Genomic DNA, 230,686 nt, shown 5'->3' on the forward strand with positions numbered 1-230,686 from the left:
GTGGGACAACGCCCGGCGGGCCGCCCTCCTGGCGGCCGGCTTCGGCCTGCCCGGCAGCATCGTCCTCGTCTGGTCGCTGTACGGATCGGAGCGGGTATGGATGCGCCAGAAACAGTACTTCTTCGGCCTTCCGGACATCGTATGGGCCTTCTTCTCCTGGGAGTTGGCGTGGGCGGGCGCGGGCCTGGTGCTGGGGGCGCTCTGGCGGCTGCTCCCCGGCCACCGGGGCCCGGCGCGCGCCCTGGGGCTGGTGATCGCCTACACCCTGCTGGTCGCCCTGGGCAGTCTGGGCAACCTCGTCACCTACCAGGGCATCGGCAACGTGGCCATCGGGGTCTCCCTGATGCTCCTGGTGCTCACGCTCACCGGCATCGCCATGGACCTGGAGACCTTCCGCTCCGAGCGGCGCCTGTGGCCCAGCCGCGTCCAACTCCTCCTGTCGATCTACCAGATGCGGAGCTTCTCCGCACAGATCGCCTATCTGCTGGTGCAGGTGGTCGCGTTGCTGACCGTCCTGCGCTTCTTCATCAGCCCCGAGGGCCGGATGCTCAAGTGAACCGGGCATGATTCCCTCCATGACCCACCCGCACCTGCCGACCACCGAGGCCGCCGTCGCCGCCGTCCGCGCGATCGCGGACGCGCACGGTGTGCACATGTCCGTCACGGACGACATCGGCGCGGACGCGACCTCGCGGCGTTCGTCGGCGGCCCTGTTCACCGTCCTCGACCCGGACGGCTCGCTGCCGCACGAGGCGTTCGTCGAGCTGGCGGGGTCGCCGTCGGTGAGCGTCCGGATCTTCCCGGAGGACGACGCGAGGATCACCGTCGACGGGGTGGAGTTCCACGACATCCCCCGCGACGCCGTCCCGGCCTTCCTCCGGGCCGTCTACGGCGGTCTCGCGTTCGTCAAGGGCCGGTTCTTCCCGCCGGGCCGGTGGCTGGTCGTCCCGCTGCCCGGCGACGAGACGTACAAGGAGCCGATCACGCACTCGACGCTCACGCCCTGGCTCGGCCGCAGCGTCCGCGGGTAGCGGGCTCTCCTACTGCTCCGTGTGGTCCCGGTGCCCGTGATGGCGCAGCCGCATCCAGACGTCCCGGGCCCGGCGTCCGGCCTCGACCCGGCTGCGGGCGACGAGTTCCCGGGCCTCCTCCTCGCTCTCCACCATCGGCCCGGAGCCGCGCAGCGGGCGGCCGGCGGTCTCGTACAGGTAGAAGGCGGAGACGAAGCCGATGGCGCCGGCGGCCATCAGGTAGTAGGCCGGGACCATCTGGTTGTGGGTGTTCTCGATCAGGGCGGAGACCACCAGCGGGGTGGTGCCGCCGAAGAGCGAGACGGAGATGTTGTACGAGACGGAGAGCGCTCCGTAGCGCAGCCGGGTGGGGAACAGCGCGGGGAGGGTGGACGCGGCGGTGCCCGCGAAGCAGACCAGCAGCAGGCCCAGGATCAGACACCCGACGGCCTGCAGCGCGACCGCCTGGGCGCGGATGAGCAGCAGGGCGGGTATGGCCAGGGCCACCAGGGCGGCGCTGCCCGCCATGAACATCGGCCGGCGTCCCCAGATGTCGGAGTAGCGGCCCACCGTGGTGATGGTGAGCGCGACGACGATCATGGTGCACAGGATCAGCAGTTGCGAGGTGGTGGAGTCCCGGCCGAGCGTCTCGGTCATATAGGTCGGCAGGTAGGAGGTGACCAGATAACTGGTCACGTTGTAGACCACCACCAGGCCCATGCAGATCAGCACCGCCTGCCAGTGCCGGGTGAAGGTCTCCTTCAGCCGTCCGTGCCCGGACTGCCGGCCCTCCTCGGCGTGCTGCGCCAGGGCGTCGGGCGAGCGGTCGGGGTCCTTGGCCATGCCGGCCGTGCCGGCCGAGGCGGCGGCCCGGAAGGCGGGCGTCTCCTCCAGCCGCATCCGCATGTAGAGCCCGATCAGGCCGAGCGGACCGGACAGCAGGAAGGGCAGCCGCCAGCCCCAGTCGACCATGGTGCCTTCGCCCAGGGTCGCGGTGAGCACGGTCACCAGCGCGGATCCCAGTGCGTATCCCACGAAGGTGCCGAAGTCCAGCCAGCTGCCGAGGAAGCCCCGGCGCTCGTCCGGGGAGTACTCGGCGATGTAGGTGGTGGCTCCCGCGTACTCGCCGCCGGTGGAGAAGCCCTGCACCAGGCGGCACACCAGCAGCAGGACGGGCGCCAGCAGGCCCACCGTTCCATAGCCGGGCAGCAGGCCCACGGCGAAGGTGCTCACCGCCATCATGATCATGGTGGCGGCCAGCACCCGCTGCCGCCCGATACGGTCGCCCAGCGGCCCGAAGGCCAGCCCGCCCAGCGGACGCACCAGGAAGGCCACGGCGAAGGTGGCGAAGGACGCGATCACCTGGATGCCGGGGGAACTGCCGGGGAAGAACACCTTGCCGAGCACGGCCGCCAGATAGGCGTACACCCCGAAGTCGAACCACTCCATCATGTTGCCGAGCGCCGCCGCCGAGACGGCCCTGCGCACCTCGGGCCGGTCGGTGACCATGATCTCTTCGCGGCTCAGCGGACTCTTGCGGCGGCGGAGCACGATGCGCACCAGCCGGTCGGTCGCGGGAGTGCCCTCCCGCGGCGGCCCTGGCCGGCCGGACCTCGGGGGCTTCCTGCGGTCGGAACCCATAGGACTATTCAACCCTCATGTTCGATGTGGCGCTTTCTGTGGCCGAGCGGAGTGGGCCGGGCACGCGCGTACCCGGACGGGTCGGCCGCAATCACTTCCGGAACACGGGATTCCTGCAGCACCACGCCGAGGACGCGGGCCGCGGCGCAGGACGGCCGCCGGGGCCGGGCGATGTCCGACCCCCTTGGCACACTGACGGAAAGATCCACCGCACTGCGTCGAGAGGTCCCATGCTCACCACCCTCGCCGTCGAGAACTACCGTTCTCTGCGCCGTCTGATCGTCCCGCTGGGCCGGCTCAATGTCGTCACCGGCGCCAACGGCACCGGCAAGTCCAGCCTCTACCGGGCGCTGCGGCTGCTCGCCGAGTCGGCCCGGGGCGGCGCGGTCGCGGCGCTGGCCCGGGAGGGCGGGCTGCCCTCCGTCCTATGGGCCGGCGAGCGGCGGGGCGAGGGCCGGGCGGCGCCGGCCGGCCTCCGCCTCGGCTTCGCCGGGGACGAGTTCGGCTACGCCGTCGACTTCGGGCACCCGATCCCGACCGCGGGCGGCACGGGCGCACCGTCCATGTTCAACCTGGACCCCGAGATCAAGCGGGAGTGCACCTGGGCCGGTCCGGTGCTGCGCCCGGCCGCCCTGCTCTCGGACCGCTCCGGCCCCGCCGTGCGCACCCGCACCGCGGACGGCACCTGGCACAGCACGGTGAACGGCATCCGCCCGTACGACAGCATGCTCGGCGAGCTCGCCGATCCGCAGCTCGCCCCCGACCTGCTGCGCCTGCGCGAGCACCTGCGGTCCTGGCGGTTCTACGACCATGTGCGCACCGACGCGCAGGCCCCCGCCCGCAGCGCGCGGATCGGCACCCGTACCCCCGTGCTCGGTCACGACGGCGCGGATCTCGCGGCGGCGCTCCAGACGATCCGCGAGACCGGCGACCACGACGGCCTGGACGCGGCGGTGGACGCCGCGTTCCCGGGCAGCAGGGTGGAGATCGACGGCGGGAGCGGCCGGTTCGAGCTGCGGCTGCGCCAGCCCGGTCTGCTGCGCCCGCTCGGCGCGGCGGAGCTCTCCGACGGCACCCTGCGCTATCTGCTGTGGACGGCGGCGCTGCTCACCCCCCGCCCGCCCGCGCTGCTCGTCCTCAACGAGCCGGAGTCCAGCCTCCATCCGGAGCTGCTGCGTCCGCTGGCCGAGCTGATCCTCACCGCGACCCGGGACACCCAGATCGTCGTGGTCACCCACGCACCGGAGCTGGCCGGCGCCCTCGCCGAGGGGGCCCGCGGCCACCGGCTGGACGTCACCTCCCTCACCCTGGTCAAGGACGCCCTCGGCCGGACGGAGGTCGCGGGCCGGGAGAGCATGCTGGACGAGCCGCTGTGGCACTGGCCCAAGCGCTGACGGGCCCTGCGCCGCGGCGCGTTCCGCACGGACCGGTTCGCGCCGGATCACCGGCTTCCGCCTCCGCGGCGCGCCGCACGGTGGTGGGATGTGAGGCGGACCGGCGAGGGGAAGGGGCGTCATGCCGGACGAGGAGCTGATCTTCAGGACGGCACGCGAGCTCGTGCTGCTGATGGTGACCCGCCAGGTCTCCGCGCGGGAGGTCCTGGAAGCCCATCTCGACCGGATCGGGCGGGTGAACCCGGCGGTCAACGCCGTGGTGACCCTCGTACCGGACCTCGCGCGGAAGAGGGCGGCGCAGGCGGACGCGTCGATCGCCCGCGGCGTGCGGCTGGGACCCCTGCACGGTCTGCCGGTGCTGCACAAGGACCTCGCCGCGACCCGGGGCATCCGCACCACACGGGGTTCGGTGGTCTTCGAGGACGATGTGCCCGGCTCCAGCACCCTGGTTGTCCGACGCCTGGCCGACGCGGGGGCGGTGACCCTGGGCAAGACCAACGTCCCCGAGTTCGGCACGGGTTCGCAGACCTACAACCGGGTGTTCGGCGTCACCAGGAACCCGTACGACACCGGTGTGACGTGCGGTGGTTCCAGCGGTGGTGCGGCCGTGGCGCTGGCTTGCGGCATGGCCCCGATCGCCGACGGCTCCGACATGGCCGGCTCGCTGCGCAACCCGGCCTCGTTCTGCAACGTCGTCGGGCTCCGGCCGTCCGTGGGGCGGGTGCCGGTGTGGCCGTCGCCCCAGCCGTACTTCACGCTCGCCACGTACGGCGCGATGGCCCGGACGGTCGGCGACGTCGCCCTGCAGATGCAGGTCATCGCCCGCCCGGACTTCCGCGCCGCGCTCAACGCGCCCGTCGCCGACTTCGACCGGCCGTTGGAGGGCGGCGTGGCGGGGACCCGGGTCGCCTGGTCCACCACGCTCGGCGGGCTGCCCGTCGACCCGCGGATCACGAGGACGCTCGCACCGGCCGTGCGGGTCCTGGAGGAGCTGGGCTGCCATGTCGAGGAACGCGAGCCGGACTTCAGCGGTGCCGACGAGTCCTTCTCGATCCTGCGTGCCGCCTACTACCGGCAGACGTTCGGACAGTTGCATAAGGAACGGCCCGGGGATCTCGGCGACGAGACGACCTGGGAGATCGAGCGCGGACTCGCGCTCACGGTCGACGACCTGGGGCACGCGGAAGTGCTGCGCTCGCAGGTGTACGACCGGATGTACGCGTTCCTGACCGAGTACCGCTTCCTGATCGCCCCGGTCACCCAAGTGCCGCCGTTCGACGTGGACGAGCACTGGCCGCGATGGGTGGCCGGGGTGGAACAGACCTCCTACCGGGAGTGGATGCGCATCTGCTCGCGCGTCACGCTCGCCGGACTCCCGGCGATTTCCGTGCCCTTCGGCTTCACGGAGGAGGGGCATCCCACCGGGCTGCAGATCATCGGCCGCCAGGGCGACGATCCGGGGGTGCTGCGGATGGCGGCCGCGCTGGAGGCCGCGACGGGGACGTGGCGGCGGCATCCGCGGATCGCGCGCTGAATTCGCGGCCATTCCGCTTATCCCGCAAGCGCTGTTTGCCCGTGCCATCTATCAGTCGATCCGGGCGATTACGGGAGCAGGATCACATTCGAGCGATCAACCATTGACAGCCGCAATCGGGTGATCAATCATCGCCGTACAGCTCGGACTCCGACATACGGCGACCGTCGTCCTGCGTTTGTCACGGCCCATGGCGACCGGTTCGGCCCGGAGTTTGTCCTGCCCTGACGACGCCTACCGGAGCCCGACGCAAGAACCACCCTCCCCCGAGGAGAAGAAACAGCCTTGCCCGCGCAGCAGACTCCCAGCGCCCCCCGATCCGAACCGCCCCCCGTGGCGCGGGACCGCGTTCCGGCGTCGTTCGCCCAGCGGCGGCTGTGGTTCCTGGCCCAACTGCCGGGGGCGAGCGAGGCGTACCACGTGCCGCTCGCCTTCGAGGTGCGCGGCCCCCTCGACCGCGTCGCCCTGGCCCGTGCGCTGGACGCGTTGACCGCCCGGCACGAGGCGCTGCGCACCCGGCTGTCGGCCGTGGACGGCGAGGTGTTCCAGCATGTGGACCCGGTGGACACCGGGTTCGCGCTGTCCGTGGACGACCTCTCGGGGACCGCCGGCACCGACCTGGAGCGGCTGCGGCGGGAGGAGGCCGCCGCCCCCTTCGACCTGGCCCGCGGTCCGCTGGCGCGCGGCCGGCTGGTCGTCCTGGGCGCGGAGCGGCACCATCTGCTGCTGACGTTCCATCACATCGTGTACGACGGCTGGACGGAAGTCCTGCTGATGCGGGAACTCGGTTCCCTCTATGCGGCGTTCCGGCGGGGCGAACCCGATCCCCTGCCGCCGCTCCTCTCGGGATACACGGATTACGCCGTGCGGCAGAAGCGCGAGTGGGAGGACGGAACGTTCGCGGAACAGGCCGCGTATTGGACGGAATCCCTGGCGGATGCGCCGCCGTTGCTGGAACTTCCCACGGACCGGCCGCGCCCGGCGGAACAGGATTACCGCGGCGGCGAAGTGCACTTCGCTTTCGACGCGGAACTGACGACGGCGGTGAAGTCGCTCGGCGAGCAGCACGGCGCGAGCGTGTTCATGACCGTGCTCACCGGCTGGTCCCTGCTGCTCTCGCGGATGTCGGGGCAACGGGATCTCGTGGTCGGCATTCCGGTCGCGAACCGCCGGCGGGGCGACGTCGAGGACGTCGCGGGCTTCTTCGTCAACACCCTGGCGCTGCGGATCGGCCTGTCGGGGGAGCCGACGGTGGCCGAGGCGCTCGACCGGGTGCGTACGGTGGCGCGGTCGGGGCTGCGCCGTCAGGACCTGCCGTTCGAGCACGTGGTGGAACTGGTGAAGCCGGTGCGCAGCCCGGCGCACACCCCGCTGTTCCAGAACATGCTCGCGTGGCAGTACACGGACGGCGGTGCGCTGGAGCTGGCGGACGCGGAGGTGTCGCCGCTGCAACTCCCGGCGCCCGGCGCCACGTTCGACCTGACGCTGATGGTGGCGGAGAAGGACGGCCGGCTGACCGGCAGCCTGCGCTACGCCGAGGCGCTGTTCGACGAGGTGACGGCCGAGCGCTATGTCGGCCGGCTGCGGCGGGTGCTGGAGTGGATGGCGCGCCACCCGGACCGTCCGGTGGCGGACCTGTCGCTGCTCGACGGGCAGGAGCGCCACCGGGTGCTGGAGGAGTGGAACGACACCGTTCTGCAGGGCAGTTCGGCGGGTCTGGTGGAGCGCTTCGAGGCGCAGGCGCGTACGCGTCCGGACGCCCCGGCCGTCGTGGACGGTGAGGTGCGGCTCGGTTACGCGGAACTGGACCGGCGCGCCAACCGGCTGGCCCGGGCCCTGATCGCCCGGGGGGTGCGGCGCGGCCAGGTGGTGGGCCTGCATCTGCGGCGTTCGGCGGAGCTGGCGGTGGGCGCCCTGGGCGTCCTCAAGGCCGGTGCCGCCTGTCTGCCGCTGGACCCGGACCTGCCCGGGGAGCGACTGGCCGGGATGGTGGAGGACGCCGCTCCGGCCGTGGTGCTGACCGGTGAACCGGCGCCGCCCGAGGAGTGGTTGCCGCTCGCCGCGGTCGAGGCGGAGGCGGAGCGCGAGGACGCGCCCGGCGTCCCGGCGTCCCCCGACGACCTGGCGTATGTGATCTACACGTCCGGTTCGACCGGCCGCCCCAAGGGCGTGGCCGTGCCGCACCGCGCCGTCCTCAACCTGCTGGACCACTGGCTGGCACGGTTCGGCGCGCTGCCCGGCGAGCCCGCGGCCCAGTGGGCGAGCACCGGATTCGACGTCGCCCAGCAGGAGTTGCTGCTGCCGCTGACCACCGGGGGCGTGCTGTACCCGGTGCCGGACGAGGTGCGCCTGGACCCGGCGGCGCTGCTGGACTGGATGCGGGAGCACCGGGTGGCGCAGGCGTTCCTGCCGCCGGCCTTCGTCCGGTGGATCGACGAGGCGCCCGGGGAGCGGCTGAAGGGCCTGGAACTGCGCCAGTTGCTGACGGGCGTGGAGTCGCTGCCCGAGGGGGCGCTGCACCGCTTCGCCGAGGCGGTGCCGGGCCTGCGGATCCTGTACGGCTACGGGCCGACGGAGACGACGGTGTACAGCACCGCGTACTTCACGCCCCGGCCGCTGGAGCGGCAGAGCCCGATCGGCCGGCCGATCGCCAACACCCGTGTCCATGTGCTGGACGAGCGGCTGCGGCCGGTGCCGCCGGGTGTGCCGGGCGAGGTGTATGTGGCCGGGGCGGGCCTGGCCCTCGGCTATCTGGGCCGCCCGGGGCTGACGGCCGGGCGGTTCCTGGCCGACCCGTTCGTGCCGGGCGGGCGGATGTACCGCACCGGCGACCTGGCCCGGTGGCTGTCGGACGGCGCCCTGGAGTACGTGGGGCGCCGGGACGACCAGGTGAAGCTGCGCGGGTTCCGGATCGAGCCGGGCGAGGTGGAGGCCGCGCTGCTGGCCGAGCCCGGCGTCGGCGAGGCGGCGGTGCTGGTGGACCGTGCCGCGCGGGGCGGTCCCGTGCTGGTGGCGGCCGTGGGACGGGACGCCGTGGAGCCCCGTCCGGCGACGGAGTGGCGGGCGGCGCTGGCCCGGCGGCTGCCGGACTATATGGTCCCGCAGGTCTTCGTGGAGTTCGCGCGCCTGCCGCTGACGGCCAACGGCAAGCTCGACCGTGCGGCGGTGCTGGAGCGCGCCGCGGCCCGCGGGCCCGCCGCCGTCAACCAGGCTAGCCCGCGCGACGACATAGAGCTGACGCTGTATCAGATATGGCAGGGGTTGCTGCTGCACCCGGACATCGGGATACGGGACGACTTCTTCGCCCTCGGCGGCACGTCGATCTCCGCCATCAAGCTGGCCCACGCCGTCCGCGAGGCGTTCGGCGTGCCCCTGCAGGTGCGGGATGTCCTGCTGCACCCGACGATCGAGGCGCTGGGCGGTCTGGTCCGCGAGGGCGCCGCGGAGCGCCGTCCCGGGAGCCTCGTCGAGTTCCGTCCCGGCGACGGGAGTTCGCGGGTCCTCTGCGTCCATCCGGCCGGCGGCACCGCCTTCTGCTATCTGCCGCTCGCCGGGCTGCTGCCCGGCGAGGTCGGGGTGACCGGCATCCAGGCGCCGGGCCTCAACGAAGGCGAATCGTTCCTCCCGTCCATCGGGGAGATGGCCGAGGAGTATCTGCGACTCGTCGGGCCGCTGCCCGAGGGGCCGCTGGTGCTCACCGGGCTGTCGTACGGCGGCCTGATCGCCCACGAGATGGGCCGCAGGCTGGCGGCGGCCGGCCGCACCGGCGTGAGCGTGGTGCTGCTGGACACCCACGGCACCGACGACCCGGCCGAACGGGCCCTGATCGAGCCGGTGGAGCTGGCCGAGTTCCGCGACAAGCTCGTCCGCTTCAACGGGATGTACCCGGGCATCGACGACGAGCAGATCGAACGCTACTTCCACGTCTACAACCACAGCAGGCTGACGACGCGGGACCACGAGGTGCAGCCGACGACGGCCCGCACGGTGCTGGTACAGGCCGAAGGCGCGGACGACGACCGCGTGGACCCCGGACACCTGCGTCGCCAGCGGGAGTTCTGGGCCCGGCGGACCGGAAACGGCCTGACCGTCGAGCCGCTGGCCTGCGGCCACTGGGACGTGCTGGAGGGCGAGGGGGTCGGCCGGGTGGCCGCGGTGATCGAGGCCGAGCTGTCCCGCCCGCCGGCGCCCCCGTCCACCGAACCGACGGCTGCTGACGCGGGCGAACCGACGAACCGATGAACCGAGGCCGAGAGCACCATCCCATGAATCCCTACCAGTCACTCCCGCCCCGCTCCTTCTGGCGGACGGCGGTCGCCGAGCCCGCCCGGTCGGACATCGACGGCCTGTGGACCCCGAAGTTCCCCATCGGCCAGGACGACGTCCTCCTCACGGCCGGGTCCTGCTTCGCCCGCCACATCGGCCGCGCCCTGCGCGACCGGGGCATGAACTGGCGCGACACGGAGCTCGCTCCCCCGGGCCTGACCCCGGAGCAGCGCCGCGACCGCCACTTCGGCGTCTCCTCCTTCCGCACCGGCAACATCTACACCGCCGCCGTCCTGCGGCAGTGGTTCGCCTGGGCGCTGGGCGCGGAGGAGCCGCCCCGGGAGGTCTGGCAGGAGGACGGCCGGTACCACGACCCCTGCCGCCCCTCGGTCGAACCGGCCGGACACGCCTCGGCCGAGGAGCTGTTCGCCGCCCGTGCCACCACGCTCGCCGCGATCCGCGAGGGTCTCGCCGAGGCGGACTGCCTGATCTTCACGCTGGGGCTGACCGAGGCGTGGCGCGACCGCGCCGACGGCACGGTGCACCCGGTCTGCCCGGGCACCGTGCGCGGCGCCTTCGACCCCGGGCGGCACGTCTTCCACAACTTCACCTTCGACGAGGTGCGCCGGGACCTGACCGCCGCCCTCGACCTGGCCCGGTCCGTCAACCCCGGGCTGCGGGTGCTGCTCACCGTCTCGCCGGTGCCGCTCACGGCGACCGCCACCGGCGGCCACGTGCTGACCGCCACCACCCACTCGAAGTCGGTCCTGCGGGCCGTCGCCGGCCAACTGGCCACCGAGCACGACCACATCGACTACTTCCCGTCGTACGAGATCGTGACGGGCGTCCCGTTCCGGGGCGCGTTCTTCGAGCCGAACCTGCGCACGGTGACACCGGAGGGCGTCGCCTTCGTCATGAACCGCTTCTTCGGCGCGATCGCTCCGCAGCAGGACCCCGCCCCGGCTCCCGCCGCCGCACCCGCTCCCGCCGCGACCGCCCCCGACCACCACGACCGGCCCGCCGCCGGAGAGGACTTCTGGTGTGACGACGCCGTACTCGACTACTACAGCCCCCGCTAGGTTCCTTCTGCTGGGCGACTCCCACGCCGGTCCCGTGGGCCGGGCGGCGCAGGCCGCCCGCGTGCCCTTCGCGGGCGGCCCGGTCGGCGCGGGACGGGAGTTCACCGCCGGGTTCTACGACCCGCGCGGCGACGACGTCGTCTTCCGCGGCGAGGAGGCGGAGTCCCGGTACCGCTCGTTCCTCGACGAGCTGGGCGTCCCGGGCCTGGACCGGGTGACCGTGCCGCTGGTGTGCACGTTCGGCTTCAGCGCCCACTTCGTCGCGACGACGGAGAACTGGCGGATCTACCGCACGCGCGACGGCGGCTTCCCGCCGGGCTTCCTCGGCGGTCCCCTCTTCGACGCGCTCGTCCGGGCCGCCGTCCGCGACGCGCTGGCCTTCTACGCCCACGCCCGCCGCCTGGGACTGCGGGTGCTGGCGGTGATGCCGCCGCAGCGGGTGCCCGGCATGTCGGACCGCGAGGTGTTCATGGCGGCGCAGGAGAGCGTCCGCCGGGCCGTCGCCGAACTGGGCGTGGAGATCGTGGACCTGCGCGCCCGCACCACCGACGCGTCGGGGCTCCAACGGCCCGAGCTGTGCGAGACCGACGACATCATCCACGGCAACCTCGCCTTCGGCCGCATCATCCTCGCCGAGCTGCTCGACCGCGGGCTGTGAAGGCCACTCCCCCAGGAAAGGTCATGGAAGACTACGCACTCGACGCCGTGAAGGCGCTCACCACCCGCCCGAAGCCCGCCTACGGGACGATCGCCCTGGACCCGCTGACCCCGGTCCTCGGTGCCGAGGTCTCCGGCGTCGACCTGTCGCAGGAAGTGACGGAACGTCAACTCGCCGAGATCAAGGACGCGTTCCTCGCCCACCACGTGCTGGTCTTCCGCGACCAGGACATCACCGCCGAGGACCACAAGCGGTTCGCGGCGCACTTCGGCCCGCTGCACCCGGTGGCGCTGGCCGCGCCCGACAGCGACCCGTACGTGCTGGAGATCAGCGCCTCGGCCGAGTCGAAGAACGTGGCGGGCAACGGGTGGCACGCCGACGGCACCGCCGACGCCGAGCCCTCGCTCGGCTCGATGCTCCACATCACCCGCATCCCGGAGGGCGGCAGCGGCGGCGACACCATGTTCGCCAACATGCACCTCGCCTACGAGCTGCTCTCGCCCACCATGAAGACGTTCCTCGACGGCCTCACCGCGATCCACGACGGTGCCCAGCCGTGGGGCGAGCAGGGCCCGCCGGCCGACTACGAGGTGCCGGTGAACGAGCACCCGCTCGTCGTCCGCCACCCGGACACCGGCCGCAAGCTCCTCTTCGTCAACCGCCCCTACACCAAGCGCATCCCCCAGCTCTCGGCCACCGAGAGCAAGGCCCTGCTGGAGATGCTGTACCAGCACATCGCCGGTACGCCGCTGCTCGTCGCCCGGGTGCGCTGGCAGCCGAACACCCTGGTGTTCTGGGACAACCGCTGCCTCCAGCACCACGCGATCTGGGACTACTACCCGCACAGCCGCTACGGGCGGCGGGTCGCCATCGACGGGACCCGGCCGCACGCCTGATCTCCCGTACGGGCCGCCCGCCCCCTCCCCCGCGGGGACGGGCGGCCCGTCATCGGCCGGTGCCCCGGTCAGGGCCCGGTGTCCCCCGGGTGGGAGCAGAGCCCGCCCTGGTAGGTGCTGTCGTACCAGGCGCCCGTGGCGTCGAAGTCCAGGTTGGTGCGGCCGGGTCCGACGCAGCGGTGGTAGTCGCCCCGGGGCCACCGCTTGACCTGGATCCACACGTTGGTGTTGGTGGCGCAGTGCTCGTAGTAGGCCCGTTCTCCGCCCCTGCTCTCGTTCCAGCCGCAGCCCTGGATCCGCTCGGGGGCGGCTGTCGCCGGGGCGACCGTCCCGCAGGCGAGGGCACCGGCCAGGGCGGCGGCCGCGAGGCCGAGCCGGACCGCGGTGGCGGTGAGTGATCCACGGATTTTCATGCGTCGTCTCCTTCGCCGGAGGATGGTGCCGGGACCGTCCCCGCACCGCTTCCGACGACGCCAGAGTGGCCTGGCGGGAGCCGAGTCACCAGGGGTTTCGACGGTGGTCGAAGGGGGTGGAACGGCGTTGCCGGGATCGAACTCCCGTCCTTTTCCCGGCCCTTCCGCCGGCATCACCTTCCGGCGGCCCGCTCCAGGCTGTCGGCCAGGCCGTCCCCGAGCCGCCCGCAGGCCGCCCCGAACCGCTCCTCCCCGCCGTCCGGCACGTCCTGCCCGGCGAGCGCGAGGGCGTAGGCGTTCGCCGTCGCGAACGGGTAGCAGGCCGCGTAGGCGGCGGCGTCCCCCGTGGCGAAGGCCGACGCCAACGCCCGTGCGTGGACAAGGGCGTTGGCGTCGGCGTAGGACGTCACATTGGCCCCGGTGTTCAGCCGGGCGTAACCGTCCGCGAACTCCTCGGCCTCGGCCTCGCCGTAGTCGTTCGTCCTCGCCCAGGCACGGGCGTTGGCCGCGGCCGTGGCGAAGGCGTCGGCGTACGGGTAGGCACGTCGGTGGACGTCCCGCAACGCCGGTTCCAGGGCGGCGGCCCAGGCGTCCGCCGTGACCTGCTCGCCCTCCGACGCCCGGAGGTGCAGCGCCCGTACGCCCTCCTGCCCCTCCCCCAGCAGCGGCGCGACGGTGCGGGCGTGCCAGTCGTGGACGACGGCGAAGGGCACCCGCCCGTCGAGACGCGCACAGGCGTCGTACGTCCGCCGGGCCCACTCCCCCGCCGCGTCCGGGTCCTGGCCGCCCCACAGCGCGCCGGCCAGCTGGACGAGCCACTCCGGCAGGTCCGGTCCCTGCGCGGGCCGCTCCTCCCAGCGGCCGGCCGCGGCGGCGTCGAGCCGGGCGAGGAAACGCGGGAGGGCCTCGGCGGAGGGCGCGGGACGGCTCACGGTTCTTTCTCCTGTTCCGCTGTACTGCTGCGTGGTACGGACCGGTTGCGCTCCGGCCCGTCACGCCATCCTGACGTGCCGGGGCGCCCGGCGCGATGTCGCGATGATCACGTTCCGGGAGGGCGGCGGGGGCGTCAGCCGCCGATCACGTCCGCGGCCGGGCGGGGGTGCTCCTCGGCTGCGGCCGCCTCCGCGTCCAGCATGTGCAGGATCGGGCCGGCCACCGCGGCACCGACCACGCAGGCGAAGGAGATCGCGCTGACCAGCAGGACGGTGGAGAGCCACACCATCGTCTCCACGGGCAGGACATAGGCCAGGACGACGCGGGCCACGCACTCCGCGATCAGGGACAGGGCCCACACCAGGGTGGTCCGCCGCTCGACCTGCCGGAAGCGGGGACGGACCGCTATCCGGTCCCAGGCGGCCAGCCGCACGGCGTCGCCACGGGTGAAGAAGGGGCGCAGCCCCTGCGTCATCATCGGCTTGGTGGTGAAGACCGACCACAGGACGGACAGGCCGACGATGCCGCTGCCGAACGAATCCTTGGCGATCATGAAGCGTTCGCTGCCGCTGACCACGGACAGCCCCATGCCCGCGAGGCTGCTGACCGTCACCACCACCGGCAGCGTCTCCAGCCGCCGGTTGACGAGCAGTTCGTAGAGGCCGTGCACCGCGCTCACCCCGCCGCCCGCGGCCAGCGACCAGAACGAGGAGACGCCGAAGCCGAGGTGCAGGGTGTAGTAGAGGCTGAGGGGCAGGACGACGTCGATGAGGATCGGCAGCAACGTCCTCAGCAGGGAACCCTGTGTCCCGCCGTCGTTCGCGCGCGTGCTTGCGGTGGCCATTCCACACCTCGTTCTTCTTCGTTCGGTACGACACCAGCCTGGTGGACCGGGCCCCGGACCACCTCGGCGATTCCTCACGACCGGCCCATGACATCTGTCATGGGCCGGACCCGGGCCCGGCCTCCCCGCGCAGCAGGAACCCGCCCTCCGGCAGCCGCCGGGCGGTCAGCGTCCCGCCGGCCGCGTGCAGCCGGCCGGACAGCCCGGACAGCCCGTGCCCCCCGCCGGACGGGGCGAAGGCCGGGGACCCGGTGCCGTCGTCGCGGACCTCGACCCAGGACGCGCCGAGCCGCACCGTGCAACGACGGGCCCCGCTGTGCTTGATGACGTTGGTGATGCCCTCCCGCACCACATACGCGAAGGCCTCCCGGAGCCCGGCCGGGACCTCGTCCACGGCCTGCGGGAGATCGGCGGCGATCCCGGCGGCCGCCAGGGCGCGGCGCGCCCCGGCCAGTTCCCCGGCCAGCGTCACCTGCCGGCAGTCGGAGACGGTCGCCCGCACCTCGGTCAGGGCCTGGCGCGAGAGTTCCTCGATGTCGAGCACCTCGGCCCGCACCCGCTCCTCGTCGGCGCCGCTCTCCAGCAGCCGGCGCAGCAGCCCGCTCTTGACGGCGATGACGGTGAGGCTGTGCCCCAGGACGTCGTGCAGGTCCTGGCCCAGCCGGGACCGTTCCTGTGCCATGGCCAGCTCGGCGATCCGGGCACCGGCCTCCTTGAGCTGGACGAGCGCGTCGATCAGCAGGAAGGTCGAGGTGACCGACAGGGCCGCGAGCAGCAGCAGCCCCGAGCCCAGCCACTGCGGGCCGCTCGCGGTGGACGCGGACAGGGCCAGCCCCGCGGCCGCGGTGCCCGCCCCCAGCGTCGGGCCGGCCCAGGGCGGCAGCAGCAGCATCGCCCCCACCAGCGCGTACCCCAGGAAGAACAGGGCGTTGAACGCCCCGGTGACCGCCACGATCCCCGACCCCAGCAGCACCAGCCAGCCCACCATCGCCACCCGGCAGGCGCGCCGGGCGCGTGAGCCGAACCAGAACACCAGCAGGAAGCTCAGCCCGTAGAGGAGGACGCAGATGAGCAGCAGCGCCGACCGGCCGGGCCCGTACCTGCCGTCGAGGGCGGCGACCGCCGGCAGGGCGAGGAAGCCCAGGAAGCTCACGGACAGCGCGCCGCCGCCCAGGCGCGCGGCGGGGGTCAGCCGCCGCTCCCGGCCGCGCCGTGCCGGCCAGCCGGTGAGGTCGAACCGATAACCGTGGTGGCGTGAGAGATCGTCCATGCACTGCGGGGGTACGGAGCGCCCGGCCCCCGTCTCCTTCCGTTCGGCACCGCCGGGGATGCCGGCCCCGGGCCGGCGTACGCGCGCACGCCGGAGGCCGGCTCCCGGAATTCTCGCACCGGCCGGTGCGGCGGGCCGCCGCGCCGGCCGGTGCCCGGCCGCTACAGGTCGAGGTCGCCCTCCAGCATGGTGTCGAGCATGCCGAAGACCTCGTCGGCGGTCGCGGCGCTCAGGTCCTGCTCCTCCTCGGCCTCCGGCGCGGCGGCCCGGGTCCACCGGTTCAGCAGGGCCCTCAGCCGGCCCTCGACGGCCGTGTGCTCGGGGTCCCCGGCGCGCGTGGTCCCGAGGGCGCCGTCCAGGGCGGCCTCCAGCCGGGCCAGCCCGGCCGCGAATCCCTGCTCCTCGGGGGCCGGTTCCTCGATCAGTTCGGATCCCAGGTACTTGGCGAGGACCTCGGGGTTCGGATAGTCGAAGATCAGCGTGGCGGGCAGCCGGAGTCCGGTGGCCGTCGCGAGCCGGTTGCGCAGCTCGACCGAGGCGAGCGAGTCGAAGCCCAGCTCGGTGAAGCCCCGCGAGGGCTGCACGTCCTCCGCCGCCGCGTGCCCCAGCACGGCCGCCACATGCGTACGGACCAGGTCGAGCAGCGCCCGGTCCTGTTCCGCGGCGCCGAGCCGGGCCAGGCGCCCGGCGAGCGTCGTCTGCTCCTCCTCCGCCGCCCGCTCCCGGACGGCGGCCCGCCGGACGGGGGTGCGCACCAGGCCGCGCAGCAGCGCCGGGACGCCGTCGGCGCGGTCCCGCAGCGCGGCCCGGTCCACCCGCATCGGGAACAGCACGGGCGAGGTGCCGCTGATTGCCGCGTCGAAGAGGGCGAGCGCCTCCGGCGTGGCGAGGGCCGGGAGGCCGGAGCGGGCGATCCGCCGGAGGTCGGCGCCGGACAGCCCGGCGGCCATGCCGCCGCTCTCCGCCCACAGCCCCCAGCCGAGGGACACGGCCGGCAGCCCGAGAGAGCGCCGGCGGTGGGCCAGGGCGTCCAGGAAGGCGTTGGCGGCCGCGTAGTTGCCCTGCCCCGCGCCGTGCAGCGTGCCGGCGACCGAGGAGAACAGCACGAAGGCCGACAGCCCGAGGTCGCGGGTGAGCTCGTGCAGGTGGAGGGCCGCGTCGGCCTTGGGCCGCAGCACGGTGTCCACGCGCCCGGCGTCGAGGGACGTCACCAGCCCGTCGTCGAGGACGCCGGCGCAGTGCACCACTCCGGTCAGCGGACGGTCCGGCGGGACGTCCGCGAGCACCGCGGCCAGCGCCTCCCGGTCGGCGGCGTCGCAGGCGACGGCCGTCACCCGGGCGCCCAACGCCTCCAGTTCCGCGCACAGTTCGGCGGCGCCCGGTGCCTCAGGTCCGCGCCTGCTGGTGAGCAGCAGGCTCCGCACCCCGTGTTCCGTCACCAGGTGACGGGCCATGACACGGCCGAGCCCGCCCGTGCCGCCGGTGACGAGCACCGTGCCCTGCGGGCCGAAGGCGGCCCCCGCCCCGCCGGCCGTCGCAGGTGCCAGCCTGGGCACCCTCAATCGACCGTCGCGCAGGGCGAGTTGCGGTTCGCCGGAGGCGAGGGCCGCGGCGATCGCACGGTCGTCCTCGGAGCCGTCCGCGTCCAGGAGGACGAGGCGGTCCGGGTTCTCCTCCTGCGCCGCCCGCACCAGTCCCCACACGGCCGCGTGCGCCGGGTCGGCCACGTCCTCCCCCTCGGCCGCCGGGACGGCGTTGCGGGTCAGGAGCAGCAGCCGGGAGGCCGCGTACCGTTCGTCCGCGAGCCACGCGCCGACCACGGCCAGGGCCCGCCCGACGGCCTCACGCACTGCCTGTGCGGACAGCTCGCCCGAGGCGTCGTGGCAGCGCACCACGACGGCCTCCGGCGCGGTGTCGCCGGGATCCGGCAGCCTGCCGCCCGGCGCGCACTCGGTCCACCGCACGGCGGCGCCGGTGGCCCCGTCCGCGGCGAACTCCGGCCACTGCAGCCGGAACAGCGACTCGTGGGCACCGCCACGGGCGGCGGCGATCCGCTCGTCCGACACCGGTCGCAGCACCAGCGACCCGACCGACGCCACCGGGGCGCCGGTGGCGTCGGCGAGGGCGAGGGTCACCCCGCTGTTCCCGGCGGGCGCGACGCGCACGCGCAGCGCCGACGCGCCGGCGGCGTGCAGGGTCACCCCGCTCCAGGCGAAGGGCAGTTCGGCCCGGCCGTCCCCGGCCGCGGTGCCGACGCCGATGGCGTGCAGCGCGGCGTCCAGCAGCGCGGGGTGCAGTCCGTACGTCTCGGGGGCGTTGCCCTCCGGCAGCACGACCTCGGCGTACACCTCCTCGCCCCGGCGCCAGGCCTTTCGCAGGCCCTGGAACACCGGGCCGTAGGCCAGGCCGGTGGCGAGGAGGTCCCCGTAGAGGCCGTCGGTGTCCACCGGTTCCGCTCCGGCGGGCGGCCACGCGGACAGGTCGAAGGTCGGTTCCCCGGCCTCCGGGGCCAGTCGGCCGACGGCGTTGCGGGTCCACGGCGCACCGGCTCCCGCGTCCTGGGCCCGCGAGTGCACGCTCAGCGGGCGCCGCCCGTCGGACTCGGCCTCGCCCACCAGCAGTTGGAGCTGGACTCCCCCGGCGGGGGGCAGCACCAGCGGTGCTTCCAGGGTGAGTTCGTCCAGCGTGCCGCAGCCCACGCCGTCACCGGCCCGGACGGCCAGTTCGACGAGCGCGGCGCCGGGCACGAGCACCGTTCCGGACACCGCGTGGTCGGCGAGCCAGGGGTGCGTGTCCAGCGACAGCCGCCCGGTGAGGAGCAGCCGGTCGCTGTCGGCCGGGGCGACGGCGGCCATGAGCAGCGGATGTTCGGCCGGGTCCTGTCCCAGGCCGGTGGCGTCACCGCCGGGCGGCGGGGCGATCAGCCAGTACGGACGGTGCTGGAAGGCGTAGGTGGGCAGGTCGACGCGGCGGGCGCCGTGCGGCGCGAAGAACGCCCGCCAGTCGACCGTCGCACCACGGGTGTGGAGCCGGCCGAGCGCGTCGACGAGAGTGCGCTCCTCGTCGCGGTCCTTGCGGAGGGCGGGTACGAACGCGGCGCCGGCGGTCGCCGACTCCTGACCCATCGCGGACAGGACGGCGTCCGGGCCGAGTTCGAGGAACGTACGGACGCCCTCGCCCTCCAGGGTGCGGACGGCGTCGGCGAAGCGGACGGTGTCGCGGACGTGGGACACCCAGTAGTCGGGGGACGTCACATCACCGGTGGTGACCACGGGGATCGCGGGAGACGCGTACGACAGGCCCTCCGCCACCCGGCGGAAGTCCTCCAGCATCGGCTCCATCAGCGGGGAGTGGAAGGCGTGGGACACGCGCAGGCGCTTGGTCTTCACACCGTCGGCGGCCAGGACGTCGGCGATGTCGAGGACGGCGGTCTCGGCACCGGAAATCACCACGGACAGCGGGCCGTTGACGGCCGCGATGCCCACCTCGTCCTCGCGACCGGCCAGCAGCGGCAGGACCGTCTCCTCCGACGCCTGGACGGAGACCATTGCGCCACCGGCCGGCAACGCCTGCATCAGACGCCCGCGAGCCACCACCAGACGAGCAGCGTCCGCGAGGGAGAACACCCCGGCGACGTGCGCGGCAGCGACCTCACCGACCGAGTGCCCGGCCAGGAAGTCAGGACGAACACCCCACGACTCGACCAGACGGTAGAGCGCGACCTCGACCGCGAACAGCGCGGCCTGCGTGTACTCGGTGCGGCCCAGCGCCTCCTCGTCCCCGTCGATCACCTCGACAAGCGACCGCTCCAAGTCCAACTCGGCACAGACCGCATTGAAGGCATCCGCGAACACCGGGAACGCGGCACGCAGTTCACGCCCCATCCCGACCCGCTGCGCACCCTGCCCCGTGAACAGCACCGCCAGCTTCCCCTTGACGGCAGCATCCCCGGCAACCGCCCCCAGCGCCTCCAGCAACTCCTCACGGCCCGCACCCGACACCACCGCACGGTGCTCCAGCACCGCACGCGACGTCGCCAGCGACAACCCCACGTCGGCCGGGGACAGTCCGGGACGCCCGTCCACGAACTCCCGCAGCCGCTCCGCCTGTTCCTTCAGCGCCGCCGCAGACTTCGCCGACAGCACCCACGGCACCACACCCCCGTCACCGGGGACGTCGCGCACCGGATCATCGGCGACCGGCGCCTGCTCCAGGATCACATGGGCGTTCGTCCCGCTGATGCCGAACGACGACACGCCCGCGCGCCGCGGCCCGTCCGTCTCCGGCCAGTCCATCGCCTCGGCGAGGAGCTCGACCGCGCCCTCGGACCAGTCGACGTGCGGGGTCGGCGCGTCGACGTGGAGCGTCCGCGGGAGGACGCCCTCGCGCATCGCCATGACCATCTTGATGATGCCCGCGACACCGGCGGCGGCCTGCGTGTGGCCGAGGTTGGACTTGATCGAGCCGAGCCGCAGCGGCCGGTCCTCCGGCCGGTCCTGGCCGTAGGTGGCCAGCAGGGCCTGTGCCTCGATCGGGTCGCCCAGGGTCGTGCCCGTGCCGTGGGCCTCGACCACGTCCACGGAGGCCGCGGGGACACCGGCGTTGGCGAGGGCCTGGCGGATGACGCGTTGCTGGGAGGGGCCGTTGGGGGCGGTCAGGCCGTTGCTCGCACCGTCCTGGTTGACAGCGCTGCCGCGGACGACGGCCAGCACGGGGTGTCCGTTGCGCCGCGCGTCCGAGAGCCGTTCGACGAGGAGCATGCCGACGCCCTCCGACCAGCCGGTGCCGTCGGCCGCGGCCGCGAACGGCTTGCAGCGGCCGTCGCGGGCGAGGCCGCGCTGGCGGCTGAAGTCGATGAAGGTGTCGGGGGTGGCCATCACGGTGACGCCGCCGACCAGGGCCAGGGTGCACTCGCCGCTGCGCAGGGCCTGCGCGGCCAGGTGCAGGGCGACCAGGGACGAGGAGCACGCCGTGTCCACGGTGACCGCCGGGCCCTCCAGCCCGAAGGTGTAGGAGACGCGGCCGGAGACGACGCTGCCGAGGCTGCCGTTGCCGAGGTAGCCCTCCATGCCCTCGGGCACCTGTCCGCCGAGGCGAGCGGCGTAGTCGTGGTACATGACGCCGGCGAAGACACCGGTGCGGCTGCCGCGCAGGGACGTGGGGTCGAGACCGGCCCGTTCGAGGACCTCCCAGGTGGTCTCCAGCAGCAGGCGCTGCTGGGGGTCGGTGGCGGTGGCCTCGCGGGGGCCGATGCCGAAGAAGTCGGCGTCGAAGGCGGCGGCGTCGTGCAGGAAGCCGCCCTCGCGGGCGTAGGTGGTGCCGGGGGTGTCCGGGTCGGGGTCGTAGAGCCCGGCCAGGTCCCAGCCGCGGTCGGCGGGGAAGCCGGTGATGCCGTCGCCGCCGGTGGCGACCAGGTGCCACAGGTCCTCGGGCGAGGTGATGCCGCCGGGGTAGCGGCAGCTCATGGCGACGACGGCCAGGGGCTCGTCGTCGGCGGCCGCGCGGACGGGGGCGGTGTCGGCGGCGCGTTCGGCGGTGCCGGTCAGGCCGCGGGCGACGAACTCGGCGAGCGCCTGCGGGTTGGGGTAGTCGAAGATCAGCGTGGCGGGCAGGCGCAGGCCGGTGGCGGTGTTGAGCCGGTTGCGGAGTTCGACGGCGGTCAGCGAGTCGAAGCCGATGGCCTGGAAGGCGCTCTCGGGGTCGATGGCGGCGGAGTCGACGTGGCCGAGGACGGTGGCGACCTGGCTGCGGACCAACTCCAGGACGGTTTCGGTGCGTTCGGCCTCGGGGAGGCCGGAGAGGCGGTCGCCGAGCGGGGTGGCCGGGCCGGGGGCGGGGGTGCCGGGGCCCAGGGCGCGGCGGGTGGGAGCGGCGGCGCGGACGAGGCCGCGCAGGACGGCGGGGACGCCGTCGTCGGCGGCGCGGCGGCGTACGGCGGCGAGGTCGAGGCGCATCGGCAGCAGGACGGGGGCGTCCATGGCCAGGGCGGCGTCGAGGAGTTCGAGTCCGTCGGCGGTGGGCAGGGCGCCCTGGCCGGAGCGGGCCATGCGCCGCAGGTCGGCGTCGGAGAGGCCGTCGGTCATGCCGGTGCGCTCGGCCCACAGGCCCCAGCCGAGGGCGGTGGCGGGCAGACCCCGGTCGTGGCGGTGCCGGGCGAGGGCCTCCAGGAAGGCGTTGGCGGCCGCGTAGTTGCCCTGTCCGGCGCTGTCGAGGGTGGCGGCGGCCGAGGAGAACAGGACGAAGGCATCGAGGTCGAGGCCGCGGGTGAGCTCGTGCAGGTGCCAGGCGGCGTCGGCCTTCGGGCGCAGGACGGTGTCGAGGCGCCCGGGGGTGAGCGAGGCCACCAGGCCGTCGTCGATGACTCCGGCGGTGTGCACGACGGCGGTCACCGGGTGTTCTTCCGGAACCGTGGCGAGGAGGGCGGCCAGTGCGTCACGGTCGGCGGCGTCGCAGGCGGCGATGGTGACCTCGGCGCCCGACTCGGTGAGTTCCGCGTGGAGTTCGGCGGCGCCCGGCGCCTCGGGCCCGCGCCGTCCGGTGAGCAGCAGGCGGCGGACGCCGTGCCGGGTGACGAGGTGGCGGGCCACGACGCGGCCCAGGCCGCCGGTGCCGCCGGTGATCAGGACGGTGCCGTCGGTGCGCAGCGCCGGTCCGTCGGCGGGGGTGACGTCGGCGGGGGTGACGTCGGCGCGGACGAGGCGGGGGGCGTGCCAGGTGCCGTCGGCGTGGACGAGTTCGGGTTCGCCGGTGGCGAGGGCCGCGGCGAGATCGTCCGGGACGGCTGCCTCCTCGGTGGTGAGGAGGGCGAGGCGGCCGGGGTTCTCCAGCTGGGCCGAGCGGATCAGGCTGCGGACGGGGGCCCACGCCAGGTCGGCGTGGTCGTCGATGCCGCCGGTGCCGTCGGCGCCGGGCAGGACGAGGGCCAGCCGGGAGGCGGTGAACCGGTCGTCGGCGAGCCAGGTGTGGACGGCGGTGAGGGTCCGGGCGAGGGCGGCACGTGCCTGGTCAGGCGGGGTGGCGCCGCCCTGTGCCGGGAGCGGGCCGCACAGGAGGGCGACGGTGGCGGGGGCGTCGGCGGCGAGGGCCGCGAGGCCGGGGTGGACGTCGTCGGCGTCCCCGAGGCCCCAGGCCGCCGGGTCGCCGGTGACGAGGACCGGGGCGGGGGCGTCCCCGGCGGGGAGGGCGACCGGGGCCGGGGCGAGGGTGAACAGGGAGTCGCGGACGGCGGTGGCCTGTTGCGGGGCCAGGGGCCGCAGGACGAGGCCGTCGACGGTGGCGACGGGGGTGCCTGCGGGGTCGGTGGCGGTGAGGGAGACGGCGTCGCCGTCGGCGGGGGCGATGCGGACGCGCAGGTGCGCGGCGCCGCTCGCGTGGAGGGTCACCCCCGTCCAGGCGAAGGGGAGTTCGAGGCCGCGGTCCTCGTCGAGACCGATGGCGTGCAGGGCGGCGTCGAGCAGGGCCGGGTGCAGGCCGAACGCCTGCGCCCCGGCGTCCTCGGGGAGGGCCACCTCGGCGTAGGTCTCGGGGCCGCGCCGCCAGGCGGCGCGCAGGCCCTGGAACAGCGGCCCGTAGCCGTATCCCTGGCCCCGGAGGCGCTCGTAGAGGCCGTCCAGTTCCAGGGGTTCGGCGCCGGCGGGCGGCCAGGTGCCGTCGGCGTCCGGGGCGGGGGCGGCGTCGGGGAGGAGGTAGCCGGCGGCGTGTGCGGTCCACGGCTCGTCGTCGGGGGCGTCGGCGGGCCGCGAGTGGACGGCGAGGGGGCGGCGGCCGGTGTCGTCGGGTTCGCCGGCCCAGACCTGGATCCGGACGGCGCCCCGCTCGGGGAGGACCAGGGGGGCCTGGAGGGTGAGTTCCTCGACGCGGGAGCAGCCGGTCAGGTCACCGGCGTGCGCGGCCAGTTCGACGAAGGCGGTGCCGGGCAGCAGGACGTCGCCGGAGACGGCGTGGTCGGCGAGCCAGGGGTGGGACCGGAGGGAGAGCCGGCCGGTGAGCAGGAGTCCGCCGCCGGCCGGGGTGACCGCGGCGGCGAGCAGCGGGTGGGCGGTGGTGCCCAGGCCGAGCGCGTCGGCGTCGGTTCGGGCGGGGGCCGTCAGCCAGTAGTGGCTGCGCTGGAAGGCGTAGGTGGGCAGGTCGACGGTGCGGGGGGTGTGCCGGGCGAGCAGGGCCGCCCAGTCGGGGCGCACGCCGTGGGTGTGCAGCCGGGCCACGGCGGTGAGCAGGGTGGCCGGTTCGGGCCGTCCGGCGCGCAGGGCGGGGACGAGGACGGAGCGTTCGGCGTGCCGGGGGGTCAGGCAGTCCTGGGCCATGGCGGTGAGGACGCCGTCGGGGCCGAGTTCGAGGAAGGCGCGGACGCCGTGGCGTTCCAGGGTGCGCACGCCGTCGGCGAAGCGGACGGCGTCGCGGACGTGCCGCACCCAGTAGTCGGGGGAGCACAGTTCGGCCTCGGTGGCCAGGGCGCCGGTGACGTTGGAGACGACCGGGATTGCAGGCGGCGCGTAGTCGAGGGCCTGGGCGATCTGCCGGAACTCGGTGAGCATGGCGTCCATGCGCGGCGAGTGGAAGGCGTGCGAGACGCGCAGCCGCTTGGTCTTGCGCCCGAGTGCGGCGAGTTCGCCGGCGACGGCGGTGACGGCGTCCTCGTCGCCGGACAGGACCAGTGCGTCGGGGCCGTTGACGGCGGCGACGGTCAACTCGCCCTCGCGGCCGGCGAGCAGGGGGGCCACGTCGTCCTCGGCCGCCTGCACGGCGATCATGGCGCCGCCGGGCGGGAGTTCCTGCATGAGGACGCCGCGGGCGGCGACGAGCAGGCAGGCGTCCTGGAGGGAGAGGACGCCTGCGGCGTGGGCGGCGGCGAGTTCGCCGACGGAGTGCCCGGCGAGGAAGCCGGGGCGCACGCCCCAGGACTCCAGGAGGCGGAACAGGGCGGTCTCGACGGCGAAGAGGGCGGGCTGGGCGTAGCCGGTGCGGTCGAGGAGGGCGGCGAGCGGGCTGCCCTCGTCGGCGAACACCACGTCGCGCAGCGGGTGTTCGAGCTGGAGGTCGAGGTGTCCGCAGGCGGCGTCGAAGGCGCGGGCGAAGACGGGCTCGGCGGCGTACAGTTCGCGCCCCATGTTCAGCCGCTGGGCGCCCTGGCCGGTGAAGAGGAAGGCGAGTTCGGCCTCGGCGGGGGCGGTTCCGGTGACGAGCGCGGGCGATGGGCCGCCGGTGGCGAGGGCGTCCAGGCCGGCGAGGAGTGCGCCGGTGTCCGTGCCGAGGACGACGGCCCGGTGGGCGAGGGCGGCGCGGCCGGTGCCCAGGGAGTGGGCGACGTCGGCGGGGCGGAGCCCGGGGGTGCGGTCGAGGTGGGCGCGCAGGCGCTCGGCCTGGGCACGCAGGGCGGACTCGCTGTGGGCGGACAGCGGCCAGGGGACGAGGGCGCCGGAGTCGTCGGCGGGCTCCTCGGCGGGGTCCTCGGCCGGTGCCTCCTCCAGGATGGCGTGGGCGTTGGTGCCGCTGATGCCGAAGGAGGAGACGGCCGCGCGGCGGGGCTCGTCGGCGCGTGGCCAGGCGACGGGCCCGTCGAGGAGGGCGACGGCGCCGGAGTCCCAGGCGACGTGCGGGGTGGGGTCGGTGAGATGCAGGGTGCGGGGCAGCAGTTCGTGCCGCAGGGCGAGGACCATCTTGATGACACCGGCGGCGCCCGCGGCGGCCTGGGCGTGGCCGATGTTGGACTTGATGGAGCCGAGGCGGACGGGGCGGTCGCCGGGGCGGTCCTGGCCGTAGGTGGCGATCAGGGCCTGGGCCTCGATGGGGTCGCCGAGCCGGGTGCCGGTGCCGTGCGCCTCGACGGCGTCGACCTGCCCGGGGGTCAGTCCGGCGTCGGCGAGCGCGGCGCGGATGACGCGCTGCTGGGCGAGGCCGTTGGGGGCGGTCAGTCCGTTGCTCGCGCCGTCCTGGTTGACGGCCGAGCCGCGGAGGACAGCCAGGACGCGGTGGCCGTTCCTGCGGGCGTCGGAGAGCCGCTCCAGCAGGAGCATGCCGGCGCCCTCGGCCCATCCGGTGCCGTCGGCGTCGGCGGAGAACGCCTTGCAGCGGCCGTCGGGAGCCAGGCCCCGCTGCCGGCTGAAGGCGACGAAGGTGCCGGGGGTGGACATGACGGAGACGCCTCCGGCGAGGGCCATCGCGCACTCGCCGCGGCGCAGCGCGGCGGCGGCCAGGTGCAGCGCGACCAGGGAGCCGGAGCAGGCGGTGTCGACGGTGAGTGCGGGGCCCTCCAGGCCGAGGGCGTAGGCGACGCGGCCGGAGACGACGCTGGTGGCGTTGCCGGTCAGGAGGTAGCCCTCGTAGCCCTCGGGCGCCTCGTGCAGCCGGGGCCCGTACTCCTGCGGTTCGGCGCCGACGTACACGCCGACCCGGGTGCCGCGCACGGCGGCCGGGTCGATGCCGGCGCGTTCGAAGGCCTCCCAGGCGGTCTCCAGGGCGAGCCGCTGCTGCGGGTCCATGGACAGGGCCTCGCGGGGGGAGATCCCGAAGAAGGCCGCGTCGAACTGTCCGGCGTCGTGCAGGAATCCGCCCTCGCGGACGTACGCGGTACCGGGCCGGTCCGGGTCCTCGTCGAAGAGCCCGTCGAGGTCCCAGCCGCGGTCGGTGGGGAAGCCGGAGACGGCGTCGCGGCCCTCGTCGACGACCTGCCACAGCTCCTCGGGGCTGGTGACGCCGCCGGGGTAGCGGCAGCTCATGGCGATGACGGCGACGGGGTCGTCCTCGTCGGCCGGCCGGGGCGCGGGCGCGGGCGCGGCGGCCGGCACCGGGACAGTGCCGGTGCCGGTGCCGGTGCCGGTGAGCACGCTCCTCAGGTGGGCGGCGAGGGCGCGGGGGGTGGGGTGGTCGAAGACCACGGTGACGGGCAGGGCGGCGCCGGTGGCCGCGGTGAGCCGGCCGTGCAGGGCGACGGAGGCCAGGGAGTCGAACCCGAGGTCCTTGAAGGACCGTTCGGGCCGTTCGGCCACCTCGTCCGCGCCGGGGGTCTCCCCCGCCCCGCGCCCGGCCTCCCGCGCGAGGCCCGCGAGGACCCCGGCGGTCTCGGCGGCGACCAGGACGGACAGGATCCGTTCCTGCTCGACCGCCGGCAGTCCGGCCAGCCGCGCCGCGCCGGCGGGCGGTTCGCCCGCCCCGCCCCGCGTGCCGGCCGTGGTCTCGACGACGCCCTGGGACCCGCTCATCCGCACTCACCGCTCCTGCTGCGACAGTTCATGGTTCTCGGCCCCGGGGCGCGCCGCCCCGGGGCGTGTTCAGTTGCCGGGGCCGACCGGCGTGCGCCGGGCCACCAGCCGTGTGACGGAGACGGTCTCCGTGCCGCGGACGACCGCCTCGACGGGTGCCGGGCGGCTGAGGAACAGCAACAGGCTCGCGGTGGCCCCGTAGGCGCCCACGTTGGGCACGGTGACCAGGTCGCCCGGTGCCGGGTCGGGCAGTTCGACGTCCCGGCCGAGGATGTCGCCGGGCGTGCACAGCGGGCCCGTCAGGCTGGCGGTGCGCGTCCCGCGGCCCTGCTCCTCGCCCTGCTCCTCGTCGAGCCGTACGGCCAGCGGCAGCAGCCGGCCGAGGCCGGCCATGCCGCCGAGGGTGTTCACCCCGCCGTCGGCGACGGCGAAGGTCCTCCCCCGGCTCTCCTTGACGTTGGTGACCGAGAGCACCAACTCGCCGCAGTCGCCGACCAGATAGCGGCCGGACTCGCAGGCGAGGTGGATCTCCCCGGTCCGCCACTGGGGCAGATGGGTGTCGAGGGCCTCCTCCAGCGCCGCCCGCAGCCTGCCGTAGACGGGCCGTTCGCCGGGGACGGCGTAGGGGGCGGCGAAGCCGCCGCCCAGGTCCAGGGCGCGCAGCGGCAGCCCGAGTTCGGCGTGCAGAGCGGCGGCCGTGGCGATGCTCTGCCGGAACTCCCCGATGAGACCGTCCTCGTCGCGGGCGTTGCTCAGCGGGTAGAAGTGCAGGCCGACCAGGCGGGTGCCGGGGACGGCGGCGAGCTCGGCGTACTCGTCGGCGAGGGTCTCGCGGTCGATGCCGAACTGCGAGGGCGCGCCGGTCATGCGGAGGCTGGTGGCGCCCGCGGAGGAGGTGTCGTTGACGCGCAGCAGGCAGTCGGCGGTCACGCCGTGGCCGCGGGCGATCGTGCCGACGCGGCGCAGGTCGCCCGGGGACTCCACGGAGAAGGTGCGCACGCCCGCGGCGACGGCGCGGGTGATCTCGCCGTCCGTCTTGCCGGGTCCGCCGTAGAGGATCTCGGCGGCGGGGAAGCCGGCGGCGAGGGCGGAGTCGAGTTCGCCCTCGGAGCACACCTCGGCGCGGCACGGCCCGTCGGGTATCTCGCGCAGGGCGCGGGCCAGTTCGGGGTGCGGGTTGGCCTTGAAGGAGTAGTAGACGGTGAAGCCGTCCGGCAGCGAGCTCCGCAGGTCCCGCTGGGCGGCGACGACGCGGTCCAGGTCGTAGACGTACAGCGGGGTGCCGTAGCGCCGGGCGAGCCCGGCGGCGGTGGCGGTCATCGGGCCTCCTCCTCGACGAGGGCGGCCAGCCGGTCCTTGGCGGTCTTACCGTTGGGGGTGAGCGGGAAGGCGTCGAGGACGCGGCAGACGGAGGGCACCTTGGCGGCCTCCAGGCGCTTGGCCAGTTCGCGCAGGACGACGCCCGGGGCCAGGTCGGAGACGACGCACAGCACCAGATCGCGGTCCTCGGTGGGCTGGAGCGCGGCGGCGTTGCGCACCCCGGGGATGTCGGTGGCCGCGGCCTCGATCTCGATGGTGCTCATCCGGATGCCCTTGCGCTTGAACATGTCGTCGCGCCGGCCGTCGAAGTAGAGGTAGCCGTCCTCGTCGAGGTGCCCGAAGTCACGGGTGTGCAGCCGCACTTCGCCGGTGTCGGGGTCGGGCCGGAAGGTGCGGGCGGTCAGCTCGGGGGCGCGCCAGTAGCCTGCCATGACGTGCGGGCCGACGGGCACGATCTCGCCGGTGCGGCCGGGCGGCAGCGGGGTGCCGTTCTCGTCGAGGATCAGCACCCGGGTGCCGGACAGCGGCAGTCCGACCGAGCCGGGGCGCTCCCGGTCCCGGTCCGGGGGCATGATGCTGACGCGCTTGCACTCGGTGATGCCGTACATGCGGGCCACCTTGGCGCCGGGGAAGACCTCGCGGAGCGCGTCGATGGTGGCCTGGGGCAGGGCCGCGCCGGTGTTGGTGATGAGCCGCACCGCGCTGGGGCCCGGGTCGCGCCGGCCGAGGACGACCAGGAGCGAGGCGAGGGCGGGCACCACGGGCAGGACGGTGGTGCCGCTCTCGCGGATCCGGTCCAGGAGCGTGAACTCGGGCTCGGAGCCGGACAGCACCAGCTCGGCGCGGGCCTCGGCGCTCAGCAGCAGCTGGAAGAGGCCGTAGTCGAACGGGAGCGGCAGCCGGACGTAGAAGACGTCGTCGGCGGTGTGGCCGAGCATCCCGCCGATGCCGCGCACGGCGAAGGAGATCTGCGCGTGCGGGCAGGCGACGGCCTTGGGCGCGGCGGTGGAGCCGGAGGTGTAGATGAGGACGGCCAGGTCCCCGGGGCCGACGGCGGTCGCGTCGCGCGGCGGCTCGGGCAGGCGGGCCCCGACCTTCGCCCACACCTCGTCCGCCCCGTGCACGGGGGCGTCGGTGAGCTTCGCCATCGCGGCGGTCTGCCGGTCGTCGACGATCACCACGGAGGGTGCGCTGTCGGCCAGGACGGGGCCCAGGTGGTAGTCCTTCATGCCCGGGTTGATGGGCACGAAGACGGCGCCGCGCCGCGACGTGCCGTACAGCATGGCCGCCATCTCGCGCCGGTTCGGCAGCCGCACCAGGACCCGGTCGCCCGGGCCGACGCCCTGCTCGGCGAGCCAGCCCTCGAAGGCGCGGCTGAGCTCCGCGAGTTCGGCGTAGGTCCAGGCGCCCTGCGCGTCGCGGACCGCCCGGGAGCCGGGTGCCGCCGCGGCGGCCTCGTCCAGGAAGCCGTGCACCGGCTTTTCCAACGTCACTGTCCTGTCTCCGATCGTTGCCCGGGACCGGGTGGGTGCCGGTGCCCGTCCCCGCGGCGGGCGCTGCCCGTGCGGGAGTTCAGCGTGCGGCCGGCCGGCGCCCCACCAGGGCCTCGGCGCGGGTGGTGAGACCGGTCCGGTCGGTCTTGCGGTTGGCGTTGAGGGGGAGCGCCGGCAGGTGCTCGTAGTGCCTGGGCAGGGTGCCCGGCGGGAGCACCTGCCGCAGTTGCCGGGCGAACTGGGCGGGCGGCCGGGCCTCGCCCGTGTAGAAGACGACCAGTTCGAGGGCGTCCCCGTCGCGGGTGGCGACGGTGACCGCGTCCTCGACGCCGGCGCAGCCGCGCACGGCGTGGTCGATCTCGGCCAGTTCGACGCGGATGCCCTGCACCTGGACCTGGTGGTCGATGCGTCCCAGGTAGGTGAGTTGGCCGTCGGGGGCGCGGCGCACCCAGTCCCCGGTGCGGTACCAGATGCGGCCCGCGTGCCGGGGGAAGCGGTCGGCGTCGTCGGCCCGGTGGAGGTAGCCCCGGGTCAACTGGGGTCCGCTGACCCACAGTTCGCCTTCGACCGCGTCCGGGTCCCCCGGTGCGCCGTCTTCGTCGGCGAGCAGCCAGTCGTGTCCCTCGTGCACCCGGCCGATGGGCACCGCGCCATGCACACAGGCGTCGGGCGAGGTCGCCGGGTCCCAGCGGTGGGCGGTGATGGTGATGGTCAGCTCGGTGGGGCCGTAGAGGTTCTCCACGGTGGCGGCCGGGGCCGCCCGCTGCCAGTCCGCGACGTCCTCGGCCTTGAGGGCCTCCCCGGCGAACAGGCTCCAGCGCAGCGCCGGCAGGGAGCCCGGGGCCAGTCCGCCGGTGCGGCGGACCAGCCGGATCGCGCTGGGGGTGGAGAACCAGACGGTCACCCGCTGTGCGGCGAGGAAGTCCGGCAGCGCGAAGAGCGCACCGGGCTCCACGGCGACCAGGGTCCCCCCGGAGCCCCACGCGGTGAACAGGTCGAACATCGCGCAGTCGAAGGTGAGGTCGAAGGTCTGGGAGAAGACGTCCTGCGGCGTGAAGTCGTAGCGCTCCTCGACCTGTCGGAAGTAGAAGGCGCAGGAGCCGTGGCTGATCGGCACGCCCTTGGGGCGGCCGGTGGAGCCGGAGGTGAACAGGATGTACGCGGTGTCCCCGGGTTCGACGGTCCGGGGCGCGTCCAGGGCCTGTCCCGGCCGCAGTTCGACGGTGCCCGCGCCGGGGACCTCCGGCACCAGCACCGGCAGGGAGCTGTCCGGGCCGAGCAGCCCGGGCAGCAGCGGGGCCGCGTCGGCGGCGGCCACCAGGGCCGTCACCCCGGCGGCCCGCAGCGTCCGCCGGGTGCGGGCCTCGGGGAAGCCGGGGTGCAGGGGCACCACGGCGGAGCCGGTGTAGAGCGCGGCGAGCGTCGCGGTGTAGGCGTCCACCGTCTTGTTGCCGAGGACGCCGATGACGCCGGGGCGCCCGCCGGTGGCCTCCAGCAGCGCACCGGCCCAGGCGAGCGCGGTGCGGTGCAGCTCCCGGTAGCCGACACTGCGGCCGTCGGCGCGCAGCGCCTCGCCGTCACCACCGGCCCGCGCGAGGCCGCGCAGAAATCGTCCGTGCAGCCCGTACGCCGCGCCGTCGGTCATCTCGTCCCTCGTTCCGCCCGTGCGTCCCGTCCGTCCCGTCCGTGTCGGCCGGTCAGCCGCGGGCGCCGTCGGCCAGGCCGGACAGGGTCTTCCACAGGATTCCGGCCGTCTCGAAGTTCGAGACGGTCAGCGCCCCGTCGCGGAAGCTCACCTCGTACGCGTCCTCCAGGGCGCCCACCAGCTCGACGATGCCCAGGGAGTCCAGGCCGTGGTCGCGCAGGTTCAGGTCGGCGGCGAGCTCCTCGCCGGGCGTCAGGAACGGCAGGCGGCCGCGGAGGATCTCCTCGAATCGCTGGTCCCACATGGTGTCCACAACCCCTCTTGTCGTGTCGGTGTCTTCAGGTGCTGCCGGGCCGCCGCGTCGGGGCGGCCGGAAGGCGGGGGACGGCGCCGGCGCGGTCAGGCCGGCAGCGGCGCGGGGGTCCTGGGCCGCAGCGCGGCGCGCGGGTCCGCGGCCAGGACGTCGAAGGTGTTCACGGTGCAGCCGACCCGGCCGAAGAGACCGTCGGGCCCGGCGACGCAGACCCGGCCCACGCCGAGGCCGCGCAGCGTCCGCACCACGTCGGGCCAGCGCACCGGCCGGACGATGCCGTCGAGGAGCAGGGTGCGCATGCCCTCGGCCGTGTCGACGACGGTGCCGTCCTGGTCGGCGACGACCGGCAGCCGGGGGTCGGCGAACCGGTACCGCGGCAGGACCTCCTCCTCGACGGTGCGCCGCAGCGCTCCGAAGGCGGCGGAGTGCATGGGCGGCCGCATGGTGTACAGGGGAAGTCCGCCGAGGGACCTCAAGCGCCGCTGGAAGGCGTCGAGTTCGCCCTCGCGCAGCGACACCATGAAGAAGTCGTGGTCCAGGTGGCAGGAGATGTCGTACCACGCGCCCCGGTCGTCCATCTCGGCCAGGACGGGCGCCAGTTCGTCCTCGGGCACGCGGACGAACGACAGGGTCACCACGTCCCGGTGCTCGCGGGCGAAGTAGTCGGCCTCGCAGCGGGCCAGCCGCGCGGTCAGGTCGACGACCTCCGGGAAGGGCAGGGCGCCGCTGAAGGCCGTCACGGCTTTCTGCCCGAAACTCGGTCCGGCGCAGGCGACGGGTTCCACCCCGTGTCTTTCCCTTGCCCATTCGGCGAGGGCCAGACAGTTCACCAGGAAGACCACCTGGGCGACTTCCGCGTAATCCTCCTCGGATTCCCGGTACCGGTCGGCGAGGGAATATCCGAGCACCTCTTCCGCGGCCTTCCGCAGCCGCCGGGCGTGCGGACTGGTCAGCAGGAAACGGCTGACGTCGGCGTATTTCACCGGCCCCATTCCGGGAAAGACCATGGCCGTTCCCGTGCGCCGCTCCTCGGGGGCGTCCTCTGCCGCCGGGGGCGGGGCGGCCGTTCCGGGTGCCATGTCAGCTGATCACGTCGTAGTGCCAGCAGTCCTCGGCCACGGGCACCGGCTTCTCGAAGGTCTCCAGCGGGCGGCGCGGGTCGAAGGCGCCGCGGTGCCGGTGGGCGAGCAGGGTGCCGTCGTGGCGCAGGGTCAGCAGGTCGGGGCGGCCGTCGAGGTCGATGTCGGTGCTGACGATCAGGCGGTACTCGTTCCAGCCCCGGGCCACGGTGTACCAGGTGCCCTCGCCCGCGCCCTGCGCGGTGGCGAAGTCGTGGTCGTCGGCGAACACGAAGACGTCCAGGTCGCCGTTGCTGCGCAGCACCACCAGGTCGAGCCTGCCGTTGCCGGAGACGTCCACCATGGCGACGGGGAAGTCGTCCACGTCGACGGTGGTCAGCCGGCGGGGGGTCTTGTCCCAGGTGTCGTGGGGCAGGACCTGTCCGACGTGGCGGAACCAGTCGACGTGTCCGGCGTCCTTCTCCCGGCTGACGGTGTCGTCGCAGCCGGTGCCGCTGACGTCGGCGGCGGCGAGGGTCTCCCACTCCTTGTCGTCCCGCTTGCCGGAGATCCGCAGCGGTTCGCCCAGGGTCTGAAGGCCGTTGAGGCCGTTGTTGCGGAGCAGGTAGAGGCCGTGCTCGTGGTGCTCGCCCTCGCCCGGGTTGATCTCGGCGATGCTGAACGCCAGGAGGTCGGCGCGGCCGTTGCCGCTGTCCAGCGGGCGCAGGAAGAAGAACCGGGGCCAGCCGAGGTTCTCGGCGATCTTCACCGGGGGCAGGAAGGTGTCCAGTCCGTCGAAGGCACCGCTGTGCTGCCGTACGAACACGTCACCGGACTCCTGGTCCCGCAGGAGCAGATCGGGCCTTCCGTTTCCGGTCCAGGAACGGCAATTGCCGTTCGCCATGTTTGCCGCCATTTCCTCCACGCTCCCCAATGTGCGCGCGGCGTCCTCGCCGCACCGTCGTGCTCCGGATTCCCGGCCGGCCGCGGCAGCGTCCACCACGGCGCTGCCGGTCACCCGGGAATCCATCGCCAAGTGTTGTGCCGGTGAGGGCACGAACAAACCCCTAAGGGCCCCCTATTCGGGGTCCGGGGATTCCCCGGCCGCCCTTCGGGGTGCCAGTTCCCCGAGCCTGCGGGCGAACGCCGCGGGCTGCGGGTTGTCGAACAGATCGGTCAGCTTCAGCTTGACGCCGAAGGCGGCCTCCAGCTTCATGACCAGGGTGGCCCCGAGCAGCGAATGGCCGCCCGCGGCGAAGAAGTTGGTGTCCCCGTTCACGTCCTCGCGTTGCAGGGTCTCGCGCCACAGGCCGGTCAGCCGGGCCACCACCGGGTCGCCGGGGTCGGCGCCGGCGGGACCGGTGTCCGCGGCCGCGGCGCGGCGCCGCGCCACCTCCCGGGTCAGGGCCGGGTAGTCCACCTTGTCGTTGCCCGTCATCGGGAAGGCGTCCACGACGGCGTACTCCTGCGGCACCGCGGACAGCGGCAGGGCGCCGCGGGCGTGCGCCCACAGCTCGTCCGCCGCCTCCGGCCGGTCCGGTCCCACCACGAACGCGGCCAGTACCGGCTCCCCGGCCGCGTCCTCGGCGACGACCACGGCCGCCGCCCGGACGTCGGGGTGCTCCAGCAGCACGGCCTCGACCTCGCCGAGCTCGATGCGGTTGCCGCGCAGCTTGATCTGCCGGTCGAGGCGGCCGAGGATCTCCAGGGTTCCCTCCGGGAGCCAGCGGGCCAGATCGCCCGTGCGGTAGTGGCGCCCGTGCACCGGGTGGACGCCGAAGCGCTCCGCGGTCAGCCCGGGCCGGTCGTGGTAGCCGGCCGCCACACCGGTGCCGGCGATGCACAGCTCGCCGCGGACGCCGGGCGGCAGCTCGCGCCCGTCCGGACCGGCCACGAAGACGCGGGTGTTGGCGATCGGGGTGCCGACCCCGACCCGTCCGGTGCCGCCCGGGCGGACCCGTCCGGCGGTGGACCAGACGGTGGTCTCGGTCGGCCCGTACACATTGCGCAACTCGCAGCCGATGGCGGCCAGTTGTGCCGCGAGCGCGCCCGGCAGGGGTTCCCCTCCGCTGAGCACGCGCAGCCCGGCCAGCCGGCCGGCGGCCTCCGGCAGCACCAGCCGCCAGGTCGTGGGCGTGGCCTGGACGACGGTAACGCGGTGCCGCTCCAGCAGCTCCCGCAGCACCGCCCCATCGGTGCGCGCCTCGTCCGGGGCGACGGCCAGCCTGCCCCCGGTGACCAGCGGCAGGTACAGCTCCAGGGCGGAGATGTCGAAGCTGAACGTCGTCAGCCACAGCGTGGTGTCGTCCGGCCCCGCCGCCAGCTCCGCCGCGAAGTGCGCGACGAGGTTGGCGAGCGCCCCGTGGCCGACGAGGGTGCCCTTGGGGCGGCCGGTGGAACCGGAGGTGTAGATCAGGTAGGCGAGGTCGCCGGAGCCGGCCAGGGCGGCGACGGCCGCCGGGTCGGGCAGCGCCCCCACGCCCTCCGGTATCCCGGGCACCGGCAGCACCTTGCGCCCCTCGCCGGGCACGGTGACGCCGGGTCCGGCGAGCACCACCTTGGCGCCGGAGTCGGTCAGTTGGTAGGCGATCCGCTGCTCGGGGTGGTCGGGGTCGACCGGCAGATAGGCGGCGCCCGCCAGCCACACGCCGAGCACCGCGGCCGCGGTCTCCGCCCCGCGCCGGCCCGCCAGGGCGACCACGTCACCGGCACCGACGCCCTCGTCGGCCAGCAGCGCGCGGGTGGCCTCGGCGGCGGCCCACAACTCGCCCCGGGTGACGCGTCGTTCACCGTCCTCGACGGCCACCGCGTCCGGGCCCCCGGCCACGGCACGGGCCACGGCGGCGGCCACGGTGGGCCACGGCACCTCGCGCCCGGTGGTGTTGGCGGCCTCGACGGCCCGCCGGTCCCGCTCGCACCAGACCGGGACGCCGCCCACCGGCCGGTCGGGGTCCTCGCCGAGGGCCAGCAGCAGCTCCTCGTAGCGGCGCACCATCAGCTCCACGTCCGCCCGTTCGAAGACCTCGGTGCAGTAGGCGGCCCGTACGGTCAGCGCGTCCGGGTGGGCGGTGACGAAGAACTCCAGGTCGAACTTGCTGGACCCGTTCTCCACGGTCAGCTGCGTGGCCCGCTGTCCGTCGAGCGCGAAGTCCGCGGGGGCGGCCAGCGGGGCGTAGTTGAACACATGCCGGAACAGCAGGTTGCGCCAGGCGGCGTCCGACCGCCCGACGGTGCTCAGCAGTTCGTCGACGGGATGGGCGGCGTGCGTCATGCCGCCGAGGAACACCTTGCGGGCCCGGGCGACCAGCTCGCGGAAGCTCTCCCCGGCGTCGACGGCCAGCCGCAGCGTCAGCACGTTGATGTGGTAGCCGAGCGCGCCCTGCGCTCCGCGGTCGCGCAGGCTCACCGGCGAGCCGACCGTGAGGTCGGGGCCCGCGCCGTGCGCGGCCAGCAGCAGGTAGTAGGCGGCCAGCAGCACCACGGCCTCGGGCGCCCGCAGCTCCCGCTGCAGGCGGGCCACGACCTCCTTGACGCCGGGCGCCAGCCGGACGGTGACCTCGTCACCGGCCAGGGTGGTGACCGCGCCGCCCTGCCGCTCGTTGGCCAGCCCCAGCCCGTCGGCGCGGAACCCGGCCAGCTGCTCCCGCCAGTAGGCGGCGGCGCCCTCCCCCGCCTCCGGCTCCCGCCAGGCGGGCACCTCGTCCCGCAGCTCCGGCGGTGGCCGGTGGCCGGAGACGAACGCCTCGTAGAGGGCGGTGAATTCACCGAGGAAGAGCTGCGCGGACAGCCCGTCGAAGACGGAGTGGTGCACGGCCACGCACAGCACGTCGCCGTCCGCACGGCCCAGCAGCCGGGCCCGCACCAGGAGCGAGCCGTCCTGGCGGAAGGGCTCCGCGATGAAGGGCCGCAGCTCCTCGGCGACGGGACCGCCGGCGGAAGCCGCCTCCTCCAGCTCGACCCGGGCCCGTCCCGGCTCCAGCGTCCGGGCCCACAGGCCGCCGTCGTCGTCGAAGACGGTGCGCAGCACGGCGTGCCGGGCGAGCAGGTGGTCGAGGGTCTCCCGGACCGCGGCGGGCTCCAGTTCACCGTCCACCTGGAAAACGACCGACAGATTGTTGACCCCGGTCCCGGGGACGAACTTCTCGAGGAGCCACAGGGCCTCCTCCTTGCGGGTGGCGGGGCGCCGCATGGCTCTTCCTTACCTCGTTCCGGTTCTGCAGCGGTTACTTCTGCAGCAGTTCGCGCACGGTCGCGGCGACGGCGTCCGAACGGAGCAGCTGGGCGTGCTCGGTGTCGAAGCGGATCTCCCGGGCGACCAGCGGGGAGTCCCCGCCCTCCGGGGAGCGGTCCGCGTTGAGGCCGCTGCGCGGGCTGGACGAACTGACGGCGGTGGCCCGCAGCCAGGTGTCCCGCACGTCCAGCCGGGCGGCGACGGACAAGTAGGAGATGAACGAGGAGAACAGCCCGATCATCTCCTCGGTGCGCTCCGCGTCGAGGCCGAGCCGTCCGAAGGCGTCCACGGCGACGGAGCGGAAGACCCGGTGGAGACCGGCGGCGTAGCCGCCCACGTCCTCGCCGTGCTCCTGCATCAGGGCGAGCGAGGTGTCGCGGACGCGGGTGATCTCCTCGGCGGACAGCACGGTCGCGAGGTTGCCCAGGAGCTTCTCGAACTGCCAGTACAGGGTGGGGACGGTGGCCTGCTCGGGGTCGAACAGCACCAGGACGGGCGGCCGTTCCTGACGGCGGGCCGCCTCGTCGGCGAGCGCGGCCGCGTAGACGCCGCCGACGCAGAAGCCCAGCACGCCGCGGACGACGAGCCCGCTGTCGGCCAGTTCGGCGCCCCACCGCGCGATGTAGTCGGCGCCGCTGACCGCGTCCTCCGGGGAGACGACGGGCGGCACGGTCTGCCAGAAGGAGCGGGAATCGCCCAACAGCGGTGCCAGGTCGGTGAACTGCGCCTCGGGGCGGCCCGTGGCGGGGAAGTCGGCGGCGATCACCACCTCATTGCTGTCGGCGCTGGTGACGATGTTCCACGAGGTGGGTGTTGCCATGGGGTCGTTTCTCCCGGGAAGGCGCACTGGACGGAATGACCGGCTTGTGGAGGCTAAGGCCGGTGGTGACGGCGGGGAACCCCTAGGGGGCCGCACGGGCCCCCTAGGCCGCCCTTACGCGGCGTCGAGGCCGGCGAGGAAGCCGCGCATGACGGCGTCGAACCGCTCCGGCTCCTCGACGTGCGGCATGTGGCTGGACTCCTCGAAGACCTCCCAGAGCACGTCCGGGATGTGGTCGAAGAACGGCTGCACACAGCGGGCCGTGGCCTCGTCGTGCCGCCCGGAGATCAGCAGGGTGGGCACGTCCACGGCGGGCAGCCGGTCGATCACCGAGTGGTCCTTGAGGGTTCCGGTGACGTGGAACTCGGTGGGCCCGTTCATGGTGTGGTACACGGTCGGGTCGTTGTAGATCTCCATGAACGACGCGGCGACCTCGCGCGGCCATGGGTCCAGACGGCAGACGTGCCGGCCGTAGAACTCCAGCGTGGCCTGCCAGTACTCGGCGCTGCCGGTGGTGCCGGCCGCCTCGTGCCGGCGCAGCGTCTCCTGCACGTCTGCGGGCAGGGCGGCCCTGAGGACCGCCATCTCCTCCAGCCATACGGGGTACGAGGCCGGGGAGTTGGCCAGGACCAGGCCCCGCAGCCCGGCGGGGCGCGCGGCGGCGTGCTCGGCGGCGAGCACGCCGCCCCAGGACTGGCCGAACAGCACATAGTCGTCGGCGATGCCCAGATGGTTCAGCAGGTTGTCCAGCTCGTCGAGGAACAGCCCGAGGGTCCAGAAGTCGGCCCCGCGGTGGGGCAGATGGGTGGATCCGCCGTTGCCCAGCTGGTCGTAGTGGACGACGGGCCGGCCGTCCTCGGCGAGGGCGGCCAGGCGCAGCAGGTAGTCGTGGGTGCTGCCGGGGCCGCCGTGCACGAGGACGAGCGGGGTGCGGCCGGAGGCGAGGTCGCCGGTGACCCGGTACCAGGTCCGGTGGGTGCCGAACGGTGCGTGTCCCTTGGTGGTGGGCGGAATAGACACGGGGTTCAACTTTCGTAGGGAAGTGTGCGGGAGGCGGGAGGCGGGAGGCGGTCAGGCCGCGGCCTGCCGGAGGTGCTCCACGAGGGCCGCCGGGCTCGGGTGTTCGTACATCACATCGGCGGCCAGCGCGGTGCCGAAGACGGCGCCGAGCCGGTTGCCCAGTTCCACGGCGGACAGGGAGGACATCCCCATGTCGAAGAACTGGCTGTCGCCCTCCACCTCCTCGGCGGAGGCGTGCCCGAGGGCGACGGCCGTCTCCGAGCGGACGATCTCCAGGGCGGCAGAGGTCCAGTCGTCACCGGCCAGCCCGGTAAGCCGTCGGCGGGCGGCCTCGATCCGCTCCGTGTCCCCGCTCCCGGCCGCCTCGTCCCCGTCCCCCTCCGGGGACCCGGCGGCGGCCCGCTCCCGGAGCCGCCATGCGGCGAGCAGCGGCAGCACCTCGGCGAGGGAGTCCTGGCCGGACGTGCTGTCCACCTCCAGGGCCTTGGCGAGGGCGGCGAGGTCGCCGGTGTCGACGGCCTCCCAGAAACCCGCCTCGGCGGGCGTACGGCCCGCCGCGCCGGGCACGGCGGCGGGCCGCTCCGGGGCGTCCGGCCAGTAACGGCGGCGCTGGAACGCGTAGGTGGGCAGATCGACGCGACCGGCACCGGCGGGCCCGTGGAACGCGGCCCAGTCGACGCGGACGCCCCGGTTGTGGAGCTGGGCCAGGGCGGTCACCAGGGCGCGCCCCTCGGCCCGGTCCCGGCGCAGGGCGGGTACGAACGCGGCGCCGGCGGTCGCCGACTCCTGTCCCATCGCGGACAGGACGGCGTCCGGGCCGAGTTCGAGGAACGTACGGACACCCTCGCCCTCCAGGGTGCGGACAGCATCGGCGAAGCGGACGGCGTCGCGGACGTGGGACACCCAGTAGTCGGGGGATGTGATGTCGCCGGTGGTGACGACCGGGATGGCGGGAGCGGAGAAGGTGAGGTGGGAGACGACCTGGCGGAAGTCCTCCAGCATCGGCTCCATCAGCGGGGAGTGGAAGGCGTGGGAGACGCGCAGGCGCTTGGTCTTCACACCGTCCGCGGCAAGCGCATCGGCGATCTCCAGGACGGCGGTCTCGGCACCGGAAATCACCACGGACAGCGGGCCGTTGACGGCCGCGATGCCCGCCTCGTCCTCACGACCGGCCAGCAGCGGCAGCACCGTCTCCTCCGACGCCTGCACCGACACCATCGCCCCACCGGCCGGCAACGCCTGCATCAGACGCCCACGAGCCGCCACCAGACGAGCAGCATCAGCGAGGGAGAACACCCCGGCCACATGCGCGGCAGCGATCTCGCCGACCGAGTGCCCGGCCAGGAAGTCAGGACGAACACCCCAGGACTCGACCAGACGGAACAGCGCGACCTCGACGGCGAACAGCGCGGCCTGCGTGTACTCCGTACGATCCAGCGCCTCACCATCCCCGTCGATCACCTCCCGCAACGGCCGCTCCAGATGACGGTCCAGCTCCGCGCATACCGCGTCGAACGCCCCGGCGTAGACGGGGTAGCGACCGTACAGCTCGCCCCCCATGCCGACCCGCTGGGCGCCCTGCCCGGTGAACAGGAACGCGAGCGCGCCCTGCACCACCTCGCCCTGGACGACATGGGCGGTCGGTGCGCCGGAGGCGAGCGCCTCCAGCCCGGCGAGGAGTTCCTCGCGGTCCCGTCCGACGACGGCGACACGGTGCTTGAGCGCGGCGCGGGTGGTCGCCAACGCCCGTCCGACCGCAGCGGGTTCGGCATCGGTCCGCTCGGCGAGGTGGGCGCGCAGCCGCTCGGCCTGGGCCCGCAGACCGCGCCGGCCGCCGGCCGACAGCAGCCACGGCACATCACCCACGGCCCCGGGAGCGACCGTGACCGGCCCGGCGATGTCCGGCGCCTGCTCCAGGATGGTGTGGGCGTTGGTGCCGCTGATGCCGAACGACGACACCGCCGCCCGCCGGGGGCGTCCGGTCTCCGGCCACGCGCGGGCCTCGGTCAGCAGCCGTACGTCGCCCTCGGCCCAATCGACGTGCGGGGTCGGCTCGTCGACGTGCAGGGTCCGCGGGAGGACGCCCTCCCGCATCGCCATGACCATCTTGATGATGCCCGCGACACCGGCCGCGGCCTGCGTGTGACCGATGTTGGACTTCAGGGATCCGAGCCACAACGGCCGGTCCTCCGGCCGGTCCTGACCGTACGTCGCCAGCAGCGCCTGCGCCTCGATCGGGTCGCCCAGCGTCGTACCCGTACCGTGCGCCTCCACCGCGTCCACCTGGTCGGCGGAGAGCCGGGCCCCGGCCAGCGCCTCCCGGATCAGGCGCTGCTGCGCCGGACCGTTGGGCGCCGTCATGCCGTTGCTCGCACCGTCCTGGTTGACGGCGCTGCCGCGGACCAGGGCGAGCACGGGGTGGCCGTGGCGGCGGGCGTCGGACAGCCGCTCGACGAGGAGCACGCCCACGCCCTCCGACCAGCCGGTGCCGTCGGCCGCGGCCGCGAAGGACTTGCAGCGGCCGTCGGGGGCCAGTCCGCTCTGCCGCCCGAAGTCGAGGAACGCGCCGGGCGTGGCCAGCACCGTGACACCGCCGGCGAGGGCCATCGTGCAGTCGCCGTTGCGCAGCGCCTGCACGGCGAGGTGCAGGGCGACCAGGGAGGAGGAACAAGCGGTGTCGACGGTGACGGCGGGGCCTTCGAGGCCGAAGTGGTACGAGACGCGTCCGGAGAGGACGCCGCCGGAGGTGCCGGTGCCGATGAAGCCGCCGACGTCCGCCTGCGCCCCGGTGAGGTGCGAGACGTAGTCGTGGTACATCAGGCCGCCGAACACACCCGTCCGGCTGCCGCGCACCGCGTGCGGGTCGATGCCCGCGCGCTCGAACGCCTCCCAGGCGGCCTCCAGGAAGAGCCGCTGCTGCGGGTCCATGGCCAGTGCCTCGCGCGGCGAGATGCCGAAGTGTCCGGCGTCGAACTGGGCCGCCTCGTAGAGGAATCCGCCCTGCTTGGTGTAGCCGTCGCCCATGGCGTGCAGCTCGGCCAGCGGCCAGTTGCGGTCCTCCGGGAAGCCGGAGACGGCGTCACCGTTCTCGGCGACGAGCCGCCACAGGTCCTCCGGGGAGCTCACACCGCCGGGGAAGCGGCAGGCCATGGCGACGATCGCGATCGGCTCGTCGGCCGCCGCCCCCGCCGTGACGCGCGCGGTCCGCGCGGTGCCCGTACCGGTGAGCCGGCCGTCCAGGTGGGCGGCGACGGCAGTCGGGTTGGGGTGGTCGAAGACCAGGGTGGCGGACAGCCGCAGCCCGGTCGCGGCGGCCAGCCGGTTGCGGAACTCGACGGCCGTCAGCGAGTCGAAGCCGATCTCGCCGAAGGCGCGGTCCGGCTCGACGGCGGCGGGCCCGCTGTGCCCGAGCACCGCGGCGACCTGGGTGCGCACCAGGTCCAGCAGGATCCGGCCGCGCTCCTCCACGGAGGCTCCGGCCAGGCGCTGTTCGAGGAGCGACGCCGAGGCGGCACCGGTCTCGGCCCGGCGGCGGACGGGCGTCCGCACGAGGCCGCGCAGCAGCACCGGCAGCGTTCCGGCGTCGGCCGGGTCCCGGTGACCGGCCAGGTCCAGCTTGGCGGGGACGAGCAGGGCGTCGCCGTCCGCGAGGGCGGCGTCCAGGAGCGCCAGGCCCTCAGCGGATCCCAGACCGCTCAGACCGGACCGGTTCATGCGCTCCACGTCGGCCCCGTCGAGCTGCCCGGTGAGCCCGCTGCGCTCCTCCCACATGCCCCAGGCGAGGGAGACGCCGGGCAGGCCCAGTGCGCGGCGGTGCCGGACGAGGGCGTCCGCGTAGGCGTTGGCGGCCGCGTAGTTGGCCTGACCCGCGGGGCCGAAGACCCCGGCGGCCGAGGAGAACAGCACGAACGCCGTGAGTTCCAGGCCGAGTTCACGGGTGACCTCGTGCAGGACGCGCGCGGCCTCGGCCTTCGGCCGCAGGACGGTGTCGAGCCGCTCGGGGGTGAGGGACTCGATGACGCCGTCGTCGAGGGCACCGGCCGTGTGCACCACACCCGTGACGGGGTGGCGGCGCAGCAGGCCGGTGACCGCCTCCCGGTCGGCGGCGTCGCAGGCGACGACGGTCACCTCGGCACCCAGGGCGGCGAGTTCCTCGCGCAGCCCGTCCGCGCCGGGGGCGTCGGGGCCCCGACGGCTGGCCAGGACCAGGCTGCGGACACCGTGCTCGGTGACCAGGTGCCGGGCGACATGACCGCCGAGCGTGCCGGTGGCTCCGGTGATCAGCACCGGGCCCGGCCCCCAGGGGGCGGCGGCCGGCTCCTCGGACCGGGCCACCCGGTCCAGCCGTGGTACGCGCACCGCGCCGTCGCGCAGCGCCAGTTGGGGCTCCTCGGACGCCAGGGCCGCACCCAGCGCATCGTACGAGGCGGCCGCGGCGTCCAGGTCCAGCAGGACGAACCGGCCGGGGTGCTCCGACTGCGCCGAGCGCACCAGGCCCCACAGAGTGGCCTGGGCCGGGTCGGCCAGCTCGGCGTCCTCGTCCACGGCGACGGCCCCCCGCGTCACGACGACCAGACGGGACGACGCGAACCGCTCGTCGGCGAGCCAGGTCCGCACCTCGTCCAGGCCCCGGTGCGCCGTGTCGCGCAACCCGGCACCGGACGCGGGGAAGACGAGCACGTCCCCGGCGGGCGCGAGGCCGTCGAGGCCGCCGTCCCGGACATCGAGCTGTGCCCGGAGGGCCGCGGGGACGTCACCGACGGCCACGGGGCGGGCAACCTGTCCGGCGGGCAGGGGCGCGACGGGGACGGCGGGCCAGGCGATGCGGAACAGCGCGTCGTGGTGGACCGTACGGGCCGCGGTGAGGGCGTCGGCGGACGTCCGGCGCAGGGTGAGCGCCTCGGCGGACGCGACGACGGTGCCGGTCGGGTCGGCGACGGTCACGGCGACGGCGTCGCTGCCGACGGGGGCGAGGTGCACCCGCAGCGCGGTGGCGCCGGAGGCGCGCAGTGCCACGCCTTCCCAGGCGAACGGCAGCCAGGGCCCGTCGGCGGCGCCCTGCCGGGTACCGGGCAGGACGATGCCGAGGGTGAGCGGGTGGAGGGCGGCGTCCAGCAGCGCCGGATGCAGGCCGAACCCGGCCGCGTCCACGCCGTCGGGCAGGACGACCTCGGCGAACACCTCGTCACCGCGCCGCCATGCCCGGTGCAGGCCCTGGAAGGCGGGACCATAGGTCATCCCGGCGCCGGCGAGCCCTTCGTAGAAGGAGTCCAGGGCAACCGGGTCGGCACCGACCGGCGGCCAAGTACCTTCCTCGAAACCGGCCTTGGGCACGGCGGGCGTCAGGACGCCGGTGGCGTGCCGGATCCATGGCTCGTCGGCGGCGGCGTCATCGGCCCGGGAGTGCACGGTGAACGTGCGGTTCCCGACGGCGTCGGGAGCACCGGTCGCGACCTGGAGGTGGATTCCGCCGCGTTCGGGGAGGACGAGGGGTGCCTCAAGGGTCAGCTCCTCGACGAGCCCGCAGCCCACCTCGTCGCCCGCGCGGACGGCGAGTTCGACGAAGGCAGTGCCCGGGACGAGGACCGCGCCCGCCACCTGGTGATCCACCAGCCAAGAGTGAGTCGCCCGCGAGAGGCGTCCCGTCAGCAACACGCCCTCGCCGTCGGCCAGTACGACGGCCGCACCCAGCAGCGGGTGCCCCGTCGAGCCGAGTCCGGCGGACGTCACGTCGCCGGCCGAGGACATGATCTTCGGCCAGTAGCGCTCACGCTGGAACGCGTAGGTCGGCAGGTCCACGCGCCGGGCGGTGCCGAACACCGCGGTCCAGTCGGGGGCGATGCCGCGGGTGTGGGCTTCGGCCAGGGAGGTCAGGAAGCGCTCCAGACCACCCTCGTCACGACGCAAGGTGCCCAGCACCACCGCGTCCGTACCCTCCAGAGTCTCCTGCACCGGGACGGTCAGAACCGGATGCGCGCTCACCTCGATGAACGCTCCGAAACCCTGGGACGACAATGCAGCTACTGCATCGGCCAGTTCGACGGTCTGGCGCAGGTTTCGGTACCAGTAATCGGCGTCGGTCACGGCGTCCGACAGCCACTCCCCCGTCACCGTCGAGAAGAACGGCACCCCCGGCTTAAGCGGCACAACAGGAGCCAGAACCTCCAAGATCCGCTCCCGGATCTCCTCCACGACGGCGGAGTGCGAGGCGTAGTCCACGGGGATGCGACGGGCACGGATCTCGTGGGTCTCGCAGTGGGCCATCAGCTCGTCCAAGGCCGCCACTTCACCGGAGACCACCACCGAGGTCGGGCCATTCACGGCCGCCACCGACACCCGGCCGTCCCACCGCCCGATCAGTTCACGCACACCATCCACCGGCAGCGGAACCGACACCATCCCACCCCGGCCCGCCAAAGCCTCAATCGCCCGCGAACGCAACGCCACCACACGCGCACCATCTTCGAGCGACAGCGCACCCGACACCACGGCAGCGGCAATTTCACCCTGCGAGTGCCCGACCACCGCCGACGGCCGCACACCATACGAACGCCACACCTCAGCCAGCGACACCATCACCGCCCACAACACCGGCTGCACCACATCCACCCGGTCAAAACCAGGCGCACCCTCCACACCACGAAGAACACCGGTGAGAGACCAGTCCACGCAGGACGCCAACGCCCGCTCACACGCCGCGATCCGCTCCGCAAAAACAGGACTCTCATCCAGCAGACCAACCGCCATCCCCACCCACTGCGACCCCTGCCCCGGGAACACAAAGGCGACCTGGCCCGTGTCACCGGAGGCAGTGCCCTCGACCAGTTGGGGAGCAGGGCGTCCCTCGGCGAGCGCCTTGAAGCCCTCGATGAGCTGCTCGCGGTCGGAACCGATCACGACGGCCCGGTGGTCGAGCGCCCCGCGGGTCGTGGCGAGGGAGAAGCCGGTGTCCGCCAGGTCCAGCGACGAGCGGGCCTCGGCGAACTCCACCAGCCGCGCCGCCTGCGCCCGCAACGCCCGCGCACCACGCGCCGACAACACCCACGGCACCACACCGTCGGCCTTCGACCCCTCGACGGCAGCGGGCTCCTCTGAGGCCGGAGCCTCCTCCACGATGAGGTGGGCGTTGGTCCCGCTGATGCCGAAGGAGGAGATACCGGCCCTGCGCGGCTCGCCGCTCGCCGTCGGCCACGCACGCTCCTCCGTCAGCAGCTCCACGGAACCGGCCGACCAATCCACGTGCGAGGTCGGGGCGTCGACGTGCAGGGTCTGCGGAAGGACGCCGGCGCGCATCGCCATGACCATCTTGATGACCCCGGCGACACCGGCGGCGGCCTGGGCGTGGCCGATGTTGGACTTCAACGAGCCCAGCCACAACGGCCGGTCGGCGGGCCGGTCCTGGCCGTAGGTGGCGATCAGGGCCTGGGCCTCGATCGGGTCGCCGAGCTTGGTGGCGGTGCCGTGCGCCTCGACGGCGTCGACATGTTCGGCGGAAAGCCGGGCGTTGGCGAGGGCCTGGCGGATGACGCGCTGCTGGGACGGACCGTTGGGCGCCGTCAGACCATTGCTCGCACCGTCCTGATTGATCGCCGAACCCCGCACCACCGCCAGCACCCGGTGACCGTTCTTCCGCGCGTCCGACAGCCGCTCCACGAGCAGTACGCCGACGCCCTCGGCGAAGCCGGTGCCGTCGGCCGCCTCGGCGAAGGCCCGGCAACGGCCGTCGGGGGCGAGGCCGCGCAGCTTGCCGAAGTCCATGAACTGGCCGGGGGTGGAGACGACGGTGACGCCGCCGGCGAGGGCCATCGTGCAGTCGCCGTTGCGCAGCGCCTGCACGGCGAGGTGCAGGGCGACCAGGGACGACGAGCATGCCGTGTCGACGGTGACCGCCGGGCCCTCCAGGCCCAGCACGTACGACACCCGGCCCGAGACGACGCTGCCGCCGACGCCCGTCATCAGATAGCCCTTGGCGGCCTCGGGGGCGCGCTGGATGACCGTGACGTAGTCGGAGCTGTTGGCACCCACGAAGACGCCGGTGCGGCTGCCGCGCAGGGTGGCGGGGTCGATGCCGGCGTGTTCCAGGGCGTGCCAGGACGATTCGAGCACCAGGCGCTGCTGCGGGTCCATGGCGAGGGCCTCGCGCGGCGAGATGCCGAAGAACCCGGCGTCGAACTCGGTGGCGTCGTGGACGAATCCGCCGTTGCGGACGTACGCGGCGCCGCCGCCGGAGCCGACGTCGTACATCTTCTCCAGGTCCCAGCCGCGGTCGGCGGGCAGCCCGGATATGCCGTCGGCGCCGGTGGCGACGAGGTCCCACAGCTCCTCGGGGGAGGTGATGCCGCCGGGGTAGCGGCAGGCCATGCCGACGATCGCGATGGGCTCCCGGCCGCGGTCCTCGACCTCGCGCAGCCGCTGCCGGGTCTGGTGCAGATCTCCGGCCACCTTCTTGAGGTAGTCGACCAGTTTCTCTTCGTTGTTGGTGGTCATGTTCCGTCGCCCTCCCTGTGAGCGTGTGGCGGTGGTCAGGAGATGCCGAGCTCGATGTCGATGAAGCTGAGGACTTCGTCGGCGGTGGTCGCCGCCGAGAGCTTGGTGCTCGCGTCCTCGGTACCGGCGGGGGCGTGCCGGTCCTTCCATTCCGACAGCAGGGCTTGCAGGCGCGAGGTGATCTCCGCGTGTGCGGTGGCGTCGTCCGCCGCGCCGGTGGACGACAAGGTGACCGCCAGCCGGTCCAGTTCGCCGAGCACGGCGCCGGACGGGTCGGCCTCCTCCTGCGGCGCCAGCTCCTGCCGCAGGTGTGCGGCGAGGGCGGTGGGCGTCGGGTAGTCGAAGACCAGGGTGGCGGGCAGCCGCAGCCCGGTCGCGGCGTTGAGCCGGTTCCGGAGTTCGACGGCGGTGAGCGAGTCGAAGCCGATCTCGTTGAAGGCGCGCCCGCCCTCGACGGCCTCGGCTCCCGAGTGGCCGAGCACGGCGGCCGCCTGGGTGCGGACGAACGTCAGCAGGACGCGTTCCCGCTCGGCCTCGGGCGTGGCCGCCAGCGTCTGCCGGAAGCCCTCGGCCGCCTGCGCACCGGCCTCCAGCGCCCGGCGGGAGGGGCCGCGGACCAGGCCGCGCAGCAGCGGCGGGACCAGGTCCGCGGACGGCACCCGGCGGAACGCCGCCAGGTCCAGGCGGACCGGTACGAGCAGCGGCTCGTCGAGGCCGGTCGCCAGGTCGTACAGGGCGAGTCCGGTCTCCGAGGCGAGCGGACGGACGCCGGAGCGGCGCATCCGCAGGACGTCCGCCTCGTCCATCCGACCGGTCATGCCGCTGCTCTCGCCCCACAGGCCCCAGGCCAGCGAGGTGGCCGGCAGGCCGAGGGCTCGCCGGTGGTGGGCGAGGGCGTCGAGGAACACGTTGGCCGCCGCGTAGTTGCCCTGGCCGGGGCCGCCGAAGATGCCCGCCGCGCCGGAGAACAGCACGAAGTGGCGGAGGTCCAGGTCGCGGGTGAGCTCGTGCAGGTTCCAGGCCGCGTCGACCTTCGGGCGGAAGACGGTGTCGATCCGCTCGGGGTCGAGGGACTCCAGGACGCCGTCGTCCAGCACGCCCGCGGTGTGGACGACGCCGGTGAGGGGGTGCCCGTCGGGGACGGAGGCGAGCAGCGCGGCCAGCGCGTCACGGTCGGCGGCGTCGCACGCGGCGATGGTCACCTCGGCGCCCAGCGCGGTCAGTTCGGCGTGCAGTCCGGCCGCGCCCGGCGCGTCGGCGCCGCGGCGGCTGGTGAGCAGCAGGTGGCGGACGCCGTGCTCGGCCACCAAGTGCCGGGCGAGCAGCCCGCCGAGGGTGCCGGTGCCGCCGGTGACGAGCACGGTTCCCGACGGTTCGGCGGTACCGGCGGGCATGGTCAGGACGACCTTGCCGACGTGCTGGGCCTGGGCCAGGTGACGGAACGCCTCCGGCGCCCGCCGCACGTCCCAGGTGGTCACCGGGAGCGGGCGCAGCCCGGCGGAGTCCACCAACTCCACGACCTCGGCCAGCACTTGACCGGTGACCTGGGGTCCGGCCTCGCTGAGGTCGAACGTCCAGTACTCGACGCCCGGGTACCAGCCGGCGACGTCGTCGGCGTCACGGACGTCGACCTTGCCCATCTCGACGAACCGGCCGCCGTGGGGCAGCAGGCGCAGCGAGGCGTCGACGAACTCGCCGGTGAGCGAGTCGAGGACGACGTCCATGCCCCGGCCGTCGGTGGCGGCCAGGAACTCCTGCTCGAAGTCCAGGGTACGGGAGTTGGCGATGTGCGCCTCGTCCAGCCCGGCGGCCCGCAGCGCGTCCCACTTGCCCGGGCTCGCCGTGCCGAACACCTCGGCGCCCAGGTGCTGGGCCAGCTGCACGGCCGCCATGCCCACGCCGCCGGCCGCCGCGTGGATGAGGATCCTCTCCCCCGGCTGCAGGTCGGCGAGTTCGACGAGCGCGTGGTACGCGGTGGAGAAGACGATGGACGCGCCGGCGGCCTCCTCGAAGGTCCAGCCCTGGGGTACGGGGGCGAGCATCCGGTGGTCGGCCACGGCGACGGGGCCGAACGCCTTCGGGAAGATGCCCATCACCTTGTCGCCGGGCCGGAACCGGGTGACACCGGGACCGGTCTCCAGAACGGTGCCCGCGCCCTCACCGCCGACCGAGCCGGAGCCCGGGTACATGTCGAGCGCGATCAGCGCGTCGCGGAAGTTCATGCCCGCCGCGCGCACCGCGATCCGCACCTGTCCCTCGGCGAGCGGGGCGACCGCGTCGTCCGCGGGGACGAGCGCCAGATTCTCCAGCGTGCCGCGGGCGGTGAGATCGAGGCGCCAGGCGGGTGCGCCCTCGGGCGGCGTCAGTTCCTGGGCGGCCGCCGGCCGCGCCAGCCGCGGCGCGTAGGCCGCGCCGTCGCGCACGGCGATCTGCGGCTCGTCGACGGCGGCCAGCGCACCGGCCAGAGCGGCGGCCGAACCGTCCGCACCGTCGAGGTCGAGGAGCGCGAACCGGCCCGGATTCTCCGTCTGGGCCGACCGGATCAGACCCCAGACCGGGGCGTGCGTCAGATCGACGGCCCCCTCCCCCGGCAGCACGCCGACGGCGCCCCGGGTGACGACGACCAGCCGCGCGTCGGCGAACCGCTCGTCGGCGAGCCACTCCTGCGCCACGGCGAGCACCCGCGCCACCGCGGCACGCGCCGCCTCGGGCTGGCCGGTCACCGGCTCGTCCAGGGGCGGGCAGCTCAGCAGCACCGCGTCGGGGACCGGGGTTCCGGAGCCCACGAGCTCGCCCAGGGCGGCCAGGCCGTCGTACGTCCCGGCGTGCACGCCCGACGCCTTCAGGGCGGCGCCCAGGCCGAGTTCGTCCGCGCCCAGCAGGGCGTAGCGGGCGGAGGACGCCGTCCGGTCCGCCGTGATGCCGCTCCACAGGAGCCGGAACATGGCGTCCGCACCGGCGGAGCGCGCCGCGTCGAGAGCGGCGGCGGCCAGCGGCCGCAGGTTCAGCGATGCCGCGGAGGCGACGACGGTGCCGGTCGGGTCGGCTACGGTCACGGCGACGGCGCCGGTGCCCGCGGGGGCGAGGTGCACCCGCAGCGCGGTGGCGCCGGACGCGCGGAGCGCCACGCCCTCCCAGGCGAACGGCAGCCACGGCCGGCCGCCGTCCTGCTGCGCCTCGGGCAGCACGACCCCGAGGGTGAGCGGGTGCAGGGCGGCGTCCAGCAGCGCCGGGTGCAGGCCGAACCCGGCCGCGTCCACGCCCTTCGGGAGGGCGACTTCCGCGAAGAGTTCGTCACCGTGCCGCCAGACCGTCCTGACGCCCTGGAAGGCGTGGCCATAGGTCAGGCCGACCCCGGCGAGCCCGTCGTAGAAGGAGTCCAGGTCGATGGGCTCCGCGCCGGCGGGCGGCCAGACACCGGCCGCGGCGAAGGGGGCGACGGCGCCACTGTCCTCGGCGAGGACACCGGTGGCGTGCCGGGTCCACGGCTCGTCCTCGGCGGAGTCCTCGGCGCGGGAGAACACGTCGAGCGCGCGCCGGCCGGTGCCGTCGTCCCCGCCGACCTTCAACTGGATGTGGATTCCGCCTCGTTCGGGAAGGACGAGGGGTGCTTCGAGGGTCAGTTCCTCGACGAGCCCGCAGCCCACCTCGTCGCCCGCACGGACGGCGAGTTCGACGAAGGCAGTGCCCGGGACGAGGACCGCGCCCGCCACCTGGTGATCCACCAGCCAAGAGTGAGTCGCCCGCGAGAGGCGTCCCGTCAGCAACACGCCCTCGCCGTCGGCCAGTACGACGGCCGCACCCAGCAGAGGGTGCCCTGCCGAGCCGAGGCCCGCGGAGGTGACGTCGCCGATGGACGACACGGTCTTCGGCCAGTAGCGCTCGCGCTGGAACGCATAGGTCGGCAGGTCCACGCGCCGGGCGGTGCCGAACACCGCGGTCCAGTCGGGGGCGATGCCGCGGGTGTGGGCTTCGGCCAGGGAGGTCAGGAAGCGCTCCAGGCCACCTTCGTCACGGCGGAGGGTGCCGAGCACCACCGCGTCCGTACCCTCCAGGGTCTCCTGGACGGGGACGGTCAGGACCGGGTGCGCGCTCACCTCGATGAACGCGCCGAAGCCCTGGGACGACAATGCAGCTACTGCATCGGCCAGTTCGACGGTCTGGCGCAGGTTTCGGTACCAGTAATCGGCGTCGGTCACGGCGTCCGACAGCCACTCCCCCGTCACCGTCGAGAAGAACGGCACCCCCGGCTTGAGCGGCACGACAGGAGCCAGGACGTCCAGGATCGTCTCCCGGATCTCCTCCACGACGGCGGAGTGCGAGGCGTAGTCCACGGGGATGCGCCGGGCGCGAATCTCGTGGGTCTCGCAGTGGGCCATCAGCTCGTCCAAGGCCGCCACTTCACCGGAGACCACCACCGAGGTCGGGCCATTCACGGCCGCCACCGACACCCGGCCGTCCCAGCGGGCGATCAGTTCACGCACACCATCCACCGGCAGCGGAACCGACACCATCCCGCCCCGGCCCGCCAGAGCCTCAATCGCCCGCGAACGCAACGCCACCACACGCGCACCGTCCTCAAGAGACAGCGCACCCGACACCACGGCAGCGGCAATTTCACCCTGCGAGTGCCCGACCACCGCCGACGGCCGCACACCATACGAACGCCACACCTCAGCCAGCGACACCATCACCGCCCACAACACCGGCTGCACCACATCCACCCGGTCAAAACCAGGCGCACCCTCCACACCACGAAGAACACCGGTGAGAGACCAGTCCACGCAGGACGCCAACGCCCGCTCACACGCCGCGATCCGCTCCGCAAATACGGGGCTCTCATCCAGCAGACCAACCGCCATCCCCACCCACTGCGACCCCTGCCCCGGGAACACAAAGGCGACCTTGTTCGCCTCGGCGGAAGCGTTGCCCTCAACGAGGTGCGGAGCCGGACGGCCCTCGGCGAGTGCCCGGACGCCGTCGAGGAGCCGGCCGAGGTCCGAACCGACGACCACGGCCCGGTGATCCAGCGCGGCACGCGTCGTAGCCAGGGAGAAGCCGATGTCCGCCAGGCCCTGCGAAGGCCGGGCCTCGGCGAACTCCACCAGCCGCGCCGCCTGCGCCCGCAACGCCCGCGCACCACGCGCCGACAACACCCACGGCACCACACCGTCGGCCTTCGACCCCTCGACGGCAGCGGGCTCCTCGGAAGCCGGAGCCTCCTCCACGATGAGGTGGGCGTTCGTCCCGCTGAAGCCGAAGGACGAGACACCGGCCCTGCGCGGCTCGCCGCTCGCCGTCGGCCACGCACGCTCCTCCGTCAGCAGCTCCACGGAACCGGCCGACCAATCCACGTGCGGCGTCGGCTCGTCGACGTGCAGGGTCCTCGGGAGGTGGTTCTCGCGCAGGGCGAGCACCATCTTCATCACGCCCGCGACACCGGCGGCGGCCTGGGTGTGACCGATGTTGGACTTCACCGAGCCGAGGAGCAGCGGCCGGTCCTCCGGCCGGTCCTGGCCGTAGGTGGCCAGCAGGGCCTGCGCCTCGATCGGGTCGCCCAGGGTGGTGCCCGTACCGTGCGCCTCCACGACGTCGACATCGGCCGTGGTGAGGCGGGCGTTGGCGAGGGCCTGGCGGATGACGCGCTGCTGGGACGGACCGTTGGGCGCCGTCAGACCATTGCTCGCACCGTCCTGGTTGATCGCCGAACCCCGCACCACCGCCAGCACCCGGTGACCGTTCTTCCGCGCGTCCGACAGCCGCTCCACGAGCAGCATGCCCACGCCCTCGCCCCAGTTGGTGCCGTCGGCCGCCCCGGCGAACGCCTTGCAGCGGCCGTCGGCCGCGAGGCCGCGCAGCTTGCCGAACTCCACGAAGGTCCGCGGGGTGGCCATGGCGGTGACACCGCCGGTGAACGCGAGGGAGCACTCGCCCTGGCGCAGGGCCTGCACCGCCTGGTGGAGGGCCACCAGAGAGGAGGAACAGGCGGTGTCGACGCTGACCGCCGGGCCTTCCAGGCCCAGCACGTACGACACCCGGCCCGAGACGACGCTGTACGCGTTGCCGGTGCCGACGAACCCGTCGGAGCCCTCCGCGTCGTCCGTGAAGTAGAAGGTGTAGTCGTTGTTGTTCGTGCCGAGGTAGACGCCGGTGCGGCTGCCGCGCAGGGCCTCGGGGTCGATCCCCGCGTCCTCCAGGGCCTCCCAGGCGGTCTCCAGGACCAGGCGCTGCTGCGGGTCCATGGCGAGGGCCTCGCGCGGCGAGATGCCGAAGAACCCGGCGTCGAAGTCGGCGAGCCTGTCGACGAAGCCGCCTTCCCGGACGTAGCTGGTGCCGGCGTGCTCGGGGTCGGGGTCGTGGAGCCCGTCCAGGTCCCAGCCCCGGTCGTCGGGGAACGGGCCGATGGCGTCGGCGCCGTCGGCCAGGAGCCGCCACAGCGCCTGGGGCGAGTCGACTCCTCCGGGGAAGCGGCAGGCCATGCCGACGATGGCGATGGGCTCGTCGTCCACGGCCGTCACCACCACCGGTGCCGAGCCGTCGGTGCCGGTGCCGCCCAGCAGTTCGTCCCGCAGGTGACCGACGAGCGCGAGCGGGTTCGGGAAGTCGAAGACGAGGGTGGCCGGGAGACGGAGCCCGGTCACGGCACCGAGCCGGTTGCGGAGCTCGACGGCGGAGAGGGAGGAGAAGCCGAGGTCCTTGAAGGCGCGGTTCGCCGGAACCGCGTCCGGGGACGCGTAGGCGAGGACCAGGGCGATCTCCGTCCGCACCAGGTCGAGGAGGATCCGCTCCTGCTCGGGCGCGGCCATGCCGGAGAGGCGGCGGCGCAGCCCGGCCGCCCGGTCGGTGCCGTCGGCCGTGGACGCCTCCTCCAAGAGGCGGCGGACCTCGGGCAGTTCACCGAAGAGGGCGCTGTTCCGGGCGGCGGTGAAGACGGGGTGGTAGCGCTTCCAGTCGATGTCGGCGACGGTGAGCGTCACCTCGTCCTGGGCGAGGGCCCGTTCGAGGTCCTCCAGGGCGGGCGCGGCGTCCATCGGCGGCATGCCGGCCTGACGCAGCCTGACCTCCAGCTCCGCGTCGCCGCCCATGCCGTCACCGGCCCAGGGGCCCCAGGCGACGGCGGTGGCGGGCAGGCCGTCGGCGTGCCGCTGTTCGGCGAGTGCGTCCAAGTAGGCGTTGGCGGCGGCGTAGTTGGCCTGCCCCGCGTTGCCCAGGACACCGGCGGCGGAGGAGAAGAGGACGAATGCCTCCAGGTCCAGGCCGCGGGTGAGCTCGTCGAGGGTGCGGGCCGCGTCGGCCTTCGGGCCGAGGACGGTGGCGAACCGCTCGGGGGTGAGCCCGTCGAGGACGCCGTCGTCCAGCACTCCGGCGGCGTGCACCACACCGGTGACGGGGTGCTCGGCGAGGAGCGCGGCCAGGGCGTCGCGGTCGGCGGCGTCGCAGGCGGCGACGGTCACCTCGGCGCCGAGCGCGGCCAGTTCGGCCTGCAGCTCGGCCGCGCCGGGCGCTTCGAGGCCCCTGCGCGAGGCCAGGACGAGCCCGGACGCGCCACGGCCGATCAGCCAGCGCGCGACCTGGGCGCCGAGCGCGCCGGTGCCGCCGGTGACCAGGTACGTCCCCGTGGCCGTCCAGCCGCCCTCGGGGAGGGCGGACGGGCCCGTCGCGCGGACGAGGCGTCGGGCGTGGACGCCGGACGGGCGCAGCGCGATCTGGTCCTCACCGCCGGAAGCGGCCAGGACGTTGAGCAGACGGGCCGCCGTGCGGTCGTCGGGGGTTTCGGGAAGGTCGACGAGACCGCCCCACGACTGCGGGTACTCCAGCGCGGCGACCCGGCCAAGACCCCACACCTGGGCCTGCATCGTGCTGTTCACCCGCTCCGAGGCGCTCACGGACACGGCACCGCAGGTCGCGGCCCACAGCCGCGCACCCACACCCACCACGCCCAGGGCGTTCACCAGGGCCGACGACAACAGCAGACCCGACGTCTCGTCCAGACCGACGAACGACAGCACCCCGCCGTCCACCGCACCCGGCTCCACACCGGCCCGCAGCAGAGCGGCGTCCAGCCGCTCCGCCAGCACCTCGGACTCCACGCACTCCGCGTCCACCTCGGCGCGCACCACCCGCACACCGGCACCTTCGAGCGCCGCCACGGCGGCACCCGCCCAGGCGTGCTGCGCGGCTTCGGACGACACGACCACGAGCCACGTGCCGTCGGACACGGAACCCACGGGGTCGGCGACGGGCCGCCAGGTGACCCGGTAACGCCGGCCGGCCTCCTCGGCGGGCGCTGCCGTGCCGTAGAGCGCGGCGGTGCTGTCCAGCCAGTAACGCTCGTGCTGGAAGGCGTAGGTGGGCAGGTCGACGCGGCGGGCGCCGCTCGGTGCGAAGAACGCCTGCCAGTCGACCGTCGCTCCACGGGTGTGGAGTCGGCCGAGGGCGTCGACGAGCGTGGGCTGTTCGTCGCGGTCCTTGCGCAGGGCGGGGACGAAGGCAGCGCTCCGGTCGTCGGTGAGGCAGTCCTGGCCCATGGCGGACAGGACGGCGTCCGGGCCGAGTTCGAGGAACGTACGGACGCCGTTGCCCTCCAGGTCGCGGATGGCGTCGGCGAAGCGGACGGCATCGCGGACATGAGCCACCCAGTAGTCGGCGGACGTCACGTCACCGGAGGCCACGACCGGGATCGACGGCTCGGAGAAAGTGAGCTGCGAGACGACCTGACGGAAGTCCTCCAGCATCGGCTCCATCAACGGCGAGTGGAACGCGTGCGAAACCCGCAGACGCTTCGTCTTCACGCCATCGGCCGCCAGGGTCTCGGCTATCTCCAGGACGGCCGACTCGGCGCCCGAAATCACCACCGACAGCGGGCCGTTGACGGCCGCGATACCGACCTCGGCCTCACGACCGGCCAGCAGCGGCAGCACCGTCTCCTCAGCCGCCTGCACCGACACCATCGCGCCACCGGCCGGCAACGCCTGCATCAGACGCCCACGAGCCGACACGAGGCGGGCCGCATCGCCCAGCGACAGAACACCCGCCACATGCGCAGCGGTTATCTCGCCGATGGAGTGTCCAGCGAGGAAGTCAGGGCGAACACCCCAGGACTCCATCAGACGGAACAGCGCAACCTCGACGGCGAACAGCGCGGCCTGCGCGTACTCCGTACGGTCCAGCGCCTCGCCGTCCTCGTCGATCACCTCGACCAGCGACCGCTCCAGATCCAGCTCGGCACAGACGGCAGCGAACGCGTCCGCGAACACCGGGAAAGCGGCACGCAGTTCACGCCCCATCCCGATCCGCTGAGCACCCTGCCCCGTGAACAGCACCGCCAGCTTCCCGCCCACGGCCTCGTCCACGGTCACGCCGGGAGCCGACTCGCCGCATGCGACGGCCCGTACGCCCGCCAGCAGTTCGTCGGTGTCCGTTCCCGTGACGGCGGCCCGGTGTTCCCAGGCCGTGCGCGAGCAGGCCAGCGAGAAGGCCGCGTCCGTCGGGAGGGCGCCGGACGGGGCCGTGCGCACCCACGACAGGAGGCGCTCGGCCTGGGCCTTCAACGCCGCCTCGGTACGCCCGGAGAGGACCCACGGCACCACACCGCCGTCGCCGGGGTTCCGCACCGGTTCGTCGGCGGCCGGCGCCTGCTCCAGGATCACGTGCGCGTTCGTCCCGCTGATGCCGAAGGACGACACGGCGGCACGCCGCGGCCTGTCGGCGGCCGGCCATGCCACGGCCTCGGTCAGCAGCTCGACGGCACCGGCGGACCAGTCCACATGGGTGGACGGCTCGTCCACGTGGAGCGTCCGCGGGAGGACGCCCTCGCGCATCGCCATGACCATCTTGATGATGCCCGCGACGCCTGCTGCGGCCTGCGTGTGACCGATGTTCGACTTGATCGAACCCAGCCACAACGGCCGGTCCTCCGGCCGGTCCTGACCGTACGTCGCCAGCAGCGCCTGCGCCTCGATCGGGTCGCCCAGCGTCGTACCCGTACCGTGCGCCTCGACCGCGTCGATCTGGTCGGCGGCGAGGCCCGCGTCGACGAGGGCCTGGTGGATGACGCGTTGCTGGGACGGGCCGTTGGGGGCGGTCAGACCGTTGCTCGCACCGTCCTGGTTGACGGCGCTGCCGCGGACGACCGCGAGCACCGGGTGGCCGTTGCGCTGCGCGTCCGACAGTCGCTCGACGAGGAGCACGCCCACACCTTCGCCCCAGCCGGTGCCGTCGGCGGCGTCGGCGAAGGACTTGCACCGGCCGTCGGCGGACAACCCCCGCTGGCGGCTGAACTCCACGAACGTGCCGGGCGTGGCCATCACGGTCACGCCGCCGGCGAGGGCGAGCGAGCACTCGCCCTTGCGCAGTGCCTGGATGGCCAGGTGCAGGGAGACCAGGGACGACGAGCACGCCGTGTCGACGGTGACCGCCGGGCCCTCCAGCCCGAAGGTGTAGGCGATGCGGCCGGAGACGAGGCTTCCGGAGCTCTGGTTGCCCGCGTAGTCGTGGTACATGAGGCCGGCGAAGACGCCGGTGCGGCTGCCCTTGAGCGTCGCCGGGTCGATACCGGCCCGCTCGAAGACCTCCCAGGACGTCTCCAGCAGCAGGCGCTGCTGGGCGTCCATGACGGGTGCCTCGCGCGGGCTGATCCCGAAGAACGTCGGGTCGAACTCGGCGGCGTCGTGGAGGAATCCGCCCTGGCGGGTGTAGCTGGTGCCCTCGCGCTCCGTGTCGGGGTCCGGGTCGTAGAGGGTCTCCACGTCCCAGCCGCGGTCGCGGGGGAACTCGGTGATCCCGTCCGTTCCCGAGGCGACGAGCTGCCACAGCTCCTCGGGCGAGGAGACCCCGCCCGGGTAGCGGCAGCCCATCGCGACGACGGCAATCGGCTCGTGCTCCTTCTCCTCGGCCTCCCGCAGTCGCTCACGGGTCTGGTGCAGGTCGGTCGTGACCCGCTTGAGGTAGTCGCGGAGCTTGTCCTCAGTCGCCATGTAAAGCCGTCCTCCTCGGGGCAGCCGCTCGTTTGCGTCAGCCACGTCAAGAAATCCCGAGTTCGTTGTCGATGAACGCGAAGACTTCGTCGTCGGTCGCAGAGTCGATCTTCTCCGCGACCGACACGTCGTCGGCCGCGTCCTGTGTGCCGGTGAGCTTCGTCAGGAACTCCTTCAGACGGGCCGAGACGCGGGTGCGCGCGGCGTCGTCCTCCGTGATCCCGGAGAGCAGCGTCTCCAGCCGGTCCAGCTCGGCGAACGCCGTGAGCACGGTCGTCCCGCCGTCCTCGGAGCCGAGGAGTTCGGCCCCGAGGTGGGTGGCCAGCGCGGTGGCCGTGGGGTGGTCGAAGACCAGGGTGGCGGGCAGCCGCAGGCCGGTGACCGCGTTCAGCCGGTTGCGGAACTCGACGGCGGTCAGTGAGTCGAAGCCGAGTTCACTGAACGCCCGCGCCGCCTCGACCTCTTCGCGGCTGTCGTAGCCGAGGACGGCCGCGACCTGGCCGCGGACGAGGTCGAGGAGCTCCTGCCGCCGCCCGTCCTCGTCGAGCCCCTGCAGGCGCCGTACGAGATCCTGGGCGGCGACGGCGGCGACGGCCGCCGCGCGCCGGGCCGGCACCCGGACCAGGCCGCGGAGCAGCGCCGGCACCGGCCGGTCCTGTTCCCGGGCCGAGGCCGCCAGGGCGGCCGGGTCGAGCTCGACCGGCACGAGCAGCGGCTCGTCGGCGGCCAGCGCCGCGTCGAACAGCTCGCGGCCCCGGTCGGCGGTGAGGCTCCCCATCCCGGAGCGCGAGATCCGCCGGTTCCCCGCGTCGCCGAGCGTGTCGCCCATGCCGCCCGTCTCCGCCCACAGGCCCCAGGCGAGGGATACGGCGGGGAGGCCGGTGGCGCGACGGTGCTGGGCGAGGGCGTCCAGGAAGGCGTTCGCCGCGGCGTAGTTGGCCTGGCCCGCGTTGCCGAAGACACCGGCCGCCGAGGAGAACAGGACGAACGCGGAGAGGTCCAGGTGCCGGGTCAGCTCGTGCAGGTTCCAGGCCGCGTCGGCCTTCGGGCGCAGGACGGCGCTCATCCGCCCGGCGTCGAGCGACTCCACCACGCCGTCGTCGAGGACACCGGCGAGGTGGACGACACCCGTCAGCGGACGCCCGGCCGGCACGGCCGACAGGAGTTCCGCCAGGGCCTTGCGGTCGGCCGTGTCGCAGGCCGCCAGGGTCACCTCGGCGCCCGCCGACGCGAGTTCGGCGCGCAACGCCTCGGCGCCGGGCGCCTCCGCCCCTCGTCGGCTGGCCAGCAGCAGATGGCGGACGCCGTGCTCCGCCACCAAGTGGCGGGCGAAGAGGGCGCCGAGGCTGCCGGTCGCGCCGGTGAGCAGCACGGTCCCCTCGGGGCCGAAGGCTCCGGGGAGGGCCGGGGCGGACTCCCGTGCCGGGACGCGCGCCAGGCGCGCGGCGTGCAGGACGCCTTCCCGCAGGGCGAGTTGCGGCTCGTCCGTGGCGAGGGCCGCGCCGAGCCGCGCGTACGAGGACGGGGCGTCGTCGAGGTCGAGGAGGACGAACCGGCCGGGGTTCTCCGACTGCGCCGAGCGCACCAGGCCCCAGGCCACCGCCTGCGCGGCGTCCACGCCGTCCGGGCCGTCGGGGCCGTCAGGGCCGACGGCGACCGCGCCGCGCGTCACCACGGCCAGCCGCGCGTCGGCGAACCGCTCGTCGGCGAGCCACTCCTGCACCAGGCCGAGCGTCCACGCGGCCACCGCGTGGGCGGCCTCGCCGGTGTCGGCCGTCTCCAGCTCCGCCACGGCCGTGGGGAGGAACACCAGGACAGTGCCGGGGACTTCGTCGATCCCCGCCAGGTCGGCATACGTTCCCGCGGTGCCGCCGAGTCCTCCCGGCAGCGTTCCCACGGCGGCGTAGGGAGCGGGGCTTCCGGTGGCCGACGCCGACAGCTCGGGCCAGTCGACCCGGTAGAGCGCGTCCTCGTACTCCCGCCGCGCGCCCTTCAACTGCTCGGCGGAGACGGGACGTACCGCCAGGGCCTCCACGGACGCGACGGGCGCACCCGTACCGTCCGCGATGCGCAGGGAGACCGCGCCGTCTCCGGCCGCGGCCAGGCGTACGCGCAGTTGCGCGGCGCCGGTCGCGTGCAGGGAGACCCCGCTCCAGGAGAACGGCAGCACCGCTTCCCCGTCGCCCTCCACCAGGCCGCCGAGGCCGATGGTGTGCAGGGCGGCGTCCAGGAGGGCCGGGTGGAGGCCGAACGCCCCGGTCGCGCCCTCGGTGTTCTCCGTGTCGGTCAGGTCGTCCGGGAACGCCACCTCGGCGAACACCTCGCCGTCGCGGCGCCAGGCCGCCCTGAGCCCCTGGAACACCGGGCCGTAGCCGAGACCCGTCCGTGCCAGCTCCGGGTACAGGCCGTCGAGGACGAGCGGCTCGGCACCGGCCGGCGGCCACGCCACCAGGTCGAAACCGGCCGGCCGGTCCTCCGGAGCCAGGACGCCGGTCGCGTGCCGGATCCAGGGCTCGTCGGCCGCCGCGTCCTCGGCACGGGAGTACACCTCCAGCGTCCGGCGGCCGGACTCCCCGGAAGCGCCCACGACGGCCTGGAGCTGCACCGCACCCGACTCCGGCAGCACCAGCGGCGCCTCCGTCGTCAGCTCTTCGAGCAGCGCACAGCCGACCTGGTCGCCGGCCCGCACCGCCAGCTCGACGAACGCCGTCCCCGGCAGCAGGACCACGTCGGAGAACGAGTGCTCCGCGAGCCAGGGATGGGTGCGCAGGGAGAGACGCCCGGTGAGCAGCAGACCGTCCGAACCGGGCAGCGGCACCGCCGCGCCGAGCAGCGGGTGGTCGGCCGCCACGAGCCCCAGCCCCGCGGCGTCCCCGGCGGACGGAGCGGCCTGCGGCCAGTAGTGGCGCTGCTGGAAGGCGTAGGTGGGCAGGTCGACGCGGCGGGCGTGGTGGGGTGCGTAGAACGCCTGCCAGTCGACCGTCACGCCCTGCGTGTGGAGTCGGCCGAGGGCGTCGACGAGCGTGAGTTCCTCGTCGCGGTCCTTGCGGAGGACGGGGACGAAGACGGCGCTCTGCTCGTCGGTCAGGCAGTCCTGGCCCATGGCGGACAGGACTGCGTCGGGGCCGAGTTCGAGGAACGTACGGACGCCGCGGCTCTCCAGGTCACGGATGGCGTCGGCGAAGCGGACGGCGTCGCGGACATGAGCCACCCAGTAGTCGGGAGAGGTCACGTCACCGGAGGCCACGACCGGGATCGACGGGGACGAGAAGGTGAGCCGGGAGACGACCTGACGGAAGTCCTCCAGCATCGGCTCCATCAACGGCGAGTGGAAGGCGTGGGACACGCGCAGACGCTTCGTCTTCACACCGTCGGCCGCCAGGGCATCCGCGATCTCCAGGACGGCGGTCTCGGCGCCCGAAATCACCACGGACTGCGGGCCGTTGACGGCCGCGATGCCGACCTCGGCCTCACGACCGGCCAGCAGCGGCAGCACCATCTCCTCGGCCGCCTGGACGGACACCATCGCACCACCGGCCGGCAACGCCTGCATCAGACGCCCACGAGCCGACACCAGACGGGCCGCATCGGCCAACGACAGAACACCCGCCACATGCGCGGCAGCAATCTCACCCACGGAATGCCCGGCGAGGAAGTCAGGACGAACACCCCACGACTCGACCAGACGGAACAGCGCAACCTCGACCGCGAACAACGCAGCCTGCGTGTACTCGGTGCGGCCCAACGCCTCCTCGTCCCCGTCGATCACCTCGACAAGCGACCGCTCCAGATCCAGCTCGGCGCAGACCGCATTGAAGGCATCGGCGAACACCGGGAACGCGGCACGCAGTTCACACCCCATCCCGATCCGCTGCGCACCCTGCCCCGTGAACAACACCGCCAGGGCTCCGCCTGTCACAGCAGCGCCGTTCATGCCCTCGGCGACGGAGTCGAGACCGCGCAGCAGTCCTTCACGGTCCCGGCCTGCCACCACCGCGCGGTGGCTCAGCGCCGCCCGGGAGGTGGCCAGCGAGAACGCCACGTCCACCGGCGACAGTTCGGGGCGCGCAGTGAGGAACTCCCGGAGCCGCTCCGCCTGCTGCGCCAGTGCGGGTGCCGTACGGCCGGAGAGGACCCACGGCATCGCGCCTGCGTCGCCGGGGTTCCGCACCGGTTCGTCGGCGGCAGGTGCCTGCTCCAGGATCACGTGCGCGTTCGTCCCACTGATGCCGAACGACGACACACCCGCACGGCGCGGTTGACCCGTCTCCGGCCAGGTCTCATTGTCGGCCAGCAGGGACACGGCGCCCGCCTCCCAGTCGACCTGTTGTGACGGCCGACCGGCGTGGAGGGTCTGCGGGAGGACGCCCTCGCGCATCGCCATGACCATCTTGATGATGCCCGCGACACCGGCGGCAGCCTGCGTGTGACCGATGTTCGACTTGATGGAACCCAGCCACAACGGCCGGTCCTCCGGCCGGTCCTGACCGTAGGTGGCCAGCAGGGCCTGCGCCTCGATCGGGTCGCCCAGCGTCGTCCCCGTACCGTGCGCCTCGACTGCGTCCACCTGCGACGGCGACAGACCGGACGCGGCCAGGGCCTGGCGGATGACGCGTTGCTGGGAGGGGCCGTTGGGGGCGGTCAGACCGTTGCTCGCACCGTCTTGGTTGATGGCCGAGCCACGGACGACGGCCAGCACCGGGTGTCCGTTCTTCCGGGCGTCCGACAGTCGCTCGACGAGGAGCATGCCCACGCCCTCGGACCAGCCGGTCCCGTCCGCCGAGTCCGCGAAGGACTTGCAGCGGCCGTCGGGGGCCAGTCCGCGCTGGCGGCTGAAGCCGACGAAGGTGCCCGGGGTGGCCATGACGGTCACGCCGCCGGCCAGCGCCATCTCGCACTCGCCGTTGCGCAGGGCCTGCATCGCCCAGTGCAGTGCGACGAGCGACGAGGAGCAGGCGGTGTCCACGGTGACGGCGGGGCCTTCGAGTCCGAAGGAGTAGGCGACGCGTCCGGAGGCGATGCTCGCCGAGCTTCCCGTGCCCACGAACCCTTCGGCGCTGTCGATGGCCTGACCGACGACCTCGGCGTAGTCGTGGTACATGACGCCGGTGAACACGCCGGTCCGGCTGCCGCGCACGGCGTGCGGGTCGATGCCCGCGCGTTCGAACGTCTCCCAGGTGGTCTGGAGGAGCAGGCGCTGCTGCGGGTCCATCGCGACGGCTTCGCGTGGCGAGATACCGAAGAACGCCGGGTCGAACTCGCCCGCGCCGTGCAGGAATCCGCCCTCACGGGTGTAGGTGGTCCCGTGGTGGTCGGGGTCCGGGTGGTAGAGGCCGTCGAGGTCCCATCCGCGGTTGTCCGGGAAGCGGGTGATGCCGTCGGTCCCGGTGACGACGAGGCGCCACAGGTCCTCGGGCGAGGAGACCCCGCCGGGGTAGCGGCAGGCCATGCCCACGATGGCGATCGGTTCGTCGTCGGCCGCCCTGGACACGGTGGTCGCCACGGGCAGCGTGTCGTCGTCGCCGAGGAGTTCCGCGCCCAGGAACTCGGCCAGGGCGGCCGGGTTGGGGTAGTCGAAGACGAGGGTGGCGGGCAGGCGCAGACCCGTGGCCGCGTTGAGCCGGTTGCGGAGTTCGACGGCCGTGAGCGAGTCGAAACCGGTCTCGCTGAAGGCACGGTCCGGTTCGACGGCCTCCGGGCCGGTGTGCCCGAGCACCGTGGCCACATGGCCGCGGACCAGGTCGAGGAGCGTGCGCTCCCGCTCGGCCGTGCCCAGCCCCGCCAGTCGACGGGTCAGCGCCTCGGCGTCGCCCGAGCCCGAACCGGCAGTGCGCCGGGTCGTCGTGCGGATGAGTCCGCGCAGCAGGGCGGGCACGGTCTCGGCCGTGGGACGCGCGCCGAACCCGGACGCGTCGAAACGCATCGGCACCAGGGCCGCCGAACCGCCGGCCACACCGGCGTCGAGGAGGGCGAGGCCCTCCTCCGCCGTCAGTCCGCTGAGCCCCGAGCGGTTGAGGCGCGTCCTGTCCGCGTCGGCGAGAGAACCGGCCATGCCGTGTGCGTCGGCCCACAGTCCCCAGGCGAGGGAGGTCGCGGGGAGACCGGCGGCGCGGCGGTAGTGGGCGAGGGCGTCCAAGTAGGCGTTTGCGGCGGCGTAGTTGGCCTGGCCCGCGTTGCCGAAGACGCCGGCCGCCGAGGAGAAGAGGACGAAGGCCGTGAGGTCCAGGTCCTTGGTCAGCTCGTGCAGGTTCCGGGCGGCGACGGCCTTCGGGCGAAGGACGGCGTCCAGACGCTCGGGGGTGAGCGATTCCACGACCCCGTCGTCCAGGACACCGGCTGCGTGGACGACCGCCGTCACCAGGTGCTCGGCGAGCAGAGCGGCCAACGCGTCGCGGTCGGCCGCGTCGCAAGCGGTGACGGTCACCTCGGCACCCAACGCGACCAATTCGTCGCGCAGTTCCGCAGCACCCGGAGCCTCCGGGCCACGACGACTCGTCAGCACCAGGCGGCGGACACCGTGCTCCACCACCAGATGACGAGCCACGAGCCCACCCAGGCTGCCCGTCGCACCCGTGATCAGCACCGGGCCCTCGCCCCAGACGGCGGCCGTGTCCCCGGCAGCGGTCGCCCGGGTCAGACGCGGCGCGTGCGCCGCCCCCTCGCGGAGGGCGATCTCCGGCTCGTCCAGGGCGAGGACGGAGGCCAGCGCCTCGTACGAGGCATCAGTGCCGTCGATGTCCACCAGGACGAAACGGCCGGGGTTCTCCGACTGCGCCGAACGCACCAGACCCCATACAGCGGCCAGAGCCGGATCGGCGACCACATCGCCCACACCCACAGCGCCGTGCGTCACCATGACCAGACGCGACTCCGCGAACCGCTCATCCACCAGCCACGACTGCACCAGGGCCAGCGCCTCGTGCGCGGCCTCCCGGACATCGGCCCGAACCGGCAGGAAGGCGAACACCGCATCCGCCGACCCGACGGACGCCACGTCCGCGTGAGCGACAAAGCGGCCCGTCACAGCGGCAGGCACCGCACCCACCGCCGCCGGCGAACCCTCCAGAGCCGCCTCGGCAGCAGGCACCGCCGACCAGGCCACCTGGAACAGCGAGCCGCCCGGGCCACCCCGTACACCGGACAACTGCCCGTCCGCCACGGGGCGGAGCACCAGAGAGCCCACGGAGGCGACCGGGGAGCCCTCGGCGTCGGCGACGGCGAGACGTATGCCTTCGCCGACGGCACGCGAGACCTTGACCCTCAGCGCCGAGGCACCGGCCGCATGGAGGACCACGTCACCGAACGCGAACGGAAGACGCACTTCTTCGGCCCGTTCGAGGAAGCGCCCGAGGCCGATGGCGTGCAGGGCCGAGTCGAGCAGGGCCGGGTGCAGGCCGAACGCACCCGCGCCCGCCGCCTCCGGCAGCACCACCTCGGCGTACACGTCCTCGCCCAGCCGCCAGGCGTTGCGGAGCCCCTGGAAGACCGGCCCGTAGGTCAGCCCGCCGGCAGCAAGGTCGTCGTACAGGTTCTCCGTGCCGACCCGTTCGGCACCGGCCGGCGGCCACACCGCGAGGTCGAAACCGGCGGGCGGGGCGCTCGCGGTCAGCACACCGGTGGCGTGCCGGGCCCACGGCTCGTCCGTCAAGGCGTCCTCGGCGCGCGAGAACACCTCCACCGAACGGCGCCCGTCCTCGGCCGCCTCTCCCAGCGAGACGCGCAGTTGAACGCCGCCGCGCTCGGCGAGGACCAGCGGGACCTCCAGCGTCAGCTCCTCCAGGGCACCGCAGCCGACCTGGTCGCCCGCGCGGATCGCCAGCTCGACGAACGCCGTACCCGGCAGGAGGACCGTTCCGGCAACTGCATGATCCGCCAGCCACGGGTGCGTGCTCAGCGACAACCGGCCGGAGAACAGGAACCCGTCCGAGTCGGGCAGTGCCACCGCGGCGCCCAGCAGCGGGTGATCCGTCACACCCAGACCCGCCGAAGCGACATCCCCGACCGACGACGCCACGTCGTCCAGCCAGTAGCGCTCGCGCTGGAAGGCGTAGGTGGGCAGGTCGACGCGGCGGGCTTGGTGCGGTGCGAAAAATGCCTGCCAGTCGACGGTCACGCCGCGGGTGTGGAGTCGGCCGAGGGTGCCGACGAGCGTGCGCTGTTCGTCGCGGTCCTTGCGGAGGGCCGGGACGAAGGCAGCACTCTGGTCGTCGGCCAGGCAGTCCTGGCCCATCGCCGACAGCACGGCGTCGGGGCCGAGTTCAAGGAACGTACGGACACCGCGGCTCTCCAGATCACGGATCCCGTCCGCGAAACGGACCGCGTCGCGGACGTGAGCCACCCAGTAGTCGGGGGACGTCACGTCGCCTGTGGTGACGACCGGGATGGCGGGGGCGGAGAAGGTGAGGTGGGAGACGACCTGGCGGAAGTCCTCCAGCATCGGCTCCATCAGCGGCGAGTGGAAGGCGTGGGACACGCGCAGACGCTTGGTCTTCACACCGTCCGCGGCAAGCACATCGGCGATCTCCAGGACGGCGGTCTCGGCACCGGAAATCACCACGGACAGCGGGCCGTTGACAGCCGCGATGCCCACCTCGGCCTCACGACCGGCCAGCAGCGGCAGCACCATCTCCTCGGCCGCCTGGACGGACACCATCGCACCACCGGCCGGCAACGCCTGCATCAAACGCCCACGAGCCACCACCAGACGAGCAGCATCAGCGAGGGAGAACACCCCGGCAACGTGCGCCGCAGCGATCTCGCCGACCGAGTGCCCGGCCAGGAAGTCCGGACGAACACCCCACGACTCGACCAGACGGTAGAGCGCAACCTCGACCGCGAACAGCGCGGCCTGCGTGTACTCGGTGCGGCCCAGCGCCTCCTCGTCCTCGTCGATCACCTCGACCAGCGGCCGCTCCAAGTCCAACTCGGCACAGACCGCATTGAAGGCATCCGCGAACACCGGGAACGCGGCACGCAGTTCACGTCCCATCCCGATCCGCTGCGCACCCTGCCCCGTGAACAGCACCGCCAGCTTCCCCTTGACGGCAGCATCCCCGGCAACCGCCCCCAGGGCCCCCAGCAACTCCTCACGGCCCGCACCCGACACCACCGCACGGTGCTCCAGCACCGCACGCGACGTCGCCAACGAGAACGCGACATCCACCGGAGACAGCCCGGACCGGCTCGCGACGAACTCCCGCAGCCGCTCCGCCTGTTCCGTCAGCGCCGCCGCAGACTTCGCCGACAGCACCCACGGCACCACACCGGCGTCGTCACGCACCGGGTCGTCGACGACGTCGACGGGAGCCTGCTCCAGCACCACATGCGCGTTGGTGCCGCTGAAGCCGAAGGACGACACACCCGCACGGCGCGGCTCGCCTTCGGCCCGCTCCGGCCAGGGCATGGTCTCGGCCAGCAGCTCCACCGCGCCCGCCGACCAGTCGACGTGTGGGGTCGGCTCGTCCACGTGCAGCGTCTGCGGCAGGACACCCTCCCGCATCGCCATCACCATCTTGATGACACCACCGACACCCGCCGCCGCCTGCGCGTGGCCGATGTTGGACTTCAGGGATCCGAGCCACAACGGCCGGTCCTCCGGCCGGTCCTGACCGTACGTCGCCAGCAGCGCCTGCGCCTCGATCGGATCGCCCAGCGTCGTACCCGTACCGTGCGCCTCCACCGCGTCCACATCGGCCGTCGTCAGCCCCGCACTCTCCAGCGCGGCCCGGATGACGCGCTGCTGGGACGGACCGTTGGGCGCCGTCAGACCATTGCTCGCACCGTCCTGGTTGATCGCCGAACCCCGCACCACGGCCAGCACCTGGTGGCCGTTGCGCCGCGCGTCCGACAGCCGCTCGACCACGAGCATGCCGACGCCCTCGGACCAGCCCGTCCCGTCCGCCGCACCGGCGAACGCCTTGCAGCGGCCGTCGCGGGCAAGGCCCTGCTGACGGCTGAACTCGACGAAGGTGCCGGGGGTGGCCAGAACGGTGACGCCGCCCGCGAGGGCGAGCGAGCACTCTCCGTTGCGCAGGGCCTGCACTGCCAGGTGCAGGGCGACGAGGGACGACGAACACGCCGTGTCCACCGTCACCGCCGGGCCCTCCAGCCCGAGGGCGTAGGAGATCCGGCCGGAGAGCACGGCCTGGGAGGTGCCGGTGCCGAGGAAGCCCTCGACCTCCTCCGGGACGCCGGTCAGCCGGGAGCCATAGTCGTGGTAGGTGACGCCTGCATAGACGGCGGTGTCGCTGCCGTGCAGGGCGTTGGCGTCGATGCCGGCCCGTTCGACAGCCTCCCAGGTGGTCTCCAGCAGCAGGCGCTGCTGCGGGTCCATGGCGACGGCCTCGCGCGGGGAGATGCCGAAGAATCCGGCGTCGAAGTGGGCCGCATCGTAGAGGAAGCCGCCCTGGCTGGTGTAGGACGTGCCGTGGCGGGTGGCGTCGGGGTCGTAGAGGTGGTCGAGGTCCCAGCCGCGGTCGGTGGGGAACTCCGAGACGGCGTCGCCGCCTTCGGCGACCAGGCGCCAGAGGTCTTCCGGGGAGCCGACGCCGCCGGGGAAGCGGCAGGCCATGCCGACGATCACGATCGGTTCGTCGTCCACCGCGGCTGCTGCCGCGCGGACGGTGCCGCGGGACGCGGCGGGCGCCTCCAGGTCACCGAGGAGTTCCGTGCGCAGATGCTCGGCCAGCGCCTTCGGTGTCGGGTAGTCGAAGACAAGGGTGGCGGGCAGGCGCAGGCCGGTGGCCGCGTTGAGCCGGTTGCGGAGTTCGACGGCCGTGAGCGAGTCGAAGCCCAGCTCCTTGAAGGCACGGCCGCCGTCGAGCAGTTCGGTGGTGGCGTGCCCGAGGACGGTGGCCACGTTGGCACACACCAGGTCCAGCAGGGTCCGTTCGCGCTCCGTGGCGCCGAGGGCGGCGAGGCGGTCGCGGAGGGTGTCGGCCGAGCCTCCGGCCGTGGACTCGACGGCCCGGCGGACGGGGGTACGGACGAGGCCGCGCAGCAGCGGCGGTACGCCGTCGGGGCCGGCGTTGGCGCGGAGCGCCTCCGTGTCCAGGTGCATGGGGACGAGGACCGGGCCGGCGAGGCGGGTGCCCAGGTCGAGGAGGGCCATGCCCTCGTCGGCGGTCAGGGCGTCGCCGCTGCGGGCGATGCGGTCGATGTCGGTCGTGTCGAGGGCGCCGGTCATGCCGCTGGTGTCGGCCCACAGGCCCCAGGCGAGGGACGTGGCGGGCAGGCCCAGGCTGCGACGGTGAACGGCGAGGGCGTCCAAGTAGGCGTTCGCAGCCGCGTAGTTGGCCTGGCCGGGGTTGCCGAAGGTGCCCGCGGCGGACGAGAAGAGGACGAACTCGGTGAGGTCGAGGCCGAGCGTGAGTTCGTGGAGGTTCCAGGCGGCGTCGGCCTTGGGCCGGAGGACCGTGTCGATCCGCTCGGGGGTGAGGGAGGCGACGATGCCGTCGTCCAGGACGCCCGCGATGTGGAAGACACCGGTGAGCTGGCGCTCCGCCGGGACGGCGGCGAGCAGGTCGGCCAGCGCCTCCCGGTCGGCGGCATCGCAGGCCGCGATGGTCACATCGGCGCCCAACGTCTCCAACTCGGCGCGTAGTTCGGCTGCACCGGGCGCGTCCGCGCCGCGGCGGCTGGTGAGCAACAGGTGGCGGACGCCGTGCTCGGCGACCAGGTGCCGGGCGACGAGCGCACCCAACGTCCCGGTGGCACCGGTGACCAGCACCGTCCCCTCGGGGCGGCGGTTCTGCGGGACGGTGAGGACCAGCTTGCCGGTGTGCCGGGCCTGCCCGAGGTAGCGGAAGGCCTCCAGGGCGTCGCGGACGTCCCAGTGGGTCAGGGGCAGGTGCCGGAAGGCGCCGGCCTCGAAGAGGGCGATGATCTCCAGGAGCATGTCCTGGATACGGTCGGGGCCCGCCGCGGTGACGAGGTCGTAGGCGGTGTACGCGACGCCCGGATACGCGGCGGCGACCTCCGCCGCGTCACGGATGTCGGTCTTGCCCATCTCCAGGAAGCGGCCGCCGTGGGGCAGCAGGCGCAGCGACGCGTCGACGAACTCACGGGCGAGCGAGTCGAGGACGACATCCATGCCCCGGCCGTCGGTGGCGGCCAGGAACTCCTGCTCGAAGTCCAGGGTGCGGGAGTTGGCGATGTGGGCGTCGTCCAGGCCCTGGGCGCGCAGCGCGTCCCACTTGCCCGGGCTCGCCGTGCCGTAGACCTCGGCGCCCAGATGCTGCGCCAGCTGCACGGCGGCCATGCCCACGCCACCGGCCGCCGCGTGGATCAGCACCTTCTCGCCGGAGCGGAGGGAGCCCAGGTCCATCAGGCCGTAGTAGGCCGTGAGGTAGACGACGGGGACCGCGGCCGCCTGGGCGTAGGTCCAGGAGCCGGGCATCGGGCCGATCATGCGCTGGTCGGCGACGGCCACCGGGCCGAAGGCGTTGCCGAAGAGACCGAAGACGCGGTCGCCGGTCTTGAATCGCCGTACGCCGGGCCCCGTTTCGAGGACGACGCCGGCGCCTTCCAGGCCGAGGGGGGACTCGCCCGGGTACATGCCGAGGGCGTTGAGGACGTCGCGGAAGTTGAGGCCCGCCGCATGGACAGCGATGCGGACCTGCCCCTCCTCCAGCGGGGCGTCCGCCTCGTCGCCCGGGGCGAAGTAGAGGTTCTCCAGGGTGCCCCGGCCCGAGGTCTCCAGGTGCCAGGCCGCAGCGTCGGCCGGCGGCAGCAGGGCCGGGCGGTTCACCCGGGCGAGCCGGGCGGTGTGCAACGTGCCGGCGCGCAGGGCGATCTGGGGCTCGTCGGTGACGAGGGCGGCGGCCAGTGCCGCGTACGAGGCCGGGTCGTCGTCGAGGTCCACGAGCACGAACCGGTCGGGGTTCTCCGACTGCGCGGAGCGCACCAGGCCCCAGACGGCGGCCTGGGCCGGGTCGGCGGTCTCCTCGGTGCCGACGGCGACCGCACCTCGGGTGATCAGGACGAGGCGGGCCTCGGCGCACCGTTCGTCGGCGAGCCATGCCTGGACGAGGTCCAGGGCCCGGTGGGTTGCGGTGCGTACCGCCTCGGGGTCGGCGGTCCGCCGGGCGTCGCCCGGCGTGGTGCCGGACACGGCAACGAGACCGGCGACCGGGCCGGCGGCGGCGAGGGAGGCCAGGTCGGCGTGGTGGACGGTGGTGAGGCCCGTCCGTCCGGCGAGATCGTCGAGGCCCCAGCCGAGGACGGCCACATCGGTGGCGGGCGCGGGGCCGGAGGGCAGCGGGGGAGCGGGCCAGTCGAGCCGGTAGAGCGATTCCAGGCGGGTGCCGCCGTCGGCGAGTTGCCGAGCCGACACGGGACGCAGGGCGAGCGATTCGACGGACGCCACGGGGGCGCCGGTCGTGTCGGCGACGTCGATCGTCACGGAGTCCGCGCCGGCCTCGGCGATCCGCACCCGGAGGGCACCGGCGCCCGTGGCGTGGAGGGTGACTCCGGCCCAGGAGAAGGGCAGATGGGTGCGGTCGGCCTCGGTGACGAACGCCCCCAGGCCGATGGCGTGCAGGGCGGAGTCGAGCAGCGCGGGGTGGAGACCGAAGCCCTCGGTGTCCGTGCCTTCGGGCAGGGCGACTTCGGCGAGGACCGCACCGTCGTGCCGCCATGCGGCGCGCAGGCCGCGGAAGACCGGACCGTAGTCGAGACCGCCGTCGCCGAGGCGCTCGTAGAGGACGTCGACCGAGTCGACGGGCTCGGCCCCGGCCGGGGGCCAGGCGGACAGGTCGAAGGCGGGGTTCGTGGCACCGGCCGCGAGGGTGCCGGTGGCGTGCCGGACCCACGGTTGGTCATCGGGGGCGGACTCCGGCCGGGAGAAGACGTTCAGCGGCCGGTGCCCGGCCTCGTCCTCGGAGCCGACGGAGATCTGCAGCTGGACGCCGCCGTTCTCGGGCAGGACCAGGGGCGCCGAGAGGGTGAGGTCGGCGACCCGGCCGCAGCCCACCTGGTCGCCCGCACGGACGGCGAGTTCGAGGAAAGCGGTGCCGGGGAGGATGACCGTGCCGGAGACGGTGTGCTCGGCGAGCCAGGGGTGGCTGTCGCGGGACAGGCGCCCGGTGAACAGGAATCCGCCGGACTCGGGCAGCGGCACGGCCGCGCCCAGGAGCGGGTGACCCACGGAACCGAGGCCCGCGGAGGTGACGTCGCCGGTGGCCGTGAGGGGCTTGGGCCAGTAGCGCTCGCGCTGGAACGCATAGGTCGGCAGGTCGACTTGGGGGGCTTGCCGCTCAGGGACGAGCACGGTCCAGTCGAGGGCGATGCCGCGGGTGTGGGCCTCGGCCAGGGAGAGCAGGAAGCGCTCCAGACCACCCTCGTCACGACGCAAGGTGCCCAGCACCACCGCGTCCGTACCCTCCAGAGTCTCCTGGACCGGGACGGTCAGGACCGGATGCGCGCTCACTTCGACGAAGGCGCCGAAGCCCTGCGCCGACAACGCAGCGACAGCATCGGCCAGTTCGACGGTCTGGCGCAGGTTGCGATACCAGTAGTCGGCGTCGGTCACGGCGTCCGACAGCCACTCCCCCGTCACCGTCGAGAAGAACGGCACCTCCGGCTTGAGCGGCACGACAGGAGCCAGAACCTCAAGGATCCGCTCCCGAATCTCCTCCACGACGGCGGAGTGCGAGGCGTAGTCCACGGGGATACGACGGGCGCGGATGGACTCGGCCTCGCAGTGGGCCATCAGCTCGTCCAAGGCCGCCACTTCACCGGAGACGACCACGGAGGTCGGGCCATTCACCGCCGCCACGGATACCCGGCCGTCCCAGCGGGCGATCAGTTCACGCACACCGTCCACCGGCAGCGGAACCGACACCATCCCACCCCGGCCCGCCAAAGCCTCAATCGCCCGCGAACGCAACGCCACCACACGCGCACCGTCCTCAAGAGACAGCGCACCCGACACCACAGCAGCAGCAATCTCACCCTGCGAATGCCCCACCACCGCCGACGGCCGCACACCATACGAACGCCACACCTCGGCCAGCGACACCATCACCGCCCACAACACCGGCTGCACCACATCCACCCGATCCAACCCCGGCGCACCCTCCACACCACGCAACACACCAGTCAACGACCAGTCCACATACGACGCCAACGCCCGCTCACACGCCGCAATCCGCTCCGCAAAAACAGGACTCTCATCCAGCAGACCAACCGCCATCCCCACCCACTGCGACCCCTGCCCCGGGAACACGAACACCGTCTTCTCGACGGGGTTGGCGGTAACTCCCGTGACGAGCCCGGGGGTAGGCCGGCCCTCTGCGAGAGCCGTGAGGAGTTCCTCGGAGCGCGTCCGGTCGGTGGCGAGGAGGACGGCGCGGTGCTCGAAGCGGGCGCGCCCGAGTGCCAGGGAGCGGCCGATCCCGGACGTCGACGCCTCGGGGTGGTGGCTCAGGTGGTCGAGCAACTGCCGCGCCTGGGCGGCCAGTGCGCGTTCGCTGCGGCCGGACAGCACCCATGGCACAGGGTGCCCTGGAGCAGAAGCGTCGGTGGCCGGGGCAGCGGGCTCGGGGGCCTGCTCGACGATGACGTGGGCGTTGGTGCCACTGAAGCCGAAGGAGGAGACGCCGGCGCGGCGCGGCCTGCCGGTCTGCGGCCACTGCTGGGCGGAGCCGAGCAGACGGACGGCACCGGCGGCCCAGTCCACATGCGGGGTCGGCTCGTCGGCGTGCAGAGTCTGCGGGAGGACGCCCTCGCGCATCGCCATGACCATCTTGATGATGCCGCCGACACCGGCGGCGGCCTGGGTGTGACCGATGTTGGACTTGATGGAGCCGAGCCACAACGGCCGGTCCTCCGGCCGGTCCTGGCCGTAGGTGGCCAGCAGGGCCTGGGCCTCGATCGGGTCGCCCAGGCGCGTACCCGTGCCGTGCGCCTCCACCGCGTCCACGTGCTCGGCGGAGAGCCGGGCGCTCGCCAGGGCCTGGCGGATGACGCGTTGCTGGGACGGGCCGTTGGGGGCGGTCAGTCCGTTGCTCGCACCGTCCTGGTTGATGGCCGAGCCGCGCACGACCGCGAGGACGCGGTGGCCGTTCTCCCGGGCGTCGGACAGCCGCTCCAGGAGCAGCATGCCGACGCCCTCGGACCAGCCGGTGCCGTCGGCATTCACCGAGAACGCCTTGCAGCGGCCGTCCTTGGACAGGCCCTGCTGGCGGCTGAACTCGATGAAGGTGCCGGGCGTGGCCATGACGGTGACGCCGCCCGCGAGGGCGAGCGAGCACTCGCGGTTGCGCAGGGCCTGTGCCGCGAGGTGGAGGGCGACCAGGGACGACGAGCAGGCGGTGTCGACGGTCACCGCCGGGCCTTCCAGCCCGAGGGTGTAGGCGACCCGTCCGGAAGCGACGCTTCCGGAGGTGCCGGTGCCGACGAAGCCCTCGTTGTCGGCGTCCTGGCCGACCAGTTCCGCGTAGTCGTGGTACATGACGCCGGCGAAGACGCCGGTCCGGCTCCCGCGCAGGGAGGCCGGGTCGACGCCCGCCCGCTCGAACGCTTCCCAGGAGGCTTCCAGCAACAGGCGCTGCTGCGGGTCCATCGCCACGGCTTCCCGCGGCGAGATCCCGAAGAAGGCGGGGTCGAACTCGGTGGCGGCTTCGTGGAGGAAGCCGCCTTCCCGCGTGTAGGACGTACCGGGAGTCCGCGCCTCGGGGTCGTAGAGGCGCTCGATGTCCCAGCCACGGTCGGACGGGAACTCCGAGACGGCGTCCCGGCCTTCGGCCACCAGCTGCCAGAGGTCCTCCGGAGACCGCACGCCGCCCGGGTAGCGGCACGCCATGCCGACGATCGCGATCGGTTCGCGTGCCGCGGCGGTCAGCGCACGGTTCTGCTCGCGGAGACGTTCCTGCTCCTTGAGCGAAGCACGGAGGGCTTCAAGGACCTTCTCCTGGGAAGCAGCCATCAGAGCCTCAGCCTCATCCTTCTCGCGTCACATCGTCGTCAAAGCCGGCGCCGCCGAGCGCCATCTGGATCAAGCTGTCCGCGTCCATCGCGTCGATCGAGTCCTTCTCCTCGGTCTCGTCCGGCGCGGAGGGTTCGCCACGGAAGTCGGCGAGTTCCAGCAGGGTTTCCATCAGTCCGGCGTCACGCAGCCGCGCCGGCGGGATCGACAGCAGGATCCGCCGGATGCGGTCGCCTTCGGAGTCGCCGTCCGGCTCGTCCGCAGGTGCCAGCTCCGACCGCAGGTGGTCGGCGAGAGCGCGCGAGGTCGGGTAGTCGAACATGAGGGTGGCCGGGAGGCGCAGGCCGGTCGCCGTGTTGAGCCGGTTGCGGAGTTCGACCGCGGTGAGCGAGTCGAATCCGAACTCGGAGAACGCCCGGTCGGGACCGATGGCTTCGGGCCCCGCGTAGGACAGCACGGACGCCGCCTGGGCCCGCACCAGATCCAGCAGGAGGGAGTCCTGCTCGACCCGGGACAGCCCGGACAACCGCTGCTGCAGGGTGGTGGATGGGTCGGCATCCGTCACGACGACCCTTCGGGCCGGCACACGGAACAGACCTCGCAACAGCGCGGGCACCTGTCCGCTTCCGGCTCCGAGTGCCGGGAGGTCCAGATGCATCGGCATCATAACCGCGCGGCCGATGCTCTCCGCCAGGTCGAACAACCCCAGACCTTCCTTCGCGGACAGGGGTGCCACCCCCGACCGGGACATGCGGACCCGGTCGTGGTCGGCCAGCTCACCGGCCATGCCGGCCTCGTCGGCCCACAGGCCCCAGGCGAGGGAGGTCGCAGGGAGACCGGCCGCACGACGGTGCTCGGCGAGGGCGTCCAGGAAGCTGTTCGCGGCGGCGTAGTTGGCCTGGCCCGCGTTGCCGAAGACACCGGCCGCCGAGGAGAAGAGGACGAAGGCCGTGAGGTCCAGGTCCTTGGTCAGCTCGTGCAGGTTCCAGGCAGCGACGGCCTTCGGACGAAGGACGGCGTCCAGACGCTCGGGGGTGAGCGACTCCACGACTCCGTCGTCGAGCACACCCGCCGCATGGACGACCGCCGTCACCGGATGCTCGGCCAGAAGCCCGGCCAACGCCTCCCGGTCCGCCACATCACAAGCGACGACGGCCACCTCGGCACCCAACGCAACCAGCCCGTCGCGCAGTTCCGCAGCACCCGGAGCCTCCGGACCACGACGACTCGTCAACACCAGACGACGCACACCATGCGCTGTCACCAGATGACGAGCCACAAGCCCACCCAGACTGCCCGTCGCACCCGTGATCAGCACCGGGCCCTCGCCCCAGACTGCGGCCGTGTCCCCGGCAGCGGTCGCCCGGGTCAGACGGGGCGCATACGCGACACCCTCACGCAGCGCGAACTCCGGCTCGTCCAGGGCGAGGACGGAGGCCAACGCCTCGTACGAGGCATCAGTACCGTCCACGTCCACCAGGACAAACCGCCCGGGGTTCTCCGACTGCGCCGAACGCACCAGACCGCGCACCGCCGCCAGAGCGGGTTCCGTGACCACGTCGTCGCCGTCCACGGCGACGGACCCGGACACCACGACGACCAGGCGCGACTCCGCGAACCGCTCCTCCGCCAGCCACGACCGCACCAGGCCCAGGGCCCGGTGAGCCGCCTCGCGGACGGCGTCCGCGCCGTGCCCCTCGGCCGCGGGAACGGCGGCGAGGACCGTCGTCGGCACCACACCCGCCGACAGCAGAGCCTCCAGCTCCGTGGCGACGGCAACCTTGGCGCCCGTGCGCTCCAGGGCGGCGTGCAGCACTCCCCCATCGGTGTCGAGAACGGCCCGGGAGCCGTCCTCGACGGACCCGGCATCCGGCGCGACCATGCGCCAGTCGACGACGAACATCGACTCGATGTGCTGCGTCCGTCCCGCCAGGGCCAGTTGCCCGGCCGAGACCGGGCGGACCGCCAGCGATCCGACCGACGCCACCGCGGAACCCGCCGCATCGGCGAGCAACAGCGACACCGCCGTACCGCCCGCAGGCGAGACCTTCACCCGCAGCGTCGAAGCGCCCACCGCGAACAGGGCCACGTCCGACCATGCGAACGGCAGGTGTGGGCTTCCCGTCTCCGCGACGAATCCGCCCAGGCCGATGGTGTGGAGCGCGGCGTCGAGGAGGGCCGGGTGCAGGCCGAACGCCCGGGCCTCGACGTCCTCGGGGAGCGAGACCTCGGCGTAAACCTCCTCGCCGAGCCGCCATGCCTTCCGCAGCCCCTGGAACACCGGGCCGTACTCCAGCCCGCCGACGGCGAGACCCTCGTACAGGCCCTCCGTTTCGAGCGGTTCGGCACCGGTCGGCGGCCAGACCGCGAGGTCGAAACCGGCGGCCGGAGCGTCCCCGGCCAGCAGGCCGGTGGCATGCCGCAGCCACGGGGTGTCGGGGCCCGCGTCCTGCGGACGGGCGTGGACGCTCAGGCTGCGCCGGCCCTCCTCGTCGGGGGCCCCTACGGAGACCTGGAGCTGGACGCCGCCCTGCGGGGACAGGACCAGCGGCGCCTCCAGGGTCAGTTCCTCCAGCAGTCCACAGCCGACCCGGTCGGCGGCCACGGCCGCCAGCTCGACGAACGCCGTTCCCGGAACGAGGACCGTGCCGGAGACCGCGTGATCGACCAGCCAGGGGTGGGTGCCGAGCGAAAGGCGGCCCGTGAAGAGGTAGCCGTCCGAATCGGCCAGCGGGACGGCTGCCCCGAGTAGGGGGTGGTCCGCAGCCCCTAGTCCGGCCGAGACCACATCCCCTATCGCCGGGGCGGCCTCGTCCAGCCAGTAGTGCTGGTGCTGGAAGGCGTAGGTGGGCAGGTCGACGCGGCGGGCGTGGTGCGGCGCGAGGAACGCGTGCCAGTCGACTGTGACGCCATGGGTGTGGAGTCGGCCGAGGGCGTCGACGAGGGTGCGCTGTTCGTCGCGGTCCTTGCGCAGAGCGGGAACGAAGATGGCGCTCCGGTCGTCGGACAGGCAGTCCTGGCCCATCGCCGACAGCACGCCGTCCGGACCGAGCTCCAGGAACGTACGAACGCCCTCGGCCTCCAGGTTACGGATGGCGTCGGCGAAGCGGACGGCGTCGCGGACGTGAGCCACCCAGTAGTCGGGAGACGTCACGTCACCGGAGGCGACGATGGGAATCGACGGCTCGGAGAAGGTGAGCTGCGAGACGACCTGACGGAAGTCCTCCAGCATCGGCTCCATCAACGGCGAGTGGAACGCGTGGGACACGCGCAGACGCTTGGTCTTCACACCGTCGGCCGCCAGGGCATCCGCGATCTCCAGGACGGCACTCTCGGCGCCTGAAATCACCATGGAACGCGGGCCGTTGACGGCCGCGATACCGACCTCGGCCTCACGACCGGCGAGCAGCGGCAGCGCCATCTCCTCGGCCGCCTGGACGGCCACCATCGCACCACCGGCCGGCAACGCCTGCATCAGACGCCCACGAGCCGACACGAGGCGTGCCGCATCCGCCAGCGACAGAACACCCGCCACATGCGCAGCGGCAATCTCACCCACGGAATGTCCGGCCAGGAAGTCGGGACGAATGCCCCACGACTCGACCAGACGGAACAGCGCGACCTCGACCGCGAACAACGCAGCCTGCGTGTACTCCGTCCGATCCAGCGCCTCACCATCCCCATCGATCACCTCGACCAGCGACCGCTCCAAGTCCAACTCGGCACACACAGCCTCGAAGGCATCCGCGAACACCGGGAAAGCGGCACGCAGTTCACGCCCCATCCCGATCCGCTGCGCACCCTGCCCCGTGAACAGCACCGCCAGACGGCCATCGGCCGCCACGGTCCCGTTCTCACCGGCGGCGACAGCCTTGAGGGCCGACAGCAGCTCCTCACGGCTCGTACCCGTCACCACCGCGCGGTGCTCCAGCACCGCACGCGACGTCGCCAACGAGAACGCCACGTCCATCGGCGACAGTTCAGGGCGATCGGTGAGGAACTCCCGGAGCCGCTCCGCCTGCTGTGCCAACGCGGCCTCGGACTTCGCCGACAGCACCCATGGCGCCACGCCGCCGTCCGTGTCCCGCACCGGCTCGTCCTCGGCGGCGACCGGAGCCTGCTCAAGAATCACATGCGCGTTGGTGCCGCTGAAGCCGAACGAGGAGACACCGGCCCGACGCGGTCCCGCGGCCTCCGGCCAGGGCGTGGCCTCGGTCAGCAGTTCCACAGCGCCCGCCGACCAGTCGACGTGCGGCGTCGGCTCGTCCACGTGCAGGGTCCGCGGGAGGACACCCTCCCGCATCGCCATGACCATCTTGATGACGCCACCGACACCGGCGGCGGCCTGGGTGTGGCCGATGTTGGACTTCAGGGATCCCAGCCGCAACGGCCGGTCCTCCGGCCGGTCCTGGCCGTAGGTGGCCAGCAGGGCCTGGGCCTCGATCGGGTCACCCAGGCGCGTACCCGTGCCGTGCGCCTCGACGGCGTCGACGTCGGCCGCGGTCAGGCCGGCACTCTCCAGTGCCGCGCGGATGACGCGCTGCTGGGACGGACCGTTGGGCGCCGTCAGACCGTTGCTCGCACCGTCCTGGTTGACGGCACTGCCACGGACGACCGCCAGCACCTGGTGACCGTTGCGCCGCGCGTCCGACAGCCGCTCGACCACGAGCATGCCGACGCCCTCGGACCAGCCGGTCCCGTCCGCCGCCGCGGCGAACGGCTTGCAGCGACCGTCAGCGGACAGGCCGCGCTGACGGCTGAACTCGACGAACGTACTGGGGGCCGACATGACGGTGACACCGCCGGCCAGTGCCATGTCGCACTCGCCGTTGCGCAACGCCTGCGCCGCCAGGTGGAGAGCGACGAGGGAGGACGAGCACGCCGTGTCCACCGTCACCGTCGGGCCCTCCAGCCCGAACGAATAGGCCAGCCGGCCGGACACGACACTGCCCGCGCTGCCCATCCCGACGTAGCCCTCCAGCTCGTCGGGGACGGCCTTCAGACGGAGCGCGTAGTCGTAGTACATGACTCCGGCGAAGACACCGGTCCGGCTCCCGCGCGCCGAGGCCGGGTCGATGCCCGCCCGCTCGAACGCCTCCCAGGTGGTCTCCAGCAGCAGACGCTGCTGCGGGTCCATGGCGACGGCCTCACGCGGCGACACCCCGAAGAACTCCGGGTCGAAGTCCGCCGCCCGGTGCAGGAAGCCGCCTTCGCGGGTGTAGGAGGTGCCGTGGTGGTCGGGGTCCGGGTGGTAGAGGGCGTCCAGGTCCCAGCCGCGGTCGGTGGGGAACGCGGAGATCGCGTCGCCCTCCCCTGCGACCAGACGCCACAGGTCCTCCGGGGAGGCGATGCCGCCGGGGTAGCGGCAGGCCATGCCCACGATCGCGATCGGCTCGTCGTCCGCCGGGCCGACGACCGGCCGGGCCGGGGTGCTCAACGCGGGCCGTACGCCGGAGAGTTCCTCGCGGAGGAACGCCAGCAGCGCCGCGGGGGTCGGGTAGTCGAAGACCAAGGTGGCGGGCAGGCGTACGCCCGTCTCGCTGCTCAGGCGGTTGCGCAGTTCCAGTGCCGTCAGCGAGTCGAAGCCCAGCTCGCTGAACGCCCTGCCGAGCTCCACCGCGCCCGAGGCGGCGTATCCCAACGCTCCGGCCACCTGCGCCCGTACCAGGTCCACGAGGGCCCGTTCGCGCTCGGCCTCGGCGAGGCCGGTGAAGCGTCCCTTCCAGGAGCCCGCCGCCTCGGTCGCGCCGGTGGCGGCGGTACGGCGCTGCGGGCCTCGCACGAGGCGGCGCAGCAGCGCGGGGACCGGGCCGTCCGAGGCGAACCGCGCGGTGAGGTCGAGGTGTACGGGGACGAACAGCGCCTCGTCGGAGCGGACGGTGGCCGCGTCGAAGAGCCGCAGCCCCTCGTCGGCCGCCAGCCCGCGCGATCCGGCCCGCTCCAGACGGTCCTGTTCCGCCGCGCCCAACTCACCGGCCATACCGGCGCCGTCGGCCCACAGACCCCAGGCGAGGGAGGTCGCGGGAAGACCGGCGGCGCGGCGGTAGTGGGCGAGTGCATCCAAGTAGGCGTTTGCGGCGGCGTAGTTGGCCTGGCCCGCGTTGCCGAAGACACCGGCCGCCGAGGAGAAGAGGACGAAGGCCGTGAGGTCCAGGTCCTTGGTCAGCTCGTGCAGGTTCCAGGCAGCGACGGCCTTCGGACGCAGGACGGCGTCCAGACGCTCGGGGGTGAGCGACTCCACCACACCGTCGTCCAGCACACCCGCCGCATGGACGACCGCCGACACCGGATGCCCGGCCAGAAGCCCGGCCAACGCCTCCCGGTCCGCCACATCACAAGCGACGACGGCCACCTCGGCACCCAACGCAACCAATTCGCCGCGCAGTTCCGCAGCACCCGGAGCCTCCGGACCACGACGACTCGTCAACACCAGACGACGCACACCATGCGCTGTCACCAGATGACGAGCCACAAGCCCACCCAGACTGCCCGTCGCACCCGTGACCAGAACCGGACCCTCACCCCAGACCAGGGCGGTATCCACGGAAGCAGCCGCCCGGGCCAGACGAGGCGCATACGCGACACCCTCACGCAGCGCGAACTCCGGCTCATCCACAGCAAGAGCAGAGGACAGCACCTCGTACGAAGCATCGGCCCCGTCCACATCCACCAGGACAAACCGCCCAGGGTTCTCCGACTGCGCCGAACGCACCAGACCGCGCACCGCGGCCGCGGCAGGCTCCGTGACCGCATCGCCCACACCCACTGCGCCGTGCGTCACCATGACCAGACGCGATTCCGCGAACCGCTCCTCCGCCAGCCACGACTGCACCAGGGCCAGCGCCTCGTGCGCCGCCTCCCGGACATCGGACCCGACCGACAGGAAGGCGAACACCGCATCCGCCGACTCCACGGACGCCACATCGGCGTGGACCACGAAACGATCCGCCGACCCGGCGGGCACCGCACCCACCGCCGCCCACGTACCGTCCACGGCGGAGACGGGCACCACCGGCCAGTCGACGCGGTACAGCGACTCCGTGCCCCTCGAAGCCTCCAACTCGTCGGTGGACACGGGCCGCGATGCCAGCGAGCCCACCGAGGCGACCGGCTCGCCCGCCGCGTCGGCGAAGACCAGGGACGCCGCACCGGACTCCAAGGTCGTCATCCGCACCCGCAGGCCGGACGCGCCCACCGCATGGAGCACGACGTCGTCGAACGCGAACGGAAGCTCGGGGCCGGACTCCGCGGCCTCTCCCCTGCTCAGGCCGATGAGGTGCAGCGCGGCGTCGAACAGCGCCGGGTGCAGGCCGAACTCCTTCGCGTCGGCACCCTCGGGCAGGGCGACCTCGGCGTAGAACTCCCCATCGAGCCGCCAGGCGTTGCGCAGTCCCTGGAAGACCGGTCCGTAGTCCAGTCCACCGGCCGCGAGCCCCTCGTACAGGCCCTCCGTGTCGACCGGCTCGGCACCGGCCGGCGGCCACACCGAGAGGTCGACGGCGGTGTCGGCTCCCCGGCCTGGAGCGAGCAGACCGGAGGCGTGGCGAGTCCACGGTTCGTCGGACGGGGCGTCCTCGGAGCGCGAGAACACATACAGCGCCCGGCGGCCGGACTCGTCGGCCTCTTCCACGGAGACGCGCAGTTGAACGCCACCGCGCTCGGGGAGGACCAGCGGGACCTCCAGCGCCAGCTCCTCCAGGAGGCCGCAGTTCGCCTGGTCACCGGCGCGCATGGCCAGTTCGACGAAGGCCGTGCCCGGCAGGAGCACCATGCCGCCCACGGCGTGGTCCGCCAGCCAGGGGTGCGTGCTCAGCGACAACCGGCCGGTGAACAGGAACCCGTCGGAACCGGGCAGTGCCACCGCAGCGCCCAGCAGCGGGTGATCCGCCGCTCCCAGACCCGCCGAGGCCATGTCCCCGGGACGGGATCCGGTCGGCTGCAGCCAGTAGCGTTCGCGCTGGAAGGCGTAGGTGGGCAGGTCGACGCGGCGGGCGCCGCTCGGTGCGAAGAACGTCTGCCAGTCGACCGTGACACCGCGGGTGTGGAGCCGGCCGAGAGCGTCGACGGCCGAGCGCTCCTCGTCGCGGCCCTTGCGCAGGACCGGGACGAAGACGGCGCTCTGCTCGTCGGCCAGGCAGTCCTGGCCCATCGCCGACAGCACGGCGTCCGGGCCGAGTTCAAGGAACGTACGAACGCCACGACTCTCCAGGTCACGGATCCCGTCCGCGAAACGGACCGCATCGCGGACATGAGACACCCAGTAGTCAGGAGACGTCACGTCACCGGAGGCCACGACCGGGATGGACGGCGCGGAGAAGGTGAGCCGGGAGACGACCTGACGGAAGTCCTCCAGCATCGGCTCCATCAACGGCGAGTGGAACGCGTGCGAAACCCGCAGACGCTTCGTCTTCACACCATCCGCCGCCAGAGCGTCCACGATCTCCAGGACAGTCGACTCGACGCCCGAAATCACCACGGAAAGCGGGCCATTGACGGCAGCGATACCGACCTCATCCTCACGACCGGCCAGCAGCGGCAGCACCGTCCCCTCGTCGGCCTGGACGGACACCATCGCCCCACCGGCCGGCAACGCCTGCATCAGACGCCCACGAGCCAACACGAGGCGTGCCGCATCAGCCAGCGACAGAACACCCGCCACATGCGCAGCGGCAATCTCACCCACGGAGTGCCCGGCCAGGAAGTCCGGACGAACACCCCACGACTCGATCAGACGGAACAGCGCAACCTCGACCGCGAACAACGCAGCCTGCGTGTACTCCGTACGGTCCAGCGCCTCACCATCCCCATCGATCACCTCGACCAGCGACCGCTCCAGATCCAGCTCGGTACACACGGCACCGAACGCCTCCGCGAACACCGGGAACGCAGCACGCAATTCACGCCCCATACCAACCCTCTGCGCACCCTGCCCCGTGAACAGCACCGCCAGCTTCCCGCCCACGGCCTCACCGCTCGCCGGCGTCGCGAGTCCGGCCAGCAGTTCTTCGCGGCCGGTACCGACGACCACCGCGCGGTGTTCCATCGCCACGCGCGATGTCGCCAGCGAGAACGCCACGTCCACCGGCGACAGTTCAGGATGCTCGGCAACGAACTCCCGGAGCCGCTCCGCCTGCTGTTCCAGTGCAGCAGGAGACTTCGCCGACAGCACCCACGGCACCGCGCCGGGAGCATCGTGCACCGCCGCCCCGTCCTCGTCGACGGCAGGCGCCTGCTCCAGGATCACGTGCGCGTTCGTCCCGCTGAAGCCGAACGACGACACCGCGGCGCGCCGCGGCCGGTCCTCGGCCTCCGGCCAGGCCACCGCCTCGGTCAGCAACTCCACAGCGCCCGCCGACCAGTCCACGTGCGGCGTCGGCTCGTCCACGTGCAGCGTCTGCGGCAGGACGCCCTCCCGCATGGCCAGCACCATCTTGATGATGCCCGCGACGCCCGAAGCGGCTTGGGTGTGGCCGATGTTGGACTTGAGGGAGCCCAGCCACAGGGGCCGGTCGTCGGGCCTGTTGCGGCCGTAGGTGGCCAGCAGGGCCTGGGCCTCGATGGGGTCACCGAGGCGCGTGCCCGTGCCGTGCGCCTCGACGGCGTCGACGTCGGCGGTGCCCAGACCGGCGCTCTCCAGCGCCGCGCGGATGACGCGCTGCTGGGACGGACCGTTGGGCGCCGTCAGACCGTTGCTCGCACCGTCCTGGTTGACGGCCGATCCCCGTACCACGGCCAGCACTTGGTGACCGTTGCGCCGCGCGTCCGACAGCCGCTCGACGAGCAGGAGGCTGACGCCCTCGGCCCAGGCGGTGCCGTCCGCCGCGCCGGCGAAGGCCTTGCAGCGGCCGTCGGGGGCCAGGCCGCGCTGGCGCGCGAAGTCGACGAAGGTGTCCGGCTTGGCCATGACGGTCACGCCGCCGGCCAGCGCCATCTCGCACTCGCCGCTGCGCAGCGCCTGGATGGCGAGGTGCAGGGCGACCAGCGACGAGGAGCACGCCGTGTCCACCGTCACCGCCGGGCCCTCCAGCCCGAAGGTGTAGGCGATGCGGCCGGAGGCGATGCTGTTGGAGTTGCCGGTGACGAGGTAGCCCTCGACCTCTCCGGGCAGGGCGGCCGTGTGGGAGCCGTAGTCGTGGTAGCTGACGCCGGCGAACACGCCGGCCTTGCTGCCCTTGAGAGAGGACGGGTCGATGCCGGCGCGTTCGAAGACCTCCCAGGCGGCTTCGAGCAGGAGCCGCTGCTGGGGGTCGGTGGCGAGGGCCTCGCGCGGCGAGATGCCGAAGAAGGCCGGGTCGAAGCCGGCGACGTCGTGGAGGAAGCCGCCTTCCTTCGTGTAGCTGGTGCCCGGGCGGTCCGGGTCGGGGTCGTAGAGCGCGTCCAGGTCCCAGCCGCGGTCCGCGGGGAAGCCGGAGATGGCGTCGCCGCCGTCGGCGAGCAGGCGCCACAGCTCTTCGGGGGAGGCGATGCCGCCGGGGAAGCGGCAGGCCATGCCGACGATGGCGATGGGCTCGTCGGCGGGGGCCGCGGCCCGGGCCGGGCCGTTGATGGCGAACTGTGCCTGTGCGCCGAGGAGTTCGCCGCGCAGGAACTCCACCAGGGCGGTCGGGTTGGGGTAGTCGAAGACGAGGGTCGCGTGGAGCCGCAGGCCGGTGGCGCCGTTGAGGCGGTTGCGGAGTTCGACGGCGGTCAGCGAGTCGAAGCCGAGTTCCTTGAAGGCGCGGTCGCCGTCGACGGAGTCGGCGCCGGTGTGGCCGAGGACGGCCGCGACATGGGTGCGGACCAGGTCGAGCAGGGTCTGCGCCTGTTCTGCGGGGGCGAGGCCGGCGAGGCGCTGGGCGAGGCCCTCGGCGGAGCCGGCGCCCGGCTGGACGACGCGGCGGCCGGGGCTCTGGACGAGGCCGCGCAGGAGGGCGGGCACGCCTTCGGCGTCGGCCCGGAGCCCGGCGATGTCCAGGTGCAGGGAGACGAGTGCGGGCCGGGCGAGGCCGACGGCGGTGTCGAGGAGGCCCAGGCCCTCGGCGGTGGTCATGCCGGTGAGGCCGGAGCGGGTCATGCGCCCGCGGTCGATCTCGGCGAGGGCGCCGGTCATGCCGCTGGCCTCGGCCCACAGGCCCCAGGCCACGGAGGTGGCGGGCAGGCCGGCGCGGCGGCGGTGCTGGGCGAGGGCGTCCAGGTAGGCGTTGGCGGCGGCGTAGTTGGCCTGGCCGGCGGCGCCGAAGACGCCGGCGACGGAGGAGAAGAGGACGAAGGCGGCCAGGTCGAGGCCGCGGGTGAGGTCGTGGAGGTGCCGGGCGGCGTCGACCTTCGGGCGGAGCACGGCGTCGAGGCGGTCGGCGGTGAGGGCGCCGACGACGCCGTCGTCCAGGACGCCGGCGGTGTGCACGACGGCGGTGAGGGGGTGCTCGTCCGGGACGGCGGCCAGCAGTGCGGCCAGGGCTTCGCGATCGGCGGCGTCACAGGCGGCGAGTGTCACCTCGGCGCCCAACGCGGTCAGCTCGTCGCGGAGTTCGGCCGCACCGGGTGCGTCGGGGCCGCGGCGGCTGGTGAGCAGCAGGTGGCGGGCGCCGTGCTCGGTGACGAGGTGGCGGGCGAGGCGGCCGCCGAGGGTGCCGGTGGCGCCGGTGACGAGGACGGTGCCGTCGGGGTCGAGGGCGGTGGGCAGGGTCAGGGCGACCTTGCCGATGTTGCGGCCCTGGCCGAGGTGGCGGAAGGCGTCGGGGGCGCGGTGCACGTCCCAGGCGGTGACGGGCAGCGGTCGCAGGGCGCCCGTCTCGAAGAGGGCGAGGAGTTCGGCGAGGATCTCGCGGATGCGGTCGGGTCCGGCCTCGATGATGTCGAAGTTGCGGTAGTGGACGCCGGGGTGCAGCGCGGCGACCTCGTCGGGGTCGCGGATGTCGGTCTTGCCCATCTCGGCGAAGCGGCCGCCGTGGGGCAGCAGGCGCAGCGAGGCGTCGACGAACTCGCGGGCGAGGGAGTCGAGAACGACGTCCATGCCCTGGCCGTCCGTCGCGGCCAGGAACTCCTGCTCGAAGTCGAGGGTGCGGGAGTTGGCGATGTGGGCGTCGTCGAGTCCGGCGGCGCGGAGGGTGTCCCACTTGGTCTCGCTGGCGGTGCCGAAGGTCTCGGCGCCTATGTGGCGGGCGAGTTGGACGGCCGCGGAGCCGACGCCGCCGGCGGCGGCGTGGACGAGGACGCGTTCCCCGGCGCGGAGCCCGCCGATGTCGAAGAGGCCGTAGTAGGCGGTGAGGAAGGCGATGGGGACGGTGGCGGCCTGGGCGTGGGTCCAGCCCCGCGGCATGGGGACGACGAGGCGCCGGTCGGCGACGGACAGGGGGCTGAAGGCGCCGGAGAGCAGGCCCATGACGTGGTCGCCGACGGCCAGGTCGGTGACGTCGGGGGCGGTCTCGACGACGACGCCGGCGCCTTCGAGGCCCAGGAAGCCGGACTTGCCGGGGTACATGCCGAGGGTGTTGAGGACGTCGCGGAAGTTGAGGCCGGCGGCGCGGACGGCGATGCGCACCTGTCCGGGCTCCAGGGGGGCGGCGGCTTCCGGGTGGGCGGTCAGGTGGAGGTTCTCCAGGGTGCCGCGGTCGACGATCTCCAGGCGCCAGGGGTCGGTGCCGGGCGGCGGGACGAGTCCGCCGTCGGCGGTGACCCGGCCGAGGCGGGGGACGAGGGCGGTGCCGGTGCGCAGGGCGAGTTGGGGTTCGTCCGTGGCGAGGGCCGTGCCGAGGGCGGCGGGCAGGGCGCGGTGGGACGCGTCGTCCCCGTCGAGGTCGAGGAGGAGGAAGCGGCCGGGGTTCTCGGTCTGGGCGGAGCGGACCAGGCCCCAGACGGCGGCGAGGCCGGGGTCGGCGAGGTCCTCGCCGTCGCGGGCGGCGACGGCGCCGTGGGTGACGAGCACGAGCCGGGAGTTCTCGAAGCGCTCGTCGGCCAGCCAGTCCTGGACGGCGGCCAGGACGCGGCGGACCTCGGCGCGCACCTGTTCCGGGGCGGGGCCTTCGGTGGCGCAGGGAAGGAGGACGGCGTCGGGCATCTGTGTGCCGGCGGCGAGCGCGGCGAGGCCGTCGTGAACGGCGGGCCGTGCCGGGCCGTCGCCCAGGACGCGGGCGAGCCGTGGGGCGAGGTCGCCCTGTGCGGCGAGGAGGGCGACGGCGGGGGCGGCCGGGCCGGTGACGGCGGGGGCCGGGATCCAGTCGATCTGGAACAGCGAGTCGAGGTAGGCGCCGGTGCCGGCGGTGGTGAGCTGTTCCGCCGAGACCGGGCGCATCGCCAGGGAGGTCACGGAGGCCACGGAGGCGCCGGTGGCGTCGGCGATCTCCAGGGACATGGCGTCGGCGCCGGCGGGGGTGGCCCTGACGCGCAGGGCCGCGGCGCCGGTGGCGTGGAGGGAGATGCCGTTCCAGACGAACGGCAGCCAGGGCTGTCCGGTGTCCTCGACGAAGCCGCCGAGACCCACCGCGTGCAGGGCCGCGTCAAGCAGGGCCGGGTGGACCCCGTAGCGGGCGGCCTCCTCGGCGGCCTCCTCGGGGAGCGCGACCTCGGCGTACACCTCGTCGCCGCGCCGCCAGGCGGCGCGCAGACCGCGGAAGAGGGGGCCGTAGGTGACGCCGTTGGCGGCGAAGCCGTCGTAGAGGCCGGTGAGATCGACGGGTTCGGCGCCCGCGGGGGGCCAGGCGCGCAGGTCGGTGGAGGCGGCGCGGCCGGTGGTGGTGAGGACGCCGGTGGCGTGGCGGGTCCACGGCTCGTCCTCGGGGGCGTCCTCGGCGCGGGAGTACAGGCCGAGGGTGCGGCGGCCGGAGTCGTCGGGGCCGGTGACGGAGACGCGCAGCTGGACGCCGCCGCCCGGGGGCATGACGAGGGGGGTCTCCAGCGTCAGTTCCTCGACGCCGGCGCAGCCGGCCTCGTCGCCCGCGCGGACGGCGAGTTCGAGCAGGGCGGTGCCGGGGACGACGACGGAGCCGAGCACGACGTGGTCGGCGAGCCAGGGGTGGGTCTGCACGGAGAGGCGGGCCGTGAGGAGGTGCCCCTCGGGCAGGGCCACGACGGCGCCGAGCAGCGGGTGGTGGGCGGGGCCGAGGCCGAGGGCGCCCGCGTCGCCGGCGGAGCCGGTGGCCCGGAGCCAGAAGCTGTCGTGCTGGAAGGCGTAGGTGGGCAGGTCGACATGGCGGGCCGGGCGGCCGGCGAGGACGGCGGCCCAGTCGGGGCCGGTGCCGCGGGTGTGCAGTGCGGCGAGGGCCGCGAGGAGGGCCGGGGCCTCGGGGCGGTCCTTGCGGAGGGCGGGCACCAGGGCGGTGGTGTCGTCGTCGAGGCAGGCCTGTCCCATGGCGGAGAGCGTGCCGTCGGGGCCGAGTTCGAGGCAGGTGCGGACGCCTTCGGCGTGCAGGGTGCGGATGCCGTCGGCGAAGCGGACGGCCTCGCGGACGTGGCGCACCCAGTAGTCGGGGGAGGTCAGTTCGCCGGTGGTGGCGAGGGTGCCGGTGACGTTGGAGACGAGGGAGAGGGCGGGGGCGTGGAAGGAGAGGCCGGAGACGACGGCGCGGAACTCCTCCAGCATCGGTTCCATCAGCGGCGAGTGGAAGGCGTGGGAGACGCGCAGGCGCTTGGTCTTCACGCCCCGGTCGGCGAGGGTTCCGGCGATCTCCAGGACGGCGGTCTCGGTGCCCGAGATCACCACGGCCTCCGGGCCGTTGACGGCGGCGATGCCGGCCTCGTCCTCCCGGCCCGCGAGGAGCGGCAGGACCGTCTCCTCGTCGGCCTGGACGGAGACCATCGCGCCTCCGGCGGGCAGGGCCTGCATCAACCGGCCGCGGGCTGCGACCAGTTGTGCCGCGTCGGCGAGGGAGAGGACTCCGGCGGCGTGGGCGGCCGCGATCTCGCCGACGGAGTGTCCGGCGAGGAAGTCGGGGGTGATGCCCCAGGATTCGACGAGCCGGAAGAGGGCCACCTCGACGGCGAAGAGGGCGGCCTGGGTGTAGGCGGTCTCGTGGACGAGGTCGCTGTCCAGCGCTTCGGCGAGCGGCCGGTCGAGGTGCCGGTCGAGTTCGGCGCAGGCCGCGTCGAAGGCGGCGGCGAAGACCGGGTGGGCCGTGTGGAGTTCGCGTCCCATGCCGGGGCGCTGGGCGCCCTGGCCGGTGAACAGGAAGGCCAGCAGCCCGTCGGAGACCCGGCCGCGTACGGTGCCGGCGGCGGGTTCCCCGGCGGCCACGGCGGCGAGCCCGGCGAGGAGTTGGCCCCGGTCGGTGCCGGTGACGACGGCGCGGTGCTCCAGGGCGGCGCGCGTGGTGGCGAGGGCGTGGGCGATGTCGTGCGCGTCGTGCCCGGGCCGCTCGGCGAGGTGGGCGTGGAGGCGTGCGGCCTGGGCGCGCAGGGCGGGTTCGGTCCGGGCGGAGAGCACCCAGGGCGGAGCGGTGCCGTCGGCCGCCCCGGTGCCGCCCTCGGGGGCGGCGGACTCGGGAGCGGCAGGCTCGGGAGCGGCAGGCTCGGGAGCGGCAGGCTCGGGAGCGGCAGGCTCGGGGGCCTGCTCGATGATGGTGTGGGCGTTGGTGCCGCTGACGCCGAAGGAGGAGACGGCGGCGCGGCGGGGCTCGCCGGTCTCGGGCCAGGGCATGGCCTCGGTCAGCAGCTCCACGGCGCCGGAGGACCAGTCGACGTGCGGGGTCGGCTCGTCGATGTGCAGGGAGCGGGGCAGGACGCCCTCGCGCATCGCCATGACCATCTTGATGACGCCGGCGACACCGGCGGCGGACTGGGCGTGGCCGATGTTGGACTTGATGGAGCCCAGGCGCAGCGGACGGCCGTCGGGGCGGTTTCGGCCGTAGGTGGCGAGGAGGGCCTGGGCCTCGATGGGGTCGCCGAGGGTGGTGCCGGTGCCGTGGGCCTCGACGGCGTCGACCTGTCCGGCGGTGAGGCCGGAGGCGGCGAGGGCTTCGCGGATGACGCGCTGCTGGGCGGGGCCGTTGGGGGCGGTCAGGCCGTTGCTGGCACCGTCCTGGTTGACGGCCGAGCCGCGGACGACGGCGAGGACCTGGTGGCCGTTCTTCCGGGCGTCGGAGAGGCGCTCGACGAGGAGCATGCCGACGCCCTCGGCCCAGCCGGTGCCGTCGGCGGCGGCGGCGAACGGCTTGCAGCGGCCGTCGGCGGACAGGCCGCGCTGCCGGCTGAACTCGACGAAGACCAGCGGTGAGGCCATGACGGAGACGCCGCCGGCGATGGCCATCGAGCACTCGCCGTTGCGCAGGGCCTGCACGGCGAGATGCAGGGCGACGAGGGAGGAGGAGCAGGCGGTGTCGACGGTGACCGCCGGGCCCTCCAGGCCGAGGGTGTAGGCGATGCGGCCGGAGAGGACGGCCCCGGAGCCGCCGGTGAGGAGGAGCCCTTCGAGCTCGTCGGGCGTCTCGACGACGTCGGAGGCGTAGCCGGAGGTGGAGGCGCCGACGAAGACGCCGGCCTTGCTGCCCTTGAGGGAGGACGGGTCGATGCCGGCGCGTTCGAGGAGTTCCCAGGCGGTCTCCAGGAGCAGGCGCTGCTGGGGGTCGGTGGCGAGGGCCTCGCGGGGCGAGATGCCGAAGAAGCCTGCGTCGAAGCGGTCGGCGTCGTGCAGGAAGCCGCCGTGCCGGGTGTAGGCGGTCCCGGCGTGCTCCGGGTCGGGGTCGTACAGGCCCTCCAGGTCCCAGCCGCGCTCGGTGGGGAACCCGGAGACGGCGTCGGTGCCGTCGGCGACGAGCCGCCACAGCTCGTCGGGGGAGGTGACCCCGCCCGGGTAGCGGCAGCTCATCCCGACGATGGCGATCGGCTCCTGGTCCCCCGCCTCCAGTTCGCGAAGGCGCTGCCGGGTCTCGTGCAGGTCCGCCGTTACCCACTTGAGGTAATCCCGGAGCTTGTCTTCATTCATGATGCGAGCCTTGCCTGTGCGAATGGGTTCACGAAGTGTTGTGCCGGGGCCTGGCCCCGGGCCCCGGCCCTCAGTCCCCGGGCGCGCCGAAATGTGCCTGGTCCGGCGGAATTTATGGCCGGACCAGGCGGGAGATCAAGACATTCAGGTCGAATTGAGGGGGGTCGTAGGGGCTCCCCGGACTTCCGGGAGGGACGGCGTTAGGGGAGCCCCCGACACGGTCTAGGAACGCCCCAGTTCCTCGTTGATGAAGGCGAACAGTTCGTCGTCCGAGGCGCTTTCCAGTTGTTCCCGCGGGCTGGTGGCGGCGGTGGTGGCGGTGGCGTCCGGACGGTTGATCCGGGCGAGGATCGTCTGGAGTCGCGAGGAGACCATCGCGAGGGTCCCGTCGTCCGAGGACTGCGAGAGCACCGCGAATTCCAGCGCGTCGATCCGGGCGGACAGCGTGTCCCGTCCGCCGCCGCCCCCGCCGCCTTCGGTGAATTCGCCGTCCAGGAAGGCGGCGAGCTCCTTGGGCGTGGGGTGGTCGAAGACCAGGGTGGCGGGCAGCTGGAGTCCGGTGGCCTCGCCGATGCGGTTGCGCAGGGCGACCGCGGTGAGCGAGTCGAAGCCCAGCTCCTTGAACGCCTGCCCGGCGCCCACCGATTCGGCCCCGGCGTGCCCGAGGACGGCGGCGGTGTGCCCGCGGACCAGGTCCAGCAGGGCCCGGGTGCGCTCGGCACCGGTCATCCCGGCGAGCTTCCCGCCGAGGCCCGGGTCCGCCTCGTCGGCACCGGCGGTCAGCACCACCCGGCCGCCGCCCGGGGCGTCGTCCGCGACCCGCTCGGGCCAGATCCGCTGCCGGCGGAAGGCGTAGGTCGGCAGGTCGACGCGGCGGCGGGCGCAGTCGCCGAGGACGGCGTCCCAGTCCGGGGTCACGCCGCGCACCTGCACCTCGGCGAGGGAGGTCAGGAACTGGCGGAGGCCCCCGAGGTCCCGGCGGAGGGTGCCGGCGACGGCGACCGGCTCGTCGCCCGCCGCCTCGGCCGTCTCCCGCAGCGGGACGGTCAGGACGGGGTGCGGGCTGACCTCGACGAAGCAGCGGAAGCCCTGCTCGGTCAAGGACCGTACGGCGCCCTCCAGTTCGACGGTCCGGCGCAGGTTTCGGTACCAGTAGTCGGCGTCGGTCGCGGCGTCCGTGAGCCACTCCCCCGTCACCGTCGAGAAGAACGGCACCTCCGGCTTGAGCGGCACGACAGGGGCCAGGACGTCCAGGATCGTCTCCCGGATCTCCTCCACGACGGCGGAGTGCGAGGCGTAGTCCACGGGGATGCGACGGGCACGGATGTCCTCGGTCTCGCAGTGGGCCATCAGCTCGTCCAGAGCCGCCACTTCACCGGAGACGACCACCGAGGTCGGGCCGTTCACCGCCGCCACGGATACCCGGCCGTCCCAGCGGGCGATCAGTTCACGCACACCGTCCACCGGCAGCGGAACCGACACCATCCCGCCCCGGCCCGCGATCTCCAACAACGCCCGCGAACGCAACGCCACCACGCGCGCACCGTCTTCGAGCGACAGCGCACCCGACACCACGGCAGCGGCGATCTCACCCTGCGAGTGCCCCACCACCGCCGAGGGCCGCACACCGTACGAACGCCACACCTCGGCCAGTGACACCATCACCGCCCACAACACCGGCTGCACCACATCCACCCGATCCAGCCCCGGCGCACCCTCCGCACCACGGAGAACACCGGTGAGAGACCAGTCGGTGAAGGCGGAGAGGGCCTTCTCGCACTCCGTCATCCGTGCCGCGAACGCCGGTGCCGTGTCGAGGAGTTCCTGTGCCATGCCGGCCCACTGCGACCCCTGTCCGGGAAAGACGAACGCCGTCTTGCCGGGGCCGTGGGCGACGCCTTCGACGACGTTCGCCGCGGGCTCGCCCGCCGCGAGGGCGGCCAACCCCGCCAGCAGTTCGCCACGGTCGCCACCGAGGACGACGGCCCGATGACCGAAGGCGGAACGGGCGGTCACCAGCGAGTGCGCGATGTCCACCGGCGCCACGTCCGGCCGGGCCTCGACGTGAGCCCTGAGGCGGGCGGCCTGCTCCCGCAGGGCGGTGTCGTGCTTCGCCGACAGCGCCCACGGCAGCACGGCGGGCGCCGCGCCGACGCCGGTCGCACCGTTCTCCGGCCCGCCGCCCTCCGGCCCGTCGTCCCCGGGCTCCGGGGCCTGCTCGACGATCACATGGGAGTTGGTGCCGCTGACACCGAAGGAGGAGACGGCGGCCCGCCGGGGCCGTCCGGTCCCCGGCCACTCCCGGCTCTCCGTCAGCAACTCGACGCCGCCGGACGACCAGTCGACGTGCGGCGTCGGCTCGTCGATGTGCAGGGAGCGGGGCAGGACGCCCTCGCGCATCGCCATGACCATCTTGATGACGCCGGCGACACCGGCCGCCGCCTGGGTGTGCCCGATGTTGGACTTGACCGAACCCAGGTACAGCGGCCGTCCGTCGGCACGCTCGCGCCCATAAGTGGCCAGCAGGGCCTGCGCCTCGATCGGGTCGCCCAGCGTCGTGCCCGTACCGTGCGCCTCCACCGCGTCGACCTCGTCGGCCGCGACGCGGGCGTTGGCGAGCGCGGCACGGATGACGCGCTGCTGGGACGGGCCGTTGGGGGCGGTCAGGCCGTTGCTCGCACCGTCCTGGTTGACGGCCGAGCCACGGACGACGGCGAGGACCTGATGGCCGTTCTTCCGGGCGTCCGACAGCCGCTCGACGAGCAGCATGCCCACGCCCTCGCCCCACCCCGTGCCGTCCGCCGCGGCCGCGAACGCCTTGCACCGGCCGTCGGCCGACAGGCCCCGCTGCCGGGCGAAGTCGATGAACGCGTTGGGCGTGGCCATCACGGTCACACCGCCCGCCAGGGCGAGCGAGCACTCACGGCTGCGCAGCGCCTGCACAGCCAGGTGCAGGGCGACCAGGGACGACGAGCACGCCGTGTCCACGGTCACCGCCGGGCCCTCCAGCCCGAAGGTGTAGGACAGCCGGCCGGAGGCGACGCTGGCCGCGCTGCCCGTGCCCAGGTGGCCCTCCAGCTCTTCGGCGCCGGTCAGCAGCAGCGAGCCGTAGTCCTGGCCGTTGGAGCCGACGAACACACCGGCCTGCTCGCCCTTGAGGGAGGCGGGGTCGATGCCCGCCCGCTCGAAGACCTCCCACGAGGTCTCCAGCAGCAGGCGCTGCTGCGGGTCCATCGCCAGCGCCTCGCGCGGCGAGATCCCGAAGAACGCCGGGTCGAACTCCGTTGCGCCGCTCAGGAATCCGCCGTCGCGCGCATAGCTCGTACCGGGCTTGTCGGGGTCCGGGTCGTAGAGCCCCTCCAGGTCCCAGCCCCGGTCGTCGGGGAACGGGCCAATGGCGTCGGCGCCGTCGGCCAGGAGCCGCCACAGGTCCTCCGGGGAGCGGACGCCGCCGGGAAAGCGGCACGCCATTCCCACGACGGCGACGGGCTCCTGCTGCTCCGCCTCGATGTCGCGCAGCCTTCGGTGGGCCTGACGCAGTTCGTTGGTGACCCACTTCAGGTTCTCGAGCAGCTTTTCTTCATTCGCCATGGGAAATCAGCCCTTTGGGACCGTGGGGAACAGTCGTCACATGTGCGGTCGGCAGTTCGGTAAGCAATTCGGTCGGCACTTCGGTCGGCAATTCAGGACTTTCCGAACTCGTTCTGGATGATGTCGAAGATGTCGTCGGCCGAGGCCGCCGCGAGGTCGTCCTCGCCGTCCTCCGCCTTCCGGAGGTCGTTCCAGTGCGCCAGCAGGGACTGGAGGCGAGCGGTGATGCGGTCCGCGTCCGGGTCGCCCGGCCCCATGGTGGTGAACAGCTCCTCCACCCGGTCCAGTTCGGCGAGGAGCGGCGCGCCCTCCGCCCCGTCGGCCCCGTCGGCTGCGGCGCCCTCGACGCCGAGGAGCTCGCGCCGCAGGAAGCCCGCGAGGGCGGCCGGGGTCGGGTAGTCGAAGATCAGCGTCGCCGGCAGCCCGAGGCCCGTGGCGGCGCCCAGCCGGTTGCGGAACTCGACCGCGGACAGCGAACTGAAGCCGAGGTCCTTGAACGCCCGGCCGTCCTCCACCGAGGCCGCGGAGGCGTGACCGAGCACCGCGGCGACCTGCTCGTGCACCAGGCCGAGCAACGCCTGCTCGCGCTCCTCGCCCCGGAGCCCCGCCAGCCGCTCCCGCAGCACCTGCGCCGGGTCGCCCCCGGCCGCGGCCGTGACGGCCACCGCCGCGGCGGCCTGTCCGCGCACCTCGGGGAGGTCGCCCAGCAGCGGGCTGGGACGGCCCGTGGTGAACGGCGGGACGAACCGGTCCCACCGCAGATCGGCGACGGTCAGCCCGCTCTCGTCCGCGGCCAGCACCCGGGCGAGGGCCGACATCGCGTACTCCGCGTCCATCGGCGGCAGACCGCCCTCGCGCAGCCGCTCGGCGAGCCCTTCGCCGTCGCTCATGCCGTCACCCGTCCACGGACCCCAGGCGACGGCCGTCGCGGCCAGGCCCTCGGCCCGGCGCTGCTGCGCCAGGGCGTCCAAGTAGGCGTTGGCTGCGGCGTAGTTGGCCTGCCCGGGGTTGCCGACGGTGCCCGCGATGGACGAGAAGAGGACGAAGAGCGACAGCTCCCGGCCCCGGTCCCGGGTCAGCTCGTGCAGATGCCGCGCGGCCTCCGCCTTCGGGCCCAGGACGGTCGCGTAGCGCTCCGGCGTGAGCGTCTCCAGGATCCCATCGTCCAGCACACCGGCCGCGTGGACCACACCGGTCACCGGGTGGGCGTCGAGGAGCGCCGCGAGGGCGTCCCGGTCGGTCACGTCGCAGGCGGCGACGGTGATGTCCGCTCCCGCGGCGGCGAGTTCGTCCCGCAGCCCGGCCGCGCCCGGCGCGTCGATGCCCCGGCGCGAGACCAGCACCAGACGGCTCGTGCCGCGCTCGACCAGCCAGCGGGCGATCCGCGCGCCGAGCGCGCCGGTGCCGCCGGTGACGAGCACCGTCTCCGGCGCCGACCAGTCCCGCGATGCCCCCGCGCCCTCCGGCGCCCGCACGAGACGGCGGGCGAGAACGCCGGACGGACGGACCGCGATCTGGTCCTCGCCGCCCGCGTCGGCCAGCAGGCCCACCAGGCGCTCCAGCGCACGGTCGTCCAGCGCACCGGCCCCGGGCAGGTCGATCAGACCGCCCCACAGGCGCGGGTACTCCAGGGCCACGACCCGTCCCGCGCCCCAGACCTGGGCCTGGGCCGGGCTGCCGGGCCGCTCGTCGGCGGAGACGGCGACGGCACCCGAGGTGACGGCCCACACCGGCGCCGTCAGGTCCGCGTCGCCCAGCGCCTGGACGAGCGCCGAGGTCAGGAGCGTGCCGTGCTCCTCGTCCAGCGCGAGGAGGGAGACGACCCCGGCCGGCGGGGCGGAGAGCCCCGCCGCGGCCACGGCATCCCTCAGCCGCGCGGCCAGCACCGTACGGCCCCGGCAGTCCGCGTCGGCCGTCACGGGCACCAGCCGGACGCCGGAGGCGGCCAGCGCCTGCCGCACGGACTCGCCCAGGGCCGTACCCGCTGCGGGCGCCGTGACGAACAGCCAGTCCCCGGACGGCAGTCCGGCGGCCGGTTCCGCCACCGGCTGCCAACTGACGCGGTAGCGCCAGCCGTCGACCGTCGCACGCTCCCGGCTGCGCACCCGCCAGGCCGACAGCGTCGGCAGGACCTCGCTCAGGGGGGCGTCGCCGTCGAGCCGGAGCGTCTCCAGCAGATCGGGCAGGTTCTCCTGCTCCACGGCCTCCCAGAACGCGGACTCGGCGGGGTCGGCGGCGGCCGCAGCGGCAACGCCGGCGGCCTCGGGCGAGGCGTCGTCCAGCCAGTAGTGCCCGCGCTGGAACGCGTACGTCGGAAGCTCCACGCGGCGCCCCGCCAACGGGGCCAGGAACGCGGCCCAGTCCGGCGTGACACCCCGGACGTGCAGCTGTGCGAGCGCGGCCACCAGGGCCTCCGCCTCGCCGCGGTCCTTGCGGAGGACGGGGACGAAGGCGGCGCTCCGGTCGTCGGTGAGGCAGTCCTGGCCCATCGCCGACAGGACGGCGTCCGGGCCGAGTTCGAGGAACGTACGAACGCCCCGGCTCTCCAGGGTGTGGATGGCGTCGGCGAAGCGGACGGCGTCGCGGACGTGAGCCACCCAGTAGTCGGGGGACGTGACGTCACCGGAGGTGACGACCGGGATGGCGGGAGGGGAGAAGGTGAGCTGCGAGACGACCTGGCGGAAGTCCTCCAGCATCGGGTCCATGAGCGGCGAGTGGAAGGCGTGCGAGACCCGCAGACGCTTGGTCTTCACACCGTCGCCCGCCAGGGCATCCGCGATGCCGAGGACGGCCGACTCGGCGCCCGAAATCACCACGGACAGCGGGCCGTTGACGGCGGCGATACCGACCTCGGCCTCACGACCGGCGAGCAACGGCAGCACCGTCTCCTCGGCCGCCTGGACGGACACCATCGCACCACCGGCCGGCAACGCCTGCATCAGACGCCCACGAGCCACCACCAGACGAGCAGCGTCGGCCAGCGACAGAACACCCGCCACATGCGCAGCCGCTATCTCGCCGACCGAGTGCCCGGCCAGGAAGTCAGGACGAACACCCCACGACTCGACCAGACGGAACAGCGCAACCTCGACCGCGAACAACGCGGCCTGCGTGTACTCCGTACGATCCAGCACCTCGCCGTCCTCGTCGATCACCTCGACCAGAGAACGCTCCAGATCCAGCTCGGCACAGACGGCAGCGAACGCCTCCGCGAACACCGGGTAAGCGGCGCGCAGTTCACATCCCATCCCGATCCGCTGCGCACCCTGCCCCGTGAACAGCACCGCCAGTGCGCCGTCCTCCACCCGGCCCTCGTGGACTCCGGTGGCGGACCCGCCCGTGGCAAGGGCCGTCAGACCCGCCACGAGCTCGTCACGTCGCGTACCGGTGACGACGGCGCGGACGTCTAGGGCCGAGCGCGAGGTGGCCAGGGAGTGGGCCACGTCGACCGGGGACAGGTCGTCGTGGGCCCGCAGGTGCGTCAACAGGCGCCGCGCCTGCGCCCGGAGGGCGTCGGCCCCCTGGGCGGACACGACCCATGGGAGCGGCGTCCCGTCGGTCTCCGCCGTCACGGTCGGTGCCTGCGAGGGAGCCTCCTCCTCGGGTGCCTGCTCGACGATGACGTGCGCGTTGGTGCCGCTGAAGCCGAAGGACGACACGCCCGCACGCCGCGGCCCGTCCGTCTCCGGCCAGGCCATCGCCTCGGTCAGCAGCTCCACCGCGCCCGCCGACCAGTCGACGTGCGGGGTCGGCTCGTCCACGTGCAGCGTCTGCGGCAGGACGCCCTCGCGCATCGCCATGACCATCTTGATGACGCCACCGACACCGGCGGCAGCCTGCGTGTGGCCGATGTTCGACTTGATGGAACCGAGCCACAACGGCCGTTCCTTCGACCGGTTTTGACCGTACGTCGCCAGCAGCGCCTGCGCCTCGATCGGGTCGCCCAGCGTCGTCCCCGTACCGTGCGCCTCGACCGCGTCCACATCGGCCGTCGTCAGCCCCGCGCTCTCCAGCGCGGCCCGGATGACCCGCTGCTGGGACGGGCCGTTGGGTGCCGTCAGACCATTGCTCGCCCCGTCCTGATTGGTGGCCGAACCGCGCACTACAGCCAGCACCTGATGGCCGTTGCGCCGCGCGTCCGACAGCCGCTCCACGAGCAGCACGCCCGCGCCTTCGCCCCAACCCGTGCCGTCGGCCGCGCCGGCGAACGGCTTGCAGCGGCCGTCGGCGGACAGACCGCGCTGACGGCTGAAGTCGATGAACGTCCCCGGGGTGGCCATGACGGTCACACCACCCGCGAGCGCCATCTCGCACTCACCACTGCGCAGCGCCTGAACCGCCAAATGCAGCGCGACCAGCGACGACGAACACGCCGTGTCCACCGTCACCGCCGGACCCTCCAGCCCGAACGTGTAGGCCACGCGTCCCGAGACCACACTGCTGGAGCTGCCGGTACCGATGTAGCCCTCCAACTCGTCGGGGACGGCGCGCAGCCGGGACCCGTAGTCGTGGTAGGCGACCCCGGCGAAGACGCCGGTCCGGCTCCCCCGCAGCGAGGCGGGGTCGATGCCTGCCCGCTCGAAGACCTCCCACGAGGTCTCCAGCAGCAGGCGCTGCTGCGGGTCCATCGCCAGCGCCTCACGCGGCGAGATCCCGAAGAACGCCGGGTCGAACTCGGCGGCGTCGTGCAGGAATCCGCCCCGGTTGGTGTACGAGGTCGCGGGGTGCTCGGGGTCCGGGTGGTAGACGGCGTCCAGGTCCCAGCCGCGGTCGGTGGGGAACTCGGAGATCGCGTCCGTGCCCGAGACGACGAGCTGCCACAGCTCCTCGGGGGTGCGGGCACCGCCCGGGTAGCGGCAGGCCATGCCGACGATGGCGACGGGATCGTCGTCCACCGGGGCGGCTACGGCCCGCGAGTCGGCCATCCGCTGCTCCGTGCCGAGGAGTTCGGTACGGAGGTGGTCGACCAGAGCGGTGGCGGTCGGCCAGTCGTAGACCAGGGTCGCGGGCAGGCGCAGGCCGGTGGCCGTGCTCAGCCGGTTGCGGAGTTCGACGGCGGTCAGCGAGTCGAAGCCGAGTTCCTTGAACGCGCGGCCCGTCGAGACCGCTTCCGGCCCGGCGTAACCGAGGACGGACGCGATCTGTGTCCGGACGGCATCCAGCAGGATGCGGTTCTGCTCGCCCTCCGGCAGGCCGGCCAGCCGTTCGCGCAAGGCACCCGCGGTGGCGCTCTCCACGGCCGCCGCGAGGTCGCGCGCCTCGGGCAGATCGGCGAAGAGCGCGTGGGGACGCGTCGCCGTGACGGCCGGAAGGAAGGTGTCCCATTGGATCTCGGCAACGGTCAGCACCGGTTCGGCGGTGCCGTTCAGCGCCCGGTCCAGGGCGGAGTCGACCGACTCGGGTGCGAGGGCGGGGATGCCGACGCGCCGGAGCTGCTCGTCAAGGGTGCCGCTACGGTGACCGGCCTCGTCCGGCTCGGACAGCTCGGACAGCTCGGCTGTCGGGGCCCAGGGGCCCCAGGCGACGGCGGTGGCGGCCAGGCCGTCGGCGCGGCGCCGGCGGACCAGCGCCTCCAGGTGCGCCGTGGCCGCGGCGTGGGTGGCCTGTCCGGCGGTGCCGATGGTCCCGGCGAGAGCGGAGAAGACGACGAAGGAACGGAGTTCCAGGCCGAGTTCACGGGAGAGCTCGTCGAGGTGGCGAGCGGCATCGACCGTCCCGGCGAGGACGGCTGCGTAGCGCTGTGGCGTCAGCGACTCGACGATTCCGTCGTCGGGCGCGCAGGCCGCGTGGACCACGTCCGTCACCTGATGCGCCGTCAACAGTGCGGCGAGGGAGTCACGGTCGGAGGTGTCACAGCGGACAAACTCGATCTCGGTACCGAGTCCGGCCAGTTCCTCACGCAGGTCACCCGCGGAGGCGGCATCGCCCGCCATCACGACGTGCCGGGCTCCCCTGGCGGCGAGGCGGCGCGCGGCGCGACCGGCCGGACCGCCGGGCTCGCCGGTGATCAGGACGGTGCCGGACGGGGTCCAGGCGGGGCCGTCGCCGGCCTCGGCGGCGCGGACGAGGCGTCGGGCGTGGACCCCGGACGGGCGCAGTGCGACCTGGTCCTCGCCGCCGGAAGCGGCCAGGACGTTGAGCAGACGGGCCGCCGTGCGGTCGTCGGGGCTTTCCGGAAGGTCAACGAGACCGCCCCACAACTGCGGGTACTCCAGCGCCACGACCCGGCCAAGACCCCACACCTGGGCCTGCACCGTGCTGTTCACCCGCTCCGAGACACCCACGGACACGGCACCGCAGGTAGCAGCCCACAGCCGCGCACCCACACCCACCACACCCAGGGAACTCACCAGAGCCGACGACAACAGCAGACCCGACGTCTCATCCAGACCGACGAACGACAACACCCCGCCGTCCACCGCACCCGGCTCCACACCGGCCTCCAGCAGCGCGGCACTCAGCCGATCCGCCATCGCCTCGGGCTCCACGCACTCCGCACCGGCCTCGGCACGGACCACCCGCGCACCCGCGCCCTCAAGCACCGCCGCAACGGCGGTCACCCAGGCATGCTCCGCAAACCCGGACGGCACCACAACAGCCCACGTCCCACCGGGAACCGCGGTCGATATGCCGGTGAGCGGCTTCCAGATCTCCCGGTAGCTGCTGCCCTCCACCGCGACCGCGGCCCGACGACGGGCGCGCCAGGCGGACAGGGCCGGCAGCACCGCGCTGAGCGGAGCTTCATCATCGAGGCTCAGGGTGTCGGCCAGGGCAGGCAGGTCCTCGCCGTCCACGGCTTCCCAGAACGCGGCCTCGACGGGGTCGAGTTGGGAAGCCCCTCCCGAAACCCGGTCCGTGGAGTCCTCCAGCCAGTAGCGCTGGTGCTGGAAGGCGTAGGTGGGCAGATCGACGCGGCGCGCCCGGTGCGGCGCGAGGAACGCCTGCCAGTCGACGGTTACACCACGGCTGTGGAGTCGGCCGAGCGCATCGACGAGCGTGAGCTCCTCGTCGCGCCCCTTGCGTAGGACCGGGACGAAGACGGCGCTCCGGTCGTCGGCCAGGCAGTCCTGGCCCATCGCCGACAAGACGGCATCGGGGCCGAGTTCAAGGAACGTACGAACGCCACGGCTCTCCAGATCACGGATCCCGTCCGCGAAACGGACCGCGTCGCGGACGTGAGCCACCCAGTAGTCGGGGGACGTCACGTCACCGGAGGCCACGACCGGGATCGACGGGGCCGAGAAGGTGAGCCGGGAGACGACCTGGCGGAAGTCCTCCAGCATCGGCTCCATCAACGGCGAATGGAAGGCATGAGACACGCGCAGACGCTTCGTCTTCACGCCATCCGCCGCCAGGGCATCCGCGATCTCCAGAACGGCGCTCTCGGCGCCCGAAATCACCACGGAACGCGGTCCGTTGACGGCCGCGATACCGACCTCGCCCTCACGACCGGCGAGCAGCGGCAGCACCATCTCCTCGGCCGCCTGCACCGACACCATCGCGCCACCGGCCGGCAACGCCTGCATCAGACGCCCACGAGCCGACACGAGGCGAGCAGCATCTGTAAGGGAGAGAACACCGGCAACATGCGCAGCGGCAATCTCGCCCACGGAGTGCCCGGCCAGGAAGTCCGGACGAACACCCCACGACTCGACCAGACGGAACAGCGCAACCTCGACCGCGAACAACGCGGCCTGCGTGTACTCCGTACGATCCAGCGCCTCACCATCCCCGTCGACCACCTCGACAAGCGACCGCTCCAGATCCAGCTCGGCACACACGGCAGCGAACGCCTCCGCGAACACCGGGAACGCAGCACGCAATTCACGCCCCATCCCAATCCGCTGCGCACCCTGCCCCGTGAACAGCACCGCCAGCTTCCCGCCCACGGCCTCACCGGTCAGCGCACCGCCGTCCGCCAGGGCGGACAGTCCCGCCAGCAGTTCTTCGCGGCCGTTGCCGACGACCACCGCGCGGTGCTCCCATGTCGCCCGGCTCAGCACCAGCGAGGACGCGACATCGACAACCCGCAGTCCGGGCCTGCCGTTCACATGGGCGTGGAGTCGCCGCGCCTGCTCCCGCAGCGCGTCGGCGCTGCGGGCGGACAGGATCCACGGCATGGCGCCGGTGACGGGCCCGGCGTCCGGCGTCTCGGAGGTGTCCGGGGCGCCGGGCGCCTGCTCGATGATCACGTGGGCATTGGTGCCACTGAAGCCGAACGACGACACGCCGGCCCGGCGCGGCCCGTCCGACTGCGGCCATGCCGTCGCCCCGGTCAGCAACTCGACCGCACCGGCGGCCCAGTCGACGTGCGGCGTCGGCTCGTCCACATGCAGGGTCTGCGGGAGGACGCCCTCGCGCATCGCCATCACCATCTTGATGATGCCCGCGACACCGGCGGCAGCCTGCGTGTGACCGATGTTGGACTTCACCGAGCCGAGGAGGAGCGGCCGGTCGGCCGGGCGTTCCTGGCCGTATGTGGCGAGGAGTGCCTGCGCCTCGATCGGGTCGCCCAGCGTCGTCCCCGTACCGTGCGCCTCGACGACGTCCACGGACTCGGCGGGGACCTGGGCGTTGGCCAGTGCCTGCCGGATGACGCGCTGCTGGGCGGGCCCGTTGGGGGCGGTCAGTCCGTTGCTCGCGCCATCCTGGTTGATTGCCGAGCCGCGCACGACCGCCAGGACCTGATGGCCCTTGCGCTGTGCGTCGGAGAGCCGCTCGACGAGCAGCATGCCCACACCCTCGGCCCAGGCCGTGCCGTCGGCCGCCCCGGCGAACGCCTTGCAGCGGCCGTCGGCGGACAGACCGCGCTGACGGCTGAAGTCGATGAACGTCCCCGGGGTGGCCATGACGGTCACACCACCCGCGAGCGCCATCTCGCACTCACCACTGCGCAGCGCCTGCACGGCAAGGTGCAAGGCCACCAGCGACGACGAACACGCCGTGTCCACCGTCACCGCCGGACCCTCCAGCCCGAACGTGTAGGACAGCCGGCCGGAGACGACTCCGCCGGAGGTTCCGGTGCCCAGGTAGCCGTCGACGTCCTCGGGGACGTCCGTGACGCGCAGCCCGTAGTCGTGGTAGATGACGCCCGCGTACACGCCCGTGCGGCTGCCGCGCAGGGACGTCGGGTCGATGCCCGCCCGCTCGAACGCTTCCCAGGAGGCTTCCAGCAGCAGGCGCTGCTGCGGGTCCATCGCCACGGCTTCCCGCGGCGAGATCCCGAAGAACACCGGGTCGAACTCGGCCGCCTCGTGCAGGAATCCGCCCTGCCGGGTGTAGCTGGTGCCGGGACGGCCCGGCTCCGGGTCGTAGAGAGCCTCGACGTCCCAGCCTCGGTCCGTGGGGAACTCGGTGATGGCGTCCCCGCCCGCCGTCAGGAGCTGCCAGAGGTCCTCGGGCGAGGCGACGCCACCCGGGAACCGGCAGGCCATGCTGACGATCGCGATCGGTTCGTCGGCCCCCACGGCGGTGGCGAGGCCCGTGGGCGCGGCGGTGGCCGGTGCCGGCTCGTCGTCGCCGACGAGGTTGGTGCGCAGGTGCTCGGCAAGGGCGACGGGGGTCGGGTAGTCGAAGACGAGGGTGGCGGGCAGGCGCAGGCCGGTGGCCGTGCCGAGCCGGTTGCGGAGTTCGACGGCCGTGAGCGAGTCGAAGCCCAGCTCCTTGAACGACTTGTCGGCGTCCATGGTGTCGGCGTCGGCGTGGCCGAGGACCGCGGCGACGTGCGTACGGACGGCGTCCAGCAGGACGGCGTCTCGCTCGGCCGCGGGCAGGGCGGCGAGGCGCTGCTGGAGCGAGGCGCCCGGGGCCGCGCCCGCGGCCTCGGCGGTGCGCCGGGCCGGGGTGCGGACGAGTCCGCGCAGCAGTGCCGGGACGCCGTCCGCTCCCGCGTCCGCCGCGAGTGCGGCGGGGTCCAAGTGCATGGGCACGTGGAGGGGTTCGGGGTGGCCGAGGGCGGTGTCGAGGAGGGCCAGGCCCTCCGTGGCGGTGAGCGCGGCGGCGCCGGAACGTGCCATGCGCTGCAGGTCGGTCTCATCGAGGGCGCCGGTCATGCCGCTGGCGTCGGCCCACAGGCCCCAGGCGAGGGACGTGGCGGGCAGGCCCAGGGCGTGGCGGTGCCGGGCGAGGGCGTCGAGGAAGCTGTTCGCCGCCGCGTAGTTGGCCTGGCCGGGGTTGCCGAAGGTGCCCGCGGCCGAGGAGAACAGGACGAAGGCGGAGAGGTCCAGGTGCCGGGTGAGTTCGTGGAGGTTCCAGGCGGCGTCGGCCTTGGGCCGGAGGACCGTGTCGATCCGCTCGGGGGTGAGGGAGGCGACGACACCGTCGTCCAGGACACCGGCGACATGGAAGACACCGGTGAGCGGACGCCCGTCCGGAACGGCCGCCAGCACAGCGGCCAACGCCTCACGATCCGCCGCATCACACGCCGCAAACGTCACCTCGGCACCCAACGCCACCAACTCGGCGCGGAGTTCGGATGCACCGGGCGCATCGGCACCACGACGACTGGTCAGCAACAGATGACGCACACCATGCTCGACCACCAAATGCCGGGCCACCAAAGCCCCCAACGTCCCGGTAGCACCGGTGACCAACACCGTCCCCTCGGGGGCGAGCGCGGCGGGTACGGTCAGGACGACCTTGCCGACGTTCTGCGCCTGACCGAGGAAGCGGAACGCCTCGGGGGCGTTGCGGACGTCCCAGGCCGTGACCGGCAGCGGCCGCAGCGCGCCGGACTCGAAGAGGGCGAGGAGTTCGGCGAACATCTCCCGGATGCGCTCCGGACCGGCGTCGACGACGTCGAACGCCCGGTAGGTGACGCCCGGGTATGCGGCGGCGACCTCCGCCGCGTCACGGATGTCGGTCTTGCCCATCTCGACGTAGCGGCCGCCGTGGGGCAGCAGGCGCAGCGAGGCGTCGACGAACTCGCGGGCGAGCGAGTCCAGGACGACATCCATGCCCCGGCCGTCGGTGGCGGCCAGGAACTCCTGCTCGAAGTCCAGGGTACGGGAGTTGGCGATGTGCGCCTCGTCCAGCCCGGCGGCCCGCAGCGCGCCCCACTTGGGGGTGCTCGCCGTGCCGTAGACCTCGGCGCCCAGATGCTGCGCCAGTTGCACGGCCGCCATGCCCACGCCGCCGGCCGCCGCGTGGATGAGGATCCTCTCGCCGGCGCGCAGGCCGGAGAGGTCGGTCAGTGCGTAGTACGCGGTGAGGAAGACGATGGGCGCGGCCGCGGCCTGGGCGAACGTCCAGTCGGAGGGCATCCGGGAGACGAGTCGTTCCTCGGCGACGACGAGCGGGCCGAAGCCGCCCGAGAGCATGCCCATGACGCGGTCGCCCACGGCCAGCCCGGTCACACCGGGACCGGCCTCGACCACGACTCCCGCGCCTTCGAGGCCGAGCAGCCCCGCGTCTCCGGGGTACATGCCGAGCACGTTGAGGACGTCGCGGAAGTTCAGGCCGGTCGCGCGCACGGAGATGCGGACCTGGCCGGGCTCCAACGGTTCCTCGGCCTCGGGGTGGGCGATGAAGTGCAGGTTCTCCAGCGTGCCCTTCTCGGTGAAGTCGAGACGCCAGCTGTCGGTGTCCTCCACGACGGCCAGTTCGCCGCCCGCGACGGAGCGCGCGAGGCGTGGCGTGTGCAACGCCCCGGCCCGTACGGCGAGTTGGGGTTCATCCGTGGCGAGCACGGCGGCGAGGATCTCGTACGAGGACGGGTCGTCGTCCAGGTCGATCAGGACGAACCGGCCGGGGTTCTCGGCCTGCGCGGAACGCACCAGGCCCCAGACGGCGGCCTGCGCCGGGTCGACGGCGCCCTCGCCGCCCTGGACGGCGACGGCGCCGCGCGTGAGCAGGGCGAGGCGGGAGTCGGCGAAGCGTTCGCCGGCCAGCCAGGCCTGGACGAGGTCCAGCGCCCGGTGGACGGCCTGCCGGGCCGCGTCGGCCCGGTCGTCGCCGCACGGGGCGTCCGGCGCGGGGACGAGCGACGCGAGCACCACGGCGGGGATGCCGTCGGCTTCAGCGGTCTCGGTGAGACCGGTGAAGGACGTGACGGGACCGGACCGCTCGTGCAGGGCGGACGGTACGGGTTCCAGGGCGGCGATGCCGTCCGAGAGGGGCTCGGCGGCGGGCACGGCGGGCCACTCGACGTGGAAGAGGGAGTCCACGTGGGCGGGTGCGGCGGCACCCGCCAGGTCCCCGGCCGAGACCGCACGCAGGACGAGCGAACCGACGGTCGCCACGGGCGCGCCGGTGGCGTCGGCCACGGCGAGGGACACCCCGTCGGCGCCGATGGGTGACAGCTTCACCCGCAGCGTCGAGGCACCGACGGCGTGCAGGGCAACGTCGCTCCAGGCGAAGGGGAGTTGGGGACCTTCGGCCGAGCCGTCCTCGGCGTCGAGGGCGACCGCGTGCAGGGCGGCGTCGAGGAGGGCCGGGTGCAGGCCGAACGCCTGCGCCCCGGCGTCCTCGGGGAGAACGACCTCGGCGTAGACGTCGTCGCCCAGCTTCCAGGCGCTGGTGAGCCCCTGGAAGACGGGACCGTACTGCAGCCCGCCCGCGGCCAGCCGCTCGTAGAGGCCGTCCGTCGCGAGCCGCTCGGCACCGGCCGGCGGCCAGGCGGAGAGGTCCAAGCCGACGGCCGGGGCGGCCGGGGCGAGGGTGCCCATGGCGTGGCGGGTCCACGGCTCGTCCGAACCCGCGGACTCCGCCCGCGAGTACACCTCCACCGGGCGGCGGCCCGACTCGTCCGCCGCGCCGACCATGACGCGGAGATGCGTTCCACCGCGCTCGGCCAGGACCAGCGGCGCGGCGAGCGTCAGTTCTTCCAGCGCGCCACAGCCGGCCTCGTCACCGGCGCGCACGGCCAGCTCGACGAACGCCGTGCCGGGCAGCAGCACCACACCGGCGACGGCGTGGTCGGCCAGCCACGGGTGGGTGTCCAGGGACAGACGGGCGGTGAACAGCACGCCGTCCGGCAGCTGCACGGCGGCACCGAGCAGCGGGTGACCGGCGGTCCCCATGCCCAGCTCGGCCGCGTTCGCACCGGCGAGGGCGGCCTTCGGCCAGTAGTGCTGGTGCTGGAAGGCGTAGGTGGGCAGGTCGACGCGGCGGGCGCGGTGCGGCGCGAGGAACGCGTGCCAGTCGACGGTGACACCACGGGTGTGGAGTCGGCCGAGGGCGTCGACGAGCGTGCGCTCCTCGTCGCGCCCCTTGCGCAGGGCGGGGACGAAGGCAGCACTCTGGTCGTCGGTCAGGCAGTCTTGGCCCATCGCCGACAGGACGGCGTCGGGGCCGAGTTCGAGGAACGTACGGACGCCGTTGCCCTCCAGGGTGCGGATGGCGTCGGCGAAGCGGACGGCGTCGCGGACGTGAGCCACCCAGTAGTCGGGGGACGTCACGTCACCGGAGGCGACGATGGGAATCGACGGGGCGGAGAAGGTGAGCTGAGCGACGACCTCGCGGAAGTCCTCCAGCATCGGCTCCATCAACGGCGAGTGGAAGGCGTGGGACACGCGCAGACGCTTCGTCTTCACACCGTCGGCCGCCAGGGCCTCGGCTATCTCCAGGACGGCGGACTCGACGCCCGAAATCACCACCGACAGCGGGCCGTTGACGGCGGCGATGCCGACCTCGGCCTCACGACCGGCCAGCAGCGGCAGCACCGTCTCCTCGGCCGCCTGGACGGACACCATCGCCCCACCGGCCGGCAACGCCTGCATCAGACGCCCACGAGCCACCACCAGACGAGCAGCGTCGGCGAGGGACAGAACACCCGCCACATGCGCGGCAGCGATCTCGCCGACCGAGTGCCCGGCGAGGAAGTCCGGGCGAACACCCCAGGACTCCATCAGACGGTAGAGGGCGACCTCGACGGCGAACAGCGCGGCCTGCGTGTACTCCGTACAATCCAGCGCCTCACCGTCCTCGTCGATCACCTCGACAAGCGACCGCTCCAAGTCCAACTCGGCACACACCGCCTCGAAGGCATCCGCGAACACCGGGAAAGCAGCACGCAGTTCACGCCCCATCCCGACACGCTGCGCACCCTGCCCCGTGAACAACACAGCGATCCGACCGTCGAGAACACGGTCCTGCGCGGTACCGCGCACGGGCTCGCCCTGGGCCAGTCCGGCGAGTGCCGTGAGCAGTTCCTCGCGTCCGGCGCCGAGGACAACGGCGCGGTGGGGCATGGCCGACCTGGATGCGGCGAGCGAGAACGCCACGTCGGGGACGGCAAGTTCAGCGCGTTCCTCGACGTAGGCGTGCAGCCGCTCGGCCTGGTTCCGGAGGGCTTCCGCGGACTTCGCGGACAGCACCCACGGGACCGCGCCGCCGCCATGGACAGCGTCCCGCTCCGGCTCATCCTCAACGGGCGCCTGCTCGATGATCACGTGCGCATTGGTCCCGCTGATACCGAACGACGACACGCCCGCGCGACGCGGCCTGTCCGTCTCCGGCCAGGCCATCGCCTCGGTCAGCAACTCCACAGCACCGGCCGACCAGTCCACGTGCGGCGTCGGCTCGTCGACGTGCAGGGTCTGCGGGAGGACACCCTCGCGCATCGCCATCACCATCTTGATGATGCCCGCGACGCCTGCCGCGGCCTGCGTGTGACCGATGTTCGACTTGATCGAACCGAGCCGCAGGGGACGGCCCTCGGGACGGTCCTGGCCGTAAGTCGCCAGCAGGGCCTGGGCCTCGATCGGGTCGCCAAGGCGCGTACCCGTGCCATGTGCCTCGACGGCGTCCACACCGGCCGCAGTCAGGCCCGCGCTCTCCAGTGCCGCGCGGATGACGCGCTGTTGGGACGGGCCGTTGGGGGCAGTCAGCCCGTTGCTGGCGCCGTCCTGGTTGATGGCCGAACCCCGCACCACGGCCAGCACCCGGTGCCCGTTCTTCCGGGCATCGGAGAGGCGCTCGACGAGGAGCATGCCGACGCCCTCGGACCAACCGGTCCCGTCCGCCGCCGCGGCGAACGGCTTGCAACGGCCGTCGGCCGACAGGCCACGCTGACGGCTGAAGTCGATGAACGTCCCCGGCGTTGCCATCACCGTCACACCGCCGGCGAGCGCCATCTCGCACTCACCGCTGCGCAGCGCCTGAGCCGCCATGTGCAGAGCCACGAGGGACGAGGAGCATGCCGTGTCCACGGTCACCGCCGGGCCTTCGAGCCCGAAGGTATAGGCCACGCGCCCGGACGCGATGCTTCCGCCGGTGCCCATGAAACCCTCGACCGGATCGGCGGCCCGGCCCACGACCTCCGCGTAATCGTGGTACATCACACCCGCGAAAACACCGGTCCGACTTCCCCGCACAGCGTCCGGATCGATACCGGCCCGCTCGAAGACCTCCCACGACGTCTCCAGCAGCAACCGGTGCTGCGGATCCATCGCCACCGCCTCACGCGGCGAAATCCCGAAGAATCCAGGATCGAACTCACCAGCGTTCCCCAGGAAACCGCCACCGCGTGCGTAGAAGGTTCCCGCACGGTCCGGATCCGGATCGTACAGACCCTCCACATCCCAGCCACGATCCGCAGGGAACGCCGACACGCCGTCCCCGGCACCCGCCACCAGACGCCACAGATCCTCCGGCGAAGAGACACCACCGGGGTAACGGCAGGCCATCCCCACGATCGCGATCGGCTCATCATCCACCACCGCAACCACACCGACACCGGACGACGACTCCAAAACGACATCGCCCAGCAACTCACCCCGCAGGAAAGCCGCAAGAGCCACAGGAGACGGATAGTCGAAAATCAACGTCGCAGGCAGACGAAGCCCCGAAACCCCACCCAACCGATTCCGCAACTCCAACGCCGTCAACGAATCGAAGCCCAGCTCCGAAAACGCACGGCCGCCTTCGATGCCGTCGACCGACCCATGACCCAACACGTCGGCGACGTGCGACCGGACGAGGTGAAGAAGTGCGGCGTCCTGCTCCTCGGCAGTCAGCCCGATCAGGCGCTGCCGCAGGGTTTCGGCGGCCTTCCCGGCACCGGAATCAGCGGTACGCCGGGCCACCGGGGTACGGACAAGACCGCGCAGTAGGGCGGGCACGTCCTCGGAACGGAGGCCGGCAGCATCCAGGTGGATGGGTACGAGCAGTGCCTGCCCGTCCGAACCGGCGGCAGCGTCCAGGGCCTTGTCGAAGAGGGCGAGTCCTTCGGCGGCGTTCAGGCCGCGCGTACCCGAGCGGGACATACGGGCCCGGTCGTGGTCGGCCAGCTCACCGGCCATGCCCTCCTCGTCGGCCCACAGGCCCCAGGCCAGGGAAGCTGCGGGAAGACCGGCGGCGCGGCGGTGCTCGGCGAGGGCGTCGAGGTAGCTATTGGCCGCAGCGTAGTTGGCCTGGCCCGCGTTGCCGAAGACGCCGGCGGCGGAGGAGAAGAGGACGAACGCGGAGAGATCGAGGCCCTCCGTCAGCTCATGCAGATTCCGGGCCGCGTCGACCTTCGCACGGAAGACACCGTCGATCCGCTCCGGAGTCAACGACTCCACCACACCGTCGTCCAACACACCCGCCGCATGAACGACCGCCGACACCGGATACTCGGCCAGAAGCCCGGCCAACGCGTCGCGGTCGGCCACATCACAAGCGACGACGGCCACCTCGGCACCCAACACGACCAATTCGTCGCGCAGTTCCGCCGCACCCGGAGCCTCCGGACCACGACGGCTCGTCAGCACCAGACGACGCACCCCGTGCTCCACCACCAGATGACGCGCGACCAGCCCACCCAGACTGCCCGTCGCACCCGTGACCAGAACCGGACCCTCACCCCACACAGCCGCAGGGCCACCGGAAACGGTCGCCCGGGTCAGGCGTGGCGCATGCGCCACGCCCTCACGGAGCGCGAACTCCGGCTCGTCCGCGGCGAGGGCGGAGGCCAGCACCTCGTACGAAGCATCGGTCCCGTCGACGTCCACCAGGACGAAACGGCCGGGGTTCTCCGACTGCGCCGAACGCACCAGACCCCATACAGCGGCCAGAGCCGGATCGGCGACCACATCGCCCACACCCACGGCACCACGCGTCACCACCACCAACCGCGACGAAGCAAACCGCTCCCCCGCCAACCACGACTGCACCAGAGCCAACGCCCCAAGCGCCGCCTCCCGAGCACCGGACTGAGCAGGCAGGAAGGCAAACACCATATCCGCCGGCTCCACGACGGATTCGAGATCGGCGGCTACCGCAAAGCGGTTGTCCAGGCGGGCAGGCACCGCGCCCACGGCGACCCGCGTACCGTCCACGGCGGAAACGGGCACCACGGGCCACTCGACGCGGTACAGCGACTCCACAGAGGACGAAGCCGCCAGCTCACCCGCCGACACCGCCCGCAGCACCAGCGAACCCACCGACGCCACCGGCACACCAGCAGCATCGGCAACCGCCAGAGACACACCACCAGCAGCCACCGGAGACACCCGCACCCGGAGCTTGGACGCACCCACGGCGAACAGCGCGATGTCACCGAAGGCGAACGGCAGCTCGGGGCCGGACTCAGCGGTGCCGTCCAAACGGAGAGCAATCGCGTGCAGAGCCGCGTCGAGCAGGGCCGGGTGCAGGGCGAAGGCCTCCGCGTCGACCTCCTCGGAGAGCGAGACCTCCGCGTACACGTCGTTGCCCAGACGCCAGGCCCGGTCCAGTCCCTGGAACACCGGACCGTACTCGAGCCCGTCCTCGGCCAGAGCCTGGTACAGGCCCTCCGTCGCCACGGGCTCGGCTCCGGACGGCGGCCAAACGGAGAGGTCGAAGTCGGGGACCGCAGTGTCGGCGGTCAGCACACCGGAGGAGTGCTGGACCCAAGGGACGTCGTCAGAAGCGTTCTCGGGACGCGAGAACACCTTGACGGAGCGCTCCCCGTTCCCCTCCGGACCACCGATCCACACCTGGACCTGCACACCGCCGTGCTCCGGCAGCACCAGAGGTACGGCCAGCGTCAGATCCTTCAGCAGGCCACAGCCGACCTGGTCACCGGCGCGCACGGCCAGCTCGACGAACGCCGTGCCGGGCAGCAGCACCGTACCGGCAACCGCATGGTCGGCCAGCCAGGCGTGCGTCTCCAGGGAGAGACGGCCGGTGAAGAGGAAGCCGTCGGATTCCGGCAGGGGTACCGCGGCGCCGAGCAGCGGGTGCTCGGTCATCGACAGACCCGCGGCCGCGACATCGGCAACAGCCGGTGCGGGCTTCGGCCAGTAGTGCTGGTGCTGGAAGGCGTAGGTGGGCAGGTCGACGCGGCGGGTCCGGCGCGGTGCGAAGAAAGTCTGCCAGTCGACCGTGACACCACGGGTGTGGAGCCGGCCGAGTGCGTCGCCGAGCGTGAGTTCCTCGTCGCGGTCCTTGCGGAGGACGGGGACGAAGACGGCGCTCTGCTCGTCGGCCAGGCAGTCCTGGCCCATGGCGGACAGGACGGCGTCGGGGCCGAGTTCGAGGAACGTACGGACGCCGCGGCTCTCCAAGTCACGGATCCCGTCAGCGAAGCGGACGGCGTCGCGGACGTGAGCCACCCAGTAGTCGGGGGACGTCACGTCACCGGAGGCGACGACCGGGATGGACGGCGCGGAGAAGGTGAGCTGCGAGACGACCTGACGGAAGTCCTCCAGCATCGGCTCCATCAACGGCGAGTGGAAGGCATGAGACACGCGCAGACGCTTCGTCTTGACGCCATCGGCCGCCAGGGCATCCGCGATGCCGAGGACGGCCGACTCGGCGCCTGAAATCACCACGGAACGCGGGCCGTTGACGGCCGCGATACTGACCTCGCCCTCACGACCGACGAGCAGCGGCAGCACCGTCTCCTCGTCGGCCTGGACGGACACCATCGCGCCACCGGCCGGCAACGCCTGCATCAGACGCCCACGAGCCGACACGAGGCGTGCCGCATCGGCCAGCGACAGAACACCCGCCACATGCGCGGCAGCGATCTCGCCGACCGAGTGCCCGGCGAGGAAGTCGGGACGGATGCCCCACGACTCAACCAGACGGAACAGCGCGACCTCGACCGCGAACAACGCAGCCTGCGTGTACTCCGTACGATCCAGCGCCTCACCATCCCCGTCGATCACCTCGACCAGCGACCGCTCCAAGTCCAACTCGGCACACACAGCCTCGAAGGCATCCGCGAACACCGGGAAAGCGGCACGCAGTTCACGCCCCATCCCGATCCTCTGCGCACCCTGCCCCGTGAACAACACAGCGATCCGGCCGTCGAGAACACGGTCTATCGCGGTGTCCCGGGAGGACTGCCCCTGTGCCAGTCGATCGAGCCCTGTCAGCAGTTCGTCGCGCCCGACGCCGAGGACAACGGCACGGTGGGGCATGGCCGACCTCGTTGCAGCGAGCGAGAACGCCACGTCGGAGAGTGGGAGTTCCTCATGCTCCTGTACGAAGGCGTGCAGCCTCTCGGCCTGCCCCTGGAGTGCCTCCTCGGTCTGTGCCGAGAGCATCCATGGCACCACGCCACTGTCGTCGGCGTCCCGCACCGACTCGGCCTCGGCTGCAACGGGCGCCTGCTCGATGATCACGTGCGCATTGGTCCCGCTGATACCGAAGGACGAGACGCCGGCGCGACGGGGCCGGCCGGTCTCCGGCCAGGAGACGGACCCGGTCAACAGCTCGACGGCGCCGGCCGACCAGTCCACGTGCGGCGTCGGCTCGTCGACGTGCAGGGTCTGCGGGAGGACGCCCTCCCGCATCGCCATCACCATCTTGATGATGCCCGCGACACCGGCGGCAGCCTGCGTATGACCGATGTTCGACTTGATCGAACCCAGCCACAACGGCCGGTCCTCCGGCCGGTCCTGACCGTACGTCGCCAGCAGGGCCTGGGCCTCGATCGGATCACCCAGTCGCGTACCCGTACCGTGCGCCTCGACCACGTCGACGGAGTCGGCCGACAACCGGGCGTTGGAGAGGGCCTGGCGGATGACGCGCTGCTGGGACGGGCCGTTGGGCGCCGTCAGACCGTTGCTCGCACCGTCCTGATTGATCGCCGAACCCCGCACCACCGCCAGGACCTGATGCCCGTTGCGCTGCGCGTCCGACAGCCGCTCCACCAGGAGCATGCCGACGCCCTCGGACCAACCGGTCCCGTCCGCCGCCGCGGCAAACGGCTTGCAACGGCCATCGGCCGACAGACCACGCTGACGGCTGAAGTCGATAAACGTCCCCGGCGTCGCCATCACCGTCACACCACCGGCAAGCGCCATCTCGCACTCACCACTGCGCAGCGCCTGAACCGCCATATGCAGGGCCACCAGCGACGACGAACACGCCGTGTCCACCGTCACCGCCGGACCTTCCAGCCCGAACGTGTACGCCACACGGCCCGACGCGATGCTTCCGCCGGTGCCCATGAAACCCTCGACCGGATCGGCGGCCCGGCCCACGACCTCCGCGTAATCGTGGTACATCACACCCGCGAAAACACCGGTCCGACTTCCCCGCACAGCGTCCGGATCGATACCGGCCCGCTCGAAGACCTCCCACGACGTCTCCAGCAGCAACCGGTGCTGCGGATCCATCGCCACCGCCTCACGCGGCGAAATCCCGAAGAACGCCGGGTCGAACTCACCAGCGTCCCGCAGAAAACCGCCCCCGCGAGCGTAGAAAGTCCCCACGCGATCCGGATCCGGATCGAACAACCCCTCAACGTCCCAACCGCGATCCGTCGGGAACGCCGACACGCCGTCCCCGGCGCCCGCCACCAGACGCCACAGATCCTCCGGCGAGGAGACACCTCCGGGGTAGCGGCAGGCCATCCCCACGATCGCGATCGGCTCATCATCCACCACCGCAACCACACCAGCACCGGACGACGACCCCGAAACAGCCTCCTCACCCAGCAACTCACCCCGCAGGAAAGCCGCAAGAGCCACAGGAGACGGATAGTCAAAGATCAACGTCGCAGGCAGACGAAGCCCCGAAACCCCACCCAACCGATTCCGCAACTCCAACGCCGTCAACGAATCGAAGCCCAGCTCCGAAAACGCACGGCCTCCCTCAACACCGTCGACCGACCCATGACCCAACACCCCGGCCACATGCAACCGCACGAGATCGACCAGGAAGGCATCACGTTCGTCGGCGGGAAGGGAACGCAGCCGTGCCTCCAGAGAGCCTTCGGCAGCGACGGGGGAAGCCGATGAGACAGCACGCCGGGAGGGCGTACGCACGAGACCGCGCAGCAGGGCGGGCGCGTTGTCGCCGGAGAAGGCCCGTACGTTCAGCCCGATCGGCACAAGGGCGGCTTGACCGGAGCCACAGGCCGCGTCGAACAGGGCGAGCCCCTCGGCGACCGTCAGCGGCAGGTAGCCCTCCCGCTCCATACGGCGGAGGTCGGCAGCCCCGAGGGATCCGGCCATGCCGGCCTCGTCGGCCCACAAACCCCAGGCGAGGGAGGTCGCGGGAAGACCGGCGGCGCGGCGGGACTGGGCGAGAGCGTCCAAGTAGGCGTTGGCAGCCGCATAGTTAGCTTGTCCGGCGCTGGCAAAGACGCCGGCGGCGGAGGAGAAGAGGACGAACGCGGAGAGGTCGAGGCCCTCCGTCAGCTCATGCAGATTCCGGGCCGCGTCGACCTTCGCACGGAAGGCACCGTCGATCCGCTCCGGAGTCAACGACTCCACCACACCGTCGTCCAACACACCCGCCGCATGGACGACCGCCGACACCGGATACCCGGCCAGAAGCCCGGCCAACGCCTCCCGGTCCGCCACATCACAAGCGACGACGGCCACCTCGGCACCCAACGCGACCAATTCGCCGCGCAGTTCCGCCGCACCCGGAGCATCCGGGCCACGACGACTCGTCAACACCAGACGACGCACACCATGCGCTGTCACCAGATGACGCGCGACCAGCCCACCCAGGCTGCCCGTCGCACCCGTCACCAACACCGCACCCTCACCCCACACGACGGCAGCGTCGGCAGCTACGGCCGCCTTGGCCAGGCGCGGGGTGTGCACCACGCCGTTGCGCAGGGCGAACTCCGGCTCGTCCAGGATCAGAACGGAAAGCAGCGCCTCGTACGAAGCGTCGCTGCCGTCGACATCGGCGAGGACGAAACGGCCGGGGTTCTCGGCCTGCGCCGAACGCACCAGGCCCCACACCGCCGCAGCAGCAGGCTCCGTGATCGCATCACCCTCGTCCACACCCACGGCACCGCGCGTCACCACCACCAACCGCGACGAAGCAAACCGCTCCCCCGCCAACCACGACTGCACCAGAGCCAACGCCCCAAGCGCCGCCTCCCGAGCACAGGACTGAGCAGGCAGGAAGGCAAACACCACATCCGCCGACTCCACGGACGCCACGTCCGCGTGGACCCCCAGACGTTCGGCCAGCGCGGCGGGCACCATGCCCACCGCCACCGACGATCCGTCCGTCGGCGCACCGGCGGCAACAGAGACCACCGGCCACTCGACCCGGTACAGCGACTCCACAGGGGACGAAGCCGCCAGCTCACCGGCCGACACCGCCCGCAGCACCAGCGAACCCACCGACGCCACCGGCACACCAGCAGCATCGGCAACCGCCAGAGACACACCACCAGCAGCCACCGGAGACACCCGCACCCGGAGGGCCGAAGCGGCGCTCGCGTGAACCACCACGTCGCTCCAGGCGAACGGCAGTTCCGCTCCGGCCGCGGGAACGCCGATGCCGATGGCGTGCAACGACGCGTCGAGCAGCGCCGGATGCAGGATGAACCCGTCGGCGTCCACGCCTTCGGGCAGGGTGACCTCGGCATACACCTCGTCGCCCAGGCGCCAGGCACTGCGGAGACCGCGGAAGACCGGGCCGTACTCCAAGTCACCGGCGGCGAGGGTCTCGTACAGACCCTCCGTCTCCACCGGCTCGGCGCCCGCCGGCGGCCATGCCGTGAAGTCGAAGTCGGCGGCCGGTGTGTTCCCGGCCAGGGTGCCCATGGCGTGGCGGGTCCACGGCTCGTCCGAGCCCACGGACTCCGCCCGCGAGTACACCTCCACCGGGCGACGGCCGGACTCGTCCGCCTCGCCCACCATGACGCGCAGCTGAACGCCATCGCGCCCGGGGAGGATCAGCGGGGCAGCGAGCGTCAACTCCTCCAGCGTCCCGCAGCCCGCCTCGTCCCCCGCGCGCACCGCCAGTTCCACGAAGGCGGTGCCCGGCAGGAGCACTACGCCGCCCACGGCGTGGTCCGCCAGCCAGGGGTGCGTGCTCAGCGACAACCGGCCGGTGAACAGGAACCCGTCCGAGCCAGGCAGTGCCACCGCAGCGCCCAGCAGCGGGTGATCCGCCGCTCCCAGACCCGCCGAGGCGACATCTCCGACCAACGTCAGTTCGTCGTCCAGCCAGTAGCGCTGGTGCTGGAAGGCGTAGGTCGGCAGGTCGACGCGGCGGGCGCCGCTCGGTGCGAAGAACGCCTGCCAGTCGACAGTGACACCGCGGGTGTGGAGCCGGCCGAGCGCGTCTACGGCCGAGTGCTCCTCGTCGCGGCCCTTGCGCAGGACCGGGACGAAGACGGTGTTCTGTTCGTCGGTCAGGCAGTCCTGGCCCATCGCCGACAGCACGGCGTCGGGGCCGAGTTCGAGGAACGTACGGACCCCACGGCTTTCCAGATCACGGATCCCGTCCGCGAAACGGACCGCGTCGCGGACGTGAGCCACCCAGTAGTCAGGAGACGTCACGTCACCAGTGGCAACGACCGGGATGGACGGCGCGGAGAAGGTGAGCCGGGAGACGACCTGACGGAAGTCCTCCAGCATCGGCTCCATCAACGGCGAGTGGAACGCGTGCGAAACCCGCAGACGCTTCGTCTTCACACCATCCGCAGCCAGGGCATCCGCGATCTCCAGAACGGCGCTCTCGACGCCGGAAATCACCACGGACAGCGGGCCGTTGACAGCCGCGATACCCACCTCGGCCTCACGACCGGCGAGCAATGGCAGCACCATCTCCTCAGCCGCCTGCACCGACACCATCGCCCCACCGGCCGGCAACGCCTGCATCAGACGCCCACGAGCCGACACGAGGCGTGCCGCATCGGCCAGCGACAGAACACCCGCCACATGCGCAGCGGCAATCTCACCCACGGAATGTCCGGCCAGGAAGTCGGGACGGATGCCCCACGACTCGACCAGACGGAACAGCGCGACCTCGACCGCGAACAACGCAGCCTGCGTGTACTCCGTCCGATCCAGCGCCTCACCATCCCCGTCGATCACCTCGACCAGCGACCGCTCCAGATCCAGCTCAGCACACACAGCCTCGAAGGCATCCGCGAACACCGGGAAAGCAGCACGCAGTTCACGCCCCATACCAACCCGCTGCGCACCCTGCCCCGTGAACAGCACCGCCAAGCGTCCCTCGACCGCCGCCGCCCCGTTCTCACCGGCGGCGACAGCCTCAAGCCCCGACAGCAGCTCCTCACGGCTCGCACCCGTCACCACCGCACGGTGCTCCAGCACCGAGCGCGACGTCGCCAGCGAGAACGCCACATCCATGGGAAGCAGTTCCGGGCGTCCGGCCGCGAACTCCCGCAGCCGCTCCGCCTGCTGCTCCAGCCCAGCCGCTGTACGACCGGACAGCACCCACGGCACCACACCGCTGCCGCCGTCGGCAGATCGCACCGGCTCGTCCTCGGTGGCGACGGGCGCCTGCTCGATGATCACGTGGGCGTTGGTGCCGCTGATGCCGAACGACGACACGGCGGCGCGCCGCGGCCGGTCCTCGGCCTGCGGCCAGGTCACCGCCTCGGCCAGCAGCTCCACCGCGCCCGCCGACCAGTCCACATGCGGCGTCGGCTCGTCCACGTGCAGGGTCCGCGGGAGGACGCCCTCCCGCATCGCCATGACCATCTTGATGATGCCCGCGACACCAGCCGCGGCCTGCGTGTGACCGATGTTCGACTTGATCGAACCCAGCCACAACGGCCGGTCCTCCGGCCGGTCCTGGCCATAGGCGGCAATCAGCGCCTGGGCCTCGATCGGGTCGCCGAGGCGCGTGCCCGTGCCGTGGGCCTCGACGATGTCGACGGAGTCGGCGGTGATCTGCGCGTTGGCGAGGGCGGCGCGGATGACGCGCTGTTGCGAGGGGCCGTTGGGGGCGGTGAGGCCGCTGCTCGCACCGTCCTGATTGATCGCCGAGCCCCGCACCACCGCCAGGACCTGGTGACCGTTGCGCTGCGCGTCCGACAGCCGCTCCACCAGGAGCATGCCGACGCCCTCGGACCAGCCGGTTCCGTCCGCCGCCGCCGCGAACGGCTTGCAGCGACCGTCGGCCGACAGACCGCGCTGACGGCTGAACTCGATGAAGGTGTCCGGGGAGGACATGACGGTGACGCCGCCCGCGAGCGCCATCTCGCACTCGCCGTTGCGCAGCGCCTGGATGGCCATGTGGAGGGCGACGAGGGACGACGAGCAGGCCGTGTCGACGGTGACGGCCGGCCCTTCCAGTCCGAAGGTGTAGGCCACGCGCCCGGAGGCGATGCTGCCGGAACTGCCGTTGCCCAGGTAGCCGTCGAGGCCGTCGGGCATGATGTGCAGGCGCGAGGCGTAGTCGTGGTACATGACGCCGGCGAAGACGCCGGTGCGGCTGCCGCGTGCCGAGGCCGGGTCGATGCCCGCGCGCTCGAACGCCTCCCAGGTGGCCTCCAGCAGCAGGCGCTGCTGCGGGTCCATGGCCAGGGCCTCGCGCGGGGAGATGCCGAAGAAGGCGGGGTCGAAGTCGGCGGCGTCGTGGAGGAATCCGCCGTCGCGGGTGTAGCTCTTGCCCGGCCGGTCGGGGTCGGGGTCGTAGAGGTTCTCGATGTCCCAGCCGCGGTCCGTGGGGAAGCCGGAGACGGCGTCGCCGCCTTCGGCTATCAGGCGCCAGAGGTCCTCGGGGGAACGGACGCCGCCGGGGTAGCGGCAGGCCATGCCCACGATGGCGACCGGCTCCGCCTGCCCGGCCTCGATCTCCCTCAAGCGCCGGCGGGCGTCCCGCAGATCCGCAGTCGCACGCTTGAGGTAGTCGAGAAGCTTGGCTTCGTTCCCGTCCCCCACAATGTCACCTCATTTGAACCGGTCTGGGGCATGATTCGGGCCGGGGAATTCCGGGAGCGGTGTGGAGACCGTCGAAATTCGGGCCGACTGGCGGCCGGCCGCCTTTCGTCCACCGGGCGACGGCACTTGTGTGCGCATGCGTCCGGGAATTACCGAGTCGGCTGGTCGCCGTCAGGTTATGGAGGCGGCTTCGGGGCGAACACCCCTAACCGGCCCCTATCAGTGATCATCCGGCAGGTGCGGGGTCGGCCGGACCCCCGGGAGAGGATCCCGCCGCACCGTACGGGTGGGGTGGTGGCCGGGGGTCGGGTACGGTCGGGGCGGAGCCCGGCCGACAGGAAAGACATGATCAAGGTATTGCTCGCCGACGACCAGCGGCTCGTCCGCGGGGCGCTGTCGGCCATGCTCGGCCTGGAGAGCGACATCACGGTGGTCGCCGAGGTGGGTTCGGGCGACGAGGTGGTGGAGGCGGCGCTGCGGACCCGGCCCGACGTGGCGTTGCTGGATGTGCAGATGCCGGGCAAGGACGGGCTGGAGGCGGCGGCGGAGCTGCGGTCGGCGGTGCCGTCCTGCCGAGTGGTGATCTGCACGACGTTCGGGCGGCCCGGGTATCTGGCGCGGGCGCTGGCCGCGGGGGCGGCCGGTTTCATCGTCAAGGACGCGCCGCCGGAGCATCTGGTGGACGCGGTGCGCCGGGTCCACGCGGGGCTGCGGGTGGTCGATCCGGAGCTGGCGGCGGAGTCGCTGGCGAGCGGCGCGAGTCCGCTGACGGACCGGGAGCGCGATGTCCTGCGCGCGGCGAGCGACGGGCGGACGGTGGCGGAAGTGGCGCGCGGACTGCGGCTGTCCGAGGGGACGGTCCGCAATCATCTCTCCGCGGCGATGCGCAAGACCGGGGCGGGCACCCGGGCCGAGGCCGTGCTGCTGGCGGAGAACCAGGGCTGGCTCTGAGGTGCGGGAGGCCTGCCCTCGGGGTGGCGGCCCCGGTAGGGGGAGTTCCCCACTTCGTCCGTGGTGCGGCCCCTAATCGGGCCGACGGGCGGGAGCGGGCGGCCGGAGCGTGGTTAGGGTGTCCGGGTCCGGCCTCGTTGCCGTGCCGTTTCCTTGCCGTGCCGCGTCCGGATTCGTCCGCGGCGGTGTCTTTCGAATTCCGCCGAACGCACCCGTACTTCAGGGAGCTGTTTTCATGGAAAATCCGGCGCAGGCCGAAGAAGGAACGCCTGCCTCCCCGTCTCCGCCCACAAATCCCGCCGCGCCGTCGCCCGTTTCCCCTTATACGCAGCGGCAGGTTCTGCTGATCACCCTCGGGCTCATGCTCGGGACGTTCCTGTCGGCCCTGGACCAGACGATCGTCGCCACCTCGATGGCGACGATCGCCAACGACCTCAAGGGGGTGGACGCCCAGGCCTGGGCCAGCACGGCGTATCTGGTGACCGTGTCGATGACGACGCCGCTGTACGGGAAGCTGTCGGACATCTACGGGCGCAAGTCGCTCTTCCTCGGTGCGACGTCCGTGTTCCTCGTGGGGTCGGTCGCCTGCTCCTTCGCCGGGTCGATGTACCAGCTGGCGGTCTACCGCGGTGTGCAGGGGCTGGGCGCGGGCGGACTGGTCATCACGGGATTGATGATCATCGCGGATACGGTTCCGGCGGCGGCCCGTCCCAAGTACCAGGGCGCGTTCATGTCGGTGTACGGGCTGTCCAGTGTGGTGGGTCCGCTGCTGGGCGGCTTCTTCTCGGGGCAGGGGTCGATCCTGGGGGTGACCGGCTGGCGCTGGGTGTTCCTGGTCAACGTGCCGACGGGGCTGGTCTCGCTGCTGCTGGTGGCGGTGGTGTTCAAGGGCTCCAGGAGCCGGGGCCGGCAGCGGGTGGACTGGTGGGGGACGGCGCTCCTCCCGTTCGCCGTCGTCCCGGTGCTCATCGTGGCCGAGCACGGCGGCAACTGGGGCTGGCTCTCGTCGCGGTCGCTGGCCTGCTACGGGCTGGGGGCGGTGGCCCTGATCGCCTTCCTGATGGTGGAACGCGCCATGAAGCTGGAGGCGTTGATCCCGCTGAAGCTGTTCGGGCTCCCGGCCTTCCGGACGACGATGGTGACCGCCGCGCTCAGCGGTGTGGGGATGTACGGCGGCATCGTGCTCGTTCCGCAGTACCTGCAGATCGTGCGCGGCCAGTCGCCGACCGAGGCGGGGCTGATGACGATTCCGCTGATGGTCGGGATGATGGCCGCCGCGGTGTTCACGGGCGGGGCCGTCTCGCGGACCGGCCGGTACAAGGGGCTCACGGTGGCGGGCATGGCCCTCACCGTGGCGGGGCTGGCGCTGTTCGCCACGGTGGACGTGCACACCCCGCTGTGGCAACCGGTCCTGTACATGGTCGTGTTCGGCATCGGTCTGGGCAACTGCCTGCAGACGCTGACGGTCTCCGCCCAGAACTGCGTGCCGGAGGAGGCGATGGGGCTGAGCACGTCGCTGGTGACGTTCTTCCGTCAGATCGGCGGCTCGCTGGGGCTGGCGGCGCTGATGTCGGTGCTCTTCCGTCCGTTGGCGGGGAACATCCACGACGCCTTTGTGAAGGCCCGTCACACACCGGAGTTCGCGGCGGCCTTGAACGACCCGGCGGTGCGGTCCGCGCCGGAGAACGCTCCGTTCTTCACGGCGCTCAAGGGCGACGTCGGTCAGGGTGCGCTGACCGACATGTCGTTCCTGCACCGTCTCGACCCCCGGCTGGCCGGCCCGTTCAAGGAAGGGTTCGTCACCTCGCTCGCCCTCTCCTTCCTGGTCGCGGCCTGTGTGGCGGCCCTGGGGTGCGTCGCGGCGGCGCTGCTCGTCGAGAAGCGGGCACCGCACACACAGACTTCGGAGGAGTGACACCGCGTCAGAACACCTGCTCAGAACACCTGCGGGGCCCTCGCCGTTGGCGGGGGCCCCGCCCTTTGACGTTTCTTTGACATAGGGCGTGCAATCCCCCACAAACCGCCCATCACTCGATCGTTCGGCAACTCCAACGCAAACATCCGGCCAACTCCCGGGAAACGAACGGAACCAGAGATTCCGTCGCATCGTCACCCAGATTGACGGACCGGTGAACGATCCCGACAGGAAGCCGTTCACAACCAGACGGTCATGTTCCAGATATGACCCGATGCGATAGATTGCACGAAGAACGGGTTTGGGAGCGTCAATCATTGAGCCAGGTAAAAAGTTGGGCAAGGATTGCCCAAAATTTGGCCAGGTGTGGCGTGAATGCTCCCCAAGTACGTACGGGGGTGACGGCGCATGATATTTGCGGAGCGCGGCAGTGAAATCGCTCTCCTGAGAGAACTCTTCGCACAGGCCCAACGGCAGCGGGCACAGGTAGCGCTCATCGAGGGCGCGGTCGCCAGCGGGAAAACCGTCCTTCTCCACACGTTCGGCGAGGAAGCCGCCGGAGCCGGTGCACTGGTCCTGACCGCCATGGGCTCCCGGGCCGAACGGAGCCATCCGTTCGGTGTGCTCAGCCAGTTGTTCCACGACCTCCACGACCGGAAGCTGCAGACCTGGGCGGACGACCAGATCAGCGCCTTCCTCAGCCAGCCGCCGGGAGAGAGCGCACCGGACCAGGATCCGGTGGCGATGAAACAGACCACGGCCCACATCGCCCGGGGCCTGTGCACGGCACTGCTGGAATTCGCCGCCGACCGGCCCATCGTGATCGGCATCGACGACGTGCAGTACGCCGACACCCCGTCGCTGCAGGTCCTCCTCTATCTGCTGCGGCGGCTGAAGACCGACAAACTGCTGGTGGTCCTCACGGAATGGACCATCTCACCGCTCATGCACCCGGCCTTCCGGGCCGAGTTGCTGCGCCAGCCGAACTGCCACGGCATCCGGCTCCGGCCGCTCTCCGTCGGGCAGGTGGCCGAGGTCCTCACCGAGTACCTCAACGCGACGGCGGCCGAACTCCTGGCCCCCGCCTACCACGACGTCTGCGGCGGCAATCCCCTCCTGCTGCGCGGCCTCATCGAGGACGGCGTCCTGCGGCCGATGGACGACGCGAACGCGCTGCCCGCCGCGCCCAGCACCGAAGAGTCCTTCCGGCAGGCGGTGTTCGCCTGTCTGTACCGCTGGGACCAGAGCGCCATCGACGTGGCACGGGGCCTGGCCGTGCTCGACGGCCCTGCCGAGCCCCGGCTCCTCGGCCAGCTCGTCGGCATGGAGCGGCCGCGCGTCGTCAAGATCCTCGACTCGCTGGCCGGCTCCCGGCTCCTCCGCGACGGCCAGCTGCGCCACCCGGCCGTCCGGACCGCCGTCCTCGACACCCTGCCGCTCGACGACCAGGTGGGCCTGCACCTCCGTGCCGCCCAACTGCTGCACGACGGCGGCGCGGACGCCGGCGCCGTCGCCCGCCACCTCGTGGCCGCGGGCAGCGTCCCCGGCCAATGGGCGGTGGGCGTCCTGCAGGACGCCGGCACCCAGGCCCTGGCCGAGGCCAACCTGCGGTTCACCCTCAGCTGTCTGGAACTCGCACAGCGCACCTGCGAGGACCCCGTCCTGCGCGCCTCGCTCACCCTGTCCCTGACCGAACTCCTCTGGAGCTGCGACCCGTCGGCCGCCGCCCGCTACCTCACCCCCCTCAAAGAGGCGGCGGTCCAGGGCGACCTGGAGCGGAGCAAGGCGCTCACGGTGGCCTTCCAGCTCTTCTGGCACGGCAGGACGCAGCAGGCGCACGAACTCATCGGCTGGTTCAAGGCCTCGGCGGGCACGGCCGGCGCCCAGGGCGGCTCCTCGTCCTGCCCGCTCAAGAGCCTCCAGCACTGGCTGCACCTGGGATCCCAGCCACCCCACAACGGGCTCGACACTCTGGACGCCCTCGAAGGACCGGGCGGTCAAGGCACCGCCGCGCCGCGCTCCGCACAGGCGGCCCTGCTCACCGCGCTGCACGAGGGGATGCGCGGCCGGGTGGCGGACTGGGCCGAGAACGCCCTGGCCACGACGCTGCGGCTGTCCAGCAAGACCATGGGCGAGGTGCAGTTCGCGCTCTCCACCCTCATCCACACCGGCCGCACCGGCCGGGCCGCGACCTTCTGCAGGAAGTTCGTCGCCGAGGCCCGCGCCCAGCAGACCACCACCTGGGAGGCGCTGCTCACCTCGTTCCTGGCGGAAGTCTCCCTGCGGCAGGGGGCGTTGGACCGGGCGGTCGAGCAGGCGCAGGACGCCCTGCAGCTGATCTCGGCGCGCGGCTGGGGCACGGCCATCGGCCATCCGCTGTCGGTGCAGCTGTTGGCGCTGACCGCCCTGAGCCGCCACGAGGAGGCGGCGCGGGTGCTGCGGCAGGCGGTGCCGGAGGGCATGTTCCAGAGCCCCTCGGGGCTGCGCTACCTGCGGGCGCGCGGCCACCACTACCTGGCCACCCACCGGCCGGGCGACGCGTACCTCGACTTCCACCGGTGCGGCGAGCTGGCCCGGTCGTGGTCGCTGGACCTGCCGGAACTGGTGCCGTGGCGCACCGACCTGGCCCTGGCCCACCTCGCCCTGGGCCGCGGCAAGGCGGCACGGGAACTGCTCGTCGAACAGCTCGCCATGCCGGGGGCGCACGACCCGCGGGTGCGCGGACTGTCCCTGCGGGCGCTGGCGGCGGCCGAGGACGGCAAGCGGCGCACGGCGCTGCTGCGCGAGGCGGTGGACCTGCTGGGCACCTCCGGCGACCAGACCCAACTGTCCTTCACCCTGGCCGAATTGAGCCGCGCCCATCATGAGTCGGGAGAGTTCAGCCGGGCCCGTCTGCTGGGCCAGCAGGCCCTCCAGCTGGCGGAGGACTGCGGCGCGCAGCAGCTGTGCCGGACGCTGCTGTCCACGGGCGACGCCGCGAAGAGCCTTGAGGACAGCGGTGCGGACGGGGTCGAGGCGCTGAGCGACGCGGAGCGGCGGGTGGCGGCGCTCGCGGCGGTGGGGCACACCAACCGCGAGATCGCCCGCGAGCTGTACATCACGGTGAGCACGGTCGAGCAGCATCTGACCCGGGTCTACCGCAAACTCCATGTGAAACAGCGGGCGGACCTGCCGCTGCGCCTGAAGGAGAGCGGCGACCACGGCAGCCCGGAGCTGGCCGCGGCCGGCACGGGGTGAGCCCGCCCCGCCGCCGGACAGGGGGCCGATAGGGGTTGTCCCGGGCGGCGTGCGATGCGAGGTTGGATCACCGGGCCCTCTCCCCCCACGGCCTCTCCCACGGCCTCTCCCACGGCTTCTCCACGGCGGACGACAGGAACGAACGGTGACGACGACGACCGCGAACCAGCGCGAGTGGCTGCGCAGTTTCCACCCGGCTCCCGGAGCCCGGGTGCGTCTCGTGTGCTTCCCCCACGCGGGCGGATCGGCCAGCTACTACTTCCCGATGTCGGCGTCGCTGGCCCCGGACGTGGACGTCGTCGCCGTGCAGTACCCGGGCCGGCAGGACCGCCGGAACGAGCCGTGCATCGACGACATCGGGCAACTGGCCGACCGGATCGACGAGGTGCTGACCGCCGACGGGCTCGGCTCCGGTGCCCCGTACGCCTTCTTCGGCCACAGCATGGGCGCGGTCCTCGCGTTCGAGGTCGCGCTGCGCCGGGAACGGCGCGGCGAGCCCGGCCCGGTCCGGCTGTTCGCGTCGGGGCGGCGGGCACCCGGCCGGTTCCGGGACGAGCGGGTCCACCGGGGCGACGACGCGGCGGTCATCGCGGAGATGCGGCTCCTGGGCGGCACCGACTCCCGGTGGCTGCAGGACCGGGAGCTGATGGCCATGGTCCTGCCGGTGCTGCGCGCCGACTACCGGGCGGTGGAACGGTACCGCGCCGGCGCCGGGGCCCGGATCGCCGCACCCGTCACCGTACTGACCGGCGACACCGACCCTCGGACCAGCGCCGAGGAGGCCGACGCCTGGCGGGAGCACACGAGCGGCGGGTGCGCGGTGTCGACGTTCTCCGGCGGGCACTTCTTCCTCGAACAGCACCAGTCCGCGGTGCTCGACATGGTCCGCCGGGGACTCGCGGGCGTCCGCTAGACCGCGGCCGGTTCGAGCGCTTCACGCGGACAGAGGTTTCCCCACAGCTCCCTCTGTCCGCGCGAATGGTGCCGGAATGCAATCGAACGTCACGGAAGCATCCCGGCCGATACAACTCCCCATACCCAGTCCTACTGGGCAATTCCCCTCGGGCCGCGCACTGCAATCGCAAATATCTTGTGCGTCATGATCAACCCAAATACCGTGTGAAGAAGAGCCGCGTCACTGGCTCGACTGGGCATAGGTGCACGCCGTGATCGCGACGGACGAGCGCACCCCCGTTGCCTCCAGCCCGAACCGGCACGCCTGGGCGTTGATGCCCTTGTCCATCATGCTGGTGTAGTGACCGGCTATGGAACAGTCGTTGACCCTCTCGTTGGTGGGCGAGTAGCTCTGGCTCTGCAGGTACCTGACGCACTGGGACGTCACCGCCGAAGCGGGAGCAGCTGTCACGACAGAGACCACGGAAGCCGCGACGAAAACGCCGACGGAAGCCACTGCACTCGCTATTTTACGGTTCATTTTTCTCTCTTGTTGATCTCGGGTTGCGTCATTGAATAAGGGCCGCAGGTCCTGAAGTGGATTTCGGCTCCGGGGAGCGCGACGAGCATGCCGCCGCACAGGAAATCGACGAGCGGACTCATGTGATGTCTGCACGCGCGGCTCGCGTGACGTTGCCTATCCCGTTCACCTTCACGAATCAGCCCTGTCGGTTCTCAAGGGCCCCAGCGAATGGTGACTGCCACGACGGTGCCGTTTCCGTGCGGATACCGGCCCGTTGGCGCTGCCCAGGACACGTGCTTTCCCTGCAGGGACGCTCACCCGTGCCGTGTCGTTGCGGCCCACGCCCACTCTGCACGCCCGAGATGTCCTGATCAACACCCAGATCATCTACGATCGGTGCGCCACACTCACCAATCAATGACGACCGGGAGGGCCGACGGTGGAACGGCATGAGATGGAGGCTTTTCTGACGTTGGCCGAGGAACTCCATTTCCGGCGCACCTCGGAGCGGCTGGGCCTGGCCCAGGGCAGGGTCAGCCAGACCATCCAGAAGCTGGAGCGGCGCATAGGGGCGCCGTTGTTCGAGCGCACCAGCCGCAAGGTGTCCCTGACTCCGGTGGGCGAAAAACTGCGCGACGATTTGCTTCCCGCCTATCAGCAGGTGCAAAGGGCCGTCGCCGACGCCGCGGCCGCCGCACGGGGTACGCGCGATGTGCTGAGGGTGGGCTATTCCAGCCCCATGGCGGCCGGGCTCGTCCTCAAGGCCGCCGACAGGCTCGCCGCCCGCTGTCCCGGCGCGGAGGTCCGGATCCAGGAGATCCAGCTCTCCGACCCCCTGGGGCCGATCCGCAGCGGCCAGGTGCACCTGCAGATCACCGAACTCCCCGTCGAAGAGCCCGACTTGGCCGTCGGCCCCGCCCTCATCGCCGAGGACCGCAGGATCCTGGTCCACCACGAGCACCCGTTCGCCCGCGCCGGCGCGGTGACGCTGGAAGACCTGGCCACCACCACCCTCATCACCTTCACCGGGGCCATACCCTCGTACTGGCGGGAGTACCACAGCCCCTGCCGGACCCCCTCGGGCCTTCCCATCCCGCAGCTCGTGGCCGGCTACTGGCAAGAGGCCCTGGCCATGGTCGGCGCCGGCAAGGGCGTCACCTTCGCGTCCGCGCGGGCCGAGCAGTACTACGCCCGCCCCGACACCGTCTGGCTGCCCTTCCCCGACCTCCCCCGCTTCGAGTACGCCCCGATCTGGCCCCGCATGAGCACCGCTCCCCTCGTCCGGCCGTTCCTCCGGGCCGTCGTCGAGGAGGCTCCTCGCCTCGCCGCTCACAGCCTCTCCCGGTGATCGGGCCGGCCCGACCGCTCTGCGCCGTGGCCGCCGTCACGACTTCCCCGAGCCGGGCCGGATCAGACACATGGCCGGATATCGCCCCATGTGATGGGTTGGCCGGTTTTAAAGCCACGATGTTGCCGGGGAGTTAACTCGAGGACATGATCACTGCTCGTATCAACCTGATCACTCGTCAGGAGTCGAGAAGTGATAGGCAGAACCGCTCTCCGCACCCTCACCACCATCGCCGTCACCGCAGCCCTGGCCCTGCCCCTCGCCCAAGGGGCCCAGGCGGCCGCGCCGGAAGCGGCCGCCCCGGCGACCGCCATCACGGCTGCCGCGGTCAACCCGGATGACGACAACCCCTTCCGCTGGATGGAACTGGACGGCCTGCGGGCCGACTTCCGGTTCATGTGTCCCGCCGGCCGCTGTGTGGGCTTCTGGTCCCTGGTCCTGACGGAGGACCTCGCACAGCGGGAGTTCAGGGGCGGCAAGTTCTTCGCCTACGCCCCGGCCACGGGTGAGTTCGGCTTCTTCCTCGACACGGACATCGCCGTGCACACGGTCGACCGTCCCGGCCAAGTCCGCCTGGTCGACAGCCCGTTCATGCGCTCCCACCCGCGCGTCGAGGTCCGCTACGGCGACCCCGCCCACCCGGACCGGGCCCGCGTCGTCGCCTCGGCGACGACCCTGATGTAGCCGGTCACCGGCCCACCCGCGCGACTGAGTCGCACCCGGCACGCCCGGCGGCCACCACGGTCATGACCGGCAACGCCCGCGCAGCCGGCGCAGCCGCGCACAACGGCGCGGCCGGGGCCCCTGAGCGGCGGCTCGCCGCGCATCCCTCCATTCCGCAATGCACTCGCATGCCCTCGCATGCCCTCGTTCACGAGGTTTCACCACAAGGGAGTTGTCGACTGCCATGCAAAAAAGTCGGAGATTTTTCACCTTCGCCACGGTGAGTGCGGTCGTATGCACCGCCGGATTGATGCCGTCGGTCAGCCAGGCCGCCGGCAACCGCGAGGGGGAGGAGAAGCCGTCCTACGCCGAAACGCACGGCCTGACGGCGGCCGATGTCGAGAACATCAACGCGCTCAACGAAAGAGCCCTGACTCTGGGCCGGCGCGGCGCCACCCCGTCCTTCCGGGCCTCCGATTCTGCCAATGTCAGGGAAACCCCTCCCGCCGAGCCGCTCGACAGGATGCCCGACGCATACCGGGCCCGCGGGGGAAGGGCCACCACGGTCGTCAACAACTACATACGCAAGTGGCAGCAGGTCTACAGCCAACTCGACGGCAAGAAACAGCAGATGACCGAAGAGCAGCGGGAGAAGCTGTCGTACGGCTGCGTCGGCGTCACCTGGGTCAACTCGGGCCCCTACCCGACGAACAGACTGGCGTTCTCGTTCTTCGACGAGGACAAGTACAAGAACGACCTGAAGAACACCAGGCCCCTGGCCGGTGAAACGCGGGCGGAGTTCGAGGGCCGCATCGCCAAGGCCAGCTTCGACGAGGGGAAGGGTTTCAAGCGGGCGCGTGATGTGGCGTCCATCATGAACAAGGCCCTGGAGAACGCGCACGACGAGGGGGCCTACCTCGACAACCTCAAGACGGAGCTCACGAACAACAACGATGCTCTGCTCCACGAGGACAGCCGCTCGAACTTCTACTCGGCGCTGCGGAACACACCGTCCTTCAAGGAGAGGGACGGAGGCAACTACGACCCGTCCAGGATGAAGGCGGTGATCTACTCGAAGCACTTCTGGAGCGGTCAGGACCAGCGGGGCTCCTCCGACAAGAGGAAGTACGGCGACCCGGAAGCCTTCCGCCCCGACCGGGGTACCGGCCTGGTCGACATGTCGAAGGACAGAAACATTCCGCGCAGTCCCGCCAACCCCGGTGAAGGCTGGGTCAATTTCGACTACGGCTGGTTCGGCGCCCAGACCGAGGCGGATGCCGACAAGACCATATGGACCCACGGCGACCACTATCACGCGCCCAACGGCGACCTGGGTCCCATGCACGTGTACGAGAGCAAGTTCCGTAACTGGTCCGCCGGTTACGCGGACTTCGACCGCGGAACCTACATGATCGCGCTCATACCCAAGAGCTGGAACACCGCCCCCGCCAAGGTGGAGCAGGGCTGGCCGTGACGGAGCCGCGCAGGGGGGCCGGGTCGCCCGGCCCCCCTGCCGCACTCGCACCGCTCACCCTCGCGACATGATGTCCCGGAGGCGGGCGAGATCCCGGTCGGTGACGCCGGAGGGGCGCAGGACGGCGTTCCAGCCGTCGGCGTACTCGGCCCGGTAGGTGTGGCCGTGGCCGTCGGGTACCCCGGTGGCGAACGGGAGGTCGGCGGTGACCTGCCAGAACGTCACGAACGGGACCCAGAACATGCTCTCCAGTACGTCATCGCCCGGAGTTTCGCCGATCCAGTCCGGCTCGTCGTACACCAGCTGCGGGCTCCACCAGACGATCGGGTCCGAGGCGTGCAGGAGGTACAGCACCCGGGTGCCCTCCCACGGTGTGCCCGACGGCGGGACGGCCGCCGTGGCATCGGAGGCGAAGCGCACGGTGCGCCCGTTCTTGTAGACGGGCCGGATCTCGGGGCTGCCGGCCTCGCGGTGATCGCTGAACCGCCGGAACAGGGTGTTGAAGTTGGGCGGGCCGGCGAAGAGCGTGCCCCGGGTGCGGTTGCGGAGGTCGTACTCACCGCTGAAAGCGGTCTCCCCGCCGAAGGACCCCAGGCTCTCTCCCGCGACGTACAGCCGTGGCCTGTTGTCGGCCGGAAGCCTCGACCAGGCGTCGTAGACCGCGTCGAAGAGTTCGCGGCCCGCCTCGCGGGCCTTGGACTGGTCGACGAGGTACGACATCCACGACGGCAGGTAGGAGTACTGGAGCGTCACGGTCGCGCAGTCGCCGCCGGTGAGGTATTCGAAGCTGTCCACCGCGGCGGGATCCACCCAGCCGCTGCCGGTCGTCGTCATGACGAGGAGGTTGTGGCGCCGGAACCCGCCGGCGCGGCGCAGGTCGGCGACCGCGCGGGCGGCCCGGGACTCCGTGTCGTCCGCCGTTCGGAGCCCCGCGTACGAACGGACGGGCTCCTGTGCCGGGTTGTGGGTGAACCGCTCGATCTCGACGGCCGAAGGGCCTCCGGCCGCGAACGTGCGCCCGTTCCTGCCCAGCGAGTCCCACGGCACGGACGAGCCCGGACCGCCCGATCGCAGGGCGGTCACCGGTCGGCGCACCCCCTCCTCGGTCTGCGTGTCGCGGAGCGAGAAGGCCTGGTTCGCGGCGGCGACCAGACCGTCGACGAGCAGACCGCTGAACAAGAAGACGAGCACGACGGCCACGAGGATTCCGCCGACCGCCTTCGCGGCCCGCTCGCCGGTCCAGCGGCGAAGGAGGCGGGCCGTCCAGCGGTAGGCCCGGCGGATCCCGCGGGCGGCCAGCAGGATGATCCAGAACAGCACGAGCGCCACCAGGGGCATGGCGATCGTCTGGAGCACGCTGTAGTCCGTGACGCCCAGCAACTGGCGGATCCGGTGCTGCCAGTACTGCCCGAGGCCGAACGCGGTGCCGAGCAGGACGAGCGCGACGACGAGGAAGACCTGCCAGGACCGGCGGCGCGCGGGACGCGGTCCCCGGTCGGCGAAGGCCCGCCAGATCCATGCGGCGGTCACACCGAGCGCGTAACCGATCGCGGCGAGGATCCCGGAGATCACCCCTTGGAGGATCCCGGCGCGCGGGAGGAGCGACGGAGTGAAGGACAGGCACGCGAGAAGGAGCGCTCCGCAGGCACCGGGCAGGGTGGCGTGCCACGTCGCGGACGGCCCGGCGGTTGGCGGCGTGCCCGGTGCCGTCGGCGGCTCCTCGTTCATGAACCCTCCGGATCTTCCGGGTCTTCCAGATCTTCCGGGCAGATCTTCCTGTGCGTCAGGTCCGCCCGGTCGCCGGCCTGCCGTTCCCGTCGGGCTGCCGGGGGGTGCCATCGGCCCCGCCCGCCAGTGCCGACGGCACGAACACCCGGTAGCCCCGCACCGGGTCGTACCCGTGGATCTCCTTGGTGTCCAGGGCGTCCATGAAGTCGAGGATGTCCTTGCTGAACTCCTGGCCCGGGACCAGGATCGGGAAGCCGGGCGGGTACGGGGTGACGAAGATGGCCGACACGACCGGCAGCCCGGCGTTGACCCGGCGTCGCGCCTCGTCGGCCGACACGAACTCGCACAACTCCTCCCGGTACGCCATGTAGTAGGCCCTGCGCATGTCCCCGTCGGCCGCGGCACCGGTGGGGTCGGCGCGGAACGCGGCGTGGAACCGCGAGAAGTCCGGCAAGGGAGGGTGGTCGTGGGCGAGTTCATCGGCCCGGAGACCGAAGGCGCGCTTCTGCTCGGGCGTCATCCGGCCGGTCGCGGACTCCAGTTCCTCCGCGATCCCGATCAGCGCCCTCAGCAGATGGGCGACGGCGGTGCGGGTCGTGCCGATGTTCGTCATCGCGAGGACCGTGTTGCGTGTGGTCTTGTTGACCTGGATTCCCCAACGTTCCATCAGCTGCACGCGTTTGAACGTGTCGCCGTCGATGCCGGTCGCCGAGATCTCGATGGTCACCCGGCACGGGTCGAGGACGAACTCGTCGACGCCCCAGGCCTCGTCCATCGCCACCGGCCCGGCACGGACGGGGCACTCGGTGCCCCACGGCCGGTACTCGTCCGGGATCAGGTCGCTGCTGGAGAGCACGCGGAAGTACTTCGCGAGGAGGGGGTGTTCGGCGATCCGGTCACGGAGCGACATGGCCAGTTCGACCTGCCGCAGGACCAGCTCGAAGCCTTCCAGCTCGACCTGTCGCCGGCCGACGTCGAGGGATGCCAGTACCTGGTAGTTCGGAGAGGTCGAGGTGTGGGTCATATAGGCCTCGTGGAACGCCTCCTCGCTCCGTCGGGCGAAGTCGTCGTCGTGGACGTGGATCATCGATCCCTGGCGCAGTGAGGTCAGGGTCTTGTGCGTCGACTGCGTGGCGTACGCGCGGATCCGCACCTCGTCCGGATCCGGGAGCAGCGGCTCGCGCATCAGCTCGTCGTCCGTCATGCCCCGGATCCGCTCCCGGTGCCGCTCGTACTCCCTCCTGTAGTCCGCCGTACCGAAGCGTTCGGTCAGCCGGGCCGCGGCCGCCATGGCGGTGCGCCGCCGGTAGACCGGGTGGAAGCGGGCGAACGCGAACCAGGCCTCGTCCCAGAGGAACACCAGGTCGGGCTTGATCGCGAGACACTCGGTCATCACCCGTTCCACGTCGTAGACGACGCCGTCGAACGTGCAGTTGGTGAGCGAGATCAGGGCGACCCGGTCGAGTCTGCCCTCGCGCCGGTACGTCAGCAGGGTCCGCTTGATGTCGGCCAGCGGGATCGCGCCGTACATGGAGTACGCGTCGATCGAGTAGCTGTCGAGGTAGGCGACGTTCGAACCGGCCATCACCTGCGCGTAGTGGTGCGACTTGTGGCAGTTGCGGTCCACCAGGACGACATCGCCCGGGGCCACGAGGGCCTGGGTGACGATCTTGTTCGCGGTGGAGGTCCCGTTGGTCACGAAGTAGGTCCGCCGCGCACCGAAGGCGCGCGCGGCCAGGTCCTGCGCCTCTTTGATCGCGCCTTGTGGTTCGAGGAGCGAGTCCAGTCCACCGGCGGTCGCCGAGGTCTCGGCCAGGAAGATGTTCAGTCCGTAGAAGTCGCACATGTCGTGGATCCACGGCGAGCGGACCACCGAGTTCCCGCGCGACACCGGCATCGCGTGGAACACCCCGGCCGGCTTCCGGGCGTAGTCGAGGAGAGCCGAGTAGAAGGGCGTCCGGTACCGCCGGCCGACCCCGCGCAGGATCGTCAGGTGCAGATCCAGGACGTCCTCCTGCTGCAGGAAGACCGCGTCGAACTCCCGCCCGACCTGCGCCGCGAGCTGTTCGATCGAGGCCTGCTCGACGAGGTGGAGGTCCACCTCCGGCCGTACCTCGCGTACCTGCCGGGCCAGCACACGGGCCCGCTCCGCCGCGGTGAAGTAGTCGAGGTCCGGATGTCCGGCCGGGGGCACGAGCCGGTGCAGCAGGGTCAGGTCGACAGCCGAACGGTTGCGGAAGTCGGGCCTGACGACGACCGCCTGGATCCACGGGTTGATGAGGACCGCCACCGCCGCGTCGACGAAGCTGGGCACCGTGACGATGTCGTAGACGAACGCGTCCTCGCGACGGCGCACCGCACGCAGTTCGCGGAGGATCCTCGTCTCCTCCGCCTCGGAGAGATCGGCGACCACCAGCACGTCGAACCGGGGGCGCCTGTCCTGGGCGGGGTGCGTCGCGTCGGCGCTCCCGTCCTCCCTCCCCGTCACGGCGGCCGTCGAGATCGGCACGTCGCCGATCAGGCCGCGGCCGATCCGCTCCGCCGTGCGGCTCAGTTCGAGGTACGACTCGGACGCCTGCCCGCGCAGCGTCTCGGCCACCTGCCGTCCGGGATGGCTGAAGTAGAAGGCGAGTACCTCGATGTCCGCGAGCGTCCGGTCGAGGACCGCCGCCGCCTCGGCCCGCTCGGCGGCGCCGAGGCCGGGCGTCGCCAGCCTGCGGGCGGTGTCCGCGATCGACCACCAGAGATCCGTCTGCAGTTGCGCGACGCTGTTGTAGGCGGAGACTCCCTCCCCGGCCGCGGTGCGCTCGATTCCCTGCGCCGCAGGTCCAGTGGATGCCGTCGACGGTTCCATGAAGGTGAACTCCCTGGCCTCGGCGTATACAGGGCGATGCTAGGTTCCCCCGCCCGCGGCCGCATTCCGGCCGCCGTGGCCGCGCCGTGGCCCGTGGCCGCTCTGCCTGCCGGTGGCAGTGTCAGTGCCCCGGGACGTCGGTACGGCCGAATGCCAGGTCAAGGATCCGTCGCCAGTTCACCGGTGGCGGAGGGACGACGACGCCCGGACGGTCGCGTGGCACCAGGACCCTCAGGGCGCCCCGGCGCAGCGTGCAGACGACCGGGGTGGGCAGGCGCAGCGCCTCCCCGTCGACCGCGACGGGGATCTCGTCCGTCTCCGCGGTCACCTCGACCCTCTGCGCGGTGATCACCGTCAGCCCTGCGGACCGGGAGCCCCGTACGGCCAGGTCGGCTGCTTGCGCCGCGTCCTCCACCCGGATGCCGATCACCCCCAGCTCGCCGCCGTCCAGCCGGGGCCGGCGGCCACCGCCGCCGAGCGCGTCGGGTGAGACGTACGGGTTGTTGCTGACGAGCAGCGCCTGCTGGGACGAGAGCTCGATGCCGCCGGCCCGTGTCTCCAGGCGTCGCACGCCCTCGCCGAGCAGGAGGTCCGGCATGAGGGCCAGCGCCGTGCCCGCCTTGTCGTCGCGGTACTCGGGCCGTTGCACGACGTCGGCGTACACCCCGAAGGACACGGTGTTGACGAAGGCCCGTCCCGCGACGTCGCCGAGGTCGATCCGGAGCTCCTCGCCGTCGGTCAGGGCGTCGAGGCAGCGGGACGGGTCGGAGCGGTCGAGGCCGAGGTCCATCGCGAAGTGGTTGCGGGTGCCGGCACAGACCACGAGGAACGGCAGGTCGTGCTCGGCGGCGACCGCCGCGACCAGGGCCTGGGTGCCGTCGCCGCCCGCGACGCCGAGCAGGTCCGCGCCGTCCGCCACGGCCCCGCGGGCCAGCTCGGCGACGTCGGCCGGTGCCGACGGGTCGAGCAGGATCACCCGCGCGCCGAGCTCCTCCGCCCGCTCGACGAGGGCGAAGCGGCCGACCTTCCCTCCCCCGGACTTCGGGTTCATGATCAGGACCGGTCGTTCCGGCCGGGACGCGGCAGCCGCGCGCATCGGCCGCTCCCGACGCGATCTGCGCAGCGCCTCCCGGGCGCAGGCCAGGGCCGCGCCCCAGCACAGGAGCAGGACCAGCGCCGTCAGCCAGAGACCGTCGTATGTGAAGAGGACGAGGACGGCGGCGGGTGCGGCGACCGCGAGGAGTGCCCCGAGCAGCCGTGCCGGGCCATGGTGTGCCACGAACCACCACACGCCGACGGCGCAGACGACCAGTCCGAGGAGCCCGGCCCCGACGACCACCGGCCCGCCCTCGTCCAGTGCCAGTACGAGGACGGCAAGCGAACCGACCGCCGCGAGCACCGCCAGGCGCGCGAGGAGTCGCGCGGGCCCGCCCGCGCCGGGGCCGGTCTCACGTGTCCTGCTCATGGGATGCCCTTCGCGCCTTGTCCGGCCGTGGCCGGTCCGAGGCTCCAGCCTGCACACTCCCGCACCGGAGGGCATCCCCGCGGGGCCGTCCGGCAGCGCACCGCTCCTGCGTGGGATCAGGCCGCCGTGGCGAGGGCCCGGGCGGGCTGGGTCTGCTCGTAGGCGTGGCCGACCCGCAGGAGTGTGGGCTCACCGAGGGGGCGGCCCAGCAGTTGCATGCCGATGGGCATGCCCGCCGCGTCGTGGCCGACCGGAACGGTCAGGGCGGGGACTCCGGTGATGTTGGCGGGAGAGCTCAGGCGTACGTAGGCGTCGGAGACGCTCTCGACCGTGCCGTCGGGCCAGGTCACCGTCTCCTGGCCGGCCCGGACCGCCGGCATCGGGACGCTCGGGGCGACGATCACGTCGACGTCCTCCAGCATCCGTGCCCACTCGGCGCGCATGAGCGTGCGGGAGCGCTGAGCGCGCACATAGTCGCCGGCGCTCATCAACTCGCCCGCCTCCAGGAGGATGCGGACGTCCTCCTCGTACAGACCGGGGGCCGTGCGCAGGCTGCCTTCGTGGTAGGCGCCGGCCTCCGGCATCATCAGGCCCCACTGGGTGGCCTGGATGTAGCGGGTCATCGGGATGTCGACCTCGACGAGCCGGGCGCCCAGGGCTTCCAGCTCCCCGATGGCGTGCCGGACGGCGGTTTCCACCTGCGGGTGGACGTGGTCGAAGTAGTAGGTGCGCGGCAGACCGACGCGCAGCCCTGTCAGGTCTGTGCCGGCACCGGGCCGGTAGTCCACGGGGGGCAGCGCGAGCGAGGCGGGGTCGCGCGGATCGTGTCCGGCCAGCGCGGTCAGGACCAGGGCCGCGTCCTCGACGGTGCGGGTGATCGGGCCGACGTGGTCCAGTGACCAGGACAGGGAGGTGACGCCGTGACGGGGGACGAGACCGTAGGTCGGCTTGAGGCCGACGACGCCGTTGAGCGCGGCGGGCACCCGGATCGACCCGCCGGTGTCGGTGCCCAGGGCGAAGGTCGCGGTGCCCGACGCCACGGCGACCGCGGAGCCGCCGCTGGAGCCACCGGCGACCCGGCCGGTGTCCCAGGCGTTGCGGGTCTGAGGGGTGGTCAGGCCGAACGCGAATTCGTGGGTGTGGGTCTTGCCGAGCAGAATCGCGCCGGCCGTGCTCAGACGCGCGGCGACGGTGCTGTCCGCCGTGGCGCGGTGGTCGGCGCGGACCCGGGAGCTGGCCGTGGTGGCCATCCCGTCGACATCGATGAGGTCCTTGAGTCCCATCGGGATGCCGTGCAGTGGTCCCCGGTAACGGCCGTGCGCCGCTTCGTGTTCGGCTTCGCGTGCGGTCCGGCGCGCCTGCTCCGCGGCGACCGTGACGTAGGCGCCGAGGTGCGGCTCCGCCTTGTCGATCCGGTCGAGGACCGAGTCGACCAGTTCGACGGGGGACAGTCGTCGGTCCCGTATCGCGTCCGCGGCGGCGGCGAGGGACAGCTCATACGGCTGCATCGTGCTTCTCCTGTACGGGGTGGTAGGCGGCGGCGGGCGGGACGTCCGCGAAGTCCAGCTCGCGCAGGACCGAGACGACGCTGTGGATGTGGTTGGCGACCGCGGCGACCGCGGCATGGCGCTCGGCGGGCAGGTCGAGTCCGGCGCGGGCGGCCCAGCGGGCGGCCTCGGGCGGTGTGAGTTCGACGGCGGGCATGGATGTTCTTCCTGTCGGTGGGGGTGGGGGCGGCGGTGTGGCCGACGCGCTGAAGGCGGAGGTCTCGCGTGGGGCGGCCGAGGACGCCGCGGCGGCCTGTGCGGGTGCGGCCGATGGCGCGGTCAGGCCGCGGTGGCCGGGAGCTCGGCGGCGTGCTCGGCGAGCAGCCGGTAACGGCCGTTCTCCCGGCGGACGGTGCCGGCCGTGGGCTGCGGGAAGTGGGTGCCCAGGAGCAGCGTGTCGGTGTCCGCCAGGGTGTCGAGCAGCCGGGCGCGGGTGCGGATGGCCTGGGCGGGGTCGATGTCGACGCAGCTGTGCACGTGGGGGTGGGAGAGCTGCACGGGGTGGTGGATGCTGTCGCCGGTGATCAGCGCGTGGCGGTCGCTGCCGCGCAGTGCGACGGCTACCTGTCCCGGGGTGTGGCCCGGGGCAGGGATGAGCAGGACGCCCGGCGCGACCTCGTGCCCCTGCTCGGGCACGTCCACGAGGTCGTACTGTCCGGCGTCGCGTACGGGGGTGACGGAGTCGCGGAACATCTGGCGTCGGGCCTCGTCCAGGTCGGTGGCGGCCCAGTGGTCCCATTCGGTGCGGCTGGTGAGGTAGCGGGCGTTGGGGAAGGTGGGAACCCAGTCGTCACCGGAGAGGCGGGTGTTCCAGCCGACGTGGTCGGTGTGCAGGTGCGTGGTGATCACGAGGTCCACGGACTCGGGCGGAAAACCGGCCGCCGCCAGGCGCTGCAGGAAGTCGGTGTCGAGTCCGTTCCAGGCCGGGTTGGCGCGCGGCTTGGCGTTGCCGATGCCGGTGTCCACGACGATCCGCAGCCCGCCCGCCTCCACCGCGAAGCTGTGGCTCGCCAGACGGGGGACGTCGGCGTCGGCGAAGTCCGGGCGCAGCCACGACGCCTCGTCCAGCACCTCTTTGGTGGCGTCCGGCAGCAGCCAGGGTCCGGTCGGGCGCGGCAGTTCGATCTCGTCGACACGGCGTACGGCGATGTCGCCGAGGCTCCATCCCGTGCGTGCGGGTGAAGTGGCCTGACGGGGCGCGGTGGTGCTCATCGGGAGGGCCTTTCGGGTGGGGCGCTGCGGTGCGGGACGGGAGGATCCGGTCAGCCGGTGGTCGGCTGCCGCACGGAGCGGACGAGGCCGGTCAGGGTCAGCAGGATGACCGTCGCGGCGTAGAGGAGGACGGCGGTTCGCAGGCCGTAGAGGTTGGTCAGGAGGCCTGCGAGGACGGCGGGGACGCTCATGGCCAGGTAGCTGAGGACGTAGTAGGCGGCGAGGGTGCCGGCGCGTTCGTCCGGGGCGGCAGGTGCCAGCAGCAGGCGCAGGGCGCCCTGGGTGACGGCGCCGAAGCCGGTGCCCGCGAGGGCGGTGCCGGCGAACAGGGCGGGCAGGCTGTGCAGGTGGGGCGCGCTCAGGGTCAGCAGGGCCCCTGGGATCAGGACCGCGGCGCCGACGGAGCTCGCCGTGCGGGCGGACAGGGGCCGCGCGGTCAGGACGGCGAGGCCGGCTGCGGCCGTCAGGGTGAAGAAGACCAGGCCGCCGGTGGCGTGGGACGTGTGCGGGGCGACGAGCCGGGCGAGCGAGGGACCGAGGGAGGAGTAGAAGCCGCCCAGCGCCCAGGCGGCGACGACGCCGGGGGCGAGCAGTCTCATGGCCGGGCGGGAGGCGGGGGCGACGGCGATGCCGGGACGCAGGGAGCGCCACGCGCCGGAGTGGGGGTGTGCGGTCTCGGTGGTGAGCAGCACCGCGGCCGCCTGCGCGGTGAACAGCAGGAGCAGCAGGAGGTAGGTGGTGTGTGCGGGAGCGGGGGCGTACTGCACGAGGGCAGTGGAGGCCAGGACGCCGACGGCCATGCCGGCCACGGGGGTGATGCCGTTGGCGAGCGTCGCCCGTCCTGGGCGGCCGGGGTCCTCGAAGTCGAGCAGGGCGGCTCCGGCGGCGCTGGTGGCGACGCCGGTGGCCAGGCCTTGCAGGATCCGGGCGGCGATCAGCGCCGCGACGCCCTGGGCGGTGGCGAAGACGGCCATCGCGGCGGCCTCCGCGAGCAGCGCACCGATCAGGACGGGGCGCCGGCCGAGGTGGTCCGAGAGAGTGCCCGCCGTCAGCAGGGCGCCGAGCAGGGCGAGTGCGTAGGCGCTGAACACGACGGTGAGGGTCAGCGCCGTGAAGTGCCATTCGGCCTGGTAGAGGGCGTAGAGGGGGGTCGGCGCGCTGGAGGCGGCCAGCAGGGTGACCAGGATGGAGGCGTGGAGGGGGAAGGCGCTGCGGCGGCCCGGAACGGGCAGGCGACGGGAAGGGGACGGCGGGGCCAGGACGCTGAGCACGGAGCACCTCTCATGCCTAAAGGCAAACGCTTTGCGTTAGACAAATTAGGCCGCGCACGCCCCAAAACGCAAACCCTTAGCTTTTAGCTGCGGAGGGAGCGGCACCCCGGCCGAGCGCCGACGCCACAAGCCAGTCGGTGTAGGCCTCCGACAGATCCGAGGGGCGGAACAGAATGCGGTACATGAGGGGGGCGACGAGGATGTCCATCAGGGTCTCCACATCGGGCACACCCTCCCCGCGCCCGGCCGCGCGCACCCCGATGGCCTTCAACTGCTCGGCGGCGTAATCGGAGCAGCGAACCGCATTGCCCTGCTCGGGGTCGCCCAGCAGGGCGTCGCGGATGTACGTGCGCCCCACCGTCGAGGCCATCTCCTCCGCGAACTGCACCGCCCACGCCTCCAGGTCCGCCCGCAGGCTGCCATGGTCGGCCGGCGGACCGTCGGGGCGCAGCCGCTCGACGGCGACATCGGACAGCAGTTCCCGCAGGTCCCCCCAGCGCCGGTAGACGGTTGACGGCGTCACCCCCGCGCGGGCGGCGATCAGCGGCACGGTCAGCGCGTCCCGCCCCACCTCCGCCTCCAGATCACGGACGGCCTGATGCACGGACTGCTGGACGCGGGCGCTGCGCCCGCCGGGGCGTGTGGTCGCTCGGGCACTCATGCCTCCAGCTTAATGCGAAAGAGTTGCGTCCGGCCGACTGAGCCTCCCCGGTGGAACACGAAGGAGACCACGGCCTCACCGCTGGACTCCCTCGTCTCCCGGCCGCTGAGCGCATAACGACACGCAAGCCGCGGGCCGCCCCGACCGCCCGGCGCTCGGGGCAGCTCGACGCACAGCCTCTCCCGGCTTCTCGGTCCTGCCCCGGTCAGCCGAAGAAGACCGAGGAGATGTCGTTGTCGAATCCGATGGTCGCGAGGTCGGCCACATCACCGTTGACGACCTTGGACCTGCCCGTGCAGTTCCGCTCGGACCAGATCTTCAGACTGCCCTGGACCTGGAGGGAGGAGGCGACGTTGTCCCGGGCCACGTTCTGGCACCCCTTGCCGGACAGGCCCTGGGACGGGTCGCCGAAATTCCGGTTGTCGAAGAGGGTGACGCTGGTGGCGGGCTTGGGCTGCGGGCTGCCACTGCCGGTGTTGCCGCCGGCGCCACCGCCCGCCTTCCTGCCGTCGGGGGCGACACCGAACCAGGTGCCCCCGACGCCCTGGCCCTTGGTCTCGCCGGGCTTGGTGTCCTTGCCGAAGCGGTAGACGGGCCGGCCCCCGACCGTGACCTGAAGCGTGCCGTCGTCCCGGTTGACGGTGCCGACCTTCGACCTGTCGACGCCGTCGAGGAAGATCTTGCCGCCCGGTGCGACGACGACCGGGGGCCAGGTGGAGGCGCACTCGCCGTTGCACGTGGACTTCGACGGGTTCGCGCTGTCCTTGTCGAACCGGTAGAGGGTGAATCCGGCACCGTTGACCACGACCGGGTTCAGCGCACCGGCCTGCGACGCGGACAGCTGCACCCACCGCTGCGCCTCCGGCTTCACCGCCGGCTTTCCGGGCTCGTTCGCCCAATCCCCCGTCTTCGCCCGGGCGTTGTTCGACTTCGCGGTGCCGCCGAGCAGGCTCGGGCCCTGCCCGGCCGGCGGACTGCCGACGGCGGCCCTGCCCTGGCCCGCCGCGGTGGCGGCCGCCGAAGTCGCGGGCGCGGAGCCGTCCTTGTTGTCTCCGCCGCAGGCGGAGAGCAGGAGCGCCCCGGTCGTGGCGACGGAGACGATCAATGCGGTGCGCTTACGGATCACGGTCGCTCCCCCAGGTTCACGCTCCGGTCCGCCCGAAGCCGTCACCGGCCCACACGCGCCGGGCCCCAGGACAGCCTCGCCCGATTACCGGCCCGCTACGCCTCCGGTACGAAGTAACAACGCCGGACGGGAGCTACGAGCCGGCTTTCGCGCGGCATGCGCCGGAGCGGCTCCCGAACGGCCTCGGCCGGCGCACCCGGTCCGGCAGAACAGGACCCATGAGTTCCGCTGGCGTTGCGGACGAGGGTTGTGGTGTGGTCCGCGGGGCGGCGGTTTCGCTCGCCTCGAAGCCGGATGGGCGGGGATGAAATGACGGAGATCCGCGGCGACTTGATCCGCCCGCTGCCAGGTGCCCTGGACGCCCATGCGGCCCGGGCGGACGTCCCCGGCGACCACTGGAGCATGACCGAGGAGCACGCCCGCACGACCGCGCAGGCGATCACGGCAGGGCTCGGCACGCGGCTCACGACCACGGTGGACGCCCCGGCCTGACGGGGCGCCCGCGTTGAGGGGCGGCGCCGCGCTTCATGCAGCCCTCCCACCTGCCCGTATTCAGCGCCGCACAAAGCATCGGCCTCGCAGCGGCAGACTGTCAGGTGCGGTCATCGCGCCGATCTCCTGTGAAGACTTGGCGACTTGAAGATCAGCCGGTGGCCGTTTGCGCTGCTTGCGACATGCGGTTCTGATGCCATCAGACGATGTTCTCGGCCTCTTCGATCTGGTCGTGGGCGTTCGCCGTGCTGAATCGGGGCACTCCGTAGGAGCGGCGTCCGAAGCGCCACCACAGGGCGGCCATGGCGAGGGCCACCAGCAGGGCGACGGGTGTGTAGTTGAAGCTCCCGGCGGTGACCGGGCTGGACTGCGGCAGCAGGAACAGCGCGGTGACCGCGGCCGCCCAGAGCACTGCCACCCAGCCGATCGGCCGGCTCCAGCGGCCCAGGTGCCAGGGTCCGGGGGTGAACCGCTCCCGATGGCGCAGTCGCAGCAGCACCGGGATCGCGTAGGCCGGGGTGAAGCCGACCACGGAGATCGCGGTCACCGCCGAGAACGCCTCGGCGGAATACAGGGAGGGCAGGGCAAGCACGAAGGCGACACCGACCGCGAGCCGGACGGCGTTGGCCGGGACGGCTGTACGGCGGCTGACCTTCTGCCAGCGTGCCGAGCCGGGCAGGGCGCCGTCCCGGGCGAAGGCGTAGATCATGCGGCTGGCGGCGGCGGTGTAGCCGCACAGGAACTGCGCGACGATGATCACCAGCAGCAACGCCTTCGCCGCCGCCACGCCCAGCGAGTCCAGGAAGATCTGCGCCACCGGCACCCCGGTCTCGCTGCCCAGCGTTCCGGCGTAGTCCTGGACGGCGAACAGCAGGGCGGCCAACAGGATTCCGCCGGCGATCCAGGACACGGCCACCGAGCGGATGATCCCGCGCGCCGCGGCCACGGAGGCCCCACTGGTCTCCTCGCTCAGGTGGGCCGAGGTGTCGTAGCCGGCCAGGGCGAAGCACGGCAGCAGCATGCCCAGCAGGATCACGTACACGGGGCTCGACCAGCCGGTGTTGTTGGTGAACTCGGAGAACACGAAGCCGGCCGGCTGGTGGTGGGAGGGGACGAGGGTCAGGGCGCCGATGATGACGACGGCCCCGGCCAGGTGCCACCACGCGCTCAGGGAGGTCAGGATGTTCATCAGCCGGGTGCCGAGGAGATTCAGGACCGCGTGCAGTGCGAGGATGACCGCGTACACGACCAGCAGGGACCCCGGTGTCGGCGCGTAGCCGAACTGCAGGTTCGCCCAGGCGGCGGTGAAGGTCGCGATCCCGTAGTCCTGGGCCGCGATCCCGCCGAGCAGCCCCAGGAGGTTGAGCCAGCCGGTGTACCAGCTCCACCGCTCACCGCCGAGCCGGCGGGCCATGTAGTACAGGCCGCCGCTGGTGGGGTAGCGGGAGGTGATCTCCGCCAGCGCCGCGGCCAGGCACAGCACCAGCGGCCCCACGGCGAGCCACCCCCACATCACCACTGCGGGTCCACCGCTGTTCAGGCCGTAGCCGAAGAGCAGCAGCGTCCCGGACATGATGGAGATGACCGACAGAGAAGCGGAGAAGTTGCCGAAGGCGCCCATCCGCCGGTGCAGTTGCTGGGTGTAGCCGAGCTCCTTGAGTATGCGCTCGTCGTCCAGCGGCTCGGACATTCACGGTCTTCTTCCCACGTTGGGTTGCGACTTGAACCACCGCAGGCAGTCGCTGCGGGTCGCCTCGAACTCCTCCCACCACCGGTCCGGGTCGTGCGTAATGTACTGCCGCATACCCTGTCGGCCTCGCACGCCCAGGGCACCTACGTCCTCCTCGGAGGCCGGTCGGGAACGGTGGCGACCGACAACTTCCGGGCGATGCGACGGGCGTTGGCCGATCATGGCGAGCCGCACGAGATGGTCGATCCCCTGGACGTGGAGGGCCTGGCACCGCGCAACCAGGCCCGTCCGCTGCTCGTCCTGTGTCTGGAGCGCGAGGGGTACGTCGACGCCCGTGCCCTCCTGGCCGCCCTGGAAGCGGCCGCCCTCAATCTGGGCGTGCGCATGGTGCCGGACACCGCACGCGAACTGCTGGCCGGTCCCGGGGCGGTGACCGGGGTGCGGCTGGCGGACGGCAGCACCCTGCCCGCCGGCACCGTCGTCCTGGCCGCGGGCGCCGCCGGCGCCTCCCTGGCCGACGGCGTCCTGCCCCCGGGCGCGGTACCGCCCATGCTCCACGGCACCGGCGTATCCCTGCACGTGACGCGCACCTCCACCAGCGGCCCCGGACCGCGCCACGTCCTGCGCACCCCCAACCGGGCCGCCACCTGCGGCATCCACGTCATCCCCCTGGCCACGCCCGGCCACCACTACATCGGCGCCACCAACCTCATCACCACCACCCCCATCACCGGACCCGAACTCGGCTCCACCCACACCCTCATGCGCGAGGCGTGCGAGCAGATCGACCACACCCTGGCCTTCGGCCGCATCCAGCACCTGATGTCGGGCTCCCGCCCCATCCCGCTGGACTGCTTCCCCCTCCTGGGCACCTGCTCCCTGTCCGGCCTGGTCTTCGCCACCGGTACGTACCGCGACGGCTTCCACTACTCACCCGTCGTCGCCCGCCACCTGGCCGCGGCACTGCTCGGATCTTCCGGGGCCGATGCCGTCCCGGACGCGGAACTCGCCGCGGACATGGCCCACTTCTCCCCCGAACGCCCACCCATCCAGATCATGACCCGCGCCGAGGCGATCACCGACACCGTGCAGCACACGGTGGACACCATCCAGGAACAAGGCATGCATATGCCGTTCTGGCTCGACTGCACCCCCATGGAGGACTGGGTGCGCGGACGGGTCGAGAACCTCTACGACCGGCTCGGCGACGGCGCCGTCCTGGCACCGGAGCTCATCTACCGTTCCTAAGGACTGAGCCGGGAGTGGGTCCTGTGGCCGGAACCCATGCTCAGCCGAACGCCCCGAACGGTCTTGGGCGTTCTGGTCCACCGCGTTCCTGCCGCATCCAGCGCCATCGGATCGTGTCCGTGGTCCGGGTGTGCGGGGGCGGTTTCCCTCACGCCTTCGGTCACGTGGTTGGGCCTGGGCGGTCCGATGCCCGCCGGCATCGCTCTGGTGCTGGCGGGGCGGTGCCGTCCGTCGCCTGATCCGGTGGCCGAGGGCGCGTCGTCCGATCGCCACGCTTGCCGCCTGGTGACGGCTGGCGGGACGTCGTGGTGTGGTGAGGGGCTGCTGCCAATGCCGCGCGCCCCACATCGAGGTGTAGGCGGGATCGACGGCGATCACGCCGATACCGGCTTCGGCGCACATCGACAGCAGCCGTGCGCGGAGTCTGCCGGTGGGGATGCCGGAGATCAGCTTCCGGAACTTCTTCCTGCGGCCGTGTTTCTCCCGGGTTTTGGATTCGGTGAAGTCGAGGTCTTCGACCGCGATGGCCTGCACGCCGGTCTTCTTGGCCCAGTGCAGGAGGCGGGTAAGGGCGTGACGGAGCTGCGCGTCGCGGTGAGCGGCAGTGCCGGACAGGTCATAGTCGAAGCGGCGCGGCGAACCCATCGGGTTGCCGTGCTCGTCGAGTCGCCACGCGGCCAGGTGATCGGCGTTCGTGTCGACGCCGATCACGCCGCCGGCACGCAGCGCTTCCAGGGGTATCACGGGCAGGTCTTTGCGGGTCCAGGACGCGTCCAGGTACCAGCGGCCGGAGGCGGCGTCACAGTGGATGCGGTAGGCGACGGCCCGGTTCGCGGTGACGCGGTCGCGCCATTCCTCGCCCCGGTGCGGGAAGGTCACCTTCGCCGTGAGGATGTACCGGCCGTGCCGGGCGTTCGCCGACTCCGCGAGTGGCGCGGGCAGCTTGATGCTGACCTCACCATCCGGGCTGATGCGGATGGTCTCGTTCCCGTACCGCTTGCCGGACTCGCCGTCAGCGGTCAGGAACCAGCGGGACGCCTCCCACTCCGCACGCCATCGCTCGGAGGTCTTGTTCGCCGCAGCCAGGTTGTGACGCTGCTTGAGCAGTCGACGGCCTCCTCGCACCACCGATACCCGACCGGCCTCACGGTCGGCCCGGACGCGCTCGTACTTCCTCTCAAGGCTCGCCAGCCTACGGGCCTTGACGAACCATTCGTGCCTGGAGCGGTACCCGCCTGGCGTGCCCCGGCTGCCCTTCTCCCCGATGGGCAGGGACAACCGGTGCCGGACCGTGCGGATACCCACGTCCAGCGACACGAGATGCTGCCACTGGGCGCGGCGCGAGAGGCCCCACTGGTCATGCGTGTTCGCGGTCACCGAACCGGCCCACCGCGACGACGACTCGGCGGTCAGCTCGCGCTTCCGCGCCGCCCATGTGCCGGCGGAATGGTCCAGGCCATCGGCGCAGCGCCGGGCCAGGTCTCGCGATGCGAGACGGCCCATGTGCTCACCGACCAGGCGCAGCACTTCCCCGTCCTCGGCGGTGAGGCCTTTGAGCCGGTCCCGGATGCTGACGCCGGACGGCCCGTCGGCGACGCATGGCCTGGCGATCCGCCGCAGCGGTTTCCTGGTCGGCTCAGCCATGCTCAGCCGCCTCAAGAGCCTTCTTCGCCCGGTTCTTTGCCGACCGGCGGCCATACAGCCGGGCGCAGAACGAGGTCAGTACCTCCGCCATGTCCCGCACCAGGTCGTCTTCGGCCTCGCCCTCGTCCAGCACCACCAGTCGACGGCCTGTCGCGGACAAGGCCGCCTCGACCAGTTCGGCGTTCATCCGGCCCAACCGGTCCCTGTGTTCCACGACGACCGTGGTGACGTCCGAATCGGCCAGCAGCCGACGGGCCTTGGGCCGTGAGCCGTTCATCCCGGAGCCGGTCTCCAACTCCACCCGCACCACACGGTGACCTGTGCCAGCTGCCCACCGGATCAGCCGGGCGACCTGACGCTCAAGATCTGCCTTCTGGTCACGCGAGGACACGCGGGCATACAGGCCCAGACCGCCAACGGCTTCCGGTGCGGCGTTCGCCTCGATGTTGACCAGGATCGTGCGCGGCCCGACCCGCTGAGCCGGTACCGGCAATGTCCCCTCACGGAACCAGCGATACGCGGTCTGCGGATGCACACCCTGCGCTTTCGCCCACTCCGTCAGATTCACACCATGACAACGACACTCACTCGTGCATGGTTACGCTCACCTACCCGATCTCAAGAACCGGCAGGTGAAGTCCCCGTGAACACCGGCAGGGCCTCCAGGCCCCGCATGAGTCGCGTGCGACGCCACCGGAGCTCTTCAGCTGCTACGGCAAGACGCAGTCCAGGGAATCGGGTCAGGAGTGCCCGGAGGACGATCTCCGCCTCGGCCAGGGCGAGCGGCGCCCCCAGGCAACGGTGGATTCCATGGCCGAATGCCAGGTGTCCCCTGGCGTCGCGGTCGGCGTCGGGGAGATCGGGGACCGGGTATGGGGCGGGGTCGCGGTTGGCTGCGCCGGGCGAGATGAGAACGGGGACGCCGGCGGGGATTTCGGTCTCGCCGAGGGTGATCGGTCGGGTGCTGTAGCGGAAGGTGGCGATGCCGACCGGTGAGTCGTAACGAAGCAGTTCGTCCAGCATGTTGCTCCTCCGGCAGGATCCAGTCCGTGCGCGGTCGAGGAGTTCGGGATGCTGGAGGAGCGCGAGGACGGCGTTGCCGACGAAATTCGTGGTGGTCTCATGCCCGGCGACGAGCAGGAGAACAGCGAGGGAAACGAGCTCGTCCTCACCGAGCTGTTCGCCTTCGTCCCGGGTGGTGATGAGGTCGTTCAGGAGGCTGTCGTCCGGGGTGCGTCGCTTTGCCTCGATGAGATCGGCCATGTAGCCGGCCACAGCGTGGGAGGCTGCATCGATCCGCTGCGGCTGTCCGGCGGCGAAGAGATCGTTCGACCAGGTACGCACCCGTGCCCGATCGGCCTCGGGAACGCCGAGCAGCTGGCAGATCACCGTGACGGGGAGCGGGACGGCCAGTCCGGCGACGAGGTCGGCTTCGCCGTCCTTCGGCAGGCTGTCGAGGAGTTGGTCGACGGTGCGCTCGATATACGGGCGCAGGCGGGTGACCGCGCCGGTGGTGAAGGCTTTGGTCACCAGGCGGCGCAGCCGGGTGTGCTCGGGAGGGTCGGTGGCGAGCATGGTGTGAGCGACTGCGGGGTGGAGGTTGCGGCCGGAGGGGCGGCCGGCGAAGAACCGGGCGGTGTCCTTGGACAGGTCCGGATGCGTGAATGCCGCCTTCGCTTCGGCGTAGCCGGTCACAAGGTAGCCGGTCCTGCCGCCGGTTCCAGTAGTCACCTGCTGGACAGGTGCTGCTGCCCGGAGTTGGCCGTAGAAGGGGTAGGGGTTCTGGAAGAACTCCGGGCACGACAGCGGGTCGTTCATGGTGTGGGGACTGCTTCCTTTTCCTGGGCGGTCTCGGTGGTGGCGCGCACGACGTCGCTGTTGCCGTATCCCTGGGCGACGAGCAGCTGCCACTCTCTTCTCTCGGCCCTCATGTTGCCTTCTCGCTCGTCGGTGCCGCGTGCGGGCCGGGCGATGTCGCCGTTCGGTTTCAGGCCGCGGTGCTCGGCCCGGACAGCGTCTTTGAGGACGGCCGCGTCTTTGAAAACGGCCGCTTCCACCGCGACATTGCCACGGAGCGTGTCCGCTTCGCCGGAGTTGGTCGTGGTGAGCCGCTGCGTTCAGTCACCGCCGCCGATGATGTCGTCGCCGCCCCTCTCGCCGTCGGACCACCCGTCGGAAGCCGCACCCCATACCTGGCTACCCACCAGGTAAGTCAGCAATGAGTCAGCATCGGACCCGCCGGAACCCGCCGCGGACCGCCCCTGACCGCCAAGATCGCGCGATCACCCGGCAGCACCTCAGGCGCTTCACCTGACACCGAAGCCCATGGATGCAGACCTGCGCCCACTCCACGCATTGTCCGGGTCACACAAACGAACCACAGGGGCGGACGTTTCCGGGGCGAAGAAGGCGACAGACCCAAAGCCACCTCCAGCGCATACCCGGCCGCCTCCGAGCACCCGTGCGACGATGACCGGGCGACGCCCGGCTGCCCGAGGGGAAGATCTTCACCCCCTCCGACGTTGACGCCTCGCACAACTCTTCGACGCATGCGACAGGAGTGGAAGACCGTCATGCCCGACACCACCGCCACCGCCCAGATCGGCGTCACCGGACTCGCCGTCATGGGCAGCAACCTCGCCCGCAACTTCGCCCGCCACGGCCACACCGTCGCCGTCCACAACCGCACAACGGCCAAGACCCAGGCCCTCATTGACGAGCACGGCCACGAAGGGAACTTCGTCCCCGCCGAGAGCCCCGAGGCATTCGTCGCCGCCCTCGTCAAGCCCCGCCGCCTCATCATCATGGTCAAGGCCGGCGACCCCACCGACGCCGTCATCGACGAGTTCGCACCCCTCCTCGACGAGGGCGACATGATCATCGACGGCGGCAACGCCCACTTCCTCGACACCCGACGACGGGAGAAGGCACTCCGCGAGCGCGGCATCCACTTCGTCGGCACCGGGATCAGCGGCGGCGAGGAAGGCGCCCTCCACGGGCCCTCCATCATGCCCGGCGGATCGGAGGAGTCCTACAAGGCACTTGGGCCCCTGCTCGAATCGATCGCCGCCAAGGCGCCCGACGGAACGCCCTGTTGCACCCACATCGGCCCCGATGCCGCCGGGCACTTCGTCAAGATGGTGCACAACGGCATCGAGTACGCCGACATGCAGCTCATCGCCGAGGCGTACGACCTGCTGCGCACCGTCGCGGGCTACGAACCGGCGCGGATCGCCGAGGTGTTCCGGAGCTGGAACACCGGACGGCTCGACTCCTACCTCATCGAGATCACCGCCGAGGTGCTGGCGCACACCGATGCCGCGACCGGGCGGCCCTTCGTGGACGTGGTGGCGGACGCCGCCGAGCAGAAGGGGACCGGGCGGTGGACCGTGCAGACGGCGCTGGACCTGGGGGTTCCGGTGTCGGGGATCGGGGAGGCGGTGTTCGCCCGGTCGTTGTCGGGGAGCACGGGGCTGCGGGCGGCGGCGCGGGGGCTGCCGGGGCCGGAGGGGGCGGCGCTGTCGGGCGAGGAGGCCGAGGCGTTCGCGGCGCGGGTGGAGGAGGCGCTGTACGCGTCGAAGGTCGTCTCGTACGCCCAGGGCTGGAACATGATCGGCGCGGCGGGCGCGGAGTACGGCTGGGACATCGACCCGGGCGCGGTGGCGGGCATCTGGCGCGGCGGGTGCATCATCCGGGCCGCGTTCCTGGACCGCATCCGGGCCGCGTTCGCCGCCGACCCGGCGCTGCCGACGCTGCTGGCGGACAAGGGGTTCGCGGAGGAGGTGGGCCGGGCCCAGGAGCCCTGGCGCGAGGTGGTCGCGACCGCCGTGCGGCACGGCGTGCCGACGCCGGGGTTCTCGGCGGCCCTCGCCTACTACGACGGGCTGCGCGCCGAGCGGCTGCCCGCCGCCCTGACGCAGGGTCAGCGGGACTTCTTCGGGGCGCACACCTATCGGCGCACCGACCGGGAGGGGTCGTTCCACACGTTGTGGGGCGGCGACCGTTCCGAGGAACGTACGGACTGAGCCTCTTCCCGCAGGGCCGGTGCGGCGCACAATGGCCCGTATGTCGTATGAGCAGTCGTATGGGCAGGAGAAGCGGACCGACCCGCTGTGCCGGCTGTCACTCGCCGAACTGCGGCTCCGTACGAGCGCGAAGTGGCGCGTCCACCCGCCGGACGTGCTGCCCCTGTGGGTGGCCGAGATGGACGTGCCGCTCGCGGAGCCCGTGGCCCGGGCGCTGACCGAGGCGGTGGCGCTCGGGGACGCCGGATACGCGATGGGCACCGGGTACGCGGAGGCCGTGGCGGAGTTCGCGCGGCGGCGCTGGGGCTGGGACGGCGTGGCCGTGGAGCGTACGGCGGTGGTGGCGGACGTGATGACCGGCGCGACCGAGGTGCTGCGGCTGGTGACGGGGGACGGGGACGCGGTGGTGGTCAACTGCCCCGCGTATCCGCCCTTTTACGCGTTCGTGCGGAACGCGGGGCGCCGGGTCGTGGAGGCCCCGCTGGACGCGGCGGGGCGGCTGGACCTCGCCGCGCTGGAGGCGGTGTACGGGCGGGCCACGGCCGGCGGGCGGCGCGCGGCGCACCTGCTGTGCAGCCCGCAGAATCCGACGGGCGCGGTGCACACGCGCGCCGAACTGGCGGCGGTGGCCGCTCTGGCGGGGCGGTACGGGGTGCGGGTGGTGGCGGACGAGGTGCACGCGCCGCTCGTGCTGCCGGGTGCCGCGTTCGTGCCCTATCTGTCGGTGCCCGGCGCGGAGGACGCCTTCTCGCTGATGTCCGCGTCCAAGGGCTGGAATCTGTCGGGGGTCAAGGCGGCGCTGGCCGTCGCGGGCCCGGCGGCGGCCGGGGACCTGGCCCGGCTGCCGCCGGAGACGAGCCACGGCCCGAGCCACTTCGGGGTGATCGCCCACACGGCCGCGCTGCGGGAGGCCGGGGGCTGGCTCGACGAGGTGCTCGCGGGGCTGGACGCGAACCGGCGGCTGTTCGCGGACCTGTTGGCACGGCATCTGCCACGGGTGCGGTACCGGCAGCCGGAGGGCACATACCTGGCGTGGCTGGACTGCCGGGAGGCGGGGCTGGGCGAGGATCCGGCGGCCGTGTTCCTGGAGCACGGGCGGGTGGCGCTCGGCGCCGGGGCGAGGTTCGGCACGGGCGGCGCGGGACACGCCCGGCTGACCCTGGCGACGTCGCCGGAGGTGCTCACCGAGGCGGTGCGGCGGATGGCGGACGCGGCCCGGCGGTACACCGGCTGAGCCCGCGCCGCGGTTGCTCCACACGGAGCAGGCACTGATCTCCCGCCTCCGCGAATGGATACCTGTGGGCTGACGACCACAGGACATCCGAGGAGAGCAGTCATGGCCGAGGTCAAGCTGACCGCCGAGTCGCGCACCGAATTCGGCAAGGGCGCCGCCCGCCGCATCCGCCGGGAGAACAAGGTGCCCGGGGTCATCTACGGCCACGGGGCCGACCCCCAGCACATCGTCGTCGAGGGCCACGCCCTGATGATGGCCCTCAAGACGCCCAACGTGCTGCTGCGGCTGGACATCGACGGCAAGGGCGAACTGGCCATCCCCAAGGAGGTGCAGCGCGATCCGCTCAAGGGCCACCTCGTGCACGCGGACTTCCTGGCGGTGAAGCGGGGCGAGAAGGTCACCGTGGAGGTGCCGGTGCACACCGAGGGCGCGCTGGCCCCGGGCGGGAACCTGCTGGAGTACATCCTCAACGCGCTGCCGGTCGAGGCGGAGGCCACGCACATCCCGGAGGGCTTCACCGTCTCGATCGAGGGGCTGGAGGCCGGGCACACCGTACGGGCGGGGGACATCGGGCTGCCGCGCGGGGTGTCGCTGGCCGTCGAGGAGGACGCGGCCGTCCTGCAGGTCGTCGCCGCGCAGGCGGAGGAGGTCCCCGAGGAGGAGGAAGAGGCGGAGGAGGAGGCCGCGGAGGCGCCCGCCGCGGAGGGCGAGGCGCCGGCCTCCGAGGGCTGACGAGGCCGGGCCGGTCCGGACTCGGTTCCGGACCGGCCCGGACCGGCTCAGGCCGACAAGGGCTCGTGCCCGGCGTCGGCCTGAGCCGCGCAGGTCGCCGCCAGGTCGTCCATGGACAGGTCCAGGGCGACGGCCAGGGCCGCCACCGTGAAGAAGGCCGGTGTCGGCGCCCGGCCGGTCTCGATCTTGCGCAGGGTCTCCGCGGAGACTCCCGCCGCCGCGGCGACCTCCACCATGCTGCGCTCGCCGCGCGCCCGGCGGATCAGGGCGCCGAAGAGCTCGCCGCGCTGCCGTTCCCAGGGGGTCAGAGGGGTCCTCACCATGCCGCGATCCTAGCGCCTCGACGCCAATAACAATACCGTGATACTCATACCGGTATAAGAATTGGCCCCATCGATGGGGCCCTCGGCGAGGGGAGCGTCAGCCCATGGTGGAGATCAAGACCGACGGGGAGCTGGAGGCGATGCGCGAGGCCGGCCGCGTCGTGGCCCACGCCCTCGCGGCGGTGCGCGAGGCGGCCCGGATCGGTGTGAGCCTGCGGGAGCTGGACGAGGTGGCGCGCGGGGTGCTGGACGAGGCGGGGGCCTCGTCGCCGTTCCTCGGCTACCGCCCGTCCTTCGCCCCCACCCCGTTCCCCGGCGTGATCTGCGCCTCCGTCAACGACGCGGTGGTGCACGGCATCCCCGGCGGCCACCGGCTGCGCGACGGCGACCTCGTCAGCATCGACTGCGGGGCGCAGCTGGACGGCTGGACGGGAGACGCCGCGATCACCTTCGCCGTCGGCACCCCGCGGCCCGCCGACCTCGCGCTGGTGGACGCCACGCAGCGGGCCCTGGACGCGGGCATCGCCGCCGCCCTCGCCGGCAACCGGATGGGGGACATAGCGCACGCCATCGGCACGGTCGCGGACGCGGCCCGCTGCGGAATGCCGGCGGACTTCGGCGGCCACGGCATCGGCCGCACCATGCACGAGGACCCGCACGTGCCCAACCGCGGGCGCCCCGGCCGCGGTTTCCCGCTGCGCCACGGGCTGGTGCTCGCGATCGAGCCGATGCTGATGGCCGGCGGCCGCGACGCCTACCGCGCCGACGCGGACGGCTGGACCCTGCGCACCACCGACGGCAGCCGGGCCGCGCACATCGAGCACACCGTGGCGATCACGGACGACGGGCCCAGGATCCTCACCCTGCCGTGACGCCGTGACACTTCATCCAGTCGTGACACTTCATCCAGCCGTGACGCCTCGTCCCGTCGTGACGTCTCATCCCGTCGTGACGCCGCCGAACTCCCGCAGCGCATCCTGGACGATGGCCTCCAGACGCGCGTGGTGGGCGCCGCGCCAGTAGACGCGGTCGCAGGAGGTGCACTGGGCGAAGACGTCGTAGGTGTGGCGGGTGCCGTGCTCCAGCCGGTCGCCGACCGTGTCCTTGTCGGCGTCGTGGAGCTCCCCGTTGCAGGCGGTGCAGCGCGTCCACGGCGCGAGGACGGGGGCGAAGCGGCCCAGGACGTCGCGGAGTTGCTCGTCGGGCCTGTCGCTGTAGACGTAGGCGCCGGCCCACAGTTCACGCCGGCGCAGCAGGCCGCGGTCGCGGGAGAGCATCACCCGGCGTTCGGCCGCGGAGCGGGCCGCGAGGGCCGGGTCGCCGATGTCCTCGCTCTCGTAGGCGGCGTCGACGCCGAGCAGGCGCAGCCGGCGCGCCAGCGTCCCGAGGTGGACGTCGAGCAGGAAGCGCAGGGGCGCCCCGGGCACGCGCTGCGGCCGTTCGACGGGGCGCACCTCCACGGTCTCGCCCGCGACCGGGACATGGGAGACGGGCGCCTCTCGGCCGTCGACCAGCAGGCGGCCCACCTCGGTGAGCGGGATGCCGAGCGACTCCACCACGTGGCCGAGGGATGACGACCCGTCGGTCCGGACGGCCAGCCGCTCGCCCCGCCGTTCGGAGGGGATGAAGATCCGCAGTTCGGGGGCGGACGTCACGACGATCTCGGGTCGGTTCACCCGTTCAGCATGCCATGGGGCACCGGAGCGGGGTCCGTCACCCGTATGCCGGAGACGAACACAACCTTGCAAAGTTGCGCAATCACGCAACCGATGGGGCGGGCGACTCGTCAAACGGACCAGAGGACCGTACGACGATCGAAGGCACCCAGTCATGGCTGAACACCGGGCAACCGCCCCCGCGGCGCCCCGCATACGGGCGTCCCGCGCGCCCGCGCGCACCGGCACCCGCATCCGCGGCGGCGTTCCCACCGCCGTCGCCCTCCTGCTCCCGCCCGCGCTCGGGGCCTGCGCGGACGCCGCGCGGGGTGCCGGTCCCGGCTGGGGCGTCGCGGTGGGCGCGGTGGCCGGGGCGCTGTGGGCGACCCTCCTCGCGACGGCGCGCGGCGGGCTCGGCTGGGTCGTGCCGGCGCCCCCGCTGGTGGTGGCCGCGGCGACGGTGGCGACCTCGCTGCCGCCGGGCGACGGCCCCCTGGCCACCGAGGCGGTGCGCTGGGCGCTGGACGGCTTCCCCGTGATGGCGGCGGCCGAGGGCGCGGTGCTGGCCGTGCTCGCCGTCCACGGCGTCCGCGTCCTGCGGGGGCGGCGCACCGGCGGGAAGGACCTCCGTGACTGAGCCGCGACACCGCCGTCCCCGCCGGCGCAAGGAACGCCCCCCGATGCTGGTCCGGGCGGTGCGCTCGGCGGTCTGGGCCACCTCGGCTGTCGTGCTGATCGCCTCCGGCGCCACCTGGGCCGCGTACCGCACGATCACCGACGGCCTCACCACGTCCGACGCGCTCGACACCGCCCGCAAGCACGCGCCCAGACATCTGGACAGCTCGGTCAACCTGCTGCTGATCGGCCTGGATTCGCGCAAGGACATGGACGGCAACGACCTGCCCAAGGAGTTCGTCCAGGACCAACTGCACGCCGGTTCCAGCGAGATCGGCTACTACAACACCAACACCCTGATCCTGATGCACATCCCGGCCGACGGCGGCAAGGTCACCGCCTTCTCCGTGCCCCGGGACGACTATGTGGAGACCCTCTACGGCGACGGCACCTCCCAGGGGCATCACAAGATCAAGGAGGCGTACTCCTTCGGCTACACCAAGGCCCACGACAAGCTGTCCGCCGACGGCGTCAAGGGCCCCGAGCTCGAACACCGCAGCCGGGAGGCCGGCCGCGAGGCGACGCTGACCACCGTCCAGCGCTTCCTGGGCGTGCCGGTCGACCACTTCGCCGAGGTCAATCTGCTCGGCTTCTACGACATCGCCAAGGTGCTCCAGCCGATCGAGGTGTGCCTCAAGCACCCGGTGCGCGACCGCTACTCCGGCGCGGACTTCCCGGCCGGACCGCAGAAGCTGAACCCCAAACAGGCCCTGGCCTTCGTCCGCCAGCGGCACGGACTGGACGGCGGCGACCTCGACCGCACCCGCCGCCAGCAGGCGTTCATCGCCTCGGTCACCCACCGGCTGAAGTCGCAGGGCGTCTTCGACGACCTGGGCAAGCTGCGGGAGCTGTTCGACGTGGTGAAGAAGGACCTCGTCCTGGACAGTTCCTGGGACGTGCTGGACTTCGCCCGGCGGGCGCCCGATCTCACCGGGGGCCATGTGGAGTTCCGCACGCTGCCCATCACCAGGTTCGCGACGCGCGGCGGCGAGTCGGTGAACCTCGTCGACCCGGAGCAGATCCGGCGGACGGTCGCCTCGCTGACCACCGGAGGCGGCTCGCCGTCGCCGGGCGCGTCCCCTTCCGGTTCCGCCGACGCGAAGGGCGCGGCAGGGGAGAAGGGCACGGCGGGGGCGAAGGACACGGCGGGGGAGAAAACGAAGAAGCCCGCCCCGTCCGGGGTGCCGTCCTCCACCGCCCCCTCCCCCACCGCGGACGACGGATCCGACGCCACGGTGAAGGCCGGCGGCGTGCCCTGCGTCGACTGACGTGGTGACGGCCCGGTGTCGACCGACGCGGCGACGGCCCGGTACGGCACGCTGTGTACGGTCGGGGGAGCCCCCGGGCGGCGGCGGATCAGGCGGACAAGGCGGAGCAGGAGGAAGTACGTGAGGAACCAGCGCAGGACCGCATCGCGGCTCGCCGCGGCGGTCGCCCTGGCGGCCGTCGGTCTCACCGCATGCGGAAGCGGCGACTCCGGCGGTGCCGCGGACACCAAGGCGGACAGGAAGGCCGACCGGCCGGCGGCCTCCGGCACCGCGTCGCCGGGCGCGAGCACGGGGCCCGCCGACGGGTCGTCCCGCAACGACACCGCCCGCTTCGCGCCGCAGGCCGACCGCTACGCCCGCGAGGCCGGGGTGAGTCCGCGCCTGGTGATGGCGATCCTCTACAACGAGGCGTACAAGCCGCACGACCCCGAGTTCGAACGCTCCTGGCAGAAGATCAAGCCGGACTCCGCGTTCGGGATCGCCAACATGCACCGGGCCGCCTTCGACGAGACCAAACGGGGCCGTCCGTTCGCGGACCGCAGCTGGTTCGACCTCCCGGACGACCCCGCCCTGGCCGTCCGGGCCGCGGCCTGGTACCTGCACGACCTCGACCGGCAGCTGCCGAAGCAGCTGCCCGACGGGTACACCCGGGACGAGCTGCTCGCCCTCGGCTACAACACCGGCGCGGGCAACATGGCGGCCTTCGCCCGCGGCGCCCGCCCCGGTCCGCAGGCCAGGACCTACCTCAACACCCTGCGCGGGAACTGGGACAAGGCCGCGGAGGCGCTCAAGCGCTGATCCGGTCCCCCTCCGCCCATGACCCCCGGCCGCCCTCCGGCGTTGCTCAGGGTGCGCCCGCCCGCCGGGCCCCCGCCGCCGAGAGGGAGTACGCCAGGATGCGCCGACGTCCGCCCCCGTCCCGCCCCGATCCGGACGGTACGAATCCGTCCGCCGGAATCCCGTCCCCGCGCCCGTCCGCGGACGACGGCAGCCTCTGGTCCTATCTGCGCGGCGGGGCGCTCCGCCGCGAGGAGGCCCGGCACGGCTTCGAGTGGGCCACCCCGCACCACAAGCGCCTCTCCAAGGCCCACCCCACCGACTGGCTCACCAATCACGGCACCACCGGCGGCACCCTGCGCGTCAACCTCACCTGGAGCATGCACACCGGTCCCGTAGGGGACCGCCGCCCGGGCCTGCTGCGCGCGCTGTTCTCCCCGCTGGGCTCGTCCGTCCAGATGCACGGCCCGGCCGTGGTCTCCGTCGACCTCGACCTGGCCTGCCTCTACGAACTGACCGACGGCACCAAGGGCGTCGTCCAGCCGCTGGGCGACTTCCACGGGGACCTCTACCGCCCGCCGTACATCTCGCTCAGCGGCGACAGCCGGTTCGGCGGGCCGACGGGCGAGACGCTCTTCATCAACCTGGACAAGCGGGACGAGTTCCGCAGGATGCTGGTCTTCGTCTACAACGTGGACCGCACCCCGGTCTTCGGCCGGATCGACAGCGTCCTGACCTTCTACCTGCCCGACGGCCACCAGTTCGCCGTCGAGCTCAAGGAGCGGATGCCACAGGCCCGTTCGTGCGCCGTGGCGCTCATCGAGAACCGGCACGGACACCTGACGGTGCGCCGCGAGGCGACGTACGTGTACGGCTACCAGTCGGACCTGGACCGGCTGTACGGGTGGGGGATGCGCTGGGCGCGGGGGCACAAGCGGCCATGACGGCCCGTCGGTCACCGGTACGTGTCCGACGCGTGAACTCCTCGGCGGAGGTGGGCCGGACGCCCGGGTAGCGGCCGTTGTCCAGCGTCAGGGCGTTTGCCTCGCGGGTAAGGACCCTCACACCCACCGCTCCCGGCCCACCGGGGATGATGCCCCTGGGACCTGACGCGACATCGACAGCAAGGAGCGAAACATGTCCTTCCACGACGTGGAGATCGACGCCCTCACGGGCGGGCCGGCGAACCTCGCGCAGTACCGGGGCAAGGCCGTCCTGGTCGTCAACGTGGCCTCGCGGTGCGGGCTGACGCCGCAGTACGCGGCGCTGGAGAAGCTGCACGGGCAGTACGCGGGGCGCGGTTTCAGCGTGCTGGGCGTGCCGTGCAACCAGTTCATGGGCCAGGAGCCCGGGACGGCCGAGGAGATCGCCGCGTTCTGCTCGGCGACCTACGGCGTCACCTTCCCCATGACGGAGAAGACCGACGTCAACGGCGAGCACCGGCACCCGCTGTACGCCGGGCTCGTCGGCACGGCGGACGCCGAGGGGCACACCGGTGACATCCGCTGGAACTTCGAGAAGTTCCTGATCGCGCCGGACGGGACGGTCGTGGCCCGGTTCGGTCCGCGCGTCGAGCCCGACGCACCCGAGGTCGTCTCGGCGGTCGAGGCCGCGCTGCCCGCCTGACGCGGCGCGCGCGTACGGGGGTGGGGGCGGGGCCGGGTGCCCCGCCCTCAGTCTTTTCCGGAGTCCTTTCCGGCCTCGGCCCGTCTCCGCTCCCGCAGGGCCCGTACGCGGCCCCGGCTCGCGCACGCCGGTGACGGGCACCAGCGGCGCCGTCCGGTCGGGTTGGCGAAGACGCCCCGGCAGTCGTGTTCGGGGCAGACGGCGAGCGACTGCCGTTCGGCGCCGGTGAGGTGGTCGACCGCCTGCCGGACGATGCGGGCCAGGGCGGCGCCCGTGGTGGGCGGCGGTTCGCGCAGCAGCCGGCCGGCGGCGGTGAGCCGGACCGGGTCGGACTGCGCGTCGAGGAAGCGCGCGACGTCCGCGGCGGCCCGGGGCGGCGGCGGTTCCCCGCCGGCCACGGCCAGGGCGAGGGTGCGCAGCGTCTCGCGCAGGGCCCTGACCTGCCGCAGGTCGTCCTCGTCGGGCGGCCGGACGGGTGTCATCTCGCTGCGGTCCAGCCACTCGGCCAGGCGCTCGGGCGTGGCGATGCGTTCGACCGGGCGCGCGCCGAACGCGCTGCCGCGGGTCGCGAGGAGGTTGAGCCAGGTCGCGCCGCAGTCGAGGCGGAAGGCGAGGCGTTCGTCGTCACCCATGATCGGCATCGTAACGCCTCATGCGTTACATTGAGCGCGGCGTAACGGCTCAGGCGTTACGAATCGAGAAGGGGGAACGCCGCAATGGATCTGCGGAAAGTACGGTTCGACCGCGCCGAGGGGTGCCGGCCACTGCGGGTCGCTGCGGAGGCGCTCGCATGAGCCCCGCCGTACGGACCGTGCTCGGCGACGTCCCCGCCGCGGAGTTGGGCGCCGTCGACGCCCATGACCACCTCTTCCTGCGCAGCCCCGCGCTCCCCGGGGAGGAGCTCGACGATCCGCGGGCCGCGGAGGCCGAGTTGACGGCCTTCCGGGAGGCGGGCGGCGGGACGGTCGTGCAGTGGACGCCGCGCGGGATGGGGCGGCGGCTCGCGGACGCCGCCGCCGTCTCCCGGGCGACCGGCGTCCACGTCGTCGCCGCGACGGGCCTGCACCAGGCGCTCCACTACCAACCCGCCCTCCTGGAGCGGGACATGGACCGACTGGCCGAGCTCTTCGTCGCGGACCTGACCACCGCCCCGGTCCGCGCGGGGCTCGTCAAGGTCGCCGGTGGATTCCACGGCCTCGACGCACACGCCCGGCGCACGATGGCCGCGGCGGCGGAGGCGCACTGTGCGACCGGGGCGCCGGTCGCGGTCCATCTGGAGCTGGGCACAGCGGCGTTGGACGTGCTGGAGCTGCTCTGCGGCGGGCTCGGGATGCCCCCGGCATCGGTCGTCCTCGGCCACCTCGGACGGTCGCCCGACGTCCGTGTCCAGCTGGAGGCCGCGCGGGCGGGCGCGTACCTCGCCTTCGACGGGCCGTCGCGGCGCCATCACGCCACGGACTGGCGGCTGTTCGACCAGCTGGCGGCGCTGGTGGAGGCGGGCCACGCGGGGCGGATCCTGATCGGCGGGGACACGACGACGGCGGGTGCGCGCCGGGAAGGGCCCGGGATGCGCTTCCTGCTGCGGGGGCTGCGGCCGCGGCTGGAGCGGGAGTTCGGGGCGGAGGTGGGCAGGACGGTGTTCGTGGAGAATCCGGGGCGGGCGTTCGGGTGGGTGCAGGGCCCCCTCGCCCCGGGCGGGTAGGGCTCCGGGGCAGGGCTTTGGGGTACGGCGGCGCGGCTCACCGCCGGTGTCGGCCGGGGCGCACACCCGCGCGGCGCGAGCCCTGCCGGCGCCCCGGCACAGCGGGGCGGGCAGCGCCGCGGTGCGGCTGCGCGTCTCGCCGGAGGCCGTCTGGATCGCGGTGCGCGACGACGGGCGGGGCGGCGCTACGGAGGGGGCCGGCAGCGGGCTGTCCGGCATCCGGCGGCGCGTCGCGGCGTTCGACGGCCACACCGAGCTGTCCAGTCCGCCCGGCGGACCGACCCTTCTTCGAGTGGAGCTGCCGTGCGGATCCTGATCGCCGAGGACAACGCCCTTCTGCGGGAGGGGCTTTCGCTCCTGCTGACCAGTGCGGGGCACGAGGTCTGCGCCGCCGTCGAGGAGGGCGACGCGCTGCTGCCGGCGCTGCTGGAGCACCGCCCGGACGTCTCCGTCCTGGACGTACGGCTGCCGCCGGGGTTCCGGGACGAGGGGCTGCGGGCGGCGGTGGCGGCCCGGGAGCGGATCCCGGAGCTTCCGGTGCTGATGCTGTCGCAGTACGTGGAGCAGGCGTACGCGTCCCGGCTGCTCGCCCGCAGCGCGAGCGGGGTGGGATATCTGCTCAAGGACCGGGTCGGCCGGGTGGAGGAGTTCCTCGACGCGCTGGAGCGGGTGGCCGCGGGCGGGACGGCGCTGGATCCCGAGGTGGTCTCGCAGCTGATGGTGCGCGGCACCCGCAACGACCCGTTGGCCGGCTTGAGTTCGCGCGAGCGCGAGGTGCTCGCGCTGATGGCCGAGGGGCACGGGAACGCGGCCATCGGGCGGCTGCTGTTCATCGCGGAGACCTCGGTGAACAAGCACATCGGCAACATCTTCGGCAAGCTCGGTCTGCCCGCGGCGGACGGCGGGCACCGGCGCGTACGGGCCGTGCTGGCCCACCTCCGGTCGGGTGGCGGCGCCTGAGGGTGCAGAAAACTGCACCCGGGGCGGGCAGTCCACGCCCGTTACACGGCCCGGGGCCCTGCCTAGGGTCGGTGGTGGCGGACGGCCCCGCGGCCTCCGTCACCGACCCGTACGGACGGAAGGACGACGCCCATGCCCCAGCGCCCCGACTGGACCCCGCCGAAGGAACGCCCGCTGTGGCCGTGGGTGCTGCTGGTGGTGATCGCCGTGGGGGTCGCCGTCAATGTCTCCCTGACGGTCTGACGGCCTGACGGCCTGACAGACCGCTCGCCGGACGGCCTGGCGGGCCGGACGACCCGTTCGGCGCAGCCGGGCTTGCGGGGCCCGATGCGGGGTCCGTCGGGCCGGAGTTCACGGGCGGGGCCCGGAATCGGCGGGACGGCGGCTGACGATTCGTCGACATTTCGAGCCGACGGGGCGTCAGTTGACGTTCCGTCCGCCGCCGCCCTCCGATTGCGGGCCGCGCGGACCGGCCGCAGGGTGGCGTCAAGATCCCCTCTCGCAAGGAGCATCCGATGGACGCACCACGCCGGACCGGCCTTCTCCTCACCGCCGCCGTCTGCGGCTCGCTCGCCCTGAGCGCCGTCCCGGCCGCCGCCGACGCCCCACCCGCGGCCCCCGTACCCGCGCCGGCCGCCCGGCCGCTGTTCGGACCGGTGCGGGCCACCGCCCCCGACGAGCTGCGCCGGGTCTCCGCCGACGCCGTGCGGGCGCTCGACCACGACGCCACCGGCCAGCGGGCCGCCGAGGCGGTCGTCGCCTGCGACTCCCTGGCCCGGCCCACCCCCGCCCAGGGCATGGTCTGCGGCGCGGTCCGCGAGCGGCTCGGCGTCCTGGCCGGCGCCCGGTCCGAGCTCCAGCAGCAGGCCACGTCCCCCGCGCCGGACGGGGCGAAGGTCGACTGCGCGATGGGCGACGCCCGGCGGGCCCGGTCGGAGCTGGACCCGTACGACGACGACCCCGACTCGTACCGCGAGTCCGACCGGCGCCACGAGTCCGACTCGTACCACGAGCGCGAGTCCGGCTGGCACCACCACGACTCGGACCCGCGCCACGAGTCCGGGTGGCACCACCACGACTCCGGTCCGCGCCACGACTCCGGCTGGGACCGCGATTCGTACCACGACTCCGCCGGCGCCAACGGCGGTCTGCTGGGCCTGCTGGGCAGGCTGGGGAGCATGACGATCGACGGCGCCGGGAAGGAGATCTCGCGGCTGGCCAAGCTGTTCGGCATCCCCGCCCCCGGGCGCTGAGCCGCCGAGGTGCCGAGCCGCCCCATACCCCCGATCGCCCGAAAAGCACACCGCCATATGGCCGGAGCGGTGGCGTCCCAGGGGCCGCCGGGCCGGGGCCCGGTGCATTGTTCAGCTCCTCGGGGGGCGCGACCGGCGCCCCCCGGCCGGGCCCGCGTCGCCGCGGCGGCGCGGGCCGACGACGAACGGAGCAGCGAAAGATGCGTATGCGACACCGGGTCACGACGGCACTGGCGGTCCTCTCCCTGGTCTCGGCGTCGGCGGGAACGGCGCTGGCCACCGACTCCCGTGACGACTCCTTCCTGGAGACGGTGCACCAGGGGAACATGGCCGAGATCGCCGCGGGCGGCGACGCCCAGAAGAACGCCGTGTCCCCGTGCGTGCGCGAGACCGGCAGGGTTCTCGTCCGCGACCACACGGAGCTCGACAAGGGGGTCAGGGAACTGGGCGGCAAACTGGACGTGGCCCTGCCGCGGAAGGTCAGCGACGAGCAGGACAAGACCCTCAAGGAGCTGCGGAAGAAGGCCCACACCCCCGCCTACGACAACCTCTGGCTCCGCAACCAGGACACCGCGCACGTCCTGACGCTGGACCTGCTGAAGGACGAGGCGGTCAACGGCAGGGAGGCGGACGTCCGGGACACGGCCCGGAAGGCGCAGCCCGTCGTCGCCAAACACCTGGACCTGATCCGCGACTGCATGATGCGGTCCGCGGACCGCCCGGCCGCCCCGGACCGGCACTCCTCACCGGGGCACCACAGCAGCACCGCGCATCACAGCGTCCCGGCGCGCACCCAGGCCCTGCCGGTCCGCCGCCCCTGACGGGGAGTCCGCTCCCCTCGGTTCAGTCCACGCACGTGATGCCCCCCATCCGCACCGACCGGCCCTGGAAGGCGTCGGACGTCCCCCGGGAGTCCCCGCCGGGGGCGGCGGCCGGGTGGGGGGACGGGGTCCCGCCGGGCCCGGGCGCCCGGAAGCCGGACCCCAGGGTGACGACCACCCGCCGGGCGGGGACGGCGGAGCTCCGGGTCGCGTCCACCCCCAGCCGGGCGGCGATCTGCCGGGCCGCGGCCGCCGCCCCGCGGCCGTGCACCACGCTCGTCCCGCCCCCGCCGGGGGCGTTGGCGATGTGCCCCGGGGCGTAGCCGAGGGCGGACAGGGCCCGGGACTCGGCCGCGGCGGCGCCGTGGACGCCGGAGGCGTTGTGCACGTCGACGATGGTCGAGGAGGCGTCGGCGGGGACGGGGGGCGGTGTGCTCGGCGGCGCGGCGGGGGGCACGGACCGGCCGGGACCCGGGTGGCCCCCGTCGTCGGTGCGGCCCGCGCGGCCGATCATCTCCTGCACGAGGCTCCTGACCCTGACCGGGTCGACGAGGTTGACCGCCTCCCCCTTGCGGGTGGCGAAACCGGCGATGGGCAGGGTGTGGAACTCGGCGTTGCCGCCGGTGAGGTTGGGGGCCTGGCGGGCGAAGTCGAGCAGGTCCCACCGGTCGTCGAGGACGACGTCCTTCTTGACGACGTCGAGCAGTCCCTCCAGTTTGTCGAAGTCCCTCCAGGCGCCCTGGGTGGCGAGCTTGTGCCCGACCGAGGCCAGGAAAGCCTGCTGACGGTGCGTCCGGTCGAGGTCGCCGCCCTCCAGGCCGTGTCGCTGGCGGACGAACGCCAGGGCCTGCCGGGCGTCCAGCTCCTGCTGTCCGGCGGGGAAGTCCGCACCGGAGAAGCGGTCGTGGACGGCCTGCCGCAGACAGACCGGGACCGGCTGGACGACCTTGGCGATGTCGTAGAAGCCCAGCAGGTTGACCTCGGCGAAGTGGTCGATGGACACCCCGAGGAAGTCCTGCACCGTGGCCAGCGTGGCCTCGCGGCCGGCCTCCCGGCTGCGGTGCTCCAGCTCGGCGCCCTTGAGCCCCTGGGCGGCCAGCCGGTCCTGGGCCTCGGCCTTCGCGATCCCGTACGCCTCCTTGATCTTGTGCTCGCCGCGGCCGCCCGCGACCTGGACGTAGTCGTCGCGCGGGATGGAGAACGCGGTGACCTTCCCGCCGTCCGCCGGGATGTGCATCAGGATCAGGGTGTTGGTGTTGTAGCCGCCGATGCCGCTCGATCCGGCGTGCAGTTCCTGCTGGACGAACTCCTTCGGCAGGTCGTCGCCGTTCATGTCCTTGCGGCTGTCCAGACCGATCAGCAGCAGGTTGACCGAGTCGTCGGGCTTCCTGGGCGCGCCCCTGCGCAGGGCCTCCAGGGCCCGTGAGGTGGTCAGGCCCTTGGTCAGCCAGTGGCCGGCCAGCCAGCCGGTCCCGGCGACGGCCAGGATCACCGCCGAGGAGAGGCAGACCGCGATCCGGGCGAAGTGGCCCGGACTGTGCCGGGGTGCGTCCGCCCGGACCGCGGCGGGCTTCCCCGTGGAGTCCCTGGCGGGACTCCTGGCGGAACTCCTGACGGAGCCCTTGGCCGAGCCTTTGACGGAGCTCTTGACGGGGCTCCTGGCGGCACCCTTCGTGGTGCCCCGCTGTCCGTCCCTGCCGCGGGGGTCGCGCATCGCCCGCCCTTCCTGCCTTGCCCGTTCCCGGCGGGCGTGCCCCGAGGACACCTCCCCCACCGGAGGCCTCAACGAGCCATGGCGGGGTGCGGTGACGGGGACGGGACGAGATGCGTCACGGCCGGGGACGATCCGGCAGGTGCCCGGGGGGACCGGGTTCGCGGACGTCCTCCGTCCGGGCTAGTTTCGGAGACGGCGCCGTGCTGTTCCCCGTGCCGCCCGGGCCCGTGCCGAGGAGGAGTCCATGTCCCGACGTCCGGCCTCCCCCCACCCGTCCCGTACGCGGACGTGGCCGGCGGCGCTGACCGAGGAGCGGCCCCGGCCCCGGCGGATACGCGAGCGGCCCGGCGCATGGCGGCTGGCCGTGGCCACGGTGTGCTTCGGGGCGTTCATGGGACAGCTGGACGCCAGCATCGTCACGCTCACCTACCGCAGCCTGAGTGCCGAGTTCCATGCCTCGATGGCAGCCGTGGAGTGGGTGTCGCTCTCCTATCTGCTGACGCTGGTGGCCCTGCTCGTGCCCGTCGGCCGGATCTCGGACGCCCGTGGGCGCAAGCTGCTCTACCTCTACGGCTTCGCCCTGTTCACCGCCGCCTCGGCGGCCTGCGGGCTGGCGCCCTCGCTGGCGGCGCTGGTCGGCGCCCGTGTCGTCCAGGCGGCCGGGGCCGCGATGATGCAGTCCAACAGCGTGGCCCTGGTGACCACCAGCGCACCGCGCGGCCGCATGCGGGCCGCGCTCGGGGTGCAGGCGGCGGCCCAGGCGCTGGGGCTCGCGCTCGGCCCGACGGTCGGCGGGGCGCTGGTCTCGGCGGCCGGCTGGCGCTGGGTGTTCGCCGTCAATGTGCCGGTGGGCGTCGTCGCCCTGGTCGCGGGGCAGTATCTGCTGCCCAGGACCCGCAGCCGGACCGCCGCCGCCCGCTTCGACCGCGTCGGCCTGGCCCTCCTGGCCACGACGACCACCGCGCTCCTGCTGGGAGTCTCCGGCGCCTCGGGTCTGCCGTTCCCGCTGTGGGCGGTCGTCGCGCTCCTCGCCCTGGCCGCGGCGTCCGGCGCCGTGCTGTGGCGGCACCTCGATCGCAGCGAACGGCCCTTGCTGGACCCGGCGTTGCTGCGCTGCCGGGCGGTGGTGACAGGGCTGGGCGGGGCGCTCTGCTCGTATCTGGTCCTCTTCGGTCCGCTGGTGCTGGTGCCGACCGCCCTCACCGCGGCGGGCTCCTCCGAACTGGTCGCCGGCCTCGTCCTCACCGCCCTGCCGGCCGGCTTCGCGCTCGCCGCGACCGGTGCGGACCGGGTGCTGCCGCGCGGCATGTCCGACCGCGCGCGCTGTCTGCTCGGCGCGGGCGTCTGCACGGCCGCGCTGGCGGCCATGGCCGCCCTGCCGCTGACCGCGGCGGCGCTCGTGCCGCTGCTCGTCCTGCTCGGCCTGGGTCTCGGCTGCTACACGCCCGCGAACAACGCGGTCGTCATGACCGCGATCCCCACGAGTTCCTCCGGTACGGGCGGCGGGCTGGTCAACATGGCCCGGGGGCTGGGGACAGCGCTGGGCATCGCCCTTGTGACGCTGACCCTGCACCTGTCGGGGGCGGGGGGTGCGCGGTGGGCGGTGGTGGCGCTGATGCCGTTCGCGGTGCTGGCGGGAGTGGCGGCGGGCGGCGGCGCGGGGCGGCGCTGAGGTGGACTGCCCCGGCCCCGCCCTCACGCCCCCCGCAACCGCTCGATCTCCCGCCGGTCCCGCTTCGTCGGGCGGCCCGTGCCGCGGTCGCGTACGCCCGCGGCGGCGACGACCTCGCGCGGCGGGGCGGGCGGGCTGTTGTCGACGAAGCACTCCGCCGCGACCGGGGCGCCGACGCGCTTGCGGACCAGGCGGGAGACCACGACGATGCGTTCGCGGCCGACGTGGAAGAGCCGTACCTCGTCCCCGGTGCGGATCGTCTGGGCGGGCTTGGCGCGCTCGCCGTTGACGCGGACGTGTCCGGCGCGGCAGGCCGTCGCCGCCAGCGAGCGGGTCTTCGTCAGCCGCACGGACCAGATCCAGCTGTCGACGCGTACGGGGCCTTCGTCCTCAACCATGTCCCCGACTCTAGCCAGAGCGGGTCAGGAGGCCAGGGAGAGGGCCTGGACAACGAGCCCCACGTGCAGCAGCAGACACATCGCCCACCCCTCGCATACACGCCGTGACGGCCCGTGCGCCATGCCCCGGTCCCGGCGGCACGGGGGACGGGCGCGTCCCCCGGCCGGTCCACCGATCGGGGGAACGCGGGCGCCGCGCCGCCTTCCTAGCCTGGGGAACCCGCGACCGGGACCCGACGGCCCCGGACCGAGAACGGAGAACCAGATGCCCGAGCACCGAGCCCCCGTCGGCAGCACGGCCACCGTGCTGAAACTCCTGGCCCGGCAGCCGGACCGGGGCGTGACCTTCCACGAGCTCACCGCCTCCCTCGGACTGCCCGACCGCACCGTCGGCGACCTGCTCAGCGGGCTGCGCGCGGAAGGACTGGTCGAGTACGAGGCCGACTCCGGGGTGTGCCGCCCCGGCGAACCCCTCCGCCCGCCGCCCCGCCCCGGCGGACGGCCGGACTGCAACGATGTCCGCGCCGCGGCCATGCCCTGGGCCGACACCCTCGCCGCGCACAGCGGCATGAGCGTCCTGCTGGCCGTGGCCCACCCGCGCGGGGCGCAGATCATCCACCATGTCTTCCGCCCGGACAACTCGCCCCAGCGGCTGGTCACCGGGGACGTCGTCCCGGCCGGCAGCGCCCTGGCCCGGGCCCTGGGCGAGCCGTACGACGGACGGTGCGTCCGCACCGTCGACGGCCCGGGCGACGGCACCGTTACGGACACGGCGTCGCTGGCCACGGCCGTCCCCGCGCCGGACGGCGGCCGGCCCGTCGCCGCCCTGTGCCTGACCGGCCCGGGCGCCATGCTGCGCCCCACGGGCGAACGGACCCGCCACCACGAGGAGTTGCTGCGCGAGGCCGCGTGCGCGATCTCCGCGGACCTGGCGGCGGCACCGGCGCGCTGACGGGGGCGCCGCCACTTCACCGGCGTCACTCCGGTCCGGCCTCACTCCTTCAGCCCGAGGAACGAGTACCGCCCCCACGGCCGGGTCGCGGGGTGCGCCGTGCCGCTCGCCGCGTCGGCGACCATCGGCGTCATCGTCCCGTCGGCGCGCACCAGCCAGCACAGCACCGTCGACTGCGCCACGACGTGTTCCACGTCCGTCCCCCACTCCGCGACCCACCCGCCGCCGGGCACCGCGGCGACCACGGGATTGTCGGTGTCCGTCACGCCTGGGCCTCCCACTCTGCCGGTCGGCCCATGATCACGGCAGCCGGGAGCGGGACCGGGGCCCTGCTCCCTCCGTGGGCGCGTCGGTGGACTCCGGTTGCGGACGCACCACCCGTCCCTAGGGTGGAGAGCAGTCATGAAGCGCGTCCCCGGTCACGACGGCCCGCCGCAGGCGCCGGCTATCCCCCGCCCTGCCCGCCGGCTCGTCGTCGCCGCCTGGGCCCTGCTCGGCGCCGCCGTCGCCACCGACCTCGCCGACAACCCCCGCGTGACGCTCTCCCCGGCGCTCGCGACCGTGCCCGTCCTGGCCAGTATCGGGACCCGGCGGGCCCGGGTCCCCCTGCTCGCCGGCCTGGCCGCGCTGCTCCTCGTCGTCCCGCTGGCCTTCGCCGACCCGGACGTGCCGCTCGCCATCCATGTGACGTCGGCGTTCACCGTGCTGGCGATCAGCTGCATCAGCACCGCCAATGTGGTGCTCATCGCGACCCGCGAACGCGAACTGCTGCGCTCGCGCTCGGTGGCCGCCGCGGCGCAGCAGGCGCTGCTGCGTCCCGTGCCCGAGCGGATCGGCGGGCTGCGGGTGGCGGTGCGCTATCGGGCAGCGGCCGCCGACGCGCAGGTGGGCGGCGATCTGTACGAGGTACTGGAGACGCCGTTCGGGGTGCGGCTGCTCATCGGGGACGTCCGGGGCAAGGGGCTCGGCGCCGTCGAGACGGCGGCCGATGTGCTCGGCACCTTCCGGGAGGCGGCCCAGGTGGAGGCCGATCTGGAGGCGGTGGCCCGGCGGCTGGACGCGACCGTGCGGCGGCGCGGGATCGGCGAGGAGTTCGTCACCGCCGCCCTGCTCGACGTCCCGCGGACGGGCGGCCCGGTCGAGCTGGTGAACTGCGGGCACCTGCCGCCGCTGGTGCGGTCCGGCGGCGAGGTGACCGTGATCGAGGCGCCGCCGGACGGCGGCACGGATCCGCCGCTGGCCCTGCGGGAGCTGGTCGGCGGTCCGTATCACTCGGACCTCTTCCTGTTCGGCAGGGGTGACCTCCTGCTGCTGTACACCGACGGCGTGACGGAGGCGAGGGACGCGTCGGGCCGCTTCTACCCGCTGGAGCGGCGGTTCGCGGCGCTGACGGAGAGCGCGCCCGGGGCCCTGGCCGACCGGCTCCTGTCGGACCTGCTGGCCTATGCGGGCGGGGAGCTGGCGGACGACGCGGCGCTGCTGGTCATCCGCCGGGAGCAGAACACTTAGCGCAACACTTAGCAAGGAAGCCTTGCAAGTTTTCCTGATAAACAGCTAGCCTTCTTTCATGGGGCGAAGGCGCGGACGCGCGCGCCCGTCGGAAGGAAGGTGTGCTCATGAGCCACAGCGCCGGTGAACCCGTCGACGTCGCCGTCCGGACGGGTCCGGGGTCGGGGCCGGAGTCAGGGCCGGAGTCGGGGTCGAGGTCAGGGCCGGGGCCGGGCGGCGGCACCGGTTTCGGCGCCCGGTTCACCGCGGCGGTGATGATCGGCTCGATGCTCAACCCGGTCAACTCGACCATGATCTCCACGGCGCTCGTCCCCATCGGCCGGGCCTTCGGCACCGGCACCGCCGCCACCGTATGGCTCGTCGCGGGCCTCTACCTGGCCAGCGCGGTCGCCCAGCCGGCCCTGGGCCGGATCGCCGACCGGCTGGGCGCCCGCCGCGTCTACGTCGCGGGGCTGGTCGTCGTGGGACTGGCGGGGCTGGCCGGGCTGTTCGCGGACTCGCTGGGGCAGTTGATCGCGGTGCGCGTGCTGACCGGCGTCGGCACCTCGGCCGCGTACCCCGCGGCCATGGCCATGATCCGCAACCGGGCGGCCGGACCGGGCGGTTCCGGCGACCGGCCCCCCGGCACCACCCTCGGGGCCCTGACCATCGCCGCCCTGGGCAGCGCGGCCGTCGGCCCGGCCCTCGGCGGGCTGCTGACCGGGCTGGCCGGCTGGCGGGCGGTCTTCGCGGTGAACATCCCGCTCGCCGTGGCCGGCCTCCTCATGGCACTGGCCTGGCTGCCCGCGGACGGCCCGCGGAACGCGGACCGGGAGTCCCTGTGGACGGCCCTCGACCCGCCGGGCGTGCTGCTGTTCACCGCCGCCCTGCTGCCCCTGATGTTCTTCCTGACCGGCCTCGACCGGCCCGACTGGCCGCTGCTCGCGCTCGGCGCGGTCGCCGCCGGGGCCCTCGCGGTGTGGGAGCGCCGGGCCCGGCGGCCCTTCATCGACCTGCCGATGCTGGCCGCCAACCGGCCGCTCGTGCGCACCTACGCCCGGTACGGCGCCTCGTACCTCGTCATCTACTGCGTGCTGTACGGCTTCACCCAGTGGCTGGAGGAGGAGCGCGGGTACTCCGCGGCCCTCACCGGGGTCCTCATGCTGCCCATGTGCGGGGTGGCGGCGCTGAGTTCATGGGCCGGCGCGCGCCGCGGGACCGTCCGCGGTCCGCTGCTCGCCGGGACGGCGGCGATGATCGTCGGCGCGGCGGCACTGGCGTTCACCGGGCCGGGCACCCCGGTGACCGTGCTCGTCGTCATCGGCATCGTCTTCGGCCTGCCCAACGGGCTGAATTCGGTGGGCAACCAGACCGCGCTCTACGCCCAGGCGCCCGCCGGACAGACCGGGACGGCGGCCGGGCTGTTCCGCACCGCGCAGTACGTCGGCGCCGTCGCGTCCACGAGCCTCATCGGGCTGGTGTACGGGGAGCGGGCCACGACGGCCGGTCTGCACACGGCGGCGATCGTGCTGTGCGGGCTGGGGGTGCTGCTGCTCCTGGCGACCGTGGGGGACCGGGGGCTGGGCGGCGGACGGTCCCGTGGGCGCGGGGCCGGGGCAGGTCGCTGACCAGCGGCGGGGCGGGGTCGGCGGCGCCCGCGGCGGGTACGCTGGCCCGGTGACGGCCCACGAACACCAGCCCCCCTCCGCCGACGAACTGCACGACGCGGCGTCGAAGATCCGTGCCCTCGCCGGGCAGTTGACCCGGCGGCTGCGCGAGGCGTCCGAGGGCGCGGACGTGACGATGTCCCAGGCCGCCGTCCTCAGCCGGCTCGACCGTCGTGGCCCGGCCACGACGGTCGAACTGGCCCGGGCGGAACGGGTCCGGCCCCAGTCCATGGGCGCGACCCTGGCCGCCCTGGAGGACGCGGGCCTCGTCGAGCGCTCGCCCCACCCGACGGACCGCCGCCAGACGCTCATGTCCCTGACGGCGGAGGGCCGTCGGCAGCTGACGGAGGTGCGCCGGACGCGGGAGGGGTGGATCGCGCAGGCGCTGCGGGAGGGGCTGGACGACCGGGAGCGGGCGGTGGTGGTGGAGGCGGTGGATCTGCTGGCGCGGTTGGTGGAGGAGGGGTGAGTTCTGCCCCACCGGGCAAAATCACCCGGCAGCGGCCAGCAGCCGCGCCTCCATCTCCTCCCCGATCCCCACCGCCGGCCAGTCCCCCCGCAGCGGCGGGCGTCCGCCGACCGACCGCAGCCACGCCCACGTGTCCGCGACCGTCTCCTCCACGGGCCGGCACCGCAGCCCGGCCGTGTGCGCCTTCTCCGCGTTCCCCTCGTAGATCCCCTCCCGCGTCGGCCCCTCCGGGAGCCACAACGGCAGCCCGGTCCACGGCTCGACGCCGGCGGACAGGACCGTCTCCGGCCGTATCCAGCGCAGTTGGGCGTCGGAGCCGGTGACGCGGACGCACGCGTCCAGCAGTCGGCCCATCGTCGCGTGGCCGGGACGGCTGATGAGGCTGTACGGGCCGCCGAGCCCGCGCGCGGCCGCGTCCAGGCTCCAGGACGCGAGGTCGCGGACGTCGATGTACTGGAGCCCGGCGTCGCGCGGGCCGGGCACCGGCACCGGGCCGCCGCGCGCGAGGCGCAGCAGCCACCAGGGCAGCCGGCCGATGTTCTCCCAGGGCCCGATGATCAGTCCGGCGCGCAGCAGCAGGGCCCGGTCGCCGAAGGCGTCGAGCGCGGCGAGTTCGCCTCCGCGCTTGGCCTGCGGGTAGGGCACGTCACCGGCGTCGGGCGAGCCCTCGACGACGGGGGCGTCCTCCGTCGCCCCGGCGGCGACCGGCTCGGGGTGGACCGAGCGGCTGGAGACGTACGCGTAGCGCCCCGCCCGTCCGGCCAGCAGCCGCGCCGCGTCGCGGACCGCGCCCGGCGCGCCCGACCAGGTGTCCGCGACGATGTCCCACTCCCCGTCGGCGAGGGCCGCCAGGCCGCCCTCGGCCGTCCGGTCGCCGTGCAGGACGGCCGCGCCCGGCGGCGCCGGGTGGCGGCCGCGGTGGAAGACCGTCACCTCCCAGCCGCGCGCGAGCGCGTCCTCCGCCAGTGCACGGCCCACGAATTCCGTTCCGCCAAGGATCAGCAGTTTCATGCCCCGACCTTGCACGACGTCCGTCCCGGCCGGAAGATCCGCATGCTCAGGGCGGAATCCGGGGAGGGGTGATATCCGGGAGAAGGGCGGGGAATCGTGACGGAACGACGCGTGGTCGTGATCGTGGGGGCCGGGGTCGCGGGCACGGCAGTGCTCTGGCATCTCGTGGACGCGCTGGGGGGCGCGTCCGGGCGGCGGCCGGAGGTCGGCTCGGTCGTCGTCGCCGACCCCTCCCCCGCCGGCCGGGGCCTCGCCTTCGGCGAGGACGATCCGCTGCTGATGTGCAACAGCGCCGCCGACGCCAACTCCCTGCTCCCCGACCGCCCCGATGACTTCGTCGACCATCTGCGCGGGCTCGGCTGGACGGGCAAACCGGACAGCTGCGTCCCCCGGGCGCGGATGGCCGACTACTGCCACGACCGCTGGGCGCGGGCCCGCGACCTGGCCGGGGAGCAGGGCGTCGCCGTCCGGCACGTACGGGCGGCCGTGCGCTCGGTCCGCCCCGGCCCCCGGCCGGTCGTCACGCTCGACACGGGTGAGCGGGTCGTGGCGGACGACGTCGTCGTCGCCACGGGCGTGCACCGGCCGCGCGTCCCGGACGGCTTCGCGGATTTCACCGCGCACCCCCGCTACCTCGACAGCCCCTACCCCGTCGAACGGCTCCGCGCGCAACTGGGCACCGGACGCCGGGTGCTGGTCCTCGGATCCCGCCAATCGGCCGTGGACGCGGCCCTGTTGCTGTGCCGCGACGGCCACCGCACGACGATGGCCTCCCCGTCCGGCACCCTGCCCGCGGTGCGGACCTCCCTGCACGCTCCCGCCCGCGACTTCCCTCCGCTGGAGCGTCTGGCCCGTCTCGACCCCGCGGACCCGCTGCTGGCGGAGCGGATGACGCGGTGCGTCGTGGAGGCCGTCCGGCTGCTCGGGGGCACGCCGTTGCGCCGGCAGACCTCGCGGGCGGCCGACCCCGTCCGGCGCCTGGCCGAGGAGACGGCCCTGGCGGAGGCCGGGGCGGTCCAGTGGCCGGGGGTCGCCGCGGCCGTGATCGAGGCGTTCACGGCCTTCGCGGAGGGCCTTCCCCCGGACCGCCGACGGACGCTGACGGAACGCTTCGCGTGGTTCACCGACCGCTACGTCACGGCGCTGGCCGCCGTCAACGCACGCCGGCTGCTCGTCCATTTCCACTCGGGGGAGCTGGAGTTGGCCGCCACGTACCCCCGTTCGGTGTCGTTCGGGAACGGAACATGGCGGGTGGAGTGGCCCGGATCCCGATCCCCCACCGGCGTCTTCGACCACGTCGTCAACGCCACCGGTTTCCACCCTCCCGAGCTGTGGTGGGCGGACGGGGGCGCCGAGCTGCGGCTCGTCCCCCACGGCACGGATACCGTACGGCACTTGGGCCCGGACCTGCGCGTGCGCCGGGAGCCGGGGGCGCCGCCCGAACGCGTCTGGGTGGCCGGCGTCGGCACGCACCCGCGCGTCCCCTTCTCCAACTTCCTTCCCACGGTGGCCCGGCAGGCCCGCGCCGTGGCCCGGCAGGTCGCGGCAAGTGGCGGGTTCGAGTCCTTGTGAGGGCCGCCGCGGCCCGGTGGATACTGGCGCCGCGCCCGGTGTTCCCGGCGTTCCCGTTGCTGCCCATGGAGGGGTGACCCATGGCGATGGTCCGGACGAGAACCGGCAGAGGCGACGGCAGGGGCGGGGTCCTCAACCTGCCGCGGACGGCGACCGGCATCGACCAGTTCTTCCACGCCGTGCGGGCCAGGAAGCCCCGGCGCGGGCACGGGCTGCCCGGGGAGCCGCGCTGGCGCGGCGACTACGTCGTCCCGGACGCGGACGGGCCGCGGGTCGCGCTCCAGGAGTTCGGCTACGCCTCGCGGGAGCTCGGCCGGGCGCACGGCCGGGTGGACGACACGGCGCTCGTCGGCCCGTTCCGGCTGCTGACGCCGGAGGGGCTGGACTGTCTCGCCGAGGTCTGCGACCGCCTCGAACCGGCCGCCGGGGCCAGCCGGTTCATCGCCACGCGGCGGGTGCGCAGCGCGGACCTGATGTCCCCCTTCATCAACAACATGATCCGCGACCGGGCCTTCCTGCTGGCCTGCTCCCGGATCGTCGGCGTCCCCCTGATCCCGCACCCGCTGCGGATCCCCACGGCGCAGATCAACTACTTCGAGGGCCACGGCGGCACCCCGGAGATCGTGCGCTGGCACCGCGACGGCATGGACTACGTCTTCACCATCCAGCTCAGCGACGGGGACTCCTACGAGGGCGGCCGCTTCACCTACTTCCAGGGCCGCACCGGGGAGTTCGACGACGTGACCGGGCACGACCCACGGATCCGCGAGGCGGACTGCCGGGCACGCGGGGCGACACTGTTCCTCCACGGGAGCCGGATCTTCCATGCGGTGACACCGGTGACCCAGGGGCGCCGGGTGACGCTGGTCGTCTCGCTGTTCTGCCCGTACTTCGCGCGGCAGGACTCCAACACGTTCTGGCACCTGGCGGGGGACGACGGGATTCTGGCCACGGTGCCGGGGTGGGTGCGGCTGAAGTGGCCGGTCGAGGACGCGGCGATGGACTTCGCGCTGCGGGCGGGGAGTCCGGTGGTGACGTGGGAGGACGTGCGGGGGTAGGGGGCGGCGGGGCGCGGCAGCGTGTCGGAGGCGGTGGTCACGGCCGCTGTTCTGCATGACATCGGCTACGCGCGCGAGGCGACCGCCACGTACTCAGCGCAGGTCCAGCAGCATCACGTCATGCAGCACAGCGCCCTCCCACGGCCTCGCTTCGCCGACCTTGCGATACCCCCACGCCTGATAGGCGGCCGACGCTGCCTTGCAGTCCTGGCGCACGTTGAGCAGCGCCCGCTCGGCGTCGGTGCCCTCGAGCAGGGCCTCGTGCAGACGGCGCGCAATCCCTTGCCGACGCCATGGTCCGCGTACGGCGAGTTCCATCAGGCCGAAAGTGCGGCGTCCGTCCTCGCGGCGCATGTCGTCGGTTACGGGCTCGGTCAGTTGGTCCCACCAGCCCGTGCCGGGGCCGAGCGGATAGCCGTACGCCATGCCGACGGGCTCGTCGTCCTCAGTATGGGCCAGGGTGGCGCGGAAGGTCGGTTTGCGCGTCTGGGACCGGAAGCGCCGGAAGGTGGCCGCAACGTCGTCCGCGGTTTCGTTGTACGGCGGATCCGCGAATACTTCCGCGTAGATCAGCCTGAACGCGGCCTCGACCCGCGCAGCGGCCATCCCGTCCATGCGTCCTACCGTGATCGTTCCTTGCTGTCTCACATGACGCTCCCTCGGATACGCTCTCCGCACTCGCGGGCAGTGACGCTGTCGACGCCGGCAGCCGCCCGCTGGAACTCCCGGATCTTGCCCAGCAACCGCGGCGAGGCGATAGCGCCGCATGCGTCGAGCACGGCGGTCATCTCCGCGCATGCTTCTTCGACTTCCCCGGCCTCCAGCAGTACCCGCGCGAGCTTCACCCGGTACGAGGTGCTGTTGCGGGCGAGGTCGTCACCCATGGCGCGCACGGCGGCCCGGAGGAACGGAACAGCACGTCCGGGCTGCTGGGCCCGTACATACATGTCCGCCGTCGCGTAGTCGATCTCGAACGGGCCGACGAACCGGGCCCACTTCGGCACCTCGACGTCCGCGTCTGCGCGCCCCTGGTGATTGACGGCCCGACTCAACGCCCGCCTTGCTCCGGAGAGGTCTCCCGCGTGGGTGGTCACGTTGGCATCCCGCAGGGCGATCACCAATCGCACGGTGTGCCCGGCTCCCGCCCGCACGGCGATCCGATAGGCGTTCTCGACCGCGCTCGCGGCCTCCCAGACCCGGTCTCCCTTGATCGCGAGGAGTACGAGCGTCTCCAGCACGGAGACCTGCAGCAGGGAGTCATCGACGAGCTGTGCCGCTGCGAGGGCTTCCATGCAGGCGGCGCGCCCTTGACCGATACGTCCGCCGTCGTAGCCGTACCAGGCCCGGTGACCGTGCAGTTCGGCGAGCATGGTCTGCAACTCACGACCGATCCGGCCGGTGTACGAGGCGTCGGCGAGGGTGCCCATGATCTCGCCCTCGATGCGGTCCGCCTGCGTCATGGCCGGCACGCTGCCGACCGTGTGGTCCGTCTTGTACAGGCCGTCGAGTCTCGTACGCAGTCGAGCAGCATCGGCCGAGCCGAAACGCGGGCCCGGTCGGGTCGGCACCAGGGCCACCGCTGCGAGGGCGCCGGCGTCGGCCACGAACGTCCTCCGTCCTACCTCCCCAGGGTCGCTGACCGGCGCCGAGACAGTGACGCGATGCCGGGGGACGTCGAAACCCATCTCGACGAGCGGGACGCCGAACATCGCCTCCAGCACGATCTGTTGGCCCGGGTGAGGGAGCGGAGGAGCCTCGCCTTCCCATCGGCGCAGCTGACGCACGCTGACGGAGGCGGCGATGCCGATACGCGCGGCTTCCTTGGCGAACGCCTTCACAAAGGACTCCTGTGTATATCCGGCATCCTGCCGTAACCGCGACAGCCCTCTCACGGCCTTGCCCGTCATGAGCTTCCCCTCACACCGGTTGTCGTCCCCTCTCACCGTAGCCACATGGCTCCCTTGGCGGGCGAAAACGTCCGCCTAAACGTCCGGTCCTCCGGCCCCCGGAGCGCCCGCCCAGACGGTGCACTGGGTGATGCACGACGCGACGGGTGCAACTACTCCAAGGAGATAGCCGGTGGATGAGGAACGCCTTGCCGTGTTCACGGTGGGCCCGTCGGGCACGGCCCGATGGGCGCCCGCGCCCGACATTCCGGTCGAGGATGCCTCATGCGACCGCTGAATCCCGCGCCGCCCTTGCAGCATGCAAGCGGCCCGCCCGCCTACCCCACGCGGGACGAATGCGGCATCTGTGGACGGTTCCGGAGCGCAATCAACGGAGCCGTCGGACGCACCCAGTGGGCCAAGGTATCCGGCGCGACCACCGAACTCCGCGCGGCTCAGAAACAAGAAGCGGAGTACCGGAAAGGGTGGGCCGACCACCTCTCGCAACTGTCCCACAAGGATGGGTGACAGCCACCCCCAAAGCCCCTGCCTCTCCGCCGAACCGCCAACACGTGACAACTCCTCGACCGGCGAGAGGCAGGCCGGCCGCTTCACAGATCAGCGGCCCGCGCGGGCAGTTCGTTCTCTCTCCCCCCGTCGCCCTGCATCCCAAAACCGTGACTGAGAAGGAAGACAACACCAGTGACGAAAGCCGATCGACCGGACTTGGAGAGGGCATGGAGACACGTGGTGACCACCCCGCTGGGGCCAGGTCCCGGCCCCGACTACGCCGTCCCGCCCGACGCGCCAGGACCGTACTGTCCGTTCTGCCGCCGAATCGACACCGGCCTCGCGCAGGCCGTACAGAGGGGCGATGTTACGGCTGAGACGCGGATCGCCCGGCAGCGCGCGGCGCACTGGTCGAGTGCGCATCCGACGGTCCAGTGGTGAGCACGGCCTGGTCCGGCCTCCGGACCGATGACATGCTCTGCCCCCACGGCGGTCACAGTCTCAGACCACTTCACGCGGGCGTGTACTGGTGCAACGAGCACGGGGTCACGATCGTCCGCAAAACCCTGTGCTCCTTGTCCGTCCTCGCGCCCGTTCGGCCCGACAACGCGCCCCTCGCGCTCTCGCAGACAGCCGATTGACCGACCTCCATGAAGGAGGCAGTGAAGGTGAACGACCTCACCACCTGGGCTTCCACACTGGTGTCGGCCGTGGACGCCGACAACCTCGCCCGCCCCGAAACATCCTGTCGGGACGCCCGCACTCCGCGTGCCCTGGCCGGTGCTCCTGCCGACATCCTCGACCATGTCGCCCTGGTCTACGAGGACTTCCAGCGCTGCAGCGCCTTGCCACTGGGCCGACTGCGCTCGGATACGGTCGCCCACCGGCTGACCGTGCACGAGGACGGCGGCAACATCCTGGTCGCTCGCATGGTGGTCCCTGGCGGCCCCTGGCCCGGGCATTACGGTCTGGAAGCCGTGGCCTTCACCGCGGAACGCGCCGTGATGCCCGGTGCATTCCCACCCTGCGAGGACCGCGGCCAAGTCCTCACGTTCGGACGGATCATGGCCGCGTCGAAGGCGTACACCGCCCGCGCCTCCGGCGGCGCCGTTCTCTTTCCCGAACAGCTCGCTGTCACCGAGCGTCCTGCCCGACAGTCCTTCGGGGTCGTCTTTCTCGACCGGTTGACCACGCTGTTCCGTGATCGAGTCCTTCCGCTCATCGACGACCGGCATGAAGGCATGCATGCTTTCCCTCTCCGCACGCTCCGGCAACTGGCCTTCCTCGCCCACGAGTGGGGCCACCGCCAGGGGCCCGGCGCGGAGCCGGCCGTCCCGGCCCGCAGCCGGCGCTTGGCTGCCGTAATCGCCGAGCTCCGCGCCGACCTCGAAGCCCTCGCCATGCTGGAGACCTGCTCCGAAACCTGGGCGCCATGGGCAGCCGGCGTCCTGATCGCCGATCGCATCGCCCGCGAGGCATGGCTCCGCCGTCCGCAGGCGCAGGTGGACGCCATCGCCGCCCGCCATTTGCTCGCCCTTCTCCTGCACCACCGAGCCGTCACCCTGACCTCCGACCACCGCATCGTGCTCCACCTCGGACAGGCAACTTCCTTCCTGCATCAGGAACTGAGGACAGTGCGACGCGTTGTGGAAGAGCTTTCGGCGGGAGAGACGAAGGCAGTGGACCGCTATCTTTCCAAGTGCGGCTGGGCCGTCACCGACAGGGCCACGTGCTACCGCGAGCTGGAACAACCCATCGCCCGATACCTCGGCTACCAAGCCTCCATGAAGGAGACCACCAGTGCGTGATCAAGCGATTGAGACGTATCTGAACGAGCTTGCGGCCAAAGTCCCGGCGCCGGGCGGAGGTGCCGCAGGGGCTCTGCACGCCGCCCAGGCCGCCGCCCAGGCCGCCATGGTCGCCCGCTACAGCACCGGTCCGAAGTACGCCGACCATGAGGAGGCAGTCGCCCGGGTCATGGAGCAGGCGGACGTTCTGCGCGAGCGGGCACTCCAACTCGCCACGGAAGACGCCGCCGCGTTCGGCTCCGTAGCCGACGCCTACAAACTCCCCAAGGACACCGACGAGGCCAGGGCCACCCGCTCGACCGCCATCGCGGACGCCCTTCTCGGCGCCGCCCGCCCGGCCGAAGCCACCATCACTTGCGCCGCCGACATCGTGGCCCTGGCCGAGAAGCTGCTGCCCATCGGCAATCGCAACGTCATCACCGACATCGGCGCCGCAGCCGAAGCCGCACGGGCGGCAGCCGCAACCGCCCGCCTCAACATCGAGATCAACCTCTCCGGTATCAAGGACCCCGACGCCCGGACCGCGCTGCTGCGCTCCGCCGCCCTCGTGGACGCGTTGACCGACCGTGCGGAACACATCACCGCCACCGTGCGCAAGGAGATCGCCAGGTGACCGCCAAGCCCCTCTCCGGCAAGGAACTCGCCGTAGCCATCCGCGCGGACGTCAGTGCCCGGGCCGCCCGTCTCGCCGAGGCCGGCTTCCCGCCGCGTCTGACCGTGGTGACCGCCACCGAGGACGAGTCCTCGGCCTGGTACGTATCCTCCATCGCCAAAGCCGCTGCCAAGGCCGGCATCACCTGTGACGTCCTCGACCTCGGCCCCGACGCCGGCGCCGACAACATCCGTCACACGCTGCGGGAGCTCTCGGCGGACCCAGCGGTGCACGGCATCATCATGCAAACCCCGCTCCCCGACGGCGTCCGGCTCGACGATGTCGCCGAGGCCATCGGCATCGAGAAGGACGTGGACGGCGCCAACCCCGCCTCCCTCGGCCGCCTCGCCGTCGGCCACCCCTCTTTCGCCCCGGCCACCGCCGAAGCCGTGATCGAACTCCTCGACCACCACGCCGTCCCACTCTCCGGCTCCCATGCTGCCGTCGTCGGCCGCTCTGCTGTGGTGGGCAAACCCCTCGCCCATCTCCTGCTCAACCGCGACGCCACCGTGACCGTCTGCCACTCGCGCACCCGCGACCTGCCTGCCATCACCGAACGCGCCGACATCCTCGTCGCAGCCGTCGGCCGCGCCGGTCTCATCACCCCCGTCCACATCGGCAAGGACGCCGTGGTGATCGACGTCGGAACCAACGCCACCGACGACGGCCTCGTCGGCGATGTCGCCCCCGAAGCCGCGGAGACAGCCTCGGCGCTCACGCCTGTGCCCGGCGGAGTCGGCCCCGTCACAACTGCCCTCCTTCTCCGGCACACTGTGCAGGCCGCGGAGCAACAATGCGCTTGATCCCCAGGGAAGAACTCCGGTGACGAAGGGCATAGTGCCGTTCTAGGGTCCGGTTCATGACCTCTACGGACAGCACCATGGACGAGCGGGCGGATGTGACCATCCGCTGCCAGGACACCCCGTCCGTCGGTGTGAAGTTCTGCGACCGGTTCAGCTACGACAGGGACTCGGTGCACTACGCCGTCGAGGCATGGGCCCCGGGGCTGACTGCTCGCGTCAACGAAGCGGTGGCCTGGGTGTGGGACAGCGATCTCGCGCCCTTCCTGGAGGAGTTGGCCGCGGACTATCGGGGGTGGGACGGCGAGCGGACGTGGCGGACCGATGACCGGGCCCTGGCTGTCTCGGCCGTTTTCCGGTCCGGTGGGCACGTCGGTCTGACGTGGACGCTGCGCCCGTGGACGAACGCCGCGGGTGGATGGGACGCCTCGGTGACCACGTGGCTGGAGGCCGGGGAGCAGATGTCGTCCTTCGCCGCCGATGTACGGCACTTCCTCGCGGGGTGAGCGCCGTGTCCGACGACTTCCGGATCACCTGGACGCTGTCCGGGCGCGGCTGGGCCGACTGCACGGTGATGACGGACACCGCGGAAATCCCGCTCACCGTCTCGTACATCAGCAACGCGCCCGAGGATCTGCTGACTGCCGTGGCCCGTCTTACCGCCGGTGGGACAGAGGCGCGTGTGGAGTTCGAAGCGGAGCCGACGGTGTTCCGGTGGGTCTTCTACCGGGAAGGCGACACCGCGTGGCTCCGCCTGCTGGAGCTGCGCGCATACGGGGAGCACGACAACGCCGGAACCGAGCTGTGGTCCGGAGCGCTGAGTGTGGGCGACCTTGCCCATGCGGTGGTCCGTTGTTTCGACGAGGTCGTGACGATCTACGGCGAGAGCGGCTACCGGGGCAAGTGGGGCGATCACTTCCCCCGGGAGGAACTCGAAGCACTCAGGCGCGGTCTGCGGGCGCATCGCTCGGCCGATGATCGGTGATTCGGCCGACGGCGGGCAGGACGGGGCACTCTCAGTGCCCGCCCGTCACCCGCAACCCCCGCGGCACCAGCCACACCACCAGCACGGTCACCACCACCACGATCCCCGCCGACACATACGCCGTCGTCGTCAGCGCGTCGTCGAACGCCGTCCGTGCCGCCGCGAGGACGAGGCGGCCCGTCTCCCCGCCGATCCGGTCCGCCACCTCCACCGCGCCGCCGACCGACCCCCGGGCCGTCGTCAAGTCCCCGCTGTGCAGCGGGAGTCCGGTCATGTGGCGGGTGAAGACCGCTCCGTGGATGCTGCCCAGGAGGGCGACGCCCAGGCCCACGCCGAGTTCGTAGGCCGTCTCGGAGACGGCGCCTGCCTGGCCGGCGCGTTCTGCCGGGACCGAGGAGACCAGGACCGAGGCGGCGGCGGTCATCGCCAGGCCGTCGCCGAGGCCGAGCATGGTGAGGACGACGGCGACGACGGGGTAGGAGTTCGGCTGCGGGGTCAGGGCGAGGACGAGGAACGCGGCGACCAGGGCGCCGAGGCCCATGGCCAGGACCGCCCGTACCCCGAGCCGGTGCATGATCCATGGTGAGCAGAGCGAGCCGGCCAGCATCGCCACGGCCGACGGCAGTGTGCGCAGCCCCGCCTGGGAGGGCGAGTAGCCGTGGACGTACTGCAGCCACAGGGACATCAGGAAGAGCGCGGAGCCGATGGCGAGCATGGCCAGCAGCGTGGCCAGGGCCGCGGCGAGGAACGGGCCGTTGCGGAACAGCCGTACGTCCAGCAGGGGATCGTGCGCCGCCAGCTGCCGGCGGGCGAAGAGCGCCAGCAGTACCAGGCCCAGGAGCAGGACGATCACGTCCACGGCGCCCGGGGTGCCCTTGGCGACGTGTTTGATGCCCCAGGCCAGGGCCACGATGCCGGCGACGGAGAGCAGGGCGGCGGACCAGTCGAGCGGACCGGACTGGGGGGCGCGGTACTCCGGCAGCAGGCGGATGCCCGCGAGGACGGTGACGACCACGACCGGGACGTTGACCCAGAAGGCCGCCGCCCAGCCGTAGTGTTCGACGAGCACCCCGCCGATCAGCGGGCCCACGCAGGCCCCCGCGCCCGCCACCGCCGCCCAGATGCCGATGGCCAGGGCCCGTTCGCGGGGGTCGGTGAAGACGGTGCGGATCAGGGAGAGGGTCGAGGGCATCACCATGGCGCCGCCGATGCCCAACAGGACGCGGCCGGCGATCAGTTGGGCGGAGCTGTCCGACGTGGCGGCCAGGACGGAGGCGGCGCCGAAGAGCACGAAGCCGGCCAGGAAGAGCCTCTTGCGGCCGAAGCGGTCGCCGATCGCGCCGCAGGTGACCAGCAGTCCGCCGAGGACGAGTCCGTAGATGTCGATGATCCAGAGCTGGGCCATGCCGCCGGGGCGCAGGTCGGCGATGAGGGAGGGCAGGGCCACGTTGAGGATGGTGGCGTCCATGGCCACCAGAAGGAGGCTGGCGCAGAGGACGGCGAGCACGGCCCATCGGCTCGCGCCCCGCGCGGGAGAGGTCATTCCAGCAGGCCGCGGCGCATCGCCTCGGCGACGGCGGCCGCGCGGTCGGACACCCCGAGCTTCTCGTAGAGCCGCTGGGTGTGGGTCTTGACGGTGCTCGCCCCCAGATAGAGCTCGGCGGCCAGCTGCGGGATGCTCTTGCCCTCGGCGAAGCCGCGCAGCACCTGCCGCTCGCGCTCGGAGAGGATCGCCTCGTCGCGGTCGGCGCGCAGCCGGATCTCGTCCACCAGCCCGTCGGAGAGGTCCTCGGAGACGATGTGCTTGCCCCGGGCGACCTTCAGCACCGCGTCCACGATCTCCGACCGCTTGGCGTCCTTCGCCAGATAGCCCGCGGCGCCCTCCTGGACGGCCCGGTAGACGACGGCGCCGTCCGTCGTCGCCGACAGCAGGATGGTCCGGGTCGGCAGACCGTCGCGGACGGTGGCGTGGATGACGGCGATCCCGTCCATCTTGGGGATCCGGTAATCGATGAGGGCCACCTGGGGCTTGTGCTCGCGGATGGCCTCCAGGGCCGCCGCGCCGTCCTCGACCTCGGCGACCACCTTGATCCGCCCGCTGAGCTGCAGCCCCCGGGTGATCCCCTCGCGGTAGATGGGATGGTCGTCGGCCACGACGACGGTCACCTGTGTTCCGGAATCGGACTCCATGTCCTCGTCACTTCCGTTTTCCGCTTTATCCCCCCATTTAGCCCCCTGCGTCGAGCATAAGTGCGTTCGGCCGGACGGGCCGCTCCGGGCGGCGGCGGACGGCTCCCCCACCGGACCGGCCGAAAGGGGGACCCGTCCGGTTCCGTGCCTCTCCTAGCGTGGAGTTTTCGTGCACCGCTTCGTGCACCGCTTCGTGCATTCGCCGAGGTGGGAGGAGTTGTCATGTTCGACGTCACGGCCGACCGGGCGCCCCGCGTCGTCGTCGGCGTGGACGGTTCGCCGAACAGCGTCGTCGCCCTGCGCGCGGCACTGACCGAGGCCCGTCGCCGGGCGGCCGAGCTGTACGCGGTCACCGCGTACCTTCCGGCGGACGGCGCCTGGGCCGTCGGCCCCGGCCCGTATCCGGACCCGGACCGGCGCAAGGCCGCGGCCGCCCTGGAGCGGACCTGCCGGACGGCCCTGGGCACGGGCCCCGAGGCCGCGCCCTTCTCCGCGGTCGTCGTGCGGGGCCGGGCCCGGTGCGTCCTGACCGCCCTGGCCGACCGTCCGGAGGACCTGCTGGTCGTCGGCGTCGGCCGGCAGGGACCGGTCCGGCGGCTGCTGCGGCCCTCCCTCGCCCGGGACTGCGTCCGGCACGCCCGGTGCCCGCTGCTGCTGGTGCCGGCGCCCGGCCTGGCCCGCGACTACCGCAAGGGGCTGCGCCGCTGGAACGGCTGGCTCGGCCGGCAGGCGGACGACATGGTCCGCACCGCCCTGGGCGACGGCGCGGCACGCACCTGAACGACGGCCGGCCGACCCCGCCGTCCACCGGAGGACCGCCCGGCCGCCCGATCCCGGGCCCCGGAGGCGGACGCCACGGTGGCGGGAGAGGCCGATCGAAGCGATCGATGAGCGATGAGAAGCAGTGAGGAGTGAGCGGGATGTCGGAGACGATCGAGCGGGTCGTCGTGGGAGTGGACGGTTCGGCGGGCAGCATCGCGGCCCTCAGGCAGGGCGCGCGGGAGGCCGCCCGGCACGGCGCGGTCCTGTGCCCGGTGTTCGCCTGGTCGCCGCCCGGCGGGGAGGCCGCGGACGCGGTCAACCCGGCGCCGGCCGACGTCCGCGCCCACTGGGAGCGGGCCGCGGAGCGGCGGCTGCGCCGCACCTGCGAGGCGGCGCTCGGCCCGGCCCCGGCCGGTGCGGAGGTCCGTCCCCGGACCGTACGCGCGGACGCCGGGCCGGCGCTGGTCGCCCTCAGCCGTCACGACGCGGACCTGCTGGTGATGGGCGCCGGGAGCCACGGCGTGCTGCACCGGTTCCTCCGCGGTTCGGTGACCCGGCACTGCCTGAAGCACGCGAGCTGTCCCGTGCTGGTCGTCCGGCCCGAGCCCGAGGCGGCCGACGGCCGGATCACCGTCACGGCGGGGCCGGGCCGATGACCCGGCCCCGCCGGAGGTCAGGCCTGGCTGCCGGCCAGCTTGTGCTCGTACGAGACCTTGGGGAAGTCCCAGGTCTTGTCGAGGACCTTCGTCCCGAAGACGTTCAGCCTGGCGAAGAACGAGCCGGTGAGCTCGCCGCCGCCGTACAGGGCCCAGTCGGCCTTGGCGTCGTTGAGGGTCTTGTTGATGGACTTGGGGTCCTGAACGCCCTTGGGGTCCTTGGGCTGTTCCCCGCCGGCCGTGCCGTGCACGGTGGCCTTCAGATACGGCATGACGTCGGCGGCGACGCCGACCGCACCGTACAGACCCAGTTCGGCGTGGGTCCCGACGCCGCCCTTCAGCGTGGCCGAGCCCTCGACACGGGTCGGGGTGCCGGTCGTGGTGGGCTCGGTTCCGGAGAGTGCGCTCCAGCCCTTGTCCGCCTCGTACTTGGCGCCGACCTCCAGACGGCCCTTGGTGTCCTGCTCGGCGTCCAGCGTGACCTTCCCGTCGGCCGAGATGTCGTAGAAGTAGTTCACCTTGAGGTTGAGCACGATCGGCACCGGGCCCACCCACACGGTCTTGTTGACATCGACCTCGGCGGCCGGGATATGCAGCGGCTTGTGGCCGGTGTCGTACGAGGCGGTGCCCTCGGCGTGGGCGGCGAAGCCGTAGTCGTAGTCGGCCGCCAGGCCGATGGTCGCCTTCGACGGCTGGACCGAGTACCAGTGGGCCCGCTCGTAGGCGAACAGCATCTCCGGCTTGAGGTCCAAGTGGCCCTTGAGTGCGGAGGAGTGGCCCTCGGTGGGCTTGACGCCGGACGGCATCGGCACGTCCACGTCGAAGCGGATGCCCTGTCCGCTGCCCTGCGGGGCGGACTGCGGGGCGGACACCTTCCCGCCGCCGTCGGGGGACTTGACCTTCAGGTCGGCCGCGGTCAGCGGGACATGGACGTCGGCCTTGCCGTCGCCCAGCGCGTCGGCGAGCGTCGCCGACTCGGTGTCGACGGAGACCGAGCCGCCCGGCTGCGGGTGCACGGCCTTGACCTTCACCAGCACGCCCTGCGGCGTCACCGCCGTCGCGGGGCCGGCGATCACATCGCCGGCGCGGAGCTCCGCGGGGCTGCCCTTGACGCCGTTGGACGAGGAGCCGGCCGACAGGACGGCATGGCCGCCCGAGGCGTCGTAGCCCGTCAACCGGGCTCCTCCGACCTGCACTTGGCCGGTCTTCCCCTCGGCGTTCGGCCGGACGACGGTCACGGACTGCTTGTCGGACGGACCGTCGCCCAGCGACAGGGACGGCGGGGTCCGGTCCCCGTCGGAGCCGCCGGTGGCGGCGGACGCGGGGAGTGCGGCCAGCGGTACGGCCATCCCGGCCAGCAGCACGGGAACGAGCAGGGAACGGCGCGAGAACTTCATGGACTTCCTTCCGGGCGGGGCCGTTTCGAGCACCTCCCCCGGACCCCGCTGTCTCCTCGCGGGACCGCCCCTCGGCCACGGGTTCACTGAAACCCGGCGGCGGGGCGGGGATCAAGAAGAATTCACCGAAGCACAGATAGGCAAGAGCTATGGCACAGGCCACGGAACCGGAGCGCAGCGCGAGCAGCCTGTCCCTGCGCCAGCTGGAATACCTCGTGACCGTGGTGCACGAGGGCCGGCTGACACGGGCCGCCGAGCGGCTGCATGTGACGGAGCCCACGGTCTCCCAGCAACTGCGCACCCTGGAACGGGCGGTCGGCACCGCCCTCCTGGAACGCCGCCCCGAGGGCGTGCGCCCCACGGAGGCGGGCGCGGCCTTCCTGCCCTACGCGCGCACGACCCTGCGCTGCGCGCAGGAGGCGACCTCGGCGGCGCGCTCGGCGGCCCGCGGCAGACGGCGGGCACTGCGCATCGGCACGGTGCACGCGGCGCTGCCCGCCGCGCTGCTGCCGGGCGTGCGGCGGTGGACCCTGGCCCACCCCGCGGCGCCGGTCTGCGTCCGTCCGCACGGCAGCCGCTCGCAGCTCCAGGACTCCGTCGCCGCGGGCGCGGTGGACCTGGGCGTGGGGCCGCGGCCCGTCGGATGGGACGGGCGGGTCCTGACGCTCGGCACCGAGGAACTGGTGATCGTCTGTCCCGAGGACGACGAACTGTGCGGGCGCACGGCCCACTTGGAGGACCTCTCCGGCCGGCGCTGGATCGGCCACCAGGGGCACGGCCCGGGCGAGGCGTTCGCCGAGGCGTTCCGGGCGGCCGGTTTCCATCCCCGGATCGCCGTGGAAGTACCGCAGGCCGAGGCGGCCGTCACCCTGGCACGCCAGGGCGTGGGCCTCACCCTCGTCCCCGCGGACGCCCTGCCCCCGGACCTGCGGAAGACGGCGGCGCACCCCGCCCCCCGGCTGGTGCGCGAGCTCACGGTCTACACGGCGGCGCACCCGCGGGACGAGGCCCTCGCCTGTGCGACGGCGCTGGCGGACGGGGCGGGGGAGGGAACGAGGGACGGCGCCGCGGACTGACGCCTCCCGGCGCCCTGCCCGGCGACCCCTTTCCGGAAGCCGTCCGGGCTCAGCGGCGGCCGATCTCGCCCTGGCCGACGGAGAAGATGGGCATCTGGAGGCCGAAGAGCGCGTAGTTTCCCTGGCCGTTGGCGTTCCCGTTCCCGTTCCTTCCTCCGTTGTGCCCCCCGAAGAGGGGGTCGAGGGGCCCGTCGTGGGCACTGGCGGGGCCTGCGAGGACAGTGAGGAGCGCGGCTGCTCCGAGGAGGACGGCGGCGATACGGCGACGCATGAACGTCCTTTCCGTACGGGGACATCGGGTCGGCCAGACCCTGCCCGGCACTGCCGGGGCGCATGCGACGGGTCCCTCGTGTGGGGGGCGATGTAACGATCCGCCGCCTCTGCGTTCGGAGTTGGGCGCGGCGGTTCCACGCGTCACGCGGTCCGGGCCATGCGTCACGCGGTCCGGGCCACGCGTCACGCGGTCCGGGACCGCACCCGTTCCGCCGCCTCCGCCGCTCCCGTCAGCCACGCCTCGGCGTCGGCGGTCAACAGGGCTTCCTCCGGGGGCATTTCGCCGCCGCGCTCCGTCACGTACCGCAGCGGGGGTGAGCTCCCCGCGGCGCAGCCGGGCAGGGTGTCGGCCGCCTCCCACCGCCCCTCCCGGACCGCCGCCGCCGAGCGCAGGTACGCGCGGGCGACGTCGTCGGCGAGGACCGTCAGCCGGCCGGCGGCCCCGGCGGGGAGCGGGGCCGCGGTGCCCGAACCGTGCCGGTGCACCATCACCTCGCCTCCGTGGAGCGCCTGGTAGGACGCCGCCAGGGCGTCGCCCCAGACCGGTTCCGGGGCGCGCCCGGGACGGTGCTCCGTGCGGTACTGGCAGTAGGTGGCCTCGGCCCGCAGCACCGCGGCGCGGGCCGGTGCCAGGCTCACGGGGCCGCCGCCGGTGCACAGCAGGGCGGTCACGGACCGGCACAGGGCGGCCGACTCGGTCAGGACGTCGGCGACCGCGTTCCGCAGCTGCCCGTGCCCGCCGCGCGGCCAGGCGAGCAGCCCGGCCAGCGCCCCGGTGGAGCCGCCGATCACGACGTCGAGGAGCCGTACGCCCGGGAGGTGCCAGTCGGGCACCGAGAGCTGGGTGAAGATCAGGAGGAAGGTCAGGGTCATCGCCGCCTGCATCCAGGCCGGGCCCAGCACCGGGCCGATGCCGAACCCCACCAGCGCGGCCACCGGCAGCAGCACCCCGTACCAGACGGGCCGGTCGCCGATGCCGTAGAGCAGGGCGGCGGCGAGCGCGGCGCCGGCGGCCGTGCCGAGGAAGGCGGGGACGAGGGCGCTGCGGGTGTCCGCCGCCGAGGTGCGCATGAAGCTGAGCGTCGCCAGCAGCACCCAGAACCCGTGGGAGAGGCCGAGCGCCCCGGCCAGCAGCCGGGCGGCCGCCAGCGCCACGGCGGTCCGCACGGCGTTCTGCAACAGGACCGATTCCGGGGTGAGATGGACGCGCAGCCGACGCCACCAGCGGAGGCGGACGGGCAGGAAGGCGTAGCCGAAGGGTTCGGACACCGGCGGCACGGGCCGGGCTCCCAGCGCGATCCGGGCCGATTCGGCGGCGAACCGGGCCCCGTCGGCGGACGCCCTGACGAGGGCGTCCTGGCGCAGTCCGGCGACGGAGACCCGGTCCAGCATCCGGGCCCGGGCCCCGTCGAACGTGCCGAGCGCGGTGGCCAGTTCACCGGGCGGCGGGGGCCCCGGCGGACCGGCGCGCAGCGCGGCGGCGGCCGGGCGCAGGGCCGCGGCGACCCGGCGCAGGAGCGCGGCCGACGCGGGGTGGGGGACGTCCTGGCAGGCGGAGATCCGGTCGAGCTGGTCGCGCGTGTAGCGCAGGGCGGCGTGGGTGTGGTTGAGGGCCCGGTCGGGCACGGACGGCGAGGTGGGGCGTTCGGCCGCCGGTACCCGGGAGAGCCGTGCGGCCTCCAGGGCGCGGTCGGCCGACCCTTGGAGGCCCGCCAGTCCGGTGCCGGCGGCGAGCGCCCCGGCGGTCCGCTCCGCGTGGCCCGCCACGGCGTCGGCCGCGTCGGCGAGGACGGCCCGGTAGGGCACGGGCGTCGGGTCGGGCCATACGAGGCGTTCGGCCAGGACGGTGCAGAGGATGCCGACGGTCAGGCCGGTGAGCCGGGCGCCGAGCGTCTGCGGGGCGTAGGGCGGGAAGCACGGCAGCACGTAGTAGAGCTGGAAGGCGATGGAGAGGGCGGCGGCGCGGGGGCCGCAGGCCGCGCAGAAGGAGACCAGGAAGCCCACGGCGAGCATGCCGCAGGCCGCCGCCCAGGAGCGCACCGCGAGCAGGGTGCCGGCCGTGACCAGCAGCCAGCCGACGGGCAGGGCCGTCAGCAGCGTTCTGGTGCGCCGCCGGGGCGGGCCGGGCACGCGGCAGAAGAGGACCAGCGGGAGCGTCCCGAAGATCGCGTAGAGGGCTTCCACCGGCCGGTGGAAGCCGTACAGCAGGACGGCGAAGGGCAGGCACCCGGCCAGCACGGTCCAGACCGCGCGCCGCAGGGCGGGCGGCCCGTCCTCGTGCCGCGGCAGCCGGCGGATCATGGTGGATCCACCCTTGGGCGCCCCGGCCCCGGGCGCAACCGGAAGGCCCACCGACCGGAAGAACCAGCACGGTGTCCACCGATCGGCCGAGGCCCTCCCCCGCCTCTCCAGCCGGATGAGGGATCCGCAGGTGGAGGGGGCTTCCTTAGCGTGGTGGGCACGGCCTCGCGCCAGCGGGCCGGACCCGAAGCGGAACGAGGAAGGGACCGGGAGATGAACCACTCCGTACAACGTGTCGTGGTGGGGGTCGACGGCTCCGCGGGCAGTCTCGTCGCACTCCGGCGGGCCGCGGCCGAGGCCCGTCGGCACGGCGCCGAGCTGCGTCCGGTCTTCATCTACTCCTCGCCCCAGGGCGACTACATCGACATGCTGTGGCCGCCGGACGAGCGGACCGCCCGGGAACTGGCCCACCAGGCCCGTGACGATCTGCACGAGGCGTGCGTGTGCGGCCTCGGCGGCGAACCGGACGGCCTGCGGTACTCGGAGGCCGTGGTGCGCGGGCAGACGGGGCCTGCGCTGGTGTCGAGCGCGGCCGAGGACGGCGACCTGCTCGTCGTCGGCGGCGGCTCGCACGGCGCGGTGCACCACTTCTTCACCGGTTCGGTGACCCGCTACTGCCTGCGGCACGCCCGGGGCCCCGTCCTGGTCGTCCCGCCGACCGGCGCACGCCACCGGGAGCCGGAGCAGGAGCGGGAGCGCGCCGCCACGGCCCGCCGGGACAGGTGATGCGCGGCGGTCGGCGGCACGGATGCGCTCTGCTGGTCCTGCTGCTGCCGGCCGTCGCCGGTCTGGCCGCGCTCCTGCTGAGCTTCGGCCGCCCGGGGCCCGCCCCGCCGTCCCCCGCCCCCTCGGGCCGACCGGGCGGACCGGACGCCTCGGCACCGGTACGGGTGACCGCGCCCGCCGTGGGGATCTCCGCGCGGGTGGTCCCCCTGGGCCTGGCGCCCGACGGGACCGTCGCCGTACCGCCGGTCGGGCCGGACGCGCCCGTCGGCTGGTACGAGGGCTCGCCCGTCCCCGGCGCCCCCGGCGCGTCCGTCCTCCTCGGGCACTCGACCGTCGGCCGGTACGGCGAGGGTGCGTTCTTCCGCCTCGGCGAACTGGGCCCCGGGCAACGGGTGTCGGTACGGCGGGCGGACGGCGGCACCGTCGCGTTCACCGTGCGGCGGGTGGCCGAGTACCCGAAGGCGGACTTCCCCGCGGGCGAGGTGTACGCGGGCGCCTCGGGACCGCCCCGGCTGCGCCTGGTCACCTGCGGGGGACCGCACGACCCGGCGGGCGGCTACCTCGACAACATCGTCGTCTACGCGGATCTGACCAGGGGCCGGTGAACGGGGGACGGCGAGCGGGGGACGGCCCGGCGGGGCCCGGTCGGGGGACACGCCCCGGCCCCGGTGGTCCCCCCACCGCCCGATCCCCGCCGGGCCGCCTCCCGGCCAGGCTGGGGCAAGACCACTCGAAACCCCTCGAAACCATCCGGAAGGACGTGGATCCCATGCGTCGCATCCTCTGCGCTGCCGGTTCCGCCGTCGTCCTCGGCGGAACCCTGGCGGCGGCCCCGGCGGCCCTGGCGGACCCGCCGCCCCAGCCGCCCCGCCCCACCCCCGTCGTGGGCGCCGCCACCATCGACATCAGCCCCCACGAGACCCGCACCGGACGGACGGTGTCGATCACCGGCGCCTGTGCCCCGTACCCCGGGGCGAGCGTCCGGTCGGTGTCCTCGGCCGCCGGGACGGTGAGCCTGACCGACATCCGCCCCGAGCACATCCGCGGCACCCTGCTCGTCACGGCCGGGGAGGGTACGTACCCGGTACGCCTGGTGTGCAGCAACGGCAGCGCGCAGACCCAGCTCAGGGTCGACGCCCCGGCGCCCGGACCGGCGCCCAAGCCGCAGCCGCGGCCCGCACACCACGGCGGGTCCCACCGCGGCCTCGCCCCGGTGAACCGGCAGACCACCGGCACCGGCACCAGCACCGGCACGGGCACGCAGTCCGGCACCGTTCCCCAAGGAGCCCCCCGCACCGGCGTGGCCGCCCCGGACAACGACGCCTGGGACACCGACCTGTTCCTGGCCGGCGTCGGCGTCGCCGTCGTCGCCGGGGCGATCGTCGTGACCGTCCGCCGCCCTTCCGGCCGGAGCGGCACCCGATGACGGCCCCCACCGCGGCCCGCCCGTTCCCGGAGCCCCGCACGGCCCCGGGAACGGCAACCGGCCGCGCCCGTCCGCCTGTTGACACCATCCGGACCCTGGCCGAGGTGTTCCTCGACGCCCCGGTGGGCCTCGCCGTCCTCGACGCCGACGGGGTCGAGTGGGCGGCGAACGCCCGCTGGGAGCAGCTCCTCGGCCGGCGCCGCGCCGAGGGCGCGACGGTCCCCTGGACGGACCGGCTGCCCGAGGCCGAACGCGAGCGCGCGGCCCGCGCGGTGGCCGAGGCGCTCGCCCTCCCCGGCCGGGACGCCGTGACGGCACGCCTGCCCCGGCTGCGCCTGGCCGTCCGCGCCCTCGGTACGCCCGGGCTGTGCGCGGCCACCGTCGAGCAGGACGACGGCACCCCCGACGAGGAGCACACCGAGCGGGACGCCCAGCTCCGGCTCGCGCTGGAGATGGCCGACCTGGCCGCCTGGAGCGTGGACGCGGAGACCCTGCGGCACCGCTGGTTCGCGGGCTCGGAGAAGCTCTACGGCATCACACCCGGCCCGATGGGCGAGGGCATCGTGGAGGTCATCGCCCCCGAGGACATGGAGGCGGCCACCACGGCCTTCCACCGCGCCCTCGACGGCGTCGAGCCCCTGGACATGCGCTTCCGGCTGGCCACCGGGGACCGGGCGGGCCGCTGGCTGCGGGTCAAGGCCCGGTCGCACACCGTCGGCACCCCGCCCCGCCGCACCCTGATCGGCATCACCCGCGACGTCACCGACGCCGTCCACCACCAGGACCGGCTCCGGGAGCGGGCCGACAACGCGGCGGACCGCGCCGACCGGATCCAGGACCTGGCCACCGCGCTGCTCTCCGCCACCACCACCGACGAGGTGGCCCGCGCCGTCGCCGACCACTTCTGCGACTCGACGGACGCGATCGGCGCGCTCGTCCTCGTCCCCGAGGAGGGCAGGCTGCGCACCGTCGCGGGCTCCGGCACCGGGGTGCGCATGGGCGAGCTCATCGACGGCACACCGCTGGACGAGGCCGGGATCCCGGCCCTCGTCATGCGGGAGGGCAAGGCGCTCTACGTCCGCTCCCGCGCCGAGGTGCTCGCGCTGTCCGGCGGCGACCCGCACGGATGGCTGTCCCGCACCCGGGCGCGCTCCTGGGCACTGCTCCCGCTGTCCCACGGGGCCCTGCTCTTCGGCTACGCCCGCGAACACGACTTCCCCGTCGCCGACCGCACCCTCCTCCTCGCCCTCGCCGGGCTCACCAGCCAGGCCATGGAGCGCTGCGGCCTGGTCCAGGCCCGCATCGACCTGGCCGGTGCCGTCCAACGCGCCCTTCTGCCCGAGGAGTTGCCCCGCCTGCCGGGGCTGCGGCTCGCCGCCCGCTACGCCCCGGCCCGCGACGGCGTCACCGTCGGCGGCGACTGGTACGACGCCACCCGACTCCCCGACGGCCGCTGCGCCCTGGTCATCGGCGACGTCGAGGGCCACGACGTGGAGTCCGCCGCGACGATGGGCCAAGTGCGCACCGCCGTACGCGCCTACGCCCGCACCCGCCTCGACCCCAGCGCGGTCCTGGCCCACGCCAACGCCCTGCTCTGCTCCCTCGACATGACCCTCTTCACCACCTGCACCTACGTGGTGGTCGACCGCGAGCACGGCGAACTGACGGCCGCGACGGCCGGCCATGTCCCGGCCCTCCTCGGCCGGTCCGACGGCACGACGCGCGTCCTCGCCCCGCCGCCGGGCCCGCCCCTCGGCGTCCTGCCGACGGCGACGTACCCGGCCGTGCGGCTGCCGCTCCACGGGGCGCGGTGGCTCGCGCTGCTCACGGACGGGCTCCTGGAGGGCCCGGACCTCGAACTCGACGCAGGAGTCGAGCGGTTGCGCCACTCCGTCCCCGCCGGTGCCGGTGACGACCCGGCCCGCCTGGCCGACGCCCTCCTGGAGGCCGCCGCCTCCACCGGCCACCGCGACGACGCGGCGGTCCTCACGGCCTGCTTCTGAGACCTGCTTCCGAGGAGCCCTCATGCCCCGCACCCACACCCGCGACGGCGTCGCCGCGCTCGCCGTCGTCGTTCTCGTCGTCCTGGAGGCGATCGCGCTGCGCCTGTCCCCGGCACGGGACTGGCCGCTGGTCACGGTGGTGCTGGTGGCGGCACTGGCCGGGGTGGCGATGGTGATCGCCCTGAGCAGCCGCCGGGGGCGGGGCTGAGGGACACTCGTCCCCCTTCACCCCCCGAACTGCCGCATCAACCGCACCCCTTGCCCCGCCGTCATATGCGGCAGATACGCCTTCCCGATCGCCCGGGTGATCGTCGCCAGTGCCGCCGGGTCCGGGTACACCATGTACATCGGCCGGTACTCCGGCTGGAACTTCGCCTTGAAGTTCAGCAACGAGCGGAATCCGTAGACCGGTTCGAGGACCTTGCCCGCGTAGTCCAGCATCCGCTGGAGCGCCGCCGGGGGCTCCCCCGTCGCCTTCCGGGCGAGGGGGGCGCCGGAGAGGCTCAGGAAGCGGGCGCCCTCCTCCTTGAAGCCGAGGGCCGCCGAGGCGATGAGGAACTCCATGGAGCCGCGGAAGCCGCTCGCCCGGCGGCGCATGAAGTCCAGGGTCCAGCCCACGGGTTGTCCCGCCTCGTACACCGGCATCCAGCTCGTGATGCCGTGGACGGTGCGGTCGGCGTCGACGGCGATGAGGCAGCGCACCGCCGGGTCGTCGAGCTCGTCGAGGCCGCCGAGGGTGAAGCCCATCTCGGGGAGGCCCTTGTCGGCGACCCATTCCTCGCTGATGCCGCGGATCTGGTCCGTCAGGGCGACGGGCGCGTCGCGGAAGGCCCACCACTCCGCCGAAATGCCCTCCTTTTTGGCCTTGTTGAGGGCGGTGCGCACGTCCTGCCACTTCTTGCCGGTGAAGGCGAGGTCGGGCAGGGGGACGACGGTGTCCTCGGCGACCTGCACCGAGCGCCAGCCCAGGGCCTCCGCCTCGGCCCGTGTCTCCTCGCCGACGCTGTAGAGGCAGGGCGTCCAGCCGTGTTCGTCGCAGAAGCGGGAGAAGCCGGCGACGGCCTCGGCGCGGGGTGCGGCGGCGCCGAAGGGGTCGGTGGTCGTCAGGGCGATGGTGGTGATGACGCGGTAGGCGACGGCGGCGCGGCCGCTCCCGTCGAACCAGTAGTAGTTGCCGTCCCAGGTGGTGATGAAGCCGAGACTGGAGGGGCTGCCCTCCGCCACGAGCAACTCCCGTGCGCGCACGGCCGCGTCGGCGTCGGTGTGCAGCCGTGGACGGCGGAGGGTGACGAGGAGGGCGATCAGCGTCACCAGCCAGAACAGCAGGCCGCAGTACTGGTGGAGCGCCTTGGCCGTCCCGCCCGCCGGCACCGGCCAGTCCGCGAAGTAGCCGAGGAACGCGGGCGGGAGGAACTCGGAGACCAGCCCGCCGAACAGCAGCCCGGCGCTCGCCGGGGGCGAGTACTGGTCGCGGACGGCCAGGCCGATGCCCACGTACGCGGCGCACGCCAGCAGCAGTGTCCCGCCGACGACCAGCGCCAGTTTCCGCGTCGCGGACCTCGGCAGCCGCAGGTCGAAGCGGGCGCGGGTGACCAGCAGGAGCACCAGGACCAGGAACGGGAGCAGCATCTGTTCGGCGAAGTACTGGATGTAGTCGGCGTGTTCGGCGGGCAGCGCGCCGTAGGAGGTGGGGTTGGCGAGGAAGTCGTGCAGCCAGTAGGCGAAGAGGGCCATCCAGGCCAGGTGCAGCAGCACCGCCAGTGCCCAGGCGAGGCGCCGGCCGCGGCGCAGTCCCTCGGCGAGGACGAGCAGGATGACGGGGACGAGGACGGACATGGCGACGGCGGGCGAGTCGTAGAAGTCCCGCAGGGCGTGGGCGGCGTCGCAGTCCAGGACGGACTGGGCGCACGCCTCCTTGATCTCGTCGGCGCCGGGCCGGGTGGAGACGTAGAGCTCGTTGAAGGTGCTGAACGGGCCGTAGGAGTCCTGGTAGAGGATGGCGACCATCGGCCCGACGGCGGAGGCGGCGACGACGAGGGCGACGAGCACCCGCGCCTCGGTGTGCGAGGCGTTGCGCGGCCACAGGGGTCCGCGCCGCCGGTGGAGGGCGGCGCCGATCGCGAGGCCGACGACCGCGCCGCCGAGGCGCAGGACGCCCTGGAGGTGGCCGACGTACAGCGACATGACGAGCGCGAAGGCGACGATCCCGAACCGGGTGCGGCGTCGCCACAGCGCGGTGAGCCGGTAGCTGAGGACGCCGCCGACGGCGAGGGCGCCGATGGTGGGGGTGACGGTGAGGTCCTCGGTGAGGCTGGCGAGCCACTGTTCCCCGGCGGCGGAGCCGAGTTCGACCATGCCGATGCCGAGGAGGGTGCCGAGGATCTGCCCGCCGAGCAGGGTGGCGGCGGTGCGGGCGACGCCCAGGCGCCGCTCGGCGGGGGTGACGAGCAGCAGGACGAGGACGGTGGCCACGAGGTAGCCGCCGAGGCCGGGGCACCACAGCAGGGAGCTGGCGGGGGTCCACCAGCGGCCCTCGGTGAGCGCGGGGACGCCGGCGCCGACGTTCTCCATCCGGTGCCTGCTCGGGCCGGAGCCCAGGGAGTGGGTGACGGCGCCGACGATCCACAGGACGGCGAGGAAGGCGAGGGTGAAGGGGGCGTGGCGGACGGGGGCGAGGAGGCGGTCGAGGGTGATCCGCCAGCGGTGGCGGCGGTCGCCGACGGCGGGCGCGGGCGCGGGTGCGGGTGCGGGTGCGGCGCTCATGGGATCATTCCCGTCTGCCGGGCGATCCAGGGGAGTTGCCGCTCCAGCCCGGGCCGCCAGACCTGCCAGCTGTGGCCGCCGGGGAGTTCGACCCACTCGGCCTTCATCCCCGCCGCGACGGCGGCCTCGTAGACCTTGCGCTGCTGCGGCCCGTAGGTGCTGTCGGAGCGTCCGGCGATGAACGCGGCGCGGGTGTCGGGGAAGCGTTCGCGGGCCATGACGTCGAGGGGGTTGACGCGTTCGAAGGCCGCCGCGTCGCCGCCGAAGGCCTTGTCGATCGTCTTCTTGCGGCTGCCCAGCGTCGGGGCCTCCTGCCCGGAGATGTCGTTGATGACGCCGTACACCTGTGGCGCGTTGACGCCGAGCTGGAGGGAGCAGGTGCCGCCGAAGGAGATGCCGGAGATCACCCAGGAGGTGCGGGGGGCGGCGACCTGGAGGTGGGCGCGGATCCAGTCGGGGACGTCGGTGGCGAGGTAGGTCTGGACGTTGCCCAGCCGGGAGTCCATGCAGAGGGTGTTGGCGAACTGCGAGCCGAGGGGGTCGGCGACGACGACCACGGGGGCGAGTCCGCGGTGGGCGGCGGCGAAGGTGTTCATCATGTCCACCAGGCGGCCGGAGTTGATCCAGTCGTCGGGGGAGCCGGGCTGTCCGGCCATGAGGACGATCACGGGGAGCAGGGGGCGCGGGGTGGTCCGGTAGGCGGGCGGCAGGTAGACGTACGCGTCGCGGGCGCGGAAGCCCGATCTCGTCCCGGGGATCGCCGACCGGGAGAGGGTGCCGTCCTTCGGCAGGTCCGGGGGCGGGCGCCAGACGTCGGAGAGGGCCTTGCCGGGCGGTACGGCGAGTGTGGGACCGGCCGTCCCGGTCGCGTCGCTGAGCTTGGTGGTCTTGGTGAGCCAGGTGTTGAGGGCGGAACGGGCCGTCGGGTACTGGTCGAAGTGGCGGTTGATCTGCGAGGCGCCGAGGAGGACGACGAGCAGTCCGCAGAGCACGGCCCCGGCCCAGTACCGGGGCCGCAGCAGCGGGATCCGGAAGAGGGCGAGGCAGACGCCGAGGACGGCGACGCCGGTCCACAGGACGACGTCCGCGGGGAGGGGGTCGGGGAAGGGCTGGAGCCAGTCGTCCACGGCCCACCGCAGGGCCAGCGTGACCAGCACGGCGAGGAGTACGGCGGCGGGTGCCCAGCGGGTCCACCACCGGCGCCGGCGGGAGAGGAGGAGCGCCGCCAGGGCGGCGAGGCCCAGGACGATCAGGACGACCGGTATCCATCCGGTCACCAGGGACCAGTCCAGGGGGCCCGCCGCGATCACCGTGTACGTGATCACCATGTCAAGCAAAATGCTACGGACCCGGGCACGACCGGCAACTCGGCCGCCGCGGTCCCACGTCCCCGGCCTCCCCCGGCCCGGCCGAAAACGGCCGTTCCCATCGGTCGGGATCATGCCGGAACCCTTTCGTCCGGCCGCGTTCCCGACAGAATCTCGGGCATCGCACGAACCGCACGAACCACAGGGAAACAGGGATCCTGGAGACCAGGGGGGAACGAACCATGCGACGCAACGGAATGAGCCGCAGAGGCGTGTTACGCGCGGGACTGGGCATCGGTGGCGCGGCCTGGGCGGCGGGCGCGCTGCCGGGCCTGCCGGCGGCGGTGTCGAAGCCGCTGGGGATCGAGCAGGCCGCCTGGGCGGCGCCCGCCGTCAAGCAGGGCGTCTTCCCCGACTGGGCCCGCTTCGCCCGCATCGCGGACGGCACCTTCGACGAGGACGCCGACGCCGCGCAGATGAAGCCGGTGATCAACACCCTCAAGGCGCAGAACGTCAGCGTGATCGAGCTCGACACCGTCCTGTCGAACTGGCTGACCCAGGCCGACTTCGACGACCACATGAAAAGGGTCAAGAACTTCACGGGCCTCGCGCACGCGGCCGGGATCCGCGTCGTCATGTACTACCCGTCCCTCGAACTCATCAGCGTCGGCGGCGAGAAGGGACGGTCCTTCTACAAGGACGACAACGGCAAGGCCTGGGTGCAGCGTTCCCTCGACGGCCAGGACAACGTCTTCTACGGCAGCCTCGTCGTCTGGGTCGACCCCGGCGACGAGAGCTGCTGGCTCAGCCCCAACTCCCCCTGGCGGGACTACTACCTCGCCCGCATCAAGTCCCTCGCCGCCACCGGCGTGGACGCCATCTGGCCGGACGTCCCCATCTACTTCGACGGCAAGGCCAGTTGGTGCGACGCCTCGGTATGGGCGGCGAACGCCTTCAAGGCCGACACCGGGCTCCCGCTGCCGAAGAAGGCGGACTTCGGCGACCCGACCTTCCGCCGCTTCGTCGAGTGGCGCCACCGCAACCTCCACCAGTGGCAGCTCGACATCGCCGCCACCGGCAAGTCCGTCAACAAGGATCTGGTCACGTTCGTCGAGACCGTGAGCATGGACTACCAGTACGCCACGTCCATCGGCCTCGACGGCGCCTATCTGCGCAACGTCGAGGGCGTCAGCCACGCCTGGGAAGTCGACATCCTCGGCAACTACGACGGCATGCGGCACGCCACCGCCTCCGACTGGACCTGCCTCATCTCCATGTACAAATACGCCCGGGCCGCCAGCGGCACCAAGCCCGCCTGGGCGTTCTCCTACGGCTGGAAGGCGGACGACGCCTCGCTGGTGATGGCCCAACTGCTGGCCGCGGGCTGCAACCCCTACGAGGTGAAGAGCCCGTTCAAGAACGCCACGACCGACGCCAAGATGCGCACCCGCATGTACGGCTTCGTCGCCGCCCACCAGGAGAAGCTCTTCAACTCCTCCCCCGCCGCCGAGGTCGCCGTCTACCACTCCAGCGCCTCGCGCGACTTCGTCAGCCCCCAGGCCGGCACCGGCATGTACGTCAACAACAAGAAGCCGTCCGGGGTCAAGGAGTGGTGGAGCGAGAGCACCCCCGAGGACAGCTGCGCCACGATGCCCTGGCTGGGCGAGTTCCGGGGCACGGTGAAGGCGCTGGTGTACGGGCACGTCCCGTTCAACACCGTGGTCAGCATCGGACTTTCGGCCGCCGACCTCGCCCCGTACAAGGTCGTGATGCTCCCCAACCTCCAGGCGGTCTCGGACGCCGAGGCGGAGGTGCTGCGGGGGTACGTGGCGGGCGGCGGCACGGTCGTCGTCACCGGGCCCGCGCCGACGGGCCTGGACGAACTCGGCGCCGCTCGTGCCGAGTTCGCCCTCGCCGACGTCCTCGGCTTCCGCAGGAAGGACCCCGTCCCGGCGACCTCCCAGAACCGCTTCGGCGCGGGCACCTGCTGGTACTTCAAGGACCTCCTCGGCAAGACCTTCCTCACCGCCACGGGCCAGGCGGACGCGACCCAACTCCTCGCACCCGTACGACAGGCGGCCCCGCCTGCGGTCACCCTGTCGTCCGGCGACCGCCGCATCTACCTGGAGGCGGGCCGCCTCGGCAACGACACGGTCGTCCAGCTGGTCAACTTCACCGGCTTCGGCGACAAGCCGGCCGCGTTCGCGACGACTCCCGCGGCGTGTTCGGTCTCGGTGACCGTCCCCGACGGCAAGCGCGTCACGGCCGCGGCGGTCGCCTCCCCGGACGCGGCATCCCCGGCGCCCCAGCCGGTGACGTGGACGACGGCGGGGACGACGGCGACGATCGCGGTGACGGTGGCGCAGTACGCGGTGCTGACGGTCACGGTGGAGTAGGGCCTCGGGCGCGGGTCAGGGGGCGGGGATCCCCCCGTCCCCTGACCGCGCCGAACCCAGGTACTGCACCGCTGCCTGCGCCGGCGCAACGCCAACGCCCGCAGCCCCGGAGCGCCGGAGCGCCGGAGCGCCGAAAGGGACAAGTTCACAAGAAGGACGACTCAGGAGGCGGACGGCCCGATCTCCCCCGCAAAGACGATGACCTGGTCGATGAGGCTCCGCCGCAGATGGACGACGTCCGTTCCCGCCAGACGAGGGCCTCCGTCCGGCGTGGTGAAGACCCACCGGTACCGGGCCCACTCGTCGGGCATGTCCACCGCCGAGCAGCGCACCATCGTGCCGGTCCCCGCCGGGTGGCGCCGGATGTCCAGCACGAACCGCTCGACCGCCGCGATTCCTTCGATGCGACCCAACGGCCCCCAGAAGACCACGTCCGAGGTCAGGGCCTGGGAGAGCAGGGCAGTCACATAGCTGTCGTCCGAGGCGTTGAACGCGGAGATGAACGTGTCGATCGCGGAGCGTGCCGTCTCTTCCTCCATGCCCCAGTAATACCAGCCGTTGCGCGTACGCTCGTCCCGCGGGCCGCCTTCCGGTCACGGTGGACCCTCCCGGTCACAGCACTAGACGGCCACGAAGCGGCGGTCACCATCCCCCACGACGACGCGCCCGAAGCGCATGCCCGGGAAGTGCGCGGCCACCAGCAGATCGTCCGTGTCCGCCGCCTGGTCCGCAATCCGGTTGCGCACCGCCGAGGCGGCGGCAGGGTCGACGTCCCAGATCACCTCCCAATCCCGTTCGCCGAACTGGACGACGGAGTGCACCACGTCCCCCAGCAGGACGGCCCGACGGCCACCGGACGAGACCACGTACACCGTGGAGCCGGGGGTATGGCCCGGCACGTGGCGCGCATCGACACCGGGCGCCACCGTGAAGTCCTCGTCGAACAGCTCCAGTCGCGTGCCGAGCGGAGTGAGCTTGTCGACCGCGCTCGGCTGTGCGCCGTCGCCGGTGACGAAGTACTCCCAATCGGCCCGGTGCGCACGGTAGGTCGCCCGGGGGAACACGGGCACGCCGTTGTGCGTGACCCAGCCGATGTGGTCGAAGTGCAGATGGGTGAGGACGACATCCGTCACATCCGCCGGGGTGATTCCGTAGTCGGCCAGGGAGGAGAGCAGGTCCCCTCCCACGTACCGGCCGTCGTCGAACGCGCCCACACCGGTGTCGACGAGTACGGTCCGCTCTCCGGTGCGGACGCAGAAGCCGCCGAGCGGGAGACGCAAGGTGCCGTCCGCTTCCAGATGTTCGGCGTGGCAGGCCCACGGATCCTCCACGCCGGGACGGGACAGGATGTCCGCCCCGATCTCGACCCCCACCCCGTCCCACACCGGCAGAACCTGTATGTCACCGATCTTCACGCGCACTCTCCCCTGTCGGGCAACCGCCTGATGGCAACCGGCTGCAACCGCCCGGGGCGCCAGATCATTCCGGAACGCTCAGCGCTCGATCCGAGCCTCTTCGGCATTGGGCTCGGCCCTGCCCGCCGCTGCCCGTTGGCGTCCTGCACGGCTCCTCGACCGCCCGGACGGGCGGTCCCGGCCGCGCAGGGCAGCCCCGGGGCTCCGGGGCGGCCCCGACGGGTTCCCACCGGCCGTCCCTGCCGCGGCGGGAGCTGCGGGCCCCCAACTCCCGGAGCCGGTCCGGGAACTTCGTCTGCTTGAAGTCCCTCGTGTCGACGACGGTGCCGAAGCCCAGAAGCCGGGTCGGGGTGCCGGGCGGCGATGCGGACGGGCCGCTCCGTGACGGGGCGGTGCCCGCCTCCCCGCAGCCGGGGAGAGGCGGGCATCGCGCCGGGCGCGAGGGCTAGGGGGTGTCTGACGGATCAGTGCGGGCCCTGCGGCGTCTGGCGCGGTGCATCGCAAGGCGGAGCATCACCCGCGTACCGGGCGTACTCGGGTGATGCGACAACGCGGCGAGGTGCCGTGCCAGGCGTCGCAGGGCCTGTGCTGATCCGTCAGACACCCCCTAGCGCAGGCTCATGCCGAAGTCCTGGTTGCTGAAGGCTACCGGGGCCGGGCCGCACTCCCAGAGGCCGACCGGAGTGCCGTTGTCCGTGCGTCCGTCGAGCGCGTCCCAGCACATGTTCTTGCCGTTGGCGGCCTTCTGCTGGCTGACGATCTGGCCGCTGGTCCACGCCCACTTCTGGTTCTTTCCGCCATTGCAGTCCCACATCTGAAGGTGGGCGCCATTTTGGAAGTTGTTCCCCGGGGCATCGATACACATCGTGCCGTCAGCATTCTTGAGCTCGCCCGTCGAGTTGTCCAGCTGCCACTTCTGGGCGTCCGTTTTGTTGCAGTCATGGAACGTGACCGGCGCGCCGCGATACGCGTTGCTCCCGGGAACGTCAACGCATTTGTACGCGCCCATTTTCACGATCGTCACGGACGCGGTGGCGGCGGACGCGCTCGTGGCGGACAGTCCGATGGCGGCGAGGACGGTGACGCCGATCGTTGCTGCGGTCTTTGCGGCCATGGAGAGCTTCATGGGTTTCCTTTCGTTGGTCTGATCAGCCGTGCTCGCGGTCAGCAGTAGAGGTTGCCGCCCGTGCTGGTGCCGAGGATCTGGGCGAAGCGCTGGTAGCTGCTCACGCGGCTCTGTACCTGGTCGGGGTGGGCGCCGCCGCACTCGATGCCGTTGATGATGCGGACCGTCTCACCGAACCCGCGGCCGTTCACCATCACGTCGTGGGGGGTCGGGCCGTTCCACACCGCACCCTTGGAGGTGTGCCAGAACCACAACGCCACCTTCCAGGCGATGGCCGGGTTCTGCTCCACCAGCCACGGGTTGTGCAGCAGGTCGACGCCGATAGCGTTACCCGCATCCCGATAGTTGTAGTTCCACGACAGCTGCAAGGGTCCGCGCCCGTAGTAGGCGTCCTGGCCGGCCGGGCAGCCGCCCGCACTGTCCCACTGGCAATAGTGGGGGTAGTTCGCGGTGTTGATCTCCTTGATGTAGACCAGGCCGCCGGTCTCGTGGTTGACGTTGGCGAGGAACGCCGCGACTTCCTGCTTGCGGGTCTCGTCGCTGCCCGTTCCGGCGAACTGCGGGAACGCCTTGACGGCCTCGACGAAACCGGCATAGGTGTAGAAGGCGTTCCGGTTCGGGAACATCTGGTTGAACTGGGCCTCGCTGACCAGGTTGTTGCCCTGCTGTGCGCTGCCGTTGAAGTTCCACTTCTGGTTCGCGCCGCCCGAGCATGTCCACAGCTGCGTGTTGGTGCCGTTGCCCGAGTTCCAGCCGGCCACGTCCAGGCACTTGTTCGCGTTGTAGTTCACTACGTCGCGCGTGCCCGCGTTGTACGTCCAGCGCTGGGCGCCGGTGCCGTTGCAGTCCCACACCTGGACCTTCGTGCCGTCGGCGGTGCCGTTGGCGTTCGCGTCCAGGCACTTTCCGAGGACCTTGATCTGGTCGCCCTCGATACTCCAGTTCTGGTTCCCGCCCCCGTTGCAGTCCCATATCTGCACCGGGGTGCCATTGGCAGTGTTCCCGTTCGGCAGGTCCAGGCACTTGCCGTTCAGGCCTGTGAACGATCCGGAGGAGGCGGCATGCGCGACCGGGGCCGGGCCGGTCAGGACGATCCCGGCCAGGGAGAGGGCGGCCACCGGCAGCGCGGCGATACGTCTTGTCTTCATCAGGTGTGTGACTTCCATGCGTGGTGTGCGGGCGGTCGGACATGCGGGTGGGGCGGGGTGCTCGGCAGAGCGCTCCGCCCCGGCGTGACGGCTAGGAGGCGAGGTTCCACTTCTGGTTCGGCTTGCCGGTGCACGTCCACAACTGCGTCGGGGTGCCGTCGGCGGAGTTGTTGCCGGTGATGTCGAGGCACTTGTCGGCGTTGACGTTCACCACGTCGTGCGCCGCGTTGTAGGACCACTTCTGGGCGGCGGTGCCGTTGCAGTCCCACAGCTGCACTTTCGTGCCATCAGAGGTGCCGGCCGTGTTCGCGTCCAAGCACTTGCCGAGCGACTTGACGGTGCCGTCGTCGCCGATGGTCCACTTCTGGTTCCCGCCGCCGTTGCAGCCCCAGATCTGTACGGGGGTGCCGTTGCCGGTGTTGCCGCCGGGGACGTCCAGGCACTTGCCGTCCAGACCCTTCAGCGCGCCGCTGGGGCTGTTGGACGTAGTGACGCGGACGTGGTCGACGACCATGCGGGCCGGGAACTGCGTGGCACCGTTCGGGGAGCCCGGCCAGTTCCCGCCGACGGCGAGGTTCAGGATCAGGAAGAACGGCTTGCTGAACACCCACGGCTTCCCGCCGAGGTCGGCGGGGGTGCGGCGCTGATAAACGGTGCCGTCGACGGACCAGGTGATCGAGTCGGGGGCCCAGTCGACGGCGTAGGTGTGGAAGTCGTCGGACAGCTTCTGCCCACCCGGCAGGGTGTAGGTGCCGGTGATGCTGCTGCCGCCGGAGTAGCCGGGGCCGTGCAGGCTGCCGTGGACGGTGCCGGGCTCGAAGCCCACGTTCTCCATCACATCGAGCTCGCCGCTGTTCGGCCATGGGTTGGAGCCGATGTCGTTGCCGAGCATCCAGAACGCGGGCCACATGCCCTGACCGGCCGGGATCTTCATGCGGGCCTCGGCGCGCCCGTACTGGGCGGTGTAGCGGCCCGCGGTGTTCAACCTCGCGGAGGTGTACTCGCAACGCCCGTACCAGCACTGGTAGTTGCCGGGGTTCTCACGGCGGGCCTCGACGACGAGGTGGCCCTGGCCGTCGAGCTTGGCGTTGTTGTTGCCGGACGTGTAGTACTCCAGCTCGCTGTTGCCCCAGCCGCCGCTGCCGCCACCGACATCGTTCTGCCACTTCGAGGCGTTCGGCCCGGAACCTGCCGGGCCGTCGAACTCGTCGGCAAAGACGGCAGCGGCAACGGCCCGCGACCGGGGCTTGAAGTCGGTCGCGGCGTTCGCCGGTGTGGCGGCGGCGAGGGCCGCCAGGGCTGTGACGGCGAGCGCGGCGGCGCGCAGGGATGGGCGTATTCGCAAGTGCATGGCGATGCCTCGGTGCAGTAGTGAGGTGGATGGTGCGAGCGGCCGGGCTCATCATGTCCGTTCCCCTCCACGAAATGAAGATCGTTAACGCGATCGTGTTCCCGCACAGAGGCCCCGATCCAGCCCATCGCCGTCAAAAGTCGGGTATTCGCGTCATTCTCTGCGCGCAAAGAACCCGTGAAGGGCCCAACTCGACAGCTCGGCACCGGAATCGGGCATACCGTGCGTTGGTCCAGACCACACGCCCACCGCGCCCGATCCGGAACCCGTCAGGCCTACGCAGCACACCCGACTGCCCTGCACTGCCAGATGATCCGTTTCGGACATTCCTGTTCTGGGTGGGTCTTGTGGAGCTGCCATGACTTGTGACACTCATGTGCCCATTGCCCGATTCACCGCATCCCGTCCGGCATACGGCCGGACGCAGTGCGTGCGACCCCACCAGGAGATCCGTTTCCATGCGCATATCCCGTCGTACCGGCATAGCCGCCGGCGTCCTGACCGCCGCTCTGGCCGGCGTGACCCTGCCCGCCCCCTCCGCCTTCGCCGCCTCCAGCGGGGCGCTGACGGGTCTGGCGGGAAAGTGCCTCGATGTGCCGGGCGGGAACACGGCGAACGGCACTCGGGTAGGGATATGGAGCTGTAACGGCGGCGGCAATCAGACCTGGGCCATCGGCGACGACGGCACGATCCGGGCGCTCGGTAAATGCCTCGATGCGAACGGGGCCGGTACGGCGGACGGCACCCGGGTTCAGCTGTGGGACTGCAACGGGACTCCCGCCCAGCGCTGGACGTACAACGCGGGCACGCACGACGCGGTGAACCTGAATGCGAACAAATGCCTGGACGTGGCGGGTTGGAACTCGTCCGACGGCGCCACCACGCACCTGTGGACGTGCTCGGGTGGCGCGAACCAGAAGTGGAACCTGTCCTCGGGCCAGGACCAGGGCGGCCAGTGGCAGAACGGGAAGATGACCTACTACAACGACAAGGGCTACGGCGCCTGCGGCACCCAGATCGACGCCGGCTCCCAGGACCTCGTAGCGGTCTCCTCCGCCTGGTGGACGTCGGCGAACACCAACAACGACCCCCTGTGCTCCGGCGTGCAGGTGCAGGTCACCTACGGGGGCCGGACCATCACCGTCCCCGTCAAGGACAAGTGCCCCACCTGCGAGCCCGGCCACATCGACCTGTCCGAGTCCGCGTTCCGCAAGCTCGTCCCGCCCGGCACCGACATGGTTCCCGACGTCAGCTGGAAGTTCGTCCGCTGAACCGTACCGGCGCAAGGGCCCCGGTACAGCGTGGTCCGTGCCGGGGCCCTCACCGTGCCCCGGCGAGGAGCGCAATTCCCCCGCAGGGTCATACACGCGGCCAGTCCGAGGAGTGCCCGGCGCAGCAGGCCCGGCCGGCGGCCGACGAGGCGTAGCCGTGCGGGCCGCACCGACCCCGCCCGCGCCACGACGGCGGCCGAACCCCGCATCAGTGCCGCGGTCTTCGGCCTGCACTGGCCCGACCGCCTGGCCGAGGCGGCGCGGCGGATCACCGTACCGGTCGAGTTCGCGATGCAGTGGGACGACGAGCGCATCCCGCGCGCATCACGACCGCGACGGTCGTGGTGACGGTGACCGTGGAGTAGGGCCTCGGGGCCGGGGTCAGGGGGCGGGGATATCCCCGTCCCCTATCTGCGCCACGAAGGCGGCCCAGGCCGGGGCGGGGAAGGACAGGTGGGGCTTGTAGGGGGCCTTGCTGTCGCGGACGGGTACGACGCCGGGGAAGTCACCCGACACCTCGACGCAAGCCCTTTCAGCATTGCTGTAACTGGACTTGAACCAGCGTATGCGACCCTTGTCAATTTTCTGCATGATGCCCTGCCCATTCGATGATGAGGCGCCGCGACTCGCTCGCGTCCAGCGCCGAATTCCAGATACTCCCGAACACCGACTCGTATTGCTCCAACTCGACGGCTCTGTCCAGGTAGAGAGCACCCGTGAGCCCTTCGGCATACACGATGGGCGGCTCGACTTCTTTGCCGTCACTGGTCCGAGGGAACCTGAGAATTCCGAACGGCCCTGACAGAACGCCCAGATGGAGCCCCGTGTCGCTCGGCACCACTCTGACCGTGACGTTGGGCAAATCGGATGCCTCTGCCAAGTGATGCAGCTGTCCAGCCATCATGGTGCGCTCGCCGATGGGACGGCGCAACACCATTTCACCCAACACGACGCTGCATTCAACCGGGTTGGTGTACCTGGTCAGCAACCTCTGCCGCGCGACGCGAAGCTGCACTCTCCGCTCGATCTCGTCCGGTGCCTCATCAGGCAGGCCTGCCCGCATGATGGTGCGTGCATATTCCTCGGTCTGAAGCAGTCCCGGTACAAGTTCGCTCTCATACCAGTACAGCCTTTCAGTGGCCTCCTCCAGCCCGATGAACACGTCGAACCCATCGGGGAGGATGTCGCCGTACGCATGCCACCACCCCTTCGCCTTCGTCTCCTTGGCCAGCGCCTTCAGCGCCCGCATGACCTCGTCCGGAGCGCCGTACAGGCGGCACATGATCTCGACGTCGACGCTGCGCATCGACGTCTGCCCGGTCTCGATGCGCCAGATAGTCGCCTCCGCCCGCTCCAACTCCCGCGCGGCGGCACGCACCGTCAGCCCCGCCTGGTTGCGCAGATCGCGCAGGTACCGCCCGAGCTGCCGACGCGGCACGGTTGACCCCGTTGGCCCGTCCACCAAGGCCCGCCCCTTCCACTCACCTTCATATGAAGGACTTCCTTTCGGCGAAATGTAGGGCTCGGACCACCCGTCTCGCAACGGGCGTCAAATTGACGTGAGTTACACGATTAAGTCTTGCGACCACTGGCCCTGCACGGGCAATCTGAACGCCCCGACCCCCGCCACGTGCAACGGAACCCGGGAGGATCCGTCGTGAACACGCCTGCATTTTCGCCCACTTACCTGCCCGGAACTTGGCTGGTGGACATGAGAACGAACAAACTCGGTCGCTGCATGGACAAATGCGGCCCCCACATCCAACTCCGAGCACCACGAGGCGGTCGCGAATGGGACGCCCCTCCGAACGCCCTCCGCCCGGCCCACGCCGACGAGCTGCACCGCGAAGGGATCGCCTCATGCTGATCCCGCCACTGATGTCCAACCTCCCCGAGGTCATCCCGCTCCCCCACAGCAGCGGCCCACCCGCGATGCCGGCCCCGGCGAAGGACTGTCGCATCTGCCACCACCTGGACAAGGCCAGACGGGCAGCAAGACCGAACGAAGACCCGGCAAGGGCCCAGCGCCTCGGCGAGGCGTACATGAGCCACTGGCTCACCCGGCATGCGACCTCGAGGGGGCTACCGCCACAGCACCCGCAACCGTCAAGCTGACGGCTCAACCCCGGCGGTGGCCTCACCGGCGCTGCGCTGCAACTGCGCCTCGGCTCTCTCCGAGTCCGGGCAGTTCGGCGCCCTTTGGGCCCGCAAGACCTTCTCGCGCGGACGGACACCGGGGAAAACACCGGTACCCACCGACGCCCGCAATGTCGTCACCGCCGCCGCACCCTGCCCCCAGCGGACAGGGTCTGCACGGAGACCGCTCCCGCAAGGGGGGACGCTCCGCATGGAACCGGACGGGCTCCGCCTGGTGCACCTGGGTCACCCCGGTGCTGCTGACGGCCGCCGACTTCATCGCCCGGCGACAACCAGGGATCACCGCGTGCCCGCTTCGAGTTGATGGGGGGGCGGAGGTGATCGAGCAGTTGGGGCCGGCAGGCAGGCTGCCGGCCCCTGCCCGCTACACGAAGCTCCATTGCTGGTTGGCGCCGCCGGTGCAGTCCCACTGCTGAATGGTCGCCCAGCTCTCCTTGTTCCAACCCGCAACGTCCATACACTTGTTGCTGTTGACGTTCACCAACTCGAAGCGGCTGCCGCCCATGTCGACCAGACTCCACTGCTGGTTCGCGCCGCCATGACAGGTCCACTGCTGGACGACGGCCCAGTTCTCCTTGTTCCAGCCCGCGACGTCAGCACACTTGTTGCTGTTGGAGTTCACGAGCTCGAAGTGACCGCTGCCCACGTCGACCAGCGTCCAACGCTGGTTGGCGCCACCGGTGCAGTCCCACTGCTGCACACGCGCCCAGTCCTGGGTGTTCCAGCCCGCGACGTCCAGGCACTTGTTGCTGTTGGCGTTCACGACCTGGGCATTGGCAGTACCCAGGAGCCGCATCCCCTCCGATTCGGCGGACCCGGCAGTCCTCGTCGCCGAGTTCGGGGACACCAGCACACCGGCATGCGCAGGAGCCGACAGCGCCAGGGCGGCCACCGGCACGACGCCGACGGCGATCCGTCTCACCCGGCGCCGAGCGCGAGGGCCAGTGGCACGACGCGACTTCCCCTGTGCACGACGTAACTTCATGTGCTCCCCTTCTTGTTGCTGGTTGGCGCCGATGCTTGCATTGATCGCCCCGCTCGCCTATCCCCAGGTGTGACTTTCCAGGAGTCCGGCCAAGGTGAGCCGAAAAGGTGCCGTCGCGAAGCATGGCGAAGAGCACGTCGATGCGTCGCCGGGTGGGGCGGACCAGAGCGGCCGATGTGAGCTACGGCGGCGGTCAGGCGTCCGTTCGGCAAGCCCGGTCCAGCACTCGCGTGGCGCGACGGCGTCCGGGCCTTGCCGAAAAGGGAAAGAGCTTGTGGCTCCGCGGCTGCATCCATAGGCCGACGGGACATCCGCCTGGGTCAGCGACGCTTACCCGTACGCGGCGTGCCGTCGCTCCGCGAGGAGCTTGTCAGTTCCGTCGGGCAGCAAAAGGTAAAGGCAAGGAGAACTCTCCTTGCCACTCTCAACATATAGCGCACCGGGGGGCTTGCCGCAAGGCCCGGGTCAGGGCGCAGAATCGTCGGCCGGTGCCACAAGCTACGGAAACGGGGAGCACGGCGTGCGTGTGTTGTTGTCGATGTATGCGGGATGCGGCTTGCCGGAGGCGCCGGTGATTCGATCTGCCGGTGCAGTGCAGCCGCACGCGACTGCCCCGGAGGTGTCGCGATGATCGAGCAGTACGTGTGGGATCTCCACGAGATCGACGAGACGCAGGTCGCGATCGTCGGCGGCAAGGGCGCGCACCTGGGCGGGCTGTCGCGGATCGAAGGCGTCCGCGTGCCGCCCGGCTTCTGCGTGACGACGGAGGCCTTCCGGCGGGTCATGGCGGAAGAGCCGTCGATCGGGGAGCAGCTCGACCGGTTGTCGCGCTTGAGCCCGGACGACCGGGAGGCGATCGGCACGCTCAGCGCGCAGATCCGCCGGACCATCGAGGGGATCGCCATCCCGGGTGATCTCGCGGCGGCGATCACCCGCGCGCTCGCCCGGTCCGGCGGGCAGGCCGCCTACGCGGTCCGTTCCAGCGCGACGGCGGAGGACCTGCCGACGGCCTCCTTCGCCGGCCAGCAGGACACGTATCTGAACGTCGTGGGGCCGACGGCGGTCCTCCAGCACATCAGCCGGTGTTGGGCCTCGCTGTTCACCGAGCGGGCCGTGACCTACCGCCGGCGGAACGGCATCGACCACCGTACGGTCCACATGGCCGTGGTCGTGCAGCAGATGGTCTTCCCGCACGCGGCAGGCGTTCTGTTCACGGCCGATCCCGTCACGGGCAACCGGAAGGTCGCCACCGTGGACGCCGGGTTCGGCCTCGGCGAGGCCCTGGTCTCCGGCCTGGTGAACCCGGATGTCTTCACGGTGCGGGACGGCGAAGTCGTCGCCAAGTCAATCGCCGCCAAACAGCGTGCCGTTCACGCCCTGCCGTCCGGCGGTACGCAGGAGGTGGCGATCGACGCGCGGCGGCAGGGGCGACCGGCACTGACGGACGCGCAGGTCGTGCGGCTCGTACAGCTCGGGCGGCGGATCGAGGCGCACTTCGGCCACCCGCAGGACATCGAATGGTGCCTGGTCGACGACGACTTCCGGATCGTCCAGAGCCGGCCGATCACGACGCTCTTCCCCATCCCCGAGACCGGCGACCGGGAGAATCACGTCTACGTCTCCGTCGGTCACCAGCAGATGATGACCGACCCCATGAAGCCCCTGGGGCTCTCCATGTGGCAGCTGACGGCCATGGTGCCGATGCACGAGGCCGGCGGGAGGCTGTTCGTCGACGTCACCCGGCGCCTGGCCCCGCCCGCGGGCCGTGCCGCCCTCCTGGACCTGATGGGAAGGGGCGATCCGCTGGTCAGGGATGCGCTGGAGACCGTCCTCGACCGCGACGACTTCGTCCCGACGCTCCCGGACGCCCCTCCCGGCGGGCCGCCGGCCGGCGGTGCGTCCGCCCCGGTCGAGACCGATCCGGCCGTCGTCGCCGGGCTGATCGAGCGCAGCCGGGCGTCCGTAGCAGCCCTGGAGCGCGACATCCGGACGAAGACCGGACCGGCGCTGTTCGACTTCCTGTCGGAGGCCTTCGAGGAGCACAAACGAGTCCTCCGCGACCCGTTGAGCATGTCGGTGATCATGGCCGGGATGGAAGCCACATGGTGGCTCAACGACAAGCTGTGGGAGTGGCTGGGCGAGCGGAACGCGGCCGACACGCTCACGCTGTCCGCCCCCGACAACGTCACGTCGGAGATGGGCCTGGCGCTGCTCGATGTCGCGGACGTGATCCGCCCGCATCCGGAAGTGGTGGCGTTCCTGCAGGACGTCGAGGACGAGGGCTTCCTGGACGAGTTGGCGAAGCTCCCGGGCGGGACCGAGGCGCGCGACGCCATCGAGACCTACCTCGACCGGTACGGCATGCGCTGCGTGGGCGAGATCGACATCACGAGGCCGCGCTGGCGCGAGCGCCCCACCACGCTCGTGCCCGCGATCCTCGACAACGTCAGGAACTTCGAACCGGGCGCCGCCGGGCGGCGCTTCGAGGAGGGCCGGCGGAAGGCGCGGGAGAAGGAACAGGACGTGCTGTCACGCCTGCGGGCCCTGCCGGACGGGGACGAGAAGGCCGACGAGGCCAAGCGGATGATCGACCGGGTCCGGACCTTCATCGGGTACCGGGAGTACCCGAAGTACGGCATCGTGAGCCGCTACTTCGTCTACAAGCAGGCTCTGCTGGCGGAGGGCGAGCGCCTCGTGCGGGCCGGTGTGCTTCCCGAGCGGGAGGACATCTTCTACCTCACGTTCCAGGAACTCCACGCCGTCGTGCGCTCGCACCGGGTGGACGACCGGCTCGTCCGGCAGCGCAAGGACGCATTCCGGTCGTACCGCGCGCTCACACCGCCCCGGGTCCTGACATCGGACGGCGAGGCCGTCACCGGGGCGTACCGGCGCGACGACGCGCCCGCCGGAGCCCTGATCGGCCTGCCGGTCTCCGCCGGGACCGTCGAGGGAAGGGCCCGCGTCGTCCTCGACATGGCGGAGGCCGACCTCGAGGCGGGCGACATCCTGGTCACGACCTTCACGGACCCCAGCTGGTCACCGCTGTTCGTCGGAGTCGCGGGCCTGGTGACGGAGGTGGGCGGCCTGATGACCCATGGCGCGGTGATCGCCCGGGAGTACGGCTTGCCGGCCGTCGTGGGCGTCGAGCAGGCCACTCGGCTGATCCGGGACGGGCAGCGGATCCGTGTGCACGGAACAGACGGGTACGTCGAGATCCTTTGACTTGCTCCTCGGGCTGAAGCCCGAGGATTCTGGCCTTCTCGTCCGTTGCTGTGCCGCTACGCGGCACGGGGTTCGGGGGAGAATCCGTGGCTTCCTGCTTCGTCGCGCTGCGCCAGGACGCGTCCTGGTCCTACCTGCGCTCCACAGGCTGTAACCGCCAGTCCGGCGGCCGTTTTGATGTTCTTCGCGGCGTTGTGGTCCCGGTCGTGGACCGCACCACAGGCGGCACAGGTCCAGGTCCGGATGTGCAAGGGCTTGGGGCCGTCCTTGGCCCCGCACTGTGAGCAGACCTGGCTGGTCGGCTCGAACCGATCGGCCTTCACCAGGGTCCGCCCGTACCTGACCGCTTTGTACTCCAGCATGTGTGCGAACTGCGACCAGCCCGCGTCATGCACACTCTTCGCCAGCCTTGTGCGCGCGAGTCCTTTGACCGCCAGGTCTTCCACGGCGATCGCTTGGTTATCGCGGATCAGCTGTGTAGAGATCTGGTGGTGGAACTCACGGCGCTTGTCGGCCACTTGTGCGTGGGCGCGGGCGACCTTGAGCCGGGCCTTCTGGCGGTTCTTGGATCCCTTCTGTTTGCGGGACAGCTCGCGCTGGGCCTTCTTGAGTTTCTTCTCCGCGCGGCGCAGGAACCGTGGGGAGTCGACCTTCGTACCGTCGGACAGGACGGCGAAGTGCGTTAGTCCAAGGTCGATGCCGACCGCCCGGTCGCTGTCGGGCATCCGGGCGGCGTCGGCGGCCGGGTCGGTTTCGATGACGAACGAGGCGAAGTATCGCCCGGCCGCATCTTTGATCACGGTGACCGAGGTCGGGGTGGCGGGCAGGGCGCGAGACCACTTCACCTTCACCGCGCCGACTTTCGGCAGGTTCAGCCGCCCACTGTCAGTGATCGACCAACGGGCATTGGCCGTGAACCGGATCGACTCCCGCTTGTCTTTACGGGACTTGAACCTCGGCACACCTGTTTTCGGCCCCTTGCGGGTGCCCTTGAGAGAGGCGAAGTAGTTGCGGTAGGCGGCCTCCACGTCGCGCAGGGCCTGCTGGAGTACCACGACGGAGACCTCTCCCAGCCAGGAACGCTCTGCGGTCTGCTTGGCCTGGGTGATCAGCTTTTTGGACAGCTCACCGGCCGTCGGGAACGCTGCGCCCGCCTTCCGGGCGTCCTCACGGGCGCGCACCGCGTCGTTGAACACGACGCGGGCGCACCCGAACGCCCGGGCCAGCGCGGCGCGCTGGGCGGTGTCGGGGTACAGGCGGAAGCTGTACCGAAGCTGCATGACGGCCACGATACGTACTTGGGTTATGGGCGAGATGCAGAGGATCAGAACTGGCCGGTACTGTGTTTTCGTGACGCATGTGCACTTGGTCTTCGTGGCCAAGTTCCGGCACAAGGTGTTCACGGATGCCCATCTGACGCGCATGGAGGAGATCATGCGGTCGGTGTGCGGGGACTTCGAGTGCGAGCTGGTGGAGTTCAACGGCGAGGACAGTCATGTCCACCTCCTGGTGAACTTCCCGCCTAAGAGCTCGTAACAGGATCTTGTTGAGGTGTCCTGGTCGGGCGTGACCGGTGTGATGATTTGGCCGTTCGTGATGTGTGAGCACTCGGCCGTGGATCGTGGACGACGACTTGTGGGCGCTGATCGAGCCGCTGCTGCCACCCTGGCCGGAGAAGGCGCCAGGGCCGCGGCCGGTGGCGGACCGGCTGTGCCTACAGGGCATCCTGCACGTCCTGCACAACGACATAGCCTGGCAACTCCTGCCTCTGGAGCTGGGGTTCGGCTCCGGGCAGGCCTGCTGGCGGCGTCTGGAGCGGTAGCAGCAGGCCGGGATCTTCGAGCAACTGCACCGCATTCTGCTCGCCGAACTGAACGCGGCCGGCGAGCTCGACTGGTCCCGCGCGTGCGTGGACGGCTCCCACATCCGTGCGAAAAAGGGGGAGCCGACACCGGTCCGTCGCCGGTCGACCGGCGGAAGACGGGCAGCAAACATCACCTGATCTGCGACGGGAAGGGCACCCCTTACAAGGTCATCACTACCGCCGCCAACGTCAACGACGTGACCCAGACCCTCGCCCTCGTCGACGGCACCCCGTCCGTGGCCGGACGGCCCGGACGCCCGCGCCGCCGCCCCGACTCGCTCCTGGGCGACAAGGGCTACGACTCCAACCCCAATCGGCGTGAGCTGCGCAAACGGCGGATCCTGCCGGTCATCTCCCGCAAGGGCGCCCCGAACATCGAAGGTCTGGGCAAACTCCGCTACGTCGTCGAGCAGACCTTCGCCCTGCTCCACCAGTTCAAGCGCCTCGCCGTCCGCTGGGAACGACGAACCGAACTCCATGACATGTTCGTCTCGTTGGCCTGCGGCCTCATCTGCTGGAGGCGCCTCAAGAAGGCCCACTCGTGATCCTGTTACGAGCTCTAAGGTCGCCGTCACCAAACTGGTCAACTCCCTCAAGGGTGTCTCCTCCAGCCGTCTGCGGCAGGAGTTCCCCGACCTGGTACGGCACTACTGGCGGGCCAACAAACTCTGGTCCGGGTCCTACTTCGCCGGAACCGTCGGCGGCGCCCCGCTCTTCGTGGTCAGGCAATACATAGAGCAGCAAAACCGGCCCGTTTGAGCATCACCCAGTTCTGCCGCGACCCGGCCATCGCGGCGCTCCGCGCCACTGGTGGTGAACACGCGAGGCCCGGCTCCGCCGGCCAGGCATCCGCGACGCTCCGCGTCGTCACGACAAGATTCGCTTCACCACCGGGCTGAAGCCCGATGTACTGCGAATGAATCCCGGTAGCCGAGGTCAAGTCGGCCTCGGAACGGAACCTCCCGAAACGGCCGCGGCCGACAACCGACTTCCCGCTCAGTCCCACCCGGGGGATCCTGAGGCGCGCAATCCACCCACGCACCACACATCGATCGCACGGCGGGAGTGGATCATGAAGAAGTCGCAACGGCTGGTGACGCTGCTGGCAGGTCTGGGGCTCGTGGCCGGCGGGGTTCTGGTCTCCGGTCCGGCATCGGCGGGCGCGGAAACACCGCGCCCGACACCCAAGAAACCCACCCTGGTCAGCCAGAGATCCTTCAGCGCGACGTCGTTGTCGCAGACCCTCTGCTGGACCGGGGTCAACGACGGGCAGATCATCACCTGGTACGGCGCCCCGGTCACGGCCTCGCAGCCCGTCGCGGCCTCGGCATCCGAGGGCGTCATGAACGCGGAGGGCACGGGCGACGCGCACGTCTACGCCGAGAACACGACCGTTCTGAACAGTGCGATCCAGGTCCGGGTGCACACCGGCTGGGGCGCCCCGCTCAGCGTCTGCATCCACTATGTCGGCGTCTGACACCGGCCGTTCCACGACCCGTGCCGGGCCGAAACCGAACCTTGCGAGGGCGCTGAGGCGGGCGTGACGATGGCGGCATGACGCAGCCGGGTGAGAACGCGGGCAGCAGATCCAACGGGCGGGGCGCGGCACGGCGTACGGTGCTCGGCGCGGCCACGGTCGGCGCGGCGGCCCTCGGGCTGCCGTCGGCAGTGGCCGAACCCGCACAGTCCGGGCCCGCCCGCCACCGGCCCACCGGGCAACCGCCCTCGCCCGAACTCCGCGCACTGCTGCGGGAGATCAGCCCGCGCCGCATCGAGGCGACCGTCCGCAAGCTGGTCTCCTTCGGCACCCGGCACACCCTCTCCTCCCAGGAGGATCCCGTACGCGGCGTCGGCGCGGCCCGTGACTGGCTCCTCGCCGAGCTGCGCCGCTCCGCACGGGTCTCCGGCGGCCGGATGACCGTGGAACTCCAGTCGTTCATCCAACAACCCGGACCCCGCGTCCCGGTGCCGACCAGGATCACCAACGTCGTTGCCACGATCCGGGGTTCGGTGACACCCGACCGGATCTATGTGGTATCGGGGCACTACGACACACGGTGCAGCGACCCCATGAACGCGAGCGGCGACGCGCCCGGCGCCGACGACGACGCCTCCGGGGTGGCCGTCGTCCTGGAGCTGGCCCGGGTCTTCGCGACCCGTCGGCCGGCCGCGACCGTGGTGTTCGCGGCGGTGGCGGGCGAGGAGCAGGGACTGTGCGGGTCCGGGCACATGGCCAAGACTTTCCATGGCCAACAGGCCGACATACAGGCCATGTTCACCAACGACATCGTGGGGAGCCCGACCGCCGAGGACGGTTCGCGCGACCCGTACACGATCCGGCTGTTCGCCGAGGGGGTGCCGACCTCGGAGACGCCGGAGCAGGCCGAGGTGCGGCGCTCGGTGGGCGGCGAGAACGACTCGCCCTCGCGCCAGCTGGCCCGGTTCGTCCGGGACACCGCCGAGAACGACGCGACGGGGATGCGGGTACGGGTGATCTACCGCCGCGACCGCTATCTTCGCAGCGGCGACCACATCCCGTTCCTCCAACAGGGCTATCCGGCGGCCCGGTTCACCGAGCCCGCCGAGAACTACGCGCACCAGCACCAGGACGTGCGGATGGTGGACGGCAAGCAGTACGGGGACCTGCCCGAGTTCTGCGACTTCGGCTTCATCGCCCGGGTGGCCCGGGTGAACGGAGCCGCCCTGTGGTCGCTCGCCCAGGCCCCCGGCACCCCGCGCGGCGCGAAGATCCGCACCGCCGCCCTCGGCAACTCCACCGAGCTGGTGTGGGAGCGCGGCCCGGAGCCGGACCTCGCCGGGTACGAGGTGGTGTGGCGGGAGACGACCGAATCGGAGTGGACCCACGTCATCCCGGCCGGGAACGTGACCCGGCACACCGTCGACATGTCCAAGGACAACGTCTTCTTCGGCATCCGCGCGCTGAACCGCTCCGGCCTGCGCAGCCCGGTCGCCTTCCCCGCGCCCCAGGCGTGAAGCCCTGCGGCCGGACCCGTTTCCCCAAGACCAGCCGCTGGACGGCCGGCTGGAACTGTTCGGCATCGACAGCGGCGGGGGCATGTTCCACCGCCGGGCAGACGAATCCCGGTGGCGGCTGGGCCGACTGGGAGAAGCTCGACGGTGTGTTGAGGTCCTGAGCGGGCGTCATCGATCTCGGCACGTAAGGGTGGTATTCCTCGAAGTCCCTGATGCGGTAGGTGTGTCGGTGGTACTCCGTGCTGGGTAAGGCATGCGGATGGGAGCAGGCCGACCGCTGGGGCCGTCAGCGCCGGGAGGCGGTGCGGCTGCGGGCGGCGGAGCTGTTCGCCCAGAACATCAAGCCACCCGAGGTCGCCCGGCGTCCTCGGGTGAGCCTGAAATCGGCCCATTCACCATGGTGCAGCCGACGGCCTCCCGACGGCCGAGCACATGTACTCCACCACCTTCAAACTGCCGCTGACCACACCGCGGCCATCGCCAAAGCCGTCCCCCACGCGAAGGACCTGCTGTGACCTTCTCGCCCACCACCCCCGCGCTCCTGGTCGATCTCGCCCGCGCCGCAGAGCGCGACGGCATCGCCAAGACCGTCGTCGGCGCCGTCATCGCGGACGGCGACGGCAAGGTATTGCTGCTGCGCCGGCCGGCCGGCGACTATCTCGGCGGCCTGTGGGAGTTGCCCTCGGGCGGCGTCGACGGCGGTGAAGACCTGGCCGAGGCGCTGCGGCGGGAGGTCGCCGAGGAGACGGGGCTGATGGTCAGCACCATCGGGGACTACCTCGGGTACTTCGACTACCGCTCCGGCAGCGGACGCGCCACCCGCCAGTTCAACTTCACCGTCGCCGCCACAGGTGAGGCGATCAAGCTCACCGAACACGACGCATACCGGTGGGCCGACAGCGCCCAGCACCACCGAACCTCCACCGCGGTCCGGGCCGTCCTCGACGCATGGCGCGCCGGGACGGCACGTTGACCGCCCGGACGGAAGCGATCACCCGCGCCCGCCCACCGTCTCGCGGATCCATCCCGCATACGCGGGCACGCTGCTGTACAACCCCGGCCCCGCCGCGCACGGCAGGTCCGGAGCACCGGGGCCCGAGGTGACCCCGATCAGCTCCCACCGGCCGTCCCTGCCGCGCTGGAGCTGCGGTCCGCCGGAGTCCCCGAAGCACGCCATGGCGTGCGGGACCCGGCTGATCGTGCACAGTCGGGTCTCCCCCGCGTAGCCGGGGGCGCATTCGGCGTCCGCGCCTCTTCGGGCCTCCAACTCCCGGAGCCGGTCCGGGAACTTCATCGCCTTGTAGTCCCTCGTGTCGACGACGGTGCCGAAGCCCAGGAGCCGGGTCGGGGTGCCGGGCGGCCCGGGCCGGGCGGCGATGCGGACGGGCTGCTCCACGACCGGGCGGTCCAGCCGGACCAGCGCGACGTCGTTCCGGTTGGGTCCCTCTCCTTCGCCGAGGCGGAAGCCCGTGTGGACCACTGTCCGCGCGATGGAACGCACCGTGCCCCCGGACAGCCGGTGCGGGCTGCCGATCCGGACGATGCCGTCCGGGGTCACGCCGCTCGCCGGGTCGACGCAATGGGCCGCCGTCAGCACCCACTGCGGGTCGATCAGCGACGCACCGCAGGTGCCGTCGTCGCGAATCGTCCCGATCGGCAACGGGATGGTGGCCATGAAGGGGTAACGCTCCTCCGACGCCTTCCCGTTGACGATCGCTCCTGCGCCGGAGGTCATCGCGGTGGCGCACACCGCGACGGCCAGGGCGACGGTCGCGGCACGTGCTGTACGACGGCGTGCGGGCTTCGGACCGGCAACACTGGACATGATGGACGCCTCCGGTGATCGGGGATGCGGGTCCGTTCATCCTCCGCGTCTGCCGCCCGCCGGACCATCCGGGCAGCCGGACCGGGGAACGGGGGGTTATCCTCCCGCCGGGCGTCCGCCCACCCGGCCCCCAAAACACCTCTTAAAACCCTCTTAGGGCATTTCTCCATGCTGTGGCCATGGCTACAGCACACGACACCCTCTCGGTGGTCGTCGGAGCGGGTGGTACCGGCGGCCACATCTACCCCGGCCTGGCCGTCGCCGAGGCGCTGCGAAGAGCCGTGCCGGACGCGGTGATCAGCTTCGTCGGGACCGACCGCGGGCTCGAGACGCGGCTGATACCGGAGGCCGGGTACCGGCTGCACACAGTCGACATGATCCCCTTCGATCCGTCGCTCGGCGCCCGCAGATTCCTGCTGCCCGCCGATCTGCTCCGCTCGGGGCTCCAGGCGCGACGGGTGATCGAGGAGCAGGGCGCCCAGGTCGTCATCGGCATGGGCGGGTATCCGAGCGCGCCCGCCGTGCTCGGGGCACGGCTGGCGGGACGGCCCGCGCTGGTGCACGAGTCCAACGCGGTGCCGGGGCGCGCGAACCGCTTCGCGGCCGCGCTCACCCCGCACGTGGCGCTGGCCTTCGACCGTACGCGCCGCCATCTGCCGGACCGCACCGCCGAGCGGGCGCGAACCGTGGGCATGCCCCTGGCCGGGGCGGTGGCAGGGCTCGACCGGACGGCCAGGGAAGCCCTGCGCGGCACCGCCCGGCACGCGTTCGGCGTGCCGCCCCACGCACGGACGGTGCTGTTCAACGGCGGCAGCCTCGGCGCGGCCCGGCTCACCGAGGCCGCGGTCGGCCTGGCCCGGCGCTGGAAGGCCCGTACGGACGTCCACTTGGTGATCAAGACCGGTCCGGCGGCGCTGGACGACGTCCGGGCCCGGCTGGCCGCGGACGGGTCCGCGCACGTCGCCACGGCCGTCGGCTACCTGGACCGCATGGACCTGGCCTACGCGGCCGCCGACCTCATGGTGTGCCGGGCCGGTTCGGCCACGGTGGCGGAGCTGGCGGAGCTCGGGATGCCCGCCGTGCTCGTCCCGTACCCGCACGCCCCGCACGACCACCAGACGCACAACGCCCGGGTGTTGAGCGACACCGGCGCCGGGCTGCTGCTGCCGGACGCGGAGACGGACGGCGAGCGGCTGGCGGAGCTGATCGGCCCGCTGCTCGCCGATCCGCGGCGGCTGGCCGCGATGGGCGCCGCCGCCCGCCCCGGCACCCATGCGGCGGCCGCCGACCTGATGGCGGCGTGGGTGCTGCGTCTGGCCGGCCGCCGCACCCCTGCCCTGATGACGAGTTGAGGAGCACGACATGAACGCGAACGACGTCCGGACCGGTTGGCACGACCGGACCGTCCTGGTCACCGGCGCCGAGGGGTTCATCGGCTCCACGCTGGTGGACCTGCTGGTCGAGCGCGGGGCGCGGGTGCGCGTGCTCGCGCACTACAAGCCCTACGCCGAACGCGGCCATCTGGCCCGCCACTTCGGGCCCGGCTCCCCCGTGGAGATCCTGGCGGGGGACGTACGGGACGCGAACCGCGTGACGGACGCCGTCGCCGGATGCGACACCGTCTTCCATCTGGCGGCGCTCATCGGCATCCCGTACAGCTACGCGTCCCCCGAGGCGTACGTCCAGACCAATGTGGCGGGTACGAGAACGTGGCCGGGGCCTGCCGCCGCCACGGCGTGCGCCGCATGCTGCACACCTCGACCAGCGAGGTCTACGGCACGGCCCGGACCGTCCCGATCCGCGAGGACCATCCGCTCCAGCCCCAGTCGCCGTACTCCGCCTCGAAGATCGGCGCGGACATGCTGGCGCTGTCGTACGCGCACTCCTTCGACCTCCCCGTCACGGTGGTGCGCCCCTTCAACACCTACGGCCCGCGGCAGTCCGCCCGTGCGGTGATCCCCACGATCCTGGCCCAGTTGCACTCCGGCGCCGACGAGATCCGGCTGGGTTCGGTCTCTCCCACCCGTGACTTCACCTATGTCACCGACACCGCGGAGGGCTTCCTGGCCCTCGCCGACTGCGACCGGGCGGTCGGGCACGCGGTCAACCTCGGCACCGGGCGCGAGATCTCCATCGGCGATCTGGCCGCCTCGCTGATCCGCGCCTCGGGCCGGGACGCGAAGGTCGTCGTGGACGAGTCGCGGCTGCGGCCGTCCGGCAGCGAGGTCGAGCGGCTGCTCTCGGACAACTCCCGTGCCCGCGAATGGGCCGGCTGGACCCCGCGGGTGGACCTGGAGGAGGGCCTGGCCCGCACCTCCGACTGGGTCAGGGACAACCTGCACCTCTTCGCCCCCGACCGCTACCAGGTCTGAGAAGGAACGACGACATGACGACGACCAAACGCCGCCCCATATGGGCCGTGGCCTGCGTGGCCGCCCTGGCCCTGATCGCCTGGCCGGTGCTGAAGTTCACCGGCGCCTTCTCCGACGAGGGCGACCCGATCACCTTCGGCAAGGACGGCGGCGGGGCGGGCACGGGAGCCCATGGCACCCTCATGCCCACCGGCCCGAAGGCCGACTTCCGGGTCGCCAACACCGTGCAGGACGGCACCAAGATCGGTGTGGTCACCCTGGACGGCAAGAAGTCCGGCTTCAAGGGCAAGGTGTGGGTCTGGGCCCCGAAGCAGTACGACGACCCCAAGTACGCCAAGTCCGGCTTCCCCGTCCTGATCGCCCTGCCCGGCGGCAACGGCTACCCGGTCAACTACTGGATGGGAACGGACCTCAAGCTCCAGTCCTCGATCGCCCAGTGGTCGAAGGAGGGCAAGAGCCTGCCCTTCATCGTGGCGATGCCGGTGCTCAACCCGGACGACAAGAACTACTACGACGGCAGCGACATCCCCGGGCAGCCCAAGATGGGCACCTGGCTGACCGAGGACGTCCCGGACCTGATCAAGGCCAACTTCCGTACGCTGAAGCAGCGTGACGGCTGGGCCTTCATGGGCTCCTCCTCCGGCGCCTTCGCGGGCCTGAAGGCGGTGCTCCAGCACCCCGACAAGTTCAAGGCCGTGATCGCCTCCGGCCCGGACATCGTCCCCGACTCCCCGCTCTGGGCCGGCCACTCCGAGGAGAAGGCCGCGAACAACCCGGAGGTGCTGGCGAAGCGGCTGATCGACGGCAAGGGCCCGGACGTCTACCTCGCCTTCCAGGTCGGCACGAAGGAGCGGACGTCGATGAAGAACACCAAGGACTTCATCGCGTCCTACGGCAACAAGGGACCGGTGCACACCACGCTGCGGGAGATCCCGGACGGCGAGCACAACGCCAAGACCTATGTGCCGAGCATGGGCATGGGACCGATCCAGTGGATCAGCGAGCACATGACCGGGCCGACGCCTTGAGACAACAGCCCACGCGATGACGGCCGTTATCGCGTGGGCGCGGCGCCGTCCGGCCCGGTCGGCCGCCGGGGGGCGCCGGGTGCCCGATGGGTGCGGGCGAGGTGTTCCTGGAGGCGGGCGTGGCGGAACTGGTAGACCGCGCCGGCCTGGCGGAGGACGCCGCGCCGGTAGGCGTCCTCCAGGAAGGCGACGACGGGCCAGGGCAGCCGACCGGTCAGCGGCAGCCAGATCCGGGAGAAGACCACCCACTGGCCGTAGGCGGTGAAGGAGAGCAAGTAGCTGAGTACACCGCCGAGACCGCTGGTGACACCGACCTGGACCAACGACGAGAGCTCCCAGCTGATCGGCCCCAGGACCACCGACATGGGACGCATCATCACCAGGGCCCCGGAGCCGACCAGGAGCCCGAAGGCAGGGGTCCAGAGGAGGAACTGGGCAGTGATCGTCCGGCGGTTCGTGCGCAGCAGGCCCACCGGATTGACCGCCGACTGGACGTCGAGCGGGGTTTCGAGGAAGGCCTGGAGGCCGAAGGCGGGTCCGGCTCCCAGGGCGAAGACGACTCCGAAGAGGATGCCGTCCCTGAAGCCGATGTCCAGGAACTCCGGGAAGCCGATGCGCAGGAGGAAGCAGTTGAGCATTCCCCAGACGAAGCCGTAGCCGAAGCCGTAGGAGACCCCGCAGGCCAACCCGATCATGAGCCGGGAGGGGATGCTCCGCCCGGCCCTCCGGGCCCCGCCGAACACCCTCACGCGCATTCCGGAGGGCGGCACGGCGGTGTCCTTGGCCGCGAACATGAACCAGTACGCGGTCCCCAGGGCGAGCCCGGTGAAGAGCCCTGCGGTCGCCACGTTCACGAACTGGATCGCGACGTTGTGCCAGGAGCCGGTAAAAGCGCCGCCCGAGGCACCGGCCGTCCCGATGACGAGCCCCATGGTCAGACAGACCGCCGTCGCGGCCACCAGTGCGGTCACCAGCGCGCGCGTACGGCGGCGCAGCCCCGAACCGAGGCGCCACCACTCCAGGTCGGGGGTGCCGAGCCGGGTCAGGTGATCGGCGAGGTGGCCGAGCCAGTACCGGGCGCGTTCCGGGTCGATGTCCGGTCGCGGCCCGCTGCGCGGCAGGTGTTCCGGCCGGGGCCGGTAGGCGGCGGTGACGAAGTTGTCGAGGAAGTGCTCCTCCAGTTGCCCGGGGCCGTCGAACCGGCGGGTGTCCAGGAGCGAGGCCGGGTCGTGGCCGGGAGTGTCGCTGTAGACGGCGCGGGCGATCGTGACCATCAGCGGGGTGGTAAGAACGGTGGCGAGGTCGGCGCAGGCCCGGCTGTCCGGCCGTTCGCGCAGTGCGGCCAGGACGGGATCCCAGGCGGTTCCCCCGGGGTTCGCGCCTCGGGCCTTGCGCGTGCTGCGCGGCAGGTAGTCGGCCAGGTCGTCCAGGGTGAGATCGGTCAGCTCCACCGCGGCGGCGGAGGTGAGCACGTCGGTCTCCGCCACGGCGGCCGCGTACTCCGCGGGACGGCTCGTCAGCAGCAGGGGCAGGGTCGTGGCGTTGAGCGCCTCCAGCGCGGGGCGGCGCAGACCGTCGGCGATCTCGTCGAAACCGTCCAGCACCGGGAGCACCCATCCGGACTCCACCAGCGCGGCGGCCAGAGGGGACCCGCCGGGGCCCGGGGCGGTGAGACCCGGGTGATCGCGGGTCAGTTGGGCGGCGAGCCAGTCCCGGAAGGTGAGGGCGGAGGGGTCCCACGAGCCGATGCTGAAGATCACCGGTACGGCCTCGGTCAGGGCTCTCGACTTCAGGCGGTCGAGGACGAACCGCACGGTGAGGATCGTCTTCCCCGAGCCGGACCGGCCCAGCACCACCAGCCGCCCGGACGGGATCCGCCGGTACACACCCACGATCTCGTCCAGCCGCCCGCTCAGGTCGAGCGGGCCGTGCGCGCTCCCGGCGGGCAGGCGGAGGATGTTGGCCCAGTGGTCGGTCAACTCCTCGGGAACCGGCCGCCAGCGCACCGGCAGCGGATACGGGTCGTGGACCTGCCGGTGCTCCTCCTCGCGCTGCCAGCGGGTGGTCACCGACTGCGCAAGCAGCTCGGCGACCTCGGCCAGGGGCTCGTACCACGCCGAACCCGGCTGCCCGGCGGCGGATTCGACATGGTCGGCCGAGCCGTCGGGCCGGTCCCCGGGCCCGGTCCGGCGGACGGCGGCCGCCAGCAACTCCTCGCGTTCCGCGGGCCGCAGTCCGAGTGCGTCGGCGAGCAGCCGCACCGTGGCCACCCTGGGGTCGGCCCGCTCTCCCGTCTCCAGCCCCCGGACGGTACGCACGCCCACTCCCGCGCGCTCCGCCAGGGTCTCCTGGGTCATTCCCCTGTTGTGCCGCAGTTGCCGTAACAGGGTGCCGAACTCCATGGCCACAGGTCACGACCTCTCCCTCGGACACGCGTTTGCCGAGGCGAGGACTCTAGCGCGGCGGGACGCGCGGCATCCTGGGGGCGGCGGCGCCCCTTCCCGCTTCTCCCGGTCCCGCTCCTCCCGGTCTCACTTCTCCCGGCGGTGTTCTCCCGCGGCGTGCGACAGGAGCGGGGCGGACCCGGGCCGCCGGGGCGGTGTCGACCAGAGGTATGCGTCGGGCGCGAAGGAGCGCAGCCGTTTCACGAGCCGGCCGGTGGACCAGGGCCAGCAGAAGGTGTTCACCCCGGGAAGGCCGAAGTAATAGCCGGACCCGTCGGCGGTGTTGTAGACGGTGGTCCGCAACGCCGCCTGAAGGGCCGTGTGGTGCGCGTCCTGGACCTCCGGCCGGACGTCGAAGGAGGTGTATCCGCCGGCGCGGAGGTGGACGAGGGCGCTGACGATGTAGTGGAGTTGGGCCTCCACGGCGGTGGGGACCGCGGTGGTGCCGGAGAACAGGTTCGGCCCCGGGAGCAGGAAGAGGTTGGGGAACCCGCTGACGCTGGTGCCGAGGTAGGCACGGCGGTCGCGCTCCCAGCTCCGGGCCAGGGTGGTGCCGTCGGCGCCGTGGAGGGCGAACGGCGCGGCGCCGACACGGAAGCCGGTGGCGAGGACGACGACGTCGGCGCGGACGCGG

121 protein-coding genes and 8 pseudogenes (2 of these 129 cut by a window edge) are annotated in these 230,686 nt (G+C 72.5%); 64 read left to right on the plus strand and 65 right to left on the minus strand.

Annotation, left to right across the window (positions count from 1 at the left end; genetic code table 11):
• Positions 1 to 556, plus strand: partial view of a DUF6185 family protein gene (locus AB8735_RS05560; RefSeq protein WP_372405719.1) — the end only. The gene continues 2,021 nt to the left of window position 1, outside the view; only the last 556 of its 2,577 coding nucleotides appear in the window; its start codon lies beyond the left edge, outside the window; its stop codon occupies positions 554 to 556.
• Between the two features lie 19 nt (positions 557 to 575).
• Positions 576 to 1,031, plus strand: coding sequence for a hypothetical protein (locus AB8735_RS05565; protein ID WP_372405720.1), 456 nt, complete (start codon positions 576 to 578; stop codon positions 1,029 to 1,031).
• Positions 1,032 to 1,040: 9 nt separating this feature from the next.
• On the opposite strand, the gene proP is transcribed toward AB8735_RS05565, so the two are convergent.
• Positions 1,041 to 2,573 carry a glycine betaine/L-proline transporter ProP gene (gene proP, locus AB8735_RS05570; protein ID WP_372411780.1) on the minus strand — a complete coding sequence of 511 codons (1,533 nt, stop codon included), beginning with the start codon at positions 2,571 to 2,573 and terminating at the stop codon, positions 1,041 to 1,043.
• 308 nt (positions 2,574 to 2,881) lie between these two features.
• On the opposite strand from proP, the gene AB8735_RS05575 reads away from it, so the two are divergent.
• The 6 genes from AB8735_RS05575 to AB8735_RS05600 all read left to right on the plus strand — a co-directional run bounded on the left by AB8735_RS05575 (position 2,882) and on the right by AB8735_RS05600 (position 12,478).
• Positions 2,882 to 4,045, plus strand: a complete 1,164-nt coding sequence (locus tag AB8735_RS05575) for an AAA family ATPase (protein WP_372405722.1) — start codon at positions 2,882 to 2,884, stop codon at positions 4,043 to 4,045.
• Between the two features lie 121 nt (positions 4,046 to 4,166).
• Entirely contained in the window at positions 4,167 to 5,579 is a 1,413-nt protein-coding gene (locus AB8735_RS05580; RefSeq protein WP_372405723.1) for an amidase, read from the plus strand.
• A 333-nt stretch (positions 5,580 to 5,912) separates the two neighbouring features.
• A complete protein-coding gene (locus tag AB8735_RS05585) occupies positions 5,913 to 9,821 on the plus strand; it encodes an amino acid adenylation domain-containing protein (RefSeq protein ID WP_372405724.1) in 3,909 nt (1,302 codons plus the stop codon).
• Positions 9,822 to 9,844: 23 nt separating this feature from the next.
• The gene (locus AB8735_RS05590) at positions 9,845 to 10,924 is read left to right on the plus strand and encodes a GSCFA domain-containing protein (protein ID WP_372405726.1); all 1,080 of its coding nucleotides are present in this window, start codon (positions 9,845 to 9,847) and stop codon (positions 10,922 to 10,924) included.
• Complete coding sequence (locus AB8735_RS05595; protein WP_372405727.1) at positions 10,887 to 11,582, plus strand: hypothetical protein; 696 nt, start codon at positions 10,887 to 10,889, stop codon at positions 11,580 to 11,582. Before AB8735_RS05590 ends, AB8735_RS05595 begins: the two co-directional genes overlap by 38 nt.
• A 23-nt stretch (positions 11,583 to 11,605) precedes the next feature.
• Positions 11,606 to 12,478 carry a TauD/TfdA dioxygenase family protein gene (locus AB8735_RS05600; protein WP_372405728.1) on the plus strand — a complete coding sequence of 291 codons (873 nt, stop codon included), beginning with the start codon at positions 11,606 to 11,608 and terminating at the stop codon, positions 12,476 to 12,478.
• 68 nt (positions 12,479 to 12,546) lie between these two features.
• Here AB8735_RS05600 and AB8735_RS05605 read toward each other — a convergent pair whose 3' ends face one another.
• The 21 genes and pseudogenes from AB8735_RS05605 to AB8735_RS05705 all read right to left on the minus strand — a co-directional run bounded on the left by AB8735_RS05605 (position 12,547) and on the right by AB8735_RS05705 (position 121,938).
• On the minus strand, positions 12,547 to 12,891 hold the full coding sequence (locus tag AB8735_RS05605) for a DUF6355 family natural product biosynthesis protein (protein ID WP_372405729.1): 345 nt from the start codon (positions 12,889 to 12,891) through the stop codon (positions 12,547 to 12,549).
• Positions 12,892 to 13,064: 173 nt separating this feature from the next.
• Entirely contained in the window at positions 13,065 to 13,823 is a 759-nt protein-coding gene (locus AB8735_RS05610) for a SpcZ (protein WP_372405730.1), read from the minus strand.
• Between the two features lie 134 nt (positions 13,824 to 13,957).
• Positions 13,958 to 14,668, minus strand: coding sequence for a VC0807 family protein (locus AB8735_RS05615; RefSeq protein ID WP_372405731.1), 711 nt, complete (start codon positions 14,666 to 14,668; stop codon positions 13,958 to 13,960).
• 97 nt (positions 14,669 to 14,765) lie between these two features.
• On the minus strand, positions 14,766 to 15,938 hold the full coding sequence (locus AB8735_RS05620; protein ID WP_372405732.1) for a sensor histidine kinase: 1,173 nt from the start codon (positions 15,936 to 15,938) through the stop codon (positions 14,766 to 14,768).
• A gap of 161 nt (positions 15,939 to 16,099) precedes the next feature.
• The gene (locus AB8735_RS05625; RefSeq protein WP_372411781.1) at positions 16,100 to 16,888 is read right to left on the minus strand and encodes a phosphopantetheine-binding protein; all 789 of its coding nucleotides are present in this window, start codon (positions 16,886 to 16,888) and stop codon (positions 16,100 to 16,102) included.
• Between the two features lie 69 nt (positions 16,889 to 16,957).
• A pseudogene (locus AB8735_RS05630) lies at positions 16,958 to 27,142 on the minus strand (SDR family NAD(P)-dependent oxidoreductase); the annotation flags it as partial.
• A gap of 63 nt (positions 27,143 to 27,205) precedes the next feature.
• Positions 27,206 to 28,456 (minus strand): type III PLP-dependent enzyme, encoded by a 1,251-nt coding sequence (locus AB8735_RS05635; RefSeq protein ID WP_372405733.1) that lies wholly within the window; start codon positions 28,454 to 28,456, stop codon positions 27,206 to 27,208.
• Positions 28,453 to 29,949 (minus strand): AMP-binding protein, encoded by a 1,497-nt coding sequence (locus AB8735_RS05640; protein ID WP_372405734.1) that lies wholly within the window; start codon positions 29,947 to 29,949, stop codon positions 28,453 to 28,455. Before AB8735_RS05640 ends, AB8735_RS05635 begins: the two co-directional genes overlap by 4 nt.
• 79 nt (positions 29,950 to 30,028) lie before the next feature.
• Positions 30,029 to 31,594 (minus strand): AMP-binding protein, encoded by a 1,566-nt coding sequence (locus tag AB8735_RS05645; protein WP_372405735.1) that lies wholly within the window; start codon positions 31,592 to 31,594, stop codon positions 30,029 to 30,031.
• Positions 31,595 to 31,646: 52 nt separating this feature from the next.
• Positions 31,647 to 31,898: an acyl carrier protein gene (locus tag AB8735_RS05650; RefSeq protein ID WP_344023089.1), complete on the minus strand. Its 252-nt coding sequence runs from the start codon at positions 31,896 to 31,898 to the stop codon at positions 31,647 to 31,649.
• A gap of 95 nt (positions 31,899 to 31,993) precedes the next feature.
• On the minus strand, positions 31,994 to 32,914 hold the full coding sequence (locus AB8735_RS05655; RefSeq protein ID WP_372411782.1) for an ACP S-malonyltransferase: 921 nt from the start codon (positions 32,912 to 32,914) through the stop codon (positions 31,994 to 31,996).
• Positions 32,915 to 32,987: 73 nt separating this feature from the next.
• Entirely contained in the window at positions 32,988 to 33,869 is an 882-nt protein-coding gene (locus AB8735_RS05660; protein ID WP_344022911.1) for a hypothetical protein, read from the minus strand.
• A gap of 174 nt (positions 33,870 to 34,043) precedes the next feature.
• Positions 34,044 to 37,154, minus strand: a complete 3,111-nt coding sequence (locus AB8735_RS05665; RefSeq protein WP_372405736.1) for an amino acid adenylation domain-containing protein — start codon at positions 37,152 to 37,154, stop codon at positions 34,044 to 34,046.
• Between the two features lie 34 nt (positions 37,155 to 37,188).
• A complete protein-coding gene (locus AB8735_RS05670; RefSeq protein WP_372405738.1) occupies positions 37,189 to 38,016 on the minus strand; it encodes a hypothetical protein in 828 nt (275 codons plus the stop codon).
• A 114-nt stretch (positions 38,017 to 38,130) separates the two neighbouring features.
• Positions 38,131 to 39,036 carry a proline iminopeptidase-family hydrolase gene (locus AB8735_RS05675; protein WP_344022904.1) on the minus strand — a complete coding sequence of 302 codons (906 nt, stop codon included), beginning with the start codon at positions 39,034 to 39,036 and terminating at the stop codon, positions 38,131 to 38,133.
• Positions 39,037 to 39,087: 51 nt separating this feature from the next.
• Positions 39,088 to 47,520, minus strand: a pseudogene (locus tag AB8735_RS05680) (type I polyketide synthase); the annotation flags it as partial.
• A 38-nt stretch (positions 47,521 to 47,558) separates the two neighbouring features.
• Positions 47,559 to 58,499 carry an SDR family NAD(P)-dependent oxidoreductase gene (locus AB8735_RS05685; RefSeq protein ID WP_372405740.1) on the minus strand — a complete coding sequence of 3,647 codons (10,941 nt, stop codon included), beginning with the start codon at positions 58,497 to 58,499 and terminating at the stop codon, positions 47,559 to 47,561.
• Positions 58,500 to 58,545: 46 nt separating this feature from the next.
• Entirely contained in the window at positions 58,546 to 75,426 is a 16,881-nt protein-coding gene (locus AB8735_RS05690; protein WP_372405742.1) for an SDR family NAD(P)-dependent oxidoreductase, read from the minus strand.
• A 13-nt stretch (positions 75,427 to 75,439) separates the two neighbouring features.
• Complete coding sequence (locus tag AB8735_RS05695; RefSeq protein WP_372405744.1) at positions 75,440 to 92,320, minus strand: SDR family NAD(P)-dependent oxidoreductase; 16,881 nt, start codon at positions 92,318 to 92,320, stop codon at positions 75,440 to 75,442.
• A 222-nt stretch (positions 92,321 to 92,542) separates the two neighbouring features.
• Positions 92,543 to 95,869 (minus strand): annotated as a pseudogene (locus tag AB8735_RS05700) (type I polyketide synthase); the annotation flags it as partial.
• A 134-nt stretch (positions 95,870 to 96,003) separates the two neighbouring features.
• Entirely contained in the window at positions 96,004 to 121,938 is a 25,935-nt protein-coding gene (locus AB8735_RS05705; RefSeq protein WP_372405746.1) for a type I polyketide synthase, read from the minus strand.
• 345 nt (positions 121,939 to 122,283) lie between these two features.
• Here AB8735_RS05705 and AB8735_RS05710 point away from each other — a divergent pair, with 345 nt between their 5' ends.
• The 4 genes from AB8735_RS05710 to AB8735_RS05725 all read left to right on the plus strand — a co-directional run bounded on the left by AB8735_RS05710 (position 122,284) and on the right by AB8735_RS05725 (position 128,954).
• Positions 122,284 to 122,889 (plus strand): response regulator, encoded by a 606-nt coding sequence (locus AB8735_RS05710; protein ID WP_372405747.1) that lies wholly within the window; start codon positions 122,284 to 122,286, stop codon positions 122,887 to 122,889.
• A gap of 235 nt (positions 122,890 to 123,124) precedes the next feature.
• Positions 123,125 to 124,804 (plus strand): MDR family MFS transporter, encoded by a 1,680-nt coding sequence (locus AB8735_RS05715; RefSeq protein ID WP_372405749.1) that lies wholly within the window; start codon positions 123,125 to 123,127, stop codon positions 124,802 to 124,804.
• Between the two features lie 408 nt (positions 124,805 to 125,212).
• Positions 125,213 to 128,041: a helix-turn-helix transcriptional regulator gene (locus AB8735_RS05720; protein WP_372405750.1), complete on the plus strand. Its 2,829-nt coding sequence runs from the start codon at positions 125,213 to 125,215 to the stop codon at positions 128,039 to 128,041.
• Between the two features lie 145 nt (positions 128,042 to 128,186).
• Positions 128,187 to 128,954, plus strand: coding sequence for a thioesterase II family protein (locus AB8735_RS05725; RefSeq protein WP_372405752.1), 768 nt, complete (start codon positions 128,187 to 128,189; stop codon positions 128,952 to 128,954).
• A gap of 222 nt (positions 128,955 to 129,176) precedes the next feature.
• Here the strand turns inward: AB8735_RS05725 and AB8735_RS05730 are convergent, their stop codons facing one another.
• A complete protein-coding gene (locus AB8735_RS05730; RefSeq protein ID WP_372405753.1) occupies positions 129,177 to 129,407 on the minus strand; it encodes a hypothetical protein in 231 nt (76 codons plus the stop codon).
• A 490-nt stretch (positions 129,408 to 129,897) separates the two neighbouring features.
• On the opposite strand from AB8735_RS05730, the gene AB8735_RS05735 reads away from it, so the two are divergent.
• From AB8735_RS05735 to AB8735_RS05745, 3 genes are all read left to right on the plus strand, one after another.
• Complete coding sequence (locus AB8735_RS05735; protein WP_372405754.1) at positions 129,898 to 130,806, plus strand: LysR family transcriptional regulator; 909 nt, start codon at positions 129,898 to 129,900, stop codon at positions 130,804 to 130,806.
• Positions 130,807 to 130,998: 192 nt separating this feature from the next.
• Positions 130,999 to 131,490: a hypothetical protein gene (locus tag AB8735_RS05740; protein ID WP_372405755.1), complete on the plus strand. Its 492-nt coding sequence runs from the start codon at positions 130,999 to 131,001 to the stop codon at positions 131,488 to 131,490.
• Positions 131,491 to 131,713: 223 nt separating this feature from the next.
• On the plus strand, positions 131,714 to 132,943 hold the full coding sequence (locus tag AB8735_RS05745) for a protein-glutamine gamma-glutamyltransferase (protein WP_372405756.1): 1,230 nt from the start codon (positions 131,714 to 131,716) through the stop codon (positions 132,941 to 132,943).
• A gap of 54 nt (positions 132,944 to 132,997) precedes the next feature.
• Here AB8735_RS05745 and AB8735_RS05750 read toward each other — a convergent pair whose 3' ends face one another.
• The 9 genes from AB8735_RS05750 to AB8735_RS05790 form a co-directional block, all read right to left on the minus strand.
• Positions 132,998 to 134,671 carry an alpha/beta-hydrolase family protein gene (locus AB8735_RS05750; protein ID WP_344022878.1) on the minus strand — a complete coding sequence of 558 codons (1,674 nt, stop codon included), beginning with the start codon at positions 134,669 to 134,671 and terminating at the stop codon, positions 132,998 to 133,000.
• Positions 134,672 to 134,726: 55 nt separating this feature from the next.
• Complete coding sequence (locus AB8735_RS05755; protein ID WP_372405757.1) at positions 134,727 to 137,525, minus strand: aminotransferase class I/II-fold pyridoxal phosphate-dependent enzyme; 2,799 nt, start codon at positions 137,523 to 137,525, stop codon at positions 134,727 to 134,729.
• A gap of 121 nt (positions 137,526 to 137,646) precedes the next feature.
• The gene (locus tag AB8735_RS05760) at positions 137,647 to 138,990 is read right to left on the minus strand and encodes a diacylglycerol kinase family protein (RefSeq protein ID WP_372405758.1); all 1,344 of its coding nucleotides are present in this window, start codon (positions 138,988 to 138,990) and stop codon (positions 137,647 to 137,649) included.
• A 116-nt stretch (positions 138,991 to 139,106) separates the two neighbouring features.
• Positions 139,107 to 140,498 carry an amidase gene (locus AB8735_RS05765; protein WP_372405759.1) on the minus strand — a complete coding sequence of 464 codons (1,392 nt, stop codon included), beginning with the start codon at positions 140,496 to 140,498 and terminating at the stop codon, positions 139,107 to 139,109.
• Positions 140,485 to 140,694: a hypothetical protein gene (locus AB8735_RS05770; RefSeq protein WP_344022869.1), complete on the minus strand. Its 210-nt coding sequence runs from the start codon at positions 140,692 to 140,694 to the stop codon at positions 140,485 to 140,487. Before AB8735_RS05770 ends, AB8735_RS05765 begins: the two co-directional genes overlap by 14 nt.
• A gap of 122 nt (positions 140,695 to 140,816) precedes the next feature.
• Complete coding sequence (locus AB8735_RS05775; protein ID WP_372405760.1) at positions 140,817 to 141,749, minus strand: MBL fold metallo-hydrolase; 933 nt, start codon at positions 141,747 to 141,749, stop codon at positions 140,817 to 140,819.
• Between the two features lie 50 nt (positions 141,750 to 141,799).
• The gene (locus AB8735_RS05780; protein WP_372405761.1) at positions 141,800 to 143,020 is read right to left on the minus strand and encodes an MFS transporter; all 1,221 of its coding nucleotides are present in this window, start codon (positions 143,018 to 143,020) and stop codon (positions 141,800 to 141,802) included.
• A 76-nt stretch (positions 143,021 to 143,096) separates the two neighbouring features.
• Positions 143,097 to 143,681, minus strand: coding sequence for a TetR/AcrR family transcriptional regulator (locus AB8735_RS05785; protein WP_372405762.1), 585 nt, complete (start codon positions 143,679 to 143,681; stop codon positions 143,097 to 143,099).
• 205 nt (positions 143,682 to 143,886) lie between these two features.
• Positions 143,887 to 144,807 carry a hypothetical protein gene (locus AB8735_RS05790; protein WP_372405763.1) on the minus strand — a complete coding sequence of 307 codons (921 nt, stop codon included), beginning with the start codon at positions 144,805 to 144,807 and terminating at the stop codon, positions 143,887 to 143,889.
• A 309-nt stretch (positions 144,808 to 145,116) separates the two neighbouring features.
• Between AB8735_RS05790 and AB8735_RS05795 the strand changes: the two genes are divergently transcribed.
• Positions 145,117 to 145,299, plus strand: a complete 183-nt coding sequence (locus tag AB8735_RS05795) for a hypothetical protein (RefSeq protein WP_372405764.1) — start codon at positions 145,117 to 145,119, stop codon at positions 145,297 to 145,299.
• 199 nt (positions 145,300 to 145,498) lie between these two features.
• On the opposite strand, the gene AB8735_RS05800 is transcribed toward AB8735_RS05795, so the two are convergent.
• Positions 145,499 to 146,989: an amino acid permease gene (locus AB8735_RS05800; RefSeq protein ID WP_372405765.1), complete on the minus strand. Its 1,491-nt coding sequence runs from the start codon at positions 146,987 to 146,989 to the stop codon at positions 145,499 to 145,501.
• A 237-nt stretch (positions 146,990 to 147,226) separates the two neighbouring features.
• Between AB8735_RS05800 and AB8735_RS05805 the strand changes: the two are divergent.
• A pseudogene (locus AB8735_RS05805) lies at positions 147,227 to 147,889 on the plus strand (FAD-dependent oxidoreductase); the annotation flags it as partial.
• A gap of 30 nt (positions 147,890 to 147,919) precedes the next feature.
• Here AB8735_RS05805 and AB8735_RS05810 read toward each other — a convergent pair.
• The 4 genes from AB8735_RS05810 to AB8735_RS05825 are packed head-to-tail and all read right to left on the minus strand — an operon-like array spanning position 147,920 to position 151,938.
• On the minus strand, positions 147,920 to 149,881 hold the full coding sequence (locus tag AB8735_RS05810) for an IS200/IS605 family accessory protein TnpB-related protein (protein ID WP_372405767.1): 1,962 nt from the start codon (positions 149,879 to 149,881) through the stop codon (positions 147,920 to 147,922).
• Entirely contained in the window at positions 149,874 to 150,449 is a 576-nt protein-coding gene (locus AB8735_RS05815; protein WP_372405770.1) for an IS607 family transposase, read from the minus strand. The genes AB8735_RS05810 and AB8735_RS05815 overlap by 8 nt, the downstream gene beginning before the upstream one ends.
• 50 nt (positions 150,450 to 150,499) lie before the next feature.
• Positions 150,500 to 151,699: a cytochrome P450 gene (locus tag AB8735_RS05820; protein ID WP_372405772.1), complete on the minus strand. Its 1,200-nt coding sequence runs from the start codon at positions 151,697 to 151,699 to the stop codon at positions 150,500 to 150,502.
• On the minus strand, positions 151,696 to 151,938 hold the full coding sequence (locus tag AB8735_RS05825; protein ID WP_344022849.1) for a hypothetical protein: 243 nt from the start codon (positions 151,936 to 151,938) through the stop codon (positions 151,696 to 151,698). Before AB8735_RS05825 ends, AB8735_RS05820 begins: the two co-directional genes overlap by 4 nt.
• A gap of 492 nt (positions 151,939 to 152,430) precedes the next feature.
• Here AB8735_RS05825 and gndA point away from each other — a divergent pair, with 492 nt between their 5' ends.
• From gndA to AB8735_RS05840, 3 genes are all read left to right on the plus strand, one after another.
• Positions 152,431 to 153,906 (plus strand): NADP-dependent phosphogluconate dehydrogenase, encoded by a 1,476-nt coding sequence (gene gndA / locus AB8735_RS05830; protein WP_372405775.1) that lies wholly within the window; start codon positions 152,431 to 152,433, stop codon positions 153,904 to 153,906.
• 31 nt (positions 153,907 to 153,937) lie between these two features.
• On the plus strand, positions 153,938 to 155,140 hold the full coding sequence (locus AB8735_RS05835) for a MalY/PatB family protein (protein ID WP_372405777.1): 1,203 nt from the start codon (positions 153,938 to 153,940) through the stop codon (positions 155,138 to 155,140).
• A gap of 102 nt (positions 155,141 to 155,242) precedes the next feature.
• A complete protein-coding gene (locus tag AB8735_RS05840; RefSeq protein WP_344022843.1) occupies positions 155,243 to 155,872 on the plus strand; it encodes a 50S ribosomal protein L25/general stress protein Ctc in 630 nt (209 codons plus the stop codon).
• Between the two features lie 47 nt (positions 155,873 to 155,919).
• Here the strand turns inward: AB8735_RS05840 and AB8735_RS05845 are convergent, their stop codons facing one another.
• Positions 155,920 to 156,195, minus strand: a complete 276-nt coding sequence (locus AB8735_RS05845; protein WP_344022841.1) for a helix-turn-helix transcriptional regulator — start codon at positions 156,193 to 156,195, stop codon at positions 155,920 to 155,922.
• Positions 156,196 to 156,299: 104 nt separating this feature from the next.
• On the opposite strand from AB8735_RS05845, the gene map reads away from it, so the two are divergent.
• Positions 156,300 to 157,067, plus strand: coding sequence for a type I methionyl aminopeptidase (gene map / locus AB8735_RS05850; protein ID WP_372405778.1), 768 nt, complete (start codon positions 156,300 to 156,302; stop codon positions 157,065 to 157,067).
• Positions 157,068 to 157,133: 66 nt separating this feature from the next.
• Here the strand turns inward: map and AB8735_RS05855 are convergent, their stop codons facing one another.
• Positions 157,134 to 157,871: a Mut7-C RNAse domain-containing protein gene (locus tag AB8735_RS05855; protein WP_372405779.1), complete on the minus strand. Its 738-nt coding sequence runs from the start codon at positions 157,869 to 157,871 to the stop codon at positions 157,134 to 157,136.
• Between the two features lie 154 nt (positions 157,872 to 158,025).
• Here AB8735_RS05855 and AB8735_RS05860 point away from each other — a divergent pair, with 154 nt between their 5' ends.
• From AB8735_RS05860 to AB8735_RS05880, 5 genes are all read left to right on the plus strand, one after another.
• Entirely contained in the window at positions 158,026 to 158,487 is a 462-nt protein-coding gene (locus AB8735_RS05860; protein WP_372405782.1) for a hypothetical protein, read from the plus strand.
• Positions 158,480 to 159,793: an LCP family protein gene (locus AB8735_RS05865; RefSeq protein WP_372405785.1), complete on the plus strand. Its 1,314-nt coding sequence runs from the start codon at positions 158,480 to 158,482 to the stop codon at positions 159,791 to 159,793. Before AB8735_RS05860 ends, AB8735_RS05865 begins: the two co-directional genes overlap by 8 nt.
• A 120-nt stretch (positions 159,794 to 159,913) precedes the next feature.
• A complete protein-coding gene (locus AB8735_RS05870; protein WP_344022830.1) occupies positions 159,914 to 160,591 on the plus strand; it encodes a transglycosylase SLT domain-containing protein in 678 nt (225 codons plus the stop codon).
• Positions 160,592 to 160,689: 98 nt separating this feature from the next.
• On the plus strand, positions 160,690 to 161,514 hold the full coding sequence (locus tag AB8735_RS05875) for a Tellurium resistance (protein ID WP_344022828.1): 825 nt from the start codon (positions 160,690 to 160,692) through the stop codon (positions 161,512 to 161,514).
• Between the two features lie 193 nt (positions 161,515 to 161,707).
• Complete coding sequence (locus tag AB8735_RS05880; protein ID WP_344022827.1) at positions 161,708 to 162,196, plus strand: glutathione peroxidase; 489 nt, start codon at positions 161,708 to 161,710, stop codon at positions 162,194 to 162,196.
• 47 nt (positions 162,197 to 162,243) lie between these two features.
• Here the strand turns inward: AB8735_RS05880 and AB8735_RS05885 are convergent, their stop codons facing one another.
• Positions 162,244 to 162,828, minus strand: a complete 585-nt coding sequence (locus tag AB8735_RS05885; protein ID WP_372405788.1) for an ABATE domain-containing protein — start codon at positions 162,826 to 162,828, stop codon at positions 162,244 to 162,246.
• Positions 162,829 to 162,986: 158 nt separating this feature from the next.
• Between AB8735_RS05885 and AB8735_RS05890 the strand changes: the two genes are divergently transcribed.
• From AB8735_RS05890 to AB8735_RS05910, 5 genes are all read left to right on the plus strand, one after another.
• Entirely contained in the window at positions 162,987 to 163,898 is a 912-nt protein-coding gene (locus AB8735_RS05890) for a phosphotriesterase (protein WP_372405791.1), read from the plus strand.
• 46 nt (positions 163,899 to 163,944) lie between these two features.
• The gene (locus tag AB8735_RS05895; protein WP_372405793.1) at positions 163,945 to 164,214 is read left to right on the plus strand and encodes a sensor histidine kinase; all 270 of its coding nucleotides are present in this window, start codon (positions 163,945 to 163,947) and stop codon (positions 164,212 to 164,214) included.
• A complete protein-coding gene (locus AB8735_RS05900; RefSeq protein ID WP_372405795.1) occupies positions 164,202 to 164,858 on the plus strand; it encodes a response regulator in 657 nt (218 codons plus the stop codon). Before AB8735_RS05895 ends, AB8735_RS05900 begins: the two co-directional genes overlap by 13 nt.
• Before the next feature lie 515 nt (positions 164,859 to 165,373).
• A complete protein-coding gene (locus tag AB8735_RS05905; RefSeq protein ID WP_372405797.1) occupies positions 165,374 to 166,111 on the plus strand; it encodes a hypothetical protein in 738 nt (245 codons plus the stop codon).
• Positions 166,112 to 166,311: 200 nt separating this feature from the next.
• Positions 166,312 to 166,932 (plus strand): DUF4142 domain-containing protein, encoded by a 621-nt coding sequence (locus tag AB8735_RS05910; RefSeq protein WP_344022811.1) that lies wholly within the window; start codon positions 166,312 to 166,314, stop codon positions 166,930 to 166,932.
• Between the two features lie 22 nt (positions 166,933 to 166,954).
• Here the strand turns inward: AB8735_RS05910 and AB8735_RS05915 are convergent, their stop codons facing one another.
• Positions 166,955 to 168,646 (minus strand): LCP family protein, encoded by a 1,692-nt coding sequence (locus AB8735_RS05915; RefSeq protein WP_372405800.1) that lies wholly within the window; start codon positions 168,644 to 168,646, stop codon positions 166,955 to 166,957.
• A 244-nt stretch (positions 168,647 to 168,890) separates the two neighbouring features.
• Between AB8735_RS05915 and AB8735_RS05920 the strand changes: the two genes are divergently transcribed.
• Positions 168,891 to 170,318 carry an MFS transporter gene (locus AB8735_RS05920; RefSeq protein WP_372405801.1) on the plus strand — a complete coding sequence of 476 codons (1,428 nt, stop codon included), beginning with the start codon at positions 168,891 to 168,893 and terminating at the stop codon, positions 170,316 to 170,318.
• Between the two features lie 23 nt (positions 170,319 to 170,341).
• On the opposite strand, the gene AB8735_RS05925 is transcribed toward AB8735_RS05920, so the two are convergent.
• On the minus strand, positions 170,342 to 170,716 hold the full coding sequence (locus AB8735_RS05925) for an RNA-binding S4 domain-containing protein (RefSeq protein ID WP_372405802.1): 375 nt from the start codon (positions 170,714 to 170,716) through the stop codon (positions 170,342 to 170,344).
• 265 nt (positions 170,717 to 170,981) lie between these two features.
• On the opposite strand from AB8735_RS05925, the gene AB8735_RS05930 reads away from it, so the two are divergent.
• On the plus strand, positions 170,982 to 171,668 hold the full coding sequence (locus AB8735_RS05930) for an IclR family transcriptional regulator (RefSeq protein ID WP_372405803.1): 687 nt from the start codon (positions 170,982 to 170,984) through the stop codon (positions 171,666 to 171,668).
• 41 nt (positions 171,669 to 171,709) lie between these two features.
• Here the strand turns inward: AB8735_RS05930 and AB8735_RS05935 are convergent, their stop codons facing one another.
• Positions 171,710 to 171,934, minus strand: coding sequence for a hypothetical protein (locus AB8735_RS05935; RefSeq protein ID WP_344022801.1), 225 nt, complete (start codon positions 171,932 to 171,934; stop codon positions 171,710 to 171,712).
• Between the two features lie 136 nt (positions 171,935 to 172,070).
• Here AB8735_RS05935 and AB8735_RS05940 point away from each other — a divergent pair, with 136 nt between their 5' ends.
• From AB8735_RS05940 to AB8735_RS05950, 3 genes are all read left to right on the plus strand, one after another.
• Entirely contained in the window at positions 172,071 to 173,177 is a 1,107-nt protein-coding gene (locus tag AB8735_RS05940; protein ID WP_372405804.1) for a PP2C family protein-serine/threonine phosphatase, read from the plus strand.
• 107 nt (positions 173,178 to 173,284) lie between these two features.
• A complete protein-coding gene (locus tag AB8735_RS05945; RefSeq protein ID WP_372405807.1) occupies positions 173,285 to 174,784 on the plus strand; it encodes an MFS transporter in 1,500 nt (499 codons plus the stop codon).
• A 49-nt stretch (positions 174,785 to 174,833) separates the two neighbouring features.
• Positions 174,834 to 175,292, plus strand: coding sequence for a MarR family transcriptional regulator (locus AB8735_RS05950; protein WP_344022795.1), 459 nt, complete (start codon positions 174,834 to 174,836; stop codon positions 175,290 to 175,292).
• 21 nt (positions 175,293 to 175,313) lie between these two features.
• On the opposite strand, the gene AB8735_RS05955 is transcribed toward AB8735_RS05950, so the two are convergent.
• Positions 175,314 to 176,303, minus strand: a complete 990-nt coding sequence (locus tag AB8735_RS05955) for an NAD-dependent epimerase/dehydratase family protein (protein ID WP_372405809.1) — start codon at positions 176,301 to 176,303, stop codon at positions 175,314 to 175,316.
• 96 nt (positions 176,304 to 176,399) lie between these two features.
• Here AB8735_RS05955 and AB8735_RS05960 point away from each other — a divergent pair, with 96 nt between their 5' ends.
• Both AB8735_RS05960 and AB8735_RS05965 read left to right on the plus strand, forming a co-directional pair.
• Positions 176,400 to 177,875, plus strand: coding sequence for an FAD/NAD(P)-binding protein (locus AB8735_RS05960; RefSeq protein ID WP_372405811.1), 1,476 nt, complete (start codon positions 176,400 to 176,402; stop codon positions 177,873 to 177,875).
• An 80-nt stretch (positions 177,876 to 177,955) separates the two neighbouring features.
• Complete coding sequence (locus AB8735_RS05965; protein WP_372405813.1) at positions 177,956 to 178,933, plus strand: hypothetical protein; 978 nt, start codon at positions 177,956 to 177,958, stop codon at positions 178,931 to 178,933.
• 93 nt (positions 178,934 to 179,026) lie between these two features.
• Here AB8735_RS05965 and AB8735_RS05970 read toward each other — a convergent pair whose 3' ends face one another.
• Complete coding sequence (locus AB8735_RS05970; protein WP_344022785.1) at positions 179,027 to 179,548, minus strand: GNAT family N-acetyltransferase; 522 nt, start codon at positions 179,546 to 179,548, stop codon at positions 179,027 to 179,029.
• A 29-nt stretch (positions 179,549 to 179,577) separates the two neighbouring features.
• Positions 179,578 to 180,771 carry a hypothetical protein gene (locus AB8735_RS05975; protein WP_372405815.1) on the minus strand — a complete coding sequence of 398 codons (1,194 nt, stop codon included), beginning with the start codon at positions 180,769 to 180,771 and terminating at the stop codon, positions 179,578 to 179,580.
• 1,226 nt (positions 180,772 to 181,997) lie between these two features.
• Here AB8735_RS05975 and AB8735_RS05980 point away from each other — a divergent pair.
• Genes AB8735_RS05980 through AB8735_RS06000 form a run of 5 tightly spaced genes read left to right on the plus strand, consistent with a single transcriptional unit; the run spans position 181,998 to position 185,574 of the window.
• Positions 181,998 to 183,137: a hypothetical protein gene (locus tag AB8735_RS05980; protein WP_372405817.1), complete on the plus strand. Its 1,140-nt coding sequence runs from the start codon at positions 181,998 to 182,000 to the stop codon at positions 183,135 to 183,137.
• Entirely contained in the window at positions 183,130 to 183,750 is a 621-nt protein-coding gene (locus tag AB8735_RS05985) for a cyclodeaminase/cyclohydrolase family protein (protein WP_372405818.1), read from the plus strand. Before AB8735_RS05980 ends, AB8735_RS05985 begins: the two co-directional genes overlap by 8 nt.
• Positions 183,747 to 184,592, plus strand: a complete 846-nt coding sequence (locus AB8735_RS05990; protein ID WP_372405820.1) for a bifunctional 5,10-methylenetetrahydrofolate dehydrogenase/5,10-methenyltetrahydrofolate cyclohydrolase — start codon at positions 183,747 to 183,749, stop codon at positions 184,590 to 184,592. Before AB8735_RS05985 ends, AB8735_RS05990 begins: the two co-directional genes overlap by 4 nt.
• 56 nt (positions 184,593 to 184,648) lie before the next feature.
• Positions 184,649 to 185,095 (plus strand): DUF6228 family protein, encoded by a 447-nt coding sequence (locus AB8735_RS05995; protein WP_372405821.1) that lies wholly within the window; start codon positions 184,649 to 184,651, stop codon positions 185,093 to 185,095.
• Positions 185,096 to 185,100: 5 nt separating this feature from the next.
• Positions 185,101 to 185,574 (plus strand): hypothetical protein, encoded by a 474-nt coding sequence (locus AB8735_RS06000; RefSeq protein ID WP_372405823.1) that lies wholly within the window; start codon positions 185,101 to 185,103, stop codon positions 185,572 to 185,574.
• A gap of 31 nt (positions 185,575 to 185,605) precedes the next feature.
• On the opposite strand, the gene AB8735_RS06005 is transcribed toward AB8735_RS06000, so the two are convergent.
• Complete coding sequence (locus AB8735_RS06005; RefSeq protein WP_372405825.1) at positions 185,606 to 187,117, minus strand: MFS transporter; 1,512 nt, start codon at positions 187,115 to 187,117, stop codon at positions 185,606 to 185,608.
• Positions 187,114 to 187,764: a response regulator transcription factor gene (locus AB8735_RS06010; RefSeq protein WP_344022751.1), complete on the minus strand. Its 651-nt coding sequence runs from the start codon at positions 187,762 to 187,764 to the stop codon at positions 187,114 to 187,116. The genes AB8735_RS06005 and AB8735_RS06010 overlap by 4 nt, the downstream gene beginning before the upstream one ends.
• Positions 187,765 to 187,986: 222 nt before the next feature.
• Between AB8735_RS06010 and AB8735_RS06015 the strand changes: the two genes are divergently transcribed.
• The gene (locus AB8735_RS06015; protein WP_372405827.1) at positions 187,987 to 188,544 is read left to right on the plus strand and encodes a universal stress protein; all 558 of its coding nucleotides are present in this window, start codon (positions 187,987 to 187,989) and stop codon (positions 188,542 to 188,544) included.
• Between the two features lie 140 nt (positions 188,545 to 188,684).
• Entirely contained in the window at positions 188,685 to 189,182 is a 498-nt protein-coding gene (locus tag AB8735_RS06020; protein ID WP_372405828.1) for a universal stress protein, read from the plus strand.
• 17 nt (positions 189,183 to 189,199) lie between these two features.
• Here AB8735_RS06020 and AB8735_RS06025 read toward each other — a convergent pair whose 3' ends face one another.
• Positions 189,200 to 190,579 (minus strand): hypothetical protein, encoded by a 1,380-nt coding sequence (locus tag AB8735_RS06025; protein ID WP_372405831.1) that lies wholly within the window; start codon positions 190,577 to 190,579, stop codon positions 189,200 to 189,202.
• 149 nt (positions 190,580 to 190,728) lie between these two features.
• Here AB8735_RS06025 and AB8735_RS06030 point away from each other — a divergent pair, with 149 nt between their 5' ends.
• Positions 190,729 to 191,655, plus strand: coding sequence for a LysR family transcriptional regulator (locus AB8735_RS06030; RefSeq protein WP_372405832.1), 927 nt, complete (start codon positions 190,729 to 190,731; stop codon positions 191,653 to 191,655).
• A 49-nt stretch (positions 191,656 to 191,704) separates the two neighbouring features.
• Here AB8735_RS06030 and AB8735_RS06035 read toward each other — a convergent pair whose 3' ends face one another.
• Both AB8735_RS06035 and AB8735_RS06040 read right to left on the minus strand, forming a co-directional pair.
• Positions 191,705 to 191,926, minus strand: coding sequence for a hypothetical protein (locus AB8735_RS06035; RefSeq protein ID WP_344022741.1), 222 nt, complete (start codon positions 191,924 to 191,926; stop codon positions 191,705 to 191,707).
• Between the two features lie 185 nt (positions 191,927 to 192,111).
• Positions 192,112 to 194,229, minus strand: coding sequence for an FUSC family protein (locus tag AB8735_RS06040; protein ID WP_372405834.1), 2,118 nt, complete (start codon positions 194,227 to 194,229; stop codon positions 192,112 to 192,114).
• Between the two features lie 213 nt (positions 194,230 to 194,442).
• On the opposite strand from AB8735_RS06040, the gene AB8735_RS06045 reads away from it, so the two are divergent.
• The 5 genes from AB8735_RS06045 (at position 194,443) to AB8735_RS06065 (ending at position 198,592) form a co-directional block, all read left to right on the plus strand.
• A complete protein-coding gene (locus AB8735_RS06045; RefSeq protein ID WP_372405836.1) occupies positions 194,443 to 194,955 on the plus strand; it encodes a universal stress protein in 513 nt (170 codons plus the stop codon).
• Complete coding sequence (locus AB8735_RS06050) at positions 194,955 to 195,560, plus strand: sortase domain-bontaining protein (protein WP_372405839.1); 606 nt, start codon at positions 194,955 to 194,957, stop codon at positions 195,558 to 195,560. The genes AB8735_RS06045 and AB8735_RS06050 overlap by 1 nt, the downstream gene beginning before the upstream one ends.
• Positions 195,561 to 195,724: 164 nt before the next feature.
• Positions 195,725 to 196,381, plus strand: coding sequence for a hypothetical protein (locus AB8735_RS06055; RefSeq protein WP_372405840.1), 657 nt, complete (start codon positions 195,725 to 195,727; stop codon positions 196,379 to 196,381).
• Entirely contained in the window at positions 196,378 to 198,384 is a 2,007-nt protein-coding gene (locus tag AB8735_RS06060) for a SpoIIE family protein phosphatase (RefSeq protein WP_372405841.1), read from the plus strand. Before AB8735_RS06055 ends, AB8735_RS06060 begins: the two co-directional genes overlap by 4 nt.
• A 22-nt stretch (positions 198,385 to 198,406) precedes the next feature.
• The gene (locus tag AB8735_RS06065; protein WP_372405843.1) at positions 198,407 to 198,592 is read left to right on the plus strand and encodes a hypothetical protein; all 186 of its coding nucleotides are present in this window, start codon (positions 198,407 to 198,409) and stop codon (positions 198,590 to 198,592) included.
• Positions 198,593 to 198,609: 17 nt separating this feature from the next.
• Here the strand turns inward: AB8735_RS06065 and AB8735_RS06070 are convergent, their stop codons facing one another.
• Positions 198,610 to 201,147: a bifunctional lysylphosphatidylglycerol flippase/synthetase MprF gene (locus AB8735_RS06070; RefSeq protein WP_372405845.1), complete on the minus strand. Its 2,538-nt coding sequence runs from the start codon at positions 201,145 to 201,147 to the stop codon at positions 198,610 to 198,612.
• Positions 201,144 to 202,475: an alpha/beta hydrolase gene (locus AB8735_RS06075; RefSeq protein WP_372405847.1), complete on the minus strand. Its 1,332-nt coding sequence runs from the start codon at positions 202,473 to 202,475 to the stop codon at positions 201,144 to 201,146. Before AB8735_RS06075 ends, AB8735_RS06070 begins: the two co-directional genes overlap by 4 nt.
• Before the next feature lie 221 nt (positions 202,476 to 202,696).
• On the opposite strand from AB8735_RS06075, the gene AB8735_RS06080 reads away from it, so the two are divergent.
• Positions 202,697 to 204,850: a beta-galactosidase trimerization domain-containing protein gene (locus AB8735_RS06080; RefSeq protein WP_372405850.1), complete on the plus strand. Its 2,154-nt coding sequence runs from the start codon at positions 202,697 to 202,699 to the stop codon at positions 204,848 to 204,850.
• A gap of 161 nt (positions 204,851 to 205,011) precedes the next feature.
• Here the strand turns inward: AB8735_RS06080 and AB8735_RS06085 are convergent, their stop codons facing one another.
• The 5 genes from AB8735_RS06085 to AB8735_RS06105 all read right to left on the minus strand — a co-directional run bounded on the left by AB8735_RS06085 (position 205,012) and on the right by AB8735_RS06105 (position 209,890).
• Positions 205,012 to 205,389: a nuclear transport factor 2 family protein gene (locus tag AB8735_RS06085; protein ID WP_344022721.1), complete on the minus strand. Its 378-nt coding sequence runs from the start codon at positions 205,387 to 205,389 to the stop codon at positions 205,012 to 205,014.
• Between the two features lie 81 nt (positions 205,390 to 205,470).
• Positions 205,471 to 206,265 (minus strand): MBL fold metallo-hydrolase, encoded by a 795-nt coding sequence (locus AB8735_RS06090; protein ID WP_372405851.1) that lies wholly within the window; start codon positions 206,263 to 206,265, stop codon positions 205,471 to 205,473.
• Positions 206,266 to 206,872: 607 nt separating this feature from the next.
• A complete protein-coding gene (locus AB8735_RS06095; protein ID WP_372405853.1) occupies positions 206,873 to 207,391 on the minus strand; it encodes a ricin-type beta-trefoil lectin domain protein in 519 nt (172 codons plus the stop codon).
• Between the two features lie 38 nt (positions 207,392 to 207,429).
• Positions 207,430 to 208,539 (minus strand): glycoside hydrolase family 19 protein, encoded by a 1,110-nt coding sequence (locus tag AB8735_RS06100; RefSeq protein ID WP_372405855.1) that lies wholly within the window; start codon positions 208,537 to 208,539, stop codon positions 207,430 to 207,432.
• 91 nt (positions 208,540 to 208,630) lie between these two features.
• Complete coding sequence (locus AB8735_RS06105; RefSeq protein ID WP_372405856.1) at positions 208,631 to 209,890, minus strand: ricin-type beta-trefoil lectin domain protein; 1,260 nt, start codon at positions 209,888 to 209,890, stop codon at positions 208,631 to 208,633.
• A gap of 458 nt (positions 209,891 to 210,348) precedes the next feature.
• Here AB8735_RS06105 and AB8735_RS06110 point away from each other — a divergent pair, with 458 nt between their 5' ends.
• Entirely contained in the window at positions 210,349 to 211,161 is an 813-nt protein-coding gene (locus AB8735_RS06110; RefSeq protein WP_372405857.1) for a cysteine/serine endopeptidase inhibitor, read from the plus strand.
• Positions 211,162 to 211,353: 192 nt separating this feature from the next.
• Positions 211,354 to 211,482, plus strand: a pseudogene (locus AB8735_RS06115) (alpha/beta hydrolase); the annotation flags it as partial.
• Positions 211,483 to 211,542: 60 nt separating this feature from the next.
• On the opposite strand, the gene AB8735_RS06120 reads toward AB8735_RS06115, so the two are convergent.
• The 3 genes from AB8735_RS06120 to AB8735_RS06130 all read right to left on the minus strand — a co-directional run bounded on the left by AB8735_RS06120 (position 211,543) and on the right by AB8735_RS06130 (position 214,303).
• Entirely contained in the window at positions 211,543 to 211,752 is a 210-nt protein-coding gene (locus AB8735_RS06120; RefSeq protein WP_372405859.1) for a DUF397 domain-containing protein, read from the minus strand.
• A complete protein-coding gene (locus tag AB8735_RS06125; RefSeq protein ID WP_372405862.1) occupies positions 211,739 to 212,599 on the minus strand; it encodes a helix-turn-helix domain-containing protein in 861 nt (286 codons plus the stop codon). The genes AB8735_RS06120 and AB8735_RS06125 overlap by 14 nt, the downstream gene beginning before the upstream one ends.
• A gap of 1,083 nt (positions 212,600 to 213,682) precedes the next feature.
• Complete coding sequence (locus AB8735_RS06130) at positions 213,683 to 214,303, minus strand: RICIN domain-containing protein (RefSeq protein WP_372405864.1); 621 nt, start codon at positions 214,301 to 214,303, stop codon at positions 213,683 to 213,685.
• Between the two features lie 627 nt (positions 214,304 to 214,930).
• On the opposite strand from AB8735_RS06130, the gene rph reads away from it, so the two are divergent.
• Complete coding sequence (rph, locus tag AB8735_RS06135; protein WP_372405866.1) at positions 214,931 to 217,525, plus strand: rifamycin-inactivating phosphotransferase; 2,595 nt, start codon at positions 214,931 to 214,933, stop codon at positions 217,523 to 217,525.
• Between the two features lie 56 nt (positions 217,526 to 217,581).
• Here rph and AB8735_RS06140 read toward each other — a convergent pair whose 3' ends face one another.
• On the minus strand, positions 217,582 to 218,805 hold the full coding sequence (locus tag AB8735_RS06140; protein ID WP_372405868.1) for an RNA-guided endonuclease InsQ/TnpB family protein: 1,224 nt from the start codon (positions 218,803 to 218,805) through the stop codon (positions 217,582 to 217,584).
• A gap of 34 nt (positions 218,806 to 218,839) precedes the next feature.
• Between AB8735_RS06140 and tnpA (AB8735_RS06145) the strand changes: the two genes are divergently transcribed.
• The 6 genes and pseudogenes from tnpA (AB8735_RS06145) to AB8735_RS06170 all read left to right on the plus strand — a co-directional run bounded on the left by tnpA (AB8735_RS06145) (position 218,840) and on the right by AB8735_RS06170 (position 223,356).
• Positions 218,840 to 219,061 (plus strand): IS200/IS605 family transposase, encoded by a 222-nt coding sequence (tnpA, locus tag AB8735_RS06145; protein WP_372405869.1) that lies wholly within the window; start codon positions 218,840 to 218,842, stop codon positions 219,059 to 219,061.
• Between the two features lie 64 nt (positions 219,062 to 219,125).
• Positions 219,126 to 219,934, plus strand: a pseudogene (locus tag AB8735_RS06150) (IS5 family transposase).
• Positions 219,935 to 219,950: 16 nt separating this feature from the next.
• Positions 219,951 to 220,148: pseudogene (tnpA, locus tag AB8735_RS06155) on the plus strand (IS200/IS605 family transposase); the annotation flags it as partial.
• A 313-nt stretch (positions 220,149 to 220,461) separates the two neighbouring features.
• Positions 220,462 to 220,866 (plus strand): hypothetical protein, encoded by a 405-nt coding sequence (locus AB8735_RS06160; protein WP_372405871.1) that lies wholly within the window; start codon positions 220,462 to 220,464, stop codon positions 220,864 to 220,866.
• 77 nt (positions 220,867 to 220,943) lie between these two features.
• Positions 220,944 to 222,383, plus strand: a complete 1,440-nt coding sequence (locus AB8735_RS06165) for a M20/M25/M40 family metallo-hydrolase (protein ID WP_372405874.1) — start codon at positions 220,944 to 220,946, stop codon at positions 222,381 to 222,383.
• Positions 222,384 to 222,894: 511 nt separating this feature from the next.
• A complete protein-coding gene (locus AB8735_RS06170; protein ID WP_372405875.1) occupies positions 222,895 to 223,356 on the plus strand; it encodes an NUDIX domain-containing protein in 462 nt (153 codons plus the stop codon).
• 18 nt (positions 223,357 to 223,374) lie between these two features.
• Here the strand turns inward: AB8735_RS06170 and AB8735_RS06175 are convergent, their stop codons facing one another.
• Positions 223,375 to 224,208, minus strand: a complete 834-nt coding sequence (locus AB8735_RS06175; RefSeq protein WP_372405877.1) for a trypsin-like serine protease — start codon at positions 224,206 to 224,208, stop codon at positions 223,375 to 223,377.
• A 179-nt stretch (positions 224,209 to 224,387) separates the two neighbouring features.
• On the opposite strand from AB8735_RS06175, the gene AB8735_RS06180 reads away from it, so the two are divergent.
• The 3 genes and pseudogenes from AB8735_RS06180 (at position 224,388) to AB8735_RS06190 (ending at position 227,608) form a co-directional block, all read left to right on the plus strand.
• Positions 224,388 to 225,560, plus strand: a complete 1,173-nt coding sequence (locus tag AB8735_RS06180; RefSeq protein ID WP_372405879.1) for a glycosyltransferase — start codon at positions 224,388 to 224,390, stop codon at positions 225,558 to 225,560.
• 10 nt (positions 225,561 to 225,570) lie between these two features.
• Positions 225,571 to 226,580 (plus strand): annotated as a pseudogene (locus AB8735_RS06185) (SDR family NAD(P)-dependent oxidoreductase).
• A gap of 14 nt (positions 226,581 to 226,594) precedes the next feature.
• On the plus strand, positions 226,595 to 227,608 hold the full coding sequence (locus AB8735_RS06190) for an alpha/beta hydrolase (protein WP_372405881.1): 1,014 nt from the start codon (positions 226,595 to 226,597) through the stop codon (positions 227,606 to 227,608).
• A gap of 26 nt (positions 227,609 to 227,634) precedes the next feature.
• On the opposite strand, the gene AB8735_RS06195 is transcribed toward AB8735_RS06190, so the two are convergent.
• Positions 227,635 to 230,010 (minus strand): NACHT domain-containing NTPase, encoded by a 2,376-nt coding sequence (locus tag AB8735_RS06195; protein WP_372405884.1) that lies wholly within the window; start codon positions 230,008 to 230,010, stop codon positions 227,635 to 227,637.
• 129 nt (positions 230,011 to 230,139) lie between these two features.
• Positions 230,140 to 230,686, minus strand: partial view of an NAD(P)/FAD-dependent oxidoreductase gene (locus AB8735_RS06200; RefSeq protein ID WP_344022683.1) — the 3' end only. 956 nt of this gene lie beyond the right edge of the window; 547 of the gene's 1,503 nt are visible here — the last part of the coding sequence; the start codon falls outside the window, past its right edge — the gene reads right to left on this strand; it ends in the stop codon at positions 230,140 to 230,142.

It is taken from the genome of Streptomyces luteireticuli (genome assembly GCF_041519305.1).
GTDB classification, from domain to species: domain Bacteria; phylum Actinomycetota; class Actinomycetes; order Streptomycetales; family Streptomycetaceae; genus Streptomyces; species Streptomyces luteireticuli.

Excerpts from the sequence above, each read along its gene's own strand:
- AB8735_RS05565 (WP_372405720.1), top strand. The coding sequence starts at position 576 with ATGACCCACCCGCACCTGCCGACCACCGAGGCCGCCGTCGCCGCCGTC.
- AB8735_RS05575 (WP_372405722.1), top strand. The coding sequence starts at position 2,882 with ATGCTCACCACCCTCGCCGTCGAGAACTACCGTTCTCTGCGCCGTCTG.
- AB8735_RS05580 (WP_372405723.1), top strand. The coding sequence starts at position 4,167 with ATGCCGGACGAGGAGCTGATCTTCAGGACGGCACGCGAGCTCGTGCTG.
- AB8735_RS05590 (WP_372405726.1), top strand. The coding sequence starts at position 9,845 with ATGAATCCCTACCAGTCACTCCCGCCCCGCTCCTTCTGGCGGACGGCG.
- AB8735_RS05600 (WP_372405728.1), top strand. The coding sequence starts at position 11,606 with ATGGAAGACTACGCACTCGACGCCGTGAAGGCGCTCACCACCCGCCCG.
- AB8735_RS05605 (WP_372405729.1), bottom strand. The coding sequence starts at position 12,891 with ATGAAAATCCGTGGATCACTCACCGCCACCGCGGTCCGGCTCGGCCTC.
- AB8735_RS05615 (WP_372405731.1), bottom strand. The coding sequence starts at position 14,668 with ATGGCCACCGCAAGCACGCGCGCGAACGACGGCGGGACACAGGGTTCC.
- AB8735_RS05620 (WP_372405732.1), bottom strand. The coding sequence starts at position 15,938 with ATGGACGATCTCTCACGCCACCACGGTTATCGGTTCGACCTCACCGGC.
- AB8735_RS05625 (WP_372411781.1), bottom strand. The coding sequence starts at position 16,888 with ATGGCCGCCGGGCTGTCCGGCGCCGACCTCCGGCGGATCGCCCGCTCC.
- AB8735_RS05635 (WP_372405733.1), bottom strand. The coding sequence starts at position 28,456 with ATGACCGCCACCGCCGCCGGGCTCGCCCGGCGCTACGGCACCCCGCTG.
- AB8735_RS05645 (WP_372405735.1), bottom strand. The coding sequence starts at position 31,594 with ATGACCGACGGCGCGGCGTACGGGCTGCACGGACGATTTCTGCGCGGC.
- AB8735_RS05650 (WP_344023089.1), bottom strand. The coding sequence starts at position 31,898 with ATGTGGGACCAGCGATTCGAGGAGATCCTCCGCGGCCGCCTGCCGTTC.
- AB8735_RS05655 (WP_372411782.1), bottom strand. The coding sequence starts at position 32,914 with ATGGTCTTTCCCGGAATGGGGCCGGTGAAATACGCCGACGTCAGCCGT.
- AB8735_RS05660 (WP_344022911.1), bottom strand. The coding sequence starts at position 33,869 with ATGGCGAACGGCAATTGCCGTTCCTGGACCGGAAACGGAAGGCCCGAT.
- AB8735_RS05665 (WP_372405736.1), bottom strand. The coding sequence starts at position 37,154 with ATGCGGCGCCCCGCCACCCGCAAGGAGGAGGCCCTGTGGCTCCTCGAG.
- AB8735_RS05670 (WP_372405738.1), bottom strand. The coding sequence starts at position 38,016 with ATGGCAACACCCACCTCGTGGAACATCGTCACCAGCGCCGACAGCAAT.
- AB8735_RS05685 (WP_372405740.1), bottom strand. The coding sequence starts at position 58,499 with ATGGCGACTGAGGACAAGCTCCGCGACTACCTCAAGCGGGTCACGACC.
- AB8735_RS05690 (WP_372405742.1), bottom strand. The coding sequence starts at position 75,426 with ATGGCTGCTTCCCAGGAGAAGGTCCTTGAAGCCCTCCGTGCTTCGCTC.
- AB8735_RS05695 (WP_372405744.1), bottom strand. The coding sequence starts at position 92,320 with ATGAATGAAGACAAGCTCCGGGATTACCTCAAGTGGGTAACGGCGGAC.
- AB8735_RS05710 (WP_372405747.1), top strand. The coding sequence starts at position 122,284 with ATGATCAAGGTATTGCTCGCCGACGACCAGCGGCTCGTCCGCGGGGCG.
- AB8735_RS05715 (WP_372405749.1), top strand. The coding sequence starts at position 123,125 with ATGGAAAATCCGGCGCAGGCCGAAGAAGGAACGCCTGCCTCCCCGTCT.
- AB8735_RS05720 (WP_372405750.1), top strand. The coding sequence starts at position 125,213 with ATGATATTTGCGGAGCGCGGCAGTGAAATCGCTCTCCTGAGAGAACTC.
- AB8735_RS05745 (WP_372405756.1), top strand. The coding sequence starts at position 131,714 with ATGCAAAAAAGTCGGAGATTTTTCACCTTCGCCACGGTGAGTGCGGTC.
- AB8735_RS05750 (WP_344022878.1), bottom strand. The coding sequence starts at position 134,671 with ATGAACGAGGAGCCGCCGACGGCACCGGGCACGCCGCCAACCGCCGGG.
- AB8735_RS05755 (WP_372405757.1), bottom strand. The coding sequence starts at position 137,525 with ATGGAACCGTCGACGGCATCCACTGGACCTGCGGCGCAGGGAATCGAG.
- AB8735_RS05760 (WP_372405758.1), bottom strand. The coding sequence starts at position 138,990 with ATGAGCAGGACACGTGAGACCGGCCCCGGCGCGGGCGGGCCCGCGCGA.
- AB8735_RS05765 (WP_372405759.1), bottom strand. The coding sequence starts at position 140,498 with ATGCAGCCGTATGAGCTGTCCCTCGCCGCCGCCGCGGACGCGATACGG.
- AB8735_RS05770 (WP_344022869.1), bottom strand. The coding sequence starts at position 140,694 with ATGCCCGCCGTCGAACTCACACCGCCCGAGGCCGCCCGCTGGGCCGCC.
- AB8735_RS05775 (WP_372405760.1), bottom strand. The coding sequence starts at position 141,749 with ATGAGCACCACCGCGCCCCGTCAGGCCACTTCACCCGCACGCACGGGA.
- AB8735_RS05785 (WP_372405762.1), bottom strand. The coding sequence starts at position 143,681 with ATGAGTGCCCGAGCGACCACACGCCCCGGCGGGCGCAGCGCCCGCGTC.
- AB8735_RS05795 (WP_372405764.1), top strand. The coding sequence starts at position 145,117 with ATGACGGAGATCCGCGGCGACTTGATCCGCCCGCTGCCAGGTGCCCTG.
- AB8735_RS05800 (WP_372405765.1), bottom strand. The coding sequence starts at position 146,989 with ATGTCCGAGCCGCTGGACGACGAGCGCATACTCAAGGAGCTCGGCTAC.
- AB8735_RS05810 (WP_372405767.1), bottom strand. The coding sequence starts at position 149,881 with ATGGCTGAGCCGACCAGGAAACCGCTGCGGCGGATCGCCAGGCCATGC.
- AB8735_RS05820 (WP_372405772.1), bottom strand. The coding sequence starts at position 151,699 with ATGAACGACCCGCTGTCGTGCCCGGAGTTCTTCCAGAACCCCTACCCC.
- gndA (WP_372405775.1), top strand. The coding sequence starts at position 152,431 with ATGCGACAGGAGTGGAAGACCGTCATGCCCGACACCACCGCCACCGCC.
- AB8735_RS05835 (WP_372405777.1), top strand. The coding sequence starts at position 153,938 with ATGGCCCGTATGTCGTATGAGCAGTCGTATGGGCAGGAGAAGCGGACC.
- AB8735_RS05840 (WP_344022843.1), top strand. The coding sequence starts at position 155,243 with ATGGCCGAGGTCAAGCTGACCGCCGAGTCGCGCACCGAATTCGGCAAG.
- AB8735_RS05845 (WP_344022841.1), bottom strand. The coding sequence starts at position 156,195 with ATGGTGAGGACCCCTCTGACCCCCTGGGAACGGCAGCGCGGCGAGCTC.
- map (WP_372405778.1), top strand. The coding sequence starts at position 156,300 with ATGGTGGAGATCAAGACCGACGGGGAGCTGGAGGCGATGCGCGAGGCC.
- AB8735_RS05860 (WP_372405782.1), top strand. The coding sequence starts at position 158,026 with ATGGCTGAACACCGGGCAACCGCCCCCGCGGCGCCCCGCATACGGGCG.
- AB8735_RS05875 (WP_344022828.1), top strand. The coding sequence starts at position 160,690 with ATGCGCCGACGTCCGCCCCCGTCCCGCCCCGATCCGGACGGTACGAAT.
- AB8735_RS05880 (WP_344022827.1), top strand. The coding sequence starts at position 161,708 with ATGTCCTTCCACGACGTGGAGATCGACGCCCTCACGGGCGGGCCGGCG.
- AB8735_RS05885 (WP_372405788.1), bottom strand. The coding sequence starts at position 162,828 with ATGGGTGACGACGAACGCCTCGCCTTCCGCCTCGACTGCGGCGCGACC.
- AB8735_RS05890 (WP_372405791.1), top strand. The coding sequence starts at position 162,987 with ATGAGCCCCGCCGTACGGACCGTGCTCGGCGACGTCCCCGCCGCGGAG.
- AB8735_RS05905 (WP_372405797.1), top strand. The coding sequence starts at position 165,374 with ATGGACGCACCACGCCGGACCGGCCTTCTCCTCACCGCCGCCGTCTGC.
- AB8735_RS05910 (WP_344022811.1), top strand. The coding sequence starts at position 166,312 with ATGCGTATGCGACACCGGGTCACGACGGCACTGGCGGTCCTCTCCCTG.
- AB8735_RS05915 (WP_372405800.1), bottom strand. The coding sequence starts at position 168,646 with ATGCGCGACCCCCGCGGCAGGGACGGACAGCGGGGCACCACGAAGGGT.
- AB8735_RS05920 (WP_372405801.1), top strand. The coding sequence starts at position 168,891 with ATGTCCCGACGTCCGGCCTCCCCCCACCCGTCCCGTACGCGGACGTGG.
- AB8735_RS05925 (WP_372405802.1), bottom strand. The coding sequence starts at position 170,716 with ATGGTTGAGGACGAAGGCCCCGTACGCGTCGACAGCTGGATCTGGTCC.
- AB8735_RS05930 (WP_372405803.1), top strand. The coding sequence starts at position 170,982 with ATGCCCGAGCACCGAGCCCCCGTCGGCAGCACGGCCACCGTGCTGAAA.
- AB8735_RS05940 (WP_372405804.1), top strand. The coding sequence starts at position 172,071 with ATGAAGCGCGTCCCCGGTCACGACGGCCCGCCGCAGGCGCCGGCTATC.
- AB8735_RS05945 (WP_372405807.1), top strand. The coding sequence starts at position 173,285 with ATGAGCCACAGCGCCGGTGAACCCGTCGACGTCGCCGTCCGGACGGGT.
- AB8735_RS05955 (WP_372405809.1), bottom strand. The coding sequence starts at position 176,303 with ATGAAACTGCTGATCCTTGGCGGAACGGAATTCGTGGGCCGTGCACTG.
- AB8735_RS05965 (WP_372405813.1), top strand. The coding sequence starts at position 177,956 with ATGGCGATGGTCCGGACGAGAACCGGCAGAGGCGACGGCAGGGGCGGG.
- AB8735_RS05970 (WP_344022785.1), bottom strand. The coding sequence starts at position 179,548 with ATGGACGGGATGGCCGCTGCGCGGGTCGAGGCCGCGTTCAGGCTGATC.
- AB8735_RS05995 (WP_372405821.1), top strand. The coding sequence starts at position 184,649 with ATGACCTCTACGGACAGCACCATGGACGAGCGGGCGGATGTGACCATC.
- AB8735_RS06005 (WP_372405825.1), bottom strand. The coding sequence starts at position 187,117 with ATGACCTCTCCCGCGCGGGGCGCGAGCCGATGGGCCGTGCTCGCCGTC.
- AB8735_RS06010 (WP_344022751.1), bottom strand. The coding sequence starts at position 187,764 with ATGGAGTCCGATTCCGGAACACAGGTGACCGTCGTCGTGGCCGACGAC.
- AB8735_RS06015 (WP_372405827.1), top strand. The coding sequence starts at position 187,987 with ATGTTCGACGTCACGGCCGACCGGGCGCCCCGCGTCGTCGTCGGCGTG.
- AB8735_RS06020 (WP_372405828.1), top strand. The coding sequence starts at position 188,685 with ATGTCGGAGACGATCGAGCGGGTCGTCGTGGGAGTGGACGGTTCGGCG.
- AB8735_RS06025 (WP_372405831.1), bottom strand. The coding sequence starts at position 190,579 with ATGAAGTTCTCGCGCCGTTCCCTGCTCGTTCCCGTGCTGCTGGCCGGG.
- AB8735_RS06030 (WP_372405832.1), top strand. The coding sequence starts at position 190,729 with ATGGCACAGGCCACGGAACCGGAGCGCAGCGCGAGCAGCCTGTCCCTG.
- AB8735_RS06035 (WP_344022741.1), bottom strand. The coding sequence starts at position 191,926 with ATGCGTCGCCGTATCGCCGCCGTCCTCCTCGGAGCAGCCGCGCTCCTC.
- AB8735_RS06040 (WP_372405834.1), bottom strand. The coding sequence starts at position 194,229 with ATGATCCGCCGGCTGCCGCGGCACGAGGACGGGCCGCCCGCCCTGCGG.
- AB8735_RS06045 (WP_372405836.1), top strand. The coding sequence starts at position 194,443 with ATGAACCACTCCGTACAACGTGTCGTGGTGGGGGTCGACGGCTCCGCG.
- AB8735_RS06050 (WP_372405839.1), top strand. The coding sequence starts at position 194,955 with ATGCGCGGCGGTCGGCGGCACGGATGCGCTCTGCTGGTCCTGCTGCTG.
- AB8735_RS06055 (WP_372405840.1), top strand. The coding sequence starts at position 195,725 with ATGCGTCGCATCCTCTGCGCTGCCGGTTCCGCCGTCGTCCTCGGCGGA.
- AB8735_RS06060 (WP_372405841.1), top strand. The coding sequence starts at position 196,378 with ATGACGGCCCCCACCGCGGCCCGCCCGTTCCCGGAGCCCCGCACGGCC.
- AB8735_RS06065 (WP_372405843.1), top strand. The coding sequence starts at position 198,407 with ATGCCCCGCACCCACACCCGCGACGGCGTCGCCGCGCTCGCCGTCGTC.
- AB8735_RS06070 (WP_372405845.1), bottom strand. The coding sequence starts at position 201,147 with ATGAGCGCCGCACCCGCACCCGCACCCGCGCCCGCGCCCGCCGTCGGC.
- AB8735_RS06075 (WP_372405847.1), bottom strand. The coding sequence starts at position 202,475 with ATGGTGATCACGTACACGGTGATCGCGGCGGGCCCCCTGGACTGGTCC.
- AB8735_RS06080 (WP_372405850.1), top strand. The coding sequence starts at position 202,697 with ATGCGACGCAACGGAATGAGCCGCAGAGGCGTGTTACGCGCGGGACTG.
- AB8735_RS06085 (WP_344022721.1), bottom strand. The coding sequence starts at position 205,389 with ATGGAGGAAGAGACGGCACGCTCCGCGATCGACACGTTCATCTCCGCG.
- AB8735_RS06095 (WP_372405853.1), bottom strand. The coding sequence starts at position 207,391 with ATGAAGCTCTCCATGGCCGCAAAGACCGCAGCAACGATCGGCGTCACC.
- AB8735_RS06100 (WP_372405855.1), bottom strand. The coding sequence starts at position 208,539 with ATGAAGACAAGACGTATCGCCGCGCTGCCGGTGGCCGCCCTCTCCCTG.
- AB8735_RS06105 (WP_372405856.1), bottom strand. The coding sequence starts at position 209,890 with ATGCACTTGCGAATACGCCCATCCCTGCGCGCCGCCGCGCTCGCCGTC.
- AB8735_RS06110 (WP_372405857.1), top strand. The coding sequence starts at position 210,349 with ATGCGCATATCCCGTCGTACCGGCATAGCCGCCGGCGTCCTGACCGCC.
- AB8735_RS06120 (WP_372405859.1), bottom strand. The coding sequence starts at position 211,752 with ATGCAGAAAATTGACAAGGGTCGCATACGCTGGTTCAAGTCCAGTTAC.
- AB8735_RS06130 (WP_372405864.1), bottom strand. The coding sequence starts at position 214,303 with ATGAAGTTACGTCGTGCACAGGGGAAGTCGCGTCGTGCCACTGGCCCT.
- rph (WP_372405866.1), top strand. The coding sequence starts at position 214,931 with ATGATCGAGCAGTACGTGTGGGATCTCCACGAGATCGACGAGACGCAG.
- AB8735_RS06140 (WP_372405868.1), bottom strand. The coding sequence starts at position 218,805 with ATGCAGCTTCGGTACAGCTTCCGCCTGTACCCCGACACCGCCCAGCGC.
- tnpA (WP_372405869.1), top strand. The coding sequence starts at position 218,840 with ATGCAGAGGATCAGAACTGGCCGGTACTGTGTTTTCGTGACGCATGTG.
- AB8735_RS06160 (WP_372405871.1), top strand. The coding sequence starts at position 220,462 with ATGAAGAAGTCGCAACGGCTGGTGACGCTGCTGGCAGGTCTGGGGCTC.
- AB8735_RS06165 (WP_372405874.1), top strand. The coding sequence starts at position 220,944 with ATGACGCAGCCGGGTGAGAACGCGGGCAGCAGATCCAACGGGCGGGGC.
- AB8735_RS06175 (WP_372405877.1), bottom strand. The coding sequence starts at position 224,208 with ATGTCCAGTGTTGCCGGTCCGAAGCCCGCACGCCGTCGTACAGCACGT.
- AB8735_RS06180 (WP_372405879.1), top strand. The coding sequence starts at position 224,388 with ATGGCTACAGCACACGACACCCTCTCGGTGGTCGTCGGAGCGGGTGGT.
- AB8735_RS06190 (WP_372405881.1), top strand. The coding sequence starts at position 226,595 with ATGACGACGACCAAACGCCGCCCCATATGGGCCGTGGCCTGCGTGGCC.
- AB8735_RS06195 (WP_372405884.1), bottom strand. The coding sequence starts at position 230,010 with ATGGAGTTCGGCACCCTGTTACGGCAACTGCGGCACAACAGGGGAATG.